At 74.0% G+C, this 230,686-nt stretch carries 157 protein-coding genes, 11 pseudogenes and 1 riboswitch (2 of these 169 running past the window's edge); of the genes and pseudogenes, 76 read left to right on the top strand and 92 right to left on the bottom strand.

All coding sequences use genetic code 11. The features are described from left to right. Both GEV43_RS46550 and GEV43_RS46545 read left to right on the top strand, forming a co-directional pair. Positions 1-9,935: the 3' portion of a type I polyketide synthase gene (locus tag GEV43_RS46550; protein WP_160826939.1), read on the top strand. It extends 2,173 nt beyond the left edge of the window; the window shows 9,935 of its 12,108 coding nt (coding positions 2,174-12,108); the start codon falls outside the window, past its left edge; it ends in the stop codon at positions 9,933-9,935. Positions 9,936-9,958: 23 nt separating this feature from the next. Next, positions 9,959-14,941, top strand: coding sequence for a type I polyketide synthase (locus GEV43_RS46545; RefSeq protein WP_160826938.1), 4,983 nt, complete (start codon positions 9,959-9,961; stop codon positions 14,939-14,941). 65 nt (positions 14,942-15,006) lie between these two features. Here GEV43_RS46545 and GEV43_RS46540 read toward each other — a convergent pair whose 3' ends face one another. The 6 genes and pseudogenes from GEV43_RS46540 to GEV43_RS46520 form a co-directional block, all read right to left on the bottom strand. After that, entirely contained in the window at positions 15,007-15,900 is an 894-nt protein-coding gene (locus GEV43_RS46540; RefSeq protein WP_160826937.1) for an alpha/beta fold hydrolase, read from the bottom strand. 87 nt (positions 15,901-15,987) lie between these two features. Continuing rightward, a pseudogene (locus tag GEV43_RS54465) lies at positions 15,988-16,910 on the bottom strand (nucleotide disphospho-sugar-binding domain-containing protein). Between the two features lie 244 nt (positions 16,911-17,154). Continuing rightward, a pseudogene (locus tag GEV43_RS56910) lies at positions 17,155-17,280 on the bottom strand (hypothetical protein); the annotation flags it as partial. Positions 17,281-17,368: 88 nt separating this feature from the next. Further along, entirely contained in the window at positions 17,369-18,304 is a 936-nt protein-coding gene (locus tag GEV43_RS46530; RefSeq protein ID WP_160826935.1) for a class I SAM-dependent methyltransferase, read from the bottom strand. A gap of 2 nt (positions 18,305-18,306) precedes the next feature. After that, complete coding sequence (locus GEV43_RS46525) at positions 18,307-19,647, bottom strand: cytochrome P450 (protein WP_160826934.1); 1,341 nt, start codon at positions 19,645-19,647, stop codon at positions 18,307-18,309. A 58-nt stretch (positions 19,648-19,705) separates the two neighbouring features. Further along, the gene (locus GEV43_RS46520; protein WP_160826933.1) at positions 19,706-20,053 is read right to left on the bottom strand and encodes an acyl carrier protein; all 348 of its coding nucleotides are present in this window, start codon (positions 20,051-20,053) and stop codon (positions 19,706-19,708) included. 284 nt (positions 20,054-20,337) lie between these two features. Between GEV43_RS46520 and GEV43_RS46515 the strand changes: the two genes are divergently transcribed. Further along, positions 20,338-21,204: a cyclopropane-fatty-acyl-phospholipid synthase family protein gene (locus GEV43_RS46515; protein ID WP_160826932.1), complete on the top strand. Its 867-nt coding sequence runs from the start codon at positions 20,338-20,340 to the stop codon at positions 21,202-21,204. A 184-nt stretch (positions 21,205-21,388) separates the two neighbouring features. On the opposite strand, the gene GEV43_RS46510 is transcribed toward GEV43_RS46515, so the two are convergent. The 9 genes from GEV43_RS46510 to GEV43_RS46470 form a co-directional block, all read right to left on the bottom strand. Next, positions 21,389-22,630: a cytochrome P450 gene (locus GEV43_RS46510; protein WP_160826931.1), complete on the bottom strand. Its 1,242-nt coding sequence runs from the start codon at positions 22,628-22,630 to the stop codon at positions 21,389-21,391. After that, complete coding sequence (locus GEV43_RS55800; protein WP_160826930.1) at positions 22,627-25,119, bottom strand: type I polyketide synthase; 2,493 nt, start codon at positions 25,117-25,119, stop codon at positions 22,627-22,629. Before GEV43_RS55800 ends, GEV43_RS46510 begins: the two co-directional genes overlap by 4 nt. Then, positions 25,116-26,549, bottom strand: a complete 1,434-nt coding sequence (locus GEV43_RS55795) for an NAD(P)/FAD-dependent oxidoreductase (RefSeq protein ID WP_206681761.1) — start codon at positions 26,547-26,549, stop codon at positions 25,116-25,118. Before GEV43_RS55795 ends, GEV43_RS55800 begins: the two co-directional genes overlap by 4 nt. Before the next feature lie 56 nt (positions 26,550-26,605). After that, a complete protein-coding gene (locus GEV43_RS48975) occupies positions 26,606-27,463 on the bottom strand; it encodes a nuclear transport factor 2 family protein (protein ID WP_206681760.1) in 858 nt (285 codons plus the stop codon). Between the two features lie 49 nt (positions 27,464-27,512). Further along, positions 27,513-28,949 carry an NAD(P)/FAD-dependent oxidoreductase gene (locus GEV43_RS46490; RefSeq protein WP_160826929.1) on the bottom strand — a complete coding sequence of 479 codons (1,437 nt, stop codon included), beginning with the start codon at positions 28,947-28,949 and terminating at the stop codon, positions 27,513-27,515. A gap of 75 nt (positions 28,950-29,024) precedes the next feature. After that, the gene (locus GEV43_RS54460) at positions 29,025-34,631 is read right to left on the bottom strand and encodes a type I polyketide synthase (protein ID WP_160826928.1); all 5,607 of its coding nucleotides are present in this window, start codon (positions 34,629-34,631) and stop codon (positions 29,025-29,027) included. 4 nt (positions 34,632-34,635) lie between these two features. Then, positions 34,636-40,911, bottom strand: coding sequence for a type I polyketide synthase (locus tag GEV43_RS46480; protein WP_160826927.1), 6,276 nt, complete (start codon positions 40,909-40,911; stop codon positions 34,636-34,638). Positions 40,912-40,966: 55 nt separating this feature from the next. Continuing rightward, positions 40,967-55,279, bottom strand: a complete 14,313-nt coding sequence (locus GEV43_RS46475; RefSeq protein ID WP_160826926.1) for a type I polyketide synthase — start codon at positions 55,277-55,279, stop codon at positions 40,967-40,969. A gap of 99 nt (positions 55,280-55,378) precedes the next feature. After that, positions 55,379-56,041, bottom strand: a complete 663-nt coding sequence (locus GEV43_RS46470; protein ID WP_160826925.1) for a hypothetical protein — start codon at positions 56,039-56,041, stop codon at positions 55,379-55,381. Between the two features lie 247 nt (positions 56,042-56,288). Between GEV43_RS46470 and GEV43_RS46465 the strand changes: the two genes are divergently transcribed. Next, a complete protein-coding gene (locus GEV43_RS46465; RefSeq protein ID WP_160826924.1) occupies positions 56,289-57,590 on the top strand; it encodes an activator-dependent family glycosyltransferase in 1,302 nt (433 codons plus the stop codon). A 52-nt stretch (positions 57,591-57,642) separates the two neighbouring features. Here GEV43_RS46465 and GEV43_RS46460 read toward each other — a convergent pair whose 3' ends face one another. The 5 genes from GEV43_RS46460 to GEV43_RS46440 form a co-directional block, all read right to left on the bottom strand. Further along, positions 57,643-58,482, bottom strand: a complete 840-nt coding sequence (locus GEV43_RS46460; protein WP_309240358.1) for an alpha/beta fold hydrolase — start codon at positions 58,480-58,482, stop codon at positions 57,643-57,645. A 229-nt stretch (positions 58,483-58,711) separates the two neighbouring features. Next, complete coding sequence (locus GEV43_RS46455) at positions 58,712-60,313, bottom strand: ABC transporter permease (RefSeq protein WP_160826923.1); 1,602 nt, start codon at positions 60,311-60,313, stop codon at positions 58,712-58,714. Further along, positions 60,310-61,230 carry an ABC transporter ATP-binding protein gene (locus GEV43_RS46450; protein ID WP_160826922.1) on the bottom strand — a complete coding sequence of 307 codons (921 nt, stop codon included), beginning with the start codon at positions 61,228-61,230 and terminating at the stop codon, positions 60,310-60,312. Before GEV43_RS46450 ends, GEV43_RS46455 begins: the two co-directional genes overlap by 4 nt. After that, a complete protein-coding gene (locus tag GEV43_RS54455; RefSeq protein WP_160826921.1) occupies positions 61,223-61,924 on the bottom strand; it encodes a TetR/AcrR family transcriptional regulator in 702 nt (233 codons plus the stop codon). The genes GEV43_RS46450 and GEV43_RS54455 overlap by 8 nt, the downstream gene beginning before the upstream one ends. 244 nt (positions 61,925-62,168) lie before the next feature. Beyond that, complete coding sequence (locus GEV43_RS46440) at positions 62,169-63,107, bottom strand: putative sugar O-methyltransferase (RefSeq protein ID WP_160826920.1); 939 nt, start codon at positions 63,105-63,107, stop codon at positions 62,169-62,171. A gap of 250 nt (positions 63,108-63,357) precedes the next feature. On the opposite strand from GEV43_RS46440, the gene GEV43_RS46435 reads away from it, so the two are divergent. Together GEV43_RS46435 and GEV43_RS46430 are read left to right on the top strand one after the other, a co-directional pair. After that, complete coding sequence (locus tag GEV43_RS46435) at positions 63,358-64,425, top strand: aldo/keto reductase (protein WP_309240357.1); 1,068 nt, start codon at positions 63,358-63,360, stop codon at positions 64,423-64,425. A gap of 29 nt (positions 64,426-64,454) precedes the next feature. Continuing rightward, positions 64,455-65,225: a class I SAM-dependent methyltransferase gene (locus GEV43_RS46430; RefSeq protein WP_160826919.1), complete on the top strand. Its 771-nt coding sequence runs from the start codon at positions 64,455-64,457 to the stop codon at positions 65,223-65,225. Here GEV43_RS46430 and GEV43_RS46425 read toward each other — a convergent pair. Continuing rightward, on the bottom strand, positions 65,204-65,860 hold the full coding sequence (locus GEV43_RS46425; RefSeq protein ID WP_160826918.1) for a dTDP-4-dehydrorhamnose 3,5-epimerase family protein: 657 nt from the start codon (positions 65,858-65,860) through the stop codon (positions 65,204-65,206). The two genes, GEV43_RS46430 and GEV43_RS46425, sit on opposite strands and share 22 nt — an antisense overlap. A 406-nt stretch (positions 65,861-66,266) precedes the next feature. On the opposite strand from GEV43_RS46425, the gene GEV43_RS46420 reads away from it, so the two are divergent. After that, positions 66,267-67,535: an NDP-hexose 2,3-dehydratase family protein gene (locus GEV43_RS46420; RefSeq protein ID WP_309240356.1), complete on the top strand. Its 1,269-nt coding sequence runs from the start codon at positions 66,267-66,269 to the stop codon at positions 67,533-67,535. Positions 67,536-67,571: 36 nt separating this feature from the next. Here the strand turns inward: GEV43_RS46420 and GEV43_RS46415 are convergent, their stop codons facing one another. After that, positions 67,572-68,633, bottom strand: coding sequence for a Gfo/Idh/MocA family oxidoreductase (locus GEV43_RS46415; RefSeq protein WP_309240355.1), 1,062 nt, complete (start codon positions 68,631-68,633; stop codon positions 67,572-67,574). 192 nt (positions 68,634-68,825) lie between these two features. Here GEV43_RS46415 and GEV43_RS46410 point away from each other — a divergent pair, with 192 nt between their 5' ends. Continuing rightward, positions 68,826-70,064: a GNAT family N-acetyltransferase gene (locus GEV43_RS46410; RefSeq protein ID WP_160826917.1), complete on the top strand. Its 1,239-nt coding sequence runs from the start codon at positions 68,826-68,828 to the stop codon at positions 70,062-70,064. A 72-nt stretch (positions 70,065-70,136) separates the two neighbouring features. Here the strand turns inward: GEV43_RS46410 and GEV43_RS46405 are convergent, their stop codons facing one another. Next, positions 70,137-71,642, bottom strand: a complete 1,506-nt coding sequence (locus GEV43_RS46405; protein WP_160826916.1) for a M20/M25/M40 family metallo-hydrolase — start codon at positions 71,640-71,642, stop codon at positions 70,137-70,139. A gap of 220 nt (positions 71,643-71,862) precedes the next feature. On the opposite strand from GEV43_RS46405, the gene GEV43_RS46400 reads away from it, so the two are divergent. The 3 genes and pseudogenes from GEV43_RS46400 to GEV43_RS46390 all read left to right on the top strand — a co-directional run bounded on the left by GEV43_RS46400 (position 71,863) and on the right by GEV43_RS46390 (position 74,470). Next, complete coding sequence (locus GEV43_RS46400; protein ID WP_160826915.1) at positions 71,863-72,366, top strand: SigE family RNA polymerase sigma factor; 504 nt, start codon at positions 71,863-71,865, stop codon at positions 72,364-72,366. Between the two features lie 3 nt (positions 72,367-72,369). Continuing rightward, positions 72,370-73,404, top strand: coding sequence for a hypothetical protein (locus tag GEV43_RS46395; protein WP_160826914.1), 1,035 nt, complete (start codon positions 72,370-72,372; stop codon positions 73,402-73,404). Positions 73,405-73,476: 72 nt separating this feature from the next. Then, positions 73,477-74,470 (top strand): annotated as a pseudogene (locus GEV43_RS46390) (cation diffusion facilitator family transporter). A 52-nt stretch (positions 74,471-74,522) separates the two neighbouring features. On the opposite strand, the gene GEV43_RS46385 reads toward GEV43_RS46390, so the two are convergent. The 3 genes from GEV43_RS46385 to GEV43_RS53085 form a co-directional block, all read right to left on the bottom strand. Beyond that, entirely contained in the window at positions 74,523-74,978 is a 456-nt protein-coding gene (locus tag GEV43_RS46385; protein WP_160826913.1) for a tellurite resistance TerB family protein, read from the bottom strand. Between the two features lie 204 nt (positions 74,979-75,182). Beyond that, on the bottom strand, positions 75,183-76,271 hold the full coding sequence (locus tag GEV43_RS53090) for an asparagine synthetase B (protein WP_241684703.1): 1,089 nt from the start codon (positions 76,269-76,271) through the stop codon (positions 75,183-75,185). Continuing rightward, a complete protein-coding gene (locus tag GEV43_RS53085) occupies positions 76,271-76,987 on the bottom strand; it encodes an asparagine synthetase B (protein WP_241684542.1) in 717 nt (238 codons plus the stop codon). Before GEV43_RS53085 ends, GEV43_RS53090 begins: the two co-directional genes overlap by 1 nt. A gap of 517 nt (positions 76,988-77,504) precedes the next feature. Between GEV43_RS53085 and GEV43_RS46375 the strand changes: the two genes are divergently transcribed. After that, a complete protein-coding gene (locus GEV43_RS46375) occupies positions 77,505-78,581 on the top strand; it encodes a hypothetical protein (protein ID WP_160826912.1) in 1,077 nt (358 codons plus the stop codon). Positions 78,582-78,618: 37 nt separating this feature from the next. Here GEV43_RS46375 and GEV43_RS47565 read toward each other — a convergent pair whose 3' ends face one another. Next, entirely contained in the window at positions 78,619-78,954 is a 336-nt protein-coding gene (locus GEV43_RS47565; protein ID WP_175251196.1) for a hypothetical protein, read from the bottom strand. Positions 78,955-78,963: 9 nt separating this feature from the next. Here GEV43_RS47565 and GEV43_RS55790 point away from each other — a divergent pair. From GEV43_RS55790 to GEV43_RS46335, 9 genes and pseudogenes are all read left to right on the top strand, one after another. Then, positions 78,964-79,395, top strand: a pseudogene (locus GEV43_RS55790) (protein kinase); the annotation flags it as partial. A gap of 59 nt (positions 79,396-79,454) precedes the next feature. After that, positions 79,455-80,726: a tetratricopeptide repeat protein gene (locus tag GEV43_RS46365; protein WP_160826910.1), complete on the top strand. Its 1,272-nt coding sequence runs from the start codon at positions 79,455-79,457 to the stop codon at positions 80,724-80,726. 207 nt (positions 80,727-80,933) lie between these two features. Further along, entirely contained in the window at positions 80,934-81,329 is a 396-nt protein-coding gene (locus GEV43_RS53075) for a hypothetical protein (RefSeq protein ID WP_241684541.1), read from the top strand. A gap of 104 nt (positions 81,330-81,433) precedes the next feature. Continuing rightward, complete coding sequence (locus GEV43_RS53070; protein WP_241684540.1) at positions 81,434-82,276, top strand: hypothetical protein; 843 nt, start codon at positions 81,434-81,436, stop codon at positions 82,274-82,276. Then, a complete protein-coding gene (locus GEV43_RS46355; RefSeq protein ID WP_160826909.1) occupies positions 82,273-83,721 on the top strand; it encodes a hypothetical protein in 1,449 nt (482 codons plus the stop codon). Before GEV43_RS53070 ends, GEV43_RS46355 begins: the two co-directional genes overlap by 4 nt. A gap of 22 nt (positions 83,722-83,743) precedes the next feature. Next, positions 83,744-84,586 (top strand): glutamate ABC transporter substrate-binding protein, encoded by an 843-nt coding sequence (locus GEV43_RS46350; RefSeq protein WP_160826908.1) that lies wholly within the window; start codon positions 83,744-83,746, stop codon positions 84,584-84,586. Positions 84,587-84,701: 115 nt separating this feature from the next. After that, positions 84,702-85,055: a hypothetical protein gene (locus tag GEV43_RS46345; protein WP_160826907.1), complete on the top strand. Its 354-nt coding sequence runs from the start codon at positions 84,702-84,704 to the stop codon at positions 85,053-85,055. 79 nt (positions 85,056-85,134) lie between these two features. Then, positions 85,135-85,944, top strand: a complete 810-nt coding sequence (locus GEV43_RS46340; protein WP_160826906.1) for an SAM-dependent methyltransferase — start codon at positions 85,135-85,137, stop codon at positions 85,942-85,944. A gap of 11 nt (positions 85,945-85,955) precedes the next feature. Next, the gene (locus GEV43_RS46335; RefSeq protein ID WP_160826905.1) at positions 85,956-86,156 is read left to right on the top strand and encodes an FAD-dependent oxidoreductase; all 201 of its coding nucleotides are present in this window, start codon (positions 85,956-85,958) and stop codon (positions 86,154-86,156) included. Positions 86,157-86,223: 67 nt separating this feature from the next. Here the strand turns inward: GEV43_RS46335 and galT are convergent, their stop codons facing one another. After that, entirely contained in the window at positions 86,224-87,231 is a 1,008-nt protein-coding gene (gene galT, locus GEV43_RS46330) for a galactose-1-phosphate uridylyltransferase (protein ID WP_160826904.1), read from the bottom strand. After that, on the bottom strand, positions 87,228-88,016 hold the full coding sequence (locus GEV43_RS46325; RefSeq protein ID WP_160826903.1) for a DeoR/GlpR family DNA-binding transcription regulator: 789 nt from the start codon (positions 88,014-88,016) through the stop codon (positions 87,228-87,230). Before GEV43_RS46325 ends, galT begins: the two co-directional genes overlap by 4 nt. Positions 88,017-88,205: 189 nt before the next feature. Here GEV43_RS46325 and GEV43_RS46320 point away from each other — a divergent pair, with 189 nt between their 5' ends. From GEV43_RS46320 to GEV43_RS46310, 3 genes are all read left to right on the top strand, one after another. Next, positions 88,206-88,373 carry a hypothetical protein gene (locus tag GEV43_RS46320; RefSeq protein ID WP_160826902.1) on the top strand — a complete coding sequence of 56 codons (168 nt, stop codon included), beginning with the start codon at positions 88,206-88,208 and terminating at the stop codon, positions 88,371-88,373. Between the two features lie 301 nt (positions 88,374-88,674). After that, positions 88,675-89,643, top strand: a complete 969-nt coding sequence (locus GEV43_RS46315) for an RICIN domain-containing protein (protein ID WP_160826901.1) — start codon at positions 88,675-88,677, stop codon at positions 89,641-89,643. Positions 89,644-89,816: 173 nt separating this feature from the next. After that, positions 89,817-90,950 carry an epoxide hydrolase family protein gene (locus GEV43_RS46310; RefSeq protein ID WP_206681757.1) on the top strand — a complete coding sequence of 378 codons (1,134 nt, stop codon included), beginning with the start codon at positions 89,817-89,819 and terminating at the stop codon, positions 90,948-90,950. 58 nt (positions 90,951-91,008) lie between these two features. Here the strand turns inward: GEV43_RS46310 and GEV43_RS46305 are convergent, their stop codons facing one another. Continuing rightward, complete coding sequence (locus GEV43_RS46305; protein ID WP_160826900.1) at positions 91,009-91,887, bottom strand: alpha/beta fold hydrolase; 879 nt, start codon at positions 91,885-91,887, stop codon at positions 91,009-91,011. A 177-nt stretch (positions 91,888-92,064) separates the two neighbouring features. On the opposite strand from GEV43_RS46305, the pseudogene GEV43_RS55785 reads away from it, so the two are divergent. The 6 genes and pseudogenes from GEV43_RS55785 to GEV43_RS46280 form a co-directional block, all read left to right on the top strand. Then, positions 92,065-92,265 (top strand): annotated as a pseudogene (locus GEV43_RS55785) (hypothetical protein); the annotation flags it as partial. Beyond that, on the top strand, positions 92,229-95,435 hold the full coding sequence (locus tag GEV43_RS46300; RefSeq protein WP_309240368.1) for a BTAD domain-containing putative transcriptional regulator: 3,207 nt from the start codon (positions 92,229-92,231) through the stop codon (positions 95,433-95,435). The pseudogene GEV43_RS55785 and the gene GEV43_RS46300, both read left to right, overlap by 37 nt. Continuing rightward, positions 95,396-96,046 carry a GNAT family N-acetyltransferase gene (locus GEV43_RS46295; protein WP_160826899.1) on the top strand — a complete coding sequence of 217 codons (651 nt, stop codon included), beginning with the start codon at positions 95,396-95,398 and terminating at the stop codon, positions 96,044-96,046. The genes GEV43_RS46300 and GEV43_RS46295 overlap by 40 nt, the downstream gene beginning before the upstream one ends. Before the next feature lie 173 nt (positions 96,047-96,219). Next, on the top strand, positions 96,220-96,609 hold the full coding sequence (locus tag GEV43_RS46290) for a hypothetical protein (protein WP_160826898.1): 390 nt from the start codon (positions 96,220-96,222) through the stop codon (positions 96,607-96,609). 747 nt (positions 96,610-97,356) lie between these two features. Beyond that, entirely contained in the window at positions 97,357-98,109 is a 753-nt protein-coding gene (locus GEV43_RS46285) for a GAF and ANTAR domain-containing protein (protein WP_160826897.1), read from the top strand. A gap of 121 nt (positions 98,110-98,230) precedes the next feature. Beyond that, positions 98,231-98,986 (top strand): GAF and ANTAR domain-containing protein, encoded by a 756-nt coding sequence (locus GEV43_RS46280; RefSeq protein WP_309240354.1) that lies wholly within the window; start codon positions 98,231-98,233, stop codon positions 98,984-98,986. Here GEV43_RS46280 and GEV43_RS46275 read toward each other — a convergent pair. The 4 genes from GEV43_RS46275 to GEV43_RS46260 all read right to left on the bottom strand — a co-directional run bounded on the left by GEV43_RS46275 (position 98,870) and on the right by GEV43_RS46260 (position 102,114). After that, entirely contained in the window at positions 98,870-100,327 is a 1,458-nt protein-coding gene (locus GEV43_RS46275; protein WP_160826896.1) for a GAF and ANTAR domain-containing protein, read from the bottom strand. The genes GEV43_RS46280 and GEV43_RS46275 overlap by 117 nt on opposite strands. Positions 100,328-100,372: 45 nt before the next feature. Further along, positions 100,373-100,723 carry an ATP-binding protein gene (locus tag GEV43_RS46270; RefSeq protein ID WP_160826895.1) on the bottom strand — a complete coding sequence of 117 codons (351 nt, stop codon included), beginning with the start codon at positions 100,721-100,723 and terminating at the stop codon, positions 100,373-100,375. Further along, entirely contained in the window at positions 100,723-101,454 is a 732-nt protein-coding gene (locus GEV43_RS46265; RefSeq protein WP_302931522.1) for a DUF1778 domain-containing protein, read from the bottom strand. Before GEV43_RS46265 ends, GEV43_RS46270 begins: the two co-directional genes overlap by 1 nt. Before the next feature lie 261 nt (positions 101,455-101,715). Then, complete coding sequence (locus GEV43_RS46260) at positions 101,716-102,114, bottom strand: nuclear transport factor 2 family protein (RefSeq protein WP_160826893.1); 399 nt, start codon at positions 102,112-102,114, stop codon at positions 101,716-101,718. Between the two features lie 135 nt (positions 102,115-102,249). Here GEV43_RS46260 and GEV43_RS46255 point away from each other — a divergent pair, with 135 nt between their 5' ends. Beyond that, entirely contained in the window at positions 102,250-103,332 is a 1,083-nt protein-coding gene (locus tag GEV43_RS46255; protein WP_160826892.1) for a dihydrodipicolinate reductase, read from the top strand. Continuing rightward, positions 103,329-103,808 carry a carboxymuconolactone decarboxylase family protein gene (locus GEV43_RS46250; RefSeq protein WP_160826891.1) on the top strand — a complete coding sequence of 160 codons (480 nt, stop codon included), beginning with the start codon at positions 103,329-103,331 and terminating at the stop codon, positions 103,806-103,808. The genes GEV43_RS46255 and GEV43_RS46250 overlap by 4 nt, the downstream gene beginning before the upstream one ends. A gap of 204 nt (positions 103,809-104,012) precedes the next feature. Here the strand turns inward: GEV43_RS46250 and GEV43_RS46245 are convergent, their stop codons facing one another. Further along, entirely contained in the window at positions 104,013-105,656 is a 1,644-nt protein-coding gene (locus GEV43_RS46245; RefSeq protein ID WP_160826890.1) for a GMC oxidoreductase, read from the bottom strand. A 320-nt stretch (positions 105,657-105,976) separates the two neighbouring features. Between GEV43_RS46245 and GEV43_RS46240 the strand changes: the two genes are divergently transcribed. Next, positions 105,977-107,473 carry a sigma-70 family RNA polymerase sigma factor gene (locus GEV43_RS46240; RefSeq protein ID WP_160826889.1) on the top strand — a complete coding sequence of 499 codons (1,497 nt, stop codon included), beginning with the start codon at positions 105,977-105,979 and terminating at the stop codon, positions 107,471-107,473. 72 nt (positions 107,474-107,545) lie between these two features. On the opposite strand, the gene GEV43_RS46235 is transcribed toward GEV43_RS46240, so the two are convergent. Continuing rightward, a complete protein-coding gene (locus GEV43_RS46235) occupies positions 107,546-108,034 on the bottom strand; it encodes a helix-turn-helix domain-containing protein (RefSeq protein WP_160826888.1) in 489 nt (162 codons plus the stop codon). 52 nt (positions 108,035-108,086) lie between these two features. On the opposite strand from GEV43_RS46235, the gene GEV43_RS46230 reads away from it, so the two are divergent. The 4 genes from GEV43_RS46230 to GEV43_RS46215 all read left to right on the top strand — a co-directional run bounded on the left by GEV43_RS46230 (position 108,087) and on the right by GEV43_RS46215 (position 111,294). After that, positions 108,087-108,797 (top strand): hypothetical protein, encoded by a 711-nt coding sequence (locus tag GEV43_RS46230; protein WP_160826887.1) that lies wholly within the window; start codon positions 108,087-108,089, stop codon positions 108,795-108,797. 236 nt (positions 108,798-109,033) lie between these two features. Beyond that, positions 109,034-109,582 (top strand): RNA polymerase sigma factor, encoded by a 549-nt coding sequence (locus tag GEV43_RS46225; protein ID WP_206681756.1) that lies wholly within the window; start codon positions 109,034-109,036, stop codon positions 109,580-109,582. After that, positions 109,579-110,589: a CU044_5270 family protein gene (locus tag GEV43_RS46220; RefSeq protein ID WP_160826886.1), complete on the top strand. Its 1,011-nt coding sequence runs from the start codon at positions 109,579-109,581 to the stop codon at positions 110,587-110,589. Before GEV43_RS46225 ends, GEV43_RS46220 begins: the two co-directional genes overlap by 4 nt. A gap of 183 nt (positions 110,590-110,772) precedes the next feature. Next, entirely contained in the window at positions 110,773-111,294 is a 522-nt protein-coding gene (locus tag GEV43_RS46215) for a DoxX family membrane protein (protein WP_160826885.1), read from the top strand. Between the two features lie 66 nt (positions 111,295-111,360). Here GEV43_RS46215 and GEV43_RS53065 read toward each other — a convergent pair whose 3' ends face one another. The 5 genes from GEV43_RS53065 to GEV43_RS46200 form a co-directional block, all read right to left on the bottom strand. After that, positions 111,361-112,239: a vitamin B12 dependent-methionine synthase activation domain-containing protein gene (locus tag GEV43_RS53065; RefSeq protein WP_309240353.1), complete on the bottom strand. Its 879-nt coding sequence runs from the start codon at positions 112,237-112,239 to the stop codon at positions 111,361-111,363. Next, positions 112,158-113,015 carry a B12-binding domain-containing protein gene (locus GEV43_RS53060; protein WP_309240352.1) on the bottom strand — a complete coding sequence of 286 codons (858 nt, stop codon included), beginning with the start codon at positions 113,013-113,015 and terminating at the stop codon, positions 112,158-112,160. Before GEV43_RS53060 ends, GEV43_RS53065 begins: the two co-directional genes overlap by 82 nt. Then, positions 112,913-114,949, bottom strand: a complete 2,037-nt coding sequence (locus tag GEV43_RS53050) for a homocysteine S-methyltransferase family protein (RefSeq protein WP_309240351.1) — start codon at positions 114,947-114,949, stop codon at positions 112,913-112,915. Before GEV43_RS53050 ends, GEV43_RS53060 begins: the two co-directional genes overlap by 103 nt. Before the next feature lie 15 nt (positions 114,950-114,964). Next, positions 114,965-115,041: riboswitch (S-adenosyl-L-homocysteine riboswitch) on the bottom strand. A gap of 184 nt (positions 115,042-115,225) precedes the next feature. After that, the gene (locus GEV43_RS46205) at positions 115,226-115,690 is read right to left on the bottom strand and encodes an alpha/beta fold hydrolase (RefSeq protein WP_160826884.1); all 465 of its coding nucleotides are present in this window, start codon (positions 115,688-115,690) and stop codon (positions 115,226-115,228) included. Beyond that, a complete protein-coding gene (locus GEV43_RS46200; RefSeq protein ID WP_160826883.1) occupies positions 115,660-116,493 on the bottom strand; it encodes an alpha/beta fold hydrolase in 834 nt (277 codons plus the stop codon). Before GEV43_RS46200 ends, GEV43_RS46205 begins: the two co-directional genes overlap by 31 nt. A gap of 132 nt (positions 116,494-116,625) precedes the next feature. Between GEV43_RS46200 and GEV43_RS53045 the strand changes: the two genes are divergently transcribed. Then, positions 116,626-117,750, top strand: a complete 1,125-nt coding sequence (locus GEV43_RS53045; RefSeq protein ID WP_160826882.1) for a histidine kinase — start codon at positions 116,626-116,628, stop codon at positions 117,748-117,750. Continuing rightward, positions 117,747-118,424 (top strand): response regulator transcription factor, encoded by a 678-nt coding sequence (locus GEV43_RS46190; RefSeq protein WP_160826881.1) that lies wholly within the window; start codon positions 117,747-117,749, stop codon positions 118,422-118,424. The genes GEV43_RS53045 and GEV43_RS46190 overlap by 4 nt, the downstream gene beginning before the upstream one ends. Before the next feature lie 1,207 nt (positions 118,425-119,631). On the opposite strand, the gene GEV43_RS46185 is transcribed toward GEV43_RS46190, so the two are convergent. Further along, the gene (locus tag GEV43_RS46185) at positions 119,632-120,426 is read right to left on the bottom strand and encodes a serine/threonine-protein kinase (RefSeq protein WP_160826880.1); all 795 of its coding nucleotides are present in this window, start codon (positions 120,424-120,426) and stop codon (positions 119,632-119,634) included. A gap of 253 nt (positions 120,427-120,679) precedes the next feature. Here GEV43_RS46185 and GEV43_RS46180 point away from each other — a divergent pair, with 253 nt between their 5' ends. From GEV43_RS46180 to GEV43_RS46170, 3 genes are all read left to right on the top strand, one after another. Then, on the top strand, positions 120,680-122,716 hold the full coding sequence (locus GEV43_RS46180; protein ID WP_375539153.1) for a catalase: 2,037 nt from the start codon (positions 120,680-120,682) through the stop codon (positions 122,714-122,716). Positions 122,717-122,947: 231 nt separating this feature from the next. Next, positions 122,948-123,775 (top strand): alpha/beta fold hydrolase, encoded by an 828-nt coding sequence (locus GEV43_RS46175; protein ID WP_160826879.1) that lies wholly within the window; start codon positions 122,948-122,950, stop codon positions 123,773-123,775. Between the two features lie 247 nt (positions 123,776-124,022). After that, the gene (locus GEV43_RS46170; RefSeq protein ID WP_160826878.1) at positions 124,023-124,379 is read left to right on the top strand and encodes a hypothetical protein; all 357 of its coding nucleotides are present in this window, start codon (positions 124,023-124,025) and stop codon (positions 124,377-124,379) included. A gap of 65 nt (positions 124,380-124,444) precedes the next feature. On the opposite strand, the gene GEV43_RS46165 is transcribed toward GEV43_RS46170, so the two are convergent. After that, entirely contained in the window at positions 124,445-125,047 is a 603-nt protein-coding gene (locus tag GEV43_RS46165) for a helix-turn-helix domain-containing protein (RefSeq protein ID WP_160826877.1), read from the bottom strand. Between the two features lie 88 nt (positions 125,048-125,135). Here GEV43_RS46165 and GEV43_RS46160 point away from each other — a divergent pair, with 88 nt between their 5' ends. The 3 genes from GEV43_RS46160 (at position 125,136) to GEV43_RS46150 (ending at position 127,352) form a co-directional block, all read left to right on the top strand. Continuing rightward, on the top strand, positions 125,136-125,762 hold the full coding sequence (locus GEV43_RS46160) for a cyclopropane-fatty-acyl-phospholipid synthase family protein (RefSeq protein WP_160826876.1): 627 nt from the start codon (positions 125,136-125,138) through the stop codon (positions 125,760-125,762). Between the two features lie 36 nt (positions 125,763-125,798). Next, positions 125,799-126,296 (top strand): DinB family protein, encoded by a 498-nt coding sequence (locus tag GEV43_RS46155; protein ID WP_160826875.1) that lies wholly within the window; start codon positions 125,799-125,801, stop codon positions 126,294-126,296. Positions 126,297-126,536: 240 nt separating this feature from the next. Next, positions 126,537-127,352 (top strand): alpha/beta fold hydrolase, encoded by an 816-nt coding sequence (locus GEV43_RS46150; protein WP_206681755.1) that lies wholly within the window; start codon positions 126,537-126,539, stop codon positions 127,350-127,352. A 62-nt stretch (positions 127,353-127,414) separates the two neighbouring features. On the opposite strand, the gene GEV43_RS46145 is transcribed toward GEV43_RS46150, so the two are convergent. Then, on the bottom strand, positions 127,415-129,034 hold the full coding sequence (locus GEV43_RS46145) for an alpha/beta hydrolase (protein WP_160826874.1): 1,620 nt from the start codon (positions 129,032-129,034) through the stop codon (positions 127,415-127,417). A gap of 260 nt (positions 129,035-129,294) precedes the next feature. Between GEV43_RS46145 and GEV43_RS46140 the strand changes: the two genes are divergently transcribed. From GEV43_RS46140 to GEV43_RS46105, 7 genes and pseudogenes are all read left to right on the top strand, one after another. Continuing rightward, a complete protein-coding gene (locus GEV43_RS46140; RefSeq protein WP_206681754.1) occupies positions 129,295-130,605 on the top strand; it encodes an MFS transporter in 1,311 nt (436 codons plus the stop codon). A gap of 103 nt (positions 130,606-130,708) precedes the next feature. Beyond that, positions 130,709-131,449, top strand: coding sequence for a GntR family transcriptional regulator (locus GEV43_RS46135; protein WP_160826872.1), 741 nt, complete (start codon positions 130,709-130,711; stop codon positions 131,447-131,449). A gap of 158 nt (positions 131,450-131,607) precedes the next feature. After that, on the top strand, positions 131,608-132,192 hold the full coding sequence (locus GEV43_RS46130; RefSeq protein ID WP_206681753.1) for a hypothetical protein: 585 nt from the start codon (positions 131,608-131,610) through the stop codon (positions 132,190-132,192). A gap of 2 nt (positions 132,193-132,194) precedes the next feature. Continuing rightward, a complete protein-coding gene (locus tag GEV43_RS46125; protein ID WP_160826871.1) occupies positions 132,195-132,848 on the top strand; it encodes a thiamine pyrophosphate-dependent enzyme in 654 nt (217 codons plus the stop codon). Further along, positions 132,845-134,131: pseudogene (locus GEV43_RS56905) on the top strand (aldehyde dehydrogenase family protein); the annotation flags it as partial. The gene GEV43_RS46125 and the pseudogene GEV43_RS56905, both read left to right, overlap by 4 nt. A 94-nt stretch (positions 134,132-134,225) precedes the next feature. Next, entirely contained in the window at positions 134,226-135,362 is a 1,137-nt protein-coding gene (locus tag GEV43_RS46115) for a mandelate racemase/muconate lactonizing enzyme family protein (RefSeq protein ID WP_160826870.1), read from the top strand. Positions 135,363-135,592: 230 nt separating this feature from the next. After that, a pseudogene (locus tag GEV43_RS46105) lies at positions 135,593-136,554 on the top strand (glycoside hydrolase family 25 protein). 339 nt (positions 136,555-136,893) lie between these two features. Here the strand turns inward: GEV43_RS46105 and GEV43_RS46100 are convergent. After that, a complete protein-coding gene (locus GEV43_RS46100; protein ID WP_160826867.1) occupies positions 136,894-137,679 on the bottom strand; it encodes a GNAT family N-acetyltransferase in 786 nt (261 codons plus the stop codon). 148 nt (positions 137,680-137,827) lie between these two features. Here GEV43_RS46100 and GEV43_RS46095 point away from each other — a divergent pair, with 148 nt between their 5' ends. Beyond that, positions 137,828-138,748, top strand: a complete 921-nt coding sequence (locus GEV43_RS46095) for a hypothetical protein (protein WP_241684690.1) — start codon at positions 137,828-137,830, stop codon at positions 138,746-138,748. 16 nt (positions 138,749-138,764) lie between these two features. On the opposite strand, the gene GEV43_RS46090 is transcribed toward GEV43_RS46095, so the two are convergent. The 4 genes and pseudogenes from GEV43_RS46090 to GEV43_RS46075 form a co-directional block, all read right to left on the bottom strand. Next, positions 138,765-139,706 (bottom strand): SDR family NAD(P)-dependent oxidoreductase, encoded by a 942-nt coding sequence (locus tag GEV43_RS46090; protein ID WP_160826865.1) that lies wholly within the window; start codon positions 139,704-139,706, stop codon positions 138,765-138,767. Between the two features lie 84 nt (positions 139,707-139,790). Next, on the bottom strand, positions 139,791-140,504 hold the full coding sequence (locus GEV43_RS46085) for a methyltransferase (RefSeq protein ID WP_160826864.1): 714 nt from the start codon (positions 140,502-140,504) through the stop codon (positions 139,791-139,793). Positions 140,505-140,560: 56 nt separating this feature from the next. Continuing rightward, positions 140,561-140,806, bottom strand: a pseudogene (locus tag GEV43_RS56900) (methyltransferase dimerization domain-containing protein); the annotation flags it as partial. Next, a complete protein-coding gene (locus GEV43_RS46075) occupies positions 140,806-141,825 on the bottom strand; it encodes an aspartyl/asparaginyl beta-hydroxylase domain-containing protein (protein ID WP_160826863.1) in 1,020 nt (339 codons plus the stop codon). The gene GEV43_RS46075 and the pseudogene GEV43_RS56900, both read right to left, overlap by 1 nt. A gap of 385 nt (positions 141,826-142,210) precedes the next feature. On the opposite strand from GEV43_RS46075, the gene GEV43_RS55780 reads away from it, so the two are divergent. Both GEV43_RS55780 and GEV43_RS46065 read left to right on the top strand, forming a co-directional pair. Continuing rightward, positions 142,211-143,374, top strand: a complete 1,164-nt coding sequence (locus GEV43_RS55780; protein WP_160826862.1) for a cytochrome P450 — start codon at positions 142,211-142,213, stop codon at positions 143,372-143,374. Positions 143,375-143,606: 232 nt separating this feature from the next. Beyond that, the gene (locus GEV43_RS46065; protein ID WP_160826861.1) at positions 143,607-145,100 is read left to right on the top strand and encodes a M28 family peptidase; all 1,494 of its coding nucleotides are present in this window, start codon (positions 143,607-143,609) and stop codon (positions 145,098-145,100) included. A gap of 67 nt (positions 145,101-145,167) precedes the next feature. Here the strand turns inward: GEV43_RS46065 and GEV43_RS46060 are convergent, their stop codons facing one another. After that, positions 145,168-146,139, bottom strand: coding sequence for a LysR family transcriptional regulator (locus GEV43_RS46060; RefSeq protein ID WP_160826860.1), 972 nt, complete (start codon positions 146,137-146,139; stop codon positions 145,168-145,170). Positions 146,140-146,551: 412 nt separating this feature from the next. Here GEV43_RS46060 and GEV43_RS54445 point away from each other — a divergent pair, with 412 nt between their 5' ends. Then, positions 146,552-147,829, top strand: a complete 1,278-nt coding sequence (locus GEV43_RS54445; protein ID WP_206681752.1) for a serine protease — start codon at positions 146,552-146,554, stop codon at positions 147,827-147,829. A gap of 69 nt (positions 147,830-147,898) precedes the next feature. On the opposite strand, the gene GEV43_RS46050 is transcribed toward GEV43_RS54445, so the two are convergent. Beyond that, positions 147,899-148,858 (bottom strand): zinc-binding alcohol dehydrogenase family protein, encoded by a 960-nt coding sequence (locus GEV43_RS46050; RefSeq protein WP_160826859.1) that lies wholly within the window; start codon positions 148,856-148,858, stop codon positions 147,899-147,901. Positions 148,859-149,095: 237 nt separating this feature from the next. Here GEV43_RS46050 and GEV43_RS46045 point away from each other — a divergent pair, with 237 nt between their 5' ends. After that, complete coding sequence (locus GEV43_RS46045; protein ID WP_206681751.1) at positions 149,096-149,899, top strand: maleylpyruvate isomerase family mycothiol-dependent enzyme; 804 nt, start codon at positions 149,096-149,098, stop codon at positions 149,897-149,899. Positions 149,900-150,085: 186 nt separating this feature from the next. After that, positions 150,086-152,062 carry a collagenase gene (locus GEV43_RS46040; protein ID WP_309240349.1) on the top strand — a complete coding sequence of 659 codons (1,977 nt, stop codon included), beginning with the start codon at positions 150,086-150,088 and terminating at the stop codon, positions 152,060-152,062. A 69-nt stretch (positions 152,063-152,131) separates the two neighbouring features. Here the strand turns inward: GEV43_RS46040 and GEV43_RS46035 are convergent, their stop codons facing one another. The 3 genes from GEV43_RS46035 to GEV43_RS46025 form a co-directional block, all read right to left on the bottom strand. Then, positions 152,132-153,088 (bottom strand): LysR family transcriptional regulator, encoded by a 957-nt coding sequence (locus GEV43_RS46035; RefSeq protein ID WP_160826858.1) that lies wholly within the window; start codon positions 153,086-153,088, stop codon positions 152,132-152,134. Positions 153,089-153,257: 169 nt separating this feature from the next. After that, positions 153,258-154,325, bottom strand: coding sequence for an iron chelate uptake ABC transporter family permease subunit (locus GEV43_RS46030; RefSeq protein WP_160826857.1), 1,068 nt, complete (start codon positions 154,323-154,325; stop codon positions 153,258-153,260). Beyond that, positions 154,322-155,338: an iron ABC transporter permease gene (locus GEV43_RS46025; RefSeq protein WP_160826856.1), complete on the bottom strand. Its 1,017-nt coding sequence runs from the start codon at positions 155,336-155,338 to the stop codon at positions 154,322-154,324. The genes GEV43_RS46030 and GEV43_RS46025 overlap by 4 nt, the downstream gene beginning before the upstream one ends. Before the next feature lie 50 nt (positions 155,339-155,388). On the opposite strand from GEV43_RS46025, the gene GEV43_RS46020 reads away from it, so the two are divergent. Both GEV43_RS46020 and GEV43_RS46015 read left to right on the top strand, forming a co-directional pair. Then, a complete protein-coding gene (locus tag GEV43_RS46020; RefSeq protein ID WP_206681750.1) occupies positions 155,389-156,882 on the top strand; it encodes an alpha/beta hydrolase-fold protein in 1,494 nt (497 codons plus the stop codon). A 7-nt stretch (positions 156,883-156,889) separates the two neighbouring features. Further along, positions 156,890-157,654: an ABC transporter substrate-binding protein gene (locus GEV43_RS46015; protein ID WP_206681749.1), complete on the top strand. Its 765-nt coding sequence runs from the start codon at positions 156,890-156,892 to the stop codon at positions 157,652-157,654. 72 nt (positions 157,655-157,726) lie between these two features. On the opposite strand, the gene GEV43_RS46010 is transcribed toward GEV43_RS46015, so the two are convergent. Further along, the gene (locus GEV43_RS46010) at positions 157,727-158,491 is read right to left on the bottom strand and encodes a bifunctional 2-polyprenyl-6-hydroxyphenol methylase/3-demethylubiquinol 3-O-methyltransferase UbiG (protein WP_206681748.1); all 765 of its coding nucleotides are present in this window, start codon (positions 158,489-158,491) and stop codon (positions 157,727-157,729) included. A gap of 137 nt (positions 158,492-158,628) precedes the next feature. On the opposite strand from GEV43_RS46010, the gene GEV43_RS46005 reads away from it, so the two are divergent. Beyond that, positions 158,629-159,228 (top strand): TetR/AcrR family transcriptional regulator, encoded by a 600-nt coding sequence (locus GEV43_RS46005; protein ID WP_160826853.1) that lies wholly within the window; start codon positions 158,629-158,631, stop codon positions 159,226-159,228. 58 nt (positions 159,229-159,286) lie between these two features. On the opposite strand, the gene GEV43_RS46000 is transcribed toward GEV43_RS46005, so the two are convergent. Then, positions 159,287-159,859, bottom strand: coding sequence for a hemerythrin domain-containing protein (locus GEV43_RS46000; protein WP_160826852.1), 573 nt, complete (start codon positions 159,857-159,859; stop codon positions 159,287-159,289). A gap of 54 nt (positions 159,860-159,913) precedes the next feature. Then, positions 159,914-161,116, bottom strand: coding sequence for a hypothetical protein (locus tag GEV43_RS45995; protein ID WP_160826851.1), 1,203 nt, complete (start codon positions 161,114-161,116; stop codon positions 159,914-159,916). A 478-nt stretch (positions 161,117-161,594) separates the two neighbouring features. Here GEV43_RS45995 and GEV43_RS45990 point away from each other — a divergent pair, with 478 nt between their 5' ends. Then, positions 161,595-162,116, top strand: coding sequence for a hypothetical protein (locus GEV43_RS45990; protein ID WP_160826850.1), 522 nt, complete (start codon positions 161,595-161,597; stop codon positions 162,114-162,116). 70 nt (positions 162,117-162,186) lie between these two features. On the opposite strand, the gene GEV43_RS45985 is transcribed toward GEV43_RS45990, so the two are convergent. The 13 genes and pseudogenes from GEV43_RS45985 to GEV43_RS45925 form a co-directional block, all read right to left on the bottom strand. Next, a complete protein-coding gene (locus tag GEV43_RS45985) occupies positions 162,187-162,861 on the bottom strand; it encodes a hypothetical protein (RefSeq protein WP_160826849.1) in 675 nt (224 codons plus the stop codon). Positions 162,862-162,989: 128 nt separating this feature from the next. Next, on the bottom strand, positions 162,990-164,000 hold the full coding sequence (locus GEV43_RS55775) for a helix-turn-helix transcriptional regulator (protein WP_160826848.1): 1,011 nt from the start codon (positions 163,998-164,000) through the stop codon (positions 162,990-162,992). Between the two features lie 354 nt (positions 164,001-164,354). Continuing rightward, on the bottom strand, positions 164,355-165,161 hold the full coding sequence (locus GEV43_RS45975) for a hypothetical protein (RefSeq protein WP_160826847.1): 807 nt from the start codon (positions 165,159-165,161) through the stop codon (positions 164,355-164,357). A gap of 169 nt (positions 165,162-165,330) precedes the next feature. Next, entirely contained in the window at positions 165,331-166,935 is a 1,605-nt protein-coding gene (locus tag GEV43_RS45970) for an MFS transporter (protein ID WP_160826846.1), read from the bottom strand. A gap of 414 nt (positions 166,936-167,349) precedes the next feature. After that, positions 167,350-168,717, bottom strand: coding sequence for a sensor histidine kinase KdpD (locus GEV43_RS45965; RefSeq protein ID WP_160826845.1), 1,368 nt, complete (start codon positions 168,715-168,717; stop codon positions 167,350-167,352). Continuing rightward, positions 168,714-169,346, bottom strand: a complete 633-nt coding sequence (locus GEV43_RS45960; RefSeq protein WP_160826844.1) for an HPP family protein — start codon at positions 169,344-169,346, stop codon at positions 168,714-168,716. Before GEV43_RS45960 ends, GEV43_RS45965 begins: the two co-directional genes overlap by 4 nt. Continuing rightward, complete coding sequence (narI, locus tag GEV43_RS45955; RefSeq protein ID WP_160826843.1) at positions 169,327-170,115, bottom strand: respiratory nitrate reductase subunit gamma; 789 nt, start codon at positions 170,113-170,115, stop codon at positions 169,327-169,329. Before narI ends, GEV43_RS45960 begins: the two co-directional genes overlap by 20 nt. Beyond that, the gene (narJ, locus tag GEV43_RS45950; RefSeq protein WP_160826842.1) at positions 170,112-170,792 is read right to left on the bottom strand and encodes a nitrate reductase molybdenum cofactor assembly chaperone; all 681 of its coding nucleotides are present in this window, start codon (positions 170,790-170,792) and stop codon (positions 170,112-170,114) included. Before narJ ends, narI begins: the two co-directional genes overlap by 4 nt. Beyond that, a pseudogene (gene narH / locus GEV43_RS45945) lies at positions 170,789-172,494 on the bottom strand (nitrate reductase subunit beta). The gene narJ and the pseudogene narH overlap by 4 nt, the downstream one beginning before the upstream one ends. Further along, positions 172,494-176,225, bottom strand: coding sequence for a nitrate reductase subunit alpha (locus tag GEV43_RS45940; protein WP_309240348.1), 3,732 nt, complete (start codon positions 176,223-176,225; stop codon positions 172,494-172,496). The pseudogene narH and the gene GEV43_RS45940 overlap by 1 nt, the downstream one beginning before the upstream one ends. Positions 176,226-176,477: 252 nt before the next feature. Further along, complete coding sequence (locus GEV43_RS45935) at positions 176,478-177,212, bottom strand: GntR family transcriptional regulator (protein WP_160826841.1); 735 nt, start codon at positions 177,210-177,212, stop codon at positions 176,478-176,480. A gap of 117 nt (positions 177,213-177,329) precedes the next feature. Next, a complete protein-coding gene (locus GEV43_RS45930) occupies positions 177,330-178,283 on the bottom strand; it encodes an alpha/beta hydrolase family protein (protein WP_160826840.1) in 954 nt (317 codons plus the stop codon). Beyond that, the gene (locus tag GEV43_RS45925) at positions 178,280-180,166 is read right to left on the bottom strand and encodes a class I SAM-dependent methyltransferase (RefSeq protein ID WP_160826839.1); all 1,887 of its coding nucleotides are present in this window, start codon (positions 180,164-180,166) and stop codon (positions 178,280-178,282) included. Before GEV43_RS45925 ends, GEV43_RS45930 begins: the two co-directional genes overlap by 4 nt. A gap of 183 nt (positions 180,167-180,349) precedes the next feature. On the opposite strand from GEV43_RS45925, the gene GEV43_RS45920 reads away from it, so the two are divergent. Together GEV43_RS45920 and GEV43_RS45915 are read left to right on the top strand one after the other, a co-directional pair. Next, positions 180,350-181,216 (top strand): alpha/beta hydrolase family protein, encoded by an 867-nt coding sequence (locus GEV43_RS45920; protein ID WP_160826838.1) that lies wholly within the window; start codon positions 180,350-180,352, stop codon positions 181,214-181,216. Between the two features lie 342 nt (positions 181,217-181,558). Next, a complete protein-coding gene (locus GEV43_RS45915; protein ID WP_309240347.1) occupies positions 181,559-182,263 on the top strand; it encodes a TetR/AcrR family transcriptional regulator in 705 nt (234 codons plus the stop codon). Positions 182,264-182,345: 82 nt separating this feature from the next. On the opposite strand, the gene GEV43_RS45910 is transcribed toward GEV43_RS45915, so the two are convergent. From GEV43_RS45910 to GEV43_RS45890, 5 genes are all read right to left on the bottom strand, one after another. Beyond that, positions 182,346-183,170 carry an alpha/beta fold hydrolase gene (locus GEV43_RS45910; protein ID WP_160826837.1) on the bottom strand — a complete coding sequence of 275 codons (825 nt, stop codon included), beginning with the start codon at positions 183,168-183,170 and terminating at the stop codon, positions 182,346-182,348. Positions 183,171-183,172: 2 nt separating this feature from the next. Next, positions 183,173-184,669, bottom strand: a complete 1,497-nt coding sequence (locus GEV43_RS45905) for a DNA mismatch repair protein MutS (RefSeq protein WP_160826836.1) — start codon at positions 184,667-184,669, stop codon at positions 183,173-183,175. Further along, positions 184,666-186,204, bottom strand: coding sequence for a DNA mismatch repair protein MutS (locus GEV43_RS45900; RefSeq protein WP_160826835.1), 1,539 nt, complete (start codon positions 186,202-186,204; stop codon positions 184,666-184,668). Before GEV43_RS45900 ends, GEV43_RS45905 begins: the two co-directional genes overlap by 4 nt. A gap of 122 nt (positions 186,205-186,326) precedes the next feature. Further along, positions 186,327-187,886, bottom strand: a complete 1,560-nt coding sequence (locus GEV43_RS45895; protein ID WP_160826834.1) for an FAD-dependent monooxygenase — start codon at positions 187,884-187,886, stop codon at positions 186,327-186,329. Positions 187,887-187,961: 75 nt separating this feature from the next. Next, positions 187,962-188,618 (bottom strand): TetR family transcriptional regulator, encoded by a 657-nt coding sequence (locus tag GEV43_RS45890; protein ID WP_160826833.1) that lies wholly within the window; start codon positions 188,616-188,618, stop codon positions 187,962-187,964. 127 nt (positions 188,619-188,745) lie between these two features. Between GEV43_RS45890 and GEV43_RS45885 the strand changes: the two genes are divergently transcribed. Together GEV43_RS45885 and GEV43_RS45880 are read left to right on the top strand one after the other, a co-directional pair. Beyond that, positions 188,746-189,669: a carbon-nitrogen hydrolase family protein gene (locus GEV43_RS45885; RefSeq protein ID WP_160826832.1), complete on the top strand. Its 924-nt coding sequence runs from the start codon at positions 188,746-188,748 to the stop codon at positions 189,667-189,669. A gap of 71 nt (positions 189,670-189,740) precedes the next feature. Next, positions 189,741-190,853: a hypothetical protein gene (locus GEV43_RS45880; RefSeq protein ID WP_160826831.1), complete on the top strand. Its 1,113-nt coding sequence runs from the start codon at positions 189,741-189,743 to the stop codon at positions 190,851-190,853. Positions 190,854-190,882: 29 nt separating this feature from the next. Here the strand turns inward: GEV43_RS45880 and GEV43_RS48970 are convergent, their stop codons facing one another. Continuing rightward, entirely contained in the window at positions 190,883-191,686 is an 804-nt protein-coding gene (locus tag GEV43_RS48970; RefSeq protein ID WP_206681747.1) for a hypothetical protein, read from the bottom strand. Continuing rightward, complete coding sequence (locus GEV43_RS48965; protein WP_206681746.1) at positions 191,617-192,390, bottom strand: serine/threonine-protein kinase; 774 nt, start codon at positions 192,388-192,390, stop codon at positions 191,617-191,619. The genes GEV43_RS48970 and GEV43_RS48965 overlap by 70 nt, the downstream gene beginning before the upstream one ends. Positions 192,391-192,589: 199 nt before the next feature. On the opposite strand from GEV43_RS48965, the gene GEV43_RS45870 reads away from it, so the two are divergent. After that, entirely contained in the window at positions 192,590-194,806 is a 2,217-nt protein-coding gene (locus tag GEV43_RS45870; protein ID WP_160826830.1) for an Orn/Lys/Arg decarboxylase N-terminal domain-containing protein, read from the top strand. 79 nt (positions 194,807-194,885) lie between these two features. Here the strand turns inward: GEV43_RS45870 and GEV43_RS45865 are convergent, their stop codons facing one another. Beyond that, the gene (locus GEV43_RS45865; protein ID WP_160826829.1) at positions 194,886-195,272 is read right to left on the bottom strand and encodes a hypothetical protein; all 387 of its coding nucleotides are present in this window, start codon (positions 195,270-195,272) and stop codon (positions 194,886-194,888) included. A 65-nt stretch (positions 195,273-195,337) separates the two neighbouring features. Next, positions 195,338-195,736 carry a VOC family protein gene (locus tag GEV43_RS45860; protein ID WP_160826828.1) on the bottom strand — a complete coding sequence of 133 codons (399 nt, stop codon included), beginning with the start codon at positions 195,734-195,736 and terminating at the stop codon, positions 195,338-195,340. A 91-nt stretch (positions 195,737-195,827) separates the two neighbouring features. On the opposite strand from GEV43_RS45860, the gene GEV43_RS45855 reads away from it, so the two are divergent. After that, entirely contained in the window at positions 195,828-196,907 is a 1,080-nt protein-coding gene (locus GEV43_RS45855) for a YafY family protein (RefSeq protein WP_160826827.1), read from the top strand. A gap of 62 nt (positions 196,908-196,969) precedes the next feature. Here the strand turns inward: GEV43_RS45855 and GEV43_RS45850 are convergent, their stop codons facing one another. The 8 genes and pseudogenes from GEV43_RS45850 to GEV43_RS45820 form a co-directional block, all read right to left on the bottom strand. Continuing rightward, the gene (locus GEV43_RS45850; RefSeq protein WP_206681745.1) at positions 196,970-200,422 is read right to left on the bottom strand and encodes a discoidin domain-containing protein; all 3,453 of its coding nucleotides are present in this window, start codon (positions 200,420-200,422) and stop codon (positions 196,970-196,972) included. Between the two features lie 226 nt (positions 200,423-200,648). Then, positions 200,649-202,198 (bottom strand): annotated as a pseudogene (locus tag GEV43_RS45845) (glycoside hydrolase family 13 protein). A 63-nt stretch (positions 202,199-202,261) separates the two neighbouring features. After that, positions 202,262-203,239 (bottom strand): carbohydrate ABC transporter permease, encoded by a 978-nt coding sequence (locus tag GEV43_RS45840; protein ID WP_160826825.1) that lies wholly within the window; start codon positions 203,237-203,239, stop codon positions 202,262-202,264. 12 nt (positions 203,240-203,251) lie between these two features. Next, positions 203,252-204,244 (bottom strand): carbohydrate ABC transporter permease, encoded by a 993-nt coding sequence (locus GEV43_RS45835; protein WP_241684537.1) that lies wholly within the window; start codon positions 204,242-204,244, stop codon positions 203,252-203,254. 188 nt (positions 204,245-204,432) lie between these two features. Beyond that, a complete protein-coding gene (locus GEV43_RS45830) occupies positions 204,433-205,617 on the bottom strand; it encodes an extracellular solute-binding protein (protein WP_206681744.1) in 1,185 nt (394 codons plus the stop codon). Beyond that, entirely contained in the window at positions 205,614-205,826 is a 213-nt protein-coding gene (locus tag GEV43_RS48960; protein WP_206681743.1) for a hypothetical protein, read from the bottom strand. Before GEV43_RS48960 ends, GEV43_RS45830 begins: the two co-directional genes overlap by 4 nt. Positions 205,827-206,380: 554 nt before the next feature. Then, entirely contained in the window at positions 206,381-207,424 is a 1,044-nt protein-coding gene (locus GEV43_RS45825; RefSeq protein WP_160826824.1) for a LacI family DNA-binding transcriptional regulator, read from the bottom strand. Between the two features lie 159 nt (positions 207,425-207,583). Further along, on the bottom strand, positions 207,584-207,877 hold the full coding sequence (locus GEV43_RS45820) for a putative quinol monooxygenase (RefSeq protein WP_160826823.1): 294 nt from the start codon (positions 207,875-207,877) through the stop codon (positions 207,584-207,586). 192 nt (positions 207,878-208,069) lie between these two features. Here GEV43_RS45820 and GEV43_RS45815 point away from each other — a divergent pair, with 192 nt between their 5' ends. The 8 genes and pseudogenes from GEV43_RS45815 (at position 208,070) to GEV43_RS45785 (ending at position 218,170) form a co-directional block, all read left to right on the top strand. Further along, the gene (locus GEV43_RS45815; RefSeq protein WP_160826822.1) at positions 208,070-209,506 is read left to right on the top strand and encodes an MFS transporter; all 1,437 of its coding nucleotides are present in this window, start codon (positions 208,070-208,072) and stop codon (positions 209,504-209,506) included. Between the two features lie 39 nt (positions 209,507-209,545). Further along, positions 209,546-211,258 (top strand): FGGY family carbohydrate kinase, encoded by a 1,713-nt coding sequence (locus GEV43_RS45810; RefSeq protein ID WP_160826821.1) that lies wholly within the window; start codon positions 209,546-209,548, stop codon positions 211,256-211,258. Further along, positions 211,179-212,558, top strand: a complete 1,380-nt coding sequence (locus tag GEV43_RS45805) for a glycerol-3-phosphate dehydrogenase/oxidase (protein ID WP_309240346.1) — start codon at positions 211,179-211,181, stop codon at positions 212,556-212,558. Before GEV43_RS45810 ends, GEV43_RS45805 begins: the two co-directional genes overlap by 80 nt. Beyond that, a pseudogene (locus tag GEV43_RS53020) lies at positions 212,513-212,671 on the top strand (glycerol-3-phosphate dehydrogenase C-terminal domain-containing protein); the annotation flags it as partial. The gene GEV43_RS45805 and the pseudogene GEV43_RS53020, both read left to right, overlap by 46 nt. 175 nt (positions 212,672-212,846) lie before the next feature. Continuing rightward, positions 212,847-214,409, top strand: a complete 1,563-nt coding sequence (locus GEV43_RS45800; RefSeq protein ID WP_160826820.1) for an FAD-binding oxidoreductase — start codon at positions 212,847-212,849, stop codon at positions 214,407-214,409. 19 nt (positions 214,410-214,428) lie between these two features. Then, positions 214,429-215,040, top strand: a complete 612-nt coding sequence (locus tag GEV43_RS45795) for a glycerol-3-phosphate responsive antiterminator (protein WP_206681742.1) — start codon at positions 214,429-214,431, stop codon at positions 215,038-215,040. A gap of 234 nt (positions 215,041-215,274) precedes the next feature. Next, on the top strand, positions 215,275-216,273 hold the full coding sequence (locus GEV43_RS45790) for a DMT family transporter (RefSeq protein WP_241684536.1): 999 nt from the start codon (positions 215,275-215,277) through the stop codon (positions 216,271-216,273). A 148-nt stretch (positions 216,274-216,421) separates the two neighbouring features. Continuing rightward, entirely contained in the window at positions 216,422-218,170 is a 1,749-nt protein-coding gene (locus GEV43_RS45785) for an ATP-dependent Clp protease proteolytic subunit (RefSeq protein WP_160826819.1), read from the top strand. Positions 218,171-218,219: 49 nt separating this feature from the next. Here the strand turns inward: GEV43_RS45785 and GEV43_RS45780 are convergent, their stop codons facing one another. The 5 genes from GEV43_RS45780 to GEV43_RS45760 all read right to left on the bottom strand — a co-directional run. Beyond that, positions 218,220-221,504, bottom strand: a complete 3,285-nt coding sequence (locus GEV43_RS45780) for a hypothetical protein (protein ID WP_160826818.1) — start codon at positions 221,502-221,504, stop codon at positions 218,220-218,222. 26 nt (positions 221,505-221,530) lie between these two features. Beyond that, positions 221,531-224,176 (bottom strand): LamG domain-containing protein, encoded by a 2,646-nt coding sequence (locus GEV43_RS45775; RefSeq protein ID WP_160826817.1) that lies wholly within the window; start codon positions 224,174-224,176, stop codon positions 221,531-221,533. 119 nt (positions 224,177-224,295) lie between these two features. Further along, a complete protein-coding gene (locus GEV43_RS45770) occupies positions 224,296-226,863 on the bottom strand; it encodes a hypothetical protein (protein ID WP_160826816.1) in 2,568 nt (855 codons plus the stop codon). A 55-nt stretch (positions 226,864-226,918) separates the two neighbouring features. Further along, a complete protein-coding gene (locus GEV43_RS45765; protein WP_160826815.1) occupies positions 226,919-227,122 on the bottom strand; it encodes a hypothetical protein in 204 nt (67 codons plus the stop codon). Continuing rightward, positions 227,122-230,686: the final stretch of a hypothetical protein gene (locus GEV43_RS45760; RefSeq protein ID WP_160826814.1), read on the bottom strand. 6,224 nt of this gene lie beyond the right edge of the window; 3,565 of the gene's 9,789 nt are visible here — the last part of the coding sequence; its start codon lies beyond the right edge, outside the window; the stop codon is at positions 227,122-227,124. The genes GEV43_RS45765 and GEV43_RS45760 overlap by 1 nt, the downstream gene beginning before the upstream one ends.

The following is a 230,686-nucleotide window of genomic DNA, read 5'->3' as shown; positions in this document are numbered from 1 at the left end:
GCCCGCCCGAGCAGGTCACCGCAGCGGTGGCCCGTACCGAGGCTGCCGGGTATCGGGCGCGGCTCATCGACGTCGATTACGCCTCGCATGGGCCGCAAGTCGATGAGATCACCGACGAACTCCACCAAGTCCTCGCAGGCATCGAACCCGCACCGACAACAGAAGTGGCGTTCTATTCCACGGTCCGTGCCGCAGCGATCGACACCGCCACCCTGGACACCGGCTATTGGGTGACCAATCTCCGGGAACGCGTGCGGTTCGCCGACACCATCGACGCGCTTCTCGAAGACGGACACCGGATCTTCATCGAGGCCAGTCCCCATCCCGTCCTCACGGTCGGGATGGAGGAGACCTTTGAACAGGCCGGAACGGGGGCGGTGGCCGTACCGACGCTGCGCCGCGATCACGGTGGTCGGGAGCAGTTCGTACGCGTCGTCGGGCAGGCGTTCGTTGCCGGGGCGCACGCTGATTGGACGGCGTCGTTCGCGCAAGACCCTGCGCCGCGCACGGTGGACCTGCCGACTTACGCGTTCCAGCGGCAGCGGTTCTGGGCGGACGACGACCCCACCGTTCATTCCGGTGATCCGGCCGGGCTCGGGCTGGTGTCGGTCGGGCACCCGTTGCTGGGTGCCGCCGTGGACGTCGCGGACGAGGACACGCGTCTCCTGACCGGGCGCCTGTCGGCATCCGGCGGCGGTACCGGCTGGCTGAACGATCACCGGATAGGCGACACGGTGCTGGTTCCGGGCGCGGCGCTGGTCGAGTGGGCGTTGCGGGCGGCGGACGACGTCGGGTGCGGGGGAGTGGAGGAGCTGGCGCTCCAGGCGCCGCTGGTCCTGCCCGCGTCCGGGAGCGTACGGGTGCAGGTGGTCGTGGGCGCGGCCGGCGAGGACGGACGGCGTGAGGTGCGCGTCCACTCCGTTCCCGATCTCGGCGGCGACGGGGCGTCCGAGGATGTGCGGTGGGAATGCCATGCCGTCGGCGTTCTCAGCCCGGAGCCGACGGCCACGCCGTCCAACGGGCAGAGCGATGACCTCGGTGGTGTGTGGCCTCCTGCGGGTGCGCAGCCGATCGACCTCGAAGGCTTCTACGAACGCGCCGCGGCCGCGGGCTACGGGTACGGTCCCGCCTTCCAAGGGGTACGGGCCGTGTGGCGCGACGGTTCGGATCTGCTGGCGCACGTCGAGTTGCCCGAGGACGCGGCGGACCCGGCCGGGTTCGGTGTCCATCCGGCCCTGCTGGACGCGGCGCTGCACCCCGCCTTGCTCGGCGGCAGCCCGGAAACCGACTCCGAAGCGGGCGTGCTGCTGCCGTTCGTTTGGAACGGGGTCGCGCTGTGGGCGGCCGAGGCGACCAGCGTCCGGGTCAGGCTCTCGCCGCGCCGTGACGGGGAGCGCGGAGTCCGGGTGGTGATGGCCGATGCCGTGGGCGCGCCCGTTCTGAGCGTTGACGAGGTCGTCATGCGTCCTGCGGACACCGAACGGCTCCGGGCCGCGGGTCGGCGGGGCGCGGGAAACCTGTTCGCCCTGGAATGGGCACCGCTTCCCGCGTCCACCCCGGACGCCGCCGCCGGTCGCGGCGTCGGCGAGGGCGAGTGGGCGGTCGTGGGGGCGGAGCCGGTGGCGACGGATCTCGTTCACCACCCGGACCTGGACGGGTTGGTGGCGGCGCTCGACGGCGGCGCTCCCGTTCCTCCGGTCGTGCTCGCGGCCGTGCCGTCCTCGCCGGACGCGCTGGACATGGTGACGGACACGTTGGCGCTGGTGCAGGCGTGGCTGGCCGAACCGCGGCTGGCCGACGCCCGGTTGGCGCTCGTGACGCGGGGCGCGGTAGCCGCGGGGACGGAGCCCGACCTCGGCGGCGCCGCCGTGTGGGGGCTCGTCCGCAGCGCCCAGACGGAGAACCCCGACCGCTTCGTTCTCGTGGACGTCGATGACCTGGACGACGCCGACGCTGACGCCAGCGCCAACGTTGACCGCGATGCCGCGTGCGGCGTCGCCGAGGCCGTGCGGCGTGCGGTGGAGGCGGATGAGCCGCAGGTCGCGGTGCGCGGCGGACGGCTCCTCGTCCCGCGCCTGGCACGGAACGACGACCTCGGCGAACCCTCCGATCAGAGCGGCGACGGTTCACCGCCGCTCGACCCCGAGGGCACGGTCCTGATCACCGGTGGGACGGGCATGGCGGGGTCGCTGGTCGCCGAGCATCTCGTCCGGGCGTGGGGCGTCAGGCGGCTGCTGCTCGCCGGCCGCCGCGGCCCGGACGCGCCGGGCGCGGCGGAACTGGCCGAACGCGTCCGCGAGCTGGGCGGCGAGGTGCGGTTCGCGGCGGCCGACGTGTCGGACGCGGGCGCGGTCGCAGACCTGGTCGCCGGTGTCGATCCGGCGCATCCGCTGACGGGTGTCGTGCACGCGGCCGGCGTCCTGGACGACGGGGTGATCACTTCGCAGTCTGCGGAGCGGCTGGCGGGGGTGTGGGCGGCCAAGGCCGCCGCCGCGTACAACCTGCACGTGGCGACGGCGGCCCTGCCGCTGGGCCTGTTCGTGCTGTTCTCCTCGGCGGCCGGGGTGGTCGGCAACGCCGGGCAGGCGGGTTACGCCGCGGCCAACGCGTTCGTGGACGCGCTCGCGGAACAACGCCGGACCGCGGGCCTGCCGGGGCTGTCGGTGGCGTGGGGCCTGTGGGAGCAGTCCAGCGCCATGACCGGGCACCTCGCCGAAGCGGACCACGCCCGCCTGGCCCGCTCGGGGTTCTCCGCCCTCCGCACCGAACGCGCGCTCGAACTCCTGGACGCCGCGTGCCGTGCGGAACGTTCACCGGTCGTGGCCGCGGGCATCGACGTGCGCGGCCGGTCGGCCGCCGAGGTCCCGGCCCTGCTGCGGGGCCTCGCCGGGCGGCCGGGCCGCCGAACCGCCGCCAGCGCCGAGGCCGGGACCGGGGTGGACGGCGCGCGAGGCCGCGAGCTGGCGGTGCGCCTCGCCCGGATGGACGAGCCCGAACGGCTCGACGCCGTGCTGGAGACGGTCCGGGGATGCGTCGCGGTCGTTCTCGGGTACGCCTCGCCCGCCGACGTGCGGACCGAGGCGCCGTTCAAGGAACTCGGCCTCGACTCGTTGACCGCCGTGGAACTCCGCAACCGCCTGTCGAGGACGACCGGGCTGAGGCTGCCGGCGACGCTGGTGTTCGACTACCCGACGCCGCGGGCGCTGGCCGACCACCTGTGCGCCAAGCTCGTCGGGGACGCCGCGGCGGCCACCGCGACCGCACCCGTGGCGACGGCCATGACGGACGAGCCGGTGGCGATCGTCGCGATGGCCTGCCGGTTCCCCGGCGGAGCCGCCTCACCGGAAGGACTGTGGGATCTCGTCGCGCGGGGCGTGGACGCGATGGCGGAGTTCCCGGAGGACCGCGGCTGGGATCTGGACGGCCTCTTCCACCCGGACCCCGACCACCCCGGCACCAGCTACGCCCGCGAAGGCGCGTTCCTGGACGACGCGGCCGGATTCGACGCGGGCTTCTTCGGGATCAATCCGCGTGAGGCGTTGGCGATGGATCCGCAGCAGCGTTTGTTGCTGGAGGTGTCGTGGGAGTTGTTGGAGCGTGCGGGGCTTGATCCGGTGTCGTTGAAGGGCAGTCGGACGGGTGTGTACGCGGGTGTGATGTATCACGACTACGCGTCCGGCCTGTCCGACAGCGGCGACGCCAAGCTGGAGGGCTACTCCATGCTGGCCAGCGCGGGCAGCGCGATCTGCGGCCGCGTCGCGTACACCCTGGGCCTTGAGGGCCCGGCGGTGACGGTGGACACGGCGTGCTCGTCGTCGTTGGTGGCGATGCACCTGGCCGCGCAGGCGCTACGCCAGGGCGAATGCTCGCTCGCGCTCGCGGGCGGCGTCACGGTCATGGCCACCCCAGAGGTCTTTACCGGCTTCTCCCGTCAGCGCGGCCTGGCTCCGGACGGCCGCTGCAAGCCGTTCGCCGCGGCAGCGGACGGAACGGGCTGGGGCGAAGGCGCCGGCCTGGTCCTGCTGGAGCGCCTCTCGGACGCCCGCCGTAACGGCCACGAGGTGTTGGCGGTGCTGCGGGGTTCGGCGGTCAATCAGGACGGCGCGAGTAATGGGCTGACCGCTCCGAATGGCCCCTCGCAGGAGCGTGTGATTCGTCAGGCGTTGGCGTCTGCGGGGTTGTCGTCGTCGGATGTGGATGCGGTGGAGGCGCATGGGACGGGGACGACGCTGGGTGATCCGATCGAGGCGGGCGCGTTGTTGGCGACGTATGGGCGGGGTCGTTCGGGTGGTCGGCCGTTGTGGTTGGGGTCGGTGAAGTCGAATATCGGTCATACGCAGGCGGCTGCTGGTGTGGCTGGTGTGATCAAGACGGTGATGGCGATGCGGAACGGTTCGCTTCCGGCGTCTCTGCATATCGATGAGCCGTCCCCGCACGTGGACTGGGAGTCGGGCGCGGTTCGGCTGTTGACCGAGCCGATGGAATGGCCGACCGATGATGACCGTCCGCGTCGGGCTGGGGTGTCGTCGTTCGGCGCTTCGGGAACGAATGCTCACCTCATCCTGGAACAAGCGCCCGAACCGAAGAACGAACCGGAGGACGAGTCGGCGCCCGCTTTGGACGGCGTTGTGGTGCCGTGGGTGCTGTCAGCACGCAGCGAAGAGGCGTTGCGCGGACAGGCCGCCGCGCTGGCGGCGCACGTGTCCGGCACCGATGACGCTCCCGCCGATGTGGGCTGGTCGCTGGTCACGTCCCGGTCCGTGTTCGACCATCGTGCAGTTGTGACCGGCACGGATCGGCAGGAACTGCTGAACGGCCTGGGCGTCCTGGCGAACGGCCACGAAAACCCGGAAGTGGTCCGTGCAGTCGCGAATTCCGCATCCGTCTCCGGAAGCACGGTATTTCTGTTCAGTGGGCAGGGGAGTCAGCGGGTTGGGATGGGGGCCGGGTTGTATGAGCGGTTCCCTGTGTTCGCGGGTGCGTTCGATGAGGTGTGCGCGCTACTGGAACCGCGCTTGGAGCATCCGTTGAAGGACGTGGTGTTCACCGGGATTCCGGAGCGAGATGGCCTGCTCGATCACACCACGTATGCGCAGGCGGGTTTGTTTGCGTTGCAGGTGGGTTTGGCGCGGTTGTTGGCGTCGTTGGGTGTGGTGCCTGACGCGGTTGTCGGGCATTCGGTGGGTGAGATCGCCGCCGCGCATGTGGCCGGAGTATTCGGTCTGGAGGACGCGTGCCGTTTGGTGGCGGCGCGTGCGACGTTGATGGGCGGGCTGCCGTCGGGTGGGGCCATGGCCGCCATTCAGGCGACCGCCGACGAACTCACCGACGACCTCGAACGCTTCGCCGGACGAGTCGCGGTCGCCGCGCTCAACACCCCGGACAGCACGGTCGTCTCCGGGCCCGCCGATGAGGTGGACCAGCTCGTCGGGGTCTGGACCGGCAGGGGTCGCAAGTCGAAGCGGCTCGCGGTCAGCCATGCGTTCCATTCGCCGCTGATGGACCCGATCCTGGACGAGTTCACCGACGCGATCAGCGATCTGACCTACCGGCGGCCGGACGTGCCGCTGATCAGCAACCTCACCGGGGAGCCCGCCGAACCCGAGCACATCGCGACGCCCGGCTACTGGGCGGACCACATCCGGCGGCCGGTGCGCTTCGCGCCCGCCATCGCCCACATCGCCCCCCAGGCGGCGACCTTCCTCGAACTCGGGCCCGACCCCGTACTCGCCACCGCCGCCCAGCACACCATCGGCGACGGGTCCGCCGACCGGCCGCAGCCGCTGGTCACGGCCACCCTCACGCAGAAGCGGTCCGACGAACGAGCCTTCGCGCACGCCCTCGCCCAACTCCACACCCACGGTGCGGACGTTGACTGGAAGGCCCTGTTCGACCTCGATCCCGATTCGCGCCGCCGGCCACGCAACGTGGCGCTGCCCACCTACGCGTTCCAGCACCGGCGGTTCTGGCTGGACGCGTTCAACGGGCGCGGCGGCGATCCGGCCGGACTGGGACTGGCCTCGGCGGATCATGCGCTGCTCGGAGCGGCGGTCGAGCTGGCCGACAGCGGCACCTGGCTACTGACCGGGCGGATCTCGGCGCGTTCGCATCGGTGGCTGGGCGAGCACGTCATGGCCGCGACCCCGCTGGCGCCGGGAGCGATGCTGGTGGAGTGGGCGCTCCACGCGGCCGACGCGGTGGGCTGCGGAGGCGTCGAGGAACTCATGCTGCAAGCACCGCTCGTACTGCCGGAGACGGGCGGCGTCCGCGTCCAGGTCGTGGTGGGGCCCGCCGACCCGGACGGACGGCGCGAACTCCAGATCTACTCGCGGCCCGACGAGAACGACGACGACGGCCGTGCGAACGCGGCGTGGGTCTGCCACGCGCAAGGCGTGCTGAGCCCCGCCGAACCCGCCCCCGGGCAGCTGAACGGGTCGCACGGGCCGGACGTGGTGGGCGGGGCATGGCCGCCGCCCGGCGCGCGGCCCGTCGCGATCGACGGCCTCTACGAACGGGCCGCGTCGGCGGGCTACGAGTACGGCCCGGCATTCCAAGGCGTTCGGGCCGTTTGGCAGCACGGCGCGGACGTATTGGCCGAGGTGGAACTGCCCGAGGCCGCCGGAGAGAAGAAGGGCTTCGGCATCCACCCGATCCTTCTGGACGCCGCTCTCCACCCGCTCCTGCTCAGCATGGACGACGCGGGGAGCGGTGCGGCCTGGCTGCCGTTCGCATGGAACGGAGTGACGCTGTGGGCGAGCGAGGCCGGAACGGTGCGCGTGCGGCTGACCCCGCAGGACGGAGCCGAGGGCGACCGCACCGTACGGGTCGCGATCGGTGACACGGTGGGCGCACCGGTCCTCACCGCGGACTCGGTCGTGATGCGCGAGGCCAGCACGGAACACCTCCGCGCGGCCGCCGGAACGAACCGGGACGGCAGCGACACCGACGGACTGTTCACCACACGCTGGACTCCGCTGGACACCGCCGCCACTGGTGACACCGGCAACGGCGACGACGGCGACGACGGCGCGTGGGCGTTCCTCGGCAGCGAGCACATGCGCCCGCAGCAGAACGGCGAGACCCGTCCCGAATGGCTGTGGCACGACGATCTGGCGGCGCTCGTAACGGCGATCGAGGCCGGCGCGCCGGTTCCGCCCGTCGTGTTCGCCGAGGTGTCAGCCGGTGCCGGAGACGGTGGCAACAGTGGTGAGAACGCCGCTGCGCGCGGGCTGGCCACGGCGCGGCGGACCCTGGCGCTGCTCCAGGACTGGCTCGCCGAACCGCACCTGGCCGACGCCCGCCTCGTTCTCGTCACCCGAGGCGCGGTCACCACCGGGGAACTGGACGGACCCGCCGCCGGCGGCGACGCCGAAGCGCCGATCGCCCTGAGCGACGCGGGCGTGTGGGGGCTGGTGCGCACCGCCCAGTCGGAGAACCCCGACCGCTTCGTCCTGCTCGACCTCGATTCCGGTACGGCGGACGCCACCGGCGACGGAGCCGTCCGCGCCGTGTGGGCGGCGATCGCGGCGGACGAACCGCAACTCGCGCTCCGTTCAGGACGCGCGTTCGTCCCCCGCCTGACGCGTACGGGCACCGACGACGGAACGCTGCGGCTACCGCAGCCGGAACGGGCCTGGCACCTGGACGCGGGAGGCACCGGCACCCTCGACGGCATCGCCGCCGTCCCCTGCCCGGACGTCCTCGAACCGCTGGCCGCCGGCCAGGTCCGCATCGAGGTACGTACGGCCGGGATCAACTTCCGCGACGTTCTCGTCAGCCTCGGCATGGCCCCGGGCCAGACCGGCCTGGGCAGCGAAGGCGCCGGAACCGTCGTTGAAGTCGGCCCGGGTGTCTCGGGCCTGTCGGTCGGTGATCGTGTGATGGGTCTGTTCGAGGGCGCGTTCGGCCCGGTGACCGTGGCGGACGAACGAATGGTGGTCCGTCTTCCGGATGGTTGGGATTTCCGTTCAGGTGCCGCTGTTCCGGTGGTGTTCTTGACGGCTTGGTACGGCTTGGTGGAACTGGCTGGGTTGAAGTCGGGTGAGTCGGTGTTGGTTCATGCGGCGACGGGTGGTGTGGGTTCGGCTGCGGTGCAGATCGCCCGCCATTTGGGTGCGGAGGTTTTCGCCACGGCCAGTCCCGGTAAGCACGCTGTTCTGGAGGCGATGGGTATCGACGCGGCCCATCGCGCCAGTTCCCGCGACTTGGAGTTCGAGCGGACGTTCCGCGCCGCGACCGGTGGTCGTGGTGTTGATGTGGTGCTCAATAGTTTGGCGGGGGAGTTCACCGATGCGTCGTTGAGGTTGGTGGCTGAGGGTGGTCGGTTCCTGGAGATGGGCAAGACCGACATCCGCGAACCCGAACACATCGCCGCAGAGCATCCAGCGGTCGGTTATCAGGTGTTCGATCTGGTGACGGACGCCGGGCCGGATCGAATCAGTGAAATGTTCCGAGCGTTGGCGGAGCTGTTCGCCGAAAAGGTATTGCGGCCTGCGCCGACTCAAGCATGGCCGCTGACCCGCGCCCGCGAAGCGCTGCGGGTGATGAGTCAGGCCAAGCACACCGGCAAACTCGTTCTGGACATCCCTCCGGCTCTGGACCCGGACGGCACGGTGCTGATCACCGGCGGCACGGGAACACTCGGCGGCCTGGTCGCCGAGCATCTGGTCCGTTCCGAGCAGGTCCGGTCGTTGGTGCTGGCCAGCCGCAGCGGCCCGGACGCCGCCGGAGCGGCGGAGTTGAAGGCCCGGCTGGAGGAACTGGGCGCGGAGGTACGGATCGTCGCGGCCGACGTGTCGGACGCCGACGCCGTGACCCGTCTGGTCGCGGAGGCGGACGCGGACACCGGACGTCCGCTCACCGGGATCGTGCACACGGCAGGGGTGATCGACGACGCGGTGCTCGCTTCGCAGACGCCTGAACGGCTGGCACGCGTGTGGGACGCCAAAGCCTCCGCCGCGCACCATCTGCACGCCGCCACCGAGCATCTTCGGCTCGGCGCGTTCGTCGTGTTCTCCTCGGCCGCGGGGACGTTCGGGAGCGCGGGACAGGCGAACTACGCCGCCGCCAACGCGTTCTGCGACGCGCTCGCCGCGCATCGCCACGCCAAGGGGCTGCCCGCGGTCTCGGTGGCGTGGGGGCTGTGGGAGGCCACCAGCGGAATGACCGGGGACCTGGCCGACACCGACGTGGCCCGGATGAGCCGCGCCGGGATCAGGCCCCTGAGCGCCCGGCACGGGCTCGCGCTGCTCGACGCCGCATCGCGGCACGGCGCGGCGAACCTGCTCGCCGCCGACCTCGACGTTCGCGCTCTCAACGGTGGATCCGCCGAGGCCGGGCAGGGGGCGGTGCCCGCCTTCCTGCGCGCACTCGCCGGGGGCGGCACCGCGACCCGCCGGACGGCCGCCAACGGGCAGGCCCCCGCCGACTTCGCCGCACGGCTCGCCGCGATGCCCCTGGAGGAACGGCAGCGCGTCCTGCTCGACCTGGTCCGGTCGCACGCGGCGGCGACGCTCGGGCACTCCGACGTGGGCGCCGTCCAGACGGACGCACCGTTCAAGGAACTGGGATTCGACTCGCTCACCGCCGTCGAACTGCGCAACAAACTGTCGGCGAGCACGGGCCTGCGGCTTCCCGCGACGTTCGTGTTCAGCCATCCGACCCCATCCGCCATCGCCACCGAACTGCACGACAAGCTCTGCCCGGACGCGCCGGAGCCCTCCGCGCCCGTCTTCGCCGAGCTGGAACGGCTTGAGGCGGCGATGGCCGGGCTGACGCTCGACGCCGAGACGCGCGGCGGGCTCGTCAAACGCATGCAGACCCTGATGTGGAGGCTGGGCGACGGCGCCGCGGAGGCCGAGCAGGCCACCGCGGACGAGGACCTCGACTCCGCCTCCGACGAAGAGATATTCGCGTTCATCGACAGGGAACTGTGAGTTCCGCCGGAAAGCGAGGACCGATGCCGGGCACGGAAGAGAAGCTGCGCCAGTACCTGAAGCGGGTGACAGTGGACCTCGGGCAGGCACGCCAGCGTCTGCGCGACGTGGAGGAACGGAACCAGGAGCCCATCGCCGTCGTCGCCATGGCGTGCCGCTACCCGGGCGGCGTGCGCGGACCCGAAGACCTCTGGGACCTGGTGGCCTCACGCGGCGACGGCATCACGGAGTTCCCCGACGATCGCGGCTGGGACCTCGACGGCCTCTACCACCCGGACCCCGACCACTCCGGCACCAGCTACGTCCGCGAGGGCGGGTTCCTCGACGACACCGACCGGTTCGACGCGGCGTTCTTCGGCATCAGCCCGCGTGAGGCGATGGCGATGGACCCGCAGCAGCGCATGCTGCTGGAGGTGTCCTGGGAGCTGTTCGAACGCGCGGGCATCGCGCCCGCCGCGTTGAAGGGCACCCCGACCGGCGTGTACGCGGGGATGTCCAGCCAGGACTACATGACCCGTACGCCCCGCATCCCCGAAGGGTTCGAGGGCTACGCCACCACCGGCAGCCTCACCAGCGTCATCTCCGGCCGCGTCGCCTACACGTTCGGGCTGGAGGGCCCGGCCGTGACGGTGGACACCGCCTGCTCGTCCTCCCTGGTCGCCATCCACCTCGCGTGCCAGGCCCTGCGGCAGGACGAGTGCACGCTCGCGCTGGCCGGCGGCGTCACCGCCCTCACCACCCCGACGGCGTTCGCCGAGTTCTCCCGCCAGCGCGGCCTCGCCCCGGACGGCCGCTGCAAAGCCTTCGCCGCCGCCGCCGACGGCACCGGGTTCTCCGAAGGCGTCGGGCTCGTCCTGCTGGAACGGCTGTCGGACGCACGCCGCAACGGACACCACATCCTCGCGGTGCTGCGCGGCTCCGCCGTCAACCAGGACGGGGCGAGCAACGGCCTCACCGCCCCCAACGACGCCTCGCAGGAACGCGTCATCCGCCAGGCCCTCGCCAACGCCCGCCTCGCCCCCGACCAGGTCGACGCGGTCGAGGCGCACGGCACCGGAACGACCCTCGGCGACCCCATCGAAGCGCAGGCGTTACAGGCGACGTACGGGAAGGACCGCCCGGCGGACCGCCCGCTCTGGCTCGGCTCGGTCAAGTCGAACATCGGCCACACCCAGGCCGCCGCGGGCGTCGCCGGCGTCATCAAGATGATCATGGCGATGCGGAACGGCGTCCTGCCCCCCTCGCTGCACATCGACGAGCCGACCTCGCATGTGGACTGGGACTCCGGCGCGGTGCGTCTTCTCACCGAGCCGGTGGAGTGGGTGTGGGGTGGGCGTCCGCGTCGTGCGGGTGTGTCGTCGTTCGGTATTTCGGGGACGAATGCGCATCTGATTGTGGAGCAGGCCCCCGAGTCCGAGGCTGAGGTCGAGGTGTTGGAAGGGGCTGCCGGTCCTGACACGGAGGTGGATGAGTCGGTGCCGGGTGGGGTGGTGCCGTGGGTGGTGTCGGCGCGGTCGGTGGCGGGGTTGCGGGATCAGGCGGCGGTGTTGTCGGCGCATCTGGCCGGGCGGGAGGTGTCGCCGGTGCGGGTGGGGTGGTCGCTGGCGGCCACGCGTTCGGTGTTCGAGCACCGCGCCGTCATCACCGCCCACCACCGCGAGGAGTTCCTGGAGGGGCTCGATGCGCTGGCCGCCGGAGGCCAGCACCCCGGTCTGATCACCTCGCCTGCTGGTGGAGCGGGTGGTGGTGGGGTGGTGTGGATGTTCAGTGGGCAGGGCAGTCAGCGGCCCGGGATGGGCGCGGGACTGTACGCACGGTTCCCGGTGTTCGCCGCCGCCTTCGACGAGATCTGCGGCCTGCTCGACCCGCACCTGCCGCACCCGCTCCGCGAGGTGGTGTTCAACCCCGACCCCCACCAAGACCAGCAGAGCGGGCTGCTGGATCACACCCTGTACACCCAGACCGCGCTGTTCGCCCTGCACATCTCCCTGGCCCGCCTGCTGCACCACCACGACCACACCCCCCACACCCTCATCGGACACTCCATCGGAGAAATCGCCGCCGCCCACATCGCCGGCATCCTCGACCTCCCCGACGCCTGCCACCTCATCACCGCACGCGCCACCCTCATGGCCCAACTCCCCACCGGCGGCACCATGACCGCCATCCAGGCGCGGGAGGACGAGCTCGCGGCCGAGGTCGAGGAGTCGGGCGGGACGGTCGCCATCGCCGCGCTCAACACGCCGGACAGCACGGTGATCTCCGGGCAGGCCGATGAGGTGGCGCGGATCGCCGCCGGGTGGGAGGAGCGGGGGCGCAAGACGAAGGCGCTGGCGGTCAGCCACGCGTTCCACTCGCCGTTGATGGACCCGATGCTGGACGAGTTCCGCGAGGCGATCGAGGGGTTGAGCTTCCGGGCGCCGTCCGTTCCGTTGATCAGCACCTTGACGGGGGAACTGGCGGGTGACGAGATCGCCAGCCCCGCGTACTGGGTGGATCAGGTGCGGCGGGCGGTGCGGTTCGCGCCCGCCGTTGCCCGCGCCGCCGAACGGGGCGGGGCGTTCCTCGAAATCGGGCCCGATCCCGTGCTGGCCACCGCCGCGCAGCACACGCTGTCGGAGCCGGCGTCCGGCCGGGAGCGGCCCGAGCCGCTCGTCACCGCCGTGCTCGACCGGCACCGTCCGGACGACGAGGCGTTCGTGCGCGCGCTCGCCGAGGTGCACACGCACGTGCGGAGCAGCGCGATCGGCTGGGCGCGGCTCTTCCCGGACGACCCGGCGCCTCGCGCGGTCGACCTTCCGACGTACGCGTTCCAGCGGCAGCGGTACTGGATGGCGGACGTGACGCCGCCGGAGTCCGCCGCCGGAGGGGACGCGTCCGAGGAGCGGTTCTGGGGCGCGGTCGAGCGCGGGGACCTGGAGGCGCTGTCCGACACGCTGCGGCTGCCGGACGGCGACGGGCAGCGGGCGTCGCTGGGCGAGATCCTGCCGGTGCTGTCCGGGTGGCGCAGGGAGCGCCGGGAGCGTTCCGCGGTGGACTCCTGGCGTTACCGGGTGACGTGGAAGCGGCTGACCGGCCTCGACGGCGGTACGCCGTCCGGGCCCTGGCTCGTCGTCGCGGCGGGCGGGGCCGACGGGTGGGCGGACGCCTGCGGGCGCGCCCTGGGCGAGGAGGCGCACCGCCTCGACGTGGACGGCGCCGTTGACAGGGAAGGGCTGGCCGAATGGCTGCGGTCCCGGTACGCCGACGGCGCGCCGCCCGCCGGTGTGCTGTCCCTCCTGGCCCTGCGGGACGGGCCGGAAACGGGTGCCGGAGGGGCGGCGGGCACGCTGGCCCTGCTCCAGGCGATGGTGGACACGGGGATCGGCGCGCCGCTGTGGTGCGCCACGCGCGGCGCGGTCTCGGTCGGCGACTCCGACCTGCTGGAGTCCCCTGCGCAGGCGCGGGTGTGGGGGCTCGGCCGGGTGGCCGCGCTGGAGCATCCCGACCTGTGGGGCGGGCTGGTGGACCTTCCGCCGGGTCCGGACGGGTTGGACGCCGCGCGGCTGCGCGCCGTTCTGACCGGGACGGCGGGGGAGGACCAGGTGGCGCTGCGCGCGAACGGCGCGTTCGGGTGCCGGGTGGTGCCGTCGCCCGCCGGGGACGGCGAACCGGGGCGGGAGTGGTCGCCCGAGGGGACCGTCCTCGTCACCGGCGGCCTCGGCGAGCCGGTCGCGCGCATCGCGAGGTGGCTCGCGGAGGGCGGCGCGGAACGCGTGGTCGTTCCGGACCCCGGCGGGACGGATGCGCCCGGTGCTGGAGAGTTGGCGGACGAGCTGTCCGGGCTCGGCGCCGAGCTGATCGTCGCGCGCTGCGGGCCGGACGACCCGGCGGCCGTGAAGGAGCTCGCCGGACGGCTGTCGGCGGCGGGCGCGCGGATCGGGATGATCGTGCACGCGCCCGCTCCGGCCGAGCCGGGCCCGCTGGCGGAGCTGGCGCCCGCCGCGCTGGAGGCGTTCCCGGCCGAGGACGTCGGCGCCTGGCGGCGCGTCGGGGAGCTGTGCGGGATGGAGCCGGACGAGCCGGCGGTGTGCTTCACGTCCGTCGCGGCGCTGTGGGGGAGCACGGGCCAGGGTGCGCACGCCGCCGCGGGCGCCCACCTCGACGCGCTCGCCGGGCCGGGCCGTCCCGAGGGCGTCGTGTCCGTCGCGTGGGGCGCGTGGGACGTGCCCGCCGACACGGACGAACGGGGCGCCCGCGGCGCGGACGGCCTGCGCAGGCAGGGCCTCCAGCCGCTCGACCCGAGGCTGGCGCTGACCGCGCTGGAACGCGTCCTCGGGAACGGCGACCGGCGGATCGCCGTCGCCGACGTCGCGTGGGACCGGTTCGCGCCGCTGTTCACGCTGGCGCGGCCGAGCCGCCTGTTCGAGGACGTCCCGGAGGCGCGGCGGGCGATCGAGGCCGCGCGGGGCCCCAGCGACGACGAGGCCGCGGACCGTACGGCGGAGCTGCGCAGGGAGCTGGCGGCCGTCACCGCGGACGAGCGGGCCGCCCGGCTGCTGGCGATGGTCCGCACGGACGCGGCGGCCGTGCTGCGGTACGAGGCGGCGGACGCCGTGGACCCGGACCTGCCGTTCAAGGACCTCGGGTTCGACTCGATCGCGGCGGTCGGCCTCCGGAACCGGCTGCGCGCCTCGACCGGCCTGCGGCTGCCCGCGACGGTCGGGTTCGACTACCCGACGCCGAGGGCGCTCGCCGGGTACCTGCTGGGGCGCGTCCTGCCGGAGGAGTCCGGGACCGGGCACGCCGCGTTCGGGCACGTCGAGGAGCTGGACGCGGCGCTCGCCGAGCTGCCGCTGGAGGACCCGCGCCGCGCCGGCCTGATGAACCGGATGCGGGCCCTGCTGTGGAAGTACGAGCCCGACAGCGCCGCGAGCGAGGCGGGGGACGGAGACGGCGAAGAGGACCTCGCCGCGGCGTCCGCCGACGACATGTTCGCGCTCATCGACCGCGAACTGGGCACCTGAACGCATGAGAAGGCCCCGGCCTCGCGCGGTGCGCGGGGCCGGGGCCGGTGCGTCGGCGGGACGGCTCAGTTGGCGGTGCGGTCGCCCAGCGCGGCGCGGCGCTGGACGTTGCGGGCCAGGCGGAGGAGGTCCTCCGCGACCTCGTCGGGGTGCTGGGCGTGCAGGTCGTGGTCGCCGCCGACGTACTCGCGGACGGTCGCGTCGGGCAGCGCGGCCACGGCCGGCTCGACGTACGAGCGGACGCGTTCGAAGAGCGGCTCCCACCGCCGGTTCGGCTTCGGGACGGCCGGCATCAGCAGGGTCGGGACGGTGATGGCGGGATACCACTGCGCGGGCGGGTCGTCCCAGATGCTGCGCAGGATCGCGTTGCGCTGCGTCGGGGACAGGCGCGGCGTCAGCGCGCCGTCCTCGTGCACCCGCAGCGAGTGCAGCGACGCCTCGACGGCCTCTGCCGACCAGTCGGGGTAGACGGCGCGCTGGTAGTCGCGCATGGCGTCGAGGGTCGCCCCGTTCAGGTCGACCTCCGACATCGTCAGCAGCCCGGCGAACTGCTCCCACGAGTCGCACACGACGCTCGCGTGCGCCCACCCGCCCTCGATCAGCGCCAGGCCCGCGACCAGGCCCGGACGCCGGGCGGCCAGCCGCAGCGACACCAGGGCGCCCCACGAGTGCCCGGCGACGACCGCGCGGGTCACGCCGAGGGCGTCCGCGACCGCCGCGATGTCGGCGGCGGCGGTCTCGTTGCCGTAGTCGTCGTCGGCGGGGTCGGAGTCGCCGTGGCCGCGCTGGTCCACCGCGTACACCGGGTGGCCCTCGGCGGCGAGCCGGTCCGCGACCAGGTCCCACATCCGGGCGTTGGAGTCCAGGCCGTGCAGGAGCAGGAACGGCGGTCCGCCCGTGCCCTCCCGGTGCCTGACGTGCAGCTTCACCGCGTCGCCCAGCGGTACGGAAATGTCCATGTGAAAGTCGTCCCGAGAGTAGTCCGCCGGAGTGCGGCGCGGAGGAAACGATGTGCCGGAGGGCCCCGCGGCGCGGGGGCGCCCGCGTCAGGCGGGGCCGTGCCGGGCCGCCAGCCTCTCCAGCTCCGGAACCAGCCCGTTCGGGGTCGGCTGGTCGAGCACCTCCCTCCTGATCCGCTCGGCGCCCGCCCGGAACGACGGGTCGTCCAGCAGCCGCGCCAGGCTCTCCCGGACCTTCGGCCCGGTCACCTCGTCCGGCGGGATCGACAGCCCGGCGCCGGTCTCGGCGAGGTAGGCGCGCTTGTGGAGGGCGTCGGGCACCTTGGTGATGAGGAGCTGCGGCGTCCCGGCCAGCAGCGCGTTGTAGAACGTCCCGGCGCCGCCGTGGTGGATCATCGCCGCGCAGGTCGGCAGGACCGCGTGGAACGGCGCGAACTCCACGATCCGCGTGTTCCGGGGAACGCGGTCCAGCTTCTCGCGGAACGCCGTGGGCAGCGTCAGCACCAGCTCCATGTCGAGGCCGGCGACCGAGTCGAGCACCTCCTGCACCCGCTCGATCGACATGACCTGGAGCTCCTGCCAGTCGCTCATCGACACGCCGAGCGTCATCAGGACGCGGGGCGCGGGCGGCGGCTCGTTCAGCCAGTCCGGGATCACGGCGGGGCCGTTGTACGGGACGTAGCGCAGGTTGAGGTGGCTCGCGCCGTAGTCCCCGCCGAACGAGGGCGGGAACTGGTCGATCGTGGCGTGCGCGTTGACGAGCGTCTCGGAGTACTCGTAGCCGAACTTCTCCGTCCACGAGCCGAGCCACTCCGCCAGCGGGTCGCGCCGCCGTTCCGGCGGCTGCTGCGCCATCGTCCAGAGGAAGCCGCTGCGGAGCTGGAAGCTCAGATCCACGGTGAACGTCACGCGCGCGTGCGCAGCGCCGACCGCGCCCGCGGCGACGGGCCCGCGAGGGTGAGGGCGTCCCAGACGACGAGCCGGGGCCGCCACGACCGGCTGAACGCCACCAGGTCGTCGAACAGCGTGTCGTTCGCGATCCTGGCCCCTCGGCACGGCGACGGTCTCGTAGAGCCAGACCATGTCCTCCCAGGAGAGCTTCGCCCGCGGGTCGCCGATGGCACCGCCCGCCTGCCCGCCGCTGCCGGAGGGCTTCGGCGCGGTGGACGTCGCGCCGCCGAGGGCGCCCGCCAGCCGCCCCATGTCGAGCGGCGGCAGCGTCCCGTCCTCCTCCGCGCGCCGCGCCCGGTCCCGGATCGGCTCGTCCGAGCCGACCGGCACGGCCGTCAGCCCGGACCGGGTGACGGTGTCGACCAGCTCGGGCTCGCAGGCGACGCGCACGTCGTGCCCGGCGGTCTGGAGCGACCAGGCCAGCGGCACGAGGTTGAAGAAATGCGTGTGCCAGGTCGGCGTGACGAACAGGACGCGCACGGCCACCGTCTCCTTCGGGGGGAATGGGCTGTCACGGTCACCGGCCGGGCTTGCGCGCCGACGTGATGACGTAGTCCCGCGCCGCCGCCCGCGCCTCCACCTGCCTCAGGTGGTAGCGGATGGTGTTCCTCGGCTGGAACGACCGGTAGCGGGGGTCGCGGAGGAGCCGCGCGCAGTGCGCCCGCGCGAACACGGCGTTGGCCGCGATCGTCCTGTCGGTGACGTCCCGCACGTCGACGTCCACGAACCCGGCCTCGGCGAGCCGTGCGGCGTAGACCGAGCGCGGGTACCAGTTCGCGTCCGGGATGATGCGCCTGCGCCGCACCTCGTCCAGCCGCAGCACCAGGCCGCCCTTGCCGCCCGGCGCCTCGCGCGGCAGCGGGTCGGTCGTCGCGAGGACGCCGCCGGGCCGCAGCACCCGGAACGCCTCCCGGAAGAACACCTGCCGGGTGTTGAAGTGCGCGGACGACTCCAGCGCCACGACCCGGTCGAACGAGCCGTCCTCGAACGGCAGCGAGGTCGCCGACCCGACGCGCAGGTCGAGCCGGTCGTCCAGGTCCAGCTCCCGGGTGCGGCGCCGCGCGGCGTCCACCTGGCCCGGGGTGATGTTCAGGCCGACGATCTCCTTCGGCTCGCGGGTCCGCAGCCAGTGGAAGTCCTGCTCGCCGAAGCCGAAGCCGACGTCCAGGACGCGGTCCCCGGCGGTGATGCCGGCCGCCTCGCCGAGCCGCTCCGCGAGCGCGACGCACGCGGCGTCGTGGTCGGTGCAGCCCGGCTCCCAGTAGCCGTAGTTGAGGTAGCCGTTCTCGATGCCGAGCAGGTTCGGCGCGCCGCCGCTGGAGAGCCGTTCGAGGAGCCGGTACATCGAGCGCACCCACTTCTCGGTGAACGGCGAGGAGCCCCGCGTCCCGGCCGGGCCCGGCCCGGTCCGGGGGCCGTCGCCGCGGCCCTCACTGATCGTTCCGCCGGTCATCGTCAGCCTTCCGCTCTGTCGGGTCCGCCGGGGCCGTGCTCCGCGCGACCGCCCGCGGACGGCGCGTCCGCGGACGGCGGCCCGAGCGTCACGGGCAGCCGGGCGAGCTGGTGGGTGATGGGGATCTGGTCCCGTTCCAGCCGGTCCGGCGGCACGGCGAGCGCCAGCTCCGGGAACCGGGTGAACAGCGCCGAGAACGCGACCTCGGCCTCCTGGTTCGCGAGCGCCGCGCCCAGGCAGTAGTGCGGCCCGCGCGCGTACGCGAGGTGCTGCGCGTCGGCGGCGCCGCACGGCCGCTCGACGTCCAGCCGGTCCCCGTCCGGGAACCGGCGCGGGTCGCGGTTGGCCGAGCCCAGCACGAGCTGGACGCGTTCCCCCTGCCGGATCAGCGTGTCGCCGATCGTGACGTCCTGCGTCGCGTACCGCAGCTTCGCGATGACGACGGGGCTGCCCCAGCGCAGCAGCTCCTGCACCGCGCCGGGCATCAGCGCCGGGTCCTCGCGCAGCCGCGCGAGCTGGCCGGGGTGCGCGAGCAGCGCCGCGATGCCGTTGCCGAGCATGTGCGACGTCGTGGTGTGCCCGGCGATCATCAGGGTGAGCACCATGGTCACCAGCTCGGCGTCCGACAGCCTGCCGCCGCCGTCGTGCGCGCCGGTGAGGGCGGTGAGCAGGTCGTCGGCGGGCTCGGCGCGGCGCCGCTCGACCAGCTCGCGGATGTGCGCGTTCATCTCCGTGACGATCTCGCCGAGCCGCCGCGGCGTGGAGTCGCCGAACCGGCGGCTCCAGGCGTGCCACCGCGGCCGGTCCTCCTCGGGGACGCCGAGCAGCTCGCAGATGACGCTGACCGGCAGCGGGTAGGCGAAGTGCTCGATCAGGTCGACGACGCCGTCCACCGCCCGGTCCGGCAGGGTGTCCAGCAGCTCGCCGGTGATGGCCTCCACCCGCGGCCTCAGCCGCGCGATCCGCCGCGGGGTGAACGCCCGCGCCACCAGCCCGCGCAGCCGCGTGTGGTCGGGCGGGTCGAGGTAGACCAGGTTCCCGGCGAGGTAGGGGACGACGTCCTCGGGGATCCCCACCGTCCGCGCCAGGAACTCGGCGTGCTCGTCGGTCCGGCCCGGCAGCGACCCGGCGTTGCTGGCGAACCGCCGGTCCAGCAGGACGGCGGACACGTCGTCGTGCCGGGTGACGATCCACACCGGGCCGCCGTCCCACAGCCGCCCCCGGGCGACCGGGGCCTCCTCCCTGATGCGGCCGAACGCGCCGTAGGGGTCGGCCACCAGTTCGGGGTCGCTCAGCACGTGCTCGCCGGACGTGCGCGGGCCGGTCGTGCGCTCGGCGGTCATCCAGGGTCTCCTTCGGACGTCGTTGCCGGACCGGGGCGCGCGGCGACCCGGCGTGCCGCTACCGCGCGGCGCCGTCCCCGGACTCGGCGAGCAGCTCGGCCATGAACCGGCCGAGGTGCACCGGCGTCGGGTGCTCGATCACCGCGACGAGGGGGATCTCGATGCCGGTGAGCGACATCAGGTTGCGGGTCAGCTCCAGCGCCTTCAGCGACGTGAGCCCCTTTTCCAGGAAGTTGCTGTCGAGGTCGATGACGGACTGGTCGAGAACGGCGGCGGCCTGCTCGCGGACCGTTTCTCCCAAGATCCGCTCGCGTTCCGGCGGACCGGCGGCGGCAAGCTTCTCCTGGAGTTCGGTGCCGTCGAGAACGGCCTGTCCGTCGCTGTCGTTGGTCGCTTGCTGGTGCATGCGTGCTGTCCCGTCCTGTCGTTGTCGAAGCCGGCCCGCGGCGCCTCGTACCGCCGTCGGCGGGCGGCGCCGCCGTTCCGGCCCGGGTCGTCGCGAGCCTCCCGACCCACTGTGGGGCCGCCCTCTAAAGGCACGCCAAATAGGCCGCCCGCCAGCGCGCACACCCCATTCCGCGGACCCGCGAAGGGCTTTAGCCCCGCATTAACGGAACGGCGGAACATTGAGCGGCGGGGTGAAGTGAGCCTGGAGCCCCGCCGGACGCCGAAACGCTCAGGAGGAGTGTCATGACATCCCAATCGGCTGCGCCGGCGACGGCCGGCCAGATGTCCGACTACTACAGCGCGATGGGCGCGCTGCTACAGATGGCGTGGGGGGACAACTTCCATTTCGGCTACTGGGACGGGCCCTCCGACACGGCCACGATCGACGAGGCCACCGACCGGTTCACCGACATGCTCACCGAACGGCTCCGCGTCGGCCCCGGCGACCGGGTGCTGGACCTCGGCTGCGGCGTCGGCAAGCCCGCGCTGCGCATCGCGGCGAGGACCGGGGCGAGCGTCGTCGGCGTCACCATCAACGCCCGGCACGTCGAGCTGGCCACCGAGCGCGCCCGCGCCGAGGGCCGCGCCGACCAGGTGAGCTTCCGGCACGCCGACGCCATGGACCTGCCGTTCGAGGACGGCTCGTTCGACGCCGTGCTGGCGTTCGAGTCGATCATCCACATGGACCGGCCGACCGTGCTGCGGGAGGTCGAGCGGGTCCTGGTCCCCGGCGGGCGGCTCGCGCTCACCGACCTCACCCCGCTCACCGACGAGTCGAACACCCCGAAGTCGTTCCGCAGCCTCATGGGCGCCTCGCCCGGGGACGAGAGCCCCTCCGGGCAGGGCGGCGACCCCGACATCGCCACGCTCATCTCCGCCGGCGCCTGGCCCGGCCTGCTCAGCGACGCCTCCCTCACGCTCGACGAGCTGAACGACGTCACCGAGCACACGCAGGGCACGTTCATCCGGCTGTTCGAGAACTTCTTCAAGTACCGCCGCGAGTTCGAGCGCGAGCACGGGATCACCGTGGAGCAGGTCCTCGACTCGGCCAAGTCGGGGGCGCCCACGGACGGCGTCGGCTGCCTCGTCGTCGCCGCGCACAAGCCCTGACGCGTCGTCCCGCCCGGCCGCACGCGCGCGGAGGCCGGAGGCCGGTCATCACCGGCCTCCGGCCTCCGCGCGTCCGGCCCGTTCGGCCCTTCACGGGGCGGGCGCGCGAAGGCCCCGCGGCCCTTGGGGCACGCGGGGCGAACGGAGCGGGCGGAGCGCCGGTGTCAGGTGCGGGACGCCGCCCTCAGGCGGGCTCGCCGAGGACCACGGGGACGCGGACGAGCTGCCGGGTCAGCGGGATCGGCCTCCACTCCAGCTCCTCCGGCGCGACGGCGAGCGCGAGGTCCGGGTAGCGGCCGAACAGCGCCGACAGCGCCACCTCGATCTCCTGGTTCGCCAGCCCCGCGCCGAGGCAGTAGTGCGCGCCGCGCGAGTAGCCGAGGTGCTGCACGCCGCCGTCCACGGGCCGGGTGACGTCCAGCAGGTCCGGGGCGGGGAACCGGCGCGGGTCCCGGTTGGCCGACCCCAGCACGAGCTGGACGCGGTCCCCCTGCCTGATCACGGTGTCGCCGAACGCGATGTCCTCCGCCGCGTACCGCAGCATGGCGACGATGCCGGGCCCGCACAGGCGGACCAGCTCGTGCACCGCGCCCGGCCACAGGCCCGGGTCGGCGCGCAGCAGCGCGAGCTGGTCCGGGCGGGCCGCGAGCGCCACGGCCCCGTTCGCGACGAGCTGCGGGGTCGGGAGCTGCGAGGCGATCATCAGGGTGAGCACCATGGCGACCAGCTCGGTGTGCGAGAGCAGGCCGCCGTCGTCGTCGTGGGTGCGGATGAGCGCGCTCACCAGGTCGTCGGCGGGCTCGGCGCGGCGGCGGCCGACCAGCTCGCGCAGGTGCGCGCTCATGTCGGCGAGCATGCGGTTCAGCCGCGCCGGGTCCATGCTGACGTAGTCGTCGCTCCACCCGCGCCACAGCGGCCGGTCCTCCTCGGGCACGCCGAGCAGCTCGCAGATCACGGTGATCGGCAGCGGGTACGCGAAATGCTCGATCAGCTCGACCGCGCCGCCCTCCGCGCGGCCGGGCAGCGCGTCCAGCAGCTCGCGGGCGATGTCCTCCACGCGCGGCCTGAGCCGCGCCACCCGCCGCGCGGTGAACGCCCGCGAGAGCAGCTTGCGCAGCCGCGCGTGGCTCTCCGGGTCCGTCCGCACGAGGTCCCCGGCGAGGTACGGGACGAGCTCCTCGGCGACGCCGATCGCGCGCAGCGCGGCACGGTAGTCGTCGGGGCAGCCCGGCACCGCCGAGGAGTTCGTGGCGAGGCGCCGGTCCATCAGCAGCGCGCTGACGTCCTCGTGCCGCGTCACGATCCAGACCGGCCGGCCGTCCCATGAGCCCTGGACGATCGGGGCCTGCTCGCGGATGCGGCCGAACCCGCTGTACGGGTCGACCATCAGCTCGTGCCAGGTCAGCGCGTAGTCGTCCGTGGTCATCGGGGTCCTCCTTCGGATGCGTACGCCGCGACCGGCGCGCCGTCCGCTGGGGGCGGCTCCTGGAGCCAGAAGCGCCGGCGCTGGAAGGCGTACGTGGGCAGGGGAACGGCGCGCGGGCGCGGCCCGCCGCCGAAGAGGGCGGCCCATCCGACCGTCGCGCCGGAGGTGTGGAGCCGAGCGAGGGCCTCGACCAGGCCGCGGCCGACGGCACGTCCGTCGCCGGGAACGAGCCGTTCGGCAGAACGCGGCGCGTCCGGGAAGGGCTCGGGGCCGAAGTCCAGGAACGCGCCCGCCTCAGCGAACGGCGCGGAGCCCGCGTCGAGCACCGGAACGGTCGGCTTCCCGCCCGTCAGCGCGAGGGCGTCGGAGCCGGGGGCGTCGCGCTGGGCGACGAGGCGGCAGGCGTCCGGCAGGTCGAGCGCGCCCGCGAGGTGCGCGGCGGAGACCTCCCCGACGCCGCGGCCGACCACCGCGCCCGGCCGGAGCTCCGCCGCGAGCAGCAGGCGCGCCAGGGCGACGTGCAGCGCGAAGGTCGCGGCGTCCCCGCCGAGCGCCCCGCCGAACCGTTCGCTCACCTCGTCGTGAGCGGCGGCGAACGCGGGGAAACGTTCGCGGAGGGCGGTGGTCGCCTGCGCGGCCCGTTCGGCGGAGCCGCCGAACGCCCACGTACCGGCGTCGGAGTCCGCGTCGGGACCGGCGGTCGCTCCGGTGCCGCCGATCACGTTCTCGTGGGGCGTGCCGTTCGCGAGGGCGTGCAGCCCGGCGAGCAGCTCCGCGCGGTGCGCGCCCACGACGACCGCGCGGTCCTCGAATACCGAACGGGTCGCGGCGAGCGACCACGCGACGTCCTCCGGCGCGAGGTCCGGGTCGTTCCCGACGTGCGCGGCCAGCGCCGCCGCCTGCGCCCGCAGCGCCGCCGCGCCGCGCGCCGACACCGGCCAGGCCAGCGTCCCGCCCGGAGGCGGGGAGGGGGGCCGGGGCTCGGGCGGCTCGGGCGGCGGCTCCTCCAGGATCACGTGCGCGTTCGTCCCGGAGTTGCCGAACGCCGACACCCCGGCGCGGCGCGGGCGACCGCCGCGCGGCCACGGCGTCGGCTCGGTGACCAGCCGCACCGCGCCCGCCCGCCAGCTCACCAGCGGGGTCGGGCGGTCGATGTTCAGGGTGGCGGGCAGCGTCGCGTGCCGCATCGCCAGCACCGCCTTGATCACGCTCGCCATCCCGGCCGCGGCCTGGGAGTGGCCGATGTTCGGCTTGACCGTGCCGAGCCACAGCGGCCGGTCCGCCGGGCGGTCCTGGCCGTACACCGACAGGACGGCCTGCGCCTCGATCGCGTCGCCGATCGCGGTGCCCGTGCCGTGCGCCTCGACCACGTCCACGTCCGCCGGGGACAGCCGCGCGTCGGCGAGGGCCTCGCGCATGAGCCGCTGCCGGCCGGGGCCGTGCGGCGCGGCCATGCCGCTCACCGCGCCGTCCTGGTTGACGGCCGTGCCGCGCACGAGCGCGAGGACGCGGTGGCCGTTGCGCCGCGCGTCCGCCAGCCGCTCCAGCAGGACGAGCCCGGCGCCCTCGCCCCACACCATGCCGTCGGACGCCGCCGCGAACGGCTTGCAGCGCGCGTCGGGCGCGAGCTGCCGCTGGCTGGACGACAGCAGGAACGTGCTCGGCGTGTACATCACGGCGGCGCCGCCCGCGAGCGCGAGGTCGCACTCGCCGTCGCGGAGCGCCCGCGACGCCAGGTGCATCGCGGTGAGCGAGGAGGAGCACGCGCTGTCCAGCGCGACCGCGGGCCCGACCAGGCCGAGCGTGAACGCCACGCGGCCCGGCGCGCCGCCGCCCGCGTTGCCGGTGCCGAGGTAGGGCATCAGCGCGGCGGGGACCCGCCTCAGCCGGGTGCCGTAGTCGTGCAGCGCGACCCCCGCGTACACGGCGGTGGCGCTGCCGCGCAGCGTCCGCGGGTCGATGCCCGCGCTCTCCACGGCCTCCCACGCGGTCTCCAGCAGCAGCCGCTGCTGCGGCTCGATCGCCTCGGCCTCCTCGTCCCCGATCCCGAAGAACGCCGCGTCGAAGTCGGCGGCGTCGTCGAGGAACCCGCCGCCGCGCGCGTAGGTCGTGCCGTGGTGGTCCGGGTCGGGGTGGAACAGGGCGTCCAGGTCCCAGCCGCGGTCGGCGGGGAAGCCGGTGACGGCCTCGCGCCCCTCCGCGAGCAGGTCCCAGAACCGGTCCGGCGTCCGCGCGCCGCCGGGGAAGCGGCACGCCATCCCGACGACGGCGACCGGCTCGCGCCCGGCGTCCTCGGCCCGCCGCAGCCGCCGCCTCGCCTCATGCAGCTCGGCGGTCGTCCACCTCAGGTACTCGACGAGCTCCGCCTCCCGCCCCGCGCCGCCGCCCGCGCTACCGCCCGCGCCGTTGCCCGCGCCGTTGCCCGTGCGGGCGTCCGCGCCGCCGTTCGCGGGGGAGCGCGGCGCGCCGCCGGAGGTGGGGTCGGTCACCGGGGGACGCTCCTCACGCCCGCGACGGCGCGCCGGTCCAGGTTCACGAGCGCGAGCTCGTGCCGCCGCAGCGGCGGCTCGCCCAGCTCGGGGAGCAGCCGCGCCCCCTGCATCAGCGACATGAACCGCGCCGTGCCGAGCTCCGACTGCGGGACGGTCATGCTCATCACGTCCGTCACCGCGTCGCTCACGTCGGCGGAGCGGATCGCCATCGTCGCGACCATGTCGGCGAAGCCCCGCATGACCGCCGCGCCGCCGTTCAGCCGCGGGTCCTCGGCGTGGTTGCGGCAGTGCACGAACTCGATGTCCTTGGACGTCGCCATGATCCACGGGTCGTCGGCGGCGGCGCTGATCCGCTCCTGCGCCGCCCGCGCCGCGCCCGGCCCGAACGGCTCGGCGAGCCGTTCGTCGAGGACGCGGGCGGCGCGCGCGGCGGCGCTCATCCCGTGCCCGTAGATCGGGTTGAACGCGGCGAGCGAGTCGCCGAGGACGACCAGCCCGTCCGGCCACGTCGCCGCCCGCTCCGGGTACAGCCGCCGGTTCGCGCCGATGTGCGAGGCGAACACCGGCGTCAGCGGCTCGGCCCCGGCGACGAGGTCGGCCACGATCGGGTCGCGCAGCGTCCGCGCGTACGGCAGGAAGTCCTCGTCGCGGGTGGGCAGCTCCCCGCCGCGCGTGCACGACAGCGTCACCATCCACCGGCCGCCCTCCTGCGGGTACACCACGCCGAACCGGCCCGGCCTGCGGACCCGGTGGTCGGCGGCGACGTTGATCGCGGGGAACCCGGCGGTCGCGCCGTCCGGCGCCCGGAACGTCCGCGTCGCGTAGGCGATGCCCGCGTCCACGACGTCCTCGGCGAGCGGCGGCAGGCCGAGCGCGGCGAGCCAGTGCTTCAGGCGCGAGCCCCGGCCGGTGGCGTCCACGACGAGGTCGGCTTCGAGGAGCTCGCGCGCGCCGTCGCGGGCGCCGCGCACGTGGACGCCGGTGACGCGCTTCGCGCCGCCCGCCAGCTCGACGGCCTCGGTGCCCTCCCGCAGCGTGATCCGCTCGTCCGCGAGGATCCGGTCGCGGACGATCCAGTCCAGCAGCGGGCGCCCGCACATGATGGCGTACTGCCGCGGCGGGAACCGGTGCTGCCACCCGTGCGAGGTCAGCGTCACCAGGTCCTCGTGGAACCCGATCCTGCGGGCGCCGGCGGCGAGCAGCCGTTCGGCGGTCCCCGGCAGCAGCTCCTCGACGATGCGGGCGCCGCCCGACCACAGCACGTGGACGTGCCGCGCCTGGGGCAGCCCCCTGCGGTGCTCCGGCCCGCGTGGCAGCACGTCGCGTTCCACCACGGTGACGGCTTCCAGGTGCCGGGCCAGCACGTGGGCGGCGAGCATCCCCGCCCAGCTTCCCCCGAGCACGATCGCGCGTCCGGATCTCGTCACGTTCCCGTCCCTCCATGCACGGCCGGCCGCCCGGCCGGCGCCGCTGCGCCCGCCGCTCAGGAGGAGCCGGCGCGGGCCTCGCTCAACCGCACGTTCTCGATGAGGCGCTCCGTCACGGCCAGCGAGTGCGCCACCCCGGTGAGCCGCGGCGCGTCGGGCAGCGAGACGTCGGTGATGCCCCAGTACGCCTTGAGGCTGCGGGTCAGGCCGTTCCCGTCCACCTCCGAGACGCCGATGACCTGGTACCGCATGTTCGACGGGTACGAGGTCGTCACGACGGACGGCGCCACGACCGTCCGGCCGTCCAGCGCCAGGACGGGCCGCCCCGGCACCTCGTGCACCTTGCACTCGATGGCCCACGCGATGTTCTGGCGGATCGCCGCCTTGCCCCGCACCGGCGGCGAGCCCACCGGGTCCTCGAAGACGATGTCGTCGGTGAACAGCTCCATCACGCCGTCCAGGTCGCCGGCGTTGATGCGCCGCGCGTACTCCAGGGGCGCGTTCTTCCTGACCGCGTCATCCGTCCCGGCCTCGGCCGCCCCCCAGAACGCCCTGAGCTCCTCGATGAGCCCGCCGGCTCCGACGCGCAGCATCAGAACGTACTCGCGCTCGATGGAACGGACGCCGCCCGGCCCCGCCGCCGGGCCGTCCAGGGTGGCGCTGACGGGCACCAGCGCGTGCACGCCGTCCTGGGAGGCGACCGGCTCGCCGGGCACCTCGCGGGCGTTCGCCTCCACGGCCCGCGCGAAGTGCGCCCGCAGCTCCTCGCGGCCGGCGCGCTCGCCCCCGCCGACCGGGTCCTCGAACCGGACGTCCTCCGCGTACAGGTCGAGGAGCCCGCCGACGTCCCCGGCGTTGAGCCGCCGGCAGTGCTCCAGGATGATGCGCTTGCGCGCGCTCTCGTCGGTCAGCATCGGCTGCCCCTTCCGGCCGTGGCCGTCGTCGGTTCCCGGTCCCGGACGCTCATCCGGAGGCGGTCTCGGCGCCCACGGCCGCGCGCGGGCTCAGGTTCACGAGGGCGAGCTCGTCCGGGCTCAGCGGCGGCTCGGTGAGCTCCGGGCGCATCGGGTCGCTGCCGAGCAGCGCCATGAACCGGCTGGAGCCGAGCTCGGACTGCGGGACGGCCAGGCTGGCGGCGTCGGTCACCATCTCGCTCACGCCCGGCGACCGCAGCGAGCGGACCGTGATGACGTCGGCGAAGCGGCGCCGCGCGTCGGCCTCGCCCAGCAGCCGCGGGTCGGTCGCCGTGCTGCGGCAGCCGACGTACTCGATGTCGCGGGCCGCCGCGATGATCCACGGGTCGTCCACCGCCGCGCACACGTCCCGCTGCGCCGCCGCGACCGCCCCGGCGCCGAGGCCCTCCTCCGCGAGGCGCTCGTCCAGCGCCGCGATGCCGCGCGCGGCGGCGCTCATCCCGTGCCCGTAGATCGGGTTGAACACCGCGAGCGCGTCGCCGAGGACGACCAGCCGGTCCGGCCAGCCCGCGAGCCGTTCGGGGTACAGCCGCCGGTTCGCGCCGAAGTGCGAGACGACCAGCGGGGTCAGCGGCTCGGCGCGGGCGATGAGGTCGGCGACGAGCGGGTCGCGCAGCGTCCGCGCGTACTCGTTGAACTCCGCGTCGTCGGTCGGCAGCCGCACGCCCCGCGTCCCGGCGAGCGTGACCATCCACGTGCCGTCCTCCTGCGGGTGGACGACCCCGAAGCGGCCCGGCTCCCGCACCCGCGGGTCGGGCGCGAGGTTGACCGGCGGGAAGCCCGCCGCCGCGCCGGGCGGCGCCTGGTAGATCCGCGAGCAGTACGCCATGCCCGCGTCGACGACGTCCTCCTCCAGCGGCGGCAGCCCGAGCGCCCCGAGCCAGTGCTTGAGCCGGGACCCGCGGCCGGTCGCGTCCACCACCAGGTCCGCCGTCAGCGACGACGCGGCCCCGGTCGCCACGTCGCGGACGTGCACGCCGGTGATCCGGTCGCGGTCGCCCGCGAGGTCGAGCGCCTCGGTCCGCTGCCGCACCTCGACCCGTCCCGACGCCGCCACCTGCTCGCGCACCGCCCAGTCCATCAGCGGGCGGCTGCACATCACGCAGTACTGCTTCGACGGGAACCGGTGCTGCCAGCCGTGCGAGGTCAGCGTCACCAGGTCCCGCTGGAACATGATCCGGCGCGCGCCCAGCGAGAGCAGCCGGTCGATCGTCCCCGGCAGCAGCGCGTCCACGACCCGCGCGCCGCTCGACCACAGGATGTGCCCGTGGCGGGCCTGCGGCTGCCCCTTGCGCTGCCGGGGCCCCTCGGGCAGGACGTCGCGCTCCAGGACGGTGACGGCGTCGAAGCGGCGGGAGAGCGCCTGCGCGGCGAGCATCCCCGCCCAGCCGCCGCCCAGGACGATCGCGTGCTCGGATCTGGTCATGGTCACCCTCTCGTCGTCGCGCCGGAGCGACGCGGCGTCGTCCCTGTGATGATTGCCGTGCCTGCTTAAGCGGCCCTAGCGCCGGTTCCGGCCGAGGTCGTGGTCGATGAAGGCGAGCAGCTCGTCCACCGTGGCGGTCCCGATCCGCTCGGCGCCCATGCCGGACGGCTCGGCGGACGGCTCGCCGGACGGGCCGTCGGGCGCGCCGCCGGGGTGGTCGTCCAGCCTGGCGAGCATGGTCTGGAGGCGTCGCCGCAGTGCCGTCCGCACGCTCGCGTCGCCGTTCACGGCCGCGCCGGCGGGGGAGGCGGCGGCCATCGCGTTGTCCATGCGTTCGAGGCGGGCGAGCAGCGAGGCCGGCGTGCCGTCCTCGTCCGGGTCCGGTCCGCGCGGGGCCAGCTCAGCGTGCAGGTGCTCCGCGAGCGCGGCCGGGCTCGGGTGGTCGAAGACGGCGGTGGTGGGGACGGCCAGCCCGGTCGCGCCGGCGAGCCGTCCCGCGAGGTCGGTCGCGGTGATCGAGTCGAAGCCCATCTCCGAGAACCCGCGCCCGACCGGGACGAGCCCCGGATCGGCGTGGCCGAGGACCGCGGCGGCGTTCGTGCGGACCAGGTCGAGGAGCAGGGGGCCGCGCTGGTCGGCGGGCGCCGCCGCGAGGCGTTCGGCGAGGGACGCCGCGCCCCGGCCGGTGGCCGCGCTCGGCCGCGCCGGGGTCCGTCCGGCGAGGGCGCGCAGAGGAGCGGGCGGCGCGTCGGCTTCGGTGGCGTGCGCGGACGCGAGTGCCCGGACGTCCAGATTCGCGGCGACCAGTCGGGGGGTGGGGCTGTGGCGGGCCGTTTCCAGCAGGGCAAGCGCATGCTCGGCGGTCAGGGCTCCGACGCCCGGCGCGGCGGCGGACGGTCGCGCGGTGTCGTCCAGCCAAGGCCCCCAGGCGATCGACAGCGCCGTTCGCCCAGCCGCTCGGCGGTGGGCGGCCAACGCGTCGTTGAACGCCCCGGCCGCATCGCCGCCGGACGCGCCGAGCGTGGCGGCGGCCGAGGAGAACAGGACGAACGCCTCCAGCGGCAGATCGGCGGTCGCCGCGTGCAGGGCGTACGCCGTCGCGATCCCGTCCGTACGTGCCTCGTCCGGCGGGCACGCGGCGTGGACGACGGCGGCCAGCGGGCGCGCCTCGTCGATCGCGGCGACCACGTCGGCGACGGCGGACGCGTCGGTGAGGTCGCACGCGGCCACGCGGACGTCCGCGCCCAGCGCGGCGGCGCGCTCCGCCGCGTCCCGCACGCCCGGCGACTCGTGGCCGGGGCCGGGGCCGTCCGGGCGGAGCAGCAGCAGGTGCTTGGCCTGCCACGCGCGGACGGCGTGCTCGGCGACCAGCGCCCCGCGCGGACCGCCGTCGAGGGTGATCAGCACGGTCCCGTCCACGGCGAACGGACCGTCCGCCCTGGTGGCTCGCGGCCCGGGGGACGCCGCGCGCGCCAGGCGCGGCACGAGGACCTGCGCCGAACGGATCGCGACCTGCGGTTCGTGCTGCGCGAGCGCGGCCGCCACCGCCTCGCGGAGCCGCGCCTCCTCGGGGTCACTGTCGGTGTCGAGCAGAACGAACCGGTCCGGGCGCTCGGCCTGCGCGCTGTGCACCACGCCCCACACGGCGGCGTCGGCGAGGCTCGGAACGTCGCGTTCGCCGCCGTCCACGCTGACGGCTCCTCGGGTGACCACGACCAGGCGGGAGCCGGACAGGCGCGGCTCGGCCAGCCAGTCCCGCACCAGCGTGGAGGCGGCCTCCGCGGCCCGCCGCGCATCGCCACCGGAGGCGGTGGGCGCGCGGGTGAGAACGACCGGCGGGGCGGGAGCGCCGGGATCGGCGTCGAGCGCGGTGCGCAGCGCGTCCAGCTCGATGTAACGCCCTGAGGCGTCCTCGGTCGGCGCGGGCGCGGGCGTCCAGTCCAGCGTGAACAGGCCGTCCGTCCGCCCGCCGCCGGACGCACGGAGGTCTTCGACGGCGACCGGCTCCAGCGTCACCGAGCCGACCGTCAGCACGGGCGCTCCGGCCGGATCGGTCAGCGTCACGCGTACGCGCCGCGCGTTCCGGCCAGGGTCCCCGGTGGGGGACAGGCGTACTCGTACCGTGGTCGCCTCCGACGCCCACAGCGCCACGTCGTTCCATGCACTGGGCAGCCACACGTCGTCTTCGCGGGCCCGCGCGTCGTCCGGGACGTCCAGGAGCGCCGGGCGGAGCGCCGCTTCGAGCAGTACCGGATGGAGGCCGTAGCCGTCGTGACCACCGGCCTCGTCCGGCAGGGCCACCTCGGCGAGCAGGTCGGAGCCGTCGCGCCAGACCGCGCGGATCCCGTCGAACGCGGGGCCGTCCTCGTAGCCCGCCGCGACGGTGCGCTGACGGAGGCCGTCGAGGTCCACTGGTACGGCCTCGGGTGGTGGCCACGCGCGTGCCCGTTCGTCCTCGGGAGCCGGGGCGGCCGGGCCGGGTGCCGGCGGGGCGAGCGTGCCGTGCGCGTGGCACGTCCAGGCGGGATCATCGGCGGTACGGGGGCCGTGGTCGGGGCGGGAATGCACGCGTACGTCGCGGCGCCCGTCCTCCCGGGCCGCCCCCACGGTCACCTGCACGCGCGGGCCCCGGCCCCGCGCGGGCGGGACGAGCGGATCGCGGACCACCAGCTCTTCCACGCCGCCGCACCCCGCCTCGTCGGCCGCCAGCAGAGCCCACTCCACCAGCGCGGACGAGGGAACGATCGGCAGCCCCGCGACGGCATGCCCTGTCGTCCATGCCGCGCCGTTCGCGGAGATGGTGCCGTTCAGCGCCAGCCCGCCATCGGCCAGCTCGACCGCCGCCGCGAAGAACGGGTGACGGACGCGCCGCGCCCCGGCGGCGGACACGTCGCCCGCGCCGCCGCCCGCGTCGCCCAGCCAGTAGCGCTCGCGCTGGAACGCGTAGGTGGGGAGGCGGACGGTCTCCGGCGCGGAGCCGTCGGGGAAGCAGGCCGTCCAGTCGACGTCGGTCCCGGCGATGTGGAGCCGGGCCAGGGCCCGAACGAACGCGTGCGCGTCGGGCTGCCTGGAGCTGAGGGTGGCGACCGTGCGCGGGGCGGGGCCGTCCGGGCGGACGTGTTCCAGCGTGCGGCGCGCGGCGGCGGTGAGGGTCGAGTCGGGGCCGAGCTCCACGAACGTCCCGGCGTCCGGCGCGACGTGCGCGACGGCGGGGTGGAAGCGCACCGGCCGGCGGATGTGCTCGGCCCAGTACCCCGGGGTGGCGATGCGCTCGTCGGCGGGCTCGCCGGTGAGGTTGCTGATCAGCGGAACGGCCGGCGGCCGGTACGCGAGGTCGCGGACGGCCTCCTCGAACGGGGCGAGCACGGGCTCCATCAGCGGCGAGTGGAAGGCGTGGCTGACGGTCAGCGCCCGGGTCTTCCGCCCGCGCTCCGCCCACGCCTCCGCGATCTCCGCGACGGGTCCGGCGGCGCCCGAGATGACGGTGTTGCCGGGCGTGTTGAGGGCCGCGACGGCGACCCGCCCGCCGTGCGCGTCCAGGTCGGGGGACAGCTCCTCCGGGGTGGCGGCGACGGTCGCCATGGCCCCGCCCTCGGGCAGCCGCCCCATGAGCGTCGCGCGCGCGGCGACCAGCCGGCACGCGTCCGGCAGGTCGAACACCCCGGCGACGTGGGCGGCGGCGATCTCGCCGATCGAGTGGCCGATCACGACGTCGGGCCGCACCCCGGCCGCGCCGAGCAGCCGGGCCAGCGCGACGTGCAGCGCGAACAGCCCGGCCTGGGCGTAGGTGGTGTGGTCGAGCGCGCCGGACCGGTCGGCGAACACCACGTCCCGCACCGGACGGTCGAGATGCTCGTCCAGCAGCGCGCAGACCTCGTCGAACGCGGCGGCGAACGCCGGGAACCGCTCGTACAGCCCGGCGCCCATGCCGGGCCGCTGGCTGCCCTGCCCGCTGAACAGGAACACCGTCTTCCCGGCGGCCGTGCCCGTACCGGCCTCGCCCGCGCCCGCGACGACGACGCCGGGGTGGGCGTCGCCGCGCGCCAGCGCCTCCGTCGCGGCGAGCAGCTCGCCGCGGCCCTCGCCGACGACGACGGCGCGGTGCTCGAACGCCGTACGGGTCGTGGCGAGCGCCAGGCCGACCGCGGCCGGAGACTCCAGCGGCGCACCGGCCGCGTGGTCGGCCAGCGCGCTGGCCTGCGCCCGCAACGCGTCCTCGCCGCGCGCGGACAGCACCCACGGGAGCACCCCCTCCCCGGCGTCGGGCGGCGCGGTCGTCGCGGGCTCCGGGTCTTCCGGGGGCGGGGCCTCCTCCAGGACGAGGTGGGCGTTGGTGCCGGAGATGCCGAAGGACGACACCCCGGCGCGGCGGGGCCGTTCGCCGCGCGGCCACGGGACCGGCTCGGTGAGCAGGCTGACCGCGCCCGCCTCCCAGTCGACGTGCGGGTTCGGCTCGTCGATGTGCAGGGACGCGGGCAGCAGGTCGTTCCGCATCGCCATCACCATCTTGATGACCCCGGCGACGCCCGCCGCCGCCTGGGTGTGGCCGATGTTCGACTTGAGCGACCCGAGCCTCAGCGGCCGTTCCGCCGGTCGGTTCCGCCCGTACGCGGCGAGAACCGCCTGCGCCTCGATCGGGTCGCCGAGGGTCGTCCCAGTGCCGTGCGCCTCGACCGCGTCCACGTCGGCGGGCGACAGCCCGGCGGCGGCGAGCGCCCGCCGGATGACGCGCTGCTGGGACGGCCCGCTCGGCGCGGTCAGTCCGTTGCTGGCGCCGTCCTGGTTGACGGCAGAGCCGCGGATCACCGCGAGGACGCGGCGGCCGTTGCGGCGGGCGTCCGACAGCCGTTCCAGCAGCAGCAGGCCCGCGCCCTCGGCGAGACTCGTCCCGTCGGCCGAGGCCGCGAACGTCTTGCAGCGGCCGTCGGCGGCGAGGCCCCGCTGCCGCGTGAACTCCAGGAACAGCCCCGGCGTCGCCATCACCGTCACGCCGCCCGCCAGCGCGAGGGAGCATTCGCCCTGCCGCAGCGCGCGCGCCGCGAGGTGGGCGGCGACCAGCGACGACGAGCAGGCCGTGTCGACCGTGACGGCCGGCCCCTCCAGCCCGAACGTGTACGCCAGCCGCCCCGACACCGCGCTGCCCGCGTTGCCCGTGGCGAGATGCCCCTCCACCTCGGCGGCCGTCCCGCCCGCGAGGGCCAGGTAGTCCTGCGAGGCGATGCCCGCGAACACGCCGGTGTCGCTGCCGCGCAGGGCGTCGCGCCGCAGCCCGGCGTCCTCGAACGTCTCCCACGCCGTCTCCAGCAGCAGCCGCTGCTGCGGGTCCATGCCGAGCGCCTCGCGCGGGCTGATCCCGAAGAACGCGGCGTCGAAGCGCGGCGCGTCGTGCAGGAACCCGCCCTCCAGGGTGTGGCACGTCCCCGGGCCGCCGCCGGGCGCGCCGAGCTCCTCCAGCGGCCACCCGCGGTCCTCGGGGAACGCGGAGATCGCGTCCGCGCCGTCCGCGACGAGCCGCCACAGGTCGTCCGCGCCGCGCACGCCGCCGGGGAAGCGGCACGCCATCCCGACGATCGCGATCGGCTCCCGCGCCCGGTCCCGTTCCTCCCGCAGCTCCCGCCGGACCTGCCTCAGGTCGGCGGTGGCGTGCTTGAGGTAGCGGCGCAGCTTCTCGTCGTTCGTCATCGCCTCAGCCCCGCTCGGACGGGGCGTCGTGGTCGGCGGGACGGTCCCGTTCGAGCCCGGTCAGCTCGTTGTCGAGCAGGTCGAACAGCTCGTCGTCGGTGGCCGAGTCCAGGTCGTCGCGGCCCGGCCCGTCGTCCGGCGCGGCGCCGTCCGGGACGCCGGTGACGCTGCGCAGCAGCGCGTCCAGGCGGGCCGCGACCAGGCCGCGGCCCTCGTCGCCGTCCGGCAGCGCGGCCACGGCCGCCTCGATCCGGTCCAGCTCGGCGACCAGCGCCGCGGGCTCCGGTCCGGCGCCGTCCGGCGCGACCTCCTCGGCCAGCAGCCCGGCGACCGCGGCGGGCGTCGGATGGTCGAAGATCAGCGTTGCGGGGAGGCGGACGCCGGTCGCGGCGCTGAGCCGGTTGCGCAGCTCCACGCCGGTCAGCGAGTCGAAGCCGAGCTCGCGGAAGTTCTGCTCGGCGGGGATCGACCCCGCCGACTCGTGCGCGACGACCGTCGCCGCCTGCGTGCGCACCAGGTCGAGGAGCGCCTCGCGCCGGTCCGCGTCGTTCAGCGCGGCCAGCGTCCGCGCCAGCGACGGCCCGGCCGCCGTCCCGCCCGGCCGCGGCGCGGAGCCCCGCAGCAGGACCCGCAGGAACGCCGGGACCTCGCCCCCCGCGGTCCGGCGCCGCAGCCCCGGCAGGTCCAGGCGGACGGGCGCGAGCAGCGGCCGGCCGAGGCCGAGCGCCGCGTCGAACAGCGCGAGCGCCCGCTCCGCGCTCAGCCCGAGGTCGCCCGAACGGGCGTTCCGCGCGAGGTCGATGTCGGTGAACCGGCCCGACATCCCGGTGTCCATCTCCCAGAACCCCCACGCGAGGGACGTCGCGGGCAGCCCGCGCGCGTGCCGGTGCTGCGCGAGCGCGTCGAGGAACACGTTCGCCGCCGAGTAGCTGCCCTGCCCCGGGCCGCCCGCGAGACCGGTCACGGACGAGAACAGCACCAGCGCCGCGAGGTTCAGGTCGCGCGTCAGCTCGTGCAGGTGCCACGCCCCGTCCGCCTTGACGCGCAGGACGGCGTCGAGCTGGTCGGGCGTCGCCGTGCGGATCGTCGCGTCCTGGACGATCCCGGCGGTGTGCACGACCGCCGTCAGCGGATGCCGCGCCGGAACGGACGCCAGCAGGTCCGCGAGGGCCGCCCGGTCGCCGGTGTCGCACGCGGCGACGGCGACCTCCGCGCCGAGCGCGGCCAGCTCGGCGGCCAGCGCGTCCGCGCCGGGCGCCTCGGGCCCGCGGCGGCTCGCGAGCAGCAGCCGCCGGACGCCGCGTTCCGCGACGAGGTGCCGGGCCGTCGCCGCGCCGAGAGCCCCGGTGCCGCCGGTGATCAGCACGGTCCCGTCCGGGTCGAGGGGCGGCGGCAGCGACAGGACGGTCCGCCCGGCCGCGCCGTCCGCCCGGCGGAGCGCCTCGCGGACGTCGTACACGTCCCGGACGGTGACGGGCGCCGGAGGCAGCGTCCCGTCCTCGAACAGCGCCGCCAGATCGCTGAGCGTCGAACGGACGCGCTCCACCCGCCCGCCTTCCCCGCGGCCGGTGCCGTCGAGGTCGGCGGGGGTCGGATGGTAGGCGGGCAGGTAGGTGGAGACCGCGCCGGCGGCCTCCGCGTACGACCACCCGGCGGGCATCGGCACGACCAGGCGGTGGTCGGTGAGGGCCACCGGCCCGACGGCGTCGAACGCCCCCATCACCCGGTCGCCCACGGCGAACCCGTCCACGTCCGCGCCGACCCCGGCGACGACGCCCGCGCCGTCGCCCCGCACGTCGCGGACCTCGTCCGGCGCGCCCGGCCCGGCGGCCTGGGCGCTGACGGCGACGGCCCGCAACGCCACGCGCACCTCTCCGGGCGCGAGCGGCCGGCCGTGCTCGGGATCGGGAACGAGCGCGGCCTCGCCGTCCGCGCCGTACACCAGCCGCCACGCCTCCGCGCCCGGCGGCGGGGACAGCCGGTCGCCGGGATCGTAGCGGACGAGCCGCGGCGCGTACGCGCGGCCGTCGCGCAGCGCGATCTGCGGCTCACCCGAGGCGAGCGCGGCGGGCACCGCGTGCGACGAAGCGTCCGGCCCGTCGAGATCGAGCAGGACGATCCGTCCGGGGTTCTCGGACTGCGCGCTGCGCACCAGCCCCCACACCGCCGCCGCGGGCAGGTCGTCCACGCCGTCGCCGGGGCCGGTCGCGACCGCGCCGCGCGTGACGACGACCAGCCGGGACGTGCTCTCGTCGGACGGCCACTCCTGGAGCAGGGCCAGGACGCCCGAGGTGACGGCGTGGAGCCGTTCCTCCACGGGACCGGCGGCGCCGGAGGCGGTGCAGACGGCGAGCACGGTGTCCGGCAGCGGCGTGCCGTCAACGGCCGCGGTCAGGAGCGCGGAGAGGTCCGGATGCCGTTCCGTCCCCGGCAGCGCGCCGCCGAGCGCGTCGGCCAGCTCCGCGTCCGAGCCGGACGCCGCGTCGAGCGCGACGACCGCGAGCCGGGCCGGGGGTGTCCCTTCGGGGTCGGGCAGCGGCGTCCAGTCCATCGCGAACAGCGAGTTCCTGGCCGCCAGGCGGGCCTGCGCGGCGGCGTCGGCCTCGACCGAACGCAGCGTCAGGTCGTCCAGCGACAGGACCGGCGCTCCGGACGCGTCGGCGGCGGCGATCGTGAGCCGGTCCGCCGCCGTCGGCGTGACCCGCACCCGCAGCGACGCCGCGCCGGTGGCGTGGACCCGCAGGCCGCTCCAGGCGAACGGCAGCATGACCGCTCCGGAGTCGCCGTCCGCGCCGTCCGCGCCCAGCGTGCACGCCTGTAACGCGGCGTCGAGGAGAGCGGGATGGATGCCGTATCCGGCGGTTCCGGAGCCGTCCGCCCCGGCGCGGTCCGTTCCGTCCTCGGGCAGGACCACCTCCGCGTAGAGGTGCTCGTCGAGCCGCCACGCGGCGGTGAGCCCCTGGAAGGCCGTCCCGTACGCGGAGCCGCGGTCCGCGAGGTCGTCGTAGAGGTGTTCGGTGGCGAGCGGCTCCGCTCCGGGCGGCGGCCAGGCGCCGTCCAGCGGGTGGGGCTCGGACGGCGTGGCCGTGCTCGCCCCGGGTCCGTTCGCGAGGAGCCCGGTGGCGTGCCGCGTCCACGCGGACTCGCCGTCGTCGGCGTCCGCCGCCGGTCTGGAGTGGATGGCGACGGGACGCCCGCCGCCCTCGCCGTCGGCGGGACCGACCGCGACCTGGAGATCGACCGCGCCGTCCTCCGGGAGCCGCAGCGGCTCGTGCAGGACGAGCTCCGCGACGTGGTCGCAGCCCGTACGGGCCGCCGCGTGCACGGCGAGGTCGGCGAACGCGGCCCCCGGCAGCAGCACCGCCCCGAGCACCTTGTGATCGGCCAGCCACGGCTCCGTCCCCTGGGAGATCCGTCCGGTGAGCAGGTAGGCGTCCCCCTCCGCCTGCTCGATCGCGGCCCCCAGCAGCGGATGCCCCGCCGGAGCGAGCCCGAGCGTCCCCGGTTCGCCGCCGAGCCAGCCGCGCGTGTCCAGCCAGAACCGCTGGTGCTGGAACGGATAGGTGGGCAGGTCGGTCACGGCGGGCGGCGGGTCGGCGGGGTAGTGGCGCGTCCAGTCGGCGGGCGCGGCCGCGGTGTGGAGGCGGGCGAGCGCGTGGACGAGCTGCGTGTGGTCCGCGTGGTCGCGCCGGAGCGTGGAGGTCACGGTGGTACGGGTGTCGGCGTCCTCGGTGATCTGCTCCAGGGCGAGGGTCAGAATCGGATGCGGGCTGGCCTCGATGAAGTCGCGGTGCCCGTCGGCGAGGAGCGCGCGGACGGTGTCGGCGAACCGGACGGGACGGCGCAGGTTGGTCACCCAGTACTCGGTGTCCAGCTCGGCGGCGTCGATCCGCGCGGCCGTCACCGTCGAGTAGAACGGGATCCGCGCCTCGGAGGGACGGACCCCCGCGAGGATCTCGCGCAGTTCGCCGGTGATCCGGTCGATCTGCGGGCCGTGCGAGGCGTAGTCCACGTCGATCATCCGGGCCCGCTGCCCGTTCGCCTCGACCTTGGCGACGATGGCGGCGACCGCGTCCGGCCCCCCGGAGACCACCACGGACCTGGGCCCGTTCACCGCGGCGACCGTCACATCGCCTTCCAGCAGTTCCCCGGCCTCCTCGGGCGTGACGCCGAGGGAGGCCATGGCGCCGTGTCCGGCGAGGTTGCGGAGGGCTTTGCTGCGGAGGGCGGTGATGGTGGCGGCGTCGGTGAGGGTGAGTGCTCCGGCGATGCAGGCGGCGGCGATTTCGCCTTGGCTGTGTCCGATGACGGCTGCGGGTGTGATTCCGTGGTCGGTCCAGACGGCGGCGAGGGAGACCATGGTGGCCCAGAGGACGGGTTGGACGACGTCGACGCGGTTGAGGTCGGCGGCGCCTTCGGTTCCGCGGAGGACGTCGGTGAGGGACCAGTCGATGTGTGGGGCGAGGGCTTGTTCGCATTCGGCGATGCGTGCGGCGAAGACGGGTGAGGTGTCGAGCAGGTCGGCGCCCATGCCGGGCCACTGCGAACCCTGCCCCGGGAACACCAGCACGGGACCCGTCTGCGATACCGCTGCGGGCGTGCCCGGATTGACCAGGCACGGATGCGTCCGGCCGTCGGCCAAGGCTCTCAGGCCGTCCATGAGCTGGTCGCGGTCCTGGCCGATGACGACGGCGCGGTGTTCGAACGTCGAGCGTGTGGTGGCCAGCGACCATCCGACCTCGACCGGTGAGAAGTCCTCGCGTTGTTCGAGGTGTGTCACGAGTGCGGTGGCCTGGTCGCGCAGTGCGGGCGCGTTGCGCGCCGACAGCGCCCACGGCACCACCCCGTCCACGACTTCCGCACGTGGGGCCTGTCCCGCAGGGACCTCGTCCGGCTGCGGTGGCTCCTCCAGGATCAGATGGGCGTTCGTCCCTGAGATCCCGAACGACGACACGCCCGCGCGGCGGGGACGATCACCGCGCGGCCACTCGACCGGGTCGGTGAGGAGGCGGACGGCGCCCGCGTCCCAGTCCACGTGCGGGGACGGCTCGTCGATGTGCAGCGACGCGGGCAGCAGCCCGTTCCGCATCGCCATGAGCATCTTGATCACTCCGGCCACGCCCGCCGCGCCCTGCGAGTGCCCGATGTTCGACTTCACCGACCCCAGCCACAGCGGACGGTCGTCCGGACGGCCCTGCCCGTACGTCGCCAGCAGCGCCTTCGCCTCGATCGGGTCGCCCAGCGTCGTGCCCGTGCCGTGCGCCTCCACCGCGTCCACGTCCGAAGCCGCCAGTCCCGCGCGGACGAGCGCCTGCCGGATCACCCGCTCCTGCGACGGGCCGTTCGGCGCGGTCAGGCCGTTGCTCGCGCCGTCCTGGTTGACCGCCGAGCCCCGCACCACACCCAGGATCCGGCGGCCGTTGCGCTGGGCGTCCGACAGCGGCTCCAGCAGCACCAGCCCGACGCCCTCGCTCCAGCCCGTGCCGTCGGCCGCCGCCGCGAACGACTTGCACCGGCCGTCGGGCGCGTTCGCCCGCTGCCGCGAGAACTCGATGAACGCGTCGGGCGTCGCCAGCACCGACACCCCGCCCGCGAGCGCCATCGTGCACTCGCGCTGCCGGAGCGACTGGCAGGCGAGGTGGATCGCGGTCAGCGACGACGAGCACGCTGTGTCCACCGACACCGCCGGGCCCTCCAGGCCCCAGGTGTAGGCGATCCGGCCCGACGCGACGCTCCCCACGTTGCCGGTGCCCGCGTAGCCGCCGACGTCGCTGGTCGTCCGGCCGATGAGGGAGAGGTAGTCGTGCGAGCTGACCCCGGCGAACACCCCGGTCTCGCTGCCGTGCAGGGCGTCCCGGTCGAGTCCGGCCCGTTCGAACGTCTCCCACGCCGTCTCCAGCAGCAGCCGCTGCTGCGGGTCCATGGCGAGCGCCTCGCGCGGGCTGATGTCGAAGAACGCCGCGTCGAACCCGGGGACGTCGTCGCAGAAGCCGCCCTCCGTCACGTACGTCCTGCCGGGCTTGTCGGGGTCGGGATCGTAGATCCGCTCGACGTCCCACTCCCGGTCGGCGGGGAACGGGGTGATCGCGTCGCGGCCCTCCGCGACGAGCCGCCACAGGTCCTCGGGCGACCGGACGCCGCCGGGGTAGCGGCAGGCGAACCCCACGACCGCGATCGGCTCCGGCTCGGCGGACTCGGCCTCCCGCAGCCGCCGGCGGGCCTGCCGCAGCTCGGCGGTGACCCACTTGAGGTGGTCGAGCAGCTTTTCCTCGTTCGACATCTAGGGCGTACTCCTTGCCGCGACGCGAGGGATCGGGGTCATCGGGCTCACGACTTCACGACTTCCCGAACTCGTCGGCGATCAGGTCGAAGATGTCCTCCGCCGTCGCCGTCTCCAGTTCGTGGTCGGGCGCGGAACGCCCGTCCTCGTCTCCGGTGGCGTTCCACTTGGCCAGCAGCGACTCCAGCCGCTGGGTGACGCGCCGCCGCGCCGCCCCGTCCACCGCGGCCGGGTCGCAGGACGAGTCCCACTGGTCCAGGCCGGACAGGACGCGGCCCTCGTCCACCACGTCCACGTCGAGGAGCTGGACGCGGAGCAGGTCGGCGAGCGCCCCGCACGACGGATGGTCGAAGATCAGGGTGGGCGGCAGCGGGAGCCCGGTCGTCGCCGCGAGCCGGTTGCGGAGCTCGACGGCGCTCAGCGAGTCGAAGCCGAGCTCCTGGAACGGCTGCGCCGCCGGGATCGCGTCCGGGTCCGGATGGCCGAGGACGGCGGCGACGCGGGCCTGGACGTGCCGCAGCAGGATGTGCCGCTGCTCCTCGGGCGTACCGCCCGCGAGCTGCTCGCGGAGCGGATGCCCGCCGCCCTCGGCGGCCTCCTCGACGTCCGCCGCGGCGTCGGGCCGGGCGGGGGCCAGGTCCGCGATGAGCGGGCTGGGGCGCTGCGTGGTGAACGTGGTGGTGAACGCCTCCCATTCGATGTCCGCGACGGTGAGCGTCGTCTCGCCGCGCGTCAGCGCCCGGTGGAGCGCCTTGAGGGCCAGGTCGGGATCGAGCGGCGTCAGCCCGCGGCGGCCGATGTAGGTGATGACGTCGTCCACGGCCGCCATCCCCGCCTGCGCCCAGGGCCCCCAGGCGATGCTGGTCGCGGGGAGCCCGAGGGTGTGCCGGTGTTCGGCGAGGGCGTCGAGGTAGGCGTTGGCGGCGGCATAGGAGGCTTGCTGCCCGCTGCCCCAGGCCGCGGCCCCGGACGAGAACAGCACGAACGCCGTCAGGTCCAGATCCCGGGTCAGCTCGTGCAGATGATCGGCCGCCAGCGCCTTCGACCGCAGCACCTCACCGATATGGGGAACGTCGAGATCGGCGAACGCGGTGAGCTCCGGAATCCCCGCCACGTGGAACACCGCGTTCAGCGGCTGGTCGCCGGGAACGCCGTCGATGACGTTCTTCAGTGCGGAGCGGTCGGAGACGTCGCAGGCGGTGAGGGTGACGGCCGTTCCGAGCGTTTGGAGCTCTTCGGCGAGTTCGCGTGCGCCGGGTGCGTCGGGGCCGCGTCGGCTGGTGAGCAGGAGGTGGGGTGCGCCGTTGTGGGCGAGCCAGCGGGCCAGGTGTGCGCCCAGGCCGCCTGTTCCTCCGGTGATCAGCGTCGTCCCGGACGGCCGCCACGGCGCGTCGCCGTTGGTGCGGTCGGGCGCGCGGCGCATACGGCGCGCGAGGACGGCGGTCGCGCGGATCGCGGCCTGGTCCTCGGGCTGCCCGGGAGCGAGCAGTGCGGCAAGGCGCGCGGGAGTGTGCTGGTCGGGTGTGGTCGGCAGGTCGATGAGACCGCCCCAGCGGGCCGGGTATTCGAGCGCCGCGACGCGTCCGAGCCCCCACGTCTCGGCTTGGAGCGGGTTGAGGAGCGGATCGCTGGGCGACACCGACACCGCTCCCTGCGTCAGGCACCACAGGCGTGCCGGGACGCCGCTGTCATCGAGCGCCTGGACGAGTGCCGTCGTCGCCGCGAGCCCGGCCGGGACCGCCGGATGCGACGGGTGCGGCGTCTCGTCCAAGGCAAGCAGGCTGAGGACGCCTTCCAGCGGAGCGTCCGCGTCCGCATCGGCGAGCTGCCGCGCGAACTCCTCCCGCCCGGCCGTGGTCGCCTCCACGCGCAGAACGTTCGGAACGGCGCCGTGCGCGCGCAGCGCCTGAACGGCGAGGTCCGCAGCGGGCCCCTCAGCGTCGTTCGCGGGAACGAGCACGAGCCACGTGCCCGACAGCACCGGCGCGCTCTCCTCTGGGAGATGCGTCCAGGCGACCTGGTAGCGGTACGAGTCCAGTACGCCCTGCTCGCGGTGCCTGCGCCGCCACCCCGACAGGATCGGCAGAACCTCGCCCAGCGAGGTCTCCTGCTCGGCCGGTGAACCCAGCGTCCGCGCCAGCGACTCCACGTCCTCGCGTTCCACCGCGTCCCAGAACTCGGAGTCGAGCGCGTTCTCCGTCGCCGCCGCCTTCTCCGGCTCGTTCACCAGCCAGTACGACCGGCGCTGGAACGCGTAGTTGGGCAGGTCGGGAGCGGAGCCCGCGCGCCGGCTCGGGAAGTAGGGGGACCAGTCGATCGGCGCGACGTGCGTGTGCAACTGGGCGAGCGCGTCCGTCAGCGCGTGGACGTCCGAGTGGCGGTGGTTGAGCGTCGCCGCGACGACGGGCTCGGGCCGGCCGTCGCCCCCGACGCTCGCGAGAGTGTGCCGCGCCGCGGCGGCCAGCACGGGGTCCGGGCCGAGTTCGAGGTAGGCGGCCGGCGGCGTCGCGCTCCGGGCCAGATACTCGATCGCCGGCTGGAACCGTACCGGCTGCCGGACCTGCTGGATCCAGTAGTCGGGCCCCAGATCCTCCACCGGCCCGCCCGTGAGGTTGGTGATGAGCGGAATGGTCGCCGGACGGTGCGTCAGCCCCCGGACGACCTCGGCGAACGGTTCGAGGACCGGGTCCATGTGCGGCGAGTGGAACGCGTGGCTGACCTTGAGCCGCCGCGTCTTGCGCCCCTTCCCGGCCCAGACGTCCGCGACCTGCGCGACGAGATCCGGATCACCGGAGACCACCGTGCTGTCCGGGGTGTTGAGCGCGGCGATGGCGATGCGCCGCCCGTCGGGATCGACGGTTTGGAGATGGTCGGTGAGTTCGTCGTAGGTGGCCTGGATGGCGGTCATGGTGCCGTCGATGGGGATTTGGTCCATGAGGGTGGCGCGTGCGGTGAGCAGGCGGCAGGCGTCGGGCAGGTCGAGGATCCCGGCGATGTGGGCGGCGGCGATCTCTCCGATGGAGTGCCCGATGAGGGTGTGCGGGGTGTGGCCGTGCTGGTTGAGGAGCCGGGCCAGGGAGACCTGCAACGCGAACAGCGCGGTCTGGGTGTAGAGGGTGTGGTCCAGCAGGTCTGGTTGGTCGGGGTCGGGGTTGAAGACCACGTCGCGTAGCGGGTGGGGGAGGTGGGGGTCGAGCAGATCGCAGATCTGGTCGAAGGTGGTGGCGAACACCGGGAACCGCTCATACAGCCCCGCGCCCATCCCGGGCCGTTGGCTGCCCTGCCCACTGAACATCCACACCACCTCGCCACCCGTGGCACCGGCACTGGGTGAAGCGGTCAGGCACGGGTGGTCGTCTCCAGCGGCCAGCGCGTCCAGCCCTTGGAGGAACTCCTCAGAGTGGTGGCCGGTGATGACGGCGCGGTGCTCGAACACCGAACGCCTCGTAGCCAGCGACCACCCCACCTGAACCGGTGAGACGTCCCGGCCGGACAGGTGCGCCGACAACGCCGCCGCCTGATCCCGCAACCCCGCCACCGACCGCGCCGACACCACCCACGGCACCACCCCACCCGACCCGACCCGAGCCTCGGACTCGGACTCAGCCTCGGGGACGACCTCGGGGTCGGGTTCGGGGGCCTGCTCCACGATCAGATGCGCATTCGTCCCCGAAATACCGAACGACGACACACCCGCACGACGCGGACGCCCACCCCACACCCACTCCACCGGCTCACTCAGCAGCCGCACCGCACCCGCCTCCCAATCCACATGCGGAGACGGCTCGTCAATGTGCAGGGATTCGGGGAGAAGGCCATTTCGCATGGCCATCACCATTTTGATGACGCCGGCGACGCCTGCGGCCATCTGGGTGTGGCCGATGTTGGATTTGATCGAGCCGAGCCACAGGGGACGGTCTTCGGGGCGGTTGCGTCCGTAGGTGGCGAGGAGGGCTTGGGCTTCGATGGGGTCGCCGAGGGTCGTTCCGGTGCCGTGCGCTTCCACCGCGTCCACGTCGGCGGGCTCCAGGCGGGCGTTGGCGAGGGCTTGGCGGATGACGCGTTGCTGGGATGGGCCGTTGGGGGCGGTGAGGCCGTTGCTGGTGCCGTCCTGGTTGACGGCCGAGCCGCGGATCGTGGCGAGGATGTGGTGGCCGTTGCGTTCGGCGTCCGACAGCCGTTCCAGCAGGAGGAGACCGGCGCCTTCGCCCCAGCCGGTTCCGTCGGCAGCCGCCGCGAACGGCTTGCAGCGGCCGTTGGGCGCGAGGCCGCGCTGTCGGGAGAAGCCGATGAACGTGGCGGGCGTCGCCATGACGGTGACGCCGCCGGCGAGCGCGAGGTCGCATTCCCCCTGCGCGAGGGCCTGGCTTGCCAGGTGGATGGCCACCAGCGACGACGAGCACGCGGTGTCGACGGTCACCGCGGGGCCTTCCAGTCCGAATGTGTAGGACACCCGGCCCGACATGACGCTCGCCGTGTTCCCGACGAGGATGTAGCCCTCGATTTCCTTCGCGGGTGTTCCTGTGGCGCTGTAGCCCTGGAAGGTTCCGCCGGTGAAGACGCCGACGTTGCTTCCGCTGAGGGCTTCTTGGGTGAGTCCTGCGTTCTCGAACGTCTCCCATGCGGTTTCCAGGAGGAGACGTTGTTGCGGGTCCATGGCCAACGCTTCACGCGGGCTGATGCCGAAGAATCCGGCATCGAATTCCGGGGCGTCGTAGAGGAACGCGCCCTCGCGCACGTAACTGGTCCCGGGGTGCTCGGGGTCGGGGTGGTAGAGGTTGTCCAGGTCCCAGCTCCGGTTGGTGGGCATTTCCGCGATGGCGTCGCCGCCGGACGCCACCAGGTCCCAGAGCTGCTGCGGGTTCCGCACGCCGCCGGGGAAGCGGCACGCCATCGCCACGATCGCGATCGGCTCGTCCGTCGCGGCGGACGTGATCGACGCGGGGGACCGTACCGCGTCGGCCTGCTGCCCGGTCAGCTCCGCGCGCAGGTACTTGGCGATCGCGTTGGGCGTGGGGTGGTCGAAGACGAGTGTCCGGGGGAGCGAGAGGCCGGTGGCCGAGCCGAGGCGCTTGCTGAGCTCGACGGCCGTGAGGGAGTCGAAGCCCAGCTCCTGGAGCGGCTGCCCGGCCGAGACCGCGTCGGCCCCGGAGTGCCCGAGGATCGTCGCGGCGTGCTCCTGGACGTGCCGCACCAGCAGTTCGAGCTGCTGCTTCGGTGTGCTCCCGGCCAGTTCCCCGCGCAGCGGGTGGTCGTCCGTCCGCCCCTCTTCGGCTCCGGCACCGCCTCCGGTCCCGTCGCCCGTGTCGGACCGCGAGGGCGTGAGGTCCGCGACGAGTCGGCTGGGCCGCTGCGTCGTGAAGGTGGCGGTGAACGTCTCCCAGTGGATGTCGGCGACGGTCAGGGTGGTGTCGCCGTGGGAGACGGCCTGGTGGAGCGACTTGACGGCCAGGTCCGGGTCCATGATCGCCAGGCCGCGGCGGGCGAAGAACGCGATGACGTTCTCGTCCGCCGCCATCCCGGCCTCGCCCCACGGTCCCCAGGCGATGCTGGTCGCGGGGAGTCCGAGGGTGCGGCGGTGTTCGGCGAGGGCGTCGAGGTAGGTGTTGGCGGCGGCGTAGGAGGCTTGCTGTCCGCTGCCCCAGGCGGCGGCCCCGGAGGAGAACAGCACGAACGCCGTCAGGTCGAGGTGCCGGGTCAGCTCGTGCAGGTGTGCGGCGGCCTGTGCCTTGGGAAGCAGGACGTCGCTGATGTGGGGGATGTCGAGTTCGGCGAAGGGATGGAGCTCCGGAATCCCGGCCGCGTGGAAGACCGCGTTCAGCGGCTGGTCGTCGGGCACGCCGTCGATGACGCCCTTCAGCGCGGAACGGTCGGAGACGTCGCAGGCGGTGAGGGTGACGGCCGTTCCGAGCGCGCGTAGTTCGTCGGCGAGTTCGCGCGCGCCGGGTGCGTCGGGGCCGCGTCGGCTGGTGAGCAGGAGGTGCGGTGCGCCGTTGTGGGCGAGCCAGCGGGCCAGGTGCGCGCCCAGACCGCCCGTTCCTCCGGTGATCAACGTCGTCCCGGACGGCGTCCAGGGAGCCCGGCCGTTGCCGGAGGGCGCGGGGGCGCGCCGCATCCGGCGGGCGAGCGTCGCCGTGGCGCGGACCGCGACCTGGTCTTCGGGCTGGCCCGGTGTGAGCAGCGCGGCGAGGCGCGCGGGAGTGTGCTGGTCGGGTGTGGTCGGCAGGTCGATGAGACCGCCCCAGCGAGCGGGATACTCCAGCGCCGCGACGCGTCCGAGCCCCCACGTCTCGGCCTGAACGGGGTTGAGGAGCGGATCGCTGGGCGACACCGCCACGGCCCCTTGCGTGACGCACCACAGGCGGACCGCGATGCCGCTGGCGTCGAGCGCTTGGACGAGTGCCGTCGTCGCCGCGAGCCCGGCCGGGACCGCCGGATGCGACGGATGCGGCGTCTCGTCCAAGGCAAGCAGGCTGAGGATGCCGGACGGGGGCGTCTCCGCCTCCGTGAGGTGCTGGACGAGCTGGTCGCGTTCGACGGCGGCGCAGTCGACGGGCAGCACGGACGCCGTGGCGCCGTGGCTCCGGATCGCCTGCACCGCGGTGTCGATGGCGGAACGTTCGGCCGCGCCCGCGCCGCCGTCCGCGGGAACGAGCACCAGCCACGTGCCCGACAGCACCGGGGCGGCGATCTCCGGGAGATGCGTCCAGCCGATCTGGTAGCGCCAGGAGTCCAGCGTGCTCTGCTCGCGGTGCCGCCGCCGCCACTCCGACAGGATCGGCAGGGCGGGACGCAGATCGTCGAGGGCCGGGCCGTCGCCGTCCAGGTGCAGGGCGGCGCCGAGCGCGTCGACGTCGAGTTCCTCGATCGCGTTCCACAGCTCGGTCTCGGCCTGGTCGTGGCCGGGTCCGCCACCGCCGGACGGGACGGCCGGAGCCAGCCAGTAGGGCCGCCGCTGGAACGCGTACGTGGGCAGGTCCACCGCGCGCCGCCGCGCCGTCCGCCCGAACAGCGCCGTCCAGTCGACCTGGACGCCCGCCGTGAACGCCTCCGCCACCGACCGCGCCACCTGCGCCCGGTCGCCGCGGTCGCGGTGCAGCGTCGGCACCGCGTACGCGTCGGCGCCCGCCTCCTCGAAGATCTCCTCCAGGCCGACCGTCAGCACCGGGTGGGCGCTCGCCTCGATGAACACCCGGTGCCCGTCGTTCAGCAGGGCCTCCACGGTGTCGGCGAACCGCACTTGCTCGCGCAGGTTCGTCACCCAGTACGCGGCGTCCAGGCCGGTCGTGTCGATCCGCCCGGCGTGCACGGTCGAGTAGAACGGGATCTCCGCGTCGAACGGCCGGATACCGGCGAGGACCTCGTGCAGCTCGCCGGTGATCCGGTCGATCTGCGGGCCGTGCGAGGCGTAGTCCACGTCGATCATCCGCGCGCGCAGGCCGGCGGCCTTGGCCGCCGCCACGACGTCCGCGACGGCCTCGGGCGGCCCGGAGACCACCGTGGAGGACGGTCCGTTGAACGCCGCCACGACCACGTCGCCGCCCCGTTCCTCCAGCAGCCGTTCCGCCCCGTCGCGTCCGGTGCCGAGGGAGGCCATGGCGCCGTGTCCGGCGAGGTTGCGGAGGGCTTTGCTGCGGAGGGCGGTGATGGTGGCGGCGTCGGTGAGGGTGAGTGCTCCGGCGATGCAGGCGGCGGCGATTTCGCCTTGGCTGTGTCCGATGACGGCGGCGGGTGTGACGCCGTGGTCGGCCCAGACGGCGGCCAACGAAACCATGGTGGCCCAGAGGACGGGTTGGACGACGTCCACCCGGTTCAGGTCGGCCGCGCCCTCGGTTCCGCGCAGTACGTCGGTGAGGGACCAGTCGATGTGCGGGGCGAGGGCTTGTTCGCATTCGGCGATGCGTGCGGCGAACACGGGTGAGGTGTCGAGCAGCTTCGCGCCCATCCCGGGCCACTGCGAACCCTGCCCCGGGAACACTAGCACCGGACCCGGTTCGGAGGCCGCCGCGGGCGTGCCGGGGGCGACCAGCCCGGGGTGCTGCCCTGCGGTGGCGAGGGCGTCCAGCCCGGCCAGCAGCTCGTCGCGGTCCCGGCCGAGGACCACGGCGCGGTGCTCGAACGTCGAACGCCTCGTCGCCAGCGCCCAGCCGACGTCGCCGGGGGAGTCGTCGCCGCCCGCGAGGTGGGCGGACAGCGCGGCGGCCTGGTCGCGCAACGCGGTGGCGCTGCGGGCGGAGACCACCCACGGCACCGGGCCGCCGGACGCGTCGGGCTCGGCGTCCGCCGCGTCCGGGGCCTCGGAGGCGGTGTCGGGCACGGACGGCTCGGGCGCCTCCTCCAGGATCACGTGCGCGTTCGTCCCGGAGATCCCGAACGCCGACACCCCGGCCCGGCGCGGGCGTTCGCCCTCGGGCCACTCGACGGGTTCGGCGAGGAGGCGGACGGCGCCCGCGTCCCAGTCCACGTGCGGGGACGGCTCGTCGATGTGCAGGGATTCGGGGAGCAGGTCGTTCCGCATCGCCATCACCATCTTGATGACGCCGGCGACGCCCGCGGCCATCTGGGTGTGCCCGATGTTGGACTTGACCGACCCGAGCCACAGCGGCCGGTCCGCTGGCCGGTCCTGCCCGTACGTGGCGAGGAGGGCTTGGGCTTCGATGGGGTCGCCGAGGGTCGTCCCGGTGCCGTGCGCTTCCACCGCGTCGATGTCGGCGGGCTCTAGGCGGGCGTTGGCGAGTGCCTGGCGGATGACGCGTTGCTGGGACGGGCCGTTGGGGGCGGTGAGGCCGTTGCTGGTGCCGTCCTGGTTGACCGCCGAGCCGCGGATCGTCGCGAGCACGTGGTGGCCGTTGCGTTCGGCGTCCGACAGCCGTTCCAGCAGGAGCAGGCCGGCGCCCTCGCCCCAGTTGGTGCCGTCGGCCGCCGCGGCGAACGGCTTGGCGCGGCCGTTGGGGGCGAGGCCGCGCTGGCGGGAGAAGCCGACGAACGTCGCGGGCGTCGCCATGATGGCCACCCCGCCCGCGAGCGCGAGGCTGCACTCGCCCTGCGCGAGGGCCCGGCTCGCCAGGTGGATCGCGACGAGCGACGACGAGCACGCGGTGTCGACGGTGACGGCGGGGCCTTCCAACCCGAACGCGTACGAGACGCGCCCGGAGATGACGCTCGCGGTCGTTCCCGCCAGGGCGTAGCCCTCGCTCTCTTGGGCCGGGTTGCCTGTGGCGCTGTAGCCCTGGAAGGTTCCGCCGGTGAAGACGCCGACGTTGCTTCCGCTGAGGGCTTCTTGGGTGAGTCCGGCGTTCTCGAACGTCTCCCATGCGGTTTCCAGGAGCAGACGTTGCTGCGGGTCCATGGCCAACGCTTCACGCGGGCTGATGCCGAAGAATCCCGCGTCGAATTCCGGGGCGTCGTAGAGGAACGCGCCCTCGCGCACATAGCTGGTGCCGGGGTGCTCGGGATCGGGGTGGTAGAGGTTGTTCAGATCCCAGTAACGGTTGGTGGGCATACCGGCGATCGCGTCGCCGCCGGACGCCACCAGGTCCCAAAGCTGCTGCGGGTTCCGCACGCCGCCCGGATAGCGGCACGCCATCGCCACGATCGCGATCGGCTCGTCGCTCGCCGCCGCCGTGGCGGTACGGGCGGAGCCGCGGGACGCGGCGGCGGGCTGGTCGTCCGCCAGCTCGTTGTGCAGGTACTTGGCGAGCGCGTTGGGCGTCGGCTGGTCGAAGACCAGTGTCCGGGGCAGCGAGAGCCCCGTGCTCGTGCTGAGCTGCTTGCTCAGCTCGACGGCCGTCAGCGAGTCGAACCCCAGCTCCTGGAGCGGCTGCCCCGCCGGGACGGCGTCGATGCTCGTGTGGCCGAGGATCGACGCCGCGTGGGTCCGGACGTGCCGCAGCAGCAGGTCGAGCTGCTGCTTCGGCGCGCTCCCCGCCAGCTCCTGCCGCAGCGGGCTGGCGCCGGGCGAGGCGTCCCGCCGGTCGGCGTCGTCCGGGTCGGTCTCGGCGAGGTCGCTCAGGAACGGGCTCGGGCGCTGCGTCGTCAACGCCGCCGGGAACTTCCGCCAGTGGATGTCGGCGACCGTGAGGGACGTCTCGCCCTGCGTGATCGCCTCGTGGAGCGTCTTCACGGCCAGGCCCGGGTCCATGGGCGTCAGGCCGCGCCGGGCGAAGAACGCGATGACGTTCTCGTCGGCGGACATGCCGGCCTCGCCCCACGGCCCCCACGCCAGGCTGGTGGAGGGCAGCCCGAGACGGCGGCGGTGCTCGGCGAGCGCGTCGAGGTAGACGTTCGCGGCGGCGTAGGCGCCCTGCTGCCCGCTGCCCCAGGCCGCGGCGCCGGAGGAGAACAGCACGAACGCCGTCAGGTCGAGGTGCCGCGTCAGGTCGTGCAGATGCTCCGCCGCCTGCGACTTCGACCGCAGGACCTCGCCCGCGCGGGCCAGGTCCAGGTCGGTGATCGGGGTGAGGTCCGACATCCCGGCGGCGTGGAACACGGCGGTGAGCGGATGCTCGGCGGGCACGGCGTCGATGACGCCCTCCAGCGCGGAACGGTCGGACGCGTCGCAGGCGGCGAGGGTGACGCGGGTCCCGAGCGCTTCGAGCTCCTCGGCTAGCTCCGCGGCGCCGGGGGCGTCCGGGCCGCGGCGGCTGGTGAGCACGAGGTGCGGCGCGCCGTTCCGCGCGAGCCAGCGGGCCAGGTGCGTGCCGAGCCCGCCCGTGCCGCCGGTGACCAGCGTCGTCCCCGTCGGCCGCCAGGGCGCGTCGCCGCCGTCGCGGGCGGGGGCGCGGTCCATGCGGCGCGCGAACGACGCGGTCGTCCGGACGGCCACCTGGTCCTCGGGCCCGCCGGACGCCAGCAGCCCGGCGAGCCGGGCGGCGGTGTTCCGGTCGGGCGCGGCGGGCAGGTCGATCAGGCCGCCCCACCGGGACGGGTACTCCAGGGCGGCGACGCGTCCGAGCCCCCACACCTGCGCCTGCCGGGGGCTGGGCAGCGGATCGGTCGGCGACACCGCGACCGCGCCCTGCGTGAGGCACCACAGCGGCGCGCCCGCGCCGCCGTCCCCGTGCGCCTGGATCAGCGCGATCGTGGCGGCCAGCCCGGCCGGAACCGCGGGTTCGTCCGGATGCGGCGACGCGTCCAGCGCCAGCAGGCTGAGGACGCCCGCCGGCGGCGTCTCGGCGCTCGCCTCGGCGAGGTCCCGCACGAACCGTTCGCGCGTGGCGCCCGCGGTGTCGACGGGCAGCAGCCGCACGTCGCCGCCGTGGCCGCGGATCGCCTGCACGGCGGTGTGGACGGCGGGGCTCCCGCCGTCCTCGTCCGCGGGCGTGATGACGAGCCACGTGCCGGACAGCTCCGGGGCGCGCTCCTCCCGCAGGTGCTTCCACGTGATCTTGTAGCGCCAGGAGTCCAGGACGGTCCGCTCGCGGTGGCGGCGGCGCCACTGCGCCAGGATCGGCAGCGCCGGACGCAGGTCGTCCACGGCCGGGCTGCCGTCCTCCAGCCGCAGGGTGGCGCTCAGCGCGTCGACGTCCAGCTCCTCGATCGCGTGCCACAGCTCGCTCTCGGCCGGGTCGTGCCCGTCCCCGCCCACGCCGGAACGCGCGGCGGGCGCCAGCCAGAACCGCTCGCGCTGGAACGGGTAGGTGGGCAGGTCGGTGGTCGCGGGCGGCGGGGACGCGGGGAAGCAACGGGTCCAGTCGACGGGCGCGGCGAGGGTGTGGGCGTGCGCGAGCGCGCGGGTGAGCTGGGCGTGGTCCCCGTGGTCGCGCCGCAGCGTGGGCACGATCCCGGCCGCGGCGCCGGCGTCCTCGGCGATCTGCTCCAGCGCGAGGGTGAGGATCGGGTGCGGGCTGGCCTCGACGAACGTGCCGTGCCCGTCGTCCAGCAGCGCGTGGACGGCGTCGGCGAACCGGACGGGCCGGCACAGGTTGGCGACCCAGTAGTCCGCGTCCAGCCCGGACGTGTCGATGCGTGCCGCGGTCACCGTCGAGTAGAACGCCACGGACGAGGCGGCGGGCTCGATCCCGGCCAGCGCCTCGCGCAGCTCGTCCGCGACCTCTCCGACGTGCGGGCCGTGCGAGGCGTAGTCCACGTCGATCAGCCGGGCGCGCAGGCCGCGCGCCTTCACCCGGTCGACCACGCCGGCGACCTCGCCGGGCGGACCCGAGACCACGACCGAGGTCGGGCCGTTCACCGCCGCGATCGTCACGCCGCCGTCGAGGAGGCCCTCCGCCTCCTCCGGGCCGGTTTCGAGCGAGGCCATGGCGCCCGTGCCCGCGAGGCGGCGCAGGGCCCGGCTGCGCAGCGCCACGATCTTCGCGCCGTCCTCCAGGCCGAGCGCGCCCGCGACGCACGCGGCGCCGATCTCGCCCTGGCTGTGCCCGACGACCGCCGCGGGCGTGACGCCGTGCTCGGCCCACACGGCGGCCAGCGACACCATGACCGCCCACAGCACGGGCTGGACGACGTCCACCCGTTCGAGGTCGGCGGCGCCGTCGGCCCCGCGGAGCACGTCGGTGAGCGACCAGTCGACGTACGGCGCGAGCGCCCGCTCGCACTCGGCCATCCGCGCGGCGAACACGGGGGAGGAGTCGAGCAGCTCCGCGCCCATGCCGGGCCACTGCGAACCCTGGCCGGGGAACACCATCACCGGCCCGTTCTCGGAATGCGCCGCCGCCACTCCGGGATTGACCAGGTTGGGGTGCTGGGCGCCTGAGGCCAGCGCCTTCAGGCCGTCCATGAGCTGGTCGCGGTCTTGGCCGATGACGACGGCGCGGTGTTCGAACGTCGAGCGTGTGGTGGCCAGTGACCAGCCGACTTCGACCGGTGAGAAGTCGTCGCGTTCTTCGAGGTGCGTTACGAGTGCGGCGGCCTGGTCGCGCAGTGCGGGCGCGTTGCGCGCCGACAGCGCCCACGGCACCACCCCGCCCGCGACCTCTGCGTCCGGGGCCGGGGCCGGTGCCGCCGGAGCCGTGTCGTCCGGCTCCGGTGCCTCCTCCAGGATCACGTGGGCGTTCGTCCCGGAGATCCCGAACGACGACACGCCCGCGCGGCGGGGACGGTCGCCGTTCCGCCACTCGACCGGGTCGGTGAGGAGGCGGACGGCGCCCGCGTCCCAGTCCACGTGCGGGGACGGCTCGTCGATGTGCAGCGACGCGGGGAGGCGGCCGTTCCGCAGCGCCATCACCATCTTGATGACGCCCGCGACGCCCGCCGCCATCTGGGTGTGCCCGATGTTGGACTTGATCGACCCGAGCCACAGCGGCCGGTCGTCCGGGCGGCCTTGCCCGTACGTGGCGAGGAGCGCCTGCGCCTCGATCGGGTCGCCGAGCGCCGTGCCGGTGCCGTGCGCCTCCAGCGCGTCCACGTCGGCGGGGGAGAGGCGGGCGTCGGCGAGCGCGTCCGCGATCACGCGCTGCTGGGACGGGCCGTTCGGCGCGGTCAGGCCGTTGCTCGCGCCGTCCTGGTTCATCGCCGAGCCGCGGATCACGGCCAGCACCCGGTGGCCCGCGCGGCGCGCGTCCGACAGGCGCTCCAGCAGCACCATCCCGGCGCCCTCGGCCATGGTCATGCCGTCCGCGCCCGCCGCGAACGACTTGGACCGGCCGTCCGGGGCGAGCGCGCGGAGCTGGCTGAAGCCGACGAGCGGCGCGGACGACGACATCACGAACACCCCGCCCGCCAGCGCCATGTCGCACTCGCGCTGCCGCAGCGCGCGCGCCGCGAGGTGCAGGGTGACCAGCGACGAGGAGCACGCGGTGTCCACCGTCACCGCCGCGCCCTCCAGGCCGAGCGCGTACGCGACGCGGCCGGAGACGACGCTCGCGGTGTTGCCGATCGTGAAGTAGCCCGCCGACCCCTCGGGCACCTGCGACGGGTCGGAGTAGTAGTCGAGGCGGTCGCAGCCGATGAACGTGCTGGTCGGGCTCGACCGCAGCGACTCGGGGTCGATGCCCGCGTGCTCGACCGCCTCCCACGACGTCTCCAGCGCCAGCCGCTGCTGCGGCGCCATCGCGAGCGCCTCGCGGGGGCCGATGCCGAAGAACGAGGCGTCGAAGCCGGCGACGTCGTCGATGAAGCCGCCCTCGCGCACGTAGCTCGTGCCGGGGTGCTCGGGATCGGGGTCGAAGAGGCCGTCCAGGTCCCAGTTGCGGTCGGCGGGGAAGCCGCCGACGGCGTCCCGCCCCTCGGCGACCAGGTCCCACAGCTCCCCGGGCGACCGCACGCCGCCGGGGAAGCGGCAGGCCATCCCGACGATCGCGATCGGCTCGTGCCCGACCGACTCGACGTCCTTCAGCCGCCGCTGCGCCTGGCGCAGGTCCGTCGTCACGCGCTTGAGGTAGTCGAGGAGCTTCTCTTCGTTACTCGCCATTGCCGGCGCACCCATTTTCCTCCGCGGCACCCGGCGGCCCGCCCGGTGCCTCCGCTGACAGGACAGCTGCTCGACGCGAGCCCGGAAGGCGCGGACCCGCTATTTCCGGCAGTCGTAGAAGTGCTGAACGGAGATCCCGCCGGGCACGCTCGTCGTCTGCGTGTTGGTGTAGTGGTTCCTGCTGAGGATGACCATGTCGTCCTTGACGTTCACCTCGACGCCCTCGGCGTTGCCCGTCGGGCTGGGCTTCTTCACCAGTTTCACCGTTCCGGTGAAGATCAGATGGCCGTTCTTCCAGCCCTCCGAATAGGAGTTGCCCTGCACTCCCCAGTCGTCGTGGTATTCGCTCATGAACCGCCGGTCGACCGGGTTCCAGCCGAAGACCCTGCGGCCCACGACGAGGTCGGGCGTGACCATCGCCGAGTCGAGGTAGTGCCCGCCGATGTCGCGCTTGGTGGTGATGTAGTTCTCGATCTGCTCGCCGCCGCCGGGCGGGGTGTCCATGCACTTGTAGGAGCCCAGCATGAAGTCGAGGGCGCGCATCTGCGGCGGAGCGGGGAGTTTCGTGCCGTGGCCCGGCGGCCTGCCCGCGCCGTCCGCGCGCCCGCCGTCCGCCCGGCCGCCGCCGGTGTCGGCGACCGCCGCGACCGCGCCGGGCACCAGCACGACCAGCGCCGCTCCCGTGGCGGCGAGCGCCCACCGCGCCCGCGGCCCCCGTGCGGCCCGGCCCTGCTGCGCGGCGTTCCGGCGTGATTCCCGCATGTTCATCCTCGCTCCATTGATGGGACGTTCGTCGTCGGGCCGCCTCATCATCGGAACCGCCGCTAAAGCTGGACTAACGCCCGCCCCCGCGATAGGGGCCCCTAAACGCGGCGCGCCGCCCGTGCCGGACTTAGGGGTACGGGGCGGCGGCGGGGCCGCACTATTCTGGCGCCCGAACGGCAGACCGGATGCCGCCTGCCCGGTTTCAGGAAACCCCGAGACGTGAATTCCCCGACCGAAGGAGACGGTGGCCGTGCGGGTCCTGTTCGTGACGCTCCCGTGGAAGACGCACCTTTTCAATTTCGTCCCGCTGGCCTGGGCGTTGCAGACCGCGGGCCACGAGGTGCACGTGGCCGCCGAGCCCGACCTGACCGGCGCCGTCACCGGCGCGGGCCTCACCGCGGTCCCCGTCGGCTCGGGTGAGACCATGGGCGAACGGGTCCGGCGCGCCTGGCGGGAGGGCACCCTGCCGACGCCCGAGGAGGCGCCCCCGCCGGGCCACCCCGTCGAGCTGTACGACCTCGGCCCGGACCGGCAGCGGCTGAGCTGGCAGGAGCTCAACCGCATCCACGACACGCTCGTGGTGCCGAGGGCGTGGCTGTCCAACGACACGATGTTCGACGACCTGGTGGCGTACTGCCGGTCCTGGCGCCCCGACCTCGTCATCTGGAACGCGGTGACCTTCGCCGGCTCCGTCGCCGCCGCCGCGGTGGGCGCGGCGCACGCGCGGTTCCTGTTCTCCGTCGACCTCTACAGCCGGCTGCGCGACGACCAGCTCACCGTGATGGCGCGCCAGCCGCCGCAGGACCGCCGGGACGGGCTGAAGGACTGGTTCGCGCCGTGGGCCGCCAAGTACGGGGTCGAGTTCTCCGAGGAGCTGGTCAACGGGCACTTCTCGATCGACCAGATGCCCGCCTCGTTCCGCCTGGACTTCCCGCACCGGACCGTGTCGATGCGGCACGTCCCCTACAACGGGCCCGCCGTCATCCCCGCGTGGCTGGCCGAGCCGCCGCGCGCGCCGCGCGTCCTCATGACGTTCGGCGTCTCGGTGCGGTCGTGGCCCGAGCTCCAGGTCGTCCCCGTCGAACGGCTCCGGGAGTCCCTCGACTCGCTCGCCGACCTGGACGTCGAGGTCGTCGTGACCCTGCCCGACGACGTGCGCGCCAGCCTGGGCCGCGTCCCGGCGAACGTCCGCGTGGTCGACTTCGTGCCGCTGCACGCCGTCCTGCCCACCTGCTCGGCGGTGGTCCACCACGGGGGAGCGGGCTCGTTCAACGGCTCGCTGCTGAGCGGCGTCCCGCAGCTGCTGGTCAGCACGGCCCTGGACGCGCCGTTCAAGGACCACCACCTCCGCGCGGCCGGGGCCGGGCTGGCGATCACCCCCGACCGGTTCAGCGGCCCGCTGATCAGGGAGAACGTCGTCCGGATGCTGGAGGACCCCGCGTTCCGCGCGGGCGCCGAGACCCTGCGCCGGGAGATCATGTCCTACCCCGCGCCGAACGCCCTCGTGCCCGAGCTCGAAAGGCTCACCGCCGAGCACCGCGCGTGACGCGCCTGAGCGGCGGCCGGGAGGAACGCCCGGCCGCCGCCCGCGAGATCCGTCAGGTGGCGGCGGCGTCCGTACGGCCCGCGCCGCCGGCCACCCCGCCCGCGCCGCTCGGCACCCGGACGGCCGCGAGGTCGTCGGCGAGAGCCTGGATCACGCGCGGGCCGTGCTCGACGAGGTAGAAGTGCCCTCCGGGGAACACCCGCAGGTCGAACGGCCCGGAGCTGTGCTCCGCCCAGGCCAGCGCCTCGTCCCGCGTCACCTGCGGGTCGCGGTCGCCGACGAGCGCGACGACCGGGCACCTCAGCGCGGCGCCGGGAACGTGCCGGTAGGTCTCGACGGCGTGGTAGTCGCTGCGGACGGCGGGCAGGATCATGTCCCGCGCCTCGGGGTCGCCGAGCAGGCTGGAGTCGGTGCCGCTGAGCCGTTGCAGCTCGGCGACGAGCCCCGCGTCGTCCAGCTCGTGCACGTGCTCGGACCGGTGCCTGGACGGCGCGCGCCGCCCCGAGACGTACAGGCGCGCGAGCGGCTCCGCGCCGTCGCGCTCCAGCCGCCGCGCGACCTCGTAGGCGAGCACCGCGCCCATGCTGTGGCCGAAGAACGCCAGCGGCCGGTCGGCCAGCGCCCGCACGGCCGGGAGGACCGCGTCCGCCATCTCCGGGATGGTGCCGATGTTGGCCTCCGCGCGCCGGTCCTGGCGGCCCGGGTACTGCACGGCGGCGACGTCCACGGCCGGGGAGAGCCGTGCCGAGACGGGGAAGAAGAAGCTCGCCGAGCCGCCCGCGTGCGGGAAGCAGACGAGGCGCACGCCGCTGCTCGGCGCCTGGTGGTAGCGGCGGATCCACGCTTCGAAGTCGGTGGACGGCTGTGTCATGACGCCCTTTCGCTCTCGCACGGGTCGTTCCCTCGGCGGGCGGCCGGCGTGCTCGCCGGGCGTCCCGCCGGTGCGTACGGAGCCAGCTTTCATGACCGGGAACGCGTTGGGTACCCGTACCGATCCCCTACGCCCCCTCATCGGGGGACGCAGGGGACGGGGTGCCGGGAGGCCGCCGGACCTCCGCCGGACGGAGCAGGTTCGACGGGGTGAACGCGGTCGCGGGCGGCCTCCCGGCCGTTCTGGGGGGTCAGGCCGTTCCGATGTCCCTGCGCCGGGCGCCGACGAAGCCGACGAGCGTCAGCGCGAGGGAGATGGCCAGCAGCCAGACCACGGGCATCGCCGAGAAGTGCCCGCCGGGGATGCGCGGCGTGTGCGAGAACGGCGACAGGTCCATCAGCGCCTGGTCGAGCTGCATGGCCTCGCCGAGCTGCCCGAGCAGGAAGAACAGCGCGAGCGCGCCCCACACCGCCAGCGACAGCCGCGGCAGGATCCCGAACAGCGCGAGCGCCAGGCCCGTCAGCGTCCACACCGCCGGGAGCTGCACCATGGCGCCGCCGAGGATGCGCGGCACCTGGCCGCCGACGTCCCCGATGTCCGCGCCGTGCACGAGCCCGGTCGTGACGCCCGCCGCCGCGAGCGCGATGGCCGGGCCGACGGCGGCGAACAGCAGGTGGCTCGCCACCCACTTCGCCCGGCTCACCGAGGTCGCCAGCACGTACTCGCCGTGCATGGCCTGCTCCTCCGTGCGCAGCCGCAGCGCCGCCTGGATCCCGTACGCGGACGCGACCAGCCCGACCGTCCCCATGATGGAGGCGAGGTAGGCGTCGATCAGGCCCTGCTGGCCGCCGATCCGCAGGAACATGTCCTTCAGCGTGTCGTTGTCCTCCAGCAGGTCCCCGACGCCCTGGGCGATGCCGCCGAACACCCCGCCGAGCACGATCATCGCGACGGTCCAGGCGAGCAGCAGGCTCCGCTGGAGCCGCCACGCGAGGACGATCGGGTTGCTCAGCGACGGCGCGGCGTCCGCCGGGCCGAGCCGCGCCGCGAGGATCCCCGCGCCGATGTCCCGCCGCGACGAGAACGCGACCGCGACCGCGACCGCCGCGGCGGCGAACGCGACGGCGAGCGCGAGGACCCACCAGCGCTCGTCGGCGAACGGGCGCAGCAGCGTCACCCAGCCGAGCGGCGACAGCCACGACAGCCACGTCAGCCCGCTGTTGTCGCCGCCGGTGTCGGCGGCCAGCCGGACCAGGAAGAACCCGCCGAGCGCGGCGATCGAGAGGCCGCGCGCGCTGCCCGCGTACTCGGTGAGCTGCGCCGCGACGCCCGCGACCGCCGCGAACGTGCAGCCCGCGACCGCGAAGCCCAGCCCGATCGCGAACGCCCCTCCGGCCGGGAGCTGCCCGCTCAGGCCGAGCCCGAGCAGGACGGCGACCACCAGGTTGGCGGTCATCGTCACGATCAGCGCGGCGGCGAGCTGCGCGTGCCGCCCGACCACGGTCGCGGCGAGCAGCTCGCGGCGCCCGGCCTGCTCGTCGGTCCGGGTGTGCCGGATGACGGTCAGGATGCTGACCAGCCCGACGAAGATCGGGATGAAGCCCGCGCGCTGCGCGACGATGCCGCCGAGGCTCACGTCGGGCAGCGGGCCGTACAGCGCGAGGAACGTCGGGTTGCTGCCGCTCGTCGCGGCGTACTCGGCGCGGTCGGCGGCCGTCGGGTACAGGTCCTTGTAGGTGGACACGTAGCTGAGCGGGATCACCACCACCCAGAACATCCACGCCGGCAGCAGCCACCTGTCCCTGCGCAGGATCAGCCTGACCAGCTTGCCGGTGCCCGTGAGCGGGTTCACCGCGCCACCCCCGCGTTCGCGTCGCGCGCGCCGCCGTCCGCGGTGTAGTGCCGCAGGAACAGCTCCTCCAGCGTCGGCGGGCGGCTGACCAGGTTGCGCACGCCCGCGCCGGTGAGCTGCCGCAGCGCCTCGTCCAGGCTCGCCGTCTCGACCTCGCAGCTCACGTGCATGCCGTCGATCTTGAGCTCGTGCACGCCCGGGACGTCCGACAGGCCCGACGGCGGGCGCATCAGCTCGGCGTCGATCGAGGTGCGGGTCAGGTGCCGCATCTCGTCGAGGGTGCCGGTCTCCACGACCCGCCCCTCCCGGATGATGCTCACCCGGTCGCACAGCGCCTCGACCTCGGACAGGATGTGGCTCGACAGCAGGACGGTGCGGCCCGCGCTGCGCTCCTCGGCGATGGCCTCGCGGAACGTCTCCTCCATCAGCGGGTCGAGGCCGGAGGTCGGCTCGTCCAGCAGCAGCAGCTCGACGTCGGAGGCGAGCGCCGCCACCAGCGCGACCTTCTGCCGGTTGCCCTTGGAGTAGGTTCTGGTCTTCTTCCTCGGGTCGAGCTGGAACCGCTCCAGCAGCTCGGTCTTGCGCCGCTTGTCGACCCCGCCGCGCAGCCGGCCGAGCAGGTCGATCACCTCGCCGCCGGACAGGCCCGGCCACAGGTTGACGTCGCCCGGCACGTACGCCAGGCGGCGGTGCAGCGCGGTCGCGTCCTGCCACGGGTCGCCGTCCAGCAGCCCGACCTCGCCCGCGTCCGCGTGCAGGATGCCGAGCAGGACCCGGATGGTCGTCGACTTGCCCGCGCCGTTCGGCCCGAGGAAGCCGTGCACCTCCCCGGTGCGCACGGTGAGGTCGAGGCCGTCCAGCGCGCGCGTCGGACCGAACTTCTTGACCAGTCCCTTCGCCGAGATGGCGTCACTCATGGCGGTGCTCCTCTTGTGAATGGGTGAAGGGTGCGCGGTTGCCGGACCCGCTGCCGGGCTCGTCCAGCCCGTCCCGGAGCGAGGCGGCCGTCTCCGGGCTGATGACGCTGTGGGAGTGGACGTCGAGCAGGGCGAGGGCGACCCGCCGGTCACCCTCGTCGGAGAAGATGTCGGCGCCCACGGCGCGGGAGATGTGCTGGTGGAACGTCGGGATGCCGAGCGCCATGGCCACCATCAGCGCGGCCCGGCTCGCCGCGTCCGCGATGGGCGGGTCGGGCCGCTGCCGGTCGGCCTGGATCAGCGACCGCTCGGTCATCGCCACCAGGTCGTCGAAGATCCGCGCCGCCGCCTCGGACTCGTCGATCAGCGCCCGCGCCAGGTAGCGCTGGAACGGGTGCAGCGTGTGCCGGGCGTCCATGGTGGAGCGCGGATGGCTCAGCCGGTCGCCGTTCAGCGTCTGGTCGTAGAAGCCGTGCAGCGCCTCCAGCGCGTAGGCGTCGCACGCCTGGCGCAGCGCCTCCTTGGAACCGAAGTGGTGGCGGACCAGCCCCGGTGACACGCCGGCGGCGCGGGCTATCTCCCGGATCGTCGCCTGCGTGAACCCGTACTCCGTGAAGTACCGCAGCGCCGCGTCTCTGATCCGGGCGCGGGCGGTCAGATCCTCGAAGGCCGCTCCGCCACGTTCTGCCAGCATCAGGAAGCCCCCCGCTTGTATCGTCCGCTATCTCTCTGTGCAGAGTACAGTACACGTGTATAGGAAGCTATAGATGGCGTACAGCCGAAGCCCAGACGAACGTCCGCCCGGCGGGCGCGCGGCAGGCGCGGGCGGACGCGGGGGACGGGAAAAGGGGAAGGCGCCCGGTCGGGTGGAGGCGGCGCCCTGGGCGGGCGCGGCGTCCTGACCGGGGCGCCTTCGGGCGGTCAACGAACGTTCCGGCTCACCGGCCGGCGGCCGGGGCCGAACCGTTCGCGGCGGGGGACCGCCGGTAGAGGGCCTGCCAGAAGTAGGTCCAGGGCACGGGCCAGCCGTCCGCCGCGCAGGTCCACGCCCCGCCCGGCCGGTACGCCTCGATGAAGTCGGGGACGGCCGCCTCCACGGCGCGGCTGTCGTTGATGTCGACCACCTTGCGGAGCGGGCCGGTCTCCATCGCCATCCGCACGACCTCGTCGCCCTGCGTGTGGCCGTCCAGGCTCTTGTCCATGTACTTGCCGACGGGGTTCTTGACGTAGAACGCGTCGCAGCGGCGGTCGATCAGCGCGAGGTAGTCCCGCACGGTGCCCGGGGGCATCTCGGTGAACGAGTTGATGTTGACGGCCAGGTCGAAGCGCCGCGCGCCGAGCGCGTCCTCGACCTCGTCGACCGTCACGAACGTGATCCGGTCGAACCGCTCCTCGTCCAGCACGGCGCGCAGGTAGCTGCGGCACAGGCCGAGCGTGTTGGGCAGGTCCACGATGTGGTATGAGGCGAGGTCGTGGTTGGACAGCAGCGTGTGGCACGTCCGCCCGTAGCCGGCGCCGATCTCCAGGACGGCGGCGCCCGCGAGGTCGAGCCCCTTCTCGACGAACCCGAGCTCCAGCACGGCCTGGAGGTAGTCCAGGCACACGCTCTCGCCGTCGTAGGTCACGGTGAACGGGTCGCCCACCTCGCGGTTGCGGATCCTGCGCAGCTTCTCCCACTCGGCGGGACCGAGCCCCGACGCGAGGTTGTAGACCAGGGTCTTGAGGTACCTGATCCCGTTCGCCTCCGGATTCCAGATGGCGATCTTGTGGTTGGGCCGCCCGGATTTGAAATCCGCCAGCTCGGCGGACACATCCTCGGTGACCCAGTGTTTGCTAATGTTCTCCCACTGGAGGCTGCTCTGATAACTGGGCCCCATATCGTCCTCCCGGCCGTACCTTCGGATTCAGGGAAAGCGCCAAGAATATCTCGCGGCCGATGCTAATCGAGCGTCCGGCGCCGTCTCAAGGCCCTATTCCGCCGAGCCGCCCCGCTAGGGGCCCCTATGGCCCGCGGCCGTTCCCGGCGGGCGGCTCTTAGGGGTATGGGGCGGGAGGCGCAGGCATTACGTTGGTGCCGCAGCGCTCGGACGGTTATGCGGAAAGAATCGGTGCATTGCGGATTTTTTTGTGGCTTCCAGACCTGTCGGGCGCGGCCCGCCGCGCGGCGCGCGTCCCGGCCCCGGCGGGGACGGGCGGACGGTGAGCGGCGACGGGCTTCACGTCCGGCTCGGCCGCACGGGCCTGACCGTGAGCCGGCTCGGCCTCGGCACGGTCAACTTCGGCGGGCGCGTCGAGGAGCCCGAGGCGCACCGGCTGATGGACCACGCGCTCGCGTGCGGCCTCAACCTCCTCGACACCGCCGACTCCTACGGCTGGCGGGTCCGCAAGGGCCACACCGAGGAGGTCATCGGCCGCTGGCTGGCCCGCGGGAGCCGCCGCGACGACGTCGTCCTCGCCACCAAGGTCGGGTCGGCGATGGGGCCCGGCCCGAACGACCGCGGCCTGTCCGCCCGGCACATCGTCGCGGCGTGCGAGGACTCGCTGCGCAGGCTCGGGACCGACTGGATCGACCTCTACCAGCTCCACAGCATGGACCGGGCCGTCCCGTGGGACGAGATCTGGCGCGCCATGGAGCTGCTGGTGGCCCAGGGGAAGGTCCGGTACGTCGGCTCGTCCAACGCCGCCGGCTGGGACCTCGCCGCCGCGCAGGAGACCGCCGCCCGCCGCGGCGCGCCGGGCCTGGCCTCCGAGCAGTGCCTCTACAACCTGGTCGCGCGGCACCCCGAACTGGAGATCATCCCGGCGGCGCGCGCCTACGGCGTCGCGGTGCTGGTCTGGTCGCCGCTGCACGGCGGGCTGCTCGGCGGGACGCTGCGCAAGGCCGCCGAGGGCACGGCGGTCAAGTCCGCGCAGGGCCGCGCCGCCGCCGCGCTGGACGCCCACCGCGAGACGATCGCCGAGTACGAGCGGTTCTGCGGCGGCCTCGGCCGGGACCCGGCCGAGGTCGGCCTGGCGTGGGCGCTGCGCCGTCCGGGCGTGACCTCGCTGATCATCGGCCCGCGGACGCCCGAGCACGTGGACGGCGCGCTGCGGGCGCTGGACAAGCCCCTGTCCGATCCGGAGCTCGACCGGCTCGACGCGCTGTTCCCGCCCGTCGGGCGGGGCGGGCCCGCGCCGGACGCGTGGATCGGCTGACCGCCCCGACCCCGGAGGAGAGAGCACGCATGTCCATCAGCCAGTACACCGATCCGCGGATCGTCCCGCACGAGTCGGACGGCGAGCGCGAGGCGCGCGAGCGCCTGACCCGGCTGCTGTCCAAGACCCCGATCCAGCCCGAGTACCTGATCGACAACCTCGCGGTCTACCTGCGCCGGCACCAGCTCAGCGACCTGCTGTCGATGGACGCGCTCTACCGCGAGGTCCGCGATGTGCCCGGCGTGATCATGGAGTTCGGGGTGCTGCACGGACGGCACCTGGCGACGCTCACCGCGCTGCGCGGGATCTACGAGCCGTACAACTCGCTGCGCCGGATCATCGGGTTCGACACCTTCACCGGGTTCCCCGACATCAGCCCCGTGGACGAGGTCAGCCCGAGCGCGGTCGTCGGCAGGTTCGAGACGGCGCGGGACTACCCCGACCACCTGCGCGAGGTGCTCGCGGCGCACGAGCTGGGCGAGCCGATGGGCCACGTACAGCGCACGATCGTCATGCAGGGCGACGTGCGCGAGACCGTGCCGCGCTACCTGGAGGAGAACCCGCAGACGGTCATCGCGCTCGCCTACTTCGACATGGACCTGTACGCGCCGACCCGCGAGACGCTGGAGACGATCCGCCCGTACCTGACCAGGGGGAGCATCGTGGCGTTCGACGAGCTCGCCCACCCGAAGTGGCCGGGCGAGACCGCCGCGTTCCGCGAGGTCTGCGGCCAGGACGCCACCCTCCACCAGATCCCCGGCCGCGAGCCCCCCGTCATCTACCTGCGCTGGAACGAGTGACGCCCGCCGGCGGCGGGGCCCGCCGCGCCGCCGCCGGCCGGGCCGTTCCGCGCGTACGACCGCACGCACTGCTCGTAGGTGGGGAGCAGGCCGGCCGCGGCGGCCTCGGACAGGGACGGGGCCGCCGCGTCCTTCGCCGAGCGGATCGGCGGCCCGGTCAGCTTCCACGGCAGGGCCAGTTCGGGGTCCAGCGCGTCGATGTCGATCATCGTGCCGGGGACGTACTCGACCGAGCACAGGTAGCACATGCAGGTGTCGTCGGTCAGCGCCAGGAACGCGTGCCCGATCCCGTCGGGCAGGTAGACGGCGGTGCCCGACTCCGCGTCCTGGCGGGTGACCGCGTAGTGCCCGAACGTCGGCGAGCCCACGCGGATGTCCACGGCGATGTCGAGCGCCGCCCCGCGCACGCACGTGACGAGCTTCGCCTGGCCGGGGGGCAGCGCGGTGCCGTGGATCCCGCGCACGGTGTTCCGCTTGGAGACCGAGTAGTTGACCTGCCGGATCTCCAGCTCGTGGCCCGTGATGCTCCGCAGGGCCTCCGCTCTGATCGCCTCGTAGAAGAAGCCGCGCGAATCGGCGATGCGATCCGGCTCGATCCGGTAGGCGTCGGGGACCGTCATCTCTGAGATGCGCACAGCAAACCTCCTCGCGGAACGCCGCATTTTCCGCGGCCGCGCTTAAGCGGGACTAAAGGGCTCGGCGGCGCGCGGCCGCACTTCCAGGCCGTTCCGGGAAACGATGCCAAATGCGCGGCTGACCGTGCGTGCCTTAGGGGCCCCTGTTTTCCTCATAAACGGTTCGCGGCCTCGGGCGGGGCCGCGGTAAAGCGATACCGTGGTGAACCGGATATGCCCTACAAGGGAGGCAGTCGTGCCCGATCCCGCCCGTCCAGCGCCCTTATCCCCGCGGTCCCCGCAATCCCCGAGAGCCCCCCGGTCCCCGCGCGGACGCCCGGCGCCGGGCGGGCGCTCGCCGCGCGCCCGCGAGGACACCGCCGCGCAGCGCGCGATCGCCGCCTCGGCCGCCGCGCTCGAAGGCCGCGTGCCGGGCGTCGCCGACGTCCGCGCGTGGCTGGGCGAGCGCCGCGACGCCACCCGCTTCCAGGTCGGCCGCATCCCGTTCGCCGAGCTGGACGGCTGGTCGTTCGACGGCCCCACCGGCAACCTCGTCCACGACAGCGGGCGCTTCTTCACCGTGGAGGGGCTGCGCGTCAGCATCGACGGCGACCGGCCCCGGGAGTGGCAGCAGCCGATCATCTGCCAGTTCGAGGTCGGCATCCTCGGCATCCTCGCCAAGCGGTTCGACGGCGTCCTGCACTTCCTCATGCAGGCCAAGATGGAGCCCGGCAACCCCAACCTGCTCCAGCTCTCGCCGACCGTGCAGGCCACCCGCAGCAACTACACCAAGGTGCACCGCGGCGCGTCGGTCCGCTACCTGGAGTACTTCACCGGCGGGGAGCCGGTGCGGGTGCTCGCCGACGTGCTCCAGTCCGAGCACGGCGCCTGGTTCTGCCGCAAGCGCAACCGCAACATGATCGTCGAGGCGACCGGCGACGTCCCCGAGCACGAGGACTTCCGCTGGCTGACCCTCGGCCAGCTCGCCGGGCTCCTGCACCTCGACAACGTCGTCAACATGGACGCCCGGTCCGTGCTCGCGTGCATGCCCGGCGCGGGAGGCCCGACCGCCCTGCACTCCGACGTCGAGCTGCGGTCCTGGATCGCCGCCGAACGGTCCCGGCACATCGTCACGACCGAGCGCGTCCCCCGCGCCGGGCTCCGGCACTGGGTGCAGGGGCCCTGGTCGATCGACCACGAGGAGCGCCGGCACTTCCGCGTCGTGGCCGTGTCCGTGCGGGCGGGCAACCGCGAGGTGACGCGGTGGACCCAGCCGCTGTTCGAGCCGTACGAGACCGGGATCGTCGCCTACGTGACCCGCACGTTCGAGGGCGTGCCGCACGTCCTCGCGCGCGCCCGCGTCGAGGGCGGCTTCCTCGACACCGTCGAGCTCGGCCCGACCGTCCAGGCGATCCCCGGCAACTACGCGCACGTGCCCGCGAGCGAGCGGCCCGCGTTCATCGACCTGGTCTCCTCCGCCGACCCGTCCCGCGTCCGCTACTCGGCCGTCCACTCCGAGGAGGGCGGCCGGTTCCTCAACGCCGAGAGCCGCTACATGGTGGTCGAGGCCGACGAGGACGAGGCCCCGATCGACCCGCCCGCCGGGTTCCGCTGGGTCACCCCGGCCAGCTCACCATGCTCGCCCAGCACAGCCACTACCTCAACGTGCAGGCGCGCAGCCTGCTCGCCTGCCTGAACGCCATGGCCGCCCGCGGCGCGGCCGGCGCGGCGCTCACACCGTGATCCGCCGCGCCCGCTCCTCGATCTCGGACACCAGCCGCGCCTGATGCAGGCTCCCCGCCCCGAACGCCTCCGGCTCCCCGCCCGTACCCGCCTCCGCGCCCGCGCCCGGGCCCGGGGCGGTGCGGGCCGCGCCGGCCGCGCCGGCCACGCGCGCCGCGCCCACCGCGCGGGCGAAGAAGCGCCCCAGGTTGGCCCACTGGTGGTCCGGGGGCAGCGTGATCTCCTCGCGGTGGTCCTGCCGTTCGATCCGTACGACCGGCTGGTACGCCGCGGGAGGCGTGAACGCCCGGTCGGTCAGCAGCCGCCCCGCGCTCCCCGCGAACTCGCAGCCCGTCCGGTAGGAGTGCCGCACCCCGAACGCGAGGTCGGCCGTCACGCCGCCCGGCGTGCAGGCGAGGGCGCGCCCGCCGACCACCATGCCCGTCCCGCCGTCCACGTGCAGCACGGCGGCGGTCACGTCGAGGTCGTTGCCGAGGAAGCGCAGCGCCGCGCGGATCGGGTAGACGCCCTGTTCGAGCAGCGCCCCACCGCCGAGCCCCGGTAGGAACTGCGTGTTCCCGGCGGGCAGCGGCGGGATCGTGAACGCACTCGAAAAGTCCCGCAACTCACCGATCGCGCCGTCCGCGAGCATCTTCTGTACGGCGGTGTGCTGCGAGTGGTGCAGGAACGTCACGTTCTCCAGCAGGACGAGCCCGCGCGTGCGCGCGAGGCGCAGCAGCCGCGCGGTGGTCTCGTAGTCGGTGGTGAGGGGCTTCTCCGCGAGGACGTGCTTCCCCGCGTCCAGGGCCTTCTCCGTCCATTCGGCGTGCAGCGCCGAAGGCAGCGGGATGTAGACGGCGTCGATGTCGTCGGAGGCGAGCAGCGCGCCGTACCCTCCCACGGCGGCGCAGCCGACCTCGGCGGCGAAGCTCTCGGCCCTGCCGGGGTCCCTGCTCGCCACGGCGGTCACGTCCACGCCGTCCGCGGCGAGGAGGGCGGGGACCGTGCGGCGGCGCGCGATGTCCGCGCAGCCCAGCACGCCCAGGCGCAGCGGCGGTTCCTGTCGTTCCACGCCGTCAACGTGCCGCACGTCCTCGCGCCCGGCAAGCCCCTACCGCCGTGCGGGCCGTCGCGGAGGGACGTCCGCGCTGGCCGTGGGCGCGCGACGCCCGCGAGGGCTGGGGCCCCTACCCCGGCGGGCGCCCTCCGGCGGCGGCGCGAAAATGACGTGCGTTCACCAGGGCGCCGTCAGTACCGTTCCAGAGTGGATCAAGAACTCGCCTCTGGACTCGCCTTCCGCGAGGTCCAGGAGGCCGACATCGACGTCGCGCTCGACCACGCCTTCATGGTCTTCAACGAGAAGCCGCCGGGGGCGGCCAGGCTCGAACGGCACCGGGAGGTGCTGCGGGGGAGCCTGCGCATCGGGGCGTACGACGGGCCGCTCCTGGTGGGCCTGCTCGCCGCGCTTCCGTTCACCCTGTCCGTGCCCGGCGGGGACGTGCCGTGCTCGGGCGTCTCGTTCGTGACGGTCTCGCCGACCCACCGCAGGCGCGGCGTGCTCACGGGCATGATGGCCGAGCTGTTCCGGCGGAGCGCCGACCGCCCGCTCGCCGCGCTCTGGGCGTCCGAGGCCGCGATCTACGGCCGCTACGGCTACGGCTACGGCACGTACGCCGCGACCGTGGAGATCGACTCCAGACGCCCGCTCGCGCTGCGGATCGCACCCGACGAGCGGCCCGTGCGGCTGCTCGGCAAGGAGGAGACGGTCAAGCTCCTCGGCCCGTACTACGACGCCACCCGCGCCTCCCGGCCCGGCCGGCCCGCCCGCGACGAGGCGATGTGGCGCGAGGAGTGGCTGGTCGACACCGACGAGGGGGACGACGACCTGACGGCTCCGCGCGTCGTCGCCCTCGGCGACCCCGTGGCCGGGTACGCGGTCTACCGGACCAAGTGCGGCGACGAGGACGCGAGGACCCCCGGCCTCGTCCGCGTGGACGAGCTGGAGGCCGACACCCCGGCCGTCGCGGCGGCGCTGTGGCGCTACCTCGCCGGGATCGACCTCACCGGCGTGGTCCGGGCCTGGGGCCGTCCCGAGGACGACCCGCTTCCGCTCATGGCCGCCGACCGCGACCAGGTCCGGGTGACCTCGCGGTTCCCGGCGATGTGGCTGCGGCTGGTCGACGTGCGCGACGCGATGGAACGGCGCGCGTGGGCCGCCCCCGTCGACCTCGTGCTGGAGGTGCGGGACGACCGGCTGCCCGCCAACGCGGGCGTGCGCCGCCTCGTCGCGGACGGCGGATCCTGCTCGTTCCGCCCCGAGGAGTCCGCCGCCCCCGACCTCACGTTCGACGTGCGGGACCTCGCCACCTGCTACCTCGGCGGCACCCGCGCCGAGCACCTCGTGCGGGCGGGGCTCGTCGCCGAGCACACGCCGGGCGCGGCGGCGGCGCTGGACGCGGCCCTCGCCACCGAGCTGCTCCCGCACACCTCCGAGGAGTTCTAGCGGAGGACTGCTAACGGAGCGCGCAGCGCGAAGGGGGCGCGCGGCGCGCGCCCCCTTCCCGTTCACCGCCGGTCAGCGGGTCTCGTACGAGCCCCTCCACTGCGGGGCGGGCGCCTTGCCCGCCGCGCGCTTCCTGGCCAGCTCGTTGCCGTTCACGGTGAGGGTGCTGTGGGCGAACAGCTCCGTCACCGCGGCGGTGCCGTCGATCATCTCGTCGAAGCCCTTGAGGTTGACGTTGTCGTAGCGGTCGCACGCCTGGTGGTAGCACGGGTCGTACGGCTTCCCGGCCGTGCCGCCGTAGACCTTGGCCTGCTCCGGCGTCTTGATCTTCTCGGCGCCGGTGAAGATGCCGCCGGCCGGGATGCCCGCGACGATGAACGCGTTGTAGTCCGACCGGCCGTCGAACGGCGTCGGGTCGGTCGCCAGCTTCCGGCCCGCGTAGTAGTCGGTGAACGCCTTCTCGATCGCGCCGGTGCCGGCCGGCACGGGCACGTTGTTCTCGCCGGTGCTGTTGTCGCCGTCGTAGACGAACCGCACGTAGTTCGGCGAGGCGAGCATGTCGAAGTCCAGCATCAGCGCGATCTTGTCGAGCTCGGTCCGCGGCAGGGTGTCGACGTAGTGCTGCGAGCCGAGCAGCCCCTCCTCCTCCGCTCCCCAGAACGCGAAGCGCACCTGGTTGCGGACCTTCCCGCCGAGCTTGCCGATCTTCTGGGCCATCGCCAGCAGCGTCGCGGTGCCCGAGCCGTCGTCGTTGATGCCGGGGCCCTCGGTGACGCTGTCGTTGTGCGCGCCGACCACCACGACGTTGTCGGCCCGGCCGCGCTTGGTCTCGGCGAGCACGTTGGAGGTGGTCCGCTTCTCGTTCACGGTGTCGGTCCGCACGCGCAGCGACACCGGGCCCGCCTGCGCCTGCTGGACGAGCTGCACGCCGATCGCGTTCGTCGGGCCGACCACCGGGATGTCGTACGCCTTGCCCAGCGTCCCGTTGACGGGGCCGTCGGTGCCGGGCTGCTGGTAGATGACGACCGCGCTCGCGCCCGCCGCGATCGCGTTGTCGGTCTTGACCGAGAAGAAGCAGCCGCCGCGCTGGATCAGCGCGATGTTGCCCTTGGTGAACCCGGCGAAGTCCGCCGCCTCGCACCCGCTGCCCGTTCCGGACGCGCCCGGGTCCACGGCGGTGGCCGGGGCGGTCACGTCGCCGCTGCCGGAGTACTGGAGGGTCGCGAAGTCGCTGCCGGGCGCGAACGTCTTCGGCGTCGGCGCGGTCTCGGCGAACACCGCCTCCGACCGTTCCTGCCAGAAGTCGAACGTGAAGTTCTGCACGGTCGGCCGGTAGCCGGCGCGCTTGAGCTGGTCGACGATGTACTTGTTGGTGATCACGTTGCCGGGGAGCCCGGCGGCGCGGTTGCCGCCGTTCGCGTCGGCGATCTTCTGCAGGTTGAGCTGGTGGTGCCGGACGTCCTTCAGGGTCACCAGCTTCGCCAGCTCGCCCTGCGCGGCGTCGGCCTGCGTCGCCACGCCAGGGACGATCGCGACCGCCAGTGCCACGAGGGTGGCGAGCGCACCTTTGCGCACCATGTGTCCTCCGCATCAGAAAGACAATGAACGGTGCGCAGCCTGACATTTGCCGCAGAAGCAATCAATGCGTACATCAGCGATGAGAGCGGCCAACGCTGGCCAGAACCGATCGGTAAGAGGAACTTGACGCTCCGAGGCGTGCGATCACGCGGGCGACCGTTCCGGGCAACCGTTCCGGGGGCCGGGCGGTAGTAGTCGGCAGGAACCCGAAGGAGGTCGGATGCGGGAGCGACCCGACTATGCCGCCTACGTGACCGAACGGTCGCCCCGGCTGCTGCGCACGGCGTACCTGCTGTGCCGGGACTGGGGGCTGGCGGAGGATCTGCTGCAAACCGCGCTGGTCAAGGCGTGGCGCGCGTGGCGCCGGATCGGGGACGACCCCGACCCGTACGTCTACCGGATCCTGGTCAACACACACGCGTCGTGGGCCAGGCGGCGCTGGCGCGGGGAGCGTCCGACGGACGAGCCGCCCGAACGGGCCGATCCGGCGGACGCGATGGGGACCGCCGAGGACAAGGCGGTCCTGTGGGCGGCGCTCGGGAGGCTGCCGCGCCGCCAGCGGGCCGTCGTCGTGCTGCGCTATTTCGAGGACCTCACCGAGCCGCAGGCGGCGGCGGTGCTCGGCTGCTCGGTCGGGACGGTGAAGAGCCAGGCCAGCAAGGCCCTCGCCAAGCTCAGGATCGATCCGGAGATCCTCGCCGTCGCGCCCAGGGGAAGGGACTGACCGATGCCGCACACGATGCAGGACCTGCGCGAGCTCATGGAGGACCGCAGCGCCGGAGCGCCCCACCCGCCGGACCGCCTCGGGCAGGTCCGGCGCCGCGTCAGGCGGGGCGCCCGCGTGCGCGCCGCCTCCGCCGCCGTGGGAACGGCCGGGGTCGCCGTGGCGGTCGGGGCGTTCCTCACGGCCGCGCCGGGGGCCGGCGACCGGCCGCGCCCGGCGTCCGGCCCGACGGCGGTGGAGCTGAGCCCGCCGAGGCCCGGGACGCCTCCGAAGGAGGGGATGGCGCCCCTCGGGGACAGGTTCCTGTTCCGGGCCGGGGAGAAGACGCGGCTGCGCATCGTCCCGACCGGCCGGACCACCCTGCTCACGCACCGGTGCTCGGCCGAGGTCGCGATCTACGAGGTGAAGGACGGCGAGCTGTCGGGCGGCGGCTGCTCACCCGGGGGCGAGGGCTTCGCGAGCTACCTGGCGACGGTGCCGGGCCGGCCGGTCACCCTGGACCTCGTCGCGCTGCCGTCCCGGGCCCCGGAACCGTCCGGAACGAAGGACCTCGACGCCTACCTGGCGGCGCACCGCCCGGTCTCCGCCGCGTGGAGCGTCCACGTCTACAGCGGGACGTGCACCAGCGAGACGTGCAAGGCCCCCGAGCGCCGCGCGGGCGTCCAGGGGAGCACGGTGACCGGCTTGAAACGGCTGGCGCGGACGGCCGGCAAGGGGGACGGCCGCGTCCGCACGGCCGCGTTCACCTCCTCGGGCCGTTCGGTGCGGCTGCGCGTCGCCTGCGTCGACGGCACGGCCTGGGCGATCGTGCGGGTCGGCGGCGGAACGCCCAGGATGGTCGGCTGCGAGCGGGCGGAGTCGTTCGGCGTCACGTGGGACCAGAAGGCCAGGGCCGGCGTGCGGACCGACGTGGACGTCCGCGTGCTCCCCGCCGAGGTCGTCCCCGGGAAGCGGACCGACCCCGCCGCGATCGAGAACCTCATGCGCGGCGTCGCCCCGGCCGGGACCTGGACCCTGGAGGTCTACGACCTCCCGTGACCCGGTGAGCCGCCGGGCCGCCGTCTACTACAGTTGTCGCTGTTCTTGGGCGAGGCGGAGGGGTGGGCGCGGATGAGTGCCGAGGGGAGTACGCGGGCCGTCGTCATGGCGCTCGGGCCAATCTGGGGATCGCGGTCACCAAGGTCGTCGCGTTCGCGCTGACGGGCTCGTCCTCGATGCTGGCCGAGGGGATCCACTCGGTCGCCGACTCCAGCAACCAGGCGCTGCTGCTGGTGGGCGGGAAGCGGGCGCAGCGGCGCGCGACGGCCGAGCATCCGTTCGGGTACGGGCGCGAGCGCTACATCTACGCGTTCATCGTGGCGATCGTGCTGTTCACCCTGGGCGGGCTGTTCGCGCTGTACGAGGCGTGGCACAAGATCAGGGACCCGCACCCGATCACGGAGTGGGAGTGGGTGCCGGTCGCCGTGCTGCTCGTGGCGATCGTGCTGGAGGGGTCGGCGCTGCGCACGGCGGTGAAGGAGGCCGACCGGACCCGGGGCGGGGCCGGCTGGGTGCGGTTCGTCCGCCGGTCCAAGGCGCCCGAGCTGCCGGTGATCCTGCTGGAGGACACCGGCGCGCTGGTCGGGCTGGTGTTCGCGCTGGCGGGCGTCGGGCTCACCCTCGCCACGGGCGACGGGGTCTGGGACGGCGTCGGCACCGGGGCGATCGGGCTGCTGCTGACGGTGATCGCGGTCCTGCTGGCCACGGAGGTCAAGAGCCTGCTGGTGGGGAGTCGGCCACCGAGGAGCACGTGCGCGCGATCGAGCGTGCCATCCTCGCGGGCGACGACGTGGACACCGTGATCCACATGCGCACCCTGCACCTCGGGCCGGACGAGCTGCTGGTCGCCGCCAAGATCGCGATCGACCTGGACGACGACGCGCGCGACGTCGCGCACGCCATCAACGGGGCCGAGGCGCGGATCCGGGAGGCCGTCCCGATCGCACGGCTGATCTACATCGAGCCCGACATCTTCCGGGGCGGCGTCTCCACGTCCACGACCGCCGGGCTCCCGGACGCCGCGCGCCGGGCGGGCGGAGCGCCCCGCACCGGCCCGCGGGGGTGAGGGCGGGCACGTCCCCCGCCCGCGCGGGGCCGGCGCGCGGCGGCGCGGCCGGTCAGAGCTCGAACTCGGCGGGGGAGAGGTCGACGGCGAAGCACGCCTCGCGGACGACCGCCTTCTCGGAGTCGTCGAAGACGCCGTCCGCGCCGCCGATGATGATGCCGATCTGGATGACGGCGCGCGCCTCGGCGGGCTTCTTCTTCACCTTGCCGATGTCCTGGAGGACGCTGACCTTCCCGAACGCGAAGTCGGCGCTGAGCTTGTCGACGTAGGCGTTGAACCGGCGCTGGAGGTCGTCGGCCGGGAAGTTCTGGAGCACCTCGTTGCTCGCGATGAGCGAGGCCGTCCGCTGGCGCTCGCTCGGGTCCACCGTGCCGTCGGCCGCGGCGACCAGCGCGCACATCGCCATGCTCGCGTCGCGGAACGCGCCGCTCTTCAGTTCGTTCTTCTTCGCCATGAGCTGGGTCTGCATCGTCTGCGACGACTCGCGCAGCTTGTCCCAGAACGCCATCGGGGCCTTCCTCTCGCGGTATGCCTGACCGGGACTCTAGCCGATCTGCTACAAGTGTCGTAGCACGAGCGCCCCCGGACGGTTCGGCCGGGGCCGGTCCCCTCCCAACGAACGCTCCCGTTCCGCCGTTCCTGGCCCGCCCCCGGCCCGCCCTCCGGCCCGGGGCCCCGGCCCGCCGCTCCCGGGCCGGGAACCGTCCGCGCGTCAGGCGACGTGCCGGGGACGGTAGGCCGCGAGCCAGTCGTGCAGCGCGAGGGCCCGTTCGAGCGGCAGCCGGTCCGGCTGGAGGCTCGCGGCGCCCATCGGCCGGCGCAGCGCCTCGCGGACCGCGCCGACGTCCAGGTACGGCAGGACGGGCGAGGAGGAGTCGGCGACGACCTCCTCCAGGCGGGTGCGGATCATCCGCTCGTAGCCGGGGTTCTGCGTGGCCGGGTACGGGCTCTTGCGGCGGCGCACCACCGACCTCGGCAGCACGTCGGCGACGGCCCCGCGCAGCAGGCTCTTCTCGCGGCCGTCGTACGTCTTGTGCGACCACGGGGTGTTGAAGACGTACTCGACGAGCCGGTGGTCGCAGAACGGCACCCGGACCTCCAGGCCGACCGCCATGCTCATCCGGTCCTTGCGGTCGAGCAGCATCCGCACCATCCGGGTGAGGTGCAGGTAGCAGATCTCCCGCATCCGCCGCTCGCGGGCGTCGGCGCCCGGCACGTGCGGCACCTCGGTGAGCGCCTCGTGGTAGCGCTCGCGCTCGTAGGCGTTCGCCCGGTCGCGCAGCGTCCGGTCGAGCAGCCCGAGGCCCGCGCCGAGCATGGCGCCCGACCAGGGGAACGCGTCGGCCGCCACGGCGTCCGGGTCGTGGAACCAGCGGTAGCCGCCGAACACCTCGTCCGCCGACTCGCCCGACAGGGCCACCGTCGAGTGCCGCCGGATCTCGGCGAACAGCAGGTACAGCGAGCTGTCCATGTCGCCCATCGCGGGCAGGTCGCGGGCGCGCAGGACGCTGTCCATCGACGCCGGGGACGCGAGCTGGTCGTTGCTCAGCACGACGTCGGCGTGGTCGGACCCGACGTGCTTGGCCACGTCGTGCACGTACGGGCCGTCCGGGGTCTCGCGCAGGTCGTCGGGGACGAACCCGCCGGTCTCGTCCGCGAAGTCCACGGCGAACGACCGCACCGGCTCGGCGCCGAGGGCGCGGCCCGCGAGGGCGGTCAGCGCGCTGGAGTCGAGCCCTCCCGACAGCAGCGTGCAGAGCGGCACGTCGGAGATGAGCTGGCGGCGGACGATGTCCTCCATCAGCTCCCGCACGCGCGCGACCGTGGCCGGCACGTCGTCGGTGTGCTCGCGCGCGGACAGCTCCCAGTAGGTCCGGTCGCTGACGCCGCGCCGCGACACCGTGACGGTGTGGCCGGGAACGACCTCGTACATGCCCCGGAAGACGCCGTGCCCGGGGTCTTGGCGTTGGTGAGCATCTCGCTGACGCCCTCGTCGTCGATCTCCGCGTCGAACAGCGGGTTGGCGAGGATCGCCTTCGGCTCGGAGCCGAACAGCACCCCGTGCGGGGTCGGCGCGTAGTAGAGCGGCTTGATGCCCATGCGGTCGCGGGCGAGCAGCAGCTCCTCGGTGCGCCGGTCCCAGACGGCGAAGGCGTACATGCCGTTGAACCGCTCCACGGCCGCCGCGCCCCATTCGAGGTACGCGCGCAGGACGACCTCCGTGTCGCTGCGGGTGCGGAAGGCGTGCCCACGCCCTTCGAGGTCGCGGCGCAGCTCGTCGAAGTTGTACGTCTCGCCGCTGTAGACGATCGTCGCGGGGCCCTCGGACATCGGCTGGACACCGCCCTCGACGTCGATGACCGCGAGCCGGCGATGGCCGAGGGCGGCGTGCGGATCGATCCACAGCCCCTCGTCGTCGGGGCCCCGCAGGGCCATGGTCCGGGTCATCTCCCGGGCCGTGGCACGTTCCCGGGTGAGGTCGCGGTCGTAGTCCACCCAGCCGACGATGCCGCACATGCGCGCCCGCCCTCCTCTTATGTGTGTTCTACAGCTAACTTGATCCTTCCCTGACAGGGGGGCGCAACAAACCGGTAAAAAGCCATCAAAACCCTGCAAAGCCTCAGCTTCACTCCAAAACCGCTGCGCGCACGGGCCCCCGGGGCACCATCCCTCCAGCGGAACGCGGGCGTCCCGTCCCTCTTCGTAGCGAGGCGACCACGAGAACGAACGATTCGGCGGGCCGGCCCTGCGGGCGTGTGTGAGAAGCGTACAAAACGGACTTACTGTGTAAAGGGCTGTGGCGGGATCGACCGGCCGCAGCGGGCCGGGGCGGGCCGTGGCCGGGCGGGAAAGAGGGAATGGCGACAGCGGTGGGAATGCGGAGTTCGGTGGGGCGGTGTTTCAGAGAATGTGGCGTATTACTCAGATCTCGTAGCGGATCACGTCTAGCATGAACGGTGACTTTCGCCCCAGCGCGTCGGCGTGACGACGGCGGCGCGTCCGCCGCACCTCCGTGACGTGGAGTTCGGAATCCGTGAGTTCACCCCCGGCCTCGTACAGGGCGATCATCTGCGTCGATATCGAGCGCTTCTGCGACCCTGAGCGCATCGACCCGCAGCGGCTGGATATGCGCCGCGCGCTCTACGATTCGCTGGCGCGGGCCTTCGAGAGGTCCGGCGTCCCGGCGGAGGGCCGCTACCAGGAGGACCGCGGCGACGGGGCGTTCTTCCTGGTGCCTCCCGAGGGGCCGCAGGCCCGGCTGGTCGAGCCGCTGCCGTTCGAGCTGGCCGCCGAGCTGAGCCGCTACAACCGGGCCGCCGACGCGATGACGCGGATCCGGCTGCGCGTCGCGCTGCACGCCGGGTACGTCCACCACGACTCCGAGGGCGTCGTCGGCACCCCGCTGAACGCGGCGTTCCGGCTGCTGGACGCGCCCGAGCTGAAGAAGGCGCTGCGGGACGCGCCCGGCGACCTGGCGTTCATCGCCTCGGACGAGTTCCACCGGGAGGTCATCCGGCAGCGGCGCGGCTTCGACCCCTCCGACTACCGGGAGGTCCGGGTCCGGGCCAAGGAGACCGACGTCGGCGCGTGGATCTGCGCGTTCGACGCGCAGCTGCGCGCGGGCCGCGACTTCGGCCACCGGCTCGCGCGGGCCGAGGACGCGCTCGCGGAGCTCGCCGCGACGGTCGACGAGGCGCGGCGCGTCCGGGCCGTGACCGCCGCCAAGATCACGCCGGCTCCGCCCGAGGTCCCCGATCCCGCGCCCGGCCTGGGCGAACGGCTCGCGGGGCTGCGCGGCGGGCGCACGGACCGCTGGCCGGAGCTCGCCGCGGAGGTGGCCGACGTCGAACGGGCCGCCGCGGCGGCGCTGGACGCGGCCGGCGCCGGGCTCCGCGCCGCCCGCGAGCCGCTCGAACGGCGCGAGGAGCTGCGCGGGCTGCTCGGGTCGTACCAGGCGATGACGGGCAACCAGAAGCGCGCCGAGTCGCCGCTGCTGGACGAGCTGTACCGGCGGGCGTACGACCTGCTGTGGACGGCGCCGTGCAGCCTGCCGGAGGCGGAGGCGGCGACCGAGCGCTACGTGCGGGCCGTCCAGGAGGAGTCGGCCTGATGATCCGGTGCACCCAGTGCCGTCGGGGCGTCGTGCGTCACGGGTTCTGCGACTTCTGCGGGTTCGCGCCGACCTCGACGGCCGTGCGGGGCGCCGGGGCGACCGGGGCGACGGAGGCGACCGCGCCGTGGGACGGGCCACGCGGGCAGGGCGGGACGGGGCAGCCGCCGCCGGGGCGGCCCACGCCGTACGGTCCGCTGGAGATGACGAGCGTCACGCCCGTCCCGTACCGCGATCCCGAGTCGGCCGTCATGCCCGAGCGGCTGGGGACTGGCCGCCGCCGAAGCTCAAGCGGGGCGAGCTGGTCGGCGGGCAGTACCACGTCCGCGGCTGCCTGCGCCGCGGCGGCCTCGGCTGGATCTACCTCGCGCACGACAACAACGTGGGCCACTGGGTCGTGCTGAAGGGGCTGCTGCACGACGGCGCGGACGTGTCGGACCTGCCGGAGGCCGAGCGCGCCGCGCTCGCCGCGGTCAACCACCCCAACATCGTCAAGATCCACAACTTCGTCCGGCATCCCGCGCCGGCGCCCGGCGCGGGCCCGGAGGAGGCGCGGGAGACGCAGAGCTACATCGTGATGGAGTACGTCGGCGGCCGTTCCCTCAAGGAGCTGCTGGACGACCGGCGGCGCGCGGAGGGGCCGGACGCCGCGCTCCCGATCGACCACGTCATCGCGTACGGGATCGAGATGCTGCGGGCGCTCGGCTACCTCCACACGCAGGGCCTGCTGTACTGCGACCTGAAGCCCGACAACGTCATGCAGTGCGAGCAGCGGCTCACCCTGATCGACCTCGGCGGGACGTGGCGGATGGGCGGTCCGGCGTCCGCCGCGCCGATCTGGGGCACGCCCGGCTTCGGGGCGCCCGAGGTGGGGTGGAGGCGCCGACGGTCAGCTCCGACCTCTACACGGTGGGCCGCACGATGGCCGTCCTCAGCTTCCGGTTCGACTTCACCGGCGACTACGCCACGGGCCTGCCGCCGCGCGAGGACGTGCCGCTGCTGTCCCGGTTCGACTCCTACGACCGGCTGCTGCGGCGCGCGACCCACCCCGACCCGCGCGAGCGGTTCGGGGACGCGGCGGAGATGGCCGAGCAGCTCTTCGGCGTCCTGCGCGAGGTCGTGTCCGTGCCGCGCAACGCCGAGCCGTGGCCGGTGCCGTCCACGCTGTTCGGACGGGAGCGGCGCGCGGTCGGCGCCGAGGTCGCCGCGACCGACGGCACGGGCCCGGTGCTCGGCTCGCCGGACCCGGCCGAGGCCGTGACGGCGCTGCCCGTCCCGGTGGTGTCGGCGCCGGAGGAGGCCGCGGGGCTCGCCGAGCTCGCCGCGCGCGAGCCGAAGGTGATCGTCGAGACGCTGAGCGGCGCCGCGGCGCAGCCGCTGTCGGCCGAGCAGCGGCTGGTCCTCGCCGGCGCCCAGCTCGACCGCGGCCACCACGCCGAGGCGGCCCGGCTGCTGGACGAGCTGGCGGACGGCGCGGACCGTCCCGACGACTGGCGGATCGGCTGGTACCGGGGCGTCGGCGCGATCGCCGTCCGCGACTGCGCGCGGGCCCGGGAGCTGTTCGACCGGCTCTACAGCCGGATGCCGGGGGAGGCGGCGCCGAAGCTCGCGCTGGCGTTCTGCTGCGAGGCCACGGGCGACCGCGCCGAGGCGGCCCGCCTCTACGAGAGCGTCTGGCGTACGGACCGCGGCTATCTCAGCGCGGCGTTCGGGCTGGCCCGCGTCCGCCTGGACGGGGGCGACCGCGACGGCGCGGTGCGGGTGCTGGACGAGGTGCCGTCCCTGTCCACGCACTACGGGGCGGCGCAGCTCGCCGCCATGGCGGTGACGCTGCGCGGGGGTTCGGCCAACCTGACGAAGGAGGCGCTGCGGGCGGCGGCGAGGCGGCTGGAGCAGGCCAGGGTGGACGGCGAGCGCAAGGGGCAGCTCGTCGCCGAGATCCTGGAGGCCGGCCTGGAATGGGTCCGCGCCAACGGCATCGAGGACCCCGGAACGGAGCTGATCGGCACCCCGCTGACCCAGAACGGCCTGCGCGACGAGCTGGAGAGCACCTACCGCATGCTGGTCCGCTTCGCCGACGACACCGACAGCCGCTACGCGCTGGTCGACAAGGCCAACGCCGTCCGCACCAGGACGCTGTTCTGACCATGCCCCCGTTCCCCGGCCACACCACCGAACCCGCGGGCGCCGCCGGGCGCCCGCGGCGGTCCGGCGGGCCCGCCGCGGGCGGGGGGCGCTGAGCGTGGAGACCTCGGGCCGGGGGCCGGTGAACGGGTGCGCCGCGACGACGCGGGGGCGTCGCCGCGCCGCCGGCGGCCCGGCCCGCGCCTCCCTAGACCAGGAAGATGACCGATGAGCGATCGTCCCGACTTCACGATCGAGATCCACCAGAACCCGTACCTCCCGGTGGGCGGCACGCGGGTGCACGCCGTGGCGAGGGTCGCCGCCGAGGGCGGCCCGGCGGCGTCCGCGGCCCGGTCCGCCTCCGCCGCAGAGGTCATCATCGTGGACACCTCGGCGTCCATGGTCGGCGAACGGCTCGTCGCGGCGAAGCGCGCCGCGAAGGGGGCCGTGGACGCCCTGCGCGAGGACGTGGACTTCGCCGTGGTGTCCGGAGCCCACGAGGCCGAGATGGTCTACCCGCGCGATCCGCTGCTCGCGCGGGCGACGGACGAGCGCAAGGCGGACGCGACGGCGGCGATCTCGAAGCTGTCCGCGTCCGGGGGACCCGCATCGGGCGGTGGCTGACGCTGGCCGACACGCTGTTCTCCGGCTACCAGCACGCGATCCGGCACACGGTCCTGCTGACCGACGGGCAGAACGAGCACGAGAGCGCGGAGGAGCTGGACGCCGTGCTGGCGCGCTGCGCGGGCCGGTTCGTCTGCGACTGCCGGGGCGTCGGCGCCGACTGGGAGCCCGCCGAGCTGCGGCGGGTCGCGACCGCGCTGCTGGGCGGCTTCGGGATGGTGGCCGATCCCGCGGACCTGGCCGCCGACTTCGCCGGCATGATCGAGAACGCCATGGGCAAGGCCGTCGCGGACGTGGCGCTGCGGGTCTGGACGCCGCACGGCGCCGAGCTGCACTTCGTCAAGCAGGTGTATCCGACGCGGCGCGACCTGAGCGCCGCCGGGGACGCGGACGGCGATCCACCGCCCGACGGCCCCGCGACCCGCGACTACCCGACGGGGCTGTGGGGCGTGGAACGGCGCGACTACCACCTGTGCGTCTCCGTTCCGGCCGGGCGGCCGGACCAGAACATGCTGGCGGCCCGCGTCTCGCTCGTCCTGCCCGGCGGCGACGTTCCGGAGGACGAGCCGCTCGCCGTCGGCAACGTCGTGGCGAGGTGGACCGACGACAGCGCGCAGTCGACCCGGCGGCATCCGGCGGTGGAGCACTACTCCAAGCAGGGCGAGCTCGCCGACTCGGTGCAGAACTGGCGGGCGGCGTACGAGGGCGGCGACGAGGGCGCCGCGGCCGAGGAGCTGCGGCGCGCCCGCGAGCTCGCCGAGCAGACCGGGAGCAGGATGATCTCCCGGCGGCTCGACCGGCTCATGGACCCGGTGACGGGCGCGGTGCTGCCGAAGAAGGACGTGGACACCGCCGACGTGAAGGGGCTCGACACCGAGTCGAGCGAGTCGGCGGAGCCGCCGGCGACGATCCCGCTGCCCCCCGGCGAGGGCGAGGACGGAGCGTGAGCATCCCTTCCCGGTATCTCCGCCTGCGCACCGTTCCGGGGCGGGTGCGGGCGCTGACCGTCCTCGTGCTGGTGGTGCTGGCCGTGCTGTTCGCCGTGACCGGCGGCGCGCTGCTGGACGCGCGGAGCGCGCTGCGCGCCGTCGGCCACGACGAGGGCCCGATGGTGGTCGCCACCAGCGACGTCTACCTGGCGCTCAGCGACATGGACGCCCAGGTGACCAACGTCCTGCTGAACGGTGAGGAGAACGGCTGGCTCTGCGACCCGGACCAGGACGGCGGGGCGTGCGGCCGGAGCGGCTCCCGCTACTTCTACGACATCCGCCGCGAGGACGCCGAGCGGGCCGCGTTGCAGGCGGCGCGGCTGGCCGAGGACGACCCGGTGCGGCTGCGGACCGTCCAGTCCGTCCTGGACGGGCTGCACCAGTACGACCAGCGGGTGCAGACGGCGATGGAACGCGGCCGGCACGTGTCCCACGCGTTCGGCGCGCTGCCGGAGGACGCGGTGGAGGAGTACCGGGCGGCGACGACGCTGATGACCGAGGACCTGCTCCCGAAGGCCAACAACCTCACCCTCGGCGGCGCGGCGATCGTGGACACGACGTACCGGGAGGAGCGCTCGGGCGTGATGGCCGGCCGGATCCGGGTGCTGGTGTTCGGCGCGGCCGTGCTGCTGGCGCTGGCGGCGCTCCAGCTCTACCTGGCGGTGCGGTTCCGGCGGATGATGAGCCTGTTCCTGGTCGCCGCGGCGGTGGGCACGGTGGCGCTGACCGCGGTGTCGGCGACCGTCCTGGCGAACGAGGGGGTGTACCTGAAGGTCGCCAAGGACGGCGGGTTCGATCCCGTCCTGACGCTGTCGCGGGCGCAGGCGATCGGCAAGAGCCTCGACTCCGACCGGACGCGGTACCTGCTGGACCCGTCCGACTCCGACCGCTACGACCAGACGTACCTGGAGAAGGCCCAGACGATCCTCTACATCAACGACGCCGCCAACCTGGAGGGCTACTACGCCAAGCTCGACGCCCTGCTCGGACGCTACGACGGCGGCGCGGGCGCGGTCGCCTTCAGGGGGGTGTACGGCGACCAGGCGCGCGAGGCCACCGAGGTGCGGGGGCAGCGCAGGACGTACGCGGCGCTGCTGGAGCGGTACCGGGCGTACCAGCGCAACGACCGCCGCGTGCGGGCGCTCGCCGACGCGGGCGACCGGGCCGAGGCGGGCCGGGCCCACATGGACCCGAGGTGGCCGTACCTGCCGCACCCGGCGTTCCGCGAGCACGACGAGGAGCTCGGCGCGCGCATCGGCAGCCACCAGTACGTCGTCGACCGCGCCGTGGCGCGCGGCGAGGGGGCGCTGGGCCCGTGGTCCTGGCTGCTGCCGCTGTCGGTCCTGGCGATCGCCGCCCTGGTCGTGGCCGGGGTCTGGCCGCGCCTGTCGGAGTACCGCTGAGAGGCGGAGAAGGGAGGGGGACATGAGCGCGACCACCCGCAACACCGCCGTCGTCGCCGTCTTCGCGGCGCTGGCCGCGCTGGTCGTCCTGGTCGCCGTCCGCGCCGGCGGCGCGGAGACGGCTTCGGTGGCGGACCGGCACCGGCTCGTGATCGGCGTCAAGGACGACCAGCCGGGGCTCGGGCTGAGGGGGAAGGACGGCTCGTACGCGGGCTTCGACGTGGACGTGGCGTACTACGTCGCGGGCCGGCTCGGCGTCGGCGCGGACGACGTGACGTTCCGCGCGGTCCGTTCGGACGAGCGGGAGAGGGTGCTGCGCGACGGCTCGGTCGACATGGTCATCGCCACGTACTCGATCACACCGGAGCGCGCCGCCGAGATCACCTTCGCCGGGCCGTACTACGTCACGCACCAGGACATCCTGATCCGCGAGGGGGACGCCTCGATCGGCAACGTCCGGGACCTGCGCGGCAAGCGGCTGTGCCAGGTGGCGGGCTCCAACTCGTGGCGGCGCGTCACCGAGGAGCGCCGGGTAGCGGCCACGCTGGTGCCCGCCCGCTCGTACAGCGAGTGCGTCGCCATGCTGGTCGGGCGGGGCGTCGACGCCGTGTCCACCGACGACCTGATCCTCGCCGGCTTCGCCACCGTCAACGAGCCCGGCGTCAAGATGCTCAAGAAGCCGTTCACCAACGAGCGGTACGGCATCGGACTGAAGAAGGGCGATCTGAAGGGGTGCGAGGCCGTCAACCGGATCCTCACCGAGATGTACCAGAACGGCGCCGCCAAGACGCTCCTCAACCAGTGGTTCGGCTCGGTGGACTTCAACATCGCCACGACCGTCCCGCCGTTCGAGGGCTGCGCCTGAACGCCGCCCGCCCGCCGTCCCGGCCCGGCGTCCGGGACGGCGGGCCAGGCCGTTGACACGGCTCTGACCAGCGTGGACACGCGACGGGCGCGGGGCGTTCTGCCAACCTGAGCGGATGAGCGATGACGCACACGCCGCCGCCCAGGCCGGCGACGCGCCCCTGGCCCGCGCCCTCGTCCTCGGGGTGCTGGCCGACGGCAGGCCGCGGGACCTGCCGGAGATCGCGCTGGAGGCGTGCCCCGCTCCCGCGCTCGCCGGCCCGGTGCTGGACCTGGTCGGCGCGGCCGTGCGCCGGGTGCTGCCCGCGATGGTGGAACGGGGCGAGCTGGAGCAGGGCACGACCCCGTACGGCGGCCTCGGCGACCTCGAGGACGCCGGCGTGACGAGCGTGCCGACGTACCGCCTCGCCGTCGAGCTGGCCGAGCTGTTCCCCGGCCGTGCGCGCCGCCCGCGCACCGCGCCCCCGTGACGGGGGCTTCTGGTGGCGGGGGAGGGGCGCGACCTAACCTGTGGGTGACGGCTTCCCTCCCCGAACGAGACGGTGGCGCATGGGCAACCCTCCCGATCCCGGCCAGAGACCCGTTGAGCTGGACACCGGCAAGCCGCACTCCGCCAGGGTCTGGAACTACTGGCTCGGCGGCAAGGACAACTACCCCGTGGACCGGGAGGCCGCCGAACGCTTCCTGGAGACCTATCCGGGGATGGCCGACGTCGCGCGGGCCGTCCGCCACTTCCTCGCCCGGACCGTACGGCACCTGGCCGGCGAGGTCGGCATCCGGCAGTTCCTGGACGTGGGCACCGGCCTGCCCACCGTGGACAACACACACGAGGTGGCGCAGCGCGTCGCGCCCGAGTCGCGCATCGTCTACGTCGACAACGACCCGCTCGTCCTCGTCCACGCGCGGGCGCTGCTCACCAGCACGCCGGGCGGCGCCACCGACTACATCGCCGCCGACGTCCGCGACCCCGACGCGATCCTGCGGCGGGCGCGCGACACCCTCGACCTCGACCGGCCCGTCGCGCTCATGATGCTCGGCGTCATGGGGCACATCGCCGACGAGGAGGACCCGTGGTCGATCGTCCGGCGCCTGCTGGACGGCCTGCCGCCCGGCAGCCACCTGACGCTCAGCGACGGCACCGACGTCAGCGGCGAGCGCGTCGCGGCGCACGAACGGTACTCCGAGACCGGGGCCGTCCCGTACCACCTGCGCGCCCCGGAGCAGATCGGCCGCTACTTCGAGGGCCTGGAGCTGCTCGAACCGGGCCTCGTCCCGGTGTCCCGGTGGCGCCCCGAGCACGGCCCGTTCGGCGACCCGCCCGCCGTGACCACCTTCGGGGCCGTCGCCCGCAAACCCTGACCCGGGGGCGCGTGCGGGGCATGGTCCGCCGCCGCGGCGCGGACGTCCTCGTGCTGGAGGCGCGCGACCGCGTCGACGGCCAGTTCGTCGGCCCGGGCCAAGAACGCGCGTACGCGCTGGCCGAACGGCTGGGCATGAAGGTGTTCGCGACGCACAACGACGGCGCGGTGCGGTCGGGGGAGGCCGCGGCCGGCCAGGTGTTCCGGCGCTGAGCGCGCCGTCCGCGCGATGACGGCCGCCGCCTCCCTTCCGGGCTGGGAGGGGAGGCGGCGGGCCGGGTCAGGCGCGGAGGCGGGCGGCGGCGTCCTCGGGGGCGACGTCGGTGATGAACGCGCCCGCGCCCGACTCGACCGAGGCGAGGTACTTGAGCTTGTCGGCCGTACGGCGCGGGGTGAAGATCTCGACCCAGAGGTGCGCGCGGTCGCGCGCGCCGGTCGGCGCCTGGTGCCAGCAGGCCAGGTACGGGACGGTGCCGGGGAAGAGGCCGTCGAAGCGGCGGAGCGTCTCGGCGTACAGGCCCATCAGCTCGACGGCGAGTTCCTCGCCGAGCGCGGGCAGGTCGGGCACGTGCCGGCGCGGAACGATGCGGACCTGGTAGGGCCAGCGCGCGGCGTACGGGACGTACGCGACGAAGTGCTCATCGGCGGCGACGACTCGTTCGCCGGACGCCTCCCGCGCCACGTCGGCGCACAGGGCGCACTCCTCGTGCGCGAGGACCTGGCGCGCCTTCGGCGTGACGTAGGGGAACGCGTAGATCTGGCCGTGCGGGTGGGTGAGCGTCGCGCCGATCTCCACGCCGCGGTTCTCGAAGACGAACACCTCCTCGACGCCGGGGAGGCGGCCGAGCTCGCGGGTGCGGTCGGTGAACGCGCGCGCCACCGTCGCCAGCCGGTCGTCGGCCAGCCCGGCGAACGAGGCGTCGTGGTCGTCGGTGAAGCAGACCACCTCGCAGCGCCCGCCGGCGGGGCCGCCGAGGGACGGGAACCGGTTCTCGAAGATCGCGACGTGGTAGTCCGGCGCGGGGATCTCGCTGCCGGGCCCGCCGGGGCACAGCGGGCAGGCGCCCTCGGCGGGCAGGAACGTGCGGGTCTGCCGGTGCGCGGCGACCGCGATCCACTCGTCGAACACCTCGTCGCGACGCAGCTCCGGGCGCGGCCGGTGCGGGGGCAGCGGGCGCGGGTCGGGGGCGCCGCGGTCCAGGCCCGGGACGTCGTCGAAGTACAGCAGCTCGCGGCCGTCGGCCAGGTGGACGGCGGTGCGCGCGGCCGCGGATGAGGCGGTGGTCATGAGGGCTCCGTGAGGTGGACGGCGGCGCCGGCGGCGGTGAGCGCGTCGAGCTCGGGCCCGGCGGCGCGCGCGTCGGTGACCAGGTGGGCGATGCGGTCGGGCGGCACGGTCGCGAACAGCGCGTCGCCGCCGACCTTGGTGTGGTCGGCCAGCACGGCGACCTCCCGCGCGCAGCGGGCGAGCGCGCGGTCGACGCCCGCGACCGTGAGGTTGGGGGTGGACAGCCCGCGCTCGGCGGTCAGCCCGTTGCCGGACAGGAACGCGCGGTGCACGCGGACCGTGGACAGGAAGCCCTCGGCGGCCGAGCCGACCAGCGCGTGGATGGACCCGCGCAGCGTCCCGCCGGTGAGCACGACCTCGATGCCCTCGGCGTCCGCGAGGGCGGAGGCGACCAGCAGCGAGTTGGTGATCACCGTGAGGCCCGGGATTCCGGCCAGCCGCAGCGCGAGCCGGTGGGTGGTGGTGCCGGGGCCGAGCGCGACCGCGGTGTCCGGGCGGACGAGCGCGGCGGCCCGTTCGGCGATGGCGGCCTTCTCGGCGACGGCGACGGTGGTCTTGTGCCGGTGGGACGGCTCGCGCGCCGCGCCGCCGAGCGGGACCGCGCCGCCCCGGCTGCGCTCCAGCAGCCCCTGCTCCTCCAGGACCCGCAGGTCGCGGCGGACGGTGACCTCGGACGCGTTCGCCTCCCCGGCGAGCGAGCGCAGCGACATCGCGCCGCGCTCGCGCAGCAGCCGCAGGATCCGCTCGTGCCGTTCGGCCGCGAACCGCGGCGACCCCTCGCCCATCGGCCGCTCCTTCCGTGATCGGAATCGTATCATTGGCGATCGGTAGAGAGCGATAATGATAGCTAGCGATCGGTAACGGGGCGGTGTGCCCGGCCGGGGGAGCCGGGCGGGGCGCGGTGGGCGCCTGCGCGCGGCTCCGGGCCCGCCCGCGTCTGGACAGGTCTCGCGGCCGTCGCGCATGCTGATCACATGAGCGACGAACGGCCGTCCCGGCCCGAGAACGGCAAGTGGCGGTCCCTTCCCCCGCGCACGCCGCTGGACCGGCTGGTGGCGGGGCACGAGGTCCCGCCGAAGCCGCAGGTCATCGCCGAGCCCGGCAACCGGGCGCTGGACGAGGCCACCCGCTACCCCGGCTGACGCCCTCCCGGACCGCGCGGTCCCCCCGGGCCTCGCGATCCGGCGATCCGGCGGGGAATCGCTCGGTCGCCGCCGCGGTGCCGGGCCATTTCGGTCGCCCTTTACGAGAACCGCCGAGTAGCGGCGGCGATATCTTTCACCTCCGCGCCGACCGGGCGGTATTCACCGCCGTGAACGGTCCCGCGCTATGTCCGATCTTGGTCAGCGGGCGCGGCTTGCCGAACGGTTCCGGTGCTGGCACGCTTTCGGCGTATTCGGTTGTGCTCCGATGCGTTCGAGCGGCACGGTGTAGGCGAGGCTGATGATCACCACGGGAGCCGGAGACGGGGTGGACGGGCAGGCGGCGCCCGATCCCCGGGCCGCGACGACGCCGCGCGAGTTCGTGGTCGAGATGCGGCGGCGGAGGGCCTGGTCGGGGCTGACGTTCCGCCAGCTGGAGAGCAGGGCGGCGGCCGCGGGCGACGTGCTCCCCAACAGCACGCTCGGCACCGTCCTGCACCGGTCGACGCTGCCCCGGGAGGAGCTCCTCGCCGCGTTCGTCCGGGCCTGCGGCGGTTCTCCGGAAGAGGTGGAGCTCTGGTGCGCCGTTCGGAAACGGCTCGCCGCAGAGGAGGTCGCCAAGCCCGCCGGAGAACGCGGAGTTCCGCGCGATGAACCGGCCGAGCCGGAAAAGGAAAACACGTCGCGCCCCGTTCGCAAGGTGGTCGTTCTTCTGGCGTTCGTGCTCGCCGCGGGAATTCTGATCGCCGGAATCGCCGTTTGGGAGACGCCACGTTCTTCGCCGGTGAAAGCCGCGGCGCCGGAAGACCGCCCCGACCCGAGATTGGCGGCGTCGAAGACCGGATTCCATCTCGTCCGGTCCGTGCGGACCGGGCTCTGCCTGTCCGCGCGCCGAGGCGTGGACGGCCTGATCGTGCTCGTCGCCTGCGATTCCGCTTTCCCGCAGAGACGCGTCGAAAGGCAGACCGACGGGAGCGACAGGATCGTCACCGACCATCCGACGCTCGGGCGCGGCTGCACGGGCGTCCGCCGCAATGAGGTGCACGACGACTTCTGCGGGGCCAAGGGCGCCAACGAGACCGAGCAGTTCTGGCTCGAACCCGTGAAGAACCGGCCGGGCGCCTACCGGATCCGCGTCGGGCTGGGCGACCGGTGCCTGGGCGTCCGCGGCGCCGTCGAACCGCGCCGTACCCCGGTCGCCCTGCTGCCCTGCGCCCTGCTGAGCCCCGACGAGGACTTCGCCTTCGACCCCGACCCGCGCCAGGGCTGACCGGACGCCGGACCGTCCCGCCCGGACCGCGCCGCGCGCTTGAACGCCCCGCCGGAGGGGATGATCACGCATGCGCGCGGACGCCGGGGCGGGCGACGCGCCGCAGGTCCGCGGCGTCCCCGATACTGGGGCGGGTCGGCCGCCGGGGCCGGTGAACGGCGAGAGGAGAGCCCATGGCCGGCGGCACGCCCATGATCGACGTTCCGGACGCGGAGCTGGACGAGCTGCGCTCGCGCCTGCTCCGCACCCGGTGGCCGGCCCCCTGGCCGGTCGGCGGATGGGAGGCCGGCGCCGACGCCGGCGAGCTGCGGCGCCTCGCCGCGTACTGGGCGTCCGGCTACGACTGGCGGGCCCACGAGGCCGCCGTCAACGCCCTCCCGTCGCACCTCGCGGACCTCGACGGGACCCCGGTCCACTACCTGCGGTACGAGGGGGAGCGACCCGGCGCGCTCCCGATCATCCTGACGAACGGGTGGCCCAGCTCGTTCCTCGAACTGACCGGCCTCGCCGAACGGCTGGCCGCGCCGTCGCGGTACGGGGGCGACGCCGCCGACGCGTTCACCGTGATCGTCCCCTCGCTGCCCGGGTTCGGCTTCTCACCGCAGCGGCCGTCGCTCGCCGCGCCGCCGCAGACGCACGAGCTCTGGCACCGGCTCATGCGCGACGAGCTCGGCTTCGAGCGGTACGCCGCCCACGGCAGCGACCTCGGCGCCGGGATCACCTCCCGGCTCGCCGAAGCCCACCCCGAGGCGCTCGCGGGCATCCACCTGATGGCCGTCGCGTCCCCGCCCGGCTACGACGCCTCCGGCGTGACCCCGCAGGAACGGGCGTACCTCGACTCCGTCGCGGCGTGGACCGCGCAGGAGGGCGGCTACCAGCACGAGCAGAGCACGCGCCCGCTGACCCTGAGCTACGGGCTGTCGGACTCGCCCGTCGGGCTGCTCGCCTGGATCGTCGAGAAGTACCGGGCGTGGAGCGACTGCGGGGGGAACCTGTCGTCCCGGTTCAGCGACGACTTCGTCCTGACGCAGGCGTCGCTGTACTGGTTCACCCAGACCATCTCGACGTCGTTCCGGCCCTACTACGAGTACGGCGCGGGGTACACGAGGCGGGTGGAGCGCGTGGACGTCCCGACGGCCGTCGCCCTGTTCCCCGCCGACCTAACCCAGCCGCCCCGGAGCTGGGCCGAGCGCACCTACAACGTCACCAGATACACCCGGATGCCCCGCGGCGGGCACTTCGCCGCGCACGAGGAGCCGGAACTGCTCGCGCACGACCTCACTGAGTTCTTCCGCGCGTACCGCTGAGCCCGGCCCCGCGCCGCCCAGGGCGGACGGCGCGGGCGGCGCGGGTCGGGGCCGGCGGTCAGCGCGCCAGGAGCGAGCGCAGCGCCTTGACGACCTCGGCCGGGGCCTCCTCGGCCATGAAGTGGCCGCAGCTCACGGTGGAGTGGTCCAGGTCCTCGGCCCACTCCCGCCACAGGCCCGCGGCGTCGAAGCCGAGGGCGTCGCCCCAGTCCTGCTGGAGCACGGTGACCGGCATCCGTAGCCGGTTCCCGGCGTCGCGGTCGGCCTGGTCGTGCCGGATGTCGACGCCCGCGCTCGCCCGGTAGTCGGCGACGATGGACGGCACGGCCGCGCGGGACGCGGCGAGGTAGGCGGCCCGCACGTCGGCGGGGATCGCCTCCGGGTTCCGCGCCCAGATGTCGAGGAAGTAGCCGAAGAAGTCGTCCGGCACCGCGGAGATCATCTTCTCCGGGAGGCCGGGCGGCTGCGCCATCAGGAACAGGTGGAACCCGACGGCGGCGGAGACGCCGCGCATCACGTTCCAGGAGTCCAGGGTCGGCAGGACGTCGAGCGAGGCCAGGTGCGTGATCGCGTCCGGGTGGTCGAGCCCGGCCCGCACCGCGACGAGCGCGCCGCGGTCGTGCCCGGCGAGCGCGAAGCGCTCGTGGCCGAACGCGCGGGCGAGCGCCACGACGTCGGCGGCCATGGTGCGCTTGGAGTAGGTGTCCTCGCCCGCCTCCTCGGGCTTGTCGCTCTCGCCGTAGCCGCGCAGGTCCGGGACGATGACGGTGTGGTCGGCGGCGAGGTCGGCCGCGACGTGCCGCCACATCAGGTGGGTCTGCGGGAATCCGTGCAGCAGCACGACGGGGCTGCCGGAGCCGCCGACCGCCGCGTTCAGCGACACGCCGTCGGCGACGGGGACGCGCTGGTAGCCGAAACCGGTGATCGTGGGTTCCACGATGATCCTCTCAGTGGGTGGGACGGAGCCCGGAGGCCCCTCGGAACGGGAGCGCCGAGGCTCCCTTCCGGGTACGTTCCCCAATCTCCCCTGCCCTGGTCAGCAACGGGTCAGCGGCCGCTGAGCGGCGTACTGAGCGGTTCCCGGCCGGGCCGCGCCGCTGGCTACATTGGGGGCATGACCGGGCGGGCGGGGGTGACCTTCGGCGTCCTCGGGCCCCTGGAGGCCGAGGACGAGCGCGGGCCGGTCGCCCTCAAGGGCCCGCGGCAGCGTGCCGTCCTCGCCCGCCTGCTGATCGCCGGGGGCCGGGTCGTCCCCGTCGAACGGCTCGTCGACGACCTCTGGGAGGCCCCGCCGGACGGGGCGGTCGGGGCGATCCAGACGTTCGTCTCCGACCTGCGCCGCGCCCTCGAACCGGACCGTCCGCCCCGGCAGCCCGCCCGCCTGCTGGTCACGGCCGCCCCGGCTACGCCCTGCGCGCGGCCCCCGACGCGGTCGACGCCCAGCGTTTCGAACGGGCGGTCGGCGAAGCCGGGGAGCTCCTCGCGTCCGGCCGCCCGGGAGAGGCGCTGTCCCGCCTCGACCCGGCCCTCGCCCTGTGGCGCGGCCCCGCCTACGCCGAGTTCGGCGAGGAGCCGTGGGCGCGGGGGGAGATCGGCCGCCTCGACGGCCTGCGGATGCTCGCCGTCGAACGGCGCGCGGCGGCACTGCTGGATCTGGGCCGTTCCGCCGAGGCGGCCTCCGGCCTCGAAGCCCACGTCGCCGCCCACCCGCTGCGCGAGGACGCCTGGGAGCTGCTCGCCAAGGCCCTCTACCGGTCGGGCCGCCAGGGCGACGCGCTCGCCGCGCTGCGCCGCGCCCGCGAGACCCTCGTCAGCGAGCTCGGCGTGGACCCCGGCCCCGGCCTGCGCGGCGTCGAAGCCGACATCCTCGCCCAAGCGTCCCATCTCGCCGCGCCCGCGCGACCCGTCCGGCCCGGTGCAGCGCCCGCGCCCGCACCGCCGCCCGCACCGCCCGCGCCGCCGGACGACGCGCCGTTCGTGGGCCGCGCCGAGGAACTCGCCCGGATGGAGGAGGCCGCCGAGGCCGCCGCGCGGCGTACCGGTGGCGGTCCGGCGTTCGTGCTGGTCTCCGGCGAGGCCGGTGCGGGTAAGACGGCCCTGGCCACGGCCCTCACCGGACGGCTCGCGGCCCGCGGCTGGCTGACCGCCTGGGGCCGCAGCCCCGAGGTCCCGTCCGCCGACCCGCCCTGGGACCAGATCGCCGCCGCCCTCGCGCCCCGCCTCGGCCCCGGCACGCCCGAGGCGCCCGAAGCGCTCCCGGACGAGGATCCCGCCGCCGCCCGCCTGGCCGCGCACCGGGCCGCCGCCGAACGGCTCGCGCGGGCCGGCGCGCTCGGCCCCGTGCTGCTCGTCTTCGACGACCTCCACCAGGCCGGCGAGGGGACGCTGGACCTGCTCGCCGCGCTCGCCGCCGCGCCCGCCGTCGGGCCGGTCCTGATCGTCGGCGCGTACCGGACCACCGACGTCCCCGCGCCGCTGGCCGCGGCCCTCGCCCGGCTCGCCCGGACCGAACCCGCGCGCGTCCACGTGGGCGGCCTGCCCGAGCCCGCGACCGGCGAGCTGGCCGCCGCCCTCGCCCGCCGTCCCGTGGACGAGGCGACCGCCCGCCTGATCCACCGCCGCACCGGCGGCAACCCGTTCTTCGTCCGGGAGCTGGCGCGGCTGTTCGACGCCGAGGGCGGCGCCGCACTCACCGCCGTCCCCCCGGGCGTACGGGACGTCATCCGGCACCGGCTCGCGCGCCTGCCCGACGAGGCGCGGACCGTGCTGCGCCAGGCGGCGGTGGTGGGGGAGGAGATCGACACCGACGTCCTGATCACCCTCAACGGCGACGAGGAGCGGACGCTGGACGCCGTGGAGACCGCCCTGGCCGCCGGGTTCCTCGCCGGCGAGGGCCGCCGCTTCTCCCACGCCCTCGTCCGCGACACCCTGTACGGCGACATCGCCCGTCCGCGCCGCGCCCGCTGGCACGCGGCCGTCGCCGAGACGCTCGAACGCCTCCGCCCCGACGACGCCACCGCGCTCGCCCACCACTTCGCCCGCGCCGAGAGCCGTTCGACCGAGGGCCGCGCCGCCCGCTACGCCCGCCTGGCCGCCGAGCAGGCCGAGCGCCGCTTCGCCCCGCACGAGGCCGCGCGGCTGTGGCGGCAGGCCGCCGACCACCTGCCCGATCCGCGCGAACGGCTGGAGGCCGTCATGGGCCTGGTGCGCGCCCTCGCCGTCACCGGCCACCTCGGCGACGCGCGGGCCCTGCGCGGCGAGGCCGTCGCCACCGCCGAACGGCTCGGCGACCCGGAGCTGGCGGCCGAGGTCATCACCGCCTTCGACGTCCCCGCCAACTGGACCCGCAACGACGACCAGGCCCTGTCCGACCAGGTCGTCCAGGCCGTCGAACGGACCCTGCCCGCGCTGCCCGCCGAGCACCGCGAGCGGCGCAGCCGCCTGCTGACCACCCTCGCCCTGGAACTGCGCGGCACCACCGGCGACCGGGGCCGCCGGGCCGCGATGGAGGCCGAACGGATCGCCCGCGACCTCGGCGACCCGGCGCTCCTCGCGTTCGCCCTCGACGGACGGTTCATGCACACGTTCCAGCGCACCGGGCTGGCGCCCGAACGCGCGCGGATCGCCGCCGAACTGATCGGCCTCGCGTCCCGCGAGCACCTCGTGGTCTTCGAGGTCCTCGGGCACCTCATCGGCCTGCAAGCCCGTTCGGCCCTGGGCGACCTCGCCGCCGCCGACGCGCACGCCGCCGACGCCGACCGCATCGCCGAACGCTACGACCTGCCCCTCGTCGGCGTGTTCACCCAGTGGTACGGCGCGCTGCGGCTGGCCCTCGGAGGCGGCGACGCCGAGGCCGCCGAGGCCGCCTACCGGGCCGCCGCGGCCCGCCTCGCCGGGAGCGGGATGCCCGGCCTCCACGAGGGCCTCCTGCCCCTGGCCCTGCTCTGCCTGCGCCTCACGCACGGCCGCCCCCCGCCCCGCGACCAGGACTGGGGCCCGTACGAACCGTGGGTGGCGCCCCTGCTCCTCCTCGCCGAGGACCGGCGCGCCGACGCGGCCGTCGCCGCCGAGGCCGTCCCCGAGTCCCCCCGCGACCTGCTGACGGAGCTGCGCCTCTGCCTGTCGGCCCGTACCGCCATGGCCCTGGACGACCGGCCCGCCATGGAACGCGTTCACGCCGCCCTCCTCCCCGCCGCGAACGAGCTGGCGGGGGCCGCCACCGGCATGGTCACCCTCGGGCCCGTCGCCCGCACCCTGGGCGACCTGGCCGCGGCCCTGGACCGTCCCGACCAGGCCGCCGACCACCGCCGCCAGGCCGACGCGGTCGCCGAGCGGGCCCGGCCCCGGACCGCCCGCCGCGCTGACCTGCGGCAACGGCACGCAGGCGTCCGCCGCTCCCCGGATAACCAGGTGATCGGCGGCCACGGCTCGGCCAGAATGAGGCGATGCTCGCCGACCACTTCCCGCCGCTCGGGCTGCGCCTGAGGACGCCGCGGCTCGAACTCCGGCTCCCGTCGCCCGAGGAGCTGGCGGCTCTCGCCGACGTCGCGGCCCAGGGCGTCCACGCCCCCGAGACGATGCCGTTCGTGGTCCCGTGGACCGACGCCCCGCCCGCCGAGGCCGCGCGCGGCGTCGTCCAGCACCACTGGGCGCAGCTCGGAGCCTGGACGCCCGAGGACTGGTCGCTCGACCTCGTCGTGTTCCACGACGGCGCCCCCATCGGGACGCAAGGGCTGAGGGGACGCGAGGCGGCGGTCACCCGTGAGGTGTCGTCCGGCTCATGGCTCGGTCGGCGGCACCAGGGGCACGGCCTCGGCACCGAGATGCGCGCCGCCGTGCTGCATCTGGCCTTCGACGGCCTCGGCATGGAGACCGCCGTCACCAGCGCCTTCGAGGACAACCACGCGTCCCTCGCCGTCTCGCGCAAGCTCGGCTACCGGCCCGACGGCCTGAACCGGCGCGTCGTCCGCGGAGCGCCGGTCAACGACCACCGGCTGCGCCTGACCCGCGCCGACTGGGAACGCCACCGCACCGTCCCCGTCACCGTCGAGGGTCTCGCGCCGTGCCTGCCCCTGATGGGACTGCCCGCCGCGTGACGCGGCGGCCGGGCGACACGCCCGTCCCCGGCCAAGTCCCCGCCCCCGATCGCCCCGTGTGGCAAGGTCTCAGGTTCGTCACGAGACGACACGGAACGAACACGGCGAGCGACGAGAGTTGGTGGGCGGCAGTGGTGGCGCGATCGGGACCGACGACCGAACGGCCCGAGGGGATGAGGAACGCGCTGTGGTGGGGGATGCGGGCCATCGCCGTGGGCGCGGGCGGCGCGGTCGCGGGCGTGGCCGCGTGCGGCCTGGCGGTGACGTCGGTCGCCTCCGGCGTGTTCGGGCTGGCCTACCTGCTCCAGGGCACCTGGAGCGAGGGCCTGATGCTGATGGGCGTCTACATGGTCACCGGCTCGCCGTTCCTCGGGCTGGCCTGGTTCGCCAAGCGCCGCACCGCGCGGGCGCGGGCCCGCGCGGCGGCCGCGGTCGGCAGCAAGGTCTGCACCGTGGCCAACCGCACCGTGGCCGCGTCGGGCCGCCTCTACCGCGCCGACGCCGCCCGCCGGAAGCCGTCCCGCGCCGCCGCGCGCACGGCCCACGGCCGAGGACGCCGCTGACCGGCACGTCCACCGCGGCCAGGGCAACGGGCTGACCCCCTTTCGCATGGTTCGCCGTGGGGCCGGGACGTGGTGGTCCTTTCCCGAGCCACTATCGGCGGCATTCATTCGGGCCATTATTTTCCGTCCACCCCCGCCCGAACGCCGTCAATAATTATCAATGGCGGTGTTGTTGGAATGGGTGGCGCCGCCGTAGCGGGTTGCTTACAGTGTGTGGGAATCAGCTCCCGCTCCCGACAAAACCCCAGGTCGCCGAACGTACCGTTGACAGGCTGACCAGTGCCGTCGCCCTCCGGCGCGCCGCGCCTTCCGCGGCCGGGAGGGACGAATCCTGCCCCAACAAAGGAGTGCCGCAAAAAGGGGACAATTGCGGGCTCGTAGTGGGGGAGGTAGGGGTCGGGTCTGGGCATCCCTGCGCCCAGGCCCGACCCTGATTTCACCATTCCCGTCGCGGGACGGCACCGAACGAAGCCTTGCGGCGACCCGCGGCCGACCCCCTGTTCGTCCGCTCCCGGCGGGTGCCCGCGGCACTCCTGCGACGGGCCCGCACGCGCTTCGTACCGAGCCGCGGCGGCCGTCACGGCCCCTGCGCCGGACACCGCCGCCGCGGTCCGCCGGACCCGCCGCCGCCGTCCGTACAGCGATGATCACGTACGGGCGGGGACGGGCGTCCTGGCTGGTTGCCGCGGCGTACGGTAGTCGTGGGTTCTTCGCGGAGTCACATCAACCGGCAGGCGGTCTCCACTGGTGGTCAGCGACGAGCAGACGGCGGCCTGGGGCCTGATCGCCGAGTCCGCGCGCCGGCGCGGCGGGCGGATGGCGGCACAGGACGTGTGCCTCGCGTGCGCCGACTCCATCGCGGTCACCGGCGTGGGGCTCTCGCTGCTCGCCGGAGGCCGCCTCGAACCGACGCACGTGGTCGGCGAACTGGCCCGCCGCCTGCTGGAGGCCCAGCTCACCAGCGGCGACGGCCCGTGCGTCGAGGCGGTGACGACCGGCGCGCCGGTCCTGGCGGCCGACCTGTCCAGCGCGGCGTGCGGCCGGCGGTGGCCGCTGTTCACGGCGGTCGCGCGCAACTCCGAGGTCCGCGCGGTGTTCGCGTTCCCGCTGGCGACCGGCGCGGTGCGGGTCGGCGTGCTCGTGCTGGCGCGAGCCCGTCCCGGCCCGCTGTCGGACGTCGAGCAAGGCCGCGCCTTCTTCTTCGCCGACGCGGCGCTCGCGCTGCTGCTCGACGAGCGCGCCAGGGACACCACGGTCGAGAGCGGCGCCGACGCCGGGGTGCTGCCGGTCGAGTCACTGGCGCTCGGCGCGCAGGTGCACCAGGCGGCGGGAATGGTGTCGGTGCAACTGGACACCGATGTGGAGGAGGCGCTGGTGCGGATGCGCGCCCACGCGTTCGCCCACGACATGGCGCTGTCCGAGGTGGCCCGGCGCGTGGTGGAACGCGCCCTGCGGTTCGCCCCCGACCCCCTCACCCGGCGGCCGAACGGCCGGGATTGACGGGTGCGCCCGGCGCCGCCCGCCTCCCGCGCGCGTCGGTATTCGGTGACTCGCGGTGACGGCAGCCGTTCCAATGCTGGCAGGATCGATGCCACCACCGTGCGTGGCGTAGTCTGCGTGAGTGGAGTCGCACCGTGCCGAGCTGCCGGGAATCAGAGCGTTCGTCGAACTCGCCGACACGCTCGTCTCCGACTTCGACGTCATGGACTTCCTGCACGGTTTGGCGGAGCGCGCTGTGGACCTGCTCGACGTCCAGGCCTCCGGGCTGCTGGTGACCGACCAGCGCGGCAACCTGGCGCTGATGGCGGCCTCCAGCGAGCAGTCCCGCCTGCTGGAGCTGTTCCAGTTGCAGAACGAGCAGGGCCCCTGCCTGGACTGCTTCCGTTCCGGCGAGGCCGTGCACTGCGCCGACCTGACCGGACCCGAGGCCAGGCGGCTGTGGGGACGGTTCGCCGAGGAGGCGGTCGGCTGCGGGTTCTCCGCCGTCAGCGCGCTGCCGATGAGGCTGCGCCACGAGGTGATCGGAGCGCTCAACCTCTTCAGCACCGAGCCCGGGGAGCTGGCTCCCGTCACCGTCGAACTCGGGCAGGCGCTCGCCGACATCGCCACCATCGGGCTGCTGCACGAACGCGCCGTACGCGCGGGCGAGGTGCTGGCCGAGCAGCTCCAGACCGCCCTCACCAGCCGCATCATCATCGAGCAGGCCAAGGGCGTGCTCGCCGAACGGCACGTGTGGTCGATGGAGCGCGCCTTCACCGCGCTACGCGACTACGCCCGCAGCCACAACGGCCGCCTCACCGACATCGCCCACGGCATCGTGACCCGCACCCTCGACCCCGGCGACCTGATCGACCCCCCAGACCACGCCGACCGCTGACCCGAGCGACAGCACCCACCCCACCCCGTCAGCCCCACCCCGCGCCGCGCCGTGCCGTGCCGTCCACGCCGACCTCGCATCGTTCGCTCTTTCGCGCCGCGCAGCCCGCCCCGCCTGCACCACACGTCCATCCCCCCGCCCGGCCACACGTCCATCCCCCCGCCGCGCCGTTCCGCACCGCGCCGCACCGCGCCGCACCGCGCCGCACCGCGCCGCACCGCGCCGCACCGCGCCGCACCGCGCCGCACCGCGCCGCGCTGCTCCGCGCTGCTCCGCGCCGCCCGCGCCGCGCCGTTCCGCATCACTCGCACCGCACCGCGCCGGCCGCGCAGCCTGCGCCGCGTCACTCCGCACCGTCCGCGCCATCCCGCGCCCCGCATCGCTCGCGCCGTCCGCGCCGCCCCCTCCGCTTGCGCCGCGCCACTCCTCGCCGCCTGCGCCATCCCGCGCCGCCCGCATCGCTCGCGTCGTCCGCGCCGCCCGTCCGCGCCGCCTGCGCCATTCGCTCCGCCCGCACCGCCCGCGTCGCTCGCGTCGTTCGTGCCGCGTCGTTCGTTTGGCTCCGGTCCTTGCCAGGTGTTTTGCTGCGCGGGCTGGTGGGGTGGGCGGGGCAGGGGTCAGAGGTGGGGCCGGGCTGCTCGCCGTCTTGAGGGGGAAGGTGCGGCTCACCACCTGGCCGGCGAGGTCGGTGAGGGGCTGTTCGTGCAGGTAGGCGTAGGCGCGCAGGCGGGCGCACGCCTCGTCGACCCCGACCTCCAGTATCGCCGCCAGCATGCCGCACGCCTGGTGGACCACCCGCGGGAACCCGTGGGGCGGTTCGGTGCCGTCCAGTCCGGTCAGCGTCCCGGGCGCCGGGTGGCCTCGGAACGCCACTCCGGCGGCGACGTCGGCGAACGCGACGGCCTCCGCGAACCGGTCCTCGCCCAGCGGTTCCGGCGTGGCGCGGTAGAAGTCGACGACGCCGATCCGTACGCCCGCCACCTGCAACGGGAACGCGAACACGGCGCCGACGTCGCGCCCCGCGACCATCGGCACCCAGCCGGGCCAGCGGTCGCGCGCGGCCTCCACGTCCGGCACCTGGACCGGTTCGAGCGTGGTGTAGGCGTCGGTGCACGGGCCCTCGCCGACCGTGAGCTGCGACTCCTCGACCAACGTCCCGACCGGTCCCGACGTGCCCGCCATCTCCCGCAGGCGCGGACCGACGACCAGGGTCACCCCGAAGCCGTCGACGCCGAGCACCGGGACGGCCACCGCGCACGCCCGCGCCACCGTCACCGGCCACTCGCCGGTCTCGGCCGCCCGCTCGATCGCGTACCGCCAGGCACGCTGTCGACGCTCCACGCCCCAACCGTATGCCCTGCGCACTCCGCCGCCGGGCCGTAGGCCCTAGGGCGCTTCCCGCGCTCCTCCGGCGAGCACCGGATGCGGCAGGCAGCTCCCCGCGGGGAAACGGGCGGGCCGCGCCGGACCGGGGCCATCCGACGCCCGCTGCGAGAACCACACCACCTTCCCGCCCTCGACCCGGTACCACCCGCAGGACGAGGCCATCGCCGCGACCAGCGCCAGGCCCCGGCCGCCTTCCTCGTCGTCGGCCGCGCGGCCGCTGCGGGGCGGGGCCGGGCTCGAATCCCCGACGCCGCACACCACCTCGCCGCGGTCCCGCGCCATGCCCAGGCTCAACGTCACCGTGTCGCCCCCGCCGTGCACGAAGGCGTTGGTGACCAGTTCGCTGGCCATCAGCATCCCCTCGTCGGCCAGCGCCCCCAGCCCCACGCGCGCCAGAGCTCGTGCACGACGACCCGCGCCCGAGCCGCCGCGTCGGCGTGCATCAGGTCCCTGCGCACCAGGTCCGCCGCGTGCCCGGCCGCCGTCCGTGCCAGCCGGGCCTCCAGCGCCGCCGCCCGTGAGGCCGCCTCCAACGGCTCGTCCTCCGGCACGGCGGCCGCTCGCCGCGCCCCGGAGGACGCGGCCTCCACCAGCGCCGTCACCGGCTCGGCCGGCCCGCCGGCGCCGCCCGCGACCGCGACGCCGCCGGCGCCGCACACGTGGGAACGGGTCACCGCGGCTCCCGCGGCGTTCGGGCCCGCCCCGGCCGTCCGGGTGTCGTCCGCGGCGTCCCCGGCCCACGTGTGGCCGGTCGCCTTGGCATCGTCCGGAACGGCGACATCCGCCGTAGCGCCGGGCGAACGAACGCCGAGCGGCTCGTTCTCCGCCGTTTCCGTCGTCCCCGCCGTCGCGAGGTCCTGCCGGGCGCGGGCGAGCGCCACTTGCATGACATAGGCCGAGACGCTTTTCCCGTTCAAGGCCGCGGCGGCCGTGAGCACTTCGAGTTGCGCCTCGTCGGCATTCAGGCGCCACCGTTCGGACCGTTCTTCGGAATTCTCACGCCCGCTCCGTTCCGCGGAGTCGGAACGCGCGCCGTCCGAGCCGGGGACGGCCGCCCCCGACACGTCCGCCGGGCCGGGCATCGGCCTGAGCCGCCTGGGAACCATCACGTCCTCACCTGAGCCGTCAGTCGAACGGACTCGGGCAACACCAGGGGCCGGAGCGATCGCCCGCAATGGACCGACGATGCAGTTCCGCGTCACCGCAATGGGCCCACTGTCGGCAACCGATTTACCCGCGAGGACGTGCTCCAATCGCTCCCGCGAAAGCCGTTCGCGGCCACGTCGGGAACGCGCGCGGAGCCGCGAGCGCCGCACGCGGGAATGGCGCGGCTCCGCCCCAGGTCAGCGGTCCGCGGCGAGCGCCTCGCGCTCGATCCGGTCGAACTGGGCGCCCATGGCCTCCGCGAGGGCCTGGGCCGCCGACAGCGGCCGGACCATCACCGTGAGTTCGTCGATCCTGCCGTCGCCGTCGAAGTGCAGGAAGTCGCAGCCCTCGATCTCCCGGTCGCCGACCTTGGCCTTGAACACCAGCGCGTGGTCGCTCCCCGCCGGGTCGCCGATCTCGCGGACGTAGCGGAAGTCGGTGAAGACCCGGAACACGCCCCGCAGGATCGCCGCGGTGATCGGCTTGCCGGGGTACGGCTTGAACGCGACCGGGCTCGTGAACACGACGTTCTCAGCGAGCAGGGCCACGACCGCGTCCATGTCGCCGGCCTCCACGGCCGCGCGGAAGGGGTTCATCCCGCCACCTCTCCAGGCAAATCGTCGAACGGATGGGTCAGAGACTATGCCCGCGCCGTACAACGTCCGGAAGTGGCCGCCCGGCGCGCGGCGCGAGGCTGTACCTCTGACCAAGCGCTTGTTACTCTCCGGCGCATGATCTCCACGGCTGTCTGGGGCACCGGCAACGTCGGCCGGCTGGCCATCCGCGCCGTCGACGCCCACCCGGCGCTGGAACTCGCGGCCGTGATCGTCCACGACCCGGGCAAGGCGGGCCGCGACGCGGGCGACCTCGCCGGGCTCGGCCGCGACCTCGGCGTCGCGGCGACCCGCGACGCGGACGCGGTGCTGGGCGCCCGGCCGGGCGCGGTGGTGTACGCGGCGTCCGGCGACGTCCGCCCGGACGACGCGCTCGCCGACATCGTCAGGGCGGTCCGCGCGGGCGCGGTCGTCGTCACCCCCGCGCTGTACGCGCTCTACGACCAGCGCGGCGCCCCGCCCGAGACGCGGGACCCGGTCCTCGCCGCCGTGAAGGAGGGCGGCGGCTCGCTGTTCGTGTCCGGCGTGGACCCGGGCTGGGGCAACGACGTGCTGCCGCTGCTGGTCAGCGGGCTCGGCACCACCGTGGACGTGGTCCGCTGCCAGGAGATCTTCGACTACTCGACCTACGACCAGCCGGACTCGGTCCGGTACCTGGTCGGCATGGGCCAGCCGATGGACTACGAGCCGCCGATGCTCGCGCCGACCGTCCCGAGCATGGTGTGGGGCGGCCAGGTGCGGCTGATGGCGCGGGCCCTCGGCGTCGAGCTGGACGAGGTCCGCGAGACCGTCGACCGCCGCCCCCTGGACGCCGCGGTGACCACCCCGTCGATGGGGGAGTTCGAGGCGGGCACGCAGGGCGCGGTGCGCTTCGAGGTGCAGGGCGTCGTGGACGGCGAGCCGCGCATCGTCATCGAGCACGTCACCCGCATCCACGCGTCGTGCGCGCCGGACTGGCCGGTGCCGCCCGGCGGCGGCGACGGCGCGCACCGGGTGGTCATCGAGGGCGTGCCGCGCATCGAGGTCACGGTCGAGGCCACCGACGAGACCGGCAACCGGGCCGCGGGCGGCAACGCCACCGCGGTCGGCCGGCTGGTGAGCGCCATCGACTGGCTCGTGGACGCCGAACCGGGGCTCTACGACGCGCTCGACGTCCCGCTGCGCCCCGCGGCCGGCCGGCTCGGAAGGAGACGACCATGAACATCGACATCCCCGAGGGCAAGGACGCGATCGAGTACGTGTGGGGGGAGATGGTCCCCGGGATCGGGCCCGCCGCCGCGAACTTCTCGCTGGCGGTCTACGCGCACACCACCCTCGGGCTCCGCGAGTTCGAGGCCGCGCGGCTGCGGATCGCGCAGATCAACGGGTGCGTCTTCTGCCTCGACTGGCGGACCGAGCGGGACGGCGAGAAGGTCGAGGAGGGGTTCGCCGACGCGGTGGCCGAGTGGCGGACGACCGAGGCGTTCGACGACCGGACCAGGCTCGCCGCCGAGTACGCCGAACGGTACGCGCTGGACCACCACGGGCTGGACGAGGAGTTCTGGGACCGGATGTCGGCGCGCTACAGCCAGCTGGAGATCGTGGAGCTGAGCATGAGCATCGGCTCGTGGCTGGCGTTCGGCCGGCTCAACCACGTGCTCGGCCTCGACACCATGTGCATGCTCCCCCGCCCCTGAGGCGGCAGGGCCGCCGGGCGTCGTCGGGAGCGTTCGGGCGTCGGGGAGCGGGGCGTCCGGGGAGCGGGGCGTCCGGGGAGCCGGGCGTTCGGCGCGGTCCGGGGCGTTCCGCGCGGCGTTCCGCGGCGGTCCGGGGCGGGGCGGGGCGTTCCGCGGACCGGCCGGCCACACGCGCCCGTGGCCGGCTTCCACATCAGGCCATCGTCACAGGTCGGTGGCGATGATCTTCTCGATGTTCCGTTCGGCGAGCGCCGTGATGGAGACGAACGGGTTGACGCTGGTGTTGCCGGGGATCAGCGCGCCGTCGATGACGTACAGCCCCGGGTGGCCGTGCAGGCGGCCGTAGTTGTCGGTGGCCTTGTTCAGCACCGCGCCGCCGAGCGGGTGGTAGGTGAGGTGGTCGCCCCAGATCTTGTAGGTCCCGAACAGGTCGGTCCGGTAGATCGTGCCCTCCTTCTTGTTGATCTTGTCGAAGATGGTCTTGGCCATGTCGATGGACGGCTGCTTCCAGGACGCCTGCCAGTTCAGGTCGGCCCGGCCCGCCGCGGCGTTCCAGGAGAACTCGGCCCGGTGCGGGTTCTTGGTGATCGACAGGTAGAACGAGGCGTACGTCTCGATCCCGGTCGGCAGCGGCGCGACCTCGGCGAACGCGCCGCCCGCCGCCCAGTTGTCGATGCCGCCCGTCGGGATGGACGCCTGGAGGCTGCCCGTCGGGTCCCACAGGTGGTTGGCGCGGCCGCACATGACGTTGCCGTTGTCGCCCCAGCCCTTGCCGATCTCGCCGTTCAGGCCGGGCAGCGCGCCGGTGGCCTTCAGCTTGACCAGCAGCTTGCTGGTGCCGACGCTGCCCGCCGCGAAGAACACCCGGTCGGCGGTCACGGTCTTGGTGGCCGTCGTCGCGCCGGAGGTGTCGAGCTGGTCGATCGCGACCGTGTAGCCGCCGCCGGCGGCCGGGGACACCGAGGTGACCCGGTGCAGCGGCGAGATGGTGACCTTGCCGGTCGCCCGGATCTGGGCGAGGTAGGTCTTCTGGAGCGACTTCTTGCCGTGGTTGTTGCCGTAGAGGATCTCGCCGGCCAGGGCCGACTTCGGCACCGTTCCCGCCGCCTCCCGCTTCATGTAGTCCCAGTCGTACACGGTCGGCACGAACACGAACGGGAAGCCCGAGCGCTGCGCGTGCTTGCGGCCGACCCGGGCGTACTGGTAGCAGTCGGCGGTGTCGAACCAGGCCGGGTCGATGGTGGCGACGCCGAGGGCGGCGTTGGCGCGCGGGTAGTACGTGCCGTACATCTCGTCGGCGTTCACCGAGGGGAGGATGGCGGCGAAGTTCTCCCGCTTCGGGGTGACCGCCATGCCGCCGTTGACCAGCGACCCGCCGCCGACGCCGCGGCCCTGGTAGACGGTGATGCCGCTGAACTCCTCGGCGTCGAGGATGCCGGTGTGGCGGGGGATGCTCCGGTCGATCGGGAAGCCGAGGAAGTTGCTGAGGGGCTGCTTGGTCTTGGTGCGGAGCCAGTACGACCGGGCGTCCGGGTTGGTGGTGTTGGCGAAGATCTTGCCGTCCGGGCCGGGGGTGTCCCAGGCCATGCCCATCTCGACCATGTGCACGTTGACGCCCGCCTGCGCGAGGCGCAGCGCGGCGACCGAGCCGCCGTACCCGGTGCCGATCACCAGCGCGGGGACGCGGGCGCCGTCGCCGATCGGGGCGGTGGCGGGGACGGCCGTGCGGACCGCGGCGCCGGCGCGCCCGCCGAGCGCCGCGACCCCGAGGATAGAACTCGTTCCAGCAATGAATCCGCGCCGCGATAGGCCGCTGGAGCCCAAGCCTTGCTTGGTGGAGTCACCCATGTGACTTACCTCACTCTCTGTCGAGTGAGAACATGTTCTACATGGTGGTCGGGCAAGTCACTACTTACCCATAAGTAACTTTTGTCCGATCCTGGCCCAGGGCGTAACGGTTTGCTCCGGCGCCCCCGCCGCGCCCCCCGCCGCGCCCCCGCCGCGTCCCGCCGCGCCCCGGTCGGGCTCTCCTCCGGGGCGCCGCCGAATCTCGTTCGCGAAACCGCGTAATGCACCCGGCCCCCGCGCGTCTACTCAGTAGGTGGTCCCTCGGGTCCGGGCGCGTCCGCGAGGCGGCGGATCGTTGCGGATGAGGGTTGTGATGACCGATGAGCGTTGGGTTGGATGGCGTGGTGGTCACGGGCGCGGGGACGGAGTCGGACGCCGACCTGGCGGCGGCGGTCGGCACGGGCGACGAGCGGGCGTCGGGCGAGCTGTACCGGCGGCATCACACGGCGGTGCTGGGGTACGCGCGCGGGCTCGTCCGCGACCAGCACACGGCCGAGGACTTGACGAGCGAGGCGTTCGTCCGCACGTTCGCCGCGCTGCGCCAGGGCAAGGGCCCGCAGGAGGGCTGCCGCCCGTACCTCTACACGGTGGTGCGCAACGCGGCCGTCGACTGGGCCCGCGCGGGGCGGCGCACCGTCGTGACCGACGAGGTCGCCGCGTGGGCCGACGCGAGCACCGACGACCCTCCCGACGTGGACGAGCTCGACGCGGCCGTCCGCGCCTTCCGGTCGCTGCCGGAGCGGTGGCAGACCGTCCTCTGGCACACGGTCGTCGAGGACGAGCCGGCCCAGGAGGTCGCCGAGCTGCTCGGCATGACGTCCGGCGCGGTGGCTCAGCTCTCGTTCCGGGCGCGCGAGGGGCTGCGGCAGGCGTTCCTGGTCGCGAGCTGCGAGGGCCATCCCGACTGCGCCGAGTTCACCGCGCAGCTCGCCGCGAGCCTGCGCCGCCCGGGCCGGCGCCGCAGCCGGGCGCTGCGCGAGCACCTCGACTCCTGCGAGCGCTGCCGGCTCGCGGCGCAGGAGATGGCCGATCTGAACGGGCGGCTGCGGCGCTGCCTCCCGGTCGGCGCCGTGGTGCTCGGCGCGCCCACGGTCTCGCTGGACGCCCTGTCGCATGGCGCGGCGTCCGCGCCCGGGTGGGCCGTGCACGCCGGGGTGGCCGGGACCGCCGCGGTGGTCGTGGTCGTCCTGTTCATGACGTTCGGCGGCGGAGGCGGGACGGCGGGATCGCCGGACGCCGGGGCGCCGCCCGCCTCGGCCGCCGTCCCGCCCGCTCCCGCGCCCACGCCCGCCCCGTCGGCGTCGAAGCGGCAGGAGTCGGCGCGCAGCGACGGCGAACGGCCCGCGGGGCCGAAGGGCATCAAGCCCGCGAAAAAGCGGAAGGGCGGCGCGGCGGCGGCGTCCGGCGGCGGCTACCGCGTGCGCAACACGACCCTGTTCTCCTGCCTGGCGCCCGTCGGCGCGTCGGTCCGGCAGCGCTCCTGCACCGACCCGGCCACCGCGTGGAAGCGCAAGAACGCCGGCGGCGGTTTCACCCTGACGAGCGCGTCCAACGGCAAGTGCCTGGCCCGCGGGAAGCCGTCCGCGTCCGTCCCCTGGGAGGGCAGCACCGAGTACGCCGTGACCACGGCCCCGTGCGGCGGCGCGCACCAGGTCTGGAATCTCGTGCGTTTCGCCCCCGCCGTCTACCGCCTGTCGAACGGCGCCGGCTGGTACCTCCAGGCCAGCTACTCGGGCCTGCAACCGGTGACGCTGAAGTCGTCGTCGTTCTCCGGGATGGCCGCCCAGGGCTGGGCCGTCGAGCAGTCCAAGAAGTGACGCCCCGGCCCGCCCGGCGCCCGGCCGGGGACCCGGCCAGCGCGCGCCCGTCCGCCGCGGAACGGTCCGGGGTCACCCGTAGCTGAGCTGGTCGCCGGCGATGGGCTCGGCGTTGAGGGTGAGCCACGCCTGGAGCACCATGTGCAGCTCCAGGCGCCCGGCGGAGGCGTGGATGGTGTCGCCGAACAGGTTCTCCAACTGCCGGATGCGGTAGCGGACGGTCTGCGCGTGCACGTGGAGCCGCCCGGCGACCTCGGTGGCGTTGAACCCGCACTCCAGGCAGGTCAGCAGCGTCGCGGCGAGCCGGTGGCGCTGCGCCGGGCGGACGCCGAGCAGCGGCCCGAGCCTGCGCTCGATCGCGCGCTCGACCAGCTCGCGCTCCTGCATCATCACGATGATCGGCATGTGCATCTCGGCGGCGATGGGCTTGGCGCCGTCGATCAGCCCCTGGCCGGCCAGCTCCAGCGCGTGCCGGGCCCAGCGCAGCGACTTGGCCACCTCGGTGACGCCCACCGTCGGGCCGATCGAGGCCGTCCAGCCGCGGAGCTGCCGTTCGAGCATCCGGCCGCGGCCGGGACCGTCGGGTCGGGACGATCAGGCAGGGCTCGGGGAGGTGCAGGCCGGGCAGGACGTCGGGCAGCAGCGCGGGGTGCCGGGCGTCGGACCCGCGCTCCTGGAGGGCGACGGCGGCGACGCTGCGGGGCAGCGGCCAGTCCGCCTCGTGCGCCAGGCCCCGCAGGTCCTTGACGTCGGGGCCGCCGAGCAGCAGGTCGACCAGGCGCCGCCTGCGGTCCTCGCGGGTGCCCGCCGCGCGCGCCTCGGCCTCGGCGTGCCCCTCGGCGACGGCCACGGCGAGCTGGTTGAGGTAGCCGAAGACCGCGTTGGTGATGCCCGCGATGGTGGCCGCGCTCGCCCGGTGGCCGAGCCGTTCGGCGCGCTCGGTGAGCCGCTCGACCGCCACCCCGGCCCCGATCCGGGTCGCGGCCTGCCAGGCGTCCAGCGTCCGGCCCTCGCCGGCCTCGCCCGCGCCGACCCGCCGCCAGAACTCCAGGATCTCGCCGGAGTTCGCGTCGGGGTCGGCCATCAGGTCCAGGAAGTGGCCGATGGCGTACGCGACGCCCAGGCCGAGCGCCTTGGAGTACCGGTGGTCCTGCGGCCGGGCGTACTCCGGCAGTTGCCTCTCGATGCGGCGCACCGCCTCGTCCGCGATGCCGGGCACATGCCCGCGAAGGTCGCTGGCGATCCGGGCCGCGTCCTCGAACGAGAAGCCGAGCTCGATCCGGCGCACGGGAAGGCGGACCACCTGACTGCGGTCAGACAATGAGATCTCCTTCGCTGGAACGACGTGTTCCAGAGACGTCGGAACCACAGCGGGATTACGGAGTTTTGGCAAGATTTCTCAGAACCGCAGCGGAAGGACGGTCTCCGGGGCGGACGCCGCCCGGCTTCGATGGCGACCGGACGCGCGGGACCCGGCGGGCGACCGTTTCCGACCGCGGTGTAGTGATCGCGGAGTTGCCGGACATCTGGAGGTGACACGACAACAGGATTGGAGGCACCGTGCCAGATGCGGACAGTAGGTTCGCCGAGCTGTGGGACGCGCACTACGACGACGTCCTCGCCTACGCGGCACGGCGGGTCGACCACGAGACGGCGCGGGACGTCGCCGCGGAGACGTTCCTGGTCGCCTGGCGGCGCCGGGACGACCTCCCGGCCGACCGCCCGTTCCCGTGGTTGCTGCACGTGGCCCGCAACACCCTGGCGAACGAGGCGCGCGGCCACCGCCGGCGCCGCCTGCTCTGGGGCCGGCTGCGGGACGACCGCGGCACGCACGAGCCCGCGGCGGACGTGGCGGCGGGGCTCGCGGAGGGCGGCCGGATCGGCGCGGCCCTCCGGCGGCTCTCCGCCCGCGACCGCGAGGCCCTCCAGCTCGTCGGCTGGGAGGAGCTCGACGCCAAGGACGCCGCGGTCGTGGCCGGATGCTCGGCGAAGACGTTCTCGGTGCGGCTGCACCGCGCCCGGCGGCGCCTCGCGGCCGTCCTCGCCGAACTCGACACCGACGACCAGCGCCTCCACCCGATGACCCTCCAGAGGAGCTCGCAGTCATGAACGACGACGTCCAGGAAGTCCGCCGGCTGCTCGCGCCGGCGAACCCGGTCGCCCGCGACGACGTGGCCGGTTCGGGACGGGACGCGACCGGCCGCGCCGCGTTCGCCCGCGTCACCGCGTCCGCGCCCGGTGCTCCGGCGGGACGGCGCCGGTTCGCGCCCCGCCGCACGGCCGTGCGGCTCGTCGCGGTCGGGGGCCTCGCCGTCGCCGTCGCGGGAGGGGTCACCGTGGTCCAGAACCTCGGCGGGACGGACGGCTCGGGCCGGCCGCGCTCCGGCGTGCCGGGCCTCCCCGGCGCCCCGGCGGCCGACGCCCAGGTCGTGCTGGCGGGCGCCGCGTCCGCCGCGCGGTCCCGCCCGTTCACCGCGCCCCGCCCCGACCAGTGGATCTGCGTCGAGACCAGCTACCGGCGGGCGGACCTGCCCGCCAAGGGCCAGGTGCGGAAGCCCGACGAGCCGTTGAAGAAGACCGTCGAACGGATCTGGACCAGGGCCGACGGCAAGCGGATGGCGTTCATGGAGAAGGGCAGGCTGATGAACTCGCCGTCCGGCGGCGGCATGCCGCCCACCGACTACGCCGGCGTCGCCGCCCTGCCGCGCGACCCGGGCGCGCTGCTGGCGTGGGCCCGCAAGGAGCCGGCGCCCTTCCCCAAGGGGGAGGCCGCGTTCAAGCTGCTGTCCTCCCTGCTGAGCAACAACGGGGTGCTGCCGCCCGCGCAGGAGGCGTCGGTCTACGGCGCGATGGCGAAGATCCCGGGCGTCCGGCTCGACCGCAAGGCGGTGGACGCGCTCGGGCGGCCCGCGCTCGGCCTCTCGCTCGTCATGGAGGGGGCCTTCAAGGAGGAGATCCTCCTGGACCCGGTGAAGTACACCTACCGCGGCCACCGCACGACCGTCGTCAAGGACCACACCTTCCCCAATGGCGGGACGTTCAAGAAGGGCGTGGTCGAGAGCATGTCGGCCCGCCTGAAGGCCGGCGTCGTGGACCGTCCGGGCCAGCGCCTCTGACCGGCGCCGACGGCCGGGGCCCCGCGCCCCGGCCGTCGCGTTCCCGGGCGGCCGGCGGGGCCGTCCCGCCCGAGAACGCGCGACGGTGCGCACGACATCGGTCACGGCTCTGGTCAGAACGGGAAATTAATAGGAAACTTAACTTTCCGAAAGGCTCTCGCCCCCGCCCCCAGGAGCCGTCAGATGCCGCTCGAAACCCCGCTCAGGCCCCCCGCGCACCGCACCGCCGCCCCCACCGCCCGCTACGCGTGGGCGGCCACCCGGATCTTCCTCGGCTGGATCTTCCTCTGGGCCTTCATCGACAAGCTGCTCGGATTCGGGAAGTCGGCCCCCGAGGGCTGGGTGGACGGCACCTCCCCGTCCAAAGGCTTCCTCAGCAGCGTGGACGGCCCGTTCCAGGGCATGTTCCACGCCATGGCGGGCGCCCTCTGGGTCGACGCGCTCTACATGTTCGGGCTGATCGGGCTCGGCGTCGCGCTGGTCCTCGGGATCGGCCTGCGGGCCGCCGCCGTCGGGGGGACGCTGCTGATCGCGATGCTCTGGGCGGCGTCCCTCTGGCCGGAGGCCAACCCGTTCATGGACGAGCACTGGATCTACGCCGGCGTCCTGATCTCGCTCGCGCTCAGCGACGCGGGGGAGACCTGGGGGCTCGCCCGCCCCTGGTCGCGGACCGCCGTCGTGCGCCGCTTCCCCTTCCTGCGCTGACCCGCACCGCCGTACGCCCGCGCCGCGCGCCGTACGAACGGGGCGCGGCGCGGGCGTACGGGCGGATCAGGTGAGGTTGGGACGCAGCCAGGGCTCGACCTCGGCGAGGTCCATGCCCCGGCGGCCGGCGTAGTCGAGGGCCTGGTCCTCGCCGATGCGGCCCACCGTGAAGTACCGCGAACCGGGGTGGGCGAACAGCAGCCCGCTGACGCTCGCGGCCGGGGTCATCGCGAACGACTCGGTCAGCTCCATGCCGAGGCTCGGCGCGTCCAGCAGGCCGAACAGGTCGCGCTTCAGGCTGTGGTCCGGGCTGGCCGGGTAGCCGAACGCGGGCCTGATGCCGCGGAAGCGCTCGGCGTGCAGGTCCTCCAGGGACGGGTCGGCGTCGGGCTCGTACCAGTCGCGGCGGGCCTTCAGGTGGGCGTACTCGGCGAACGCCTCCGCGAGCCGGTCCGCCAGCGCCTTGACCATGATGGCCCGGTAGTCGTCGTAGTCGGCCTGGAAGCCCTCCGCCAGGGTGTCGGCGCCGTGGACGGAGACCGCGAAGCCGCCGACGTGGTCGCCGGCGGGCGCGACGTAGTCGGCCAGGCAGCGGTTCGGGCGGCCCTCGGGCTTGGCGGTCTGCTGCCGCAGCATCGGCATCCGCACGGGGCCGCCGCCGGGCGGCTCGACGACGATGTCGTCCCCCTCGGAGTGCGCGGGCCAGAACCCGTACACGCCGCGCGGGCGCAGCAGCTCGCCCTTCACGATGTCGTCCAGCAGGGCGTTGCCCTCGTCGAACAGCTCGCGCGCCTCCGGCATGTCGAGGATCGCGGGGTACTTGCCCTTCAGCTCCCAGGCGAGGAAGAAGAACTGCCAGTCGATCATGGCGCGCAGCTCGGACAGCGACGGCTCCACCGTGCGCAGGCCGGTGAACGCCGGGACCGGCAGGTCGCCGAACGGCACCCGCTCGGCGTTGGCGCGTGCCCGCTCCAGCGCCAGCAGGGGCGCCGCCGCCTGGTCTCGTGCTGCTCGCGGAGCCGCTGCTGCTCGGTCCGGTTGGCGGCGTCCAGGTCCCGGGCGCGGCCGGGGTCGAGCAGGTCGGACACGACGCCGACGACCCGCGAGGCGTCCAGGACGTGCACCGTGGTCCCGTCGTAGGCGGGCGCGATCCGCACGGCCGTGTGCTGGCGCGAGGTGGTGGCGCCGCCGATCAGCAGCGGCAGGCGCAGGCCGCGGCGGTCCATCTCGGCGGCGACGGTGACCATCTCGTCCAGCGACGGCGTGATCAGCCCGGACAGGCCGACCGCGTCGGCGCCCTCGGCGGCGGCGGTGTCGAGGACCTTCGCGGCGGGGACCATCACGCCGAGGTCGATCACCTCGTAGTTGTTGCAGCCGAGGACGACGCCGACGATGTTCTTGCCGATGTCGTGCACGTCGCCCTTGACGGTCGCCAGCACCACCTTGCCGTTGCCGCGGCGGACGTCGTCGGCCTCCTTCCCGGCCTCGATGAACGGCTCCAGGTAGGCGACCGAGCGCTTCATCACCCGGGCGCTCTTGACCACCTGCGGCAGGAACATCTTGCCCGCGCCGAACAGGTCGCCGACGATCTTCATGCCGTCCATCAGCGGACCCTCGATCACCTCCAGCGGCCGCGCCGCCGCGAGGCGGGCCTCCTCGGTGTCGGCCTCGATGAAGTCGACGATGCCGTGCACGAGCGCGTGCGAGAGCCGCTCCTCCACCGGCGCCTCGCGCCAGGACAGGTCGACGGTGCGGCGCGTCCCGGCGCCGTCCACCGTCCGCGCGAACGCGACCAGCCGGTCGGTGGCGTCCTCCCGGCGGGCGAACAGCACGTCCTCGACCAGTTCGAGCAGGTCGGCGGGGATGTCCTCGTACACCGCGAGCTGGCCGGCGTTGACGATGCCCATGTCCAGCCCGGCGCGCACGGCGTGGAACAGGAACGCCGAGTGCATCGCCTCCCGCACCGCGTCGTTCCCCCGGAACGAGAACGACAGGTTGGAGATCCCGCCGCTCGTCCGCGCCCCGGGCAGCGCTCCTTGATGCGCGGCAGCGCCTCCAGGAACGCCTTCGCGTACCCGTCGTGCTCGGGGATGCCGGTCGCCACGGCCAGCACGTTCGGGTCGAACACGATGTCCTCGGCGGGGAACCCCGCGCGCCCGGTCAGCAGGTCGTAGGCGCGGCCGCAGATCTCCACCTTGCGGTCGGCCGTGTCGGCCTGGCCGTCCTCGTCGAACGCCATGACCACGACCCCGGCGCCGTACGACCTGATCCGCCGGGCCTGCTCCAGGAAGGCGTCCTCGCCCTCCTTGAGGCTGATCGAGTTGACGACGCCCTTGCCCTGGACGACCTTCAGCCCGGCCTCCAGCACGTCCCACTTGGACGAGTCGACCATGACGGGCACGCGGGCGGCCTCGGGCTCGGTCGCGAGCAGGTTCAGGAAGGTGGTCATCGCCTGCGCGCCGTCGAGCAGGTCGGCGTCCATGTTGACGTCGAGCAGGTTGGCGCCGCCGCGCACCTGCTCCATCGCCACGTCCACCGCCGCCTGGTGGTCGTCGGCCTCGATCAGCTTGCGGAACCGGGCCGAGCCCGTCACGTTGGTGCGCTCGCCGACCATCACGAACCCGGTGTCGGGCCCGATCTCGAACGGCTCCAGGCCGCTGAACCGGGCGCGCGGGGCGCGCTCGGGCCTGCGGCGCGGGGCCGCGCCCCGCACGGCGGCGGCGATCCGCTCGGTGTGCTCGGGGGTGGTGCCGCAGCAGCCGCCGACGATGTTGGCCAGCCCCTCGGCGGCGATGCCGCCGATCAGCGCGCCGGTCTCCTCCGGCGTCTGGTCGTACCCGCCGAACGCGTTGGGCAGCCCGGCGTTCGGGTGGCACGCGGTGTAGGCCCCGGCGATCCCGGCCAGCTCCGCCAGGTGCGGGCGGATCTCGGCGGCGCCGAGCGAGCAGTTCACCCCGACCACCAGCGGCTCGGCGTGCGCGACCGACGTCCAGAACGCCTCGACGGTCTGCCCGGACAGCGTCCGGCCGCTCAGGTCCACGATGGTCACCGAGATCCACAGCGGCAGGTCGGGGGCGACCTCGCGGGCGGCGGCGCACGCGGCCTTCGCGTTCAGCGTGTCGAAGATCGTCTCGATCAGCAGCAGATCGACGCCGCCCTCGGCGAGCGCCGCGATCTGCTCGGCGTAGGCGGCCTTGACCCGGTCGAACGTCACGGCCCTGAACGCGGGGTCCTCCACCCGCGGCGACAGCGACAGCGTGACGTTCAGCGGCCCCACCGAACCGGCCACGAACGCGCCCCCGGCCTCGTCGGCCGCCTGCCGCGCGAGCCGCGCGCCCTCCAGGTTCATCTCCCGCACGTACGGCTCCAGGCCGTAGTCGGCCTGGCCGATGGACGTCGCGGTGAACGTGTTGGTGGTGGTGATGTCGGCCCCGGCGGCGAGGTAGCGCCGGTGCACGTCCAGGATCAGGTCCGGACGGGTCAGGTTGAGCAGGTCGGGGTCGCCCGTCACGTCCGACGGATGCCCGCCGAACCGTTCGCCCCGGTAGTCCTCGGGGGTCAGCGACGCGCCCTGCAACACCGTGCCCCAGGCGCCGTCCAGTACCGCGATGCGCTGGTCGAGGACCTCGCGCAGTGCTTGCGCCGACGTGTTCACCCGCCACCTCCCGTGTGTGGGAGGCGCCCTTGGTGATCGACGTCCGGCCGAGCGTGGCGGGCCCGCGGCCCGTTGCAACGCCTCTCGACCGGCGTTCCCGACCTTACCCGACCCGTCCCGCCGCCCTCGAACACCGATCCGTCTCCGTCCGACTCCGGCACCTTCGCACCGCCCCCTCGACTCGCGCTCGACGACCGGAAGGGACGGGCACGGCGGGACGGACGGGCGCGGCGGGACGGGCCGCGACGCGGCGGAACGCGCCGCGGCCGGGGGAGGTCACCGGACGCGGGGGAGGGGGCGGCCGGTGAGGAAGGCCGTGACGGTGCCGCGGAACAGGGCCGGCTGCTCGGCCTCGATCACGTGCCCGGCGTTCGGGAACTGCACGAACGTGGCGTTCGGCAGGGTCTCGTCGTACTCGCGCGCGATCTCCGGCCGCTTGTAGTCGCACTGGCCGCGCAGGACGAGCGCGGGCGTGCGGGAGGCGCGCAGCGCGGGACGCGGATCGCGGGTCTTGAGGGCGTCGTCGGAGGTCTGCTGGTTGGAGTAGAAGCCGCCGCGCGAGGACGCCTCGTGCAGGGGGCGCTCGGGGTGGCAGGTGGCGGCCGAGCCGACCGTCGCCAGGAGCTCGTCGAACAGCGGGTCGATCTCGCGGTCCGGGACCAGCGCGTGCGCGGCGCGGGGCCGGACGCCCATGAGCAGGGACCAGGCGATCAGGCGGGGGCTCGCCTCCAGCTCGTCCATGCGCTTGCGCTGCCGGGGCGTGAGCCGGTCCCAGATGTCACCCTCGCCCTTCTTCTCCCATTCGGGGGCCCAGAGCGCGCCGGGGGAGGTGAACACGGCCTTCTCCACCTTGCCCGGATGCGCGGCCATGTAGTGCGCGGCGAGGGTCGCCCCCACGAGCTGCCGACGAGGATGAGGCGCGCCGCGTTGACGCGCCGCCGGATGGCCTCCAGGTCCGCGAGCTGCCGGGCGACCGTGTAGCCGGCGGGGTCGGACAGGCGCTGCGACCGGCCCGAGCCGAGCTGGTCGTAGGTGTAGACGTCGAAGCCGCGCGCGGCCAGCTCGCGGTCCAGGTCGTCCGGACCGGCGCCGGGCGTGCCCGGCCCGCCGTGCAGGCGGACGACGGGGAACGGCGCGCGCCGTCCGGTACCGGGCGTGTAGGTGTACGCGATGCGCGAGCCTGTCGGCAACTGCCAGTAGCGGGTCGCCTGCGGAGGCAGCGGCACGGGCTTGTAGTCGAGCGGCCGGAAGACCGTCAGGACGGAGGCGACCGTCACGGCGAGCGCGACGCAGCCCGTGGCGACCCCCGCGGCGAGGCCGCGGCGGCGGCGCAGCGCGAGCCGCGCGCCGAGGGCGTTCAGGGCCCCGCACAGGGCCACGGTTGCGGCCATCCCGCCCGCCGTGGCGAGCGGGATGGGCGCGCCGAGCCCGGCGGCCAGGAAGAACGAGACGGCCGCGACGGGGATCCCGAGGATCACCGCGACGGCGACGAGCGTCCAGCCGGCGAAGCGGCGGAACAGCGACGGTGCGGATGCGTTGGTCATGCGGCGACGGTAGGAACGGCGCGGCCGTCCGGGCGTCCCCCGGCGGGCACGCGCCCCGTACCCCTCCGGGGGTACGCGCGGCCCTCCTCACGGGCGATCACGGCGGCGCGGGCGTTCCGTACGCTGAGCGGCGTGAACCTCGATCGGTGGCGGCCGGACCGGACGGCCGACCGCAGGTGGCGGTGGATCGCCGTGGACGCCTTCGTCGCCTACGTGTCGGCGGCCATCCCCGTCGGGCCGTCCGACGTGACCGCCTCGGTCCTGCACGGCCCGGCCGTGGCGCGGATCGCCGCGGTCGTCTGGTTCGCGGCGATCGCGGGCCGCAGGCTCGCCCCGGCGACGGCGCTCGCCGCGTCCGCCGCCGCGACCGTGGCCGTCGCGGTCGCCGGATACCCCCTGACCAACCTGTCGGCGGCGTCCGCGCTGAGCCTGACGATGGTCGCGCAGACCCGGCCGCGGGCGCGGACCGTCCAGCTCATGGTGCTGCCGGTCGCGGCGGCGCTCGCGGCGGTCGGCGCCGGCAGCGGCGAGTCGCTGGTGCTCGCCGCGGTGCTGCACGGCGGCGCGTGGCTGGCCGGGGACGCGGGCCGTTCGCGCTGGGCGGCGGCGCGGGCGCTGCGCGAGCGGGAGGGCGAACGGGCCGAGGCCGACCGGCGCCGCGCGCTGGCGCGCGAGCGCGCCCGGCTGGCGCTCGAACTGCACGACGCGGTCGGGCACGCGGTGACCGTCATGGTCACCCACGCCGGGGCGGCGCGGCTCGCCCTCGGCACCGAACGCGAGGAGATCCGCGCGTCCCTCGGGCGGATCGAGGACGTCGGCCGTACCGCGATGGCCGACCTGGACCAGATCCTCGGCCTGCTCGAAGCCGAGCCGCCCTCGCACGACCTGGCCGCGTCCGTGCGCGGCCTCGTCGCCGGGCTGCCCGCGCACCTGCGGGCCGGGCTGACCGTGGACGGCGACCTACGCGACGTCCCGGACCCGGTGGGGCTGACGGTGCGCAGGGTCGTCCAGGAGTCGCTGACCAACGTCGTGCGGCACTCGTCCGCGACGGCCGTAACCGTGCGGCTGGCCCGCACCGAGGAGGGCATCGTGATCGAGGTGGCCGACGACGGCGACGCCGCGCACCCCCACGTCCCCGGCCGCGGCCTGAACGGGATGCGCGAGCGCGTCCGGCGGCTCGGCGGGACGCTCCGGGCGGGCCCAGCCCCGTCCGGCGGCTGGCGCGTGGACGCCCGGATCCCGGGACGGCCCGCGTGATCACCGTGCTGCTGGCCGACGACGAGGAGCTGATGCGCGGCGGGCTGCGCATGATGCTCGGCACCCAGCCCGACATCACCGTCGTCGGCGAGGCGTCCGACGGGGCGCAGGCCGTCCGGCTCGCCCGGTCGCTGGAGCCCGACGTCGTCCTGATGGACGTCCGGATGCCCATCCTCGACGGCGTGGCCGCTACCACCGAGATCACCGCGCTCGGCACCGCGACGCGGGTGCTGGTGCTGACGACGTTCGAGCTGGACGAGTACGTCTTCGCGGCCGTGCGCGCCGGGGCCAGCGGCTTCCTGCTGAAGCGCACGCCGCCCGAGACGCTGATCGAGGGCGTCCGCACCCTGGCGGCCGGTGACGGCCTGCTCGGCCCGTCGGTGACCCGGCGACTCATGGCGGAGTTCGCCCGCGCGTCGCCCGCGCCGCCCGGACCGCGCGTCAGGCGGCGGCTCGACCGGCTCACCGGCCGCGAGCACGAGGTGCTGCTGCGGATGGCGCGCGGCCTGACCAACGCGGAGATCGCCAAGGAGATCCACGTCGCCGAGGCGACGGCGAAGACGCACGTCAAGCGGATCCTCGCCAAGCTGGAGCTGCGCGACCGCATCCAGGCGGTCGTCTTCGCCTACGACCACGGCCTCGTCCACCCCACCGGCCACGACCCCGCCAACTGACCGGCCCCCCCGCACCGCCCCACCGCGCTGGAGCGCCGCGTCGGATCGCCGGGCCGCGTCAGATCGCCGCGCCGGATCGCCGGGCCGCGCCGGAATGCCGGGCCGGGCCGGAACGCCGCGCCAGAACGCCGCGCACCGCCGCAACGCCGCGCACCGCCGGATCGCCGCGCCGCGCCGGGCCGGATCGCCGCGCCCCGCCGGATCGCCGCGCCCCACCGCGCCGGAACGCCGCGCTGTGGCGCCGGGATCGGCCGGCGCGGAGGGACTCAGTTCCGGCAGCCCATGGATTCCTTGTCGGAGGCCGGGACCGAGGACGAATGGCACCTGTCGATGCGCGTCCGCAGCTCGGCGAGCTTGCTCTCGGCGGCCTTCCGCCCGGTGAAGACCAGCGTGCCCTGGGCGACGGCCGTCGAGTCGGGAACGGTCAGGTCGGCGACGTCGATCGTCGACATCTGGACGGTCGTCGTCGTGCAGCCGGTCTGGCCCTTGCCCCTGATGATCGCGACACGGCCGTTCGCGGCCTGGAGGGAGTGCTTGCAGACCGCGTTCCGCAGTGCCGTCAGGGCGGAGGGGCCCTCCACCTCGTAGGTCTGCGCGACGGCCTGCTGCATCGCCTGCGGCAGGTCTGCCACGGCGATCGGCGGGGACGCCTGGTCCCTCGCGTCCGCCTTGCGGGACGTGCTCAGCCCCAGGACCGGCTTCGCGCTGCCCCGGTACAGGACCACGACGCCCTTGTCCTCGCCCACGTAGTAGTCGTCCCGCACCGCTTGCAGCAACGCGACGCCGCTCACCGTCAGCGCGCCCACCACCAGCGCGCCGGCCAGCGCGAACGTCCGCTTCGGGGCGCGGCGGGACGCGGCCCACGGCCGCCCGGCCACCAGCCGGTCCCCGGGAGGCGCGGTCGCGGCCCGGGTCGGCCGTACCGGAGGGGCGGGCGGCGGAGGAGGAGCGCCGGGGAGGCTCCGCTCCGCGTCCGACCGGGCGTTCGCGTCGGAACGGGCGTCCGTGTCCGACCGGGCGTCCGTGCTCGGCGGCAACGTGTAGTCGCGCGCGGGCAACGGGTTCCCGCCCGGACCCGGGCCCCGCGGCGGGCCCGGCGGAGGCGCCGGGAGGACGGTCGGACGCGGCGGGCTCGGCGCGTCGGGAGAGGCGAGGTCCCGGGCGGAACGCAGCATCTCGTTCAGCGGCGTCCTGCCCGGCGCGCCGATCAGCCGCATGAGGAGCGCGTGCGCGGTCGGCCGGAGCGCCGGGTCCTTGGCGAGGCAGGCCAGCACCAGGTCGCGCATGGGGGCGGGCAGGTCGCCGAGGTCGGGCTCCCCGTGCGCGATCCGGGCGACCACGGCCGGCGGCGGGCCGTCGCCGAACGGCGGGCGGCCGAGCGCGGCGTACGCGATGACCGCGCCCCAGGCGAACACGTCGGCCGCCGGCCCGACCCGGGCCCCGGCGGCCTGCTCGGGGCCATGTAGGCGGGAGTGCCGATCACCCCGTCCGACACGGTGGTGCTCGCCTCGGCGATGCGGGCGATCCCGAAGTCGATGACGCGCGGGCCGTCGGGCCCGATGAGCACGTTCGCCGGCTTGAGGTCGCGGTGGACGATGCCCGCCTCGTGGATCGCCACCAGGGCGGTCGCCGTCGCGACGGCCAGCCGGTGCAGCGCGTTGCCCGTCCGCGGGCCGTCCGACCGGACGGTCTCCCGCAGGGACGGGCCGTCCACGTACTCGCTCGCGACGTACGGCGGATCGGCGTCCAGGTCGGCGGCGACGATCTGGGCCGTGCAGAACGGCGCGACCCGGCGGGCGACCTCCAGTTCCTTCGCCAGCGCGCCGCGGTCCTCGCGGCCGGAGACCAGCCCGTCGTGCAGCACCTTGACCGCGACGATCGTCCCGTCGCCGGCGCGCCCCTGGTACACCACGCCCTGGCCGCCCGCGCCGAGCCTGCCGAGGAGGTCGAAGGCGCCGATCCGACGCGGGTCCCGCGCCCCCAGGGGAACGACTCGTTGCATCACGGCTCCCGGTGCGCTCGCTCGTCGGCGAACTCGACCCGAGGTTAGATGACCGGACGCCCCGGCGGGCTCGGGACGGCCGGCCTTGCCTGTACCGGCCACCTTCCGCCGGGCGAACGCCCGGGAACGCGGGCGTGCCCGTACCGCGGGCAAACAATGAGTTATCGAAAAGTGGCTGTCGGTTACCGTGTGCGGCGGCGGGTATGGCGCGTTACGACCCCCGGTGACAAGGCCGAGCCACCGTGGAGGTCCAGTGCCAGGCGACGACAACGACAAGCAGCGACAGCTCGACCGGTACGTGGTCAAGCAGGACGGCACCCGCTACAGCACCGACCAGGGCGTGCGGATCGACGACACCGACAACTCGCTGTCGGTGGGCGAGCGCGGCCCGACGCTGCTGGAGGACTTCCACTTCCGCGAGAAGGTCACCCGGTTCGACCACGAGCGGATCCCGGAACGGGTGGTGCACGCCCGCGGGTCGGGCGCGCACGGCGAGTTCCAGGTGTACGAGTCGCTGGCCGAGTTCACCTGCGCGGAGTTCCTGTGCGACCCGTCCCTGGTGACGCCGACGTTCGTGCGGTTCTCCACCGTCGCCGGGGAGCGCGGGTCGGCCGACACGGTCCGCGACGTGCGCGGGTTCGCCACCAAGTTCTACACCCGGCAGGGCAACTACGACCTGGTCGGCAACAACATGCCGGTGTTCCCGATCCAGGACGGCATCAAGTTCCTCGACTTCGTGCACGCGGTCAAGCCCGAGCCGCACAACCAGATCCCGCAGGCGCAGTCGGCGCACGACACGTTCTGGGACTTCGTGCAGATGCAGCCGGAGACCATGCACTTCGTCATGTGGCTGATGTCGGACCGGGCGCTGCCGCGCAGCTACCGGATGATGCAGGGCTTCGGCGTGCACACGTTCCGGTTCGTCAACGCCCAGGGCAAGGGCACGTTCGTGAAGTTCCACTGGCGGCCCAAGCTCGGCACGCACTCGCTGGTGTGGGACGAGGTGCTGCGGGTGCAGGGCAACGACCCGGACTTCAACCGGCGGGACCTGTGGGAGGCCATCGAGAGCGGCAATCCCGCCGAGTTCGAGCTGTGCGTGCAGCTCGTGCCGCAGGAGGACGAGCACAGGTTCGACTTCGACCTGCTCGACGCCACCAAGATCATTCCGGAGGAGGAGGTGCCGCTGCGGGCGATCGGGAAGATGACCCTCAACCGCAACCCGCGCAACTTCTTCGCCGAGACCGAGCAGATCGCCTTCTGCACCGCCAACGTCGTGCCCGGCATCGACTTCACCAACGACCCGCTGCTCCAGGCGCGCAACTTCTCCTACCTCGACACCCAGATCACCCGGCTGGGCGGGCCCAACCACCAGCGGATCCCGATCAACCAGCCCGTCGCCCCCGTGCACAACGACCAGCGCGACGGCTTCCACCAGGACATGATCCACGACAGCCGCACCGCGTACTCCAAGAACTCCATCAGCGGCGGATGCCCCGCGACGGGCGTGAACAGCGGCCAGATGGCCGGGGTGTTCCGGCACTACCAGGAGCACGTCTCGGGCGAGAAGATCCGGCGGCGCAGCCCGAGCTTCGGCGACCACTACTCCCAGGCCACCCTGTTCTGGAACAGCATGGCGGGCTGGGAGAAGGAGCACATCGTCAACGCGTTCCTGTTCGAGCTCGGGCACGTCGAGCGCCGCTACATCAAGGAGCGCGTGATCGAGCGCCTGGCGAACGTGGACGCCGAGCTGGCCGCCCGGGTCGCCGAGGGCATCGGGACGTCTCCGCCGACGCAGACGGCCGCGAACCACGGCAGGTCCTCGCCCGCGCTCAGCCAGGAGGGCCAGCCGCAGTCGGTCGCCACCCGAAAGATCGCCGTCCTGGTGGGCGACCGCACCGACGCCGCCGCGCTCCGGCCCGTGCTCCAGGCGCTGCGCGACGAGGGCGCCATCTGCGACGTCGCCGCGCCGCACGAGGGCACCGCCGCGTCGTTCCCGGTGGACAAGCAGATCAGCGCCGCGTCCTCGGTGCTGTACGACGCGGTGCTGCTGGCCGGGGGGCAGGAGCTGACCGCCGACGGCTACGCCGTGCAGTTCGTCCGCGAGGCGTTCAAGCACGGCAAGGCCATCGGCTCGCTGCCCGGCAGCGAACCCCTGCTCGACGCCGCGAACCTGCCCGGTGACCAGGGCGTGGTCACCGCGAGCGCCGGCGACGCGTTCGCCCGGGAGTTCGCCGACGCGGTGGCGGTGCACCGCCACTGGGACCGGGACGTCGCCTCCTTCCCGGCCTGACCGGAGCCGCCCGACCAGCCCGACCAGCCCGAACGGCCCGAACGGCCCTGCCCGCGGCCGGTGCGCACCCGCGCACCGGCCGCGCGCCCGTCCGGTCGGGGGCGAGGTCCCGGCGCCGGTAAAGACCTTTCGACCGCGCGTTGCCCCATCAGAGTGATTTGTACGGGTATCGGTGGAATTCGGCACGACATCGACCACCACGACACCGACACGAAGACGGGGGCGAATCCGGTGGGCTACGTGAAGACCCGTGACGGCGAGGAGATCTACTACAAGGACTGGGGGACCGGACGGCCCGTCCTGTTCATCCACGGCTGGCCGCTGAACGCCGACGCCTGGGACGACCAGATGAAGCTGGTCGCCGAGAACGGGTTCCGCGGCGTCGCCCACGACCGCCGGGGGCACGGCCGGTCCAGCCAGCCCTTCAACGGCTACGACTTCGACTCGTTCGCCGATGACCTCAACGACGTGATGACGGCCCTGGACCTGCGGGACGCCACGCTCGTGGCGCACTCGATGGGCGGCGGCGAGCTCGCCCGCTACATCGGCCGGCACGGCACCGGCCGGGTCGCCCAGGCGGTGCTGCTGTCGGCGGTGCCGCCGTTGATGATCCAGGGCCCCAACAACCCCGAGGGCGTTCCGGAGCAGGTGTTCGACGACATCAAGAACGGCATCCTGGCCGAACGGTCGCAGTACTGGAAGGACACCGCCGAGCCGTTCTTCGGCGCGAACCGTCCGGGCAACAAGGTCACCCAGGGCAACAAGGACGCGTTCTGGTTCATGGCCATGCACCAGTGCGTCCAGGCCGCGGTGAAGTGCGTGGACGCGTTCGCCTACACCGACTTCACCGAGGACCTGCGCAAGTTCGACGTCCCCACGCTCGTGGTGCACGGCGACGACGACCAGATCGTCCCGATCGACGCCACCGGCCGCAAGACGGCGAAGATCGTCCCGGACGCCACGCTGAAGGTGTACGAGGGGGGCTCGCACGGCATCGCGCTGGTGCCGGGCGACAAGGAGCGGTTCAACCAGGACCTGCTCGACTTCCTCAAGAGCTGACCGCGCGTTCCCCAAGAGCCGACCTCGCTCGGTGGACGCTTCCCGGTGCGGCGCCGTCCGTTGGCGGCGCCGCACCGGCGTGCGCGCCGTTCCGGGCGCGGCCCTGCCCGTGGTTCATTTCAGGAAAGGCAATTCAGGCGTTTCGCCGGAAAGACGTGATTGGCCACCCCGAGTGGCGGGAATGGGGCACCTCGGGGGAATAATGAGGATAGTCGTCATCAGTCTTTTCGCGGCTGGAACGGCCGTCATGACCGGTTCGGTCGCCTGCCAGGGCGGTCACGTCGACCACGATTCCGTGCCCGGCGCAGCCGTCAGCGAAGTGGTCAGCGACCAGGCCGGCGCACCCGCCAAGCCCGCCAAGCCCGCCGATCCCGTGGTCGCCACCAGCGCGGACGGCCGGAAGGTGACGCGCGGCCAGGTCGTACGTGAATCCCAGGAGTATTCCAAGCGATCGACCGTTGAAGCGGCCGAGATATGCGCGGCGCTGATGAACAAATTCAAGAACACCGGCGGCAGGTTCACGGACGAGCGGTCCTACAAGAAGAGCTGTATCGACGGCATGAGCAACGGCAGCACCGTCGCTCCCACATCACCGCATCCGTGAGGACCGCCGCTGACCGGACGGCGGACGGCCCGCCGTGCTCGCCGGGCTCGCCGTACTCGCCGGGCTCACCCGGGGATTCCGTGGGACGACCGCTGCGAGCCGGCGCGCACGTGTGCGCGCACTCCTTGCAGGCCGAACAGGATGAGCAGCTCGACCGCGCCGCCGTCCGCGCTGCCCAGCCAGTGCGGCAGGGACGTGTCGAACTCGGCGGCGTCGCCGGGCGGCAGGGTGAGGTCGCGGTCGCCGAGCACCAGCCGCAGCCGGCCGTTGAGCACGTACAGCCACTCGAAGCCCTCGTGGGTCTGCGGGGTCGGCTGGAGGGGCTCGGGCCGGGCCGGAATGATCATCTTGAACGCCTGGGTGCCGCCGGGCCGCCGCGACAGCGGGATGAAGACCATCCCGAACCGCCGGAGCGGCTTCAGGTGGATCCGCGGGTCGCCCGTGCGCGGGGCGCCGACGAGGTCGTCCAGCGGGACGTCGTAGGTGCGCGAGAGCGGCAGCAGCAGCTCCAGGGTCGCCCGGCGCTGCCCGCTCTCCAGCCGGGACAGCGTGCTCTCCGAGACCCCGGTCGTGTCCGCGAGGTCGGCGAGGGTCAGCCCCCGCTCGCGGCGCAGCGCGCGCAGCCGGGGACCCACCGCGTCCAGCACGTCTTCCGTTTCGCCGTCCACGCGGGCCATCTTGCCATAACCGCAAGTTTGCGTGCCATATCGGGGCGGCCCTGGCAAGACTGAGGACGTCCCGACAGGAGGAGACGCGATGAGCACCACCGAAACGACCAGGTTCTGGGACGGCATCTACGCGGCCCGCCCGGCGGCCACCGCGCCGAAGCCGAACGTCCGTCTCGTCGAGGCGGTCGCGGACCTGCCGCCCGGCGACGCGCTCGACCTCGGATGCGGGGGCGGCGGCGACACGCTGTGGCTCGCCCGCCGCGGGTGGCGCGTCACCGCCGTCGACGTCTCGGCCGTGGCGGTCGAACGGCTCGCCGCCCTCGCCCACTCCCACGGCCTGAACGACCGGGTCGCCGCCGAACGGCACGACCTGCACGACTCGTTCCCGGAAGGCGGGTTCGACCTGGTCTCCGCCCACTACCTGCACACACCGTTCGACCTGGACCGGGCGGCCGTCCTGCGCACGGCCGCGCACGCGCTGCGGCCGGGCGGGCGGCTGCTGGTCGTGGACCACGGCTCGACCGCGCCGTGGTCGTGGAACCAGGACCCCGACGCCCGCTACCCGTCCCCGCGGGAGGTCGCCGCGGGCCTCGGCCTGGACCCGGCGGCGTGGACGGTCGAACGGGCCGACGCGCCCCGCCGGACCGCGACCGGGCCGGGCGGGCGCACCGCCGAGGTCACCGACCACGTCCTGATCATCCGCCGTACCGCCTGACCCGGCCGCAGAGCCGCGCACGCGAAGGAGACCGCCATGCCCACCGCATCACGCCGCAAGCGCCGCGACACCCCGCCGCCCCGGACCGGCGGCAGCGAGCTCGACACCCTGCGCGGGTTCCTCGACTACCTGCGGGACTCGATCGCCGCGAAGGTCGACGGCGCCCCCGAACCGCAGGTCCGGACGGCCGGCGTGCCGTCCGGCACGAACCTGCTCGGCCTGGTCAACCACCTGACCCACGTGGAGCGCGCGACGTTCCTCGGCGACACGGTCACCGACTGGCAGGCGACGTTCCAGGCCGCGCCGGAGGACGGCGCGGCCGAGGTCGTCGCCCGCTACCGGGACGCGGTCGCGCGCGCGAACGAAGTCCTCGACGGGTGCGCCGACCCCGGCGCGCCCCTGCCCCGGCCGCGGCCGGGAAAGCCCGCGCCCAGCGTCCGCTGGGCCCTCACCCACATGATCGAGGAGACCGGCCGGCACGCCGGGCACGCCGACATCCTCCGCGAACTGATCGACGGCGCGACCGGGCGCTGACCCACCACCCTCACCAGAACGGGAACACATGACCCCCGCAACGCGGCCGCCCCGGCGCCGCCCCTCCGATCCGCGCGCGCCGCGGCGGCCCTCGCGCTCGCCCTCCTGCTCGCGTTCCTCGCCGCGGCCTGCTCCACCTCGGCCGCCGACGACACCCCCTCCTACGCCGCCGCCACACGGGACGACCCGAAGTTCAAGAGCGCCTTCAAGCACGAGTTCGCCGACGTCGACGGCGTCCGCATGCACTACGTGACCGGCGGGAGCGGGCCGCCGGTGGTGCTGCTGCACGGCTGGCCGCAGACCTGGTACGGCTGGTGGCCGGTCATGCCGGCGCTCGCCGAGCACCACACCGTCTACGCCGTGGACCTGCCCGGACTGGGGGACAGCAAGGGCTCCCCGGCCGGCTACGACAAGGCCACCCTCGCGCGGTACGTGCACTCCCTGATCGCCGGACGGCTCGGCAGGCGCGACGCCCGCGTCATCGGGCACGACCTCGGCGCGGCGGTGGCGTTCCAGTACGCCGCCCAGTTCCCCGCCGAGACCGCGCGCCTCGGCTACCTCGACCTGCCGCTGCCCGGACCGAAGATCGACGCGGCCGCCTACCGCTCGCTGAGCTGGCACATCGCCTTCCACTCCCAGCGCCGGGTCCCCGAGGCGGTGGTCGGCGACGACGTCCGCGAGTACCTGGCGCTGTTCTACCCGCAGGTCTCGTTCGGCGGGACGGCGTTCGGCGGCACCTCCGAGCGGTCCCCGTTCACCGACGCCGAGATCGACGAGTACGCGCGGACCTACCGCCGGCCCGAGGTCCTGTCGGGCGGCTTCGAGCTCTACCGCTCCCTCGACAAGGACGTCCGCGACACCACGGCGGCGGCGCGGGTGCGCGTCCCGACCCTGCTGATGACCGCCCAGGGGCAGCTCAAGCCCGTCCAGGCCACCGCGTCCCCCCGCATGGCCAACATCGTGCGCGCGGTGGACGTGCCCAAGGCGGGGCACTGGCTCGTCGAGGAGAACCCCAAGTTCGTCACTGCGGAACTGCTCCGCTTCCTCGACGGCTGACCACGCCCCCGGCGTGCCGGCGCGGGGTGCCGTGCGGCGCCCCGCGCCCTGGCGCGTCTCGTTCAGCCGGGCGACCGGCTGCCCGCCCGCGCCGGCGGGGTCGGGTCGCCGAGTTGCGGGACGTGCACCGTCCGCGCGTCCGGCCGTTCGCCGCGCAGGAAGTAGGCGTCGAAGTAGGCGTCCACCTCCTTCGAGCCGCGGTGCACGATGCAGTGCGTGCGGTCACCGTCCTGGACGACCAGCCGCGAGCCCCTGAGCCTCCGCTGCATCTCCAGCGCGCCCTCGTAGGGAGCGGCCGCGTCCTCGGTCGCCTGGAACATGAGGATGTCGTCGGGCAGGTCCGGGGTGCGGCCGATGTCGATCGGCTTTCCGGGCTTGGCGGGCCAGGACAGGCAGGGCGCGTTGAACCACGCGTTGCCCCAGGTGTCGAACGGGTGCTCGCGGTGGATCCGGTCCTTGTCACGCTGCCACTTGGCCCAGTTCAGCGGCCACCGCACGTCGGTGCACACGACCGCGAGGTAGACGGCGTTGCCGTTGTCGTCGGCGCCGCCGGCGGTCTGCGCGCCGAAGGTCCGCGCGAACGTCGCCTCGTCGCCCGCCCTGTAGGCCGACAGCCCGGCCGCGTAGCGGTGCCAGACGGACTGGCTGCGCCGGATGACCGCGTTGAGGATCGCGTCGGTCAGCTCGTCCGGCCCCACGGCGACCTCCTGCCCGCCGTTCGGGTCGGTGTGGCGGACCGGGTCGGTCTTCAGCTTCGCGCGCAGGCCGTAGAAGAAGTCGCGCACCTCGCGCTGCCTCTTGCCGAGGCGGTACACCGAATCGTGCCTGGCGATCCAGCCGAGGTAGTACTCGAAGTTCTCGTCGTACCGGACGTCCTCGCTGAGGTTGAGGTCGTACCAGACGTCGGACGGGCCGACGTTGCCGTCCAGCGCCATCTTGCCGACGTTCTTCGGGAACGTGGTGGCGTACGCCGAGCCGAGGTAGGTGCCGTACGAGCCGCCGTAGTAGTCGAGCTCGTCGTTGCCGAGCGCCCGCCGGATCGACTCCAGGTCCCTGACCGAGTCGATCGTCTTCATGTGGTCCAGCAGCCCGATCTCATCGTTCTCGGCGCACTTCGCGGAGTACTCCCTCGCCCGCTTCGACCACGTCGCGACCGACGCGCGGTCGCCGGTGCCGTAGTCGGGACGCGGGGCGTCGGCGTACCCGCGGTCGCAGGTGACCGCCGGGACGCTCATCCCGACGCCGCGCGGGTCGAATCCGATCACGTTGTAGGCGTCGCGCATCGCGGCGGAGTTCTGCGCGAAGAGGGCCGGCCCGAAGTGAGCGCCGCTCTCGCCGGGGCCTCCCGGGTTGACCACCAGATCGCCCTTGGCCTCGCCCCCGCCGGTGTGCGGCGTCCGGGTGAGCCGCAAAGTGATCTTCGTGCCGTCCGGCTCGGCGTAGTCCAGCGGCACCGCCAGCTCGGCGCACTGCACGATCTTGGAGACCGGGTAGGTCGCGTCGTACCGGTCGTGCACCTGCTCGACGAAGTCGGCGGGACAGCCGTGCCACGTCACCGCGGCGGGATCGAAGCCTCCCGCCGGTGCCGCGGACGGGTCCGCGGCCCGCGCGCTCGTGGCGCCCGGTCCGGTGGTGGCGAGCCCGGTCACGGCGGCCACGGCCACGACAACGATCCTCTTCACAGATCCCCCCCAATGCCCCAGACCGCACGAGAGTATCCGCGCCCCATCAATCCAGCGCCGCCTTTCGGAAGATCCGCATATGGCGAGGGGTTGCCACCTACATTTCTAGTGTTGCATGCTACTCCCACTCATCTGCATCTCACCAATGATGAGTAGTCCATCAGGTCGGGCTCTGGGCGGCCCGCATACCCTCGGCGGGAGGACAGATGGTGGGGAGACGGCGAGGCGGGCCGGAGAGCGGCACGCTCCAGGCGCGGACGATGCGAAGGATCACTTTGCGGATCGTCCCGGTCCTCATGCTCGGCTACATCGTCAGCTACATCGACCGCATCAACATCGGCTTCGCCAAGTTCGGGATGGAGGACACGTTCGGCATGAGCGGCGCCGAGTACGGGTTCGCCGCCGGCATCTTCTTCCTCGGCTACGTGCTGGCCGAGGTGCCGAGCAACATCGCCATGGCCCGGTTCGGCGCCAGGATCTGGCTGACGCGGATCATGGTGACCTGGGGGGTCATCGCGGGCTCGCTCGCCTTCGCGGGCAACATCGAGACGGTCTACGGCCTGCGGTTCCTGCTCGGCATCGCCGAGGCGGGGTTCTTCCCCGGCATCCTGCTGTACCTGACCCGCTGGTACCCGAACGCGTACCGGCCGAAGGCCGTCGCCACGGTGATGGTCGCGATCCCGCTGGCGTCCGTCGTCGGGGGCCCGCTGAACGGGTGGATCCTGTCCACGCTGGACGGCGCGCTCGGCCTGGACGGCTGGCGCTGGATCTTCCTGCTGGGCGGCGTTCCGGCGGTGCTGCTCGGCGTGGTGTTCTTCCTGGTCGTGTCGGACCGGCCCGCCGACGCGCGCTGGCTGACGGCCGAGCAGCGCGCGTGGCTGGCCCGGACGCTGGAGGAGGAGGAACGCGAGCGCGCCGCGTCCGCCTCGCCCGCCCGGCACCGCGAGGTGTTCCGCGACCGCCGGGTGATCGGGCTGTGCGCCGCCTACTTCCTGGTGCTGTCCGGCGCGTACCCGCTCGCCTACTGGATGCCGTCGGTGATCGACGACGTCGGCGAGGGCCTGAGCGGCGTCGAGGTCGGCTGGCTGTCGGCGCTGCCGTTCCTGCTCGCGGCCGTCTGCATGTTCGCCACCGGGCGGCTGGTGCGCGACGAGCGCTCCTCGGTCCCGGTCCAGGTCGCGCTCGGGATCTCGGTGGCCGCGTTCACGCTGACCGCGGTGAGCCTCGGGACGCCGGTGGTGGCGCTGGTCGCGGTCTGCGTGGCGACGATGGCCGCGCAGACCGCCAAACCGCTGTTCTGGTCGCTGCCGACGGCGTTCCTCGCCGGCGCCGGGGCGACCAGCGGCCTGGCGCTGATCAACTCGCTGGGCAACCTCGCGGGCTTCGTCAGCCCGTTCGCGGTCGGCTGGATCCAGGACGCCACGGGCGGCGGCGACGGCCTGTCGATGACGGTGATGATCGCCGCCAACGTGCTGGCGATGGCCGTGATCGCCGGGCTGTGGCTGGCGTCGCGGCGGCCGCGGCCGCTGGCCGCCCCCGAGCCCACCGCGCCCGGCGCCTCCCGGCTCTGATCACCGGACGCCGCGGCGGCGCGGGCGAAAGCTATGCTGGGGGCCACTGACCGGGCCATCGGGACGCGCTCCCGGTGGCCCCGCCCGGTTCCCAGGGAGTTCCTTGCCGACGCCAGCCGACTCTTCCAGCCCAGCCGAATCGTCCAGCAGGTCCGAGCAGATCGCGGCGGCCATCCGCGACGCCATCCGGTCCGGCCAGCTCCAGCGCGGCGTGCTGTACTCCTCGCGCGAGCTGGGCGAACGGTTCGGGGCGTCCCGCACGCCGGTGCGCGAGGCGCTGCTGAGGCTCGCCGACCTCGGCCTGGTCAGGATCGAGCGCAACCGCGGCGCGCGGGTGCTCGGGCAGGACGGCCGCGGCATCGTGGAGCTGTGCAGCCTGCGGGTGCTGCTGGAGCCGCCGGCCGCCCGCGGCGCCGCCGCCGTGATGACCGCGCGGGACGACGCGGCCCTCGCCGCCGAGTTCGAGATCATGAAGGAGCGGGCCGACGGCGGCCCCGAGTACTTCGCCGCCGACGAGCGCCTGCACGACCTGATCATGCGGGCCGGCGGCAACCTGCGGCTCGCCAAGTTCGTCTCCGAGCTCCGCCAGACCCTCTCCCTGGACGGCCGCTACAGCGTTCCGGAGCACCAGCCGGTCGAGGTCGCCCTCCAGGACCACCTCGACGTCATCGAGGCGCTGCGCCGCAGGGACGGCCTCGCCGCCGAGCGCGCGATGCGCAGGCACATCGTCCGCTCGGGCGACCTGCTCGTCGCGCACTCCAGCCAGGACAACCGCGGCCTGCTCGCCGAGTGGCGGCGCTGGGTCGAGGTCGCCGCCCCCGAGGGCGAACACATCCGGTTCTGACCCGTTCCCGCGCGCCTCCCCGGCGCGCGGGCGCCTTCGACGACCCTCGCCGCGCGGGAGACGTCTGCCGCAGAGTTGCATGCTACTCAATATGATTTGTATGTTAATTCTCCTCAGTAGTCCGCTGAGTGAGCTGTGAGACGGCGAAGGAGAAGCCTGTGACCTCCCCTTCCGGGCCCGCCGCGGGGCCCGCCGAACGACAGGAGCCGCCGCCGTACGCGGGGGCCGTCGCCCGAGGCGTCTGGGACGCGGGCGCCGATCTGGTCGGCTACGTCCCGTCCGCGAGCGTCGCCCCGGTGATCGGCGCGCTCGTCGCCGCCGACGGGGGCGCGGACGGCGCGTCCGCGCGGGTGTTCCCGCTGTCGCGCGAGGAGGAGGCCATGGGCGTCCTCGGCGCGCTGCCGCTGACCGGCCGGTTCGGCGCGGTGGTGATGCAGGACAACGGCTTCGGGAACGCGCTGACGGCGCTGACCACGTTCAACGCCGCGTACCACCTGCCGCTGCTGGTCGTGGCGAACACCCGCGGCGGCCTCGGCGAGTACAACTCCATGATCCACACGCTGTGCCAGCACGTGCCGGGCCTGCTGGAGCGGACCGGGACCCGGGTGTTCGAGCTGGACCGGCGCAGCTCCCCGGACGACTGGCGGGCCGTCGTCGGCGAGGCGGGCGCGCACGCCCGGATGACGTTCCGCCCGGTCGTCGTCCTGACGCACTTCTGGTCCACCGACGGAAAGGGCGCCTAGCCGTGAAGCGCATCGAGGCACTGGAGATCCTCGCCGCCGCGACCGCGGCGCTGCCGGTGGTGGTGACCTGCGCGGCGACCAGCCGCGAGCTCGCCGCGGTCGCCGACCGGCCCAACCACCTCTACCTGCTGGACGCGATGGGCCTCGCGGGCTCGGTCGCCACCGGCGTCGCGCTCGGGCTGGACCGCGCCCGCCCGCCCGCGGCGCCCGGCGCGCCCGCGTCGTCCGGCGCGCCGGGCCCGCTCAAGGCGGTGGCGATCGAGGGCGACGGATCGCTGCTGATGAACCCGAACGTGCTGCCGACCGGCGGCTTCCTCGCCCCCCGCAACCTGGTGATGGTCCTGCTCGACAACGGCGTGTACGCCTCGACGGCCGGGCTCCCCACCTACGCGTCGCGCGTCGATCTCGGGGCCCTGGCGGGCGCGTCCGGCTGGAACGTGCTGCGCGCCGCCGGGCCCGGCGAGCTGGGCGAGGCGTTCGGCCGGGCGCTGGAGCTCGACGGGCCCGCGTTCCTGCACGTGCGGATCGAGCCCGGCAACGCGCCGGGCGTGCCGAGGCTCCTGGAGGACCCGGTCGTGATCGCCCGCCGGTTCCGGGACTGGCTGGCCGCGCGCGCCGCGACGTCCGGAGAGACGGCCGGACAGGTCGCGTCATGACGGGCGTCACCACCGTCGATCCGGCGACCGGCGAGCGGCTCGCCGGCTACGCGCACACGACGCCCGAACGGCTCGAAGCCGCGCTCGCGGAGGCCGCGGCGGCGGTCCACCGGACGCGCGGGGCGTCCGTCGGCGAACGGGCCGAGCGGCTGCGCGCGCTCGCCGACCGCCTGCGCGCCGGGGCCGACGGCCACGCGGCGCTGATCACCGCCGAGATGGGCAAGCCGCTCGACCAGGCCCGCGCCGAGATCGCCAAGTGCGCCGCGGTCTGCGAGCACTACGCCGCGCGCCTGCCCGCCCTGCTCGCGCCGCGCCCCGTCGCGCTCGGCCGCGACACCGGCCACGTGCGGGCGCTGCCGCTCGGCACGGTGCTGGCGATCATGCCGTGGAACTACCCGTTCTGGCAGGTCTTCCGCGCCATGGTGCCCGCCGTCGCGATCGGCGACACCGTGCTGCTCAAGCACGCCGACAACGTGACCGGCGGCGCGCTCGCCGTCCAGCGGGTGTTCGACGAGGTCTTCGGCCCCGGCACGCTGACGGCCGTCGTCCTGCCGCCCGAACGGATCGGGCCGCTCATCGACGACCCGCGCGTCGCCGCCGTCGCGTTCACCGGCGGCAACCGCGTCGGCGCGATCGTGGCCGCCCGCGCGGGCGCGGCGGTGAAGAAGACCGTGCTGGAGCTCGGCGGCTCCGACCCGTTCGTCGTGCTGGCCGACGCCGACGTGCCCGCGGCGGCCCGCGCCGCGGTCCGCTCCCGCTTCCTCAACAACGGCCAGAGCTGCATCGCCGCCAAGCGCCTCATCGTGGAACGGGCCGTCCGCGACGAGTTCGTGGACGCCTTCACCGAGGCCATGAACGCGCTGGCCGTCGGGGACCCGTCCGCGCCCGGCACCGACGTCGGGCCGATGGCGCGCGTGGACCTGCGCGACGAGCTGCGCCGCCAGCTCGACGCGACCCTGGGCGAGGGCGGGCGGCTGCTCGCCGGCGGCGCGCGCGACGACCGGCCGGGCGCGTGGTTCCCGCCCGCCCTGGTGGAGGTGCCCGGCCCGGACGCGACGGCGTTCCGGCAGGAGACGTTCGGCCCGCTCGGCGCGCTGCACGCCGTCCCGTCCGCCGAGGCCGCGGTCGAGGTCGCCGGGGCGTCGCCGTACGGGCTGAGCTGCTCGGTCTGGAGCCGCGACGCCGAACGCGCGCAGGCGCTCGCCGAACGGATCGACGCCGGCTCGACGTTCGTCAACCGCGTCTCCGAGTCCGATCCCCGCCTGCCCGTCGGCGGCGTCAGGGCCAGCGGCCACGGCCGCGAGCTCGGCGACCAGGGCGCGTACGAACTGGCCAACCTGCGTTCCACCCGCATCGCCCCCACCCCGAGGAGACTCCGTGACGATCAGCAGCATCCGGGCCCGCGCCGTGGCGATCCCGGTCGACCGGCCCACCCGGATGTCCAACCGCGTCCTCGCCGACCGGCACTACGTCCTGGTCGAGGTCGCCGACGACCGGGGCGGCACCGGGCTCGGCTACACCTACGCCGGGACGTCCGGCGGCCCGCTGACCAAGACCGCCGTGGACGACCTGCTCGCGCCCGTCTACCTCGGCGCGGACGAGGACGACCTCACCGGGCTGTGGGGCCGCGCGTACCAGGAGGTCCTGCTCGCCGGACGCCGCGGCGCGGTGATCCGCGCGCTGTCCGCCCTCGACATCGCGCTGTGGGACCTGAAGGCCAAGCGCGCCGGCCAGCCCCTCGCCGTCCTGCTGGGCGGCTCGACCGCGCCGCAGCCCGCCTACGCCTCGGGCGGCTACTACCGCCCCGGCGAGGGGGAGTGGACCGGCGCGGTGGCCCGCGAGATCGCGTTCAACCGGTCCCAGGGCTTCACCGACCACAAGATCAAGGTCGGCGGGCTCGACGTCGCCGAGGACGCCCGGCGGGTCGCCGCCGCCGTCCGGGCGATCGGCGGCGAGGGGCGCCTCGCCCTGGACGCCAACAACGCCTACGCCTCCGTCCACCAGGCGCGGGCCGCGATCGAGGCGTTCGAGCGCGCCGCCGGGGACGCGCCGCTGTGGTGGTTCGAGGAGCCGCTGTCGCCCGAGTCCGTCGCCGGACACGCCGAACTCGCCCGGCGGATCCGCACCCCCGTCGCGACGGGCGAGATCCACCAGACGCGCTGGGAGGCCCGTTCCCTGATCGAAGCGGGGGCCGCGGCCGTGCTGCAGACCGACGCGGGGGTCGCCGGAGGCGTCACCGAATGGCTGCGCATCGCCCACGCCGCCGACGCGTTCGGCCTCCAGATGGCCCCGCACTGGCACCACAACCTGCACGTCCACCTGACCGCGTCCGTCGCCAACACCCTCGTCGTCGAGTACTTCGCCCTGGAGAAGGGCATCTACAACTTCGAACTGCTCGTCACCCCCGACACCCGCCTCCGCTACGGGAACGGCCAGGTCCACCTCCCCGACCGGCCCGGCCTCGGCATCGACCTCGCCGAAGACGTCGTGACGAAGTACGAGATCCCCGCCTGATCCCGCTCCATCGGCCGCCGCCGGACCCCGCGCGAGGTCCGGCGGCGGCCGACGCGCGCCGGAACGAGGCGTCGCGGGGGACGCGGCGTGAAGGGAACAAGGCGGCCTGGGAACGTACCGCCGACTTCGGCCGCGCCGGGCCCGGGAGGGGCCTATCGTCGCGGGCGCACCGCAGTTGACCGCGCGCCACCGCCGCCGGTGGGGCCGGACGAGCCGACAGGGGAGTGCACATGCCCGTCTACGGCGTGGACGTCGCGTCCTACCAGGGCGAGCCGAACTGGTCGAAGGTGCGCGGGGCCGGGATCCGGTTCGCGTTCAGCAAGGTCACCGAGTCCACGGACTACGTCAACCCGACCTGGCCGCACAACCGGTCCGGGATGCTCGGCCTCGGCGGCGGCTTCCTGCCCGGCGCCTACCACTTCCTGCACGGCGGGAACGGCGCGGCGCAGGCGCGGTACTTCCTGTCCAAGGCCGGGACGTGTCCGGGCTGATGGTCGCGCTGGACGTCGAGGCGTCCGGCGCGAACGCGGCGACCGCGCGCGACTGGGTGCGCGAGTTCAAGGACCGCACCGGCGGCCACCCCGTGATCGGCTACTTCCCGCGCTGGTACTGGGAGCGGACCGGCGAGCCGGACCTGACGTTCTTCGACTCGGTCTGGCAGAGCCACTACGTGTCGGGCACCGGCTCGCCGTCGTCGCTGTACGCCAAGGTGCCCTCGTCGTGGTGGGCGCCGTTCGGCGGCGAGGCGATCTCCATACTCCAGTACTCATCGAGCGCGACGGTCTCGGGGATCTCCGGCCGCTGCGACGTCAACGCCTACCGCAGAACACTCGACGACTTGAGGGCGCTCGCCCTCGGGGAGGACGACATGCCGCTGTCCGGCGAGGACCTGAACAAGATCCGCGACATCGTCTGGAACACCGACACCGCGCCCCGCCCGGCGGGCTCGGCGGAGGGCAACGAGACCTGGCGCCACGTCAACATCCTGCGCGACACCTACTCCAGCGTGCAGCAGGTCAAGGCCGCGGTCGGCGCGCTCGCCGCGCGGATGCCCGAGGGCGACGGGGAGGCCGTGGCCGCGGCCGTCCTCGCGCGGCTCGCCCCGGACCGGATCGCCGCCGCGATCCCCGACCACCTCGCCGAGCAGGTCAGGGACGCACTCGCCGAACGCCTCGCCACGCCGGAGGACTGACCCCCCGGCGGCGGTCGCCCCGCTCCGCCGCCGGTCGCCCCGCGCCGCGGCCGGTTGTCCTGCCCCAGCGGCCGGTCGTCCCGCCCTGGCGGCGGTCGTCCCGCTCCGGCGGCCGGTCGCCCCGCTCCTGCGGCGGTCGTCCCGCTCCGCGCCGGTCGCCCCGCCCCGCGGCCGGTCGTCCCGCTCCGGCGGCGGTCGTCCAGCTCCGGCGGCGGCCGTCCCGCACTGCGGCCGGTCGCCGCGCCCCGCCGCCGCTCGCCCCGCCCTGGCGGCGGTCGTCCTGCTCCGCGGCCGGTCGTCCCGCCCTGCCGCCGGTCGTCCCGCACCGGCGGCGGGCGTTCAGCTTGGCGTCCAGACGTAGGGCGTTGTCGTGGTGACCGGGTGGAAGCCGAGGCGGGCGAGGATCGGGCGGCTGGCGTCCGAGGCGTCCACCTGGAGGTAGCGGACGCCCCGCTCCGCCGCCAGGCGGAACCGTTCGGCGACCAGGGCGCGGTAGATGCCGCGCCCGCGCCAGGCGGCGAGGGTCGATCCGCCCCAGAGCGACGCGAACTCCGTTCCCGGGCGGAACACGAGCCAGCCCGAGGCCACGATCCGGCCGTCCGCCTCGGCGGCCAGCACGACGAGGCCGTCCGGCGCCGCGGCGACCCGGGCGGCGAGGTCGTCGGCCAGCCACCCCATGTCGGCGCCCCAGACCTCCGCCTCCATGTCCGCGATCCGGCGCAGGTCCGTGACCGCGTTCACCTCCCGGAACGCCACCCCGGCGGGCGGCCCCGCCGGGGCTGCGGCCGCGCCGTCCGCCACCCGCGCGATCATGACGGTCTCGGTGTCCTCGGTCGCGAACCCGGCGCGCGCGAGCCGTCCGGTGAGGTCGGCCGGGGTGTCGTGCGCCCGCGTCTTCCACTCCACCGCCTCGCCGCGCGCCGCGAAGTAGTCGCGCTGCCGGACGATCAGCGCGTCCAGATCCGGGCCCTCGACGCCGAGGTCGCGGGGGCCGGTCACCAGGCCCCTGCGCTCGCCGACGATCCGTACCACCGGGCCGTCCCGCTCGTAGAAGACGCCCGGCACCACCGGGGCGGGCTCCCCGCGCAACTGCCCGTCGTAGGCGCCCAGAAGGTCCGAGATCATGCCGGGCAGCGTACCGACCGCGCATTCCCAAGGCTCGGTTTCCGTTGTTCCTCCAGGTCACAGGGCACGCGTGTTGAGTGGACCGGCCGGGGGCGCCCGGTCATGCTGGTGCGCGTTGAGTCGACGGTGAGGAGCAGCCTTGACCCGCATGCACCGGCTCGTTCTTCCCGTCCGGCCTCCTGCCCGGCGGGGCGGGCCGCGGCGCCCGGGACCCGTGCCGCCGGTGGCCGCCGCGTTCGCGCTGGCGTGCGCCGCCGCCGCGTGCCAGGCCGCCGACCCGGGCGCCCCGGCCGCCGTGGAGCACGCGACCGTCGGCGGCGCGCACACGCCGACGGGCGAACGGGTGACCGGGAAGCCGTTCGACCCCGCTCGGGGACGCAGGCTCGCCTGGCGCGAGGACTTCACGCGGCGCGACGTCGGGCCCGGACGGCGCTGGGGCTGGAAGACCGCGGCCTACCCCGACTGCCTGAGCAACCCCGGCAACTTCAAGCTCGACGTCCTGTCGGCCGAGGCGCTGTCGGTCCGTTCGGGCGAGCTGGACATCACCGCGACCGACCTCGGCGACGGCCGCTGGCGCACGGGCCTGGTCACCACCGGAGACTCCTGCGACTCGGGAGGCCGCGGCTTCGAGGTCCGGTCCGGCGACGTGATCACCGCGCGGGTGAGGTTCCCGAGCGTCGCCACCGGGGCGTGGCCCAGCATCTGGACGTGGCGGCAGGGCCGCAACGAGATCGACGTCTTCGAATGGCACGCCGACCGCCCCGACACCCTGGAGTTCGTCAACCACGTCAACCACAGCGCGCGCTACTGGAGCTCCTCGCTCGTGCAGGCCGGCAAGTGGCTGGACATCGCCGTGCGCCTCGGCGAACGGCGCCTGACCTGGTACCTGGGGCACCCGCCCGGCCCCATGCGCACCGCCTACGCCGACCGGCGCGGCGTCGGCCCGGACTTCCACGCCCACCTGGTCGCGGCGATGGCCGTGGACGACGGCGACCTGCACGCGCTGCCCGAACGGGCCCGCCCGTTCACCTTCCAGATCGCCTCCCTCACCGTCCACCGCCCGCGCTGACGCGCCGCCGTCCCCGTCACGCGAACGCGTCGACCCCGGTGAGGTCGGCCGAGAGCCGCCACAGCCGGGCGGCCTGCTCCGGGTCGGCCGCCCACGCGCTGACCCCGCCGGCCAGCGCGGCGTCCGGCGCGGCGGGCTCGGCGACGTCGCAGTCCTCGCAGTACACGCCGCCGAGGCCGTCCAGCAGCGGGGACGTCGCCGCCCACACCTGCGTCGCGGCACCCTGCTCGGGCGTCTTCCACTCGGCGTCGATCGCGGCCGTCAGGTCGGTGAGCTCGTCGGCGGACATGTGGCGGCCCAGCGACGTGGCGATGGTGCCCGGATGCGCGGAGAACGCCCGCACGCCCGACGCGGCGCCGAGCGCGTCGAGGTGCACGGCGAACAGGGCGTTGGCGGTCTTGGCCTGCCCGTAGGCGAGCCACTTGTCGTACCCGCGCTCGAACCGCGTGTCGTCCCAGCGGATGCCCGAGAGCTGGTGGCCGTTGGACGACACCGAGACCACGCGGCCGCCGCCCTCGGCGATCGCCGGCCAGAGCCGGTTGACCAGCGCGTAGTGGCCGAGGTGGTTGGTGGCGAACTGGCCCTCCCAGCCGGGGCCGACGCGGAACTCCGGGCTCGCCATGATCCCGGCGTTGCCGATCATCAGGTCGATGGGGCGTCCGGAGGCGAGGAACCGCTCGGCGAAGGACCGCACGCTCCGCTGGTCCGCCAGGTCCAGCTCGTCCACCTCGACGCCGTCGATCCCCTCGGTCGCCTCCAGGGCGGCGGGCGGGCGCCGGGCGGGGACGACGACCCGCGCGCCCGCGCCGGCGAGGGCGCGGGTCGTCGCGAGGCCGAGCCCGGAGTGCCCGCCGGTGACGACGGCGAGCCGTCCCGTCAGGTCGACGCCCCGCAGGACGTCGTGGACGGTGCTGTGGAACCCGAGACCGGAGCCGATCTTGTGCTGTGGAGTGGCCATGGCCCGACGCTACGAACTGGAGCGCACTCCAGGTCAACCCGCCGCGACCGGGGCGGGGTCCGCGCCGGTCGCGGCGGGTGCCGGTCAGGGGACGGGCGCGGCCTCGATGACGGTGATCCCGTGCGCGCCGGTGCCGTGGGACGTGCGGGCGTAGCCGGCCCGGCCGAGCAGCGAGTCGTACTCGCGCAGGGTCCGCTCCCTGCCGCCGAGGAGCACCAGCATGGCCAGGTCGTTGACGACCGAGCGGAGGGTGCCGCCGGTGTCCTCGGCGACGCGTTCGATGACGAGGAGCCGCCCGTCCGGGGCGGACGCGGCGCGGCAGTTGCGCAGGATCGCCGCGGCCTGCTCGTCGTCCCAGTTGTGCAGGACGGCCTTGAGGACGTACAGGTCGGCCCCGGGCGGAACGGCGTCGAAGAAGCTCTCCGCCCTGACCTCGCACCGGTCGGAGACTCCGCGCGACTCCAGCGTGCGGCGCGTGTGGACGGCCATGGCCGGCAGGTCCACGGCGATCGCGCGGAGCCGCGGGTTTCGGACGAGCACCTGCGCGACCAGTTCGCCGTCGCCGGCGCCGAGATCCACCAGCAGCCGGGCGGCCGAGAAATCGTGGACCTCCAGAATGTCGGAAAGGTAATAGCCGGAGGACGAACCCATCGTTCGCGCGAAATGCGCCGCGTCCTCCGGCTGGGCGTCGAGGTATTCCCACAGGCCCTGGCCGTGCACGTTCTCGAAGGCGGGCGAGCCGGTGCGGACGGAGAATTCGAGCCCTCCCCACGCCTCGTACAGGCAGGTGCCCGACATGACGGCGTCCCCATGGAGGGACGATTCGCCGCCCGTTCGGAGCCCCGCGAAAGCGGGGTCGCCTGGTACGTTCCATCGCCGGATTCCCGCGCCAGTCCGAGTACGGCGAGCGCTTTCATCAGCCGCGCCATTCCGGAATGGTCGGCGTTCGCCTTGACCGCGAGTTCGGCCGCGGTCCTGGCCTCCTCGCCGAGCAGGTCGGGCAGGCCGAGCCGGACCGCGGTGGAGACGATCTGCGTGACGATATGGCCGTCGATCAGCTCGCCGAGCCTGTCGCGGGCGGCCCGTTCCGCCGCGTCCATCAGGTCCCGCCGGCGGCCGCGAGCGCTTCCTCCGCCCTGTCGGTGATCGGCCTGGACGCCACCTTCAGCGCGCGCCCCTCGCGCTCGATGAACGTGACCTCCGGCGACGGGCCGGCGGGGGAGAGGTGCACGGTGCGCTCCTCGGTCCAGCCCTCCAGCCTGAACTCCCCGCCGCCGATGTGGACGAGCCCGAAGCGCGGCTCGCCCTCGACCGACAGGACGAGGCGGTCGCCGTCGAGGTCCACGCTCGCGCCCAGGTTCCGCCCGGGGTCGGACTCGGGCGGGTCCGACCATTCGGGGAACGTCGCGGGCATCGGGAACGAGCAGCGGTAGGAGCGCAGCTCGGCCTCGTTCAGCGGCACGGGGTCCCTGGTGAACAGCACGTCGCTCCAGGGCATCTCCCGCCGGTAGTCCTCGGGGAACAGGTTCATGATCGCCGGGGTCGGCACGCAGTCGATCACCATGTGGACGCGCGGGACCGTTCCCTCGTTGCGCACCGAGTGCGGGCGGTCGAAGTCGGCGAACCACAGCCGCCCGGCGTCCCAGTGCCGCTCCACGCCGTCCACCACGACCCACGCGCCGGGATGGGTCGTGATCGGGATGTGCAGCCGGAGGCAGCCCCAGGGGTAGCTGGTCTTCAGGTCGCTGTGGGTGTGGCTCGACACGCCCGGCCCGAGCGAGATCAGCCGGACGCTGTGCAGGGGCGCGGGCAGGCTCGCCAGCACCTCCGCGTGGTACGGGCAGCGCGCGAGATGCGGGGTGTCGGCGTGGCGGTCGAGCCCGGCGCCGCCGGGATCGGTGCGCTCGGGGTCGCCGTTCGGGCCGCGCAGCGGAATGATCTTCCAGTCGATGTCGTGCTCGGGGCCGAGGCCGAGATGGTCGATCGGCTTGTTCAGCCGCCATTGGACGTCCCGGAGCCGCCGGACTTCGGCCGCGAGCCGTTCCGCGTCGAACTCGGCGTTCAGCGGAACCGCTCCGGGCAGGTCGCTCCATTCGCGGTTCCGCGCTGAGGTCTCCATATCGGCGCTCCTTTCGGACGGCTGCCGGGGGCGTTCCAGCGGGCGCCTGTCCGCCGTTTCGAGACGTTAGCACCAGGTTTCGGCGCCGAACGGCGGGCGGGAATGGCGAGGGCGCACCGTTATTGGCCGCCCGGCGTCCGAAAACGCCGTGCCGGACGGCAGGGCGGGGGAGATCCGGCTCAGCCGAAACGGGTCGCCCGGGACCGGCGCGGCGGCCGTTTCCCAGGAGTCACCAGCAAGATCATGAATGTTGAGGGAAGTCAATCGCGCCGCCTGGCCACATCAGGTGGTGGCCGCCGTAACCAAGATTCCTTAGCGTCGGGCCAGCCGTACAAGGCCCGCCGCGACCCGGTGGCGCCCGCTCCGAGCACAGAGGAAAACGTCCGTGCGAGAGAACCTGGCCGACGACCCGCTCCTCGCCCTGGGGGAACCGGACAACCTTGCCGACCCGTACCCCGCCTACCGGCGGATGCGCGAGCACGACCCCGTCCGCTGGCACGAGGGCCTCGGATCGTGGCTGCTGACCCGGCACGCCGACTGCTCGGCCGTGCTGCGCGACAGCGTCTCGTTCGGCTCCGACTTCCGCCGCGTCGGCGAGGAGACCCCCGCCCCGCTGCTCAGCATCCAGTCGCTGGACCCGCCCGAGCACACCGTCATCCGGCACTTCGTGGCCGACGCGTTCCGGGCGCAGGACTTCCGCGCGCAGGAGCGGTCCATCGCCGAACGGACCCGGCGCGGGCTGGCCGCACTGGGCGAGGGACCCGCCGACCTGGTGGCGGGGCTCGCCGAGCCGGTCGCGCTCGGCACCATCACCGAGTTCCTCGGCATCCCCGCGCCGGACCCGGAGTGGTTCGTGCCGATGTCGCACACCATCGCCGACGGGATGGACGCCGGGCTCTGGCCCGAGACCGACGAGCCCGCCGTCCGGGCGCGCGCCGAGCTCGCCGAGCTGGCCGGCGGCTGGCTGGACGATCCGCCCGCGCACGGCCTGGTCGGGTACGTGGCGTCGCGCGAGCTCCCGCCGGGCTTGGAACGCGCCGTTCTGCTGAACAGCCTCCGGGCGCTGCTGCACGCGGGGTTCGAGTCGTGCGCCCGGATGCTCGGCAACGCCCTGGCCGCGCTGCTCGCGCTGCCCGACGGCGTCGAGCGGTGGCGCCGCGCCGACCCCGCCCGCGCCGTGGACGAGCTGATCCGCTTCGACGCGCCGGTGCAGGCCGACGCGCGGGTGTGCGTCGCCGCGGCGACGGTCGGCGGGACGCCGATCGAGCCGGGCCAGGTGATGACGCTGCTGCTCGGCGCCGCCAACCGGGACCCCGCGCGGTTCGAGGACCCCGACGAGATCCGGTTCGACCGCGCGCCCAACCCGCACCTCGGGTTCGGCAGGGGGGCGCACGCGTGCGTCGGCTCCGCGCTCGCGGCGCTCCAGGCCCGCGTCGTGTTCGACGTCCTCGCCGAGGAGCGCCCCGGGACGGCCCTGGCCGCGCCGCCCCGCTTCCGCCGCAACCTCACGTTGCGCGGACCCTACGCCCTGGACGTGGAGCTGCGCTGATCGCGAGCGCGGCCCCGCCGTCCGCGCCAGAGGACCACACGAGGAGGTGCCCCATGCGTTACCGCCACTGAAACGCGCAAAGGACCGTACCAACGACCGCACGACGGCGATCCGGAGCGAAGGGGGTGCCGCAGATGCGTTACCGCCACTGAGCGAATGAGAGGTGGTCGCCGCGCCCGTCGGCGCGGCGGCCACCGCCCGCCGCCCCGTGCCCGTCCCTTCTGGAGGTTCCTTGCGCATCCCGCGTCTTCTCTCCCGGCGGACGGCGGCGTTCGCCGGCATCGCCGGCCTGCTGCTCGCCACCGCCGCGCCGCCCGGCGCCTCGGCCGCGCCCCGGACCGGCGACCGCTGGCTCGCGGACGCCCTCCAGCGTTCGGTGAACGGCGACAGCGCCTTCCGCCACGTCCGGGCCTGGCAGCGGGCGGCCGACACGAGCGGCGGCACGCGCGCCACGGGGACGCCCGGCTTCGCCAAGTCCGCCCGGTACCTGACCGACCGGCTCAGGCGGGCGGGCTACACCGTCCGCAGCCAGCCCGTCCCGTACGAGGACTTCGCGGTCGACGCGGAGAAGGCGGCGCAGACCGCGCCGGCCCGGCGCGACCTCCGCGTCTACGCGATGCGGTGGGCCAAGCCCACACCGGTCGGCGGGTTCGAGGCCCCGGTCGTCTTCCCCGACCTCAGCGACGCCACCCCCGGCTGCCAGCCGGAGGACTACGCGGGCCGGCGCGTCGCCGGCGCGATCGTGGTCGTACCGCGCCTCTACGACGCCTGCCGCTGGGCGGAACAGCAGAAGGTCGTGGCGGCGCTCGGCGCCCGCGCGATGCTGCTGTACGAGCGCACGCCCGAGCCCACCCACCTGTGGCGCACCACCGTCTTCGACCGGGCGGGCGTGACGATCCCCACCGGCGACATCACCCAGCGCGAGGCGGAGCAGCTCGCCGCGCAGCCGCCGGGAACGGTCCGGCTGCACCTGGATTTGCGCGGCCACACCGCGTCCGGCACCACCGAGAACCTCTTCGCCGAGACCCGCGGAGGCCGCGCCGACCGCACCGTGATGACCGGCGCGCACCTCGACAGCGTCGCGGACGGGCCGGGCATCAACGACAACGCCACCAGCGCCGCCGCGCTGCTGGAGGTCGCGCTGCGGCTCGCCCCGCACCAGGACCGCGTCCGCAACAAGGTGCGCTTCGCGTGGTGGGGCGCCGAGGAACTCGTGGACGTCGGGTCGTACCACTACGTCGGGAGCCTGACCCCGCAGGAGCGCGCGTCGATCGCGCTGTACCTCAACTACGAGCTCATCGCGTCGCCCAACTTCGCCCGGTTCATCATCGACGGCGACGACAGCGACCACGGCGGGACCGGCGGCCCCGCCGGGCCTCCGGGCTCGGGCGCGGTCGAGGCCGCCCTCACCGGCTACTTCTCCGGCAACCGCCTGCCGTACGAGCTGGAGGACCTCTCGGCGGTCGGTTCCGACCAGCAGCCGTTCGTGGAGGCGGGCATCCCCGTCGGCGGGATGGACGGCGGCGTGATGGGCATCAAGACCGAGGCCGAGGCGCGCCGGTACGGCGGGCGCGCGGGCCAGATGTACGACCCGTGCTACCACCAGCCCTGCGACCGGGCCGAGGGCGTCGACCGGCGCGCGTTCGCCGAGAACGTCCGCGCGATCGGATGGGTGACCGGCCGGTTCGCGCTCGACGTGGAGGACGTCGCCGCCCTGCGCCGCTGACCGTGCGCCCGGCCTGACGTGCGACCGGCCTGGCGTGCGCCGGGCCCGGCCGGGCGTCCGGCCGCGTTCAGACCGTGCCGCGGTCGATGATGCGCGGCCGGGCGTCGGGGTTGTCGGCGAGCCAGGGCAACTCGGCGATGTGGCGCTCCACGACGGGCCGGTACAGGTCGTGGAAGCTGCGGTGCAGGATGTCGATCTCGCCGGTGGTCACCGCTGAGGTGCGCCAGCGCAGGACGCGGTGGCTGTCGGTGGCGTGCCCGGCGAGCGCGACGACCGCGACCCCGTCGGCGGGCCGCCAGATGGGCGCGACCAGCGCGACGGCGAGCCCGGCGGCGACGAACCCGGTCATGCCGTTCACGTCCACGTCGTGGTAGCAGAAGTGCGGGGTGAAGCCGGCGGCCTCGCAGGCGGCGCGCAGCGTGGCGATGCCGCCGTCGTCGCCGCCCTGCGGCGGGATCCACGACTCGCCGGCGAGCTCCTCCAGGGCGACGCGGCGGCGTCCGGCGAGCGGGTGGGAGGCGGACAGCGCGACGCCGCACGGCTCGATGGTGATGACGCGTTCGGCCGTTCCCGGCGGGCACGGCGGCGCGTGGTGGTCGCCGACCCGGCCCATGAACGCGACGTCGAGCCGGTCGTTCGCCAGCAGGTGGGTGAGCACGGCGCCCGAGTAGTCCAGGGTGGCGCTGACCGCGCGCTGGAGCGGCTCGTCCCGCAGCCGCCGGAGCCACTCGCCGAGCAGGATGGTCGGATGCGTGCCGAGCCGCAGGTCGGCGCGCTCGCCGTCGCGGGCGATCGCGAGCAGGTCGTCGGCCTCCGCGAGCATCGTGCGGGACCGGGCGAGCACCCGCCGCCCGAGCGCGGTCGGCGTGACGCCGCCGGGCCCCCGGACGAACAGCGGCCCGCCGAACGCCCGCTCGATGCGGCGGAGCTGCGCGCTGAGCGTGGGCTGGGAGACGCCCAGGCCCGCGGCGGCGCGCGTGATGCTGCCCTCCTCCGCCAGCCGGTTGAGGATCCTCAGATGCCGCAGCTCGACCTGCATAGCCCGGAAGCTATGCCCAGTTGCGAGGTGCCGCAAGAGTCATCCGATGTCAGTCTCGGCGCAGCAGGCACGACGGTCGCGCGCCTGGCCCGGTGCGTCCCTCCGAATCCCCCGCCGGACCCTCCCCCCCGCACCGGGCCGGGCGTGAAGCGGCGGCCAACGTCGCCCCGCCGCTTCGACGCGGTGCTCGCGCCTGGGCCGCCGTCCCCTCCTCCCGGGGGACGGCGGCAACCCCCGCATCGATGGAGGCAGCCGCCGTGAAACCCGGACCCCCGTGATGGCCGTCCCGGCCTCCCGCCCTCCGGCCAGGGCGCTGCCGCGCCACCGGTGACGTGCCTGGCCCGGCGGGCCTCTACCGGGGACAGACGCCCGCCGGGCCAGGTGCCCACTCCGCCCCCAGAGGAGGTGCACCGTGTTCAGACCGCCCCGCATCCTGCCGTTGGCGATCCCGCTGCTGGCCCTCGCGCTGGTCCCGCCGAGCGCGATGGCGAGCACCGCCGCCCAGCCCCCCGCCGCCACCGCGCAAGCCCCCGCCGCCGCCGCCCAGCCCGCCGCCGCGCAGCCCGCCGCCGCGCCGACCGCGAAGCCCAAGGTCGACGCCGCGGGCGAACGCAAGGCCAAGGACGTCTCGCTGCGCTACTCGTCCACCGCCCGCTCCACCCGCGTCACTCTGCGCGAGCCCGGCTCCAGCTACATCAAGGTGCACTTCGCATCGGTACGGCTCGTCCCCGGTGACCGGATCACGGTCGCCGACCCGTCCGGCCGCGAGGTGCACACCTACCACGGCGACCCGACGAAGGGCGCGGCCCGCGGCGACTCCCCGTACACCGTCCACGGCGGGACGGGCTTCGCCGCGATGTCCGTCGAGGGCGACACGGCCGTGGTCACGCTGCACTCCGCCGCCGTGCGCCGCGACGCCGCGGGACTGGCCCGGCAGGGGTACGGCGCGCGCGTCGACTCGTACTTCCGCGGCTTCACCGAGGCCGAGCACGCCGCCGCCAACCCGCGCCCGTTCAGCGTCTGCGGCGCCGACGGCCGCCGCGACGTGGCCTGCTACCAGACCAGCCACCCCACCGAGTACGCCCGCTCCAACGCCGTCGCCCGCCAGCTCCTCAACGGCCTCGGCTACTGCACCGCGTGGCGCGTCGGCGACACCAACCGGATGCTCACCAACCAGCACTGCATGGAGAGCGCCGCCGACCTCAGGGCGAGCGAGTTCCAGTTCGACTACCAGTGCGCCACGTGCGGCGGCAACGACCCGCGCCCCGGCACCAAGGTCAGCGGCCTCGAACTGGTCAAGTCCAGCTCGCTCCAGGCCCTGGACTACGCCCTGTTCTCCGTCAACGGCTTCGACACGATCCAGCGGTACGGCACCCTGTACCTGGACGCCCGCGAGCCCACCGCCGCCGAGCGCATCTACATCCCCGGCCACGGCGACATCAAGCCGAAGCGCCTGTCCCTCTACGAGGAGCGGGACGGCGGCGCGTACTGCAAGATCGACAACGTGGCGGCCGGCGTGAACACCGGCTACCGCTGCGACTCCTCGGGCGGCAACTCCGGCTCCCCGGTCCTCGCCGCGTCCTCCCACAAGGTGATCGCCCTGCACCACCTCGGCGGCTGCCCCAACTGGGGGACCCGCATCAGCCTGATCTACAAGGAGATCTCCGGCCTCATCGACAACGGCCGCTGACCGCCGCGACCGAGCCGTCCGCCCGGACCGCCGTACCCTCGGACCGCTGGACCGCCGCCGGAAGGGGGCTCACGGGACGAACACGATCCGGCCGTCGCCCTTCGCGCCCGTCCACGCCTCGGCGACGCCGGAGAGCGGAACGGTCTCCACGTCGAGGACCAGCTCGCCCGCGACCGCCTGGTGGAGAAGGTCGGCGAAAGCCTCCGCGCTCTCCGCGAGGGAAGCCCGTCCGCCCCGGCCGCTGCCGACCAGGTGGACGGGCGCCTTGCGCAGCGTCATGGCGGGCAGCGTCGCGTTCTCCCCGGCGGCCATGCCGACGAGGATGTGGCGGATCGGCCGCGCGGGATCGTTCACGCGCATCAGCGCGTCGAACAGCGCCTCCGCCGGAGGGCTCCACAGATAGTCGACGACCAGGTCGTACGGGCCCTCGGCCGCGATGGCGTCGGCCAACTCGCCGTGCGGGCGGTCGACGCCGATCGCGGCGTCGGCGCCGCGCGCCACCAGCTCGTCGAGGACGCGCCGGTCGCGTCCGGCGGCGACGACGCGCGCGCCGCGCCGTTTCGCCACGTGGGCGGCGACGCGGCCGGACGCGCCGGTCGCCCCGAGCACGAGCACCGTCTGCCCGGCGGACAGCCCGCCCTCGGCGACCACGGTCTTCCACGCGGCCATCCCGGGGTTGAGCAGCGCCGCGGCCGTCACGTCGTCGGCCCCCTCCGGGACGGGCAGCCACATGCCCTCGCGGACCACCGTCCGTTCGGCCATCCCGCCGTAGGGCGCCCGCGGGGCGAAGAAGGCCACCCGCGTGCCGTCCTCCAGCCGCCCGACGCCGTCGAGCCCGGCCACGTGGGGGAACGAGGCCGGGGCGTAGTGGACGCCGTCGGCCATCAGGCGGTCGGACGGCTTCAGCGCCGCCGCCGCCACGGTCACGACCGCCTCACCGGCGCCCGCCTCCGGCGCGGGGAACGCCTCGTACCGCGGGGCCCGGCCGACGCGGTGCAGGACGGCGGCGTGGATCTGCTGCGTGCTCACCGGTGGCTCCCTCGTCCGCCTCGTCCGCCGCGGGCGCTCAGGCCCGAACCGATCCGCCCATTATGGACGGATCGCGATCAACGAGGACCGGGGGCGGGAGGCGCCCGCCGCGGGCCGTGCCCGGGGCCGGGCCCCGATGTTTGTGACCGGCTGGTCATAGGCCGGGTTCCCGCCCTACGCTGGCCGCGAAGCGCACACAGCGGCCGTCCCGCAGGCCGCCTCAGCGGGAGGACTCCGTTGCCCTCACCAGCCCCGTCCGCCGCCGCCATGGCGCGCGCGGCCACCGCCGCCGCCGAACGGTTCGCCGCCCTGGTGGAATCGGTCCCCGACCCCGCGGCGCCGATCCCCGCCACACCGCCCTGGACCGTCACCGACGTGTTCGGCCACGTGGCGATGGAACCCGGCCGCTACCGCGACCTCGCGCTCGGCGGCGGCGAGTGGCCGTCCACCGCCGCCGGCCTTCCGGCGTTCAACGACGCGCAGATCGCCGGCCTGCCCAACCGCGACATCGGCGAGCTGGCCGCCGTTCTGCGCCGGGACCTCCAAGCCTTCCTCGAAACGATCGAGGAGCAGGACCCGGAGCGGCTCATGATGTTCGACGGCGACCAGCGCATCCGCGCCGACCGTTCGCTCGGGACGCTGATCGCCGAGTTCGTCGTCCACGGCCACGACATCGCCCGCGCGACGGGGCGTCCCTGGCCCATCGACCCGGCCCTGGTGCCCATGATCCTCACGGGCCTGCACCAGGTCATGCCCGGATGGGTCGACCGCGGCAGCGTCGGCGGCCACACCGCGACCTACCAGATCCGGCTCCGCGGCGGCCCGACGCACGTCTACCGCTTCCGCGCCGGTGAACTGTCCATCGACCCGCCCGAGCCCGGCCGCATCGACGTGCGCGTCTCCGCCGACCCCGTCACCTGGCTGCTGCTCAGCTACGGGCGCGTCGCGCCCTGGCGGCCCGCGCTCACCGGCAAGGTCTTCGCCTACGGACGGCGTCCCTGGCTCGCCCCGCGCCTGACCGCCAACTTCCTGCCCGCCTGACCTTCACGCCCCGGCCTTCGGCCGAGCGCGGGCGCATAACCGAAACCGATGCCCGCGCTTATGACCGCGGGCCCGCCGCCGCCTCCACACTGCGGGCGCACGCTTCGCCGACCCTCCGGACCTGGGACCCCGGAGCCGCGTGGTCCGCCGAAGCGCGGACTCCCCCCGCACCGCTGGAGGCTACACGTGAGAACCAGTCAGAGATTCAAGAGGCTCCTGCCGGCGTCGTTCGCCCTCGCGCTCGGCCTGGGCCTCGTCCACGCGACCGTCCCGCCGGTGAACGCCGCGCCGAGGCCCGCGAGCATCGCGCCGAAGCCGCCGAACGCCGCGCCGAAGCCGCCGCCGCCCGCCCTCTCCGGCGGCGAACGGCACGTCCGGAAATCCCCGCTGCCCGCGAAGGACCGGCCGCCGCTGCCCGCCTCCGCGGACGGCCTGCGGCGCGACCTCGGCAAGCCCCCGGCGGCGTCGGAGCACCGGCGGCCGTCGATGGCACGAGGCGCCGCGAAGGCCGCGCCGTCCTGCGACCCGAGCGACTTCGCGAGCCGTTCGGGAAGCGCGCTCGTCCAGCAGATCAAGGCGTCGGCGACCGACTGCGTCAACACGCTGTTCAGCCTGACCGGCCAGAACGCCTACGGCGCGTTCCGCGAAGCGCAGATGGTCACCGTCGCCTACGCGCTGCGCGACAACGCGGTGAACTATCCGGGGGACAACCGCACGAGCACCGCGCAACTGGTGCTTTACCTGCGCGCCGGTTACTACGTCCAGTGGTATTACCCGTCCACCGTGGGGACGTACGGCCCGGCGCTGAAGACCGCCATCCAATCGGGATTGGACGCGTACTTCGGCAATTCCCGCTCCGCCACCGTCAGCGACGCCAACGGCGAGGTCCTCGCCGAAGCGGTCACGCTGATCGACAGCGCCCAGGAGAACGACCGCTACCTCTACGTCGTCAAAAGGCTGCTCAACGGCTACAACGGCTCGTACGACCCGTACTGGTGGATGCTCAACGCGGTCAACAACGTCTACACCGTGCTCTTCCGCGGCCATCAGGTGCCCGCTTTCGTGACGGCCGTCCAGGCGGATCCGAGCGTTCTCGACACGCTGAGCCGGTTCGCCGGAGCCCACCTCACCCTTCTCGGTACGGACCGTAGTTATCTGGTGTCCAACGCCGGACGCGAACTCGGCCGCTTCCTCCAGCACTCGACGCTGCGGGCCAAAGTGCGTCCCCTGGCGAAGGGGCTGCTCGGAAAGAGCCGGATCACCGGACCGACCGCCCCGCTGTGGGTCGGCGTGGCGGAGATGACGGACGCCTTCGACCAGGCCGCCTGCTCTTATTACGACACCTGCGACCTCCAGCGCAGGCTCGCCGAGAGCGTCCTGACCGTCGACCACGCCTGCGGCCCCAGCATCAGGATCCGGGCGCAGGACATGACGGCGCGCGAACTGTCGGACACTTGCGCGAGCCTGGCGAACCAGGACGCCTATTTCCACGGCCTCGTGAAGGACGGGAACAGGCCGGTCGCGAACGACCGCAACACCACCATCGAGGTCTGCGTCTTCGACTCCAGCACCGACTACCAGACGTACGCGGGCGCGATGTTCGGCATCGACACCAACAACGGCGGCATGTACTTGGAAGGCGACCCCGCCGCCGCGGGCAACCAGCCGAGGTTCATCGCCTACGAGGCGGAATGGACGCGGCCCGCGTTCCAGATCTGGAACCTCAACCACGAGTACACCCATTACCTCGACGGCCGGTTCGACATGTACGGCGACTTCGACGCCAACATCGCCACGCCGACGGTCTGGTGGATCGAGGGCTTCGCCGAATACGTCTCGTACTCCTACCGGAAGGTGGCCAACGACTCCGCGATCGCCGAGGCCGCCAAGGGCACCTACGCCCTCAGCACGCTGTGGGACACCACGTACTCCCATGACACGACCCGCGTCTACTACTGGGGCTACCTGGCGGCGCGGTACATGTTCGAAAGGCATCCGGGCGACATCGCCACCGTTCTCGGCCATTACCGAACGGGCGACTGGAACGCCGCCCGCACGTTCCTGACCCGCACGATCGGGAGCCGCTACGACGGCGACTGGCGTGCGTGGCTGGCGGCCTGCGCCTCCGGCGCGTGCGCCAAGACCCAGGCGCCCGGACGCTGATCCCCTCCATCGCCGGGACCGGAGCGGACGCCCGGTCCGGTCCCGGCACGGCCCGCGTCCCGGCGGCCGTCACACGAGGGGATGCACCTCCGGATGCGCGCGCCACCATGCCGCGAACGCCGGGTTGTCGTCCACGTGCTGCCGGAACGCCGCCGCGATGCCGCGGTAGAGCGCGACCGCGTCCCTGTCGTTCAGCCGGTCCCGCCGCCAGGCCACGACCAGCCGCGCCACCTGCGGCTCGCCGGTCAGCGGGAGGACGACCGTGCCCGGCGACGGCCGCCAGGAAGGATCGACCAGCCGTACCCCGTGGCCCTCCGCGACGAGGGGCTGCGCACCGCCGGTCGGCGCCTCGTACCGCATCTTCGGCTCGAAACCGGCCGCGCGGCAGGACGCCCGCAGGGCCGCGAGCGAGCCGTCGTCCGCGCCGGGCGGGGCGATCCAGAACTCGTCCTCCAGCTCGGCCAGGGCGACCTCCTCGCGGCCCGCCAGCCGGTGGGCCGCGGAGAGCGAGATGAAGATCGGGTACCGGGGGATCAGGGCGCGGCTGACGACGGGCGGCGCCAGCGGGATGTCGAACCCCTCCATGATCCCGATCAGCGCCGCGTCGAGCCGGCCCCGCGCGAGCGCGTCGGCCAGCAGCGTCGAGGACGGTTCGATGCGCATCCTCACCTCGCGGCCGGGAAGGGCGTCGCCGGCGTGCGCGACGATGCTCGCGACGCAGGCGAGATGGACGCAGCCGAGGCCGACGACCTCGTCCGCTCCCGTCCCCGGCCGCAGGTCGCCGAAGAGCGTGTCGACCTCCGACAGCACCGTGCGCGCGCGGGAGATGACCTCGCGCCCCAGCGCCGTGGGCTCCAGCCCGGAACGGCTGCGCACGAACAGCGCGCCGCCGATCACGCCCTCGACCTTCTGCAACTGGCTGCTCATGGCCGGCTGCGACATCCCCATCCGCGCCGCGGCCCCGCTGACGCTGCCCGTTTCGGCCATGGCGCAGACCATGCGCAGATGCCGGATATCGAGGTCCATAACTCGGAATTATGCCCGAGCCGCCCGCCCCCGTTCCGTCCCGAAAACCGGCCGCGCCGTCCGGCAATTTCAAGATCAGCTCAGTGGAGAATCCACGGAATGGCGGAGTTCCGACCCGTCACCCGCCCCCGTTCCGAAACGGACGGCCGATAAGCACGCCGTTGCCGTGTCAGAGGGCGCCGGAGCGGCGTTCGGCCAGGAGGAGCCAGGACAGGTAGACGCCGCCGAGCACGCCCGTGACCACGCCGACCGGGAGGGGGGACGGGCCCGGGAGCCGCTGGGCCGTCCAGTCCGCAGCGGTGACCAGGAGCGCGCCCATGAGCCCGGCGGTGACCGGGCCGGGGGTGCCGGAACGGGTGAGGCGGCGGGCGAGCTGCGGGGACGCCAGCGCGACGAACGGGATCGGCCCGGCGGCGGCGACCGCCATCGCGACGAGGCCGGTGCCGACCGCGAGGAGCGCGAGCCGGTCCCGTTCGGCCCGGACGCCGAGGGCGGACGCGGCGTCGTCGCCCATCTCCAGCATCGCCAGCCGCCGCGCCAGCGGCAGCAGGGCGGGCGCGAGGACGGCGAGGCCGACCGCGGCCACGGTCACGTCGCCCCAGTCCCGGCCGCCGAGGCTCCCGACCATCCACGTGGCGGCCTGCGCGGCCTTGCCGAGGTCCGCGCGGACGAACAGGAACTCGGTCAGCGCGCCGAGGACGGCTGAGACGCCGATGCCGGTGAGGACCAGGCGGTGGCCGTGCACGCCGCCGCGCCACGCCAGCAGGTAGACCGCGAGCGCGGTGAGCAGCCCGCCGGCGAGCGCGCCGGCGGTGGTCTGGACGGCGCCGGCGTCCAGCACGATGATCGCGATCAGCGCGCCGGCCGACGCGCCGTTGCCGAAGCCGACGATGTCCGGGCTGCCGAGCGGGTTGCGGGACAGCGACTGGAAGACCGCGCCGCTCGCGCCCATCGCGAGACCGGCCAGCAGGGCGTCCAGGACGCGGGGGAGCCGCAGGTCCAGCACGACGAGACCGGCTCCGGGCGGGCCGCCGCCGGCCAGGGTCGCGACCACCTCGGCGGGGGAGAGCCGCACGGTGCCGCTGCCGAGGGACAGCACCGCGACGGCGAGCGCGGCGGCGGCGAGAGCCGTCCCGACGAGGAACGGGCGCCGGGGCAGGCGCACGGAGCGGCCGCCGTTCGGCGTGCGCAGGACCACGGCGCCGCGGCGGGGCGGCGCGACGCCTGACGGGTTCACAGGTGCACGGCCTTCCCGCGGCGTACGAGGTAGATGAACAGCAGCCCGCCGGCGAAGGCGGTGACGATCCCGACCTCGATCTCCGCCGGCGGGGTCAGGACCCGTCCGGCGATGTCGGAGGCGAGCAGGAGCGTCGGCGCGTACACCAGGCTGTAGGGGAAGAGCCAGCGCGAGTCCGTTCCGCAGAACAGCCGTACGGCGTGCGGCACCATCAGCCCGATGAAGCCGATCGGCCCGCACACCGCGGTGGCGCCGCCGGCGAGCAGTGTGATGGCGACGACCGACAGCGCGCGGACGCGGGTGACGCGCGCGCCGAGCGAGCGTGCCGAGTCGTCGCCCAGGGCCAGCGCGTCCAGCGAGCGGGCGAGAGCGAGCGCGAGGAGGGCGCCGGCGAGGACGAACGGGAGCGCCTCGGCAAGCAGGCCGCCGCGCCGGCCGTCCAGCGCGCCGACGGACCAGTGGCGCATGGAGTCCAGCGTGCCGGTGTCGGTGAGTTGCAGGCCGTTGACGTAGCCGAACAGCGCGGCGTTGACGGCCGTCCCCGCCAGCGCGAGCCGGACGGGCGTGGCCGCGCGGCTGCCGCCCAGCAGGTTGACGACGAACGCGGCGGCGCCGGCCCCGGCGAACGCGAACCACAGGTAGCCGGAGAAGCCCGTCACGCCGAACACGCCGATCGCGGTCACCACCGCCGCCGACGCGCCGGCGTTCACGCCGAGGAGCCCCGGATCGGCCAGCGGGTTGCGGGTCAGGGTCTGCATCACCGCGCCGGCGAGGCCGAGCGCGGCGCCCGCGACGGCGCCGATCAGCGTGCGCGGCAGCCGCAGGTCGCGGACGATCGCGTCGTTCTCGCTCCCCGCGGCGGCGAACAGGCCGTGCCACACCTCGTCGAGCGGGATCCGCCGGGCGCCCACCACCAGGCTCGCGGCCATCACCGCCGCGAGCAGGAGCACCCCGAGGACCAGGCCGGCGGGGCGTGCGCGCGGGGCGAGGCCCCGCGGTCTCACCATCACCATGTGGTTAGCTTAGGCTTACCTAACTTCCTGAGCCACCTGGGGGCCGCACCATGCCCGTTCCTCGTCCGGGGACCGCCGGTCCGCCGCGCCTGCCCCGGCCCGCGCCGGCCGAACGGGCCGCCAGCGCGCGCCTCGGCGCGCTGGCCGCCGCCGCGCGCGACGGCCGGGCGGCGGCCGAGGAGGAGTTCTGGGCCGAGGTCGCCGAGCGCGGCGCGCCGCTGATCGAACCGATCCCCGGCGACGCCGCGCACCGGGCCGTCACCTTCCTGTGGCGCGGCACCGCTGCCACGCGCCGCGTCCTCGCCCTGGTCAACCGCCTCGCGGACCCGCTCGACCTGAGCGGCAGCCTGATGCGGAACGTTCCCGCGACCGACGTCTGGGGCATCACCTACCGGCTGGGCCTCGACCACAGCGGTTCGTACCGCCTCGCGGAGGGCACCGGCCCCGCCGGGACGGACCTCCGCGGGCTGGCGGCGCGCGCCGTCCACGACCCGCTCAACCCGCGCACCGTCCCGATCCGATGGGACGACGGCCGCGCGTCGGTCTTCGCCCTGCCCGGCGCGCCCGCGCCGCCGTGGCGGCCGTGGGACTCGCCCTCGACCACCGGCACGGCGCCGGAAGGGACCGTGCGGCGGGAACGCGTCCGCAGCGCCGCGCTGGGCGGCGAGCGCGACGTGTGGGTCTACGTCCCGCCCGGACGGCGGTCCGGCGACGGGCCGCTGGACACGCTCGTCCTCCTCGACGGCGACATGTGGTTCGCCAAATGCGGCGTCCGGGAACTGTTCGACCGGCTCATCGCGGACGGGACGGTCCCGCCGCTGGCCGTGCTGGCGCCGCACGCCGTCAGCAACGCGACCCGGATGGCCGAGTTCGGCGGCGATCCGGCCCACACCGAATTCCTCACCTCCGAGCTCATGGCCTGGGCCTCGGAAAGGCTTCCCCTTTCCGCCGACCCGGCGCGAACGGCCATCGCCGGCGAGAGCCTCGGCGGTCTCACCGCGCTCCACGTCGGCCTGGAGGCGCCGGAACGCTTCGGCAAGGTCCTGGCCCAGTCGTCGTCCCTGTGGTGGAACCCGGACGGCGACCCGGCCGCCGACCCCTGGCTCACCGGACGCTACGCCCGTTCCGACCGCCGCGCCCTGCGCATCCACCTCCGGGTCGGACGGCACGAATGGGCCATGGTCGACCAGCACCGGGATCTGCACCGGACGCTGCGCGCCAAGGGCTATCCCGTCGCCTACACCGAGTACAACGGCGGCCACGACTACGTCTGCTGGGCCGCCGGCCTCGCCGCCGGACTCACCGACCTGCTCGGCACGCCCCCTTCCCAACGACAGTCGCGACACCCGAGGAGAACGAATGACATCGCGCCGACCGATGATGATCCTGGCGGCAGCCGCGCTCGCCTGCACCCTGACCGCCGCCGGGTGCGGCGGATCGGACGGCGACGCGAAATCGTCCGGGGCCAAGAGAACCGTCGGCGACGCCGACCGGCGGTCCGTCTCCGTACCGGAGGCCCCGAAGCGCGTCGTCGCGCTGAGTGAGCCCACCATGGACGCGGCCCTCGCGCTCGGCGTCCAGCCGGTCGGGACGACCAGCGGGCGCGGCCAGACGGGCGTCGCCGCCTACCTGGCCCCGCGCGCGAAGAGCGCGCGGATCGTCGCGAACGTCGCGCAGCCGGACCTGGAGAAGATCATCGCCTTGAAGCCCGACCTGATCCTGCTCGACGAGACCGTGGGCGCGAAGACCGTCCGGGACAAGCTGGCGGGCATCGCCCCGACGGTGCTGACCGCCAAGCTCGGGGCCGATTGGCGCGACGCGTTCCTCACCACGGCCGACGCCTTGAACGCCAAGCCGCGGGCGACGCAGTGGCTGGCCGGCTTCGACGGGCGGGTCGCGGCGCTCAAGGGCAGGCTCGGCCGCAACGCCTCCGCCGTCACCAGCGTCGTCCGCTGGCAGAACGGAGCACCGGCCGTGGTCGGCAAGGGCGAGGGGCACGTGGGCGGCACGCTCACCGCCCTCGGGCTGACCCGCCCCAAGGGCCAGCAGGGAGCGGGCGTGGGGCACAGCGAGCCGGTCAGCCTGGAGAAGCTCGACACGATCGACGGCGACTGGCTCTTCTTCGGGGCCCTCGGCGACAAGGCCGCCAGCGCCAAGGCGCTCGCCGAGGCCCGCAGGACGCCCAACTTCACCAAGCTCGGCGCCGAGCGTGAGAAGCACGTCGTTCCCGTGGACGGCTCCGCGTGGAACAGCGCGGGCGGACCCCTCGCGGCCGAAACCGTCCTCAACGACGTCCAGACGGCACTCGCGCACTGAGCCTGCCGGTCCGCTCGGCCGGGGGCGGGCCGGATCGGGCGGCGCGGCCCCGGCCCCCGGCCTCGGCGCCGGTCAGGCGGTGGTGGCCCGCGTGGCGGTGATGGCCACCGTGGCGTAGGGCATCGTGAAGGCGCCTCCCATCCCGTCGATGGCGGCCCCGACGCCCTCCAGCACCTCCGCCAGCTTGTCCGGCGGGAGCTGGGTGAGGGCGCCGGTGGTCGGGAGCTGGTCCAGCCACTCGTCGCGGGTGTAGGTCCGCTCCCAGTCGTAGCGCCACTGCTCCGGCTCGCCGAACTCGGCCGCCTCGCGGATCGGGTCGGAGGCCTTGTCGAACATCGTCTGGTAGACGGCCAAGGTCTGCTTGGTCGCCTGGAGGTTCAGCGGGGAGTCGGGCACCACCCGCTGGTAGACCGCGGCGAAGGCGTCCCCCACGGCGGGCGGCAACTGGAACGCGTTCCAGAACGCGGCGAACAGACCGCCCGGCCGCAGCACCCGCGCCGCCTGGGCGATCCCCTCGGCCGGGTCCACCCAGTGCCAGGCCGTTCCGGAGACGACCGCGTCGAACGTCCGGCCCGCCGGGTCCCAGGACTCGAACGTCGCGACCTCCACATCGGTCCCGCCGCGCCGCGCGAACTCGGCCATCCGCGCGTCGGGCTCCACCCCGAGGACCGTGCAGCCGGCCGCCTGGAACTGCCGGGCCTCGATGCCGGTGCCGCAGCCGGCGTTCAGCAGGTCGCGGCCGGGGCTGGCGGCGATGATCCGTTCCACCAGGGCGTCGGGGTAGCGGGGCCGGGTCCGGTCGTACCGCTCGGCGTCGGTGCCGAACGACTCGGCCATCCCGCGCTGTCGATGGGGCTGGTTATCGTGGGGCCGGACATGCTCCGGCGGCATAGTGGGCATGCGCCCACACTATAGTGGGCACATGCCCACACTGCCAACGGGCGGGCTCCGACGACATGGGGAAGGCGGCGGGTATGCCGACAGGGGTCGCCATGCGCGACGCGCGGGAACAGCTTTTCGACGCCGCCGAGCGGATCCTGGTCCGGGACGGGCCGGGCGCGCTGACCAGCCGGGCGGTCACCGCGGAGGCGGGCTGCGCCAAGGGCGTCCTGCACCGGCACTTCGCCGACTTCGACGCGTTCCTCGCCGAACTCGTGCAAGACCGCATCGCCCGGCTCGGCCGCCAGGACGCCGCCCTGCGCGAGGCCGCCGGGACGGGCACCGTCGCCGGCAACCTCACCGGCGCGCTGATCGAGCTGTTCGGACCGGTCGCCCGAGCGATCCTCCCCCTCGTCACCTCCCGGGACGAGCTGCGCGCCCGGCTGCGCCGGACCACGCCGGTCGGCCTCCCGGTGCTCACGGAGGGCGCGGCCATGATCACGTCCTACCTCGCCGCCGAGCGCGAGCGGGGCCGCGTCGCGGCGGAGGCCGACGTCGACACGCTCGCGCTCACCCTGATCGGAACCTGCCACCTGCTGTTCGCGGGCGGGGACGGCGCGCCGCCCGACCCCGAGGCCGTCCGCAAGGTCGTGGCCACGGCCATCGCCGGAACCGTCCGCGAACCGTCCCCCTGACGCGACGGCCACCGGAGCCGCGTGCGCGCAGGCCCGGCGAACCGGTCGCGTTCTGGGCTCAGTGCTTGTCGGGGTTGCGGATGATGTCGCGGACCCGGTCGGCGATGGCGGCGGCGGGCCCGACCAGCATGTTCTTGGTGGCGGACTCGGTGCCGGGGTGCGGATGCGTGGGCGCCGCGGCCTCGGCGGCGCGGACGGCCGCGGCGAGGCCCTTGCGCTGGGCGTCGCTGAACTGGTCGCCGAGCCGGTCGAACTCGTAGCGCTCCTCGGCGCGGGCGTGGGACAGCACGGCGACGCGCAGCTTGTCGAGCTTGGGAAGGAACTGGGGATCCTCGGGGTCCATGCCGTCCAGCTCGGCCAGCAGCTCCTTGGCCTCGCGCTCCTCGGCGAGGCGGTCGTCGATCATGCCCTGGCCGCCGGGCAGCTTCCGGCGCGCCACCGGGTGGACGATCTCCTCCTCGGCGGTCTCGTGCACGGCGAGCAGCCGCACCAGATGGGTGAACGACTCCCGGCGCTCGGGCCCGGACGAGCCCATCACCAGGTCGAACAGGTCGCGGATCTGGCCGTGCTGGGCGCGCAGCAGGCCGACGACGTCGTCGGTGGACGGCACGTCGATGGAGGTCGAACTCAACTGATGCTCCTCAGATAGGTGGGGCGGCGCCGTCCACGGCCCGGCCGGACGGGATCAGGCGGTCTTCTCGCGGAGCCGTTCGACCGGGTTGGGCCCGTCGGTCTCCAGCCGGTACTCCTGGCCGAACATCTCGCGGTGCTCGTCGATGACCCGCTCGCCCGCGTCCCGCTGCGCGTTGATCTTGTTCTGCATCTTCTCGAACCGCTCGTGGGCCTCGCGGACGTAGCCCGTGCCGAGCGTGGTCAGGTCGAGCTGGGTGGCCAGCAGGTGGCGGACCAGCTCCTTGTTGGGCTCGAACGTCACCGGCTCGGGCAGCGCCGGGGCCAGCACGCTCTCGGGGTCGCGGCCGTCGTGGCGGCGCATCAGGTCGCAGGCCAGCCGAAGGTGCTCCAGCTCCATGTTCAGGTGCAGCTCCCAGATGCCCTTGACGCGCGGGTCGCTCTCGGTCTGCATGAACGAGTAGTACAGGTAGCACTCGTTGTACTCGTGGTTGACCAGCCGCTCCCACCAGGTCTCGCCGGGATCGACCAGCGACTCGTAGTGGGTGACGTGCTCCTCCTCGACCAGCCCGATCTCCTGGTAGAGCTGCCGCGCGATCGGCTCCATGTAGAGCGGGCCGACGTTCATGTAGAAGTTCATCGTCTGCTGCTCAGCCGACATGATCGTCAGCGCGTGCAGCTTGGAGATCGGCTCGGCGGTCCGGCGGTCGTACGGCTCGCGGACGTTGTCGACCGGGTCGCGGTGGTGCAGGTAGGTCGGCCGCCCGGGGGTGATCTCGGTGAGCTGGTCGACGATCTTCTCCGCCTTGCGGTGCTCGATCATCTCGTACAGGTTGGCGTACCGGTACAGGTGGTCGAAGTCCTCCAGCACACCGAACTCGTACGCCTGCTTCAGGTAGGGGTCGGGCTCCATCCGCGCGACCCAGCCGGTGAGGTCCACGGCGACCTGCTCGTAGGCGATCGTGGTCTCCAGCACCGACGCCTGGCCGGGCAGCAGCCAGTTCACGACCTTCTGCTGCTGCTGCTCGATGTAGCGGACCCGGGCGAGCTGCTGCTTGACCTCCAGGTCGGGGCAGATCCGGTTGAAGTGGTGGCTGAACATGACCGCCTCCACCTCGATGCCGTTCATCGTGATGATGCGGCAGCGGGTGTACGGATCGGCCTTGTCCGGGTCGATCGGCGCGACGTCCAGCTCGCTCCAGTCCCGGAGCTGGTCGTCGAGTGGGATACCGCGATGTTCGAGCGGGTTGAACGCCATGGAACGACCTTTCGGATACGCCTGCCGGTTCGATTTCTGCCTTCCCCCAAGGCACGGCCGCGACCATCCCCCTCCCTCTCATGCCGAAACATTTACCCCGGCTCGCCCCGCCCGCAGCCGCTCCGGCCATCTCGGCCGCGGTCGGTGCTCGCGCAGGAACGGCCCAGCTCAGAAGCGTGCCGTAGCGTCCTGTCCGGACCGGCGTACGCCCGTCGTTCCGTGAAAGAACTCCAGGCCGCGACCGGGAATTCAATTCGCGCGACCCGGCCGCCGCACGTTTTCTTGGATGATCACTATCGCCGCGAGTTGTTCGGCCTCATCCGGCGTGCGGCATCGGCGTGGCCGGGGAAAAGGGCGCCGAATGAGTGGTCCGAGTCGGGCCGTCCGCAGGTGGGGCTCACCTGCGTCCCCCGCCCCGGACGGGCGGGCGCTTCCCGAGGGGCGCCTCGTCGCGCCCGCGCACACCATCGCGGGTGGGATGTCCGGAAAAGTGAACACGGTCGGCGCGGTGGGCGTCACAGCACATATGGCAGAGGGCAGCGGGGGAGACCGGCCGGAGGCGGCGCACGCCGTCACCGGCCCGGGGGTGATCGCGCGGGTTCCGCCGGAGCGGGGCCGCACGGGCAGGGCGGCGGGTTTCGGCTATCTGGTGGTGTGCGCGCTGGGCCTGGGCGTGGGGGGCGCCCTGGTGGACTACAGCCTCACCGCGCACGCGATGCACGCGTGCCCGGGCGGGTTCAGCGCCTCGGACGGCTTCACGCTGAACGTCCATCTGATGACGCGGGTGATGCTCATGCCCGCGATCGCGGTGGTCGGCGCGGCCCTCTCGCTGTCCCTCGGGAGGCGGGCGCTCGGGTCGCCGCGCGGACGGCTCCCGTTCGCGCGCGCCGCCGTCGCCGCCGCCATGATCGCCCTGGCCGCCGCCGGGCCGGTGGCCCTCACCCTGTACGACCGCGCCCACGCCGGCTCCGCCGCATGTGTCGGCCTCGAAGGCCCCTGAACGTGCGAGCCCTCTCGACCCGTCACCCGGCGATACACGCACCGGGCCGCCGCAGTCCGGCGGGGGCGTGTCAGTTCGGGAGGGTTATGTCGCCGTTGAGGACGTCGGCGATGATGGCGGCGAGTTCGCCCGCGGTCTCGTGGGACGGTTCGGGGGCGATGACCCTCGTACCGTGGCTGATGTAGATGCCGCCGGGGACCTTGTGGTCGAGGCACCAGGTCCAGGGGCCCGGTTCGTACTCGCCCAGCGGGCCGCCGCCCGACGACGCGATGAGCCTGTCGGCCGCGCGGTCGGGACGGCCGAGGGTGACGACGAGCGGCGCGTCGCCCCGCTTTCCCCAGGCGGGCGTGCCGGGCTGGCGGGGCAGGACGACGTAGGCGACCTCGGCGCGGCAGTCGGCCATCGCCGGACCCTCCAGGGGGCTGAACGGGCCCTCGATCCTGTCCGCGGCGAAGTCGACGGCGGTGTGCAGCAGCGCGATCGGATCGACGCCGGTGGCGTAGTAGCCGTCGAGGGCGAACCGCTCGTGGCAGGCGCTGAGGATCCGGGACGCCAGCGAGCCGAGGCGGCGGCCGAACGGGTCGGCGATGTCGTGCTCTTCGAGCGCGTCCTGGACGGCCTCGAACGCCTCGGCCGCCGCCTGGAGGACGGACGGAGTGTAGAGGTGGACCCGGCTGCCCGCGGCGGCGCGTTCGATCTGCTCGCGGAAGTAGTCCTCGACGGCGCTGTCGATGGCGTCGGTCATGCGCGCTCCCCGTTTCGCGTCGGAACTGGCGCGGACCAGTCTGGCCGACCCGTCCGGCGCGTGACCGGAGTTCCACGGAACGTAGCCGTTCCGGGCCATGCGGCACCACCCCGCCGGGGCATGGGGAGTCAGGCCAGCCGGGCGATGAGCTCCTCGCGGGCGCTGACGCCGGTCTTGCGGTAGATCGCCTTGAGGTGGTCGTTGACGGTGTGCGGCGACACGTCGAGGCGGCGGGCGATCTGCTTGGACGGCATGCCTTCCAGCGCGCGTTCGACGACCGTCTGCTCCCGCGGCGTGAGCCCGTGCCAGGCGGCCATCGCCGGGAGGAGCTCGGTGCCGGTGGTGGGCCGGATCGTGACGGCCATCATGTCGGGGGCCGCGTGGGACCCCGCGCCCTGGAGGGGCTGCGCGTGGAGCGCCACCCAGCCGCTGGCCAGGGGGACCCGTGCGAGCGCCACCGAGCCGTGCGGCCGGGGCAGGTAGGAGAGCGTCCAGAGCAGGCTGTCGAACTCGCCGGCGCAGGCCCGGACCGGTCCGCCGGTGAAGTCGGCGCGCCACTGCTTCGCCGACTCGGTGGCCGAAGCGGACGAGCCGTCGGGCCGGAGGACGACGATGCCCGGAGGCCGGAGCGAGCGGACGGAACGCAGCGGCCTCGCGGTCACGAAGGACCGCAGCGAGTCGACCAGGGCGCCGGCGAGCCGTTCGGCGCACGCCGCCTCGCGCGCGGTGAACGGCCGGCTGCCCGTGCCGCGGAGCAGGGTCAGCGCCCCCCACGCCGAGCGGCCGTCGACCAGCGCGATGCGCAGCTCGCTCCTGATGCCCTCGCCGACCATGACCTCATGGGCACGGGCGCTGTGCCGGTGCCGCGGCGACTCGGCGTCGACCACCGCGACGCGGCGCGGCCCCGCCACCAGGTACTCGAACGGGAACGGATCGGCCTCCACCTCCTCGCCGGTCAGCAGCCGGCGCGCGGCCGGGGAGCTGTAGGCGTTGTGCCTCGTGAACAGGCACAGCGCGCCGGTGAGCGGATCCAGCCCGGTGAACATGTACCCGTCGTGCGGAACGGCCCGCCCCACCTGCCGCGAGACCATCGCGCCGAACTCCGCGACGGTGCCGGTCTCCGCCGCTGCCCCTGTCACCTCGATGCTTATCGCATCAACTCCACCACGCACCTGACGATTATCACTGATCCATTCATCCCCGGCCATCGGTTTTTCCGGAGAGGAATATTCGGCGTGCTCGTGGAGCGATCTACGTTGCAGCGTGCCGGGCCCGTTCCGAGGAAACTGCCGATCATTCTCGCCCGGGTGGAAAGAAGATTTATCGGGACGCGGTGAACGCTGTTTTCCGGTCACGCGCGCGGCCGTGCCACTGCCCGGCCGTGGCCGCCGGATGATCGGCGGCCACGGCCGGGAAGGGCGGGGCGGTCGGCTGACGTCCCCGAGCGTTCGCCTGTTTCACACGCCTTCAAACGCCCCGCGAACGGCCGCCCGTCAGGGGCGGACGAGTGGCTTCACGCCGTTGAGGATGGGGACGGGGTTGTAGTTTCCGTCGCCGTTGCCGCAGGTGGGTGCGGTGTCGGGGGTGTTGGAGATGTTGGTGCCGGCGGCGAATCGTCCGTCCCGGCTGGTGATGATGGTGGAGAAGTGGTTGGTGGTGGTGGGGGAGTAGTACATGCATTGGTGGATGTTGAGGTAGCGCCCGCTGGTCAGGTCGAGCGTTTTCACGCCGTTGAGGATGGGGACGGGGTTGTAGTTTCCGTCGCCGTTGCCGCAGGTGGGTGCGGTGTCGGGGGTGTTGGAGATGTTGGTGCCGGCGGCGAATCGTCCGTCCCGGCTGGTGGTGACGGTGGAGAAGTGGTTGGTGGTGGTGGGGGAGTAGTACATGCATTGGTGGATGTTGAGGTAGCGCCCCGTGCTCAGGGCGAGTGCTTTCACGCCGTTGAGGATGGGGACGGGGTTGTAGTTTCCGTCGCCGTTGCCGCAGGTGGGTGCGGTGTCGGGGGTGTTGGAGATGTTGGTGCCGGCCGCGAACCGCCCGTCCCGGCTGGTGATGTAGGTCGAGAAGTGATTGGTGGCCGAACTGGAGTAGAACATGCACTGGTGCAGGTTCAGGTAACCGCTGTCCAGCCGCTGGGCCTGGCTCTGCGCCAGCCGCTGGGCCTGGGCGGCGGGCACCGGCGCCGGCTGGTCGGCCGGACGGCCGGCGTCCGCCGAGGCGCTGGGAGCGGAGTGGGTCGTGCCGAGCGCCGCCGTCGCGGCCAGCACGCCGATGGCGAGATGGTGGAACGCAGTGGACATGGGAGCATCCCCTTGATCGATTGCCTGGCAGGACCCGCACGCGACGGCCCCCGTTGCTTGCTCCCGACTCTGTCCGGCGGCGGCGAATGGCGACATCCCCAGTCTTGGGGATGGCGGCGCGCGGCCCGGGCAGGTCCGGCCGCCTACCCGGGGCCGCGTTCTCCGGTGGTCAGCCGGATGCCGCGTCGCGAGGCGGGCCGTCCGGACGGGACTTGAAGACGAGGCAGAACAGGGCGGCCACGACGAGGAGCGCGGCCGAGACCAGCAGCGTCAACCGCATCGCGGCCACATATCCTGCCGTGAACGCTTCGTGGCCGACCCGTTCGAAGAGGGCGGCGTGCGCGGGCGGCAGGTCGTGCGGCGCCGACGGCGGGCTGAACCGCCTGCCTCCGGCGACCGTGGACTCGACGAAACGTGTGCGCAGCCCGGCGGGCAGCCGGCCCGCCCGTTCCTCCGCCTCGTGCCGGAGCACCGCCGTCAGCCGCGTGGACAGGACGGCGCCGAGGACCGCGGTGCCGAGCACGCCGCCGATCTGCCGGGTGGTGCTGGACACCCCCGAGGCGGCCCCCGCGAGGCGAGGATCGACGCCTTCCATCGTGACGTGCTGCAACGGTACGAACGTCGCGCCGCTCCCGAGACCGACGATCACCAGCCCCGGCAGCAGCCGCCACGCGCCGGAGTCCTCGCCCGCCGTCACGACGAGGACCGCCAGACCGAGCGCGAGCGTGGCCAGTCCGGCCATGAGGACGTACTTGCCGCCGATCCTGTCGGACAGCCGGCCGGCGACGGCGGAGCCGACCGCGGTGAGGACGGCGTTGGGCAGCAGGACCAGCCCCGCCTGCAAGGGCGAGTACCCGCGCGCCGTCTGGAGGTAGACGACCAGCACCAGGCCGATGCCGATCATGCCGAGCTGGAAGACGAACCCGATCCAGTTGCCGGTCGGGAAGCCGCGCCCGGAGGTGAACAGCTCCAGCGGCATCAGCGGCTCGCCGCGCTGGACGCGCTGCCAGCCGACGAACAGCAGCAGGAGCAGGACGCCCGCGGCGACGAGCGACGCGATCGTGATCGGCCCCGTGACCGTGCCCCAGGCGTAGCGTTCCCCCTCGATGAGGGCGAAGACGATGCCGCTCAGCCCGGCGGTGGCGAGGACCACGCCGGTCAGGTCGAGCTTGTGCGAGCGGTTGGGCCGCGTGTCCGGAACGAACGCGAGGGCCAGGGCCGCGGTGGCGATCCCGATGGGCACGTTGACGAAGAAGATCCAGCGCCAGCTGAGGTGGGCGAGGATGAAGCCTCCGGCGATCGGGCCCACGATCGGCGCGAAGCCCGCGATGGCGCCGAAGACCCCGAACGCGCGTCCGCGCCTGTCCGGCGGGAAGCTCGCCAGGATCGACGAGATCACCTGGGGGAACAGGACGGCTCCGCCGAGCCCCTGGAGCACCCGGGCGGCGAGCAGCTGGGCCGGTGACTGGGCGAGCCCGCACAGGGCGGACGCCACGGTGAAGGTCGAGATGCCGATGAGGAAGAGGCGTCGGTACCCGAAGACGTCTCCGAGCCGCCCGGTCGTGATCAGCAGGGCCGAGAAGACGAGCAGGTACGCGTCGATGACCCAGAGGACCTGGTCGTACGAGGCGTGCAGGCTCGCGATGAGGGTCGGTATCGCGATGTTGACGACGGTTCCGTCCAGCAGCGACATGAAGAAGCCGATGCACAGGATGCCGAGGACCAGCCAGGGCCGTTGCGCGGCCGGCGGCTCGGCGGGATTGGACGCGGACACTCCGATGACCTCCGTGCAGGTGGAGACCGGTCGGTGAGCGCGGCCGGGCGTGCCTCGTCGGCGGGCTCTGGCCCGGGGCCCATGACCGGTTGGGGATGTGCGGCTTTCCTGGGGTTGCGCGTCGAACGCGGAGCGGACGCGCTACCGCCGGAGCACGGATCGCGGCGGGGCGGAAAGCAGGCTTGCTCGCAGAACTGTCACAGCCATCGCGGAACATCCTTCACAGGACGCGGTGGGTGACTCCCACCTTCTCCGTGTCATCGGAACGCGGAGAAGCTGGTTGGCGAGGCCGGAGCCCGACGGTGAGAAGTCGCGCAGGACTGTAGCAAGGCCCCTCAACCCGCGCAAACATGGCCGTCCCGGGCGCTCGGACGGGCGCGCCGCCTTGGGGAGCGGTCTGAGACGGGGGTGCTGCTACGGGTCCGGCGTCGGGGCGGTGGGCGTTCGGACGGGGGACTTCGCGGGGGACGGTTCCAGGGCGGGCGCGGTCGGCAGCAGGAGCGTGAAGACGGTCGGGCCGGTACGGCTGAGGTAGAGGTGCGCCGACTCCGCGCGGGCGAGCGAGCGGGCGAGGGCCAGCCCGATCCGGTGGCGGGGCGCCGCCGGGGCGGGCGGCCGGCGCTCGAACACGTCGTCGCCGGGAACGGGGCCCGGTCCCTCGTCCATGACGTCGATGGCGAGGCCCGGGTCGGCGTGGTACGCGGTGACGGTGATCGCCCCGGCGCCGTGCGCGAGGGCGTTGTCGACCAGGACGTCGAGGATCTGGACGAGCGCGGCGGGGGAGGCGTGCACCGGCGGCAGTGGCGCGTGGACGTTCAGGACGAGGGCGCGTCCGGCGGCGCCGGCGTCGGGGGCGCGGCGGTCCCGGACCTCCCGCAGGAGCGCCGCGAGGTCGAACCGTTCGCGCGCGTGGTCGTCGCGGGCGAGCTGGAGCATCTCCTCGACGGTGTCGACGAGCGACCAGCCGCGGCCGAGGGCCGTGCGGATCGCCGTGCGGGGGTCGCCGGAGCGGTGCAGTCCCGCTTCGAGTCCGAGCAGGAGGCGGGTGAGGGGAGTGCGGAGCTGGTGGGCGACGTCGGTGCTGAACGAGCGCTCCCGAGCCATGATCTCCTCAAGCCGTTCCGCGGCCTCCCGGAGGGCCTGGCCGGTGCGCCGGGCCTCCCGCGTGTCCCACGCGTCGGGGCGTACGGGCTCGCCGGTGCCGAGCCGCCGGACCGCCTTGGCGATCTGCTCGATCGGACGCGTCGCGCGCCCGGCGATGCGGTGGGCGGCAGCGGCGGCGAGCAGGAGCATGAGCAGCGCGGCCATCGCGATGAGGGCCCAGGCGCGTTCGGTGCGGTGCCGGATGCGGGTGTAGGGGACGCCGACCCGTACCACGCTGATCGTCCCGTCCGGGTGCAGGAGCGGCGCGGTCGCGGTGAGCTGGCCGTCCTCGATCGCGTCGTGGATCCGGCCGTCGCGGCTCAGCGCCGCGGTGGGGGAGACGCGCGGGCCGTCGCCGAGGAAGCGGTCGCCTCCGGGCCCGTACAGGCCGATGATCGGGGAGGCGACGTGCGCTCCGGCGGCGGGCTCCCCGGTGGCCGTGCCCGGCCGGACGGTCTGGAGCCCCTGGGCGAAGTGGTCGAGGCTGGTGATCGCCTCGTCGCGGTAGAGGCGCTGGACGGCGATCGTGAGCGGGACGGCGGAGGCGGCGAGCGCGAGCGCCGTGAGGCCGATCACCCAGGCCAGCAGGTAGCGGCGCAGGGGAACGCCCTGCTCGTCGTTCGGAATGCGTGGTCTCATCGTTCCCTCGCGGCTGGGGAGAACCCTGGGGCGGGGCCGTCGGCCGCGGCCGCCGCCGGTTCGGTGGACGGGCCGGGTCTTCGCCGGCGGCGCGCGGCCCTCGACGCGGGCCCGGCCGCAGGCAGGCGCCGCAGCGCGGTGAGGAGCGCCGCGGTGGCGGCCACGGACGCCATGAGCACGGTGAGCTGCCAGGGCGTGCGGAGCAGGCCGAGCGCGACGATCAGCGTGGTCGCCCCGCCGGGCGGGTGGGCGAAGCCGTCGAACGTCATGGCCCCGCACGTCAGCGCCAGGGCCAGCATGACGGCGGCGACGCGGCGGCCGTCCGGATGCGCCAGGTCCGGCCGGGCGCCGGTCAGGCCGGACGCGCACAGGGCCGCGTACCCGGCGAGCGCGCTCACCAGATGGCCGAGCAGGATGTTGCGCGGACGCGCCGCGCGGGCGGTGGGCGAGTGCAGCACCAGGAAGATCGTGGGCCCGAGCGAGGGGAAGACGAACGGCTGGGCGGTGCGCTGCGCGATCAGCGCCGGGACCCCGATGCAGAACGCGGCGCGGGCCGCCACCGACGCGGCCCGGCCGCAACGGCGCACGGCGCGGCGCACGGGCCGCCGGTCAGCCGCGCCGCTGTCCATCGAACGCGTGCGAGGCCGCCGCCGGACGCCCGGCCGCGCGGGCCGATCCGGACCGGCCGCCGTTCCCGGAGCCGGGCCCCGGATCGACCCGCGAGCCGCGCGACCGGTACACGACGTAGGGACGCACGAGGTAGCCGACCGGCGCGGCGAACGCGTGCATCAGGCGGCTGAACGGCCACAGCGCGAACAGCGCCATGCCCGCGAGGGTGTGGATCTGGAACGTCAGCGGCGCGTCGCTCATCGCGGTGACGTCCGGGTCGAGCGCGAACAGGCTGCGGAACCACACCGACACGCCCAGCCGGTAGTCGTAGTCGCCCGAGCGGCTGCCCGCCAGGGTCGCGACCAGCCCGGCGACCAGCACCACCGCGAGCACCGGGTAGAGGGCGCGGTCGCTCGGCCGCGACGAGATCCGCACGGCGCGGGTGCGCAGCCGCCGCCAGACCAGCACGGCGAGGCCCGCGACCGCGGCGAGCCCCGCGGTGCCGCCGACCGCGAGGGCGTTGGCGCGGTAGGCCGACTCGGGGATCATGAGCCGTTCGGTGAGGCTCTCGGGTACGACGAGGCCGATCACGTGCCCGCCGACGACCAGCAGCAGCCCGACGTGGAACAGCGGGCTCGCGACGCGCAGCAGCCTGCTCTCGTGGAGCTGGCTGGACCGCGTGGTGATGCCGAACCGGTCGTAGCGGTAGCGCCAGGCGCTGCCCGCGACGAACAGCAGCAGGACCAGGTAGGGCAGCACGCCCCACAGCGTGATGTTCAGATGCTTCACCGTCGGGCTCCTTCCAGCGGACCGGGCGCCGCGCCCGAGCCTGGCGGCGTGCCCGACCCCGCGGCGGGGAACGCCGGCATTCCGAGGTCGGTGCCGAGGCTCGGGCCGACGCCCACCGACTCGGTCGGCGGCCCCGAACGCGCGAGGTCGCGGGCCGCCTTGCGGTCCCGGGCGCTCGGGCCGGGCAGGACGCCGCACACGGCCCGTACGACGGTCTCGTAGTCGCTGCCGTAGTCGCGCAGGGCGTCGCCGAGCAGGTCCAGGCCGGGCCGGTGGGCGGCGAGGAGCGCGCCGCCCGGCCCGGGGCAGCGCGCCGCGAACTCCAGCATGAGCGGCAGGAAGTCGGGCAGCTCCGCGTCGCCGTGGCTCCAGCCGTGGCGGCGGTAGTGGGCCTTGAGCCCGGCGAGCCGGGCGCCCCGTCCGCGCGTGTCGCCGTCGGTGTAGTACGTCAGGTGCAGGGTGCGGCGGCGGTCGCGATCGAAGGTCTCCACGTACAGCGCGCCGAGTTCCAGCGGCGGAACGGCCGACGCGCGCTCGCAGAACCGCAGGAGGTCCCGCGCCCGCGCGCCCCGGACGCCCGCGAGCGCCCCGGTGACCAGCTCCAGCGTCGCGGGCCAGTCCCGGTCCGGGTACGACAGGAGCAGCGAGGCCGACTGGTAGACGATCCGTTCGTTCACGTCTCCTCCTGCGGCCTGGGCGGGAACAGCCCGTCGGGGCGGCCGTGGCCGTTCCAGTTGAGCAGGTTGACGCGGCGCGGACGGCCCGGCGGATCGTCCCCGCCGGGGCCTGCTGCGTGGACGGGTTCGGCGGCCTGGGGCGGCGGCTTCGGGGGCGCGTGGAACGCGTCGGCGGACGAGCCGTCCGGCATCATGCCGGGCCCGCCCGGCGTGTCGAGGCTGCATCCGCAGCCGTCCCCGCCCGTCCCGGAGGCGGCGCTGTACGCGGTGGGGATGACGTAGCGTTCCTCGTACTTGGCCAGGGCCAGCAGCCGGTACATCCGCTGCATCTCGGCCGTGTCCATGCCGACGCTCCGGGCGATGCCCGGGTCCTCGGGCTCGCCGAGGTTCGCGCGGCGCATGTGCGCGCGCATCGCCGCGAGCCTGCGCAGGGAGTCCCGCACCGGCTCGGGGTCGCCCGCGGTGAACAGCTCCGCGAGGTAGGACACCGGGATCCGCAACGAGTCGATCGCGCCGAACAGGTTCCCGGCGTCCTCGCCGTCGTTGCCGGTGCCCGCCAGCGCGTCCACGATCGGCGACAGCGGCGGGATGTACCAGACCATCGGCATGGTGCGGTACTCCGGGTGCAGCGGCAGCGCGACCCGGTACCGGTTGATCAGGGCGTGCACCGGGGACCGGCGGGCGGCGGTGATCCAGTCGTGCGGGACCCCGGACGCCTCGGCCGCCGCCGCGACGTCCGGGTCGTCCGGGTCGAGGAAGCAGCCGAGCTGCGCCCGGTACAGGTCCCGGTCGTCCTCCACCGACGCGGCCTCGCCGACGAGGTCGGGGTCGTAGAGGATCACGCCGAGGTAGCGCAGCCGCCCCACGCAGGTCTCCGAGCAGACCGTCGGCTCGCCCGCCTCGATCCGCGGGTAGCAGAACGTGCACTTCTCGGCCTTGCCGGTGCGGTGGTTGAAGTAGATCTTCTTGTACGGGCAGCCGCTGACGCACATCCGCCAGCCCCGGCAGCGGTCCTGGTCGACCAGGACGATGCCGTCCTCGATCCGCTTGTAGATCGCGCCGGACGGGCAGGCCGCGACGCACGAGGGGTTGAGGCAGTGCTCGCAGATGCGCGGCAGGTAGAACATGAACGCGTTCTCGTACTCCAGCCGCACGTCGTCGCTGACCTTGCGCAGCACCGGGTCCCCGGCCAGGTGCGCGGGCCCGCCGCCGAGGTCGTCGTCCCAGTTCGGCCCGCCGGTCACCGCGGTCGGCCGCCCGTCGACCAGCGAGCGCGGCGGCGCGGTCGGGACGTCGTCGCCGAGCGGCGCCGCGGTCAGGTTCTCGTAGTCGTAGGTCCAGGGCTCGTAGTAGTCGTCCATCCCGGGCAGGTCGGGGTTGGCGAAGATCCGGGAGAGCCGCTGGAGGCGGCCGCCCGCGCGGGGACGAGCCGCCCGTGCCGCAGCGTCCAGCCGCCCCGCCAGACGTCCTGGTCCTCGTAGCCGCGCAGGTACCCCTGGCCGGGCCGCGTCTCGACGTTGTTGAACCACGCGTACTCGGCGCCGGGACGGTTCGTCCAGGTCTGCTTGCAGGTGACCGAGCAGGTGTGGCAGCCGATGCACTTGTCCAGGTTCATCACCATGGCGACCTGCGCCATCACGCGGCGGGGAGCGGCCCTTCCCGCGCCGGCGGGGGTCTTGCTGCGGGAGAACGGGCGGGGCATCAGTAACGCACCTCCTGGGAGCGGCGGCGGATCACGGTGACGGCGTCGCGCTGGTTGCCGGTCGGGCCGTGGTAGTTGGGCGCGAACGACTGCTGGGCGTAGCCGCCGATGAGGTGCGTGGGCTTGATCAGCAGCTTGGTCAGCGCGTTGTGGACGCCGCCGCGCCGCCCGGTGGCCTCCGAACGCGGCACGTTCACCAGCCGTTCCTGCACGTGGTACATGAAGACCGTGCCGGGCGGCATCCGGTGCGAGACGACCGCGCGGGCGACGACGACGCCGTTGGCGTTGACCGCCTCGATCCAGTCGTTGTCGGCGGCGCCGATCGTCCCGGCGTCCTGGACGCTCATCCAGATCACCGGGCCGCCGCGGGCGAGCGTCTGCATCAGCAGGTTCTCCTGGTACTCCGAGTGGATCGACCACTTGGAGTGCGGCGTGACGTACCGCACCGAGACCGTCCGCGCGCCGTCGCCGGCGTCGCCCGCGGGCGCCGCGCCGCTCTCGCCGAGCGCCGCCAGGTCCAGCGGCGGGCGGTAGACCGGGAGCTGCTCGCCGTACTCGATCATCCAGTCGTGGTCGAGGAAGAAGTGCTGGCGGCCGGTGAGGGTGTGCCAGGGCTTGCCGTGCTCGGTGTTGATCGTGAACGGCGAGTAGCGCCGGTCGGGCGCCTCCTTGCCCGACCACTCGAAGCTCGTCCCGACCTGGACGGGCCGGTCCTGGGTGTCGGAGAACACCACGCGGCGCTCGGCGACCGACGCGCCGAGCTCGGCGAGCCCGGACGCGGGGCCGCACCGTTCACCGAGCCGCCGCAGGCCCTCGGCGGCGACCCGCCCGTTGCTGGTGCCCGACAGCGCGAGGACGGCCTCGCACAGCTTGACGTCGGTGTCCAGCAGCGGGCGGCCGTCCGCCGCGCCGCCCGCGGCCGTGCCGCCGCGCGCGGCCAGCCACTCGTCCTCGGGGACCGGCCGGACGTCCACGCCCTTGACCGCCATGCCCCGCTCCCGGGCCAGCGGCCCGAACGCCGCGAGCCGGTCGGCGATCGCGGTGTAGTCGCGCTCGACCAGCGCGACCGCGGGGAGGTTGCGGCCGGGCCGGGCGGGGTGGCCGTCCCGCCAGTCGGGAACGCCGCCGCCGGGCTGCGCCGTCTCCGCGGCCGTGTCGTGCTGGAGCGCCGTCGCGACCAGGTCGTGGACGACGGCCGTACGCCCCTCGGCCAGCTCCGACAGCCTGCGCGCCAGCCCGTGGAAGATCTCGAAGTCGGTCCGGGCCTGCCAGGGCGGGTTGATCGCGGGCGAGAACGCGTGCACGTACGGGTGCATGTCCGTGCTGGACAGGTCGTGCTTCTCGTACCAGGTCGCGGCCGGCAGGACCAGGTCGGCGAACAGCGTGGTGGAGGTCATCCGGAAGTCCAGGGCCAGCAGCAGGTCGAGCTTGCCGCGCGGCGCGCCGTCCCGCCACGCCACCTCGCGCGGGCGCGATCCGGGCGGCGCCTCGTCCGCGGTCGCGTTGTCCTGCGCGCCCAGCAGGTGCCGCAGGAAGTACTCGTTGCCCTTCGCGGACGAGCCGATCAGGTTGGCGCGCCACACCGTCAGCACGCGCGGCCAGTTCTCCGGCGCGTCGGGGTCCTCGCAGGCGAAGCCGAGCCGCCCGTCCGCGACCCGGGACGCGACCCACTCGGCGGGGTCGCCTCCCGCCTCCCGCGCCTCGCGGCCGAGCTCCAGCGGGTTGGCGGAGAACGTCGGATAGGACGGCATCCAGCCCAGCCGCGCCGACTGCGCCACCAGATCGGCCGTGTGCCGCCCGGCGAACAGGCCGGGTCCCGTCGCGGACGACAGCGCGCCCGCGGAGAAGCCCTCGTAGCGCCACTGGTCGGTGTGGACGTACCAGTACGGCGTCCCGGCCATCTGGCGGGAGGGGCGCGCCCAGTCCGCCGCCGTCGAGAGCTGCTGCCAGCCCGCCAGCGGACGCACCTTCTCCTGCCCGACGTAGTGCGCCCAGCCGCCGCCGTTGACGCCCTGGCACCCGGTGAGCAGCAGCAGCGACAGGAACGACCGGTAGATCGTGTCGGAGTGGAACCAGTGGTTGGCGCCCGCCCCCATCACGATCATCGAACGGCCGCGCGTGCGCTCGGCGTTCTCGGCGAACTCCCGCGCGATCGCCGCGACCCGTCCGGCGGGCACTCCGGTGATCCGCTCCTGCCAGCCCGGCGTGCACGGGAACCGCTGGTCCTCGTACCCCTCCGGCCACCGCCCCGGCAGGCCGGGCCGCTCCACGCCGTACTGCGCGAGCAGCAGGTCGAACACCGTGGTCACCGTCCGCCCGCCCAGCCGCCGCACCGGCACGCCGCAACGGGCCGTCCCGGCGCCATCGACCAGGTCGAAACGGGGCAGCGCCACTTCGACGCCCTCCGTCCCGCCGTCCTCCTGGAAGAAGGTCAGCAGCGGGTCGGTGTCGCCCAGCTCCAGGTTCCAGCGCCCGCGGCCTTCCGGCGCCCAGCGGTCGGCGAGCGTCCCGTTGGGCGCCACCGGCTCACCCGTGCCCGCGTCCACGAGAACGGGCTGCCATCGGCGCTCCTCGGCGCCCGCCGCCGTTTCCAGTCCCAGATCGGAGGCCGTCACGAACTTGCCCGGAACGAACGCGCCGTCGCTTTCCTCGCGCAACTCCACCAGGAAAGGCAGATCCGTGAACCGTTTGACGTAATCCGTGAAATAGGGGGTGTCGCGTTCGACGAAATGCTCGCGCAGGATCACATGCCCCATCGCCATGGCGAGCGCGCCGTCCGTGCCGGGATGCGGATGCAGCCATTCGTCGGCGAACTTGGTCGCGTCGGAGTAGTCCGGCGAGACCACCACCACCTTCTGCCCGCGGTAGCGCGCCTCGGTCATCCAGTGCGCGTCGGGCGTGCGCGTCACCGGAACGTTCGACCCCCACAGCAGCAGGTAGCCCGCGTCCCACCAGTCCGCCGACTCCGGCACGTCGGTCTGGTCGCCGAAGACCTGCGGCGACGCGACGGGCAGGTCGGCGTACCAGTCGTAGAACGACAGCATCGGAGCGCCGATCAGCGCCATGAACCGCGCCCCCACCGCGTGCGACGCCATCGACATCGCCGGGATCGGTGAGAACCCCGCCACCCGGTCCGGCCCGTACTCCAGGATCGTGTGCAGGTGCGCGGCGGCGGCGATCTCCAGCGCCTCGTCCCACCCGATCCGCACCAGCCCGCCGCGCCCCCGCGCCGACTGGTACCGCTCCCGCCGCTCCGGGTCGCACGTGATCTCCGCCCACGCCGCCACCGGGTCCCCGAGCCGCCGCCGCGCCTCCCGGTACATCTCCACCAGCACCCCGCGCGCGTGCGGGTAGCGCACCCGCGTCGGCGAGTAGGTGTACCAGGAGAACGAGGCGCCGCGCGGGCACCCGCGCGGCTCGTACTCCGGCCGGTCGGGCCCCACGCTCGGATAGTCCGTCTGCTGCGTCTCCCAGGTGATCAGCCCGTCCTTGACGTACACCTTCCACGAGCACGACCCCGTGCAGTTCACCCCATGCGTGGACCGCACCACCCGGTCGTGGGCCCACCGCTCCCGGTACGGCGCGTCGTTGACGTCCTGGTCGTCCCGGTACACCACCCGGAGATCGGCCGCCGTCCGCGCGGGACGCAGCAGCCGCCCGGCCTCCAGCAGCCGCGCCTCCGCCTCCGCCGCCACGCGGCCGGCGCGCTCACGCCCTCCCCGAAGAACCACGGCACACTCCTCTGCGACAGCGCCCGAAGGCGTACATCCGCACCGCGAGCGCCCGTCACCGGCAGCCGCCGGACTCGCGTCATCCCTGGGGCGAACCCATCAAGCAATCTCACGCACCTTGACCGCCCAGGTCAATGTTCTTTACCATGCGCTAACCTTGCGCCCGGACGTGATCATCGGCACAGGCCGGGAAGGGCTCATCGGCACAGGCCGGGAAGGGCGCGGAGCCCGCGCGGGACGGTCCGGTCGCCGTTACGAAGGGTCCGCGGTCAGGCGCGCGCGCAGTCGTTGCAGGGCCTGGACGTGCCAGTCGTCCAGCAGCGCCAGGGTCTGGCGGCCCCGTTCCAGGTCGCCGGTCTCCCACGACTCCAGGACCTGCCCCCACCACCACACGTGCTCGGCCGGGTCGGCGTAGAGGGCGTCCAGCACCTCGGGGATCTCGCTGAGCATCGCGCCGAGCGAGTTCAGCACCCCGAGGGTGACGCCGCCGCCGACGGCGGCGCGGCTGGACCGCAGGATCTGGAGCACGCCCTTGTGCACGTCGGCGGCCGGGACGGTCCCGTCGCCGGTGAGGAGTTCGAGGCGTCCGAGCGCGCGGCGCGCCGGGGTGGCGTCGTACGCGGCGGGATCGGCGGCGATCTTCGTCAGCGAGGCGTCGTAGAACAGGCGCAGGGTCTCCAGGATGTCCCGCACGGTCGCGACCGTCAGGTCCGGGAGGCGCCGCGAGAACCGGAACAGGTACCGCCAGGTCTCGATCCCGCCGTACAGCTGGATGTCGCGGACCACGACGCCCACCCCGTGCCGCGCCTCGACGAAGCCCGCGGTCCGCAGCCGGCCCAGCACCAGTTGCACGGTCGAGGGGTTGATGCCGTGCTCGGCGGCCAGCCGCCGGATCGACGGCAGGCTCTCCCCGGCCTCCAGCCTCCCCGAGGCGATCTGGAACGCGATCCGGTCGGTGACCTCGTCGACGACTGTGCTGCGCGCCATGGCTTCCCCGCTACCCCCGGCGTGAGCGACAGGTCCCGTCGACCGGCCGCCTGGTCGGGCCGCTCCCGGATGGACGGCACAGTCTATTGGCGCGAAGCCCGCGGCCCGCCCTCCCCTCTAGGCGTTGAGGGCGCGCATCATCAGGGGCCAGGCCGCGTGCAGCTCCTCGGTCCACTCCGGCCACGCGTGCCAGCCGTCGCCGTAGATGTGGGCGGTGACGGGGATGCGCAGGGCCCGGAGCCGTTCGACGAACGACGCGTTCATCCGGCCGATGAAGATCTCGCTGAGCTGGGTGAGGCGCCACTGCGCGCCCGGCGGCGTGAACGGGCCGTTGAGGCCGGTGGTGCCGCTGGAAACGTACAGTCCCGTCCCGCGCAGCCGCGAGGCCAGCACGTACGGGTCGTGGGCGCGCCAGTTGGCGTCGTCCCGGCCGGGCACGCCGAAGATGCGGAAGGCGTCGGCGCCGGAGTTCAGCAGGTTCACCGCGGTCAGGAAGACCTGCATGCCGTCCATGGTGAGGTGGGTCGAGCCGCTGAACGACGCGGCGTAGGCGAACATCCCGGGATGGCGGGCGGCGTACGACATCGCGCCCTGGCCGCCCGACGAGATGCCGAGCGCGGCGCGCCTGGGCCCGGCGCGGTAGCGCGCGGCCACCTTGAGCAGCTCCGCGGTGTGGAACGTCTCCCAGCGGGGGACGCCGCCCTTCCCGTCGTTCCACCAGTCGGTGTAGCTGCCGTGGTCGCCGCCGGAGGGCATGACGACGATGACGCCGCGGGCCGCGGCCAGCCGCTCGATGTCCGTCTCGCGCGTCCAGGACGTGTAGTCGTCGCGTCCGCCCTGGTAGGCGTACACCACCGGCCAGGTCCGGCGCGCGTTGCGGCTCCAGCCCGCGGGCAGCAGCAGCCGGGCGCTGACTTCCTGCCCCACGGCGGGCGAGCGCCACGTCAGGTCGAGGGTGCGCTTGCCGAGCCACCTCTCGGTGACGCCCGGCGCCGCGGCCGACGCCGGGACGGGGGAGCCGGTCGCGAAGAGGGTCAGACAGACCGCCAGCACGGTCATGAGCTTTCTCATCCTGCCTGCTTTCTCGCCAGAATCCGGTAGGCGTTGCTGTTGCGCCGCGCGATGGGGACGGTCACGGCGTCGGCCGCGATGGCCAGGGCCATCAGCGGGCCCGCCAGCAGCAGCGTGCGGAAGGCCCGCGCGTACTCGGCGCGGCCGGGCGGGCGCGGCCACCACGGCCGGTCGACGTCGAGGCCGAGCCGGTTGAGGACGGCCGCGGCCGAGGCGACGAAGTCGGGGCCCTGGTCGGCCTCGCGGCGCTCGACGGCGAGGATCTCCAGGCCGCGCAGCTCCAGCGCGGCCCGCAGGTTCGGCAGCGGGATCATGTGCAGGTGCTGCGGCGCCAGCCACGGCACCCAGAAGCCGCGCAGCACGCGCCCGAACCACGAGTCCGGGTCGGGCATCTCGATCAGCAGGTGCCCGCCGGACGGCATCACCTTGACCGCGGTGTCGAGCTCGGCCGCCGGGTCGGTGGTGTGCTCCAGGTAGTGGTGCATGCTGATCACGTCGTGGCGTCCGGCGAACCGTTCCGCGAGCGCGGGGAACTCACCGCGGTGGCCCCGGTCGACCCAGCCGCGCGCGGCGGCCTCCTCGATCGCGGCGCTCAGGTCGAGCCCCTCGAACCGCGTTCCGGGCAGCACGGTCCGGGCCGCCCGGCAGAAATGGGCCTTGCCCGTGCCGACGTCCAGCCACGACACCGGTTCGGTGAACCTGCGCACCAGCGCCGCCCGCGCCAGGTACCAGGAGGTGTTCGAGCTGAGGATCCGTTCGGCCAGGACGTCGCCGAGGCCGTCGTAGACGTCCTTGTAGTAGAAGGCCAGGCCCTCGGCGGTCAGCCGCGGGTTCTGGAAGACGTGCCCGCATGCGGCGCAGCGTTCCAGGACGAACCGTCCCGGCTTGCCCTGGAGGATGTCGCGGGCGGTCACGTGCCGGGCCAGGCGGTCCGAACCGCACCACGGGCAGTCGTCGCGGCGCGGGCCCACGAACCGTTCGACACCCTGGTCGATCTGCGCCCGGTACCAGGTGCGCGCCCGTTCCCGCTCGGTGATCAGCCTCCGCTCCCACCGGGTACGCGGCGCGCGCAACGTCCGCCAGATCGACCGCGGGGTGTGCAGCAGCCGGAACGCGGCCACCCGGTGCAGGTCGCGCGGCGTGACGGCGGTACCGGTGAACACCGCGTAGGGCAGCGCGCAGTACAGCCCCGCCACCCCGAGCCCGTACGGCCAGGCCGCCGCCGCGCACGCCAGCATCAGCACGTAGCCGGCGGCGGCCGCCCCGAGCGTCTGCGGCAGCGCCAGCGTCTGCGGGATCACCAGCGCCAGCGACCGCAGCCGCGACCGCCGGAACCGCGTCCGGTCCCACGCCGGAAGGTCGGCCACCGCGAGGTCGGCCGCCCCGGTGTAAAGCCTCAGCCTCGCGGTGGCCTCGCCCAGCTCGTCCGGATCGAGCCCGGTGACAGCACCGATACCGCTGCGCCGCACCGCGCCGGTCTCGGCCAGCAGCGCGTAGCAGGCGCCGCGCCCCATCCTCAGCCGGTCGGCGCGGAAGGCGTCGGCGTCCAGGTGCCGGACCAGGTCGAGCGCCTCGTCCACCGGCAGCTCGGAGGGGACGAGGTCCAGCATCCCCAGCCCGCGCTCCCGGGCGTACGCCTCGGCGGCCTCCCGCACCGGCTCGGGCACGTCCAGCCCGCGCGCGGTGATCAAGCTGTAGGCGGTCCCGCCGCGCCCGGCGTCGGGCCGGGCGCCGCGTGGGGCCTCGCCGGGCCGGGCGTGGCGTCGGGGCCCGCCGGGCCGGGGCGGCTCCGGCAACCGGCCCAGCCTCGCCAGCCGTCTCCGCAGCCGGATCGCGTTGCCGGTCATGCAGGCGGCGACCAGGCAGATCAGCCCTAGCACCATGCTCAACCCTCCTAACGCAGCTCGGCCACGGCCGAACGGGACCTTCCATTGGTTTGGGAACGCAATTCCGGGCAGCCTGAAATGACCACACGAATAGATGTCGAAAAGCGCGGACAGGCTTGAATCAGGGACTCATCCGAACTCATAGGAACGGGCTGTGAGGCCGCGCCATAATCGCGGCCCATGGGTGTTGAGATTCTTGACATGGAGCGGCTGGACGACCGGCTGCACGAATTGACGGTGCGCACCGGCTCGGTGGGCGGCGAACTGCGGATCAGGGTCCTCGTGCCGAGGGGCTGGACGCCGCGCGGCGGGCGAGCCTGGCCGATGCTGACCCTGCACCACGGGGGCCTGGACGACTGCCGCTCGTGGACCCGGGAGACCGACCTGCTCGAACTCGCCCGCGACGACGGCGTGCTGATCGTCATGCCCGACGGCGGCCACGCCGGCGGCTACGCCGACTGGCGCCGGGGCCCGCAGTGGATGACCTTCCACGTCCGGGAGCTGTTCGACCTGATGCGCGACCGGTACGGCGCCGCGCCGGTACGGGCCGTCGCCGGGGTCTCCGGCGGCGGGTACGGGGCCCTGCTGTCCGCCGCGCGCAATCCCGGAACGTTCCGCTACGCGGCGGCGCTGAGCGGCCCGTGCACCATCCGCACCCCGCTCACCGCGGTGGGCCTGCTGGCGGCCACGGCGGTCGCCGGACGCGTCAACCCGCTGCGCATGTGGGGCGTGCCAGTCGTCCAGGACCGGTACTGGCGGGCCGGCGACCCGCTGCACCTGGCCCCGGCGCTGCGCGGAACGGGCCTGTACCTGTCGGCCGGCCTGACCGGCAGGCCCGGCCCGCTCGACCCGCCCGGCCGTCCCTGGAGCCCGGCCAACCTCGCCGAGCCGATCGTCCGCTCCACCGTCCGGCCGTTCCTGCGCCGCCTGCGCGCCCTGGGCATCCAGCCGACGACCCACCTGTACCGCGACGGCACCCATAGCTGGCCCTACTGGGAACGCGAGCTTCACCGCGCCTGGCCCCTGCTCATGCGCTCCCTGACATGAATCACGAGATCCGCGGAACGGACCGCGACCCGCGCCGCCCCGGCATTCCGGAAAGGCTTCCGGCCGTCGAACGATCCATTCTCCGGCCGACCGTTCGCCAGCATCGGTAAACCTCTTCCCGCCCGACGGCCGATTGGCGCACGGCCCCCGCCCCGCTTCGTTTCGACGGGGGGCCGCGCTCCGGCCCGGCGCTCCAGAAGAAGGCGCCGCAACCGCCTCACAGTCTGTGTCATACAGTGCGCCATTGGTACGTCGTCCGGCACTGGTTCGGACGAATCGCTTTAGCAGCGGAGTGAGCGGCCGGCCGGACCCGCGGCCGGCGCAGCCGGATATCCTGGCGCGGTGACCGACCAGACCCCCGCCCCGGTACGGCGGCGCCGCTCCCTGGGGTTCCTCACCCCCGACCGCATCGTGGACGCCGCGATGGAGATCATGGAGCGGGACGGCGCGGAGGCGCTGACGTTCCGGCGGCTGGGCGCGGACCTGGGGGTCGACCACACCGCCGTGCTCCGCCACTTCCGCGGCAAGGACGACCTGCTGCTGGCGCTCACCCACCGGCTGCTGGTCGAGTCTCTGGAGGGCTTCGCCCCCTCCGCCGAATGGCGCGCCACCCTGGCCGACCTCGCCCGGCGGGTGCGCCGGGCCTGCCGCGCCCACCCCCACGCGGCGGCGCTGGTCGCGGGCCGCACCGCCCGCCGCGACGCCGAGTTCGCGGGGGCCGACATCGTGCTCGGGGCGCTGCTGGACGCGGGCCTGCGCGGCCGGGAGGCCGCCTCCTGCTACCGGGCGCTCGTCGACATCACGCTGGCGTACTCGGCCTTCGAGGCGACCCAGCTCACGCTGTCCGACGACGCCATGGCCGGGGACCGCGGGGCCTGGAGGCGCGACTACCTCGCCCTGCCCCCCGACCGCTACCCCAACATCGCCGCGGTCGCCCCCCACCTGGCCGACGTGGACGCCGAGGACCAGTTCGAGGTCGCCCTCGAACTCTTCCTCGACGCCGTCGAACTCCGCGCCGACCGCGCCGACCGCGCCGACCGCGCCTGACGGCACCGCGGAACGTCCCGCACCGCCGTCGGCGACGGCGCCCGGCCAGAGCGGAGGCGGCCGCTTCGCAACGGCCGGGAGGTCAGGGGCGCTGCGGGGCGGGGAGCCAGGTCCGGATCTCGTTCATCAGGGCCACGGGGGCGTCGTAGTGCATCAGGTGGCCGGCGCCGTCGACCAGGTTCAGGTCGGTGCCGGGGATCAGGCCGCGCAGGCGTTCGGCCGTCGTGGTGGGGATCCAGGTGTCCTGGAGGCCCCAGACGATCCGTACCGGCACGTCGATGTTCTCCAGGCGCCGCTCGTTCTCCTCCAGGAAGCGTTCGTCGTACTGGGCGATCTGGCGGTAGAAGGCGGGCTGGCCGTCGCCGTCCGTCCACGGCCGGACGAGGGCGTCGAGGTCCTCGTCGCGGAGGCCGCGGTGGCTCGCGCCCCGGATGTAGGCGCGCACGATGCTCTCGTGGATGTACGCCGGGAGGCCGTCCAGCACCTCGGGGTTGTCCTGGACGAACCTGAAGAACGGCGACCCGCTGGGCGGGATGGCGACGACGTCCACGAGCATGAGCGAGGCGTACGGGACGCCCAGGGTCAGGTGCGTCCGCAGCGACACCGCGCCGCCGAAGTCGTGGGCGATCACGTGCGGCCGCTCCAGGCCCCAGTGCCCGAGCAGCGCCGCGAAGGCGTCGGCCTGGGCGCCGAAGTCGACGGGGTGCTCCGCGTGCTTGGACGAGAGGCCGTAGCCGGGCATGTCCCACAGGTGGACGGTGAAGTCGCGGCTCAGCGCCTCGGCGAACGGCCGCCACAGGACCGAGGAGAACGGCGTGCCGTGGCACAGGACCACGTCCGGCCCGGAACCGGTCCGGCCCCAGGCGATCCGCCGGCCCCGCCATTCGAAACGTTCTGTCAGCTCCATGATCACCGATGGTAGGCGCTGCGGCCGGGCGGACGGTCGTCGCCGAAGACGCGCAGGTAGAGGTCGCGGGCGTGGGCGGTGGGGGACGGCGTGCCCGGGACGATCCGGAACGTGGGCGCGCCGCCGGCGTCCCGCTCGGTGGTGAGGAACAGCCGGTCGTCTCCCGCCTCCGCGTGCAACCGCTGGGCGAGGTCGTACAGGTGCGTCACGAACACCACGCGCACGCCGAGGCCGGTCAGCGCCCCGATGATCTCGGCGGCGATGTCGGAGCCCTCGCGCTCCTCGGTCGAGGCGAACGACTCGTTGCACAGCAGCAGCGCGCCGGGGCGCAGCCGGTCGACGACCGCGCTCATCCGGGCCAGCTCCTCGTCCAGCTTGCCGCTGGTCATCGAGCGGTCCTCCTCGCGCCTGAAGTGCGTGAAGATCCCGTGCGCGACGGGGGCCGCGTAGTGGCGGGCGGCGACGAACATCCCGCACTGCATCATGAGCTGCGCCGTCCCGACGCCGCGCAGGAAGGTCGTCTTCCCGCCCCGGTTCGCGCCGGTGACCATGATCAGCGCGGCCGCGCCCGCGTCGAGGTCGCTGCCGACCGCTCCGCCGCGCAGCAGCGCCAGGCACGGATCGTAGAGGCCGCGCGCGGACGGGGCCGGGCCCGCGGCGGGATGCGCCCGCGGCACGCAGACCGGCAGGCCGAGCCCGGTGAGGGACTCGGCGAGGTTGAGGCAGCCGACGTAGAAGCCCAGCTCGGACCGCAGGGCGAGCAGGAAGTCGCGGACGTGGTCGGCCGACGCCGCGGCGGCCTGCGCGACCTCCTCCACGATCAGGTCGCGGAACGCGGGGAGCGCGCGCCAGGTCTCCTCGTTGTCGGCCGGCACGGCGAACGCCAGCCCGGACTTGCGGAACCGCCGGACGGACGGGTCGCGCCCCTTGCCGGGAGGTTCGTGCAGGCGGAAGCCGACGCTCTTGTTGCCGGGGCCGAGCCGCGCCTCGGCGAGGATCCCGTGCTCGAACTGGAGCTGGTCGAGCAGCGTCTCCGCGCCGCGGAGATACCCCTCGTCCAGTTCGGTGCGCAGCGAGGCGAACAACCGGCTGAACGCGGGGGAGCCGAACGCGCGCGCGTGGCCGGACGCCAAGTCCCGCAGCCGCCGCAGGTACTCGAACGACTGCTCCAGCACCCGCAGCGAACGGTTCAGCAGCACCTCCGGGCGCGCGGCGGGCCCGCGGAAGATCTTCTGGTCGGCGGCGACCGCCTCGTCCGCCAGCGCGTGCAGCTCGCGGACGGCCGCGGCGTTGCCCGTGCAGTCGCGCAGGACCTCCTGCCGATGGGCGATGTCCGCCGGGTCGGTGAGCGGGGCGAGGGTCACCGCCCGCGCCGCGGCGTACAGGCCCTCGTCGCCCCGCGCCATGGCCGCCCACAGCGCGTCGAGCTGGAGATCCTCGGCGTCCACCGCGGCGTGCGGCCGCGCGCCCTCGCCGGCGTAGAGCAGTCCGGGCCTCATGCGCGCATCCGTTCCGTGATCTGCGCGCCGGTCAGCCCGTGCCGTTCGGCGAGGGCGAGCGCGTGGGCGCGGCCGTCGGCGGCCCGCCGGACCACCTTGTACGTACGGGTCGTGCGGTCGTCGTCCGCCACGGTGCTGACCATGCTCACCGCCGTGGGGCTCAGCAGGGACAGCTCGTGGACGAAGCTCACCCACAGGCACGGCGCGTCCAGCCGGACGATCGCGTCGAGCACCGACTCGCTGAGCAGGCGCGCGTCGCCGAACGTCGTGGAGCTGAACGTCTCGTTGAGCACGATGACGCTGCGCGGCGTCGCGCGTTCGAGGATCTCGCGCAGCCGCAGCAGCTCCTCCTCCAGCTTGCTGGCCAGCCCGCCGACGGCCTCGCGCCGTCCGAAATGGGTGAAGATCCGGTCGGGCAGGTGGATCCGCACCTCCCGGCCCGGGACGGGGCAGCCCAGCGCGGCGAGGTGGTGCAGCTGGCCGAACGTGCGCGCCAGCGTCGTCTTGCCGCCCTGGTTGGGCCCGGAGACGACCAGCACGCGCTCGTCGCCGTCCAGGCGCAGGTCGTTCGTCACCACGCGCCCGGCGCGCCCGGCCGGCCTGGCGGCCAGCGCGAGATCGTAGACGTCGAGGGCGAGCAGCTCCTTGCCGGTGGACGAGACCGCTGGATAGCAGGTCGGCAGGCCGGCCTCGCGCACCGGCGCGAGGAACGACGCGTAGCCGAGGCAGAACCGCAGCTCGCGGTCGGCGCGGACGACGTCCGCGGAGACGAAGTCCCGATGGGTCTCGCGGAACGCGGCCAGGTCGGCGAACAGGCGGGGGAACAGCTCGACGACGAGGTCCAGCACGCCGGCCTCGACGGCGTCCAGCCCGTACACCGGCGCACGGTCCACGGGGGCCGCGCGCGGCGGCTGCTGCCGGAACCGCTCGAACCTGGCGAGCACCCGTTCGGCGTAGTCGAACCGGCCGTCCTCGTCGTGCGCGGCGACACTGACCTGGTCGCCGCGCAGGAGCAGGTCGTAGCGGACCTCGCCGAGCCGGTCCCGCAGCCTCGCCGCTCCCTCCCGCAACTCGTTGAACGGGGCGGACGAGGCGAGCGCGGCGATGTCGTCGCGGAGCGTCCGCAGGCCGGGCGAGGCGACGCCGGCCGCGTCGAGCCCTTCGCCGAGCCCCTCCACCGCGGCGGTGTGGTCGAGGACGATCTCCAGGAACCAGCGGTCCGCCTGCGGCGGGTGCTTCCGGCGCGCCAGCGCGTCCAGCCGGGTTCGCGTCCTGGCCATCGACGCGGTGAACCGTTCGGCGACCGCGAGCACCGCCGGGTCCTCCAGGTCGCGGAAGATCCGCTGCCGGTGGACGACCTGCGCGGGGTCGTGCAGCGGCCGGTGGAAGTACGGCGCGACGTCCGGCGAACCGGCCGCCTCCGCGACCGCCCCGGCGACCTGGTCGAGGTTCAGGTCACGGAAGTACTCCGGTTCCGCGCCGCCCGGATCTCCGGCGTCCTCGACGGACCCGAACAGGATGCTGCGAACGCTCATCCGCCCCCCGGTCTCTCGTCCGTGCCGAAGAATCCAGCGGCGCCCAAAGTACAACGGAACATCACCCGCGGCCTATAAGCGACGCCCGCGGTGCCGCCGCGGGCTCGGCCCGCGGGCTCGGGTCAGGCGTGGGCGGGGGCGGCGAGCCAGCGCCGCGCGGCGCTGCGGAGGGAATCGCGTTCCTCCGGACCGGGGCGGGACGCCGACGTCGCCCAGGCGACGTAGCAGTCCGGCCGGAGGAGCAGGGCCGTGGCCGGGGGAGCGGGGGACGGCGGGCGCGCGGTGACGACCTCCACCTGGCCGTCCCAGTCGGACAGCGACGCGGCCGCGGACGCGTCCTCCGTCAGGTCGAGCAGCAGCGGCCGCGCGGACCGGGTCAGCTCCGCCAGCCGTACGGTCCCGTCCGGCGTCCGCAGCTCCAGGTCCGGAGCGAACCGGCCGATGAGCGGGTGCGCGTCGTTCACGCCCATGTCGTAGCGGACGTCGGCACCCGCGATGAGGTCGGCGAGGTGCCGGACGGTGTCCCGGTGGCCGAGCAGCTCGGTGAACAGTTCGCGCAGGGCGGTGACGTCGCCGCCCGGGGCCGTCAGCGCGGCCTGCGCCTGGGCGTTGAGGATCATGCGGCGGGCGGCCTGCCGCCGCTCGGTCTCGTAGCCGTCCAGCAGCCCGGCCGGGGCGCCGCCGCGGATCGCGGCGGCGAGCCGCCAGCCGAGGTTGACCGCGTCCTGAAGGCCGAGGTTGAGCCCCGGCCCGCCGCCGGTGGCGTACACGTGCGCCGCGTCGCCGACCAGGAAGACCCTGCGGTCGGAGAACCGTTCGGCCACCCGGGTGTTGCCGCCGGTCAGGCGGCGCAGCACATGCGGGCCTTCGCCGGACGGCGGCCCGAGCGGGATCTCGGCGCCGAGGACGCGGCGGATGCTCGCCCGCAACTCCTCAAGGCTCATCGGAGCGTCCGTCTCCGGCTGGTCCCATTCCATGGTGCTGACGAGCGGCGGATGGCCGGGCAGCGGCGCGTAGGAGAAGCCCCCGTGCTCGGTGCGCTGCGGAAGGAACGGCGGAACGGGCCCGTAGCCGGGCACGTTCAGCGCGCCGGTCGCGGGATCCAGCCACTCCGCCGGAACGGTGGCGTGCGCCGTCCGCGCGGTCGTCCGGTCGTAGGTGACGCCGGGGAACCCGATGCCCGACAGCTTGCGCGTGAGGCTGTGCGCGCCGTCCGCGCCGACGAGGTAACGGGCTCGCAGCCGGTACGGCGCGTCCGGGGCCTCGACGTCGACGGTCACCGAGCCGCCGTCCTGCGCCAGGCCGACGACCTGGTGGCCCCGCCGGACGTCCACGCCGAGTTCGAGGGCGCGCTCCTCCAGCACCTGCACGATGCGGCGCTGCGGTACCGCAAGCGCGTGGACGGGACTCGCGTCCAGCAGGCTCAGGTCCATGCTCATCGCGGCGAACATGAAGTACGCCGAGTTCGGCTGAGGCGGCCCGGGGCTGCCGCTGAGCCGCTCGTACAGGCCCCGGTGGTCGATCAGCTTCACGACCTGCCCGAGCAGGCCGTTCGCCTTCGGTTCCTCGCTCGGCCGCGGCAGGCGCTCCAGCACGACGGGCCGGACGCCCGCCAGGCTCAGCTCGCAGGCCAGCATCAGCCCGTTCGGGCCGCCTCCGACGATCACCGCATCGGCAAGCATCAGCGTTCTCCTCAACATGAACAAAAGGGCATGCCGAACCGGCCGGACGGCGGCCGGGACGGTCTGGAAACCTCGTTAAGGAACGGGCAGGCCCGCCGCGATCCGCTCGAACACCTCGCGCAGCACCGGAACGAGCGGGACGGGCGGATCGGCGCGCATGCACCGCGTCACGGCCACGGCGCTGCCCGCGCCGACGACGGCGGCGACCAGCTTCGGGTACACGTCGTCCGCTGTGCTGGTGCCGGTGCGTTCGGCGACCGCCTCGGCCAGCGCGTCCTCCGCGGCGGCGTTCGCCTTGGCGACCTCACCGTGCAGCGCCGGCTCGGCCAGCATCAGCCGGAGCCCGTCCCTCCACCGATCGTCGGCGACGGCCCCCTCGCCCGCCCCGCCGCCCGCGTCGTCTCCCGCCTCGAACCGCGCCTGTACGGCGATGGCGATCGAGTCCCACAGGGGTTCGGCGGCGGGCCGCGCGCGCAGCTCGTCCGCGATCGCCAGCATCCGGTCGAGGTGCCTGGCCGCGACCGCTTCGGCCTTGCCGGAGAAGTAGTTGCGGAAGGTGCGCACGGACACGTTCGCCGCCTCGGCGATGTCCTCGATGGTGACGTCGCCCCACCCGCGCTCGACGCACAGCCGGATCGCGGCGAGGCTCAGCGCCGCGCGCGTCTCCCGCTTCTTCCGCTCGCGTAGCCCGAGCCGTTCCCCGCCGTGCGTCCGTTCCCCGCCGTCCGTCATGCCGAGCACGCTAGCAAAGCGTGCCGAAAAAGCAAAGATGCCGTTCCGGCAACTTTCGTGGATCGGACCGCGCTGACGTCCGCGGCGCGGTGTCCGGGGAACGCCCAGGTTTGGGAGGATCGCGGTCATGCGTATCGCCGCCGCGCAAGCCCGCTGCCCCTGGCTGGACCCCGCCGCGGGAACGGCCGCCGTGCTGGACTTCCTCTCGCGCGCCGCCGCCGACGGGGTCGAGGTGCTCGCCTTCCCCGAGACGTTCCTGTCCGGCTATCCGTTCTGGCTCAAGCACACCGGCGGCGCCAGGTTCGACGACCCCGACCAGAAACGCGCGTACGCCGCCTATCTGAACGCCGCCGTCGAACTGGGCGGCCCGGAACTGACCGCGATCACCACGGCCGTCCGCGACCTGAAGGTCTTTACCTACCTGGGCATCACCGAACGGGTCCGCGGAACGGTCTACTGCACCCTGCTCGCGATCTGCCCGGCCGCGGGAATCGTCGGCGTCCACCGCAAGCTGATGCCCACCCACGAGGAACGCCTGGTCTGGGGGACCGGCGACGGACACGGACTGCGCACCCACCGCGTCGGCGGCCTCACCGTGGGCGGTCTGATCTGCTGGGAGAACTGGATGCCGTCGGCCCGCCAAGCCCTCTACGGCCAAGGCGAGGAACTGCACATCTCCGTCTGGCCCGGGTCCTGCCGCAACACGACCGACATCACGAGATTCATCGCCATGGAAGGGCGGGTCTACTCGCTGGCGGCCGGTGCCTTGTTCTCCTATGCCGACGTCCCCACCGACTTTCCGTTCCACGATCAGCTCGCCGACCGCGTTTCCTCCTGCGACGGCGGTTCGGCCATCGCAGGGCCCGACGGAGCATGGATCGTCCCGCCCGTGTCCGGCGAGGAACGCCTGGTCACCGCGGACATCGACCTTGCGGTTCTCCGTGGAGAACGGCAGAACTTCGACCCGACCGGCCACTACGCACGACCGGACGTCTTCCGCCTTGAGGTGGACCGCCGCCGCCACAACCCCACCGAATTCCGGGACGCCTGAACTCGACCTGTCGGAGGAATCGGCGGAAGGCGCGTGTCGCCCGAGCCGATTCGGGCGGACGTTCTGAAGACTTGATCGTCGGGGCCGGGCGCGGCGGCGCGATTCGTTCGATGCGCGGCCCGCCGGCCTTTCCGCGGCCGGGCGATATGCGTGCACGTCGCCTCAGGCTTCGCAAACGATACTTCCTGGAGATAACGATCCGCTCGTCCATTGTGAACGTGGTGGCCTCCGCCGCGGCGCCCCTCTGCGCCACGGCACTCGCCCCAACGGCGGCAGCGCAGGCCGTGTCGTTGCCGCTGGGCAAGGCCAATTTCGCCATCGCCATCGGGCAGTTGAACGCCGCCTCCGCGGCGAACTGGGTCCGCCTGGGCCAGTACAGCTTCTCAGCCGACGGAACCGTATCCGAGCAGCACTGGTATTGGTCCCAGGGAACGCGCGTCGCGCGCGCCGACACAGGGGTCCTCGCGAGGAACTGCACGCCGCGCGACTGCAACGTGCTGACCGCCGGAGGCTGGCAATCCACCGGCGCGCCCCAGACCTACGCGGGGACGTACACCGTGAATGGCACCAGGCTGCACATTTCCTGGGCCGGAGGATTATGGGAGAACTGGACGCTCAGCACCCTGGCGAACGGCAGGCTTGGCAACGTCGAGTTCCGGAACAGCAATTTCGGTGCCACTCACGGCTTCGGAAACGGCAGCAATGCCGCATGGGACGACCGGGTGCCCGCGACCTCCGTCGCGGCGACGGACCATGCAAAGCTGGTTCACCGCTACCACCTGTGGAAGACCAGGCACAGCCCGAAAACCGGATACCAGGGGTACGTCGATCACGGCGACGGCGCACCGTTCTGGGTCACGCGCTGGACCCCCTGCGCGGACGAACGGTGCCTCGGCGCCGAGACGGAGACCGCCGACGGCGCCACGCACACCGTTTACTACATAGCGCCCGCCAACGGTTCCGGCGGCCACCGCCGCGACACCCTCTGGCACTGGCACACCGAACACGCCGATGACCGGGGCGAGTACTGCTACACCGGCAACTCGCACGTCAAGCCCATGATCCAGGTCGTGGACGACCGGGGCGGCTTCCACGGCTGGGTCGGGGTCGAGGCGTCGCTCAACCAGGCCACGCCCGCCGGGGTCAACGACGACGACCTCGGCGTCTACCGCATCCTCGGCTGAGACCTGTGGGGAGACACGTCCGCGAGCGGTCAGCGGCCGGCCAGGCGGCGGAAGAGGCCCTCAAGGTCGGTCTTGCCGGAGGCGCCCGGGTTGATGTCGAACGCCCCGCCGGGAATGGCGTTCATCATCAACGGGGCCATGACCACCTGGTCTCCCACGACGACGGCCACCTTGGCGGCGGGCGCGTTCACGTCCCGGCGGTACGCCGCGGCGGCCTTCTCGGTCAGCTGTACGAACCGCGCGGTGTCGGCGTTCGTGAGCCTCACGGCCAGCAGCGGCGTCGGGGAGCCCTGCCCGGGGTCCGCCGGCCGCATCCTGATCTCGTTGACCGCGGAGACCGCGAAACCGCCGCCCAGCTCGTAGCAGGTGCGGCCGTCGCTGCTCGCCGTCCTCGCGTTCCCGCACGGCGCCGGGCTCTCGGCGCGCACTTCCCGGAGCTGCATCGGTACGTGCAGCCTGCCGCTGTACGCGCCGTTCGAGCCGCCTTCCTTGCCCTTGTGGCCGGAGTCCGACGCCATCCGCACCGCCGCGTACCCGCCCGCGCCGATCAGCACGGCGGCGGCCAACGCCGCTGCCGTCACCAGCACGGCGACCCGCCGCCGCCCCGAAGCCCCCGGCGCCGAACCCGTCGGCACCGGGGGAGGGAACGGCCGCTTGAAAGAGGGCGGCGTTTCAGCGTGCGGGGGCGGGGCCGGGGCCGGCACCACGGGCACCCACGGCTCCTGCGCGGCGCGGGTCAGCAGCTCGTGGAGCCGGTCGGCGGTCAGGCGTTCGGCGGGGTCCTTGCGCAGCAGGCCGGTGAGCGCGGGTTCGAGCGGACCGGCCTTGGACACGGGCAGCGGCGGCTCCGTCGCGATGGCGACGAAGACCGCGCCCGGGTTCCCGCCCTCGAACGGCCGGCGGCCCTCGACGGCCCGGTACAGGGTCGCGCCGAGCGACCACAGGTCGGACGCGGGCGTCGCCGCCTCCCCGCGGATCTGCTCGGGGACATGAACGCGGGCGTCCCGAGCAGCGCCCCCGAACGGGTCAACGTGGCGTCCCCCTCGACGGCGGCGACGCCGAAGTCGGTCAGGATCGCGCGGTCGCCGTCGAGCAGGACGTTCGCGGGCTTGATGTCGCGGTGCGTGATGCCCGCCCGGTGCGTGGCGCGCAGCGCGTCGAGGACCTGGAGGCCGAGCTCGGCGACCCGCCGCGCGGGCAGCGGCCCCTCCGCCCTGAGCAGGTCGTCCAGCGAACGGCCCCGCACGAACTCCATGACGATCCACGGCCGCCCGTCCTCGCCGGTGATCCGGTCGTGCACGGTGATGATGCCCGGATGCGTCAGCCGCGCCGCCGCGCGCGCCTCCCGGTCCAGCCGCGCGATCCACGACGCGCGCTGCGCCTGGTCGAGGCCGTCCGGCAGCCGCACTTCCTTGACGGCGACCTCGCGGTCCAGCTCCGCGTCGTGGGCGCGCCAGACCGCCCCCATGCCGCCCTGCCCCAGCAGTTCGGCCAGCCGGTAACGCCCGGCCAGCACCCGTCCGAGATCCTCAGCCACAGCAAGGAAAACTAGTCCACCCGCCGGAGGACGGCGCCCGCCGTCCGAACCGGCCCGCCCGGACGGGACGCCGCCGTGACCCTCGCGGGCGTTGCGTGACCGATAAGGCGCACAGCGTAACGATCTGGTGTGGAGGGTAGACCTCGGGCGCACCTCCCGATCCCCCCTGGAGCCACCAGTGCATCGAACGATCCTTGTCATGATCACGGACGGTCGCGACGCGGACACGGCGCTCGCCGGGCAGGTCCGCCGCGTGCGCTCGGCGATGGAGGAGTCCGGCTTCCCGACCCGCTGGACGAACCGCGGCGACGACGCCCTGGCGGTGATCGGCTCGGACGCCTCGCTGGGCGCGGTGCTGCTCTCCTGGGACCTGCCCGAGGCCGAGCGGGTGCTGCGGGCGGTGGCCGAGCGCTTCCGCCGCCTGCCGGTGTTCCTGGTGGCCTCCGGCGAGGAGCCCCCGCTGTGGGTGTACGAGGTCATCCAGGGCTACGTCTTCCCGCTGGAGGACACCCCCGGCTTCATCGCCGGGCGCATCACGCACGCGGCCGAGCAGTACGGCGAGCAGCTCCTGCCGCCGTTCTTCGGCGCCCTGCGGCGCATGGAGGACCGCCATCGCTACTCCTGGCACACCCCGGCGCACGCGGGCGGCATCGCGTTCCTGAAATCACCGGTCGGCCGGGCGTTCTTCGACTTCTTCGGAGAGAACCTGCTGCGCGCCGACCTGTCCATCTCCGTCCCCGAACTGGGGTCCCCACTGGACCACACGGGCCCGATCGGCGACGCCGAACGCAACGCCGCCCGGGTCTTCGGCGCGGACCGCACGTTCTTCGTGGTCAACGGCAACTCGACCGCCAACCGCGTCGTCGCGCACCACGCGATCGCGCGGGACGACACCGTGCTGGTCGACCGCAACTGCCACAAGTCGATCCAGCACGCCCTGACCATCACCGGGGCGCGCCCCGTCTACCTGGTCCCCGAGCGCAACGGCCTCGGCCTCGCCGGGCCCGTCCCGCCCGCCGCGCTGGAGCGGGCGGCGGTGCGCGCGCGCCTCGCCGGCCACCCGCTCGCGGCGGGGGACCCCACGTACGCGGTGATCACCAACTCGACGTACGACGGGCTGTGCCACGACGCGGTGCGCGTCGGGGACCTGCTGTCCGCGTCCGTCCCGCGCGTGCACTTCGACGAGGCGTGGTTCGCCTACGCGCGGTTCCACCCGCTGTACGCGCGGCGGTACGGCATGGCGGTGGACGAGCGGACCCTGCCGGGCGAGCGGCGCCCGACCGTGTTCGCGACCCAGTCCACGCACAAGCTGCTCGCCGCCCTCTCGCAGTCCGCGATGCTGCACGTCCGCCCGTCCGAGCGGGCCCCGGTGGACTACGACCGCTTCAACGAGACGTACCTGATGCACGCCTCCACCTCGCCGCTCTACCCGATGATCGCCTCGCTGGACGTCGCGGCGGCGATGATGGACGGCCCGTCCGGGTCGTTCCTCACGGGCGAGGCCATCGTGGAGGCGGTCCGGTTCCGGCAGGCGATGGCGCGGCTGGCCGTCCGCGTCCGCGAGGACGGCGGACGGCCCGGCTGGTTCTTCGGCGTGTGGCAGCCGCCCGGCGTCACCGATCCGCGCACGGGCCGCTCGGCCGCCTTCGCCGACGCCGACCCGGCGCTGCTGGCCGCCGATCCCGGCTGCTGGACGCTGGAGCCGGGGGCCGCCTGGCACGGGTTCGACGGCCTGGAGGACGGCTACTGCCTGCTGGACCCGATCAAGGTGACGATCACCTGCCCCGGCGCGGACGCCGTCACCGGGACCCTCGACGAGGGCGTGCCGGCCCGGATCGTCGCCGCCTACCTCCAGCGGCGCGGCATCGTGGTGGAGAAGACCGGGGACCACACCCTGCTGGTGCTGTTCTCGATGGGCATCACCAAGGGCAAGTGGGGCACGCTGATCGACGCCCTCATCGACTTCAAGAACGCCTACGACGACGGCGTCGCCCTCGACGCCCTGCTGCCGGGCCTCGGTCCGCCCGGCGTCACGCTGCGCGCGTTCTGCGACCGGGTGCACGGCACGCTGCGCGACGCGCACCTCGACCTGCTGCTCGACCAGGTCTTCACCGACCTGCCCGAGCCCGTCCTGACGCCGTCCGACTGCCACCAGGCCCTCATCCGGGACCGCACCGAGCGCGTTCCCCTGGACGGCCTGCCGGGACGGGTCGCCGCCGCCACCGTCGTCGTCACCCCGCCCGGGATCCCGATGCTGATGCCGGGCGAGCTGGCGGGGCCCGCCGAGGGCCCGCTGGTGACCTACCTGCGCGCGCTGGAGTCGTTCGACCTGGCCTTCCCCGAACTGGCCACCGAGATCCACGGAGTCCACCGGGCCCCGGACGGGCGCTACCGCGTGGAGGTCGTGGCACGCTGACCGCCACGGCCACCACGGCGACGCGCTCCGTCCGGGGCGCCGGACCGGGCCGGCCGTTGACCGTGCGCTCCCGGCCCGTTCAGCCGTGACCCGCCGCGGACCCGTCCGGGAGCCGGCGGCGAACCTCGGCCGATCCGCGGATCTCCTCGGCATCGGTCCTGATCCCGAAGCGGTCGAACACCTCCCAGCAGCGGTCGGCGGTGCGGCTCTCCAGCCCGGGCAGGGGCTCGTCGTCGGCTCCGGCGAACTCGGACCAGACGCGCGCACGGAGCTGGAACGGCCCTTCGGTCGACCATCCGCCCCCTTCGGCGATCCGGGCGGAACACCGGTCGAGAAGCACGTTCGCGAACTCCGCCGCGGAGCCCCCGTACATCTCGATCCCGCTGCCCCCATCGCCGGGGACGCGGGCCCACCGCCCGCCGGGCTCCACGGCATGGCACTCGATCACGAACACGTACGGACCCATGCCACGAGTGTGGACCACCCCCTCAACGCGCCGCCACGCGCCCCGTGCGGCGGCCGGGCGCGGGGTCAACGGGCGAACTTCTCCTTGGCCTCCGGAGTGACCGGGGTGAAGAAGTTGACGAGGTTGCCGTCGGGGTCGCGGAACAGCAGCGACCGGTTGCCCCACGGCATCGTGGTGGGCTCGTTGACGAACTCGACGCCGGCCTCGGCCAGGTCCCGGTGCGCGCGGTCAACGTCGTCCACGAGGAACTCGATGATCACGCTGCGGTTGTCGGCCGGGCGTGCGGAGTCCGGCGCGAACAGCGGGACGGTGCGCGTGCTCGCGATCGCGAGGGTGGCGGTCGGGGTCCTCAGCTCGCTGAAGTCCTCGGTGGGCCGCGTCGCCGAGACCCCCGTGGCCCGCTCGTAGAACCCGGTGAGGCGCGCGACGTCGGCGGTGATGACGCGGATCGAGACGAAGTCCATGGCGATCTCCTTGGTCGGTCGTGTATCTGCACGTCACAGGCTAGATCGAATAGTGGACAGAAACAGTCCACTATTCGCATAGACTTCTCCCATGTCCCGTCCCGCCGGCCGCGTGCTGCGACTCCTGGAGCTGCTCCAGTCCGGCGGCACCCGGACGGTGGCCGAGCTCGCCGACCGGCTCGGCGTCGAGGGGCGCACCGTCCGCCGGTACGTGGACCAGCTCGTCGACCTCGACGTGCCCGTGGAGTCGGTGCGCGGCCGCTACGGCGGGTACCGGCTCGCCCGCGGCTACCGGCTGCCCCCGCTCGTGTTCAGCGACGACGAGGCGCTCGCCGTCCTGCTCGGTCTGATCGCCGGCCGCCGGGCGGGACTCGCGACGGCGGAGGGCACGGCGAACGAGACGGCGGCGGCCAAGATCCAGCGCGTGCTGCCCGCGCGCCTCGCCGACCGGCTCGACACCGTCCTGGAGTCGCTGGACTTCACGGCGCCGCCCCGCGAGTTCCCCGCCCCGGACGCCGAGGTGCTGCTCACCGTCGCCGACGCGGTGCGCCACCGCCGGCCGGTCGCGATCCGCTACACCGACCGCGACGGCCGGCGCAGCGACCGGACGCTGCACGCGTACGGGATCGTCGCGCATTCGGGCCGGTGGTACGTCACGGGCGCGGACCCGGAGGCCGGCGAGGACCGGACCTTCCGGCTCGACCGGATCGCGGACGCGAGGGCGCTGCCGGGCTCGTTCGCGGCGCCCGCGGGCCCGGACCCGGCGCAGCGCGTGCTGTCGGGGTTCGCCACGGCCGACTACCGGCACGAGGTGGTTCTGCGGATCCACGGGACGGTCGAGCAGATCCGAGCCCGCCTTCCCGCCGCCGTCGCCCGCGTGGAGGAGGCCGAGCCCGCAGCGGCCGAGGACCCGGCGGCCGAGGACCCGGCGGCCGAGGGCCTGGCGGGCGAGGGCCCGGCGGGCGAGGGCCCGGCGGGCAAGCACCCCGCGGGCGAGGGCCCGGCGGGCGAGCGCTGGTGGCGCGTGGAGATACGGGCGGAACGGCTCGACTGGCTGCCCCCGGTCCTCGCCTCGCTCGACCGGCCGTTCGTCATCGAGCGCCCCGACGAGCTGCGCGACCTCGTCATCGCGCTCGCCGACCGCCTCGCCTCCCACGCCCGCCGCACCTGAGGGCGACGGCCCGGCCGGACCGCGAGCGCCTCCCTACGCCCGCGGTCCGGGGCCGGGTCTGTTCAGTTCCGGTTGATCGTGAACGTGGTGGTCGTGTTGCGGATGTCCTCGTGGTTGTCGCGGAGGCGCAGGCCGGTGAACGTCGCCGACCCGACGGCCGGGCCCTGGCCGGGTTCGGGAAGCTCGTTGACCCAGATGCCGAAGCCGGACTTGGCGTCGAACGCGTCGCCGCTCTTGCGGGCGCCGGTCACGCTGACGTCGTCCAGGACGGTGTCGGTGATGGGGTTGAGCGGCTGCCCGCCGGTGTACTTGGTCTGGAACATGATCCCCGAGTACGTGGGATCGAGGATGTCGACGTCGCTGACGCGGATGCCGCGGAACGGGTACTCGCCGGAGAACAGCCACAGCGCCGGGAAGGTCTGCTGCCCCCAGAAGTGGCCGCCCGCCCGTACCAGGGAGATGTGCTCGAAGCGGGTCTGCGGCGTCGACTCGAAGCCGCGGGCCGGGATGCCCCCGAACCGCAGGGTGCCGATCGTGATGCCGGAGTAGACGAGGGTGTCGGCGATGTGGATGTTCCGGAACGTGTTGCCGCCGCCCCCGTAGACCGCGAGGCCCGCGGCGCGCCAGGTCAGCAGCGACGTGAGGTTCTCGTAGACGTTGCCGGTCTGCTGCTCGTCGTGGTTGTCGGTCGCCGGGAACAGCGCGAAGCTGTCGTCGCCCGTCGTCCGGGTCTCGATATCGGACACGTGGTTGTCGCTGCTGCCGTTGGTGAGGTTGAGGCCGTCCGCCCAGGTGTTCCGGATGCGGGAGTTCCTGATCGTCGAGCCGTCGACGTTGGACCCCCAGAGCAGGCAGACGACGTGCTCGGCCCAGATGTCGTCGATGGTCAGGTCCCGGACGCCGGTGAGGTCGAACACCTTGCCAGGCCCGTCGATGCGCGAGGTGTAGTTGCCGAAGAACGCGAAGCCGGAGAACGTCGAGCCGTTGGCCGTCGCGTCCGGGCGGAACCCGGCGTCGGTGTTCTCCTGCTCGGGCGGCGTGCGGAACCGGGTGAACCACGGGCCTGCGCCGACGACCTTGAGCGCCTTGCCGTAGACCTGGAACTTCTGCGCGGTCGGGTAGTCGCCCGGCGGCAGGTAGACGCCGACCAGGCCGGGGTCCTGGCGCGCCTTGTCGAGCGCGTCCTGGACGTTCTGGTGCGTGAACCCGGCGGGCACCGCGTAGCGGGCGGGATCCGGGTTCGGCTTGGCGGTCGCGAGCTCGGTGTTGACGAAGTCGATGGCGTAGGAGGCGGCGGTGTTGGCGGCGTCCTTCTGCAACCTGATCTTGCTGCCGGCCCGGACGGTCGTGCCGAGCATCAGGCTCGCCTCGTCGTAGATGTGCCGGGGCGCGCCCGCGGACGGCGAGTTGCTCGGATTGGCCTCGTCGCCGTACACCCACGAGTAGCGGGACGTGAGGTCGATGGCCTTGAGGAACGTGCCGTCCACGTAGACGTTCAGCGAGGCGCTTCCCGGCGCGTCCGGGATCGAGAAGCGCGTGACGAGCGTGTTGGTGGCGGCCCTGGTCGTGAACTCGACGCTCGCGCCGGTGGCGGCGAGCCGGACCGCGCGGCGGCCGGACGCCTCGCCCGCGAGGTCGCCGACGGTGCGGTTCGGGCCGACGACGGACGCGCCGCCGCCGAGCACGCCGTCCTCCGCCTCGTACATGTCGTACGGCATGTTCGCGCCGCGTCCGACGGTCATCGCCTGCGTGGCGGTGTTGTTGGCGCGCTTGACGGGCACCTCGGTGGCGTCGTCCGCGATGACCGTCTTCACCGTGTACCGGCCGTTGGCCGCCGTCCACGTGCCGAGGCTGACGGGGGCGGCGGACGCGCCCGGCGCGAGCGAGCCGGTGTGGGCGCCGGTCAGGGTCTTCACGGCCGTGCCGTCGTCGTCCAGGACGGTGAGGGTGACGCCGTGGGACCCGGAAGCGGTCGCCAGGGTGCCGTCGTTGCGCAGCGTCACGGAGAACGAGACGGCGTCGCCGTTCTGCGGGTTGCCGGGGCTCCACGTGACGGCCTGCGCGACCAGGTCCGAGCTCGGCACCGGCCCGACGGTCAGTCTCGTGGACGCGGTGCGCGTGTTGTCGGTCTCGTTGAGTTCGATGTTGGCGTCGTCGGCGTCGGCCGTCGCGCCGACCGTGTAGGAACCGGCGTCCCGGGTGCCGATCGACGCCGACACGGTCGTCGAGGCGCCGGGCTCCAGCGCGCCGACCTGGGCGGACGCCGTCCGCTTGGCACCGACCAGGAAGTCCAGGCGGCTCGGGTCGGCCGCTCCCGTCCCGCCGTTCCTGACCGTGGCCCGGAGGGTGATCTCGTCGGTCTCGATGGGGGACGGCGGCGTCCACGACACGTCGGTGACGGACAGGTCGGGCGTCGGCGCGGGCGTGCCGAGCACTTGGAACTCCGCGGCCTGCGCGCCGGGCGCGCCGGAGTTCGCGGCGAACTTCAGCCGCACCTCCGCCGCGTTCGCGTCCACCGGGATCGTCACGGTGTTCCCGGTGGACGGGGCGAACGTGTAGGCGGCGGACGGCTTGAGGGTGGCGAACGAGGCGTTCGGGCTGCCCCGCCCCTGCACCTCGATGGTCTGGGTACGGGTCGCCCACGCCGCGTCGGGGTTCAGCTTGACGACGACGGCGGAGACCTCGGCCTTGGCGCCGAGGCTCACGGTGAGCGTCGCCGGGTACGCGCCCGCGGCCGACTCCCAGTACGTCGCGGTGCTGCTGTCGTTGGCGTTGCCCGCGACGAAGTCGTACACGTGGGACGAGGCGGTGATGGGCTTCCCGGCAGCGAGGTTGGTCCCGCCGCCTTGGCCCTGCCGGGTGACGACGTTGCTGTCGGGCGAGACGTTGCCCGCGGCGTCCCGCGCCCGCACGTAGTACGAGACGGTCGCCGTGGCGGGCTGCGTGTCGGTGTAGGCGAGGACGTCGCCCGCGACGGTGCCGCGGAGCGCGCCGTTGGCGTACACGTCGTACGCGGTGACGCCCACGGCGTCGGACGCCGCGTTCCACGTCAGCCTGATCTGCCCGGGGGAGGGCGCGGCGAAGGCGAGGCCGGACGGCGCGGTCGGCGGGGTCTGGTCGCCGGTGGACGGCCCGTACACCTCGAACTCCGACAGTTGCGCGGCGGGCCAGCCGGTGTTGGCCGTGACGTGGACGCGCAGGTAGCGGGTGAGCGTGGCGGCGTAGGTCAGCGTCACGGTGTTGCCGGAGGCCGGGTCGAACACCCGTCCCGATGAACCGGCCAGCGTGCTGTAGGAGGTGCCGTCCGTGCTGCCCTGGACCGACAGCGTCTGCGTCCGCTTCGGCCAGTTCGCCGCCGGCAGCTTCAGGACGACCTTGTCGGTGTCGACCGCGGCGCCCAGGTCGACCTGGACCCATTGGGGGAACGCGTCGCCGGTGCTCTCCCAGTAGGTGGACCGGTCGCCGTCGTTGACGTTGGCGGCGGGGTACTCGCGGTGGGACCCGCTGGCGGACACGGACCTGCCCGCCGCCAGGTTCGCCCCGGCCGCCGGGGCCGCCGCGGCGGGGCCGCCGCCGCGCCGAGCACGCCGGTCGCGACCATCGCCACGGCCAGCAGGATGCGCAGGTACTTCTGTCTCATCGCTGGTTCTTCTCCCTGTCGGTGAGTGGGGGTGGAACACCTGCCTGGGAGGAGCGGCAGAAGCCGTCGACCGGCGTGGCCGGACGGTGGGCGGCGATCGTTCAGTGCAGCCAGACGGCCGTGTCGGGCGGCAGACGGCCCCCGTCCAGGGGACCGCTGGCCAGGCGGACCTCCCCGGACACCGGCACGGGCCGGGAGCCGAGGTTGACCACGCAGGTCAGCCCGGAGTCGCGGGTGAACGCGAGCACGCCGTCGTCCGACGGGAGCCAACGCATGGCGCCGTCGCCCAGCTCGGCCGCGCGGATGCGCAGGGCCGCGCGGTAGAGCGACAGCATCGAGGACGGGTCGGACTGCTGGGCCTCCACCGTCAGCTCCTTCCAGTCCGGAGGCTGCGGCAGCCACGGCTCGGCCGACCCGAACCCGAACGGCGGCTCGACGCCCGACCACGGCAGCGGCACGCGGCAGCCGTCCCGCCCCCGGTCGGTGTGGCCGGAACGGCGCCAGATCGGGTCCTGCCGCAGGTCGTCCGGCAGGTCCTCCACCTCGGGCAGCCCCAGCTCCTCGCCCTGGTAGACGTAGGCGCTGCCCGGCAGCGCCAGCGACAGCAGCGCGGCGGCGCGGGCGCGGCGCAGGCCGAGCGCCGGGTCCACGGGCATGCCGTGCTTGCGGTCGTCGTGCGAGAACGAGGTGTCGGCGCGGCCGTAGCGCGTGACCGTACGGGTCACGTCGTGGTTCGCCAGGACCCAGGTCGCCGGGGCGCCGACCGGCGCGAGCGTCGCCAGGGTGTCGTCGATGACGGCGCGCAGCGCGGCGGCGTCCCACGGCGCGCCGAGGAACGGGAAGTTGAACACGGTGTGCATCTCGTCCGGGCGCAGGTACCGGGCCAGGCGGAGCTGGTCGGGCAGCCACACCTCGCCGACCAGCATCCGGCCCGGGTAGGAGTCGGCGAGCCGCCGCCAGCCCCGGTAGATCTCGTGGACGCCGTCGCGGTCGGTGTAGGGGTCCAGGCCGTCGGGCTCCGCGTCCGGGTCCTTGACGAGGACGGCGGCCGAGTCGACGCGGACCCCGTCCACCCCCGGTCGAACCAGAACCGCAGCACGTCCAGGAACTCGGCGTGCACGTCGGGATGCGTCCAGTTGAAGTCGGGCTGCTCGGCGGCGAACAGGTGCAGGTACCACTCGCCGTCCGGCACCCGCGTCCACGCCGGGCCGCCGAAGATCGACTGCCAGTCGTTCGGCGGCTCGCCCGGCGCCGCGCCGCGCCGGAACCAGAACCGGGCGCGCTCGGGCGAGCCCGGCCCCGCGGCCAGCGCCGCGCGGAACCAGGCGCTCCGGTCGGAGGTGTGGTTGGGCACCACGTCCACGACGACCCGGATGCCGAGCGCGTGCGCCTCGCCGATGAACGCCTCGGCCTCCCCGAGGGTGCCGAAGACGGGGTCGATGTCGCGGTAGTCGGCCACGTCGTAGCCGCCGTCGGCCATCGGCGACGGGTACCACGGGTTCATCCAGACGGCGTCGACCCCGAGCTCCGCCAGGTACGGCAGGCGGGAGCGGAGGCCCGCCAGGTCCCCGACGCCGTCGCCGTCGCCGTCGGCGAAGCTGCGCGGGTAGACCTGGTAGATCACGGCACTCCGCCACCATGGTTCAGGCATGCTGCGGCACTCCTCCTGCGTAACGGGTGGGAACGAACGAAGCGGCAGGGCGGTCCGCCCGGATCAGCCTTTGAGGCCGCCCGCGGTCAGGCCCGCCATGATGTGCCGCTGGAAGACGAAGAACACGACGATCGTGGGCAGGCTGGCGATCACCAGTGCGGCGGTCATCGTGGTCTGCGGCATGTTGGCCCGCAGCGAGGCGATCCCGACGCTGATCGTCATCTTCTCCGGGTCCTGGAGCGCGAGCAGCGGCCAGGCGAAGTCGCGCCACACGTTCACCACCGTGAAGATCGACACCACGCCGAGGATCGGCCGCGACACCGGCAGCACGATCGAGCGCAGGATCCGCCACGGCGAGGCCCCGTCGATCTGCGCCGCCTCCAGCAGTTCGGTGGGGATCGAGTCGAAGAAGCGCTTCAGCAGGAAGATGTTGAACCCGTTGGCGACCGCGGGCAGCCAGATCGCCCACGGCGTGTTCAGCAGGTCCAGCCGGACGATCGGCACGTCCTTGACCGTCAGGTACGTCGGCAGCAGCAGCACCGTCGGCGGGATCATCAGCGTCGCCAGCATCATCAGCAGGATCACGTTGCCGAACAGCGGGCGCAGCTTCGACAGCGCGTACGCCGCGCCCACGTCGAACGCCAGCGCGAACGCCCACGCCCCCACCGCGTACTGGAGCGTGTTCAGCATGAACCGGTCCAGGTTCATCAACCGCCACGCGTCCCGGTAGCCGTCCAGGGAGAACCGCGACGGCACGTACGTGGGCGGGATCCGCGCGAACTCCGGGCCGGTCTTCATGGCCCCGGTGACCATCCAGTACAGCGGGAACACGAACACCGCGGTGAACCCGACGACCGTCGCCGCCAGGACCGCCCAGTAGATCCGGCGGCCCCACCGGGAGTTGAGCTGGTGCGAGGAGATGATCGTGCGCTGCTCGGACGTGAAGCGCCCGCCCCGCCCGCGCCGCCGCCGTTCCCGCCGGGTCGCCGGGGCGAGGGGGGAGGCGGGCGGGCGCGGCGAGGCGGTGAGGTTGGTGGACATCGTGGCGTCCCCTTAGGTGTTGTCGCGCGACAGGCGCAGGTACGCGGCGGAGAAGACGATGAGGACGAGCATGAGCATCAGGCCGAGGGCGCTGCCGCCGCCGAAGTTGCCGTAGCTGAACGCGTACCGGTACATCAGGTAGACGACGCTGATCGTCGCGTCCTCCGGGCCGCCGCCGGTGAGCAGGTACGGCTCGATGAACACCTGCATCGTCGCGATGATCTGGAGCAGCAGCATCACCAGCAGGATCAGCCGGGTCTGCGGGATCGTGACGTGCCACACCCGGCGCAGCGCGCCCGCGCCGTCCAGCTCCGCCGCCTCGTACAGCTCGCCCGGGACGGTCTGGAGCGCGGCCAGGTAGATCAGCGTGCCGGTGCCCAGGTTCATCCAGGTGGTCACGATCACCAGCGAGAGCAGCGCGGTGCCGGTCGAGTCGAGCCAGCTCAGCGCTGGCAGGTGCGCCAGCCGCAGGACCTGGTTGAACAGCCCCGGGCCCGGATCGTAGAACCATTTGAACAGCAGCACCGACACCGCCGGCGGCAGCATCACCGGCAGGTACACCACGAACCTGAGGTAGGCGCGGGCGTGCCTCAGCTCGTTCAGCACCAGCGCGATCGCGAACGGGACCAGGTAGCCGAACACCAGCGCTAGCAGCGTGAACGCCACGGTGTTGACCCAGGCGGCGTGGAACGCGGGGTCCTGGAGCACCGTCCGGAAGTTGTCCAGGCCGACCCAGACCGGCGCGTCCACGAAGTTGTTGCGCTGGAAGCTCAGCACGAACTCGCGGATCATCGGGTACCAGGAGAAGAACGCGAAGCAGACCAGGGCCCCGCTCAGGAACCCGTAGGCGCTGATGTTCCGCCGCGCCGCCGGCCCGAGCCGCGCGCCGCGGGACCGGCCGGACCGCCCGCCCCGACCGTGCCGTCCGCCGCCGGGACCGCGGGCGCGCCCGCCGCGGGCCGCGCGGCGGTCACCGCCGCGCGGCGTGCTCTCCAGCATCGTCATGATCGTCCTTGTCCGCGGCCCGGAGCCGCCGTCGCCGTGCCCGGGTCGCTCGTCCGCGACCGGGGCCGCCTCGTCCGCCTTCGTCCGCCCGCGCCGGGAGCCGCGGGAGTGTGCCGTCGCGTGCGCGGTCCGCGCGGCCGGGGGCGCCCGCCGTCCCGCGGGCCGGCCGCCCCCGGCCGCCCGCGGCCTCAGCCGCCGGTACGGGCGAGCACGGCGTTGACCTTCTTCTCCGCCTCGGACAGCAACCGGCCGATGTCGGCGTCCCGCCTGGTCAGCACGGCCGACATGGGGCCGTCGAGGACGGCGTAGACGGCCTGTGCGTTCGGCGGCTCGGTCTTCGGGCGCACGTTCGCCGACCCGTCCTCGTACGGCGCGAAGTGCTCGACCGGCACCGTCGCGTACCGCCTGCGCAGCTCGCGGTCCTCCCGCGCGGCCCCGGCGCCCGAACCCCACAGGATGTTCTCGGGCACGCCGACCGGGCGGCCGAGCGACTTGAGCTGCCGGTGGTCGAACTGCCCCTGGCCGGGCGTGAGGTTGCGGAAGTCCAGCCAGAGCAGCGCGGCCTTGATCCGGTCCGGCCCGGCCTTGGGGTTGATCATGTAGCCGTCGCCGCCCAGCAGGGACGCCGGCGCCTCCGGCAGCGGCGCCGCGCCGATGTCCTCGATCTTCGCGCCGAAGTTGAGCGCGGCCTCCACGGCGACGTCCGGCGCGCCGACCATCATGCCGAGCCTGCCGCCGCCCATCAGCCGCATGAGGTCCTCCCAGCGGTGGAGCTGCTTGGCGCCCATGCTGTCGTCGGTCCAGCGCATGTCCTTGAGGTTCTGGAGGACGGCCCGTCCGGCGGGCCCGTTGAACGCGGCCTTCCTGCCGTCCGGCGTCACCACGTCGCCGCCGCGCCCGTACAGCTCGGAGGTGAAGTGCCACCCGCCGTTGCCGCCCGCGCTGTACTCGCCGTAGCCGACGTGGCCGGGACCGAGCGCGGCGATCTTCTTCGCGGCCTCCCGTACCTGCGCCCACGTCTTCGGCGGCTGGTCGGGGTCGAGGCCCGCCCGCGCGAACAGCTTGCGGTTGTAGACCAGCCCGGTGGTGTAGGCCTTGCGCGGCAGCCCGTAGACGCGGCCCTTGGCGTCCTTGAACGCCTGGAGGTAGGGCGGGTTGATGTCCTTGAGCCGCTTGACGCCGCCCAGGTACGGCGTGATGTCGGCGGCTTGCCGGTTCCTGATGATGTTCTGCGTGTCGGTGTAGTAGACGTAGAACACGTCCTCCATCTGGCCGCCGGCGAGCTTGGCCTGGAAGGTCTCCGGGACGATGCAGGGGAACGCGTCCCTGCTGACGATCGTGATGTTCGGGTACCGAGCCTGGAACGCCTTCACGTCGGCGTCCCACGCGGCGCGTTCGGCCTTGGCGGTCTTCGGGGCTGGCAGCCGACCGTGATCGTCACCTTGGTGTTCGGATCGAGCGGCCCGGCGGAGCCGGCCTTGCCGGAGCCGCTGTCCCGGCTGGACTTGGCGCCGCACGCGGCCGTCGTCCCCGACAGGGTGAGCGCGGCCGACAGCAGGACGGCGAGATGACGGAGTCTCATGGGCGTTCCTCCCGGAGGGCGGTTGCGAGGAACATACAGAGACGTACATCACATGGCAAGAGTCGAGCAGAAAACCACAAATTCACGACAGCCCGTTGCATGATCGGGCGGCCCGAAAACCCGCAGGTAGACGGCCAGCACCCCCGGCCCGCGCGGCTCCACCGACACCGAACCCCGGCGATCAGGTGACGGAATCCGGCCACCCGCGACCCGTTCGACGCCCGCACCGGCCGATCACCGACGAACGCGGGAAAGACCCCGCGTCCCCCGCGCAGCGAGGGCGCGGCGAGGCGCGGCGAAACGTACGGCGGGACGTGTGGTGGGGCGTACGGCGGGCGTGCGATGGGGCGCACGGCGGGGCGCACGGCGGGGCGCGCGGCGGGGCGCGCGGCGGGGTGCGCGGCGGGGTGCGCGGCGGGACGTGCGGGGGGCGCACGGGGGCGCGCGGCGGAGGCTCGACGTTCCCTGCGCGGGCGCGGGCGCGGGCGCGGGGTGGAGGGGGTGGGGGTGGGGGTGGGGGTGGGGCCGTGGGGCGGGGGTCGGGGGTGGCGCCGTTAGGGGGTGGTGGTGCGGGCGGGGGCGGTTGAGCCGCGGACGACCAGTTCGGGCTCGTAGAGCAGTTCCTCGGCGGGCACCGATCCGCGCTCCATCTGGTTGACCAGCATGGTCACGGCGGCGCGGCCCATCGCCTCGATCGGCTGGCGGACGGTCGTCAGCGGGGGGTGCGTGCAGTTGATAAACGCCGAGTCGTCGAACCCCACGACCGACAGGTCCTCCGGGGCCGACAGTCCGGCGCGGCGGACGGCGCGGATCGCGCCCAGCGCGAGCACGTCGCTGGCGCAGATCACGGCGGTGTGGCCCGCCTCGATGATCCGCGAGGTGACCGAGTGGCCGCCCTCCAGCGAGAACATGGCGTGCCGCACCGCGCCGTCCGGCACCTCCAGCCCGCGCGCCGCCGAGGCCGCCTTGAACGCGGCCAGCTTGCGCTGCGACGGGATGTGGTCCTCCGGCCCCAGCAGCAGGGCGATGCGCTCGTGCCCGAGCGACGTCAGATGGGTGAACGCCTGCTCGACGGCCACCGCGTCGTCGGTGGACACCTGCGGGAACGCCAGCTCGGGGACCGCCGCGTTCACCAGCACCACGGGCAGGCCGAGCTCCATGAGGCGGACGTAGTGCTCGTGCGGAGAGTCGGCCTCGGCGTAGTGCCCGCCCGCGAACACCATGCCGGACACGTGCTGGTCGACCAGCATGTCGACGTAGTCGGCCTCCGACAGCCCGCCGGCCGTCCGCGTGCACAGCACGGGCGTGAACCCGCGCTGGGCCAGCGCGCCGCCGATCACCTCGGCGAGCGCCGGGAAGATCGGGTTGCCGAGCTCGGGGAGGACGAGCCCGACCAGGCGGGCCCGCTCGCCGCGCAGCTGCGTCGGCCGCTCGTACCCGAGGACGTCGAGGGCCGTCAGCACGGCCGCCCGGGTGGCGTCCGAGACCCCCGGCCGCTCGTTCAGCACCCGGCTGACCGTGGCCTCGCTGACCCCGACCTTCTTGGCGACCTCCGCCAACCGCCGCGTCTTCGCCGACTCACCGCTCGCCTGACCCATCGCGCAAGTATACGACGTCATCGCGCAAGCCGCTTGCGAAAAGGAGATCAACTAGCTCAACGACCGGACATCGCGATGCCGCCCTTGCGCAAGCCGCGCAAAGCCGCTGGTCAGCCGCACGTCCCGCGGAACGGGCCGTCCCCCAGGGGCTCGCCGCGGTCAGTCGGCCAAGGGGCGGTAGACGGTGATCTCCCGGGAGGCGAGGCGGGCCAGGCAGTCGCCGACCACGTGCTCCTGGAAGTGCGGCGAGGCGCGGTGGGCCTCGAAGGCCGCGGCGTCCACGTACTCCTCGTAGATCAGGAAGCGCCGCGGGTCGCTGTCGGAGACGTGCGCGCGGTAGGTGAGGTTGCCCGGCTCTGCGCGGGAGAGCGGCGTCAGGACGCGGAGGGTCTCGGCCACCGCGGACTCCTCGCCGTCGAGCGCGGTCCACTCGGCCATTACGACATAGGTCATAACCTGCGACTTTAGGACCAACAGCGCGTACGGGCATCTCTGGTGTGTTGCTTGACACACCGGTTGGGTGCGCTTAATCTCCCGTCAACCGGCAGGCACAGACGAAGACATCCCTGTCAGTGGTCTTCGTCTGTGCCTTCAGTCATTCCCGGACCGCTGGCAAGGGTTTCCACACCCCGAAAGGCGGCGGGCATGAACGACGGCCCTGCGAGCACGACACCGGCGGTCATCCGCGGAGCGGGAGACGCGGCCGACCTCATCGACACCCTCAAACGCCTGACCGGCCGGGCCAACGGGATCTGGTTCCTGGCCCTGGCGGGACTGTTCCTGGACGCCTACTCCAACGCGGCGCTCGGAGCGGGCCTGTCGCCCATGGTCAAGCAGCTCGACCTGTCGCCGACGCAGGTCAGCGTGCTCACCGCGCTCGCCCCGGCGATCGCGATCGTCTCCAACCCCTTCGGGGGCTGGCTGGCCGCGCGGATCGGCCGGGTCAAGCCGCTGCTGGCGACCAAGGTCGTGTTCGGGGTCGGCGCGCTGCTGACCGCCGCCGGATCCGACTTCTTCACGGTCTTCGCCGGGCGCGGGCTGGTGGGCATCGCCTACGGCATCGACTTCGCCGTGGCGATGGCCCTGCTGGCGGAGTACACCCCGGCGTCGCTGAAGGGCCGGCTGAACTTCTGGCAGGGCGTCTGGTACACCGCGACGACGACCAACCTGCTGCTCACGCTGGTGTTCTACAAGCTCGACGCGGGCACCGACATCTGGCGCTGGTCCGTCGGCTCCTCCGCCGCGTTCGCGCTGGTCCTGCTGCTGCTCCAGATGGCGTTCCTGGTGGAGAGCCCGACCTGGCTGGCGTCCAAGGGCCGCCTGGCCGAGGCGGTCGCGAACCTGCGGCGCCTGTACGGGCTGCGCGCCGAGGCGGGCCCGGTGGGGGAGGCGCAGGCCGCGCGGGACGGGCGGCAGATCGGGCTGCGGGAGGCGGGCGTGCTGTTCCGCGGCGCCTACCTGCCCCGGACCGTGCTGTCGACCGCGATCTCGCTGACCCAGTCGATGCAGTACTTCGCGGTGGGCTGGTACCTGCCGGTGATCACCCTGGAGCTGTTCGGCGAACGGTTCGAGAAGGCGACCGCGGGCTCGATGGCGTTCAACGCGGTCGGGATCGTCGGCGGCTGCCTGTCGGCGTACTTCGGCCGCCGGATCGGCCTGCGGCTCAGCTCGATGGCGGGGTACGCGGTGGTGTTCGTCGTGCTGCTGGTCATGGGCGCGACGTTCCGGGACCTGCCGATCGCGCTGGCCGCGCTGCTGCCGGTGCTGTTCATCTTCTGCCACTCGGCGGGCCCCGGCGCCAACGGCAAGTCGATCGCCGCGCTGTCGTACCGCAGCGACATCCGCACGCTCGGCACCGGCGTGACCGGGATGCTCGGCAGCCTCGGCTCGGTCGCGGGCCTGTACCTGTTCCCCCAGCTCCAGTCGGGCATCGGCGTCGGCAACAGCCTCATGGTCCTCGCGGTGGTGCCGCTGGCGGGCCTGGTCACGTGCGCGCTGATCAAGTGGGACCCGACCCGCGCCGAAGTGAACCTGGAGCAGGAGACCGTCGGCCCGCGCCCGCGCCGCCCGGTCTCGGCCTGACCGCCGGCACGGCCCGGCACACAGAAGGGACGTTCGCCCATGAGAGCGCCTACGACCGCGCCCGCCGGCGCCCCCACGGGGGCGCGGCCCCGCCGAGGCGTGCTGAGCATCGACGAGGGGACGACGGGGACCCGCGCGGCCGTCGTCCTGGACGACGGCGGCACGGCCGGCGCCGCGTACTCGCCGATCTCGGTCCGTTCACCCGACCACCTGCGCGTCGAGCAGGACGCCGCGGAGATCTGGGAGAAGACGGTCGCCGTCAGCCGACAGGCCCTGGACTGGGCCGCCGCGCACGGGGTGGAGGTCACGGGGGTGTCGGTCTCCACCCAGCGCGCGACCGTGCTGCTGTGGGACACGGTGACCGGCGAGCCGCTCAGCCGGGCGGTGGTCTGGCAGGACCGCCGGTACGCCGCCCGGCTGCGCGAGTGGGAGCCGGACTGGGACGACCGGCTCGTCGAGCACACCGGGCGGCCGGTCGGGTCCCGGGCGCCGCTGCTGTGGGCGGCGGAGGAGCTCGGCCGGGACGGTCCCGCCGCGCGGGCCCACGACCTGGGCCGCGCCGCGTTCGGCTCGATCGACACCTGGCTGGTCTGGAAGCTCACCGCGGGGGCGCGCCACGTCATCGCGGCGACGAACGCCGTGGCGGCGGGCGCGTACGACCTGCGCACCGGCGACTGGCACCTGCCCTGGGTGGAGTTCCTCGGCTGCCCCAAGGACGTGCTGCCGCGGATCGTCGACGAGGACGGCGACTTCGGCGAGACCGACCCGTCGGTCCTCGGCGTCCGGCTGCCGATCCTGTCGGTGATGGGCGACCAGCACGCGGCGATGATCGCGCTCGGCGCCCACCGGCCCGGCCAGGGCATGTGCGTCCACGGGACGGGAACGTTCCTGGACGCCGTGGCGGGCGCCCGACCCGAGGGCCGCCCCGGCGTGCCCGGGGTGCTGACGCTGGTCGGCTGGCGGAGCCGGGGCGTGCCGGTGTTCAGCCTGGAGGGGTACGCGGCGACGACCGGTTCGGCGATGCGCTGGCTGTGCGAGGAGATCGGCCTGTTCGACTCGCCCGGCCAGCTGGCCGCGCTGGCCGCCGAGCACACCGGCCCGACGCGGGTGACGTTCGTGCCCGCGCTGGCCGGGCTGCGCACCCCGGACTGGGTGCCCGAGGCCACCGGCGTCCTCACCGGGCTGAGCCTGTCCACCACCCGCGCCGAACTGGCGCGCGGCATCCTGGAGGGTTTCGCGCACTCGGTGTGCGACCTGCTGGAGGGCGTGGAGCGGGCCATGGGCGCGCCGGTCGGCGACCTGGTGTGCGGCGGCGGCCTGTCCACCAGCGACGTCCTCATGTCCAGCCAGGCCGACCTGATCGGACGGCCCGTACGGCGCGCCCGCGACCACCAGACCGCGAGCCTGCGGGGCACCGCCTACCTCGGCGGCGTACGGGCCGGGCTCTGGCCGGACCTGCCCGCGGCGGTGACCGGGCTGGCCGACGCGCCCGTCTTCGAGCCCGCGCTCCCCGAAAGCCGGCGCCTGGAGGCCCGCGCGCAGTGGCGCGACCTGCTGGCCCGGCACCTGGCGGCTCCCGCCGCACCGCCGCGAACCCCACCCCCGACGGCCCGCCCGACGCTCCCGGCGGGCCCGGGGGACACCGAAACGACTCACCGGAGGAGACGAAGCCGTGATCCGACTTCCCGAACGCAAGGCCAGGTCCGAGACCAGGAACACGATCCGCCGCACCCCCCTGACCCTCGACCGTGACGAGCAGGTCGAACGGCTCGCGTCCCACACGTTCGACGTGCTCGTCGTCGGGGGCGGCGTGACCGGCTGCTACACGGCGCTGGACGCGGCGAGCCGCGGCCTGTCGGTCGCGCTGGTCGAACGCGACGACTTCGCCTCCGGCACGTCCTCCAAGTCCTCGAAGATGGTGCACGGCGGCCTGCGGTACATCGAGCAGGGCAACCTGCCGCTCGTGCGGCGCTCGCTGCTGGAGCGCCAGCGCCTGCGCCGCAACGCGCCGCACTTGGTGCAGCGGCTCCCGTTCGTCTTCCCCGTGCTCTCCCAGGACGGGGTCCTGGACCCGCGCGTCGTCAAGGCGTTCGAGGGGCTGCTGTGGACCTACGACCTGGCCGGGGGATGGCGCATCGGCAGGCTGCACCAGCGGCTCACGGTGCCGGAGGTCCTGGTCCGGGCGCCGCGGCTGCGCGCCGACCGGCTCACCGGCGGCCTGCTGTACTACGACAGCCGCACCGACGACGCGCGCCTGACGCTGACCCTGGCCAGGACCGCCGCGCACTTCGGCGCGACCGTGCTGAACGGCGCCGCCTGCCGCGGCCTGATCCGGGAGCGCGGCCGGGTGCGCGGCGCGACCGTCGAGGTCGGCGACCGCTCGGTGGACGTCCGCGCCGGAGTGGTGATCAACGCCACGGGGGTCTGGGCCGACTCGCTCGGCGCGCTCTCCGACTCCGGCCACCGGCCGAGGATCCGCCCCGCCAAGGGCGTGCACATCGTGGTGCCCTGGACCCGGCTGCCCATCGACGGCACCGTGACCGTGCCCGTTCCCGGGCGGGCCCGGCGCGCCACCTGCACCCGCTGGGGCGACGTGGTCGTCGTCGGAACGACCGACACCGACTACGACGGCCCGCTGGACGAGGTGCTGTGCACCCGGGAGGAGATGGAGTACCTCCTCGACGGGGCCAACACCGCGTTCGACGCCGACCTGTCGGCCGCGGACGTGGTCGGCTCGATCGCGGGGCTGCGGCCCCTGGTCGGCGGCAAGCAGGGCGCCACCCTCGACATGAGCCGCGACCACCACGTGTGGACCGACCCGAACGGGCTGGTCACCATCACCGGGGGCAAGCTCACCACCAGCCGCCACATGGGCGAGCTGGTCGTCGACGAGGCGCTGAAGGTGCTCGGCCGCAAGGCGCGCTGCCGCACCGCGCGGCTGCCGCTGCTCGGCGCCGCCGGGTACGACACCGAGGCGACCGGCGCCACCGGGGCGCCGGCGCGCACCTGGGCGAGCGGTACGGCACCGAGGCCCGCTTCGTCACCGAGCTGATCGCCGCGGACCCGGACCTGGCCGAGCCGATCGTGGAGGGCACCGACCACCTGCGGGCCGAGGTGGTCTACGCGGCCCGCTGCGAGCTGGCCCGGACGGTGGACGACGTGCTGTCGCGGCGCACGCGGATGCGGCTGTTCGCCCGGGACCTGTCGCTGAAGGCGGCCCCGAGGTGGGACGGCTGCTCCAGCGGGAGCTCGGCCTGCCCGACCAGGAGGTCGCGCAGCAGATCGACGACTACCTCGCGGGCATCGACCGCGAGAAGACCGTACTGATGGAGGGACTTTCGTGATCAGCAGGCAGACCATCACCCACCCGTTCAACCGGGGCGACTACGTGGTGGGCGCGCCCACCCCGCCGCGGTGGGCCGCGGACTGCCCGCCCGGCGCGGGGGCCGCCGCCCTCCAGGACGCGCCGGTCCAGGTGCCGGAAGCGGCGCTGGCCGAGCTGCGCGAGGCCGCCGCCGCGGTGCACACCGAGCGCGACGAGGTCGTGCGGCGCACCCGCGACTGGTGGGCCGGCACGTCCATCCCCGAGACCGACGGCCGCCCGGCCACCCCCGACGCGGTCGTCGTGGAGGCGGCCGACGAGGAGCAGGTCGCCGCCGTCGTCCGGATCTGCCGCGCGCACGGCCTGCCGCTGACGGTCTCGGCCGGCCGCAGCAACGTCCTCGGGGCGGCGCTGCCGGTGTTCGGCGGGGTCGTCCTGGACGTGTGCCGCCTCGACCGGATCCTGTCCTTCGACGCCGAGTCGATGATCGTCGAAGTTCAGGCGGGCATGTTCGGGGACCTGCTGGAGAAGCGGCTCCAGGAGGAGTACGGCGTCACCACCGGGCACTGGCCGTCGGCGTTCGCGATCTCCACGGTCGGCGGCTGGGCGGCCTGCCGGGGCGCGGGCCAGCTCTCCACCCGGTACGGCAAGATCGAGGACATGGTCGTCGGGCTGGACGCCGTCCTGGCCGACGGCAGCACCGCGAGCTACGGCACCTACCCCCGCGCCGCGGTCGGCCCGGACCTGCGCCAGCTCCTCATCGGCTCGGAGGGCACCCTCGGCGTGATCACCCGGCTGCGGCTGCGGGTGCACCGGCTGCCCGAGTACGCCAAGGGCCTGGCCTACGGCTTCGCCACGTTCGCCGAGGGCCTGGACGCCTGCCGGGAGATCCTGCAACGGGGCGCGACCCCCGCGGTGCTGCGGCTGTACGACGCGCACGAGAGCGGCACCCACTTCGGCGAGCCGGACACCAACCTGCTGCTCATCGCCGACGAGGGCGACCCGCTGCTGGTGGACGCCGTGATGGCCGTCACCGAGGACGTCTGCGCGCCGCGGGCCAAGGCGACCCTCGACGGCGACGCGGTCCTCGCCCGCTGGCTGGACGAGCGGATGCTGGTCGGCAAGTCCGGCGACGGGTTCGCCAAGGGCCCCGGCTTCGTCGCCGACACCTGCGAGGTCGCCGGGCCGTGGTCGTCGCTCTCGCGCCTCTACGACGAGGTGGTCGCGGCCGTCCAGGCGGTCCCGGGAACGCTGCGGGTCTCGGCGCACCAGTCGCACGCCTACACCGACGGGGCCTGCCTGTACTTCTCGCTGCGCGGCGAGGTGGACCGGTCCCGCCGCGGCGAGTGGTACCGGGCCGCGTGGGACGCCGCCAACCGGGTGCTCATCGAGCACGGCGCGGCGATCAGCCACCACCACGGGATCGGGCTGCTGCGCTCGCCGTACCTGCCGGACGCGCTCGGCAGCGGGTTCGAGACCCTCGCCGCGGTCAAGCGCGCCCTCGACCCGGACGGCATCATGAACCCGGGCAAGCTCGGCCTGCCGTCCCCCTTCGGGACCGGCGTCACCGGGCGGAACTGAGCGTGGCTAAGGTGAACCGGTGAACCCTCGTCCGAAGCGCCCGGTGGATCCGCGCCTGCTGTCCGCCCTGGCAGAGCACCCCGTCATGGCGTCACTGGTCGGCGCCGGAACGGTCCACCGGTTCACCGCCAGCCCGGCCCCGCTCGGCATCCTGGCCTCGGTCCCCCTCGGGGAGCTGGAGGCCACGGTCGAGCGGACCCGTGCGGCGCGCAAGATCGTCTTCGTCAACCTGGACTCCACCCCCGGGCTCGGCCACGATCCCGGCGCCCTGACCTACCTCAAGGGCATCGGGGCCGTCGGGGTCTGCTCCACCCGCGCGGCGATCATCGACCGCGCGGCGGGGCAGGGGCTGCTGACCATGCAGAAGGTCTTCGTGACCGACCGGTCCAACCTCCAGCGCAGCTTCCAGTCGATCTCCCGGTCCCGGCCCGACCTGGTCCAGCTCATGCCCGCGATCATGCTCCGCTACATGGAGCAGGAGGCGCGGGACCTCGGGGTGCCGTACCTGGCCGCCGGGTTCGTCCGGGACGGCGACGACGTGCGGGAGGCGCTGCGGCACGGCGCCGCCGGGGTCTGCACCTCCGACGAGGGGCTCTGGAACCTGCGCCGCTCGGCCCTGCACGCCTCCTGACCCGCCGGGACCCCGCCCGCGCGGCACCCCGCCCGCGCGGCACCCCGCCCGCGCGGCACCCCGCCCGCGCGGCGGCCCGCCCCCGGCCACGCCCTGCACGGAACGCGCCGTTCACAGGCGTGCCGTTCCCGTGGGGCGGGGCCTTCGGGCGGGCCGGCCGCCGCGGGCCCCCAGCCGTCCGCCGACGGCGAGCCGTCCGCCGGCGGGCCCGCTCCCATCGAAGGAACCCACACCATGACCTCGCCGCGGTCAGGCATGCCCGCACCGCAACCCGAACCCGTCACCGTCCCGCCGCCCGGTCCGTCTCGCCACGCTTCGCGGACCGGCGGAACGGGCCGTCCAGCGCCGGACGCGGCGGACGCCCCCAGGCGCGGCGCGCGTCCGGCGGCGCTCGCTCCGGCCGCGTTCATCGTCCTGTGGAGCAGCGCGTTCGTCGCGGGCGTGCCGGGCGTCCACGCCGCCTCCCCGCTGCTGCTGATGTTCGCGCGCTTCGGACTGGCCGGGGTGCTCCTCGCCGCGTACGCCCTGGTCAAGCGGGCTCCGTGGCCGCGCGGACGGGCCCTGGCGCACGTCGCGGTCTGCGGCCTGCTGATCCAGGCGGTGCAGTTCGGCAGCTTCTACACCCTGCTCGGCAAGGGCTACCCGGCCGCGGTCATCTCCCTCGTCCAGGGGCTCAGCCCCGTCGTGATCGCGGTCGCCGGCCGCTTCCTCGGCGAACGGCTCAGCCTCCGCCAGGGCCTCGGCTTCGCCATCGGCGCGACCGGCGCGGTGCTCGCGGTCGCTGACCGCGTGAGCCTGTCGGCCGCGGGCGCCGTCCTGTGCCTGCTCGGGCTGTTCGGCCTCAGCTTCGGCACGCTCTACCAGAAGCGGTTCGTCCCGGACATGGACGTCCGCACCGGCACCGCCGCGCAACTGCTCGTCAGCGCCCTCGCCCTCGGCCCGCTGTGCCTGGTGGCGGGCGAGCCGCGGGTGTCGGACTGGACGGCCTTCGGCGGGTCCGTCGCCTGGATGGTCCTGATCAACTCCATCGCCGCGTTCGTCCTGCTCAACGCGATGCTGCGGCGCATGCCCGCCAACCGGGTCAGCACGGCCTTCTTCCTGACGCCGTCGGTCACCGCGGTGATGGCCTGGCTGGTGGTCGGCCAGGCGCTGAAGCCCCTCGCCATCGTCGGGCTCGTCCTCGGCGGCACCGGCACGCTCCTCGCCACCCGCCGCGTACGCCCCCGGACCTGACCCAGCGGAGGCACCCGCGCGGACGCCGACCCGTCGCCGTCACCCCGGGACCCCTCCCGCGCCCGCCGCACTACCATCCCGACGACGCAGCGAGAGGCGGCGCGCCGGACGCGTTCGGCGCGGGAGCGCGGCATCGGGAGGGCACGGCATGGCGGACGCCCAGGACGACTCCGTCCGCGCGAAGCTCTTCCAGGCCCGCGTGCTGCTGATCAACGGCGACCTCGACGGCGCCGTGGCCAACCGGGTCTGCGCGGACCTGCTCCTGCTCGCGGCGGTCGACCCGGCAGCCGGCATGTTCCTCTACATCGACTCGCCGGGCGGCCGGCTCACCGCGGGCCTGGCGGTACGCGACACGATCAAGTACCTCCAGGCGGACGTCACCACCGTGGTCATCGGCGTCGCGGCCGGGGCGGCGCAACTGGTGTTCTCGGCCGGAACGCCCGGCAGGCGCTGCGCCCTGTCGCACGCCAGGATCCGGCTGACACTTCCCGCAGGAGCGTCCCCGTCCCCGTCCGACCCGTTCGCGCCCGACCCGTTCGCGCCCGACCCGTCCCCGTCCGACCCGTTCGCGCCCGACCCGTCCCCGTCCGACCCGTTCGCGGCCGGAAGCGCCGCCGGAAGCGCCGACGCGGCGTGGGACGACCGCGTCCTGCGGATGATCGCGGAGGATACCGGCCTCCCGTTCGGGCAGGTCGCGATGGACGCCCGGGAGGGACGGTGGTTCACCGCGGGGGAGGCCCTCGCGCACGGCCTGGTGGACCGGATCCTCACCGTCCCCCCGGCCCTCGCCGCCTTCGCACCCGACACGACCCGCGCGAACGGGTCGTCCCCGTTTCCGGCCGCGAACGGGCCCGCGGACACCTCCCCGCCGACGGCACCGCCCACGCCCCCGCCGACCGCCGCGCTGACGCCCCCGCCCGCCGCCTCGCCCGCCGTCCCGCCCGAGGACGTCGCCGCCCCGGCTCGTTCGGCGGCGCCCGACCACAAGGGCCGCGTCCGCACGCTCGGCGCCGCGGTGGAGTCCGTCGTGTTCCCCCGCTACATCCTCGGCGTCTACTTCGCCGAGGACAGGCGGCGGCTGGCCACGGACCTGGCAGAAGTGCTCCTGGAGGCCGTACCGGAATGGCGCGAGGTCGACGCCGCCCACACGGGCGCCACCGACGCCGCCGAGGCCGCCGCGCAGTTGCGGTCATGGCTGGAGACGGTCGCCGAGGCCGACGAACGCCCGGCCCGGCCGTCCGAACGGCTCTCCCTGCGCGAGGTCCTGCACGAGGTGGCGGGCAGGATCGACGAGCTTCCCCTGCTGGGCGACGGCGACCGCCGTTTCGGTTACGAGGCGGGCCTGAGGGCGGCGCGGCGCACCGTCCTGATGCGCGGCGAGCCGACCCCGGGCCAGGACGGCCCGCCCGTCCCGCCCAGGCCCGTCACGCCGTCCCTCCCGCCCGGCCTGCGCGTTGACCGCGCGCGTCCCGGACCCGCTCCCGTCGAGCTGCCCACGGTCCGCGCGCAGACGAGGCGGTTCGCGCGCGTGCTGCGCCACAGGCTGGTCGGCGTGCCCGCCGCCGAGTGCGCCGAGCTGGCCGTACGGCTCCAGCGGTCGGCCGGGGCCCCGGACCCGGACGCCTACGCCCAGGCCCACCGGCAGTGGATCGTGAACGAGGACGTGGTCGCCGACCTGGAGGAACGCTTGCGCGCCCGCGTCGGCCTCACGCCCGGCGAGGCGCACCGGCGGCGCGAGATCGCCCGCGACCTGGACGACCTCGCGGTCTCGCTCGCCCCGGTCGGCGCGGCGACCGGGAGCTTCCCCGCCGCTTTCGAGATGGCGACCCGGCGCGTCGTGGCGATCCTGCGCTCCACCGCCGAACAGCTCCGTCCGCCCTGGACCCCGACCCCGTGACTCCGCCCGGCACCGCCGCAAACCGGCACCGCCGTATCGGAGACGGGCATCAGCCGTCCAGCGGGATATGCGTCGAGCCCGTCGGACTGACCTTCTGGACGGTGTAGTCCTCTGCTCGGCCGGGACGGGTCGAGTCGGTGAACTGGAACACCGCGCGCCGCCGCACCACCTCCGTGCGCAGGTCCGCCGGGTTCACCAGCTCGACACGCTGCGCCTCCGGGCCCCACGCGAAGCGCGGGCACTCGACGTGCGTGCGGTCGCCGGCCGCCTGCCTGCGCAGCAGCGCGTACGCCGCGTCCGTCGCGGGGATCACCGGAGCCTCGACGATGGTGATGTCGAGCCGCACCACGACCGGCTTCACCGGGCCCGAGTCGACGTGCAGAACGAGCCGCAGCCGCTCGCCAGGAGTGAACGGACCGTTCAGCTTCTGGATCGCGGCTAGCGAGAGCTCGTACAGCTTCCCCGGGTCGAGCCGTCGCGGCCCGCCTGCGGCGTTCGGGTCCGCCAGGTCGCGCGGGGTCTGGTCCAGGTCGATCCTCTGGAGCGTCAGCGTGACCTTCGGGCTGCCCGGCGGCGGCGCGTCCCAGTCGAAGCGCAGGGCGAGCGTGCCGTCCGGGTTGCACTCCCGCCGCTCGGCGGAGAGCGTGATGACGCGCTGCGGGCTCGTACCGCCCGCCTGCTGCTGGGGGAACTGCGCCGGGACGCTGGCGTGCGCGGAAGGCGAGGCGAGCCGCCGGTTGTACTCGGGGTCCTCGAAATGGACGTAGCGCGGGACGAGCGGCAGGTACGGCGCGTTCGGGTCGGCCACGCGGAGCGGGAAGCGCAGCACCTGGGCGTACCCGTCGTGGTACGGCTCCGCGCCCGGCAGGTGAGGGGCGAACCGCGCCTTGACCCGCGCGTGGACCGCCGCGCCGGGCGGCATGCCCGCGATCAGCTCGCGGGCCCGGTCGGCGCGGGTCTTCGGGTCGCCGGGCAGTCCGAACTGGCGGATCGCGAGCTTCGCCGTGTCGACGGTGTCGACCTCCGGCCCCGGCAGGGGCACGCCGACCGCGCCGAGCTGGGCCCGCAGGGCCGGTGTCAGCGCCAGCGTCGGAGCGGTGATGTCGGCGAGCGCCGTGACCCGCCCGCCGTCCACCAGCTCCAGGGCGAGGACCCAGTCGAGGATGCCGGTCTCCGGCGTCTCCGGTTCCTGCCCGCCGAGCAGCGTGATGCTCCCGTCCACCCGGTAGACGAAGGTCAGGACGCCGTCCCAGCCCACGTCCAGCGTGTGGCGCTCGACGGCGGCGAGCTGCATCCGCAGGCGCTGGGCGGTCTGCCGGTAGGTCGGGTTCTCCGGCGGGTCCTCGAACCCGGCGCGGAACGCCTCGTCGGCCGGGGACGGCGTGACCAGTGCCGCCTCGTCGGGGGCGAAGTGGCTCGCCCAGGTGCGCAGCGCGACCCCCTGCCGGCCGTCGGCGTTCGCCGGCAGCGGTACGGGACGCGGCGCGCGGTGCTCCACCGGCAGCCCGCCGGAGAGCATGGCGAGGCCGCGCGGGCGCGGGTGCTCCCCGGTCAGGAGCACGCCGCTCTGGCGCAGGACCTGGTTGCGCAGCGTCACGAACACCCCGGCCCGTGCGCCGCTCACCAGGTAGCGGAACCCGCCGGGCAGGACGGGCTGCCAGCGGGCCAGCCCCTCGGGGACCCCCGCCCGCGGACCGTCCGGCTCGGGAAGGGCGGGCTGGTCGAACAAAGGCGCGGTCAGCGCGGGCAGCGGCGGGTCGGGCGGCGCGGGCAGCAAGCTGCTCACGGCCGGTGCGCGGAAGCGCCGCGGCAGGCCGCCCGCCGGGCGGTCGGTGTGCAGCGCCGAGCGGAACTGCACCGTCCGCTGGACCGTCTGCCACCAGAGCGTCTGGCCCGCCGCGCCGGGAGTGGCCGCGCCGACGACGCCCTGCTGCCCCTTGGTGTAGTGCACGCTGACGCGCAGCGCGCTGAGACCCCAGGGCCACGCCGGCAGGTCTCCGCGCACCGGGCGCTGGGTGAGGTGGAGCGGCTGTACGCCGACCGTCTGCGGCGGCGCGAGCTCGAAGTCGTGGGCGTCCGCGGGGATCGCCGCGATACCGCACTGGCCTTCGCGGTAGCGCAGGCCGGAGAGTTCCGGGCGGATGCGGAACAGCCGCCTCGCCAGTGGCGACGCGGACTCCACTCGGACCAGGGCGAAGGCGTAGCCCGTGGTCAGGGCCGCCTCTTCCAGGTCGTCCGGGCGGGTGTTGTCGCTGATGATCCGGTAGCGCAGCACCGCGATCGGCGACTCCGGCGCCAGGAGGCGCTGGGACTGGACGGCCCAGCTCTGGGCCTGGGCGCGCAGGTGCGATTCGTCGGCCAGCTCGGGATTGTCGGGCTGCACGCTCCACATGCGGCTCGCGACGGGGTGCAGCCGCATGGTGCTGGGCGCGAGGCAGAGCAGTTCGGCCAGCAGCAGGCGGGGCCGCAGCGGCGAAGGGCCGGTCTGCGGCACCGGCGGAGCAGGCCGCCACTGGAGCCCCAGGTACGGGCTGACGACGATGTTCAGCGGGCGCGGGTTGCTCGTCCCGTCGAGCGCCAGCGGCGCGGGAATGAGGGTGGCCGCGGGATAGCGGCGCGGTCCTTGGCCACCGGCGGGAGGCCCGCCGAGCAGGCCGCTGCTCGTGATGAGCGCCGCGGCCAGCATCCAGCCGTACGGCGGCTTGCTGGTCGGCGCCAGACTGCTCACGGACTGCGTCAGCAGCAGCCCGTCCTCGCGCCACACGGGATCGGCGTACGGCGATGGTTCTGCCAGTGCCGGCCGGTCGTCCGGCCGTGGCGGGTAGAAGGGGCGACGCGGGTCGAACGCCTGGCGCAGCGCGACCGGGCGGCTGAGCCGGGCCGGCGTCTCAGGAAGGGCCGCGATGACGCTTTGCAGTAGCTCGTCCTGCGGCTCGGGCGACGGGTTCTGCGCGCGGAACCAGCTCTCCTCCAAGGCCAACGGGTCGAGCCGAGCGAAGCTGCGGCCGACAGCGGTGTCCAGGCCGGCGAGGGTGACGGTCAGCGGCGCGCTGTCGGCCCAGCCGCAGAGGGCGAGAGCCAGGCCGGGCAGCGCGGCGGTGGGGGCCGAGGCGCGGAGGCGGGCGACGAGCAGCAGCGGGTCGATTTGCAGCGGGCTGGGCTGCCCGGCGGCCGGCTGAGCCAGGTCGCGCGCCGTGTCCTGGAGCCGTCCGAGGAACGGCATCGTCAGCAGCAGCCAGCGCGGGTCGGTCGGGTCGCTGGGCGCGTAGTCCGCCGGGCTGCTGAGCACGGCGCCCTGACTGCCGGTCGGGAGGAACTGGAGCGTGGTCGCCACGCTCTCCGCGGCGGGAACGAGCCTGATCAGATGATGGGCGCTCGCCTCGATGAGCAGCGTGTCCTTGGGCAGTGCGTCGAGCGCAGCCCCGAGTCGGCGAGCAGCGCCGACAGCCCGGCGCCCAGGTAGCCGCCGCTCACGCTGCCGAGCGGGCTGACGCCCTCGACGGGGTCGGTGGTCTTGAGGGCGGCCATCGCGCGCAGGAACCGCGCGGCGCGCTGGGGCGCGAGCAGGCGCACCTCCTGTACGGCCGTCCACCGCGTCTCCTGGCCCAGCGTCCCGCCGCTCCCGTCGGCCGCCGGCGACACCTGGACGAGCTGGTGCTCGACCAGGGCCAGGGTCTGCCAGCTCCGCCCCTGGGCGAACGTGAACAGCAGCGGGCCGTCCGCGCCGGTCAGCGTGGACGCGGGCAGCTCGTGCTGGTTCAGCAGCACCCTGATCGTGTGGCGCGTATGGGTCAGGGGCGGGGACCCGGCGGTGCGGGCCGCGGGCAGGGTGATGCGCGCGTTGGCCGCGTCGTAGCTGAGCTGCTGCGGCCAGGAGACCAGGTCGGTCGCGGTCAGCATCCCGTTGAGCAGGAACTTCTCCTGCCAGTCCGAGCCCTCCAGACGCGAGGTGTAGCCCACCACGACGTCGCCCGCCGAGGAGCCGTACAGCTCCGCGGCGTCGACGCTCTGGCCGGGCCCGGCGTCGTGCAGCGAACGGCCCCAGTGGGCGACGAGCAGAGCCTCCACGAACGCGCCGGTCAGGGGCAGCTTCGGCAGGTCGTCGGGCCGGGCGGTGGCGCGGAACGTGATCGTCGCGAAGCCGGGGGCGGCGCGTTCGCCGAGGCCGGGCGTCCGGGCGTCGGCCAGGCGCATGCCCGGCAGGAACTGGAGCCCTTCGGGCTGCGGGGCGCTGTAGCCGTTCCAGCCGAATTGCAGCGTCGTGTCGTCGGCCAGGGCCGCGGGCGAACCGTCGGGCAGCGTGACCGCGAGCGTGAGATCGCCGAAGAGGTTCGCGGCGTCGAGCGTGAAACGGTCCTTCCCCCGCGCCATCAGGTCGAAGGTCAGCGAGGCGGTGACGGCCTGGCCTCTGGCCGTGGGGGGCGGCGTCGCCGGACCCGCGCCGAAGCGCGCGGACACCTCCTCGGCGGTGAGCGCGCGGCTGTAGAGGGCGACCATGCGGTAGGTGCCGAGCCAGGCCCGGCCGCCCGTGATCTCGTCGCCGAGGGCCAGTTCGAACCGGTCGTCCCAGGCGTCCAGGCTCCCGCCCACGTTCTGCTCGGCCTTGAGCTGCCCGTTGATGTAGATCCGGGTCCGGCCGTCGGCGGAACGGGTGTAGGCCAGGTGGGTCAGGGACGCGCTGAGCGACCCGGCCGGGGTGGCCAGGTCGGGGGCGCCCTCCTCGTTCGTGGCGTCGGTGCGCAGCCACGCGTCCACGGAGGACGAGTTGAGCAGCCCCTTGCGCTGCTGGACGGTCACGTTCCTGTGCTCGGCGTCGGACGAGACGGTGACGAGGTTGAACTGCCCGCTCGTCAGCAGGCCGGAGACGGGCTCCACCCACGCCTCGACGCTGATCTCGTCGCTGGCCTTCATCGCGGCGTTCAGCTTCGCGGCGGGAGCGCCCGAGCGGATGAGCGTCGGCTTGGTCAGCGTCAGGCCGTTCGGGCCCCAGCTCATGCCCTGGGCCGAGGCCGCGTTCAGGTGCAGCGGCTCGCCCGTGCCGGAGGAGTCGTGGACGGTGGTGCCGCCGCCCTCGTCGAACCGGTAGAGAGCCTCCAGACCCGTCGGCGGCCTGCCGATCCGCACGGCGAGAGTGAGGTTCAGGGTGTGCTCGCCGCCGGTCATGTCGAGGCCGAGGGCGACCCGCTGCGGCACGATCGGGTCCGGGCCGTTCGCCCCGGGCAGGGTGAACGGCGGCGTCGCGGGGTTCGGGAAGCCGATCGGCGGCAGGCCGACCGCCCACTCCACCTGGAACAGGTGGAAGTACAGCCGCGCCTGCTCGACGGTCAGCCCGGCGCCGCCGGACGCCAGCGCGACGCGGCCGACCCGCAGGCGCGGCGCGTCGCCCGCTTCGCCCGCCGAGACGGCCAGCGGCCACTCCAAGGCGTCGCCCTCGATGCCGACGGCGCTGAGGCGCAGTTCGGCGCCGCCGCCGGAGAACGTCAGCCGCACGCAGTTGCTCAGATCGGTCTGCTCGTCGTCGGAGCCGGCCACCGGGAGCTGGAGCCGCCCGATCACCTCGACCGCGGCCACGCCGTCGCCGGAGAACGCCACGCGGTCGAGCACCAGCGGGAAGAAGCGCAGGCCGAACAGGTCGAGGCCGGGCGCGGGCTCGTCGGGGTCGTCGCCCAGCGGGCGCAGCCGCCACTCGTACCCGGTGCGGTGCTCGTAGTCGCTGCTGCGCGCCTCGGGGTCGTTGCCGTCGAGATCGAGTTCGACGGCCTTGGGGGAGCGGGCGGAGGCTTTGGTGAACGCGGCGCCCTGGGCGGGCAGGTCGCGGAACCAGAGCCGCCAGCTCGCCGTCCCGTGGCCGAGGGTGAGCGGCAGGCGGGTGGTGGTGAGCTGCACGTCACCCGCGGTCGGGTGGCTCAGCGGCGTCCTGATCAGGTTGGTCGCGGGCAGGCTCGCGCCGCGTACCAGGCCGCGCTGGTCGGTGTAGCCCGCGTCGCCGGCGAGCCCGGCGGCCATGCTCCCGGCCGTCAACCGGTACTGGGCCGAGTCCGCGGGCGCGCCCGCGGGCAGGCGGCGCAGGCCGCCCGCCCCGCCGGCGAAGTCACCTTGGATTCCGGGCAGGGCAGTCTCGCCCGTCAGCGCCAGAGGAGCGCTCGGGCGGGGGCGGCGTTGTCCAGGCGGAGTTCGCCGGGATAGCCGTCGAGGGCGAACGTGGCGCTGACCGGCCAGGCGTGGACCGAGGCCAGGTGGCGCAGCACCGTACGGCCGTCCTGCCGGGCGAACGCGGTCACGCCGTCGGCGGCGGCGAGGGCGGCGCGCTCGGCGAGACGCCGCCAGTGGGCGGCGTAGTCCGCGCGGGTCAGCGGGCGCGGCGGCTCGGGCCGTGCCGTGTCGGGCAGCGGCGAGCTCTCGCGAGGGTCCTTGGGGATCCGGGGGAGCTGGGCCAGAGCGTGGACCTCGTCGGTGTACGGCAGGTCGTAGCGGTACTGGACGGGCAGGCCGAGCGCGGGATCGTTCTGCGGCGGGTCGCCGTCCGGGCGCGGGTCGAGCACCAGGCCGGGCAGCGACAGCGCCACCAGGGGCAGGTCGTACAGCTTCGCCTCGCCCGCGCCGAGCCATTCGCGGGCGGGCGACGAACCGCCGCCGTAGCGCGGCCAGCCCGCGGCGCCCTCCGCCGTGAAGCGCCAGCCGTCCGGCAGGTCCAGGCCGTCCTGGCGGACCACCGGCAGCTCGAACGGCACGAGCTGCCGCCCGGCGATCGGCACGTTGGGCGGGCTGACGCTCTGCGTGAGCGCGAGGGCCTGCACCATCGGCAGGGCCGGGTGGCGGCGCCAGACCAGGGGCAGCGCGACGCCGAGGAGGTCGGGCGGCAGGACGCCGCCGTCCACCAGGGCCCGCAGCAGCACCCGGTCGACGCCGTACTGGAAGGCCCAGGCGCCGAGGCCGGCCGAGGGGGCGGGCGCGGTCCGCCACGCGAAGGTGATCGCCTCGAAGGCGAGCCGTACGAGGGGCGCGAACAGCTCGCGCCCGGTGACGGTGTGCAGGGGTACGGTCGCCAGGCCGCCGATCCAGTCGTCGAAGCCGGGCAGGGCGTCGGCCGCGGAGGGCGCCTCGGTGCTCAGCCAGAACAGGCCGTTGACCGCCACCTCGGGCGCGTCCAGCGCGAGTTCGGCCGATTGGAGCTCGTACCCCCCGCCGGTCGGGCCGAGCACCCAGGTGCCGGTCATCCGCTGCGCCGCGGCGAGGGTGAGGCTCCAGGGCTGCTCGCCGGGGACCTCGCCGAACACGGCCGGATCGTCGTTGCCGTAGCTGACGGCGCCGCGCAGCAGGTTGACGGGCGCGGGGGCGGGCTCCGCCCGGGCCACGCCCGCGTCGAGGTAGACCTGTTCGGACAGGTTGGGCAGCGGGAGCTGGGCCCAGCCGTCGTCCAACGGCGTGAACCCCCACAGCACCGCCGGAGAGACGTGCTGGGCGTCATCACCGGGCGCCGGCCGGGTCCAGGACGGCTCGGGCACCTGCAAGGTGGCGCGGAGCCGCCGCGCGGCCTCGTTCGGGTCGAACGCGAGCGTCGTGGCGGCGAGGGTGACCCGCTCGTTCCAGCCGGCGCCGTCGCGTCCGGCCTGGTAGCTGAGCGTCCCAGTGGAGCCCGCGGGCGGGCCTCCGGCGGTCAGCTCCACCCGCAGTCTCGTGCCGTCGGCGGCCACGCGCGCACCGGCCGGTGTGATCCGCGCGAGCGTGTCCGGCTGCGCGTTCTGGTCGTACGGGCGGCGGTCGCTGAGGAGCACGCTGAAGTCGTCGCCCGCGAAGCTGATCGGGCGCGTGCCGGGCTGCTCCTGCCACGGCGCGATCTCCCAGAAGAGGCGCGGGACGGCGAGCGGGTCGGCGAGCTCCAGGGTGGCCCACTCCGGCGAGGGCACCGGCTGGACCAGGCCGTTCAACGGGTTGTTCGGGTTGAGGTAGCGATTGAGGCGCCGCCAGGAGGCGATGATCGCCGCCCGTTCGGCCTGCGTCAGCCGCTCGGCCTCGATCGTCATCCGGAAGCCGCGCACCGCGGTCCCCGCCGCCGGCTCGGGGTCGGGGACGGTCCGGGCGAGCTGGAACACGGCGGCGACCGGCGCGCCGTCCCACAGCAGGCGGACCTGGCCGAAGGCCGAGAGGCCGCCGGCGTGGACGGCGAGGGCGCCGAGCAGCCGGGCCGGGCCGGTGCGCTGCCCGATCGCCACCGGCGCGATGCCCAGCGCGGTGTAGAGCTTCTGCGTGGCGCTGGACTGGGCCGTCATCGGGTCGAGGACGATCTCACCGCCGAGGCAGGTGAACGTCGGCAGCTTGCCGGCGATGTTCTCGGGCCAGCCGTCGGCCGGGGCTTGCAGGAGCAGCAGGCTGGCGGTGCCCGCGTTGATCGCGGCCCGGATCGCCTGGGGCGGCAGCTTGCCGTCGGGCTTGTTGCCGCTGCGCTTCCACACGTACTGCGGCGCGCCGCCGTTGGTCGGGCTGATCGTGACGCTGGTGACGTACACCAGCGCCAGCAGCGAGCCCGGCAGCAGCACGCCGTCCTCGCCGACCGCCCGGCGCGGCGTCGTGTCCGCGTACAGGGTGCGGAACGCGAAGTTGGTGGCCGGATCTGCCAGCCGGATCACCTCGGCCTCGGCCGCCCAGAACGGGCCGGCGATCCTCAGCTTCGGCAGCTCGGGAAGTTTCGCCATCTGCTGCTCCTGGTCCGCTCGTGGCCTTGGTGGCCGCCGTCAAAGGCCATTGCGCCTACAGGTCCGAGGGGACGATCGGCCGCGGCCCGCTCGGCGCGGCGCTGCCGCGGCGGGCGCGGACCACCAGCGACCGCCCGCGCATTCCGCTGCCCTGGCTCGCGCGGTGCAGCCGCTTGAGGGCGAGCCGGTCGGGCCGCCCCGGGTAGGACGGCGCCAGCGCCGCCGGATCGTCCGCGCGCATCATGCCGTGGTAGCGCATCAGCGCGGCGCCGAGCAGCAGCTTCCCGGCGAGGACGCCGCTGAGCCCGCCTGGACGGGACGTACCGCGACGGTGAACGGCACCGTGACCGGGGACGCCGGCGCGCCGCCCGCGGCGGCGTCGCGCACGGCGACGATCAGCTTCTCCACGGCGTCGGCGAACTCGGGGAACGCGGCCCAGCGCCGCAGAGCGGCGGCGTCCGCGTCGCTCATCGCGCCGTTCCACCCGAGGGTGGTGTACTGCGTGCCCGCCGCGTTGCGCGCCGGCTCCGCCTTGCCCTGGAGCTCGGCGGGGATCTGCTCCGGCCCGGCGGGGATCTCCACGCGGGTGACGGCGTCCGGGCCCGCGCCCGCGGCCTGCTCGATGATCTTCGCGACGGCCCCGGTGAAGGCGCTGTCGCCGGGCAGCCGCCGCAGGTCCGCCGCGGCGGCGTCCGAGGGCCCCTCCCAGACCAGGGCCAGGGCCGGCGCCGGCAGGAAGTCGATCACCGCTGCGAGCCGGCTCGGCAGGTTCCCCGCGGGGGCGCTCACCGGCTCGGTGACGTACCAGCTCTCGAACAGCTCCCGGATCTTCGCCGCGTCCGGCGCGTTCACCAGCCCGACCAGGGCGTCGCGGTCGGCCCGCGTCATCACCCCGGCGAACAGCAGGCGGCCGTGGTCGTCGATGGCCGCCCGGTTGCGCGTGTCGGGCGGCAGGCCCGCCGTGGAGTAGCCGCTGCCGAGCTGCTCCTCGCTCACCTGGACCAGGTCGACCGCCAGCGGGAAGTCGCCGAGCGCGCCCGCCGGGGGCGACAGCGTGGTCCGCGCCACCAGGAACCGCTTGCCGAGCTGCCGGTGGGCGAACCTCCCGGCGACCGGGTCGAAGAAGCACTCGGCCTGCACCTCGATGTTGCCGCTGAACAGCTCGACGATCTGGTACACCACCTCGGGGTCGGGCAGGGCGCCGAGCTTGCGCGCGGTCGCCGCGCCGTTCGCCGGGTCGGGCTTCTCGCCGGGCCAGCGCGCCTGGGCGTCGTCGGGCAGGCTGTCCCAGAGCGGGCGCAGCGGGATGGTGATCGTGCGCACGCGGGTGTCGGCCTGGAGCTGCGGGCCCGGGGTCTCGGCGGGGAACGGCGGCAGCCGGTGCCACACGATGTCCGCGCCGCTCACGGTCGCGCTCGGCACCGGCGAACGGTACGTCAGGTCGCGCTGGGTGACGCTGTTGACCGGCGAGACGGTCCCGTCGGTCTGGGCGATCACCAGCAGGCGGTGCTCGTAGTAGAACGGCAGGGCGCGCCACTGCAGGGCGAGGACGCCCTGCGAGAAGTCGCCGACGCGTTCGGGCAGGTCCAGCCCGCGCAGCTCGTCCTGATCGGCCGTGCCGTCGAGGACGAGATGGTCCGGCCGGTCCGGCAGGCGGTCGGGGACGCCCGGGTACTCGCCCTCGACGAGCCGTACGGGCAGCTCGCGCTCGTGCTCCTCGGCGAAGTCGCGCACCCAGTGGTACCAGCCCGTGTAGCCGAAGCGGCGCAGCAGGCTGAAGGCGATCTGCCGGAACGCTAGCTGGCGGACGAGGGTCTGGTTGTGCTCGGCCAGGGTCTGCTCGTGGTGCTGGGCGACGATCACCTCCCAGATCGCGCCGGGCGCCGGCGGGCGCGCCGGGGTGGCCGGCTCGTCGAGCCGACGCGAGCCGAGGACGAGCGGGGCGTCGACGGCCTGCGTCCGCCCGATCACCACGTCCAGCCCGCCCGCGGCCGGGTCCACCTCCACCGCCGGGACGCCGGCCTCGGCGGCGGCGCGGCCGGGGAAGAGCGTGGGCGAACGGCGCAGGCTCTGCCAGAGCAGGTCGTACCGGCCGTACGGCTGGAAGTAGTAGCGCAGCGTGTGCGCCCACCGGTCCTCTAGCAGCTGGGTGTACGTCAGGCGTCCGCCGGCGTCGGGCGTGGCCAGCGCGGGCGATCCCGCGCGCGGGTACGCCGCGGCCACCCAGGGCCCGGCGCCCGTCGCGCCCAGCCCGCCCTGCCCCGCCTCCACCGCGCCGCTGGCGTCGAAGAAGCGCGCCGTCCAGGCCAGCACGTCGGGCAGCGCCTTGGCGATCTCGGCCTCGCCGGTGGGCAGGGTGACCTTGCTGGTGTCCGGCACCTTGGGGTCGTTGCTGTTCAGCGTCTCCAGGTAGTACTTGAGCCGCAGCCACTGGACGTGCTCGGGCAGGCCGTCGTCGGCGGTGGCGAACAGCTTGGCCAGCGCCTCGGTCGCGACGGTGAAGTGGTTGGTGCGCTCGTCGGTCGGGCCGAACTCCTCGTTCCGGACCGTCCCGGCCAGGCCCTCCGCGGCCTGGAGGTCGGCCGGGGCGAGGGAGGGGCGCAGCAGCCCCATCTGGGCGGCGCTGAGCATGGTGCCGGCGCTGAGCAGCTTGCGTCCCGCGTCATAGCTGAGCAGGGACGCGATCGCCGGGTCGAACGGCTTCGGATCCACGCTCAGCCTGGCCGACGGACGCACCTCGACCGTCGCGGGGAGGGACGCGCCGCGCAGGAGCAGGGCCGCTTCGCCGTTGAGCGGCAGCCTGACCGTACGGGTGATCGGGGCCGGCTGCGGTTCCAGCTCCGCCTGGCCGGTCCCGCTGTCGGGCCGTTCGACCAGGCTGCACGGCGCGGTGAGGGCGAAGCGCACCTCGACCTCGGTGTTCGAGCGCCCGCTGATCGTGACGGCGCGGTAGCGCAGCCGCTGCCGGACGGCGGGCCGCAGGCTGATCTGGACCAGGGCCAGCAGATCGTCGCCCTCGGCCGGCCGTTCGCTGAGCTGGACGCTGCGTCCCGGCTGGAACAGCAGCTCGACATGGAGGTGCCGTCGGAACGCGGCGAAAGCCGCGGCGTCGGGGTCGGACCCGCCGCCTTCCAACTGAGTGAAGAGCCCTTGGAGCAGCTCCAGCAGCTTCGGACCGCGCACGGTGCCCGTGACGGGGTCGTGGAGGCTGAAGGTCACCGCGAGGCCGAGGCGCTGGAGCGCGCCCCAGCCGTACCGGTCCGCGCCCGGCGGGCAACTGGCCAGGAAGTCGGCGAGGTCGTTCGGCAGCGTCGGCGGGCTGATCTGGAGGGCGGCGGCGTAGCCGTCCGAGATCCGGCCCTGCGGGTCGGTGCCGCTGCCGGGACGCATCCCGCGCAGCCGTTCCACCAGGCGTTCGAGCAGCGGATGCAGCGGGGTCTCACGCTTGCCGCCGGGCCGCGTGACGCCCTCCCACTCCGGCCACTCCAGGTAGGAGTCCTGCCAGGAGTACCAGGGCCCGCGCTCGTCCCGTACGCCCTGGGCAGTGGGATCGGGCCGGCGGCGACGCTGGACGGCTCCCGGGTACCAGGCTTCCCACTGGCTGGTGTTCAACGTGTCGCCGGGAACGAGCGGCAGGTCCTCGGCCGGGAGCATCTGGACCTCTTGCAGCAGCCGCAGTTCCTCGGCGAGCCGGGCCGCGCTGGCGAACGTGTCGGTCGTGGCCGCGTCGATGTTCAGCTCGTACAGCCGGTAGCCGGCGTTGAGTTCGAGCGGGTAGGCGGCGTCGCCGCTCGGGCCCTGGTTCCAGCGGAACCGGATCGCC

The sequence above is a fragment of the Actinomadura sp. J1-007 genome, from assembly GCF_009793335.1.
In the GTDB taxonomy this organism is placed as follows: Bacteria; Actinomycetota; Actinomycetes; order Streptosporangiales; family Streptosporangiaceae; genus Spirillospora; species Spirillospora yumaensis.
This window is presented reverse-complemented; position numbering and strand designations above follow the sequence as displayed.

Coding starts and splice junctions, on each gene's coding strand:
- GEV43_RS46240 (WP_160826889.1), top strand. CDS start 105,977: ATGAGCGTTGGGTTGGATGGCGTGGTGGTCACGGGCGCGGGGACGGAG.
- GEV43_RS46255 (WP_160826892.1), top strand. CDS start 102,250: ATGATCTCCACGGCTGTCTGGGGCACCGGCAACGTCGGCCGGCTGGCC.
- GEV43_RS46440 (WP_160826920.1), bottom strand. CDS start 63,107: ATGGGGCCCAGTTATCAGAGCAGCCTCCAGTGGGAGAACATTAGCAAA.
- GEV43_RS45965 (WP_160826845.1), bottom strand. CDS start 168,717: ATGAGACCACGCATTCCGAACGACGAGCAGGGCGTTCCCCTGCGCCGC.
- GEV43_RS46325 (WP_160826903.1), bottom strand. CDS start 88,016: ATGGGCGAGGGGTCGCCGCGGTTCGCGGCCGAACGGCACGAGCGGATC.
- GEV43_RS46320 (WP_160826902.1), top strand. CDS start 88,206: ATGAGCGACGAACGGCCGTCCCGGCCCGAGAACGGCAAGTGGCGGTCC.
- GEV43_RS46010 (WP_206681748.1), bottom strand. CDS start 158,491: ATGGCCGAGTCGTTCGGCACCGACGCCGAGCGGTACGACCGGACCCGG.
- GEV43_RS46035 (WP_160826858.1), bottom strand. CDS start 153,088: ATGGACCTCGATATCCGGCATCTGCGCATGGTCTGCGCCATGGCCGAA.
- GEV43_RS46075 (WP_160826863.1), bottom strand. CDS start 141,825: ATGGAGACCTCAGCGCGGAACCGCGAATGGAGCGACCTGCCCGGAGCG.
- GEV43_RS46345 (WP_160826907.1), top strand. CDS start 84,702: ATGAGCGATGACGCACACGCCGCCGCCCAGGCCGGCGACGCGCCCCTG.
- GEV43_RS45770 (WP_160826816.1), bottom strand. CDS start 226,863: ATGGCGAAACTTCCCGAGCTGCCGAAGCTGAGGATCGCCGGCCCGTTC.
- GEV43_RS46170 (WP_160826878.1), top strand. CDS start 124,023: ATGACCGGTTCGGTCGCCTGCCAGGGCGGTCACGTCGACCACGATTCC.
- GEV43_RS45865 (WP_160826829.1), bottom strand. CDS start 195,272: ATGGGTCCGTACGTGTTCGTGATCGAGTGCCATGCCGTGGAGCCCGGC.
- GEV43_RS46470 (WP_160826925.1), bottom strand. CDS start 56,041: ATGCGGGAATCACGCCGGAACGCCGCGCAGCAGGGCCGGGCCGCACGG.
- GEV43_RS45985 (WP_160826849.1), bottom strand. CDS start 162,861: ATGACCGACGCCATCGACAGCGCCGTCGAGGACTACTTCCGCGAGCAG.
- GEV43_RS46340 (WP_160826906.1), top strand. CDS start 85,135: ATGGGCAACCCTCCCGATCCCGGCCAGAGACCCGTTGAGCTGGACACC.
- GEV43_RS45835 (WP_241684537.1), bottom strand. CDS start 204,244: ATGACGATGCTGGAGAGCACGCCGCGCGGCGGTGACCGCCGCGCGGCC.
- GEV43_RS46450 (WP_160826922.1), bottom strand. CDS start 61,230: ATGAGTGACGCCATCTCGGCGAAGGGACTGGTCAAGAAGTTCGGTCCG.
- GEV43_RS46385 (WP_160826913.1), bottom strand. CDS start 74,978: ATGGCGTTCTGGGACAAGCTGCGCGAGTCGTCGCAGACGATGCAGACC.
- GEV43_RS46540 (WP_160826937.1), bottom strand. CDS start 15,900: ATGGACATTTCCGTACCGCTGGGCGACGCGGTGAAGCTGCACGTCAGG.
- GEV43_RS46475 (WP_160826926.1), bottom strand. CDS start 55,279: ATGGCGAGTAACGAAGAGAAGCTCCTCGACTACCTCAAGCGCGTGACG.
- GEV43_RS45920 (WP_160826838.1), top strand. CDS start 180,350: ATGGGTGTTGAGATTCTTGACATGGAGCGGCTGGACGACCGGCTGCAC.
- GEV43_RS46185 (WP_160826880.1), bottom strand. CDS start 120,426: ATGCAACGAGTCGTTCCCCTGGGGGCGCGGGACCCGCGTCGGATCGGC.
- GEV43_RS48960 (WP_206681743.1), bottom strand. CDS start 205,826: ATGAGACTCCGTCATCTCGCCGTCCTGCTGTCGGCCGCGCTCACCCTG.
- GEV43_RS46245 (WP_160826890.1), bottom strand. CDS start 105,656: ATGGGTGACTCCACCAAGCAAGGCTTGGGCTCCAGCGGCCTATCGCGG.
- GEV43_RS45910 (WP_160826837.1), bottom strand. CDS start 183,170: ATGGAGCTGACAGAACGTTTCGAATGGCGGGGCCGGCGGATCGCCTGG.
- GEV43_RS45905 (WP_160826836.1), bottom strand. CDS start 184,669: ATGAGGCCCGGACTGCTCTACGCCGGCGAGGGCGCGCGGCCGCACGCC.
- GEV43_RS46515 (WP_160826932.1), top strand. CDS start 20,338: ATGACATCCCAATCGGCTGCGCCGGCGACGGCCGGCCAGATGTCCGAC.
- GEV43_RS46400 (WP_160826915.1), top strand. CDS start 71,863: ATGCGGGAGCGACCCGACTATGCCGCCTACGTGACCGAACGGTCGCCC.
- GEV43_RS54460 (WP_160826928.1), bottom strand. CDS start 34,631: ATGACGAACGACGAGAAGCTGCGCCGCTACCTCAAGCACGCCACCGCC.
- GEV43_RS46155 (WP_160826875.1), top strand. CDS start 125,799: ATGCCCACCGCATCACGCCGCAAGCGCCGCGACACCCCGCCGCCCCGG.
- GEV43_RS46090 (WP_160826865.1), bottom strand. CDS start 139,706: ATGGCCACTCCACAGCACAAGATCGGCTCCGGTCTCGGGTTCCACAGC.
- GEV43_RS46205 (WP_160826884.1), bottom strand. CDS start 115,690: ATGGACGAGCTGGAGGCGAGCCCCCGCCTGATCGCCTGGTCCCTGCTC.
- galT (WP_160826904.1), bottom strand. CDS start 87,231: ATGACCACCGCCTCATCCGCGGCCGCGCGCACCGCCGTCCACCTGGCC.
- GEV43_RS46405 (WP_160826916.1), bottom strand. CDS start 71,642: ATGGTGCGCAAAGGTGCGCTCGCCACCCTCGTGGCACTGGCGGTCGCG.
- GEV43_RS46005 (WP_160826853.1), top strand. CDS start 158,629: ATGCCGACAGGGGTCGCCATGCGCGACGCGCGGGAACAGCTTTTCGAC.
- GEV43_RS45890 (WP_160826833.1), bottom strand. CDS start 188,618: ATGACGGACGGCGGGGAACGGACGCACGGCGGGGAACGGCTCGGGCTA.
- GEV43_RS46295 (WP_160826899.1), top strand. CDS start 95,396: ATGCTCGCCGACCACTTCCCGCCGCTCGGGCTGCGCCTGAGGACGCCG.
- GEV43_RS45995 (WP_160826851.1), bottom strand. CDS start 161,116: ATGGCGTTCAACCCGCTCGAACATCGCGGTATCCCACTCGACGACCAG.
- GEV43_RS46265 (WP_302931522.1), bottom strand. CDS start 101,454: ATGCCCGGCCCGGCGGACGTGTCGGGGGCGGCCGTCCCCGGCTCGGAC.
- GEV43_RS46480 (WP_160826927.1), bottom strand. CDS start 40,911: ATGTCGAACGAGGAAAAGCTGCTCGACCACCTCAAGTGGGTCACCGCC.
- GEV43_RS46060 (WP_160826860.1), bottom strand. CDS start 146,139: ATGCAGGTCGAGCTGCGGCATCTGAGGATCCTCAACCGGCTGGCGGAG.
- GEV43_RS48975 (WP_206681760.1), bottom strand. CDS start 27,463: ATGCTGACCGACGAGAGCGCGCGCAAGCGCATCATCCTGGAGCACTGC.
- GEV43_RS46290 (WP_160826898.1), top strand. CDS start 96,220: ATGAGGAACGCGCTGTGGTGGGGGATGCGGGCCATCGCCGTGGGCGCG.
- GEV43_RS45975 (WP_160826847.1), bottom strand. CDS start 165,161: ATGTCCACTGCGTTCCACCATCTCGCCATCGGCGTGCTGGCCGCGACG.
- GEV43_RS45825 (WP_160826824.1), bottom strand. CDS start 207,424: ATGGGTCAGGCGAGCGGTGAGTCGGCGAAGACGCGGCGGTTGGCGGAG.
- GEV43_RS45790 (WP_241684536.1), top strand. CDS start 215,275: ATGACCTCGCCGCGGTCAGGCATGCCCGCACCGCAACCCGAACCCGTC.
- GEV43_RS46270 (WP_160826895.1), bottom strand. CDS start 100,723: ATGGCCAGCGAACTGGTCACCAACGCCTTCGTGCACGGCGGGGGCGAC.
- GEV43_RS46250 (WP_160826891.1), top strand. CDS start 103,329: ATGAACATCGACATCCCCGAGGGCAAGGACGCGATCGAGTACGTGTGG.
- GEV43_RS45840 (WP_160826825.1), bottom strand. CDS start 203,239: ATGTCCACCAACCTCACCGCCTCGCCGCGCCCGCCCGCCTCCCCCCTC.
- GEV43_RS45855 (WP_160826827.1), top strand. CDS start 195,828: ATGTCCCGTCCCGCCGGCCGCGTGCTGCGACTCCTGGAGCTGCTCCAG.
- GEV43_RS46315 (WP_160826901.1), top strand. CDS start 88,675: ATGATCACCACGGGAGCCGGAGACGGGGTGGACGGGCAGGCGGCGCCC.
- GEV43_RS53090 (WP_241684703.1), bottom strand. CDS start 76,271: ATGGAGGACATCGTCCGCCGCCAGCTCATCTCCGACGTGCCGCTCTGC.
- GEV43_RS53075 (WP_241684541.1), top strand. CDS start 80,934: ATGAGCGATCGTCCCGACTTCACGATCGAGATCCACCAGAACCCGTAC.
- GEV43_RS46510 (WP_160826931.1), bottom strand. CDS start 22,630: ATGACCACGGACGACTACGCGCTGACCTGGCACGAGCTGATGGTCGAC.
- GEV43_RS46350 (WP_160826908.1), top strand. CDS start 83,744: ATGAGCGCGACCACCCGCAACACCGCCGTCGTCGCCGTCTTCGCGGCG.
- GEV43_RS46150 (WP_206681755.1), top strand. CDS start 126,537: ATGCACTACGTGACCGGCGGGAGCGGGCCGCCGGTGGTGCTGCTGCAC.
- GEV43_RS46015 (WP_206681749.1), top strand. CDS start 156,890: ATGGACGCGGCCCTCGCGCTCGGCGTCCAGCCGGTCGGGACGACCAGC.
- GEV43_RS45885 (WP_160826832.1), top strand. CDS start 188,746: ATGCGTATCGCCGCCGCGCAAGCCCGCTGCCCCTGGCTGGACCCCGCC.
- GEV43_RS45765 (WP_160826815.1), bottom strand. CDS start 227,122: ATGCGCTACCACGGCATGATGCGCGCGGACGATCCGGCGGCGCTGGCG.
- GEV43_RS46545 (WP_160826938.1), top strand. CDS start 9,959: ATGCCGGGCACGGAAGAGAAGCTGCGCCAGTACCTGAAGCGGGTGACA.
- GEV43_RS45900 (WP_160826835.1), bottom strand. CDS start 186,204: ATGAGCGTTCGCAGCATCCTGTTCGGGTCCGTCGAGGACGCCGGAGAT.
- GEV43_RS45930 (WP_160826840.1), bottom strand. CDS start 178,283: ATGAGAAAGCTCATGACCGTGCTGGCGGTCTGTCTGACCCTCTTCGCG.
- GEV43_RS46100 (WP_160826867.1), bottom strand. CDS start 137,679: ATGATCTCGGACCTTCTGGGCGCCTACGACGGGCAGTTGCGCGGGGAG.
- GEV43_RS45785 (WP_160826819.1), top strand. CDS start 216,422: ATGGCGGACGCCCAGGACGACTCCGTCCGCGCGAAGCTCTTCCAGGCC.
- GEV43_RS46160 (WP_160826876.1), top strand. CDS start 125,136: ATGAGCACCACCGAAACGACCAGGTTCTGGGACGGCATCTACGCGGCC.
- GEV43_RS46395 (WP_160826914.1), top strand. CDS start 72,370: ATGCCGCACACGATGCAGGACCTGCGCGAGCTCATGGAGGACCGCAGC.
- GEV43_RS45990 (WP_160826850.1), top strand. CDS start 161,595: ATGTCCGGAAAAGTGAACACGGTCGGCGCGGTGGGCGTCACAGCACAT.
- GEV43_RS54455 (WP_160826921.1), bottom strand. CDS start 61,924: ATGCTGGCAGAACGTGGCGGAGCGGCCTTCGAGGATCTGACCGCCCGC.
- GEV43_RS46220 (WP_160826886.1), top strand. CDS start 109,579: ATGAACGACGACGTCCAGGAAGTCCGCCGGCTGCTCGCGCCGGCGAAC.
- GEV43_RS45810 (WP_160826821.1), top strand. CDS start 209,546: ATGAGAGCGCCTACGACCGCGCCCGCCGGCGCCCCCACGGGGGCGCGG.
- GEV43_RS46140 (WP_206681754.1), top strand. CDS start 129,295: ATGCGAAGGATCACTTTGCGGATCGTCCCGGTCCTCATGCTCGGCTAC.
- GEV43_RS46200 (WP_160826883.1), bottom strand. CDS start 116,493: ATGACCAACGCATCCGCACCGTCGCTGTTCCGCCGCTTCGCCGGCTGG.
- GEV43_RS45815 (WP_160826822.1), top strand. CDS start 208,070: ATGAACGACGGCCCTGCGAGCACGACACCGGCGGTCATCCGCGGAGCG.
- GEV43_RS53085 (WP_241684542.1), bottom strand. CDS start 76,987: ATGTGCGGCATCGTCGGCTGGGTGGACTACGACCGCGACCTCACCCGG.
- GEV43_RS46260 (WP_160826893.1), bottom strand. CDS start 102,114: ATGAACCCCTTCCGCGCGGCCGTGGAGGCCGGCGACATGGACGCGGTC.
- GEV43_RS46025 (WP_160826856.1), bottom strand. CDS start 155,338: ATGGTGATGGTGAGACCGCGGGGCCTCGCCCCGCGCGCACGCCCCGCC.
- GEV43_RS46530 (WP_160826935.1), bottom strand. CDS start 18,304: ATGACCGGCGGAACGATCAGTGAGGGCCGCGGCGACGGCCCCCGGACC.
- GEV43_RS45870 (WP_160826830.1), top strand. CDS start 192,590: ATGATCACGGACGGTCGCGACGCGGACACGGCGCTCGCCGGGCAGGTC.
- GEV43_RS45960 (WP_160826844.1), bottom strand. CDS start 169,346: ATGGACAGCGGCGCGGCTGACCGGCGGCCCGTGCGCCGCGCCGTGCGC.
- GEV43_RS46235 (WP_160826888.1), bottom strand. CDS start 108,034: ATGCTCGAACGGCAGCTCCGCGGCTGGACGGCCTCGATCGGCCCGACG.
- GEV43_RS46520 (WP_160826933.1), bottom strand. CDS start 20,053: ATGCACCAGCAAGCGACCAACGACAGCGACGGACAGGCCGTTCTCGAC.
- GEV43_RS45775 (WP_160826817.1), bottom strand. CDS start 224,176: ATGGCCGCCGGGCTCGCCGGCGACGCGGGCTACACCGACCAGCGCGGC.
- GEV43_RS46430 (WP_160826919.1), top strand. CDS start 64,455: ATGTCCATCAGCCAGTACACCGATCCGCGGATCGTCCCGCACGAGTCG.
- GEV43_RS45860 (WP_160826828.1), bottom strand. CDS start 195,736: ATGGACTTCGTCTCGATCCGCGTCATCACCGCCGACGTCGCGCGCCTC.
- GEV43_RS45925 (WP_160826839.1), bottom strand. CDS start 180,166: ATGGTGCTAGGGCTGATCTGCCTGGTCGCCGCCTGCATGACCGGCAAC.
- GEV43_RS46310 (WP_206681757.1), top strand. CDS start 89,817: ATGGCCGGCGGCACGCCCATGATCGACGTTCCGGACGCGGAGCTGGAC.
- GEV43_RS45895 (WP_160826834.1), bottom strand. CDS start 187,886: ATGCTTGCCGATGCGGTGATCGTCGGAGGCGGCCCGAACGGGCTGATG.
- GEV43_RS46020 (WP_206681750.1), top strand. CDS start 155,389: ATGCCCGTTCCTCGTCCGGGGACCGCCGGTCCGCCGCGCCTGCCCCGG.
- GEV43_RS45820 (WP_160826823.1), bottom strand. CDS start 207,877: ATGACCTATGTCGTAATGGCCGAGTGGACCGCGCTCGACGGCGAGGAG.
- GEV43_RS46085 (WP_160826864.1), bottom strand. CDS start 140,504: ATGTCGGGCACCTGCCTGTACGAGGCGTGGGGAGGGCTCGAATTCTCC.
- GEV43_RS46215 (WP_160826885.1), top strand. CDS start 110,773: ATGCCGCTCGAAACCCCGCTCAGGCCCCCCGCGCACCGCACCGCCGCC.
- GEV43_RS46490 (WP_160826929.1), bottom strand. CDS start 28,949: ATGACCAGATCCGAGCACGCGATCGTCCTGGGCGGCGGCTGGGCGGGG.
- GEV43_RS45935 (WP_160826841.1), bottom strand. CDS start 177,212: ATGGCGCGCAGCACAGTCGTCGACGAGGTCACCGACCGGATCGCGTTC.
- GEV43_RS46525 (WP_160826934.1), bottom strand. CDS start 19,647: ATGACCGCCGAGCGCACGACCGGCCCGCGCACGTCCGGCGAGCACGTG.
- GEV43_RS46095 (WP_241684690.1), top strand. CDS start 137,828: ATGCACCGGCTCGTTCTTCCCGTCCGGCCTCCTGCCCGGCGGGGCGGG.